184 protein-coding genes, 4 tRNA genes, 16 pseudogenes and 1 riboswitch (1 of these 205 cut by a window edge) are annotated in these 230,686 nt (G+C 60.4%); of the genes and pseudogenes, 82 read left to right on the top strand and 122 right to left on the bottom strand.

All coding sequences use genetic code 11. From position 1 onward, the window contains the following. A protein-coding gene (locus IHE30_RS05070; RefSeq protein ID WP_337689324.1) for a lipoprotein-releasing ABC transporter permease subunit crosses the window boundary here: on the bottom strand, positions 1-84 show its start. The gene continues 1,170 nt to the left of window position 1, outside the view; 84 of the gene's 1,254 nt are visible here — the first part of the coding sequence; the start codon lies at positions 82-84; its stop codon lies off the left edge, out of view. 522 nt (positions 85-606) lie between these two features. On the opposite strand from IHE30_RS05070, the gene IHE30_RS05065 reads away from it, so the two are divergent. The 6 genes from IHE30_RS05065 (at position 607) to IHE30_RS05040 (ending at position 9,307) form a co-directional block, all read left to right on the top strand. Beyond that, entirely contained in the window at positions 607-2,658 is a 2,052-nt protein-coding gene (locus tag IHE30_RS05065) for a YadA-like family protein (protein WP_337689323.1), read from the top strand. Positions 2,659-2,742: 84 nt separating this feature from the next. Continuing rightward, complete coding sequence (locus IHE30_RS05060) at positions 2,743-3,945, top strand: regulator (RefSeq protein ID WP_337689322.1); 1,203 nt, start codon at positions 2,743-2,745, stop codon at positions 3,943-3,945. Positions 3,946-3,955: 10 nt separating this feature from the next. Further along, the gene (recJ, locus tag IHE30_RS05055) at positions 3,956-5,659 is read left to right on the top strand and encodes a single-stranded-DNA-specific exonuclease RecJ (protein ID WP_337689321.1); all 1,704 of its coding nucleotides are present in this window, start codon (positions 3,956-3,958) and stop codon (positions 5,657-5,659) included. A gap of 45 nt (positions 5,660-5,704) precedes the next feature. After that, a protein-coding gene (gene prfB, locus IHE30_RS05050; RefSeq protein WP_337689320.1) for a peptide chain release factor 2 occupies positions 5,705-6,809 on the top strand; the annotation gives its coding sequence in 2 pieces (ribosomal slippage) (positions 5,705-5,785 and positions 5,787-6,809; 1,104 coding nt in all). 18 nt (positions 6,810-6,827) lie between these two features. Continuing rightward, positions 6,828-8,360 (top strand): lysine--tRNA ligase, encoded by a 1,533-nt coding sequence (gene lysS / locus IHE30_RS05045; protein WP_337689319.1) that lies wholly within the window; start codon positions 6,828-6,830, stop codon positions 8,358-8,360. A 221-nt stretch (positions 8,361-8,581) separates the two neighbouring features. Next, positions 8,582-9,307 carry a glycine zipper 2TM domain-containing protein gene (locus IHE30_RS05040; RefSeq protein WP_337689318.1) on the top strand — a complete coding sequence of 242 codons (726 nt, stop codon included), beginning with the start codon at positions 8,582-8,584 and terminating at the stop codon, positions 9,305-9,307. Positions 9,308-9,406: 99 nt separating this feature from the next. On the opposite strand, the gene iscX is transcribed toward IHE30_RS05040, so the two are convergent. From iscX to IHE30_RS04990, 10 genes are all read right to left on the bottom strand, one after another. Beyond that, on the bottom strand, positions 9,407-9,604 hold the full coding sequence (gene iscX, locus IHE30_RS05035; RefSeq protein ID WP_337689317.1) for a Fe-S cluster assembly protein IscX: 198 nt from the start codon (positions 9,602-9,604) through the stop codon (positions 9,407-9,409). Between the two features lie 20 nt (positions 9,605-9,624). Continuing rightward, positions 9,625-9,966, bottom strand: a complete 342-nt coding sequence (gene fdx, locus IHE30_RS05030; RefSeq protein ID WP_013435717.1) for an ISC system 2Fe-2S type ferredoxin — start codon at positions 9,964-9,966, stop codon at positions 9,625-9,627. A gap of 51 nt (positions 9,967-10,017) precedes the next feature. Next, positions 10,018-11,883, bottom strand: coding sequence for a Fe-S protein assembly chaperone HscA (gene hscA / locus IHE30_RS05025; protein WP_337689316.1), 1,866 nt, complete (start codon positions 11,881-11,883; stop codon positions 10,018-10,020). Positions 11,884-11,947: 64 nt separating this feature from the next. Further along, a complete protein-coding gene (gene hscB / locus IHE30_RS05020) occupies positions 11,948-12,478 on the bottom strand; it encodes a Fe-S protein assembly co-chaperone HscB (RefSeq protein ID WP_337689315.1) in 531 nt (176 codons plus the stop codon). 90 nt (positions 12,479-12,568) lie between these two features. Continuing rightward, the gene (iscA, locus tag IHE30_RS05015; protein WP_104077248.1) at positions 12,569-12,892 is read right to left on the bottom strand and encodes an iron-sulfur cluster assembly protein IscA; all 324 of its coding nucleotides are present in this window, start codon (positions 12,890-12,892) and stop codon (positions 12,569-12,571) included. Between the two features lie 95 nt (positions 12,893-12,987). Beyond that, positions 12,988-13,413, bottom strand: a complete 426-nt coding sequence (iscU, locus tag IHE30_RS05010) for a Fe-S cluster assembly scaffold IscU (protein WP_337689314.1) — start codon at positions 13,411-13,413, stop codon at positions 12,988-12,990. A 44-nt stretch (positions 13,414-13,457) separates the two neighbouring features. Continuing rightward, the gene (locus tag IHE30_RS05005; protein WP_337689313.1) at positions 13,458-14,681 is read right to left on the bottom strand and encodes an IscS subfamily cysteine desulfurase; all 1,224 of its coding nucleotides are present in this window, start codon (positions 14,679-14,681) and stop codon (positions 13,458-13,460) included. A 56-nt stretch (positions 14,682-14,737) separates the two neighbouring features. Beyond that, positions 14,738-15,268 (bottom strand): Fe-S cluster assembly transcriptional regulator IscR, encoded by a 531-nt coding sequence (gene iscR / locus IHE30_RS05000; RefSeq protein ID WP_337689312.1) that lies wholly within the window; start codon positions 15,266-15,268, stop codon positions 14,738-14,740. 148 nt (positions 15,269-15,416) lie between these two features. Continuing rightward, positions 15,417-15,899, bottom strand: a complete 483-nt coding sequence (locus IHE30_RS04995) for a low molecular weight protein-tyrosine-phosphatase (RefSeq protein WP_337689311.1) — start codon at positions 15,897-15,899, stop codon at positions 15,417-15,419. Positions 15,900-16,193: 294 nt separating this feature from the next. Continuing rightward, a complete protein-coding gene (locus IHE30_RS04990) occupies positions 16,194-17,375 on the bottom strand; it encodes an enoyl-CoA hydratase/isomerase family protein (protein ID WP_337689310.1) in 1,182 nt (393 codons plus the stop codon). 418 nt (positions 17,376-17,793) lie between these two features. Here IHE30_RS04990 and IHE30_RS04985 point away from each other — a divergent pair, with 418 nt between their 5' ends. Continuing rightward, the gene (locus tag IHE30_RS04985; RefSeq protein ID WP_337689404.1) at positions 17,794-18,594 is read left to right on the top strand and encodes an IclR family transcriptional regulator; all 801 of its coding nucleotides are present in this window, start codon (positions 17,794-17,796) and stop codon (positions 18,592-18,594) included. A gap of 112 nt (positions 18,595-18,706) precedes the next feature. Here IHE30_RS04985 and pbpG read toward each other — a convergent pair whose 3' ends face one another. Then, positions 18,707-19,876: a D-alanyl-D-alanine endopeptidase gene (pbpG, locus tag IHE30_RS04980; protein WP_337689309.1), complete on the bottom strand. Its 1,170-nt coding sequence runs from the start codon at positions 19,874-19,876 to the stop codon at positions 18,707-18,709. Positions 19,877-20,394: 518 nt separating this feature from the next. Here pbpG and IHE30_RS04975 point away from each other — a divergent pair. Beyond that, positions 20,395-20,961 carry a phasin family protein gene (locus IHE30_RS04975; protein ID WP_337689308.1) on the top strand — a complete coding sequence of 189 codons (567 nt, stop codon included), beginning with the start codon at positions 20,395-20,397 and terminating at the stop codon, positions 20,959-20,961. Positions 20,962-21,135: 174 nt separating this feature from the next. Here the strand turns inward: IHE30_RS04975 and lpdA are convergent, their stop codons facing one another. The 3 genes from lpdA to aceE all read right to left on the bottom strand — a co-directional run bounded on the left by lpdA (position 21,136) and on the right by aceE (position 27,464). Next, a complete protein-coding gene (gene lpdA, locus IHE30_RS04970) occupies positions 21,136-22,977 on the bottom strand; it encodes a dihydrolipoyl dehydrogenase (protein ID WP_337689307.1) in 1,842 nt (613 codons plus the stop codon). A 43-nt stretch (positions 22,978-23,020) separates the two neighbouring features. Beyond that, positions 23,021-24,673, bottom strand: a complete 1,653-nt coding sequence (aceF, locus tag IHE30_RS04965) for a dihydrolipoyllysine-residue acetyltransferase (protein WP_337689306.1) — start codon at positions 24,671-24,673, stop codon at positions 23,021-23,023. A 91-nt stretch (positions 24,674-24,764) separates the two neighbouring features. After that, complete coding sequence (gene aceE, locus IHE30_RS04960; protein ID WP_337689305.1) at positions 24,765-27,464, bottom strand: pyruvate dehydrogenase (acetyl-transferring), homodimeric type; 2,700 nt, start codon at positions 27,462-27,464, stop codon at positions 24,765-24,767. Positions 27,465-27,760: 296 nt separating this feature from the next. On the opposite strand from aceE, the gene fixL reads away from it, so the two are divergent. The 4 genes from fixL (at position 27,761) to IHE30_RS04940 (ending at position 34,152) form a co-directional block, all read left to right on the top strand. Continuing rightward, entirely contained in the window at positions 27,761-30,274 is a 2,514-nt protein-coding gene (fixL, locus tag IHE30_RS04955) for an oxygen sensor histidine kinase FixL (RefSeq protein WP_337689304.1), read from the top strand. Next, on the top strand, positions 30,271-30,894 hold the full coding sequence (gene fixJ, locus IHE30_RS04950) for an oxygen response regulator transcription factor FixJ (protein WP_337689303.1): 624 nt from the start codon (positions 30,271-30,273) through the stop codon (positions 30,892-30,894). Before fixL ends, fixJ begins: the two co-directional genes overlap by 4 nt. A 156-nt stretch (positions 30,895-31,050) precedes the next feature. Further along, positions 31,051-31,902: a bifunctional methylenetetrahydrofolate dehydrogenase/methenyltetrahydrofolate cyclohydrolase FolD gene (folD, locus tag IHE30_RS04945; RefSeq protein ID WP_337689302.1), complete on the top strand. Its 852-nt coding sequence runs from the start codon at positions 31,051-31,053 to the stop codon at positions 31,900-31,902. Between the two features lie 147 nt (positions 31,903-32,049). Next, positions 32,050-34,152, top strand: coding sequence for a M3 family metallopeptidase (locus tag IHE30_RS04940; RefSeq protein ID WP_337689301.1), 2,103 nt, complete (start codon positions 32,050-32,052; stop codon positions 34,150-34,152). A gap of 15 nt (positions 34,153-34,167) precedes the next feature. Here the strand turns inward: IHE30_RS04940 and IHE30_RS04935 are convergent, their stop codons facing one another. Further along, entirely contained in the window at positions 34,168-35,442 is a 1,275-nt protein-coding gene (locus IHE30_RS04935; RefSeq protein ID WP_337689300.1) for an amidohydrolase family protein, read from the bottom strand. A 384-nt stretch (positions 35,443-35,826) separates the two neighbouring features. After that, positions 35,827-36,516 (bottom strand): hypothetical protein, encoded by a 690-nt coding sequence (locus tag IHE30_RS04930; protein ID WP_337689299.1) that lies wholly within the window; start codon positions 36,514-36,516, stop codon positions 35,827-35,829. A 528-nt stretch (positions 36,517-37,044) separates the two neighbouring features. Between IHE30_RS04930 and xth the strand changes: the two genes are divergently transcribed. Continuing rightward, the gene (gene xth, locus IHE30_RS04925; RefSeq protein WP_337689298.1) at positions 37,045-37,824 is read left to right on the top strand and encodes an exodeoxyribonuclease III; all 780 of its coding nucleotides are present in this window, start codon (positions 37,045-37,047) and stop codon (positions 37,822-37,824) included. A gap of 22 nt (positions 37,825-37,846) precedes the next feature. On the opposite strand, the gene ntrC is transcribed toward xth, so the two are convergent. The 3 genes from ntrC to glnA all read right to left on the bottom strand — a co-directional run bounded on the left by ntrC (position 37,847) and on the right by glnA (position 42,206). Continuing rightward, positions 37,847-39,403, bottom strand: coding sequence for a nitrogen regulation protein NR(I) (gene ntrC, locus IHE30_RS04920; protein WP_337689297.1), 1,557 nt, complete (start codon positions 39,401-39,403; stop codon positions 37,847-37,849). 74 nt (positions 39,404-39,477) lie between these two features. Next, positions 39,478-40,608 (bottom strand): nitrogen regulation protein NR(II), encoded by a 1,131-nt coding sequence (gene glnL / locus IHE30_RS04915; protein ID WP_337689296.1) that lies wholly within the window; start codon positions 40,606-40,608, stop codon positions 39,478-39,480. Between the two features lie 182 nt (positions 40,609-40,790). Continuing rightward, positions 40,791-42,206, bottom strand: coding sequence for a type I glutamate--ammonia ligase (gene glnA, locus IHE30_RS04910; protein ID WP_337689295.1), 1,416 nt, complete (start codon positions 42,204-42,206; stop codon positions 40,791-40,793). A gap of 353 nt (positions 42,207-42,559) precedes the next feature. Here glnA and IHE30_RS04905 point away from each other — a divergent pair, with 353 nt between their 5' ends. From IHE30_RS04905 to IHE30_RS04890, 4 genes are all read left to right on the top strand, one after another. Then, positions 42,560-43,024: a rhodanese-like domain-containing protein gene (locus tag IHE30_RS04905; RefSeq protein WP_337689294.1), complete on the top strand. Its 465-nt coding sequence runs from the start codon at positions 42,560-42,562 to the stop codon at positions 43,022-43,024. Positions 43,025-43,344: 320 nt separating this feature from the next. Then, the gene (locus IHE30_RS04900; protein ID WP_337689293.1) at positions 43,345-44,712 is read left to right on the top strand and encodes an MdtA/MuxA family multidrug efflux RND transporter periplasmic adaptor subunit; all 1,368 of its coding nucleotides are present in this window, start codon (positions 43,345-43,347) and stop codon (positions 44,710-44,712) included. Between the two features lie 48 nt (positions 44,713-44,760). Continuing rightward, positions 44,761-47,874: an MdtB/MuxB family multidrug efflux RND transporter permease subunit gene (locus IHE30_RS04895; protein WP_337689292.1), complete on the top strand. Its 3,114-nt coding sequence runs from the start codon at positions 44,761-44,763 to the stop codon at positions 47,872-47,874. Further along, positions 47,871-51,053 (top strand): efflux RND transporter permease subunit, encoded by a 3,183-nt coding sequence (locus tag IHE30_RS04890; protein ID WP_337689291.1) that lies wholly within the window; start codon positions 47,871-47,873, stop codon positions 51,051-51,053. Before IHE30_RS04895 ends, IHE30_RS04890 begins: the two co-directional genes overlap by 4 nt. On the opposite strand, the pseudogene IHE30_RS04885 reads toward IHE30_RS04890, so the two are convergent. Then, positions 51,054-51,207 (bottom strand): annotated as a pseudogene (locus IHE30_RS04885) (redoxin domain-containing protein); the annotation flags it as partial. 160 nt (positions 51,208-51,367) lie between these two features. Between IHE30_RS04885 and IHE30_RS04880 the strand changes: the two are divergent. From IHE30_RS04880 to IHE30_RS04870, 3 genes and pseudogenes are all read left to right on the top strand, one after another. Continuing rightward, a pseudogene (locus tag IHE30_RS04880) lies at positions 51,368-51,640 on the top strand (hypothetical protein); the annotation flags it as partial. 707 nt (positions 51,641-52,347) lie between these two features. Beyond that, positions 52,348-53,292: a hypothetical protein gene (locus IHE30_RS04875; protein ID WP_337689290.1), complete on the top strand. Its 945-nt coding sequence runs from the start codon at positions 52,348-52,350 to the stop codon at positions 53,290-53,292. Between the two features lie 221 nt (positions 53,293-53,513). After that, positions 53,514-54,095, top strand: a complete 582-nt coding sequence (locus IHE30_RS04870) for a hypothetical protein (RefSeq protein WP_337689289.1) — start codon at positions 53,514-53,516, stop codon at positions 54,093-54,095. Here the strand turns inward: IHE30_RS04870 and IHE30_RS15085 are convergent. Next, entirely contained in the window at positions 54,086-54,538 is a 453-nt protein-coding gene (locus IHE30_RS15085) for a hypothetical protein (RefSeq protein ID WP_443193599.1), read from the bottom strand. The genes IHE30_RS04870 and IHE30_RS15085 overlap by 10 nt on opposite strands. 651 nt (positions 54,539-55,189) lie before the next feature. Here IHE30_RS15085 and IHE30_RS04860 point away from each other — a divergent pair. After that, the gene (locus tag IHE30_RS04860; RefSeq protein WP_337689288.1) at positions 55,190-57,574 is read left to right on the top strand and encodes a hypothetical protein; all 2,385 of its coding nucleotides are present in this window, start codon (positions 55,190-55,192) and stop codon (positions 57,572-57,574) included. On the opposite strand, the gene IHE30_RS04855 is transcribed toward IHE30_RS04860, so the two are convergent. From IHE30_RS04855 to IHE30_RS04840, 3 genes are all read right to left on the bottom strand, one after another. Further along, positions 57,548-57,997, bottom strand: coding sequence for a hypothetical protein (locus tag IHE30_RS04855; protein ID WP_337689287.1), 450 nt, complete (start codon positions 57,995-57,997; stop codon positions 57,548-57,550). The two genes, IHE30_RS04860 and IHE30_RS04855, sit on opposite strands and share 27 nt — an antisense overlap. A 118-nt stretch (positions 57,998-58,115) precedes the next feature. Beyond that, positions 58,116-59,546 carry a multidrug transporter subunit MdtD gene (gene mdtD, locus IHE30_RS04850; RefSeq protein WP_337689403.1) on the bottom strand — a complete coding sequence of 477 codons (1,431 nt, stop codon included), beginning with the start codon at positions 59,544-59,546 and terminating at the stop codon, positions 58,116-58,118. Between the two features lie 934 nt (positions 59,547-60,480). Beyond that, positions 60,481-61,599 (bottom strand): hypothetical protein, encoded by a 1,119-nt coding sequence (locus tag IHE30_RS04840; RefSeq protein ID WP_337689286.1) that lies wholly within the window; start codon positions 61,597-61,599, stop codon positions 60,481-60,483. Between the two features lie 126 nt (positions 61,600-61,725). On the opposite strand from IHE30_RS04840, the pseudogene IHE30_RS04835 reads away from it, so the two are divergent. Next, positions 61,726-61,969, top strand: a pseudogene (locus IHE30_RS04835) (MFS transporter); the annotation flags it as partial. A gap of 169 nt (positions 61,970-62,138) precedes the next feature. Here the strand turns inward: IHE30_RS04835 and IHE30_RS04830 are convergent. The 3 genes and pseudogenes from IHE30_RS04830 to IHE30_RS04820 form a co-directional block, all read right to left on the bottom strand. Continuing rightward, positions 62,139-62,690 (bottom strand): annotated as a pseudogene (locus IHE30_RS04830) (IS3 family transposase); the annotation flags it as partial. Positions 62,691-62,695: 5 nt separating this feature from the next. Beyond that, positions 62,696-62,772 (bottom strand) — tRNA-Arg (locus tag IHE30_RS04825). Between the two features lie 178 nt (positions 62,773-62,950). After that, on the bottom strand, positions 62,951-63,784 hold the full coding sequence (locus tag IHE30_RS04820) for an undecaprenyl-diphosphate phosphatase (RefSeq protein WP_337689285.1): 834 nt from the start codon (positions 63,782-63,784) through the stop codon (positions 62,951-62,953). A gap of 834 nt (positions 63,785-64,618) precedes the next feature. Here IHE30_RS04820 and IHE30_RS04815 point away from each other — a divergent pair. After that, positions 64,619-65,527, top strand: a complete 909-nt coding sequence (locus IHE30_RS04815) for an aldose epimerase family protein (RefSeq protein WP_337689284.1) — start codon at positions 64,619-64,621, stop codon at positions 65,525-65,527. Positions 65,528-65,638: 111 nt separating this feature from the next. After that, positions 65,639-66,349 carry a peptidoglycan DD-metalloendopeptidase family protein gene (locus IHE30_RS04810; RefSeq protein WP_337689283.1) on the top strand — a complete coding sequence of 237 codons (711 nt, stop codon included), beginning with the start codon at positions 65,639-65,641 and terminating at the stop codon, positions 66,347-66,349. Between the two features lie 310 nt (positions 66,350-66,659). Here the strand turns inward: IHE30_RS04810 and IHE30_RS04805 are convergent, their stop codons facing one another. Continuing rightward, entirely contained in the window at positions 66,660-68,234 is a 1,575-nt protein-coding gene (locus tag IHE30_RS04805; protein WP_337689282.1) for a carbohydrate-binding protein, read from the bottom strand. 614 nt (positions 68,235-68,848) lie between these two features. On the opposite strand from IHE30_RS04805, the gene IHE30_RS04800 reads away from it, so the two are divergent. Both IHE30_RS04800 and IHE30_RS04795 read left to right on the top strand, forming a co-directional pair. After that, positions 68,849-69,082 (top strand): FitA-like ribbon-helix-helix domain-containing protein, encoded by a 234-nt coding sequence (locus tag IHE30_RS04800; RefSeq protein ID WP_337689281.1) that lies wholly within the window; start codon positions 68,849-68,851, stop codon positions 69,080-69,082. After that, positions 69,069-69,488: pseudogene (locus IHE30_RS04795) on the top strand (type II toxin-antitoxin system VapC family toxin). Before IHE30_RS04800 ends, IHE30_RS04795 begins: the two are co-directional and overlap by 14 nt. A 166-nt stretch (positions 69,489-69,654) precedes the next feature. Here IHE30_RS04795 and IHE30_RS04790 read toward each other — a convergent pair. Continuing rightward, positions 69,655-70,473 (bottom strand): GNAT family N-acetyltransferase, encoded by an 819-nt coding sequence (locus tag IHE30_RS04790; protein WP_337689280.1) that lies wholly within the window; start codon positions 70,471-70,473, stop codon positions 69,655-69,657. Positions 70,474-70,839: 366 nt separating this feature from the next. On the opposite strand from IHE30_RS04790, the gene IHE30_RS04785 reads away from it, so the two are divergent. After that, positions 70,840-70,916, top strand: a tRNA-Pro gene (locus tag IHE30_RS04785). A 211-nt stretch (positions 70,917-71,127) separates the two neighbouring features. Here IHE30_RS04785 and IHE30_RS04780 read toward each other — a convergent pair. The 4 genes and pseudogenes from IHE30_RS04780 to IHE30_RS04765 all read right to left on the bottom strand — a co-directional run. Continuing rightward, positions 71,128-71,859, bottom strand: a pseudogene (locus IHE30_RS04780) (lytic polysaccharide monooxygenase); the annotation flags it as partial. A 745-nt stretch (positions 71,860-72,604) separates the two neighbouring features. Then, positions 72,605-72,784: a hypothetical protein gene (locus tag IHE30_RS04775; protein WP_337689408.1), complete on the bottom strand. Its 180-nt coding sequence runs from the start codon at positions 72,782-72,784 to the stop codon at positions 72,605-72,607. Positions 72,785-73,317: 533 nt separating this feature from the next. Continuing rightward, positions 73,318-73,776, bottom strand: a complete 459-nt coding sequence (locus IHE30_RS04770; RefSeq protein ID WP_337689279.1) for a copper chaperone PCu(A)C — start codon at positions 73,774-73,776, stop codon at positions 73,318-73,320. A gap of 944 nt (positions 73,777-74,720) precedes the next feature. Then, positions 74,721-74,864, bottom strand: coding sequence for a hypothetical protein (locus IHE30_RS04765; RefSeq protein WP_337689278.1), 144 nt, complete (start codon positions 74,862-74,864; stop codon positions 74,721-74,723). Positions 74,865-75,252: 388 nt separating this feature from the next. On the opposite strand from IHE30_RS04765, the gene IHE30_RS04760 reads away from it, so the two are divergent. The 3 genes from IHE30_RS04760 (at position 75,253) to IHE30_RS04750 (ending at position 76,545) form a co-directional block, all read left to right on the top strand. Beyond that, entirely contained in the window at positions 75,253-75,555 is a 303-nt protein-coding gene (locus tag IHE30_RS04760; protein WP_337689401.1) for a DUF883 family protein, read from the top strand. 121 nt (positions 75,556-75,676) lie between these two features. Continuing rightward, on the top strand, positions 75,677-76,069 hold the full coding sequence (locus IHE30_RS04755; RefSeq protein WP_337689277.1) for a phage holin family protein: 393 nt from the start codon (positions 75,677-75,679) through the stop codon (positions 76,067-76,069). Further along, positions 76,066-76,545, top strand: coding sequence for a DUF3318 domain-containing protein (locus tag IHE30_RS04750; RefSeq protein WP_337689276.1), 480 nt, complete (start codon positions 76,066-76,068; stop codon positions 76,543-76,545). The genes IHE30_RS04755 and IHE30_RS04750 overlap by 4 nt, the downstream gene beginning before the upstream one ends. An 82-nt stretch (positions 76,546-76,627) precedes the next feature. Here the strand turns inward: IHE30_RS04750 and IHE30_RS04745 are convergent, their stop codons facing one another. The 7 genes from IHE30_RS04745 to glyA form a co-directional block, all read right to left on the bottom strand. After that, entirely contained in the window at positions 76,628-77,173 is a 546-nt protein-coding gene (locus tag IHE30_RS04745) for a type IV pilin protein (protein WP_337689400.1), read from the bottom strand. Beyond that, positions 77,143-77,670, bottom strand: coding sequence for a pilus assembly PilX family protein (locus tag IHE30_RS04740; RefSeq protein WP_337689275.1), 528 nt, complete (start codon positions 77,668-77,670; stop codon positions 77,143-77,145). The genes IHE30_RS04745 and IHE30_RS04740 overlap by 31 nt, the downstream gene beginning before the upstream one ends. After that, a complete protein-coding gene (locus tag IHE30_RS04735) occupies positions 77,667-78,446 on the bottom strand; it encodes a PilW family protein (protein ID WP_337689274.1) in 780 nt (259 codons plus the stop codon). The genes IHE30_RS04740 and IHE30_RS04735 overlap by 4 nt, the downstream gene beginning before the upstream one ends. Positions 78,447-78,514: 68 nt before the next feature. After that, positions 78,515-78,994 (bottom strand): hypothetical protein, encoded by a 480-nt coding sequence (locus IHE30_RS04730; RefSeq protein WP_337689273.1) that lies wholly within the window; start codon positions 78,992-78,994, stop codon positions 78,515-78,517. Beyond that, the gene (locus IHE30_RS04725) at positions 78,978-79,523 is read right to left on the bottom strand and encodes a GspH/FimT family pseudopilin (protein WP_337689272.1); all 546 of its coding nucleotides are present in this window, start codon (positions 79,521-79,523) and stop codon (positions 78,978-78,980) included. The genes IHE30_RS04730 and IHE30_RS04725 overlap by 17 nt, the downstream gene beginning before the upstream one ends. Positions 79,524-79,760: 237 nt before the next feature. Further along, positions 79,761-80,255, bottom strand: coding sequence for a transcriptional regulator NrdR (gene nrdR, locus IHE30_RS04720; RefSeq protein ID WP_337689271.1), 495 nt, complete (start codon positions 80,253-80,255; stop codon positions 79,761-79,763). Between the two features lie 18 nt (positions 80,256-80,273). Further along, positions 80,274-81,521, bottom strand: a complete 1,248-nt coding sequence (gene glyA, locus IHE30_RS04715; RefSeq protein ID WP_337689270.1) for a serine hydroxymethyltransferase — start codon at positions 81,519-81,521, stop codon at positions 80,274-80,276. Between the two features lie 152 nt (positions 81,522-81,673). Further along, positions 81,674-81,772, bottom strand: a riboswitch (ZMP/ZTP riboswitch). Between the two features lie 162 nt (positions 81,773-81,934). Here glyA and ybgC point away from each other — a divergent pair. The 8 genes from ybgC (at position 81,935) to IHE30_RS04675 (ending at position 87,469) form a co-directional block, all read left to right on the top strand. Next, positions 81,935-82,411 (top strand): tol-pal system-associated acyl-CoA thioesterase, encoded by a 477-nt coding sequence (gene ybgC / locus IHE30_RS04710; RefSeq protein ID WP_443193598.1) that lies wholly within the window; start codon positions 81,935-81,937, stop codon positions 82,409-82,411. A gap of 45 nt (positions 82,412-82,456) precedes the next feature. After that, the gene (gene tolQ / locus IHE30_RS04705) at positions 82,457-83,134 is read left to right on the top strand and encodes a protein TolQ (RefSeq protein ID WP_337689269.1); all 678 of its coding nucleotides are present in this window, start codon (positions 82,457-82,459) and stop codon (positions 83,132-83,134) included. Positions 83,135-83,145: 11 nt separating this feature from the next. After that, entirely contained in the window at positions 83,146-83,598 is a 453-nt protein-coding gene (gene tolR, locus IHE30_RS04700) for a protein TolR (protein ID WP_337689268.1), read from the top strand. Continuing rightward, on the top strand, positions 83,595-84,584 hold the full coding sequence (gene tolA, locus IHE30_RS04695) for a cell envelope integrity protein TolA (protein ID WP_337689267.1): 990 nt from the start codon (positions 83,595-83,597) through the stop codon (positions 84,582-84,584). The genes tolR and tolA overlap by 4 nt, the downstream gene beginning before the upstream one ends. A gap of 142 nt (positions 84,585-84,726) precedes the next feature. After that, positions 84,727-86,019 carry a Tol-Pal system beta propeller repeat protein TolB gene (gene tolB, locus IHE30_RS04690; RefSeq protein ID WP_337689266.1) on the top strand — a complete coding sequence of 431 codons (1,293 nt, stop codon included), beginning with the start codon at positions 84,727-84,729 and terminating at the stop codon, positions 86,017-86,019. 18 nt (positions 86,020-86,037) lie between these two features. Beyond that, complete coding sequence (pal, locus tag IHE30_RS04685; protein ID WP_337689265.1) at positions 86,038-86,547, top strand: peptidoglycan-associated lipoprotein Pal; 510 nt, start codon at positions 86,038-86,040, stop codon at positions 86,545-86,547. Positions 86,548-86,564: 17 nt separating this feature from the next. Next, positions 86,565-87,314, top strand: coding sequence for a tol-pal system protein YbgF (gene ybgF / locus IHE30_RS04680; RefSeq protein WP_337689264.1), 750 nt, complete (start codon positions 86,565-86,567; stop codon positions 87,312-87,314). A gap of 79 nt (positions 87,315-87,393) precedes the next feature. Next, positions 87,394-87,469 (top strand) — tRNA-Lys (locus IHE30_RS04675). 354 nt (positions 87,470-87,823) lie between these two features. On the opposite strand, the gene IHE30_RS04670 is transcribed toward IHE30_RS04675, so the two are convergent. After that, on the bottom strand, positions 87,824-88,600 hold the full coding sequence (locus IHE30_RS04670; RefSeq protein WP_337689263.1) for an F-box protein: 777 nt from the start codon (positions 88,598-88,600) through the stop codon (positions 87,824-87,826). Between the two features lie 401 nt (positions 88,601-89,001). Then, positions 89,002-89,918 (bottom strand): annotated as a pseudogene (locus IHE30_RS04665) (GNAT family N-acetyltransferase); the annotation flags it as partial. A gap of 493 nt (positions 89,919-90,411) precedes the next feature. Here IHE30_RS04665 and vapB point away from each other — a divergent pair. From vapB to IHE30_RS15080, 3 genes and pseudogenes are all read left to right on the top strand, one after another. Continuing rightward, complete coding sequence (vapB, locus tag IHE30_RS04660; protein WP_337689262.1) at positions 90,412-90,645, top strand: type II toxin-antitoxin system VapB family antitoxin; 234 nt, start codon at positions 90,412-90,414, stop codon at positions 90,643-90,645. Positions 90,646-90,656: 11 nt separating this feature from the next. Further along, a complete protein-coding gene (gene vapC / locus IHE30_RS04655) occupies positions 90,657-91,058 on the top strand; it encodes a type II toxin-antitoxin system tRNA(fMet)-specific endonuclease VapC (protein WP_337689261.1) in 402 nt (133 codons plus the stop codon). Positions 91,059-91,156: 98 nt separating this feature from the next. Next, positions 91,157-91,419: pseudogene (locus IHE30_RS15080) on the top strand (IS256 family transposase); the annotation flags it as partial. A gap of 113 nt (positions 91,420-91,532) precedes the next feature. Here IHE30_RS15080 and IHE30_RS04645 read toward each other — a convergent pair. Together IHE30_RS04645 and IHE30_RS04640 are read right to left on the bottom strand one after the other, a co-directional pair. Then, positions 91,533-91,712, bottom strand: a pseudogene (locus IHE30_RS04645) (integrase core domain-containing protein); the annotation flags it as partial. After that, the gene (locus IHE30_RS04640; RefSeq protein ID WP_337689259.1) at positions 91,675-91,794 is read right to left on the bottom strand and encodes a hypothetical protein; all 120 of its coding nucleotides are present in this window, start codon (positions 91,792-91,794) and stop codon (positions 91,675-91,677) included. The pseudogene IHE30_RS04645 and the gene IHE30_RS04640, both read right to left, overlap by 38 nt. Positions 91,795-93,210: 1,416 nt before the next feature. On the opposite strand from IHE30_RS04640, the gene IHE30_RS04635 reads away from it, so the two are divergent. The 6 genes from IHE30_RS04635 to IHE30_RS04610 all read left to right on the top strand — a co-directional run bounded on the left by IHE30_RS04635 (position 93,211) and on the right by IHE30_RS04610 (position 116,424). Next, positions 93,211-93,426: an MbtH family protein gene (locus IHE30_RS04635; RefSeq protein WP_337689258.1), complete on the top strand. Its 216-nt coding sequence runs from the start codon at positions 93,211-93,213 to the stop codon at positions 93,424-93,426. A gap of 71 nt (positions 93,427-93,497) precedes the next feature. Beyond that, a complete protein-coding gene (locus IHE30_RS04630; RefSeq protein WP_337689257.1) occupies positions 93,498-95,189 on the top strand; it encodes a carbamoyltransferase family protein in 1,692 nt (563 codons plus the stop codon). Between the two features lie 51 nt (positions 95,190-95,240). Next, entirely contained in the window at positions 95,241-96,224 is a 984-nt protein-coding gene (locus tag IHE30_RS04625; protein WP_337689256.1) for a methyltransferase, read from the top strand. Between the two features lie 111 nt (positions 96,225-96,335). Continuing rightward, entirely contained in the window at positions 96,336-98,030 is a 1,695-nt protein-coding gene (locus IHE30_RS04620) for a cyclic peptide export ABC transporter (RefSeq protein WP_337689255.1), read from the top strand. Between the two features lie 90 nt (positions 98,031-98,120). After that, complete coding sequence (locus tag IHE30_RS04615) at positions 98,121-115,496, top strand: non-ribosomal peptide synthase/polyketide synthase (protein WP_337689254.1); 17,376 nt, start codon at positions 98,121-98,123, stop codon at positions 115,494-115,496. 166 nt (positions 115,497-115,662) lie between these two features. Continuing rightward, positions 115,663-116,424: an aspartate/glutamate racemase family protein gene (locus tag IHE30_RS04610; protein WP_337689253.1), complete on the top strand. Its 762-nt coding sequence runs from the start codon at positions 115,663-115,665 to the stop codon at positions 116,422-116,424. Between the two features lie 81 nt (positions 116,425-116,505). Here the strand turns inward: IHE30_RS04610 and IHE30_RS15075 are convergent, their stop codons facing one another. Both IHE30_RS15075 and IHE30_RS04605 read right to left on the bottom strand, forming a co-directional pair. Next, the gene (locus IHE30_RS15075; protein ID WP_443193602.1) at positions 116,506-117,099 is read right to left on the bottom strand and encodes a recombinase family protein; all 594 of its coding nucleotides are present in this window, start codon (positions 117,097-117,099) and stop codon (positions 116,506-116,508) included. Positions 117,100-117,843: 744 nt separating this feature from the next. Next, positions 117,844-118,374, bottom strand: coding sequence for a M48 family metalloprotease (locus IHE30_RS04605; RefSeq protein WP_337689252.1), 531 nt, complete (start codon positions 118,372-118,374; stop codon positions 117,844-117,846). Positions 118,375-118,860: 486 nt separating this feature from the next. On the opposite strand from IHE30_RS04605, the gene IHE30_RS04600 reads away from it, so the two are divergent. Next, on the top strand, positions 118,861-119,163 hold the full coding sequence (locus tag IHE30_RS04600) for a hypothetical protein (RefSeq protein WP_337689251.1): 303 nt from the start codon (positions 118,861-118,863) through the stop codon (positions 119,161-119,163). Next, positions 119,160-119,444 carry a hypothetical protein gene (locus IHE30_RS04595; RefSeq protein WP_337689250.1) on the top strand — a complete coding sequence of 95 codons (285 nt, stop codon included), beginning with the start codon at positions 119,160-119,162 and terminating at the stop codon, positions 119,442-119,444. Before IHE30_RS04600 ends, IHE30_RS04595 begins: the two co-directional genes overlap by 4 nt. Before the next feature lie 31 nt (positions 119,445-119,475). Here IHE30_RS04595 and IHE30_RS04590 read toward each other — a convergent pair whose 3' ends face one another. The 6 genes from IHE30_RS04590 to IHE30_RS04565 all read right to left on the bottom strand — a co-directional run bounded on the left by IHE30_RS04590 (position 119,476) and on the right by IHE30_RS04565 (position 124,102). Continuing rightward, positions 119,476-119,769 (bottom strand): hypothetical protein, encoded by a 294-nt coding sequence (locus tag IHE30_RS04590; protein WP_337689249.1) that lies wholly within the window; start codon positions 119,767-119,769, stop codon positions 119,476-119,478. Positions 119,770-120,290: 521 nt separating this feature from the next. After that, on the bottom strand, positions 120,291-121,301 hold the full coding sequence (dmpG, locus tag IHE30_RS04585) for a 4-hydroxy-2-oxovalerate aldolase (protein WP_337689248.1): 1,011 nt from the start codon (positions 121,299-121,301) through the stop codon (positions 120,291-120,293). Further along, complete coding sequence (locus tag IHE30_RS04580; protein WP_337689247.1) at positions 121,301-122,260, bottom strand: acetaldehyde dehydrogenase (acetylating); 960 nt, start codon at positions 122,258-122,260, stop codon at positions 121,301-121,303. Before IHE30_RS04580 ends, dmpG begins: the two co-directional genes overlap by 1 nt. A 60-nt stretch (positions 122,261-122,320) precedes the next feature. Continuing rightward, positions 122,321-123,088, bottom strand: coding sequence for a 2-keto-4-pentenoate hydratase (locus IHE30_RS04575; protein WP_337689246.1), 768 nt, complete (start codon positions 123,086-123,088; stop codon positions 122,321-122,323). After that, entirely contained in the window at positions 123,085-123,891 is an 807-nt protein-coding gene (locus IHE30_RS04570; protein ID WP_337689245.1) for a 2-keto-4-pentenoate hydratase, read from the bottom strand. Before IHE30_RS04570 ends, IHE30_RS04575 begins: the two co-directional genes overlap by 4 nt. Before the next feature lies 1 nt (position 123,892). Further along, entirely contained in the window at positions 123,893-124,102 is a 210-nt protein-coding gene (locus IHE30_RS04565) for a tautomerase family protein (protein ID WP_337689244.1), read from the bottom strand. A gap of 141 nt (positions 124,103-124,243) precedes the next feature. Here IHE30_RS04565 and IHE30_RS04560 point away from each other — a divergent pair, with 141 nt between their 5' ends. The 3 genes from IHE30_RS04560 to IHE30_RS04550 all read left to right on the top strand — a co-directional run bounded on the left by IHE30_RS04560 (position 124,244) and on the right by IHE30_RS04550 (position 127,911). Next, the gene (locus IHE30_RS04560; RefSeq protein ID WP_337689243.1) at positions 124,244-125,224 is read left to right on the top strand and encodes a LysR family transcriptional regulator; all 981 of its coding nucleotides are present in this window, start codon (positions 124,244-124,246) and stop codon (positions 125,222-125,224) included. Between the two features lie 343 nt (positions 125,225-125,567). Further along, on the top strand, positions 125,568-127,295 hold the full coding sequence (leuA, locus tag IHE30_RS04555; protein ID WP_337689242.1) for a 2-isopropylmalate synthase: 1,728 nt from the start codon (positions 125,568-125,570) through the stop codon (positions 127,293-127,295). A gap of 364 nt (positions 127,296-127,659) precedes the next feature. Then, on the top strand, positions 127,660-127,911 hold the full coding sequence (locus tag IHE30_RS04550) for a hypothetical protein (RefSeq protein WP_337689241.1): 252 nt from the start codon (positions 127,660-127,662) through the stop codon (positions 127,909-127,911). A 580-nt stretch (positions 127,912-128,491) separates the two neighbouring features. On the opposite strand, the gene IHE30_RS04545 is transcribed toward IHE30_RS04550, so the two are convergent. The 24 genes from IHE30_RS04545 to IHE30_RS04430 all read right to left on the bottom strand — a co-directional run bounded on the left by IHE30_RS04545 (position 128,492) and on the right by IHE30_RS04430 (position 153,005). Continuing rightward, entirely contained in the window at positions 128,492-129,712 is a 1,221-nt protein-coding gene (locus tag IHE30_RS04545) for an O-succinylhomoserine sulfhydrylase (protein WP_337689240.1), read from the bottom strand. A 28-nt stretch (positions 129,713-129,740) separates the two neighbouring features. After that, positions 129,741-131,276: an amidophosphoribosyltransferase gene (purF, locus tag IHE30_RS04540; RefSeq protein ID WP_337689239.1), complete on the bottom strand. Its 1,536-nt coding sequence runs from the start codon at positions 131,274-131,276 to the stop codon at positions 129,741-129,743. A gap of 36 nt (positions 131,277-131,312) precedes the next feature. Beyond that, positions 131,313-131,819 (bottom strand): CvpA family protein, encoded by a 507-nt coding sequence (locus tag IHE30_RS04535; protein WP_337689238.1) that lies wholly within the window; start codon positions 131,817-131,819, stop codon positions 131,313-131,315. Positions 131,820-131,834: 15 nt separating this feature from the next. Beyond that, positions 131,835-132,629 carry an SPOR domain-containing protein gene (locus tag IHE30_RS04530; RefSeq protein ID WP_337689237.1) on the bottom strand — a complete coding sequence of 265 codons (795 nt, stop codon included), beginning with the start codon at positions 132,627-132,629 and terminating at the stop codon, positions 131,835-131,837. 56 nt (positions 132,630-132,685) lie between these two features. Continuing rightward, positions 132,686-134,011, bottom strand: coding sequence for a bifunctional tetrahydrofolate synthase/dihydrofolate synthase (gene folC, locus IHE30_RS04525; protein WP_337689236.1), 1,326 nt, complete (start codon positions 134,009-134,011; stop codon positions 132,686-132,688). A 28-nt stretch (positions 134,012-134,039) separates the two neighbouring features. After that, entirely contained in the window at positions 134,040-134,912 is an 873-nt protein-coding gene (gene accD / locus IHE30_RS04520; RefSeq protein WP_337689235.1) for an acetyl-CoA carboxylase, carboxyltransferase subunit beta, read from the bottom strand. A 44-nt stretch (positions 134,913-134,956) separates the two neighbouring features. Beyond that, complete coding sequence (trpA, locus tag IHE30_RS04515) at positions 134,957-135,760, bottom strand: tryptophan synthase subunit alpha (RefSeq protein WP_337689234.1); 804 nt, start codon at positions 135,758-135,760, stop codon at positions 134,957-134,959. Then, positions 135,747-136,652, bottom strand: a complete 906-nt coding sequence (locus tag IHE30_RS04510) for a DNA-methyltransferase (RefSeq protein ID WP_337689233.1) — start codon at positions 136,650-136,652, stop codon at positions 135,747-135,749. Before IHE30_RS04510 ends, trpA begins: the two co-directional genes overlap by 14 nt. A gap of 29 nt (positions 136,653-136,681) precedes the next feature. Continuing rightward, entirely contained in the window at positions 136,682-137,875 is a 1,194-nt protein-coding gene (gene trpB / locus IHE30_RS04505; protein ID WP_337689232.1) for a tryptophan synthase subunit beta, read from the bottom strand. A 48-nt stretch (positions 137,876-137,923) separates the two neighbouring features. Next, entirely contained in the window at positions 137,924-138,646 is a 723-nt protein-coding gene (locus IHE30_RS04500; protein ID WP_337689231.1) for a phosphoribosylanthranilate isomerase, read from the bottom strand. Next, entirely contained in the window at positions 138,636-139,436 is an 801-nt protein-coding gene (gene truA / locus IHE30_RS04495; protein WP_337689230.1) for a tRNA pseudouridine(38-40) synthase TruA, read from the bottom strand. Before truA ends, IHE30_RS04500 begins: the two co-directional genes overlap by 11 nt. A gap of 11 nt (positions 139,437-139,447) precedes the next feature. After that, positions 139,448-141,181: a hypothetical protein gene (locus IHE30_RS04490; RefSeq protein WP_337689229.1), complete on the bottom strand. Its 1,734-nt coding sequence runs from the start codon at positions 141,179-141,181 to the stop codon at positions 139,448-139,450. Between the two features lie 184 nt (positions 141,182-141,365). Further along, on the bottom strand, positions 141,366-142,487 hold the full coding sequence (gene asd / locus IHE30_RS04485; protein WP_337689228.1) for an aspartate-semialdehyde dehydrogenase: 1,122 nt from the start codon (positions 142,485-142,487) through the stop codon (positions 141,366-141,368). 363 nt (positions 142,488-142,850) lie between these two features. Further along, positions 142,851-143,924 (bottom strand): 3-isopropylmalate dehydrogenase, encoded by a 1,074-nt coding sequence (leuB, locus tag IHE30_RS04480; protein WP_337689227.1) that lies wholly within the window; start codon positions 143,922-143,924, stop codon positions 142,851-142,853. A gap of 58 nt (positions 143,925-143,982) precedes the next feature. Further along, positions 143,983-144,636, bottom strand: coding sequence for a 3-isopropylmalate dehydratase small subunit (gene leuD, locus IHE30_RS04475; protein WP_337689226.1), 654 nt, complete (start codon positions 144,634-144,636; stop codon positions 143,983-143,985). A gap of 105 nt (positions 144,637-144,741) precedes the next feature. After that, on the bottom strand, positions 144,742-144,882 hold the full coding sequence (locus IHE30_RS04470) for an entericidin A/B family lipoprotein (RefSeq protein ID WP_337689225.1): 141 nt from the start codon (positions 144,880-144,882) through the stop codon (positions 144,742-144,744). Between the two features lie 19 nt (positions 144,883-144,901). Further along, positions 144,902-146,311: a 3-isopropylmalate dehydratase large subunit gene (gene leuC, locus IHE30_RS04465; RefSeq protein ID WP_337689224.1), complete on the bottom strand. Its 1,410-nt coding sequence runs from the start codon at positions 146,309-146,311 to the stop codon at positions 144,902-144,904. Between the two features lie 777 nt (positions 146,312-147,088). After that, on the bottom strand, positions 147,089-148,390 hold the full coding sequence (gene gltA / locus IHE30_RS04460; RefSeq protein WP_337689223.1) for a citrate synthase: 1,302 nt from the start codon (positions 148,388-148,390) through the stop codon (positions 147,089-147,091). 51 nt (positions 148,391-148,441) lie between these two features. Further along, the gene (locus IHE30_RS04455; RefSeq protein WP_337689222.1) at positions 148,442-148,711 is read right to left on the bottom strand and encodes an FAD assembly factor SdhE; all 270 of its coding nucleotides are present in this window, start codon (positions 148,709-148,711) and stop codon (positions 148,442-148,444) included. A 7-nt stretch (positions 148,712-148,718) separates the two neighbouring features. Then, positions 148,719-149,423, bottom strand: coding sequence for a succinate dehydrogenase iron-sulfur subunit (locus IHE30_RS04450; protein WP_337689220.1), 705 nt, complete (start codon positions 149,421-149,423; stop codon positions 148,719-148,721). 30 nt (positions 149,424-149,453) lie between these two features. Further along, positions 149,454-151,229: a succinate dehydrogenase flavoprotein subunit gene (gene sdhA, locus IHE30_RS04445; protein WP_337689218.1), complete on the bottom strand. Its 1,776-nt coding sequence runs from the start codon at positions 151,227-151,229 to the stop codon at positions 149,454-149,456. A 4-nt stretch (positions 151,230-151,233) separates the two neighbouring features. Continuing rightward, the gene (sdhD, locus tag IHE30_RS04440; RefSeq protein WP_337689217.1) at positions 151,234-151,602 is read right to left on the bottom strand and encodes a succinate dehydrogenase, hydrophobic membrane anchor protein; all 369 of its coding nucleotides are present in this window, start codon (positions 151,600-151,602) and stop codon (positions 151,234-151,236) included. After that, positions 151,603-152,013, bottom strand: a complete 411-nt coding sequence (gene sdhC, locus IHE30_RS04435) for a succinate dehydrogenase, cytochrome b556 subunit (protein WP_337689216.1) — start codon at positions 152,011-152,013, stop codon at positions 151,603-151,605. 203 nt (positions 152,014-152,216) lie between these two features. Beyond that, entirely contained in the window at positions 152,217-153,005 is a 789-nt protein-coding gene (locus IHE30_RS04430) for a GntR family transcriptional regulator (protein ID WP_337689215.1), read from the bottom strand. Between the two features lie 399 nt (positions 153,006-153,404). Between IHE30_RS04430 and IHE30_RS04425 the strand changes: the two genes are divergently transcribed. The 7 genes and pseudogenes from IHE30_RS04425 to IHE30_RS04395 all read left to right on the top strand — a co-directional run bounded on the left by IHE30_RS04425 (position 153,405) and on the right by IHE30_RS04395 (position 163,098). Next, positions 153,405-154,388: a malate dehydrogenase gene (locus IHE30_RS04425; protein ID WP_337689213.1), complete on the top strand. Its 984-nt coding sequence runs from the start codon at positions 153,405-153,407 to the stop codon at positions 154,386-154,388. 25 nt (positions 154,389-154,413) lie between these two features. Continuing rightward, the gene (locus IHE30_RS04420; RefSeq protein WP_337689212.1) at positions 154,414-155,490 is read left to right on the top strand and encodes an HpcH/HpaI aldolase/citrate lyase family protein; all 1,077 of its coding nucleotides are present in this window, start codon (positions 154,414-154,416) and stop codon (positions 155,488-155,490) included. A 66-nt stretch (positions 155,491-155,556) separates the two neighbouring features. Next, positions 155,557-156,141 (top strand): hypothetical protein, encoded by a 585-nt coding sequence (locus IHE30_RS04415; RefSeq protein ID WP_337689210.1) that lies wholly within the window; start codon positions 155,557-155,559, stop codon positions 156,139-156,141. A 77-nt stretch (positions 156,142-156,218) separates the two neighbouring features. After that, positions 156,219-156,954: pseudogene (locus IHE30_RS04410) on the top strand (MmgE/PrpD family protein); the annotation flags it as partial. Positions 156,955-156,988: 34 nt separating this feature from the next. Then, on the top strand, positions 156,989-159,703 hold the full coding sequence (acnA, locus tag IHE30_RS04405) for an aconitate hydratase AcnA (RefSeq protein ID WP_337689209.1): 2,715 nt from the start codon (positions 156,989-156,991) through the stop codon (positions 159,701-159,703). A gap of 211 nt (positions 159,704-159,914) precedes the next feature. Next, positions 159,915-160,292 (top strand): annotated as a pseudogene (locus IHE30_RS04400) (IS66 family transposase); the annotation flags it as partial. Between the two features lie 976 nt (positions 160,293-161,268). Further along, positions 161,269-163,098, top strand: a complete 1,830-nt coding sequence (locus IHE30_RS04395) for a cholesterol oxidase substrate-binding domain-containing protein (protein ID WP_337689207.1) — start codon at positions 161,269-161,271, stop codon at positions 163,096-163,098. Between the two features lie 510 nt (positions 163,099-163,608). Here IHE30_RS04395 and IHE30_RS04390 read toward each other — a convergent pair. Then, positions 163,609-163,930 (bottom strand): annotated as a pseudogene (locus IHE30_RS04390) (IS110 family transposase); the annotation flags it as partial. 346 nt (positions 163,931-164,276) lie between these two features. Here IHE30_RS04390 and acnA (IHE30_RS04385) point away from each other — a divergent pair. Beyond that, positions 164,277-164,699: pseudogene (gene acnA / locus IHE30_RS04385) on the top strand (aconitate hydratase); the annotation flags it as partial. Between the two features lie 95 nt (positions 164,700-164,794). On the opposite strand, the gene IHE30_RS04380 reads toward acnA (IHE30_RS04385), so the two are convergent. Continuing rightward, on the bottom strand, positions 164,795-165,859 hold the full coding sequence (locus IHE30_RS04380; protein WP_337689398.1) for a 2,3-butanediol dehydrogenase: 1,065 nt from the start codon (positions 165,857-165,859) through the stop codon (positions 164,795-164,797). A gap of 745 nt (positions 165,860-166,604) precedes the next feature. Here IHE30_RS04380 and IHE30_RS04375 point away from each other — a divergent pair. The 4 genes from IHE30_RS04375 (at position 166,605) to IHE30_RS04360 (ending at position 170,429) form a co-directional block, all read left to right on the top strand. Continuing rightward, positions 166,605-167,822, top strand: coding sequence for a DUF2863 family protein (locus IHE30_RS04375; RefSeq protein WP_337689205.1), 1,218 nt, complete (start codon positions 166,605-166,607; stop codon positions 167,820-167,822). A gap of 186 nt (positions 167,823-168,008) precedes the next feature. Next, positions 168,009-168,863 (top strand): response regulator transcription factor, encoded by an 855-nt coding sequence (locus IHE30_RS04370; RefSeq protein WP_337689204.1) that lies wholly within the window; start codon positions 168,009-168,011, stop codon positions 168,861-168,863. A gap of 69 nt (positions 168,864-168,932) precedes the next feature. Further along, positions 168,933-169,625 (top strand): energy-coupling factor ABC transporter permease, encoded by a 693-nt coding sequence (locus tag IHE30_RS04365; protein WP_337689397.1) that lies wholly within the window; start codon positions 168,933-168,935, stop codon positions 169,623-169,625. Positions 169,626-169,850: 225 nt separating this feature from the next. Then, positions 169,851-170,429 (top strand): BspC domain-containing protein, encoded by a 579-nt coding sequence (locus tag IHE30_RS04360; protein WP_337689202.1) that lies wholly within the window; start codon positions 169,851-169,853, stop codon positions 170,427-170,429. Positions 170,430-170,491: 62 nt separating this feature from the next. Here the strand turns inward: IHE30_RS04360 and IHE30_RS04355 are convergent, their stop codons facing one another. Together IHE30_RS04355 and yaaA are read right to left on the bottom strand one after the other, a co-directional pair. Then, complete coding sequence (locus tag IHE30_RS04355; protein WP_337689201.1) at positions 170,492-171,634, bottom strand: M14 family metallopeptidase; 1,143 nt, start codon at positions 171,632-171,634, stop codon at positions 170,492-170,494. Between the two features lie 24 nt (positions 171,635-171,658). Further along, positions 171,659-172,441, bottom strand: coding sequence for a peroxide stress protein YaaA (yaaA, locus tag IHE30_RS04350; RefSeq protein WP_337689200.1), 783 nt, complete (start codon positions 172,439-172,441; stop codon positions 171,659-171,661). 63 nt (positions 172,442-172,504) lie between these two features. Between yaaA and IHE30_RS04345 the strand changes: the two genes are divergently transcribed. From IHE30_RS04345 to IHE30_RS04330, 4 genes are all read left to right on the top strand, one after another. Further along, the gene (locus IHE30_RS04345) at positions 172,505-173,137 is read left to right on the top strand and encodes a PIN domain-containing protein (protein WP_337689199.1); all 633 of its coding nucleotides are present in this window, start codon (positions 172,505-172,507) and stop codon (positions 173,135-173,137) included. Positions 173,138-173,389: 252 nt separating this feature from the next. After that, positions 173,390-174,169 carry an oxepin-CoA hydrolase, alternative type gene (locus tag IHE30_RS04340; protein ID WP_337689198.1) on the top strand — a complete coding sequence of 260 codons (780 nt, stop codon included), beginning with the start codon at positions 173,390-173,392 and terminating at the stop codon, positions 174,167-174,169. Positions 174,170-174,284: 115 nt separating this feature from the next. Next, positions 174,285-174,410: a hypothetical protein gene (locus IHE30_RS04335; RefSeq protein ID WP_337689197.1), complete on the top strand. Its 126-nt coding sequence runs from the start codon at positions 174,285-174,287 to the stop codon at positions 174,408-174,410. A gap of 177 nt (positions 174,411-174,587) precedes the next feature. Continuing rightward, entirely contained in the window at positions 174,588-175,280 is a 693-nt protein-coding gene (locus tag IHE30_RS04330; RefSeq protein ID WP_337689195.1) for a glutathione binding-like protein, read from the top strand. Positions 175,281-175,329: 49 nt separating this feature from the next. Here the strand turns inward: IHE30_RS04330 and IHE30_RS04325 are convergent, their stop codons facing one another. After that, complete coding sequence (locus IHE30_RS04325) at positions 175,330-175,785, bottom strand: DUF1178 family protein (RefSeq protein ID WP_337689396.1); 456 nt, start codon at positions 175,783-175,785, stop codon at positions 175,330-175,332. Positions 175,786-176,376: 591 nt separating this feature from the next. Between IHE30_RS04325 and ribA the strand changes: the two genes are divergently transcribed. Beyond that, a complete protein-coding gene (gene ribA, locus IHE30_RS04320) occupies positions 176,377-177,027 on the top strand; it encodes a GTP cyclohydrolase II (RefSeq protein WP_337689395.1) in 651 nt (216 codons plus the stop codon). A gap of 85 nt (positions 177,028-177,112) precedes the next feature. On the opposite strand, the gene IHE30_RS04315 is transcribed toward ribA, so the two are convergent. The 4 genes from IHE30_RS04315 to cofC all read right to left on the bottom strand — a co-directional run bounded on the left by IHE30_RS04315 (position 177,113) and on the right by cofC (position 183,356). After that, on the bottom strand, positions 177,113-178,936 hold the full coding sequence (locus tag IHE30_RS04315; RefSeq protein ID WP_337689394.1) for an ABCB family ABC transporter ATP-binding protein/permease: 1,824 nt from the start codon (positions 178,934-178,936) through the stop codon (positions 177,113-177,115). A 126-nt stretch (positions 178,937-179,062) separates the two neighbouring features. Then, complete coding sequence (gene cofD / locus IHE30_RS04310) at positions 179,063-180,049, bottom strand: 2-phospho-L-lactate transferase (RefSeq protein ID WP_337689193.1); 987 nt, start codon at positions 180,047-180,049, stop codon at positions 179,063-179,065. Between the two features lie 230 nt (positions 180,050-180,279). Next, the gene (gene cofH, locus IHE30_RS04305; protein WP_337689191.1) at positions 180,280-182,772 is read right to left on the bottom strand and encodes a 5-amino-6-(D-ribitylamino)uracil--L-tyrosine 4-hydroxyphenyl transferase CofH; all 2,493 of its coding nucleotides are present in this window, start codon (positions 182,770-182,772) and stop codon (positions 180,280-180,282) included. After that, positions 182,760-183,356, bottom strand: coding sequence for a 2-phospho-L-lactate guanylyltransferase (gene cofC, locus IHE30_RS04300; protein WP_337689189.1), 597 nt, complete (start codon positions 183,354-183,356; stop codon positions 182,760-182,762). The genes cofH and cofC overlap by 13 nt, the downstream gene beginning before the upstream one ends. A gap of 336 nt (positions 183,357-183,692) precedes the next feature. Here cofC and cofE point away from each other — a divergent pair, with 336 nt between their 5' ends. The 3 genes and pseudogenes from cofE to IHE30_RS04280 all read left to right on the top strand — a co-directional run. Beyond that, positions 183,693-184,505 (top strand): coenzyme F420-0:L-glutamate ligase, encoded by an 813-nt coding sequence (gene cofE, locus IHE30_RS04295; RefSeq protein WP_337689188.1) that lies wholly within the window; start codon positions 183,693-183,695, stop codon positions 184,503-184,505. A 219-nt stretch (positions 184,506-184,724) separates the two neighbouring features. Then, positions 184,725-185,852 carry a hypothetical protein gene (locus IHE30_RS04285; protein ID WP_337689187.1) on the top strand — a complete coding sequence of 376 codons (1,128 nt, stop codon included), beginning with the start codon at positions 184,725-184,727 and terminating at the stop codon, positions 185,850-185,852. 167 nt (positions 185,853-186,019) lie between these two features. Beyond that, positions 186,020-186,186, top strand: a pseudogene (locus IHE30_RS04280) (IS3 family transposase); the annotation flags it as partial. A gap of 181 nt (positions 186,187-186,367) precedes the next feature. Here IHE30_RS04280 and IHE30_RS04275 read toward each other — a convergent pair. The 23 genes from IHE30_RS04275 to IHE30_RS04165 all read right to left on the bottom strand — a co-directional run bounded on the left by IHE30_RS04275 (position 186,368) and on the right by IHE30_RS04165 (position 209,232). After that, positions 186,368-186,958 carry an NUDIX hydrolase gene (locus IHE30_RS04275; protein ID WP_337689185.1) on the bottom strand — a complete coding sequence of 197 codons (591 nt, stop codon included), beginning with the start codon at positions 186,956-186,958 and terminating at the stop codon, positions 186,368-186,370. Positions 186,959-186,985: 27 nt separating this feature from the next. Then, on the bottom strand, positions 186,986-187,300 hold the full coding sequence (locus IHE30_RS04270; RefSeq protein ID WP_337689184.1) for a DUF2818 family protein: 315 nt from the start codon (positions 187,298-187,300) through the stop codon (positions 186,986-186,988). Positions 187,301-187,314: 14 nt separating this feature from the next. Next, positions 187,315-188,787 carry an NADH-quinone oxidoreductase subunit NuoN gene (gene nuoN / locus IHE30_RS04265; protein WP_337689182.1) on the bottom strand — a complete coding sequence of 491 codons (1,473 nt, stop codon included), beginning with the start codon at positions 188,785-188,787 and terminating at the stop codon, positions 187,315-187,317. Positions 188,788-188,805: 18 nt separating this feature from the next. Beyond that, positions 188,806-190,302, bottom strand: a complete 1,497-nt coding sequence (locus IHE30_RS04260; protein WP_337689181.1) for an NADH-quinone oxidoreductase subunit M — start codon at positions 190,300-190,302, stop codon at positions 188,806-188,808. A gap of 13 nt (positions 190,303-190,315) precedes the next feature. Next, entirely contained in the window at positions 190,316-192,361 is a 2,046-nt protein-coding gene (gene nuoL / locus IHE30_RS04255; protein WP_337689180.1) for an NADH-quinone oxidoreductase subunit L, read from the bottom strand. A 20-nt stretch (positions 192,362-192,381) separates the two neighbouring features. Next, a complete protein-coding gene (gene nuoK, locus IHE30_RS04250; RefSeq protein WP_041753724.1) occupies positions 192,382-192,687 on the bottom strand; it encodes an NADH-quinone oxidoreductase subunit NuoK in 306 nt (101 codons plus the stop codon). Positions 192,688-192,709: 22 nt separating this feature from the next. Further along, complete coding sequence (locus tag IHE30_RS04245) at positions 192,710-193,402, bottom strand: NADH-quinone oxidoreductase subunit J (protein ID WP_337689178.1); 693 nt, start codon at positions 193,400-193,402, stop codon at positions 192,710-192,712. A 67-nt stretch (positions 193,403-193,469) separates the two neighbouring features. After that, positions 193,470-193,958 carry an NADH-quinone oxidoreductase subunit NuoI gene (gene nuoI, locus IHE30_RS04240; protein WP_013435900.1) on the bottom strand — a complete coding sequence of 163 codons (489 nt, stop codon included), beginning with the start codon at positions 193,956-193,958 and terminating at the stop codon, positions 193,470-193,472. 9 nt (positions 193,959-193,967) lie between these two features. Further along, entirely contained in the window at positions 193,968-195,032 is a 1,065-nt protein-coding gene (gene nuoH / locus IHE30_RS04235; RefSeq protein WP_139337384.1) for an NADH-quinone oxidoreductase subunit NuoH, read from the bottom strand. Beyond that, positions 195,033-197,363: an NADH-quinone oxidoreductase subunit NuoG gene (gene nuoG, locus IHE30_RS04230; protein WP_337689173.1), complete on the bottom strand. Its 2,331-nt coding sequence runs from the start codon at positions 197,361-197,363 to the stop codon at positions 195,033-195,035. A gap of 71 nt (positions 197,364-197,434) precedes the next feature. Continuing rightward, positions 197,435-198,760 (bottom strand): NADH-quinone oxidoreductase subunit NuoF, encoded by a 1,326-nt coding sequence (nuoF, locus tag IHE30_RS04225; RefSeq protein WP_337689172.1) that lies wholly within the window; start codon positions 198,758-198,760, stop codon positions 197,435-197,437. Then, positions 198,757-199,233 (bottom strand): NADH-quinone oxidoreductase subunit NuoE, encoded by a 477-nt coding sequence (gene nuoE, locus IHE30_RS04220; protein WP_337689171.1) that lies wholly within the window; start codon positions 199,231-199,233, stop codon positions 198,757-198,759. The genes nuoF and nuoE overlap by 4 nt, the downstream gene beginning before the upstream one ends. 121 nt (positions 199,234-199,354) lie before the next feature. Continuing rightward, a complete protein-coding gene (locus IHE30_RS04215) occupies positions 199,355-200,608 on the bottom strand; it encodes an NADH-quinone oxidoreductase subunit D (protein ID WP_337689170.1) in 1,254 nt (417 codons plus the stop codon). Between the two features lie 83 nt (positions 200,609-200,691). After that, a complete protein-coding gene (locus IHE30_RS04210) occupies positions 200,692-201,294 on the bottom strand; it encodes an NADH-quinone oxidoreductase subunit C (protein WP_337689167.1) in 603 nt (200 codons plus the stop codon). A 15-nt stretch (positions 201,295-201,309) separates the two neighbouring features. After that, positions 201,310-201,789, bottom strand: coding sequence for a NuoB/complex I 20 kDa subunit family protein (locus tag IHE30_RS04205; protein ID WP_006052903.1), 480 nt, complete (start codon positions 201,787-201,789; stop codon positions 201,310-201,312). Between the two features lie 59 nt (positions 201,790-201,848). Further along, positions 201,849-202,208, bottom strand: coding sequence for an NADH-quinone oxidoreductase subunit A (locus IHE30_RS04200; protein ID WP_013435909.1), 360 nt, complete (start codon positions 202,206-202,208; stop codon positions 201,849-201,851). A gap of 165 nt (positions 202,209-202,373) precedes the next feature. Further along, positions 202,374-202,458: transfer RNA gene (locus IHE30_RS04195), tRNA-Leu, on the bottom strand. 164 nt (positions 202,459-202,622) lie between these two features. After that, positions 202,623-203,015, bottom strand: coding sequence for a preprotein translocase subunit SecG (gene secG / locus IHE30_RS04190; protein ID WP_337689070.1), 393 nt, complete (start codon positions 203,013-203,015; stop codon positions 202,623-202,625). 5 nt (positions 203,016-203,020) lie between these two features. Further along, on the bottom strand, positions 203,021-203,812 hold the full coding sequence (gene tpiA, locus IHE30_RS04185; protein WP_337689069.1) for a triose-phosphate isomerase: 792 nt from the start codon (positions 203,810-203,812) through the stop codon (positions 203,021-203,023). A 105-nt stretch (positions 203,813-203,917) separates the two neighbouring features. Continuing rightward, positions 203,918-204,922 (bottom strand): NAD(P)H-quinone oxidoreductase, encoded by a 1,005-nt coding sequence (locus IHE30_RS04180; protein ID WP_337689067.1) that lies wholly within the window; start codon positions 204,920-204,922, stop codon positions 203,918-203,920. A 157-nt stretch (positions 204,923-205,079) separates the two neighbouring features. Then, on the bottom strand, positions 205,080-207,272 hold the full coding sequence (gene pnp / locus IHE30_RS04175) for a polyribonucleotide nucleotidyltransferase (RefSeq protein ID WP_337689065.1): 2,193 nt from the start codon (positions 207,270-207,272) through the stop codon (positions 205,080-205,082). A gap of 284 nt (positions 207,273-207,556) precedes the next feature. Next, positions 207,557-207,826: a 30S ribosomal protein S15 gene (gene rpsO, locus IHE30_RS04170; RefSeq protein ID WP_013435914.1), complete on the bottom strand. Its 270-nt coding sequence runs from the start codon at positions 207,824-207,826 to the stop codon at positions 207,557-207,559. 98 nt (positions 207,827-207,924) lie between these two features. Continuing rightward, positions 207,925-209,232 (bottom strand): branched-chain amino acid ABC transporter substrate-binding protein, encoded by a 1,308-nt coding sequence (locus IHE30_RS04165; RefSeq protein ID WP_337689393.1) that lies wholly within the window; start codon positions 209,230-209,232, stop codon positions 207,925-207,927. A gap of 284 nt (positions 209,233-209,516) precedes the next feature. On the opposite strand from IHE30_RS04165, the gene IHE30_RS04160 reads away from it, so the two are divergent. Then, complete coding sequence (locus tag IHE30_RS04160) at positions 209,517-210,059, top strand: hypothetical protein (RefSeq protein WP_337689059.1); 543 nt, start codon at positions 209,517-209,519, stop codon at positions 210,057-210,059. A gap of 202 nt (positions 210,060-210,261) precedes the next feature. Here IHE30_RS04160 and IHE30_RS04155 read toward each other — a convergent pair whose 3' ends face one another. From IHE30_RS04155 to IHE30_RS04130, 6 genes are all read right to left on the bottom strand, one after another. Then, positions 210,262-211,806 (bottom strand): 2-isopropylmalate synthase, encoded by a 1,545-nt coding sequence (locus IHE30_RS04155; RefSeq protein ID WP_337689058.1) that lies wholly within the window; start codon positions 211,804-211,806, stop codon positions 210,262-210,264. A gap of 268 nt (positions 211,807-212,074) precedes the next feature. Further along, positions 212,075-213,001, bottom strand: a complete 927-nt coding sequence (pssA, locus tag IHE30_RS04150; protein WP_337689057.1) for a CDP-diacylglycerol--serine O-phosphatidyltransferase — start codon at positions 212,999-213,001, stop codon at positions 212,075-212,077. A gap of 19 nt (positions 213,002-213,020) precedes the next feature. Continuing rightward, entirely contained in the window at positions 213,021-213,659 is a 639-nt protein-coding gene (locus IHE30_RS04145) for a phosphatidylserine decarboxylase (RefSeq protein ID WP_041753730.1), read from the bottom strand. Positions 213,660-213,813: 154 nt separating this feature from the next. Further along, entirely contained in the window at positions 213,814-214,830 is a 1,017-nt protein-coding gene (gene ilvC / locus IHE30_RS04140) for a ketol-acid reductoisomerase (protein ID WP_337689054.1), read from the bottom strand. Positions 214,831-214,920: 90 nt separating this feature from the next. Continuing rightward, on the bottom strand, positions 214,921-215,412 hold the full coding sequence (ilvN, locus tag IHE30_RS04135) for an acetolactate synthase small subunit (protein WP_337689053.1): 492 nt from the start codon (positions 215,410-215,412) through the stop codon (positions 214,921-214,923). 120 nt (positions 215,413-215,532) lie between these two features. After that, positions 215,533-217,302: an acetolactate synthase 3 catalytic subunit gene (locus IHE30_RS04130; RefSeq protein ID WP_337689051.1), complete on the bottom strand. Its 1,770-nt coding sequence runs from the start codon at positions 217,300-217,302 to the stop codon at positions 215,533-215,535. Between the two features lie 324 nt (positions 217,303-217,626). On the opposite strand from IHE30_RS04130, the gene IHE30_RS04125 reads away from it, so the two are divergent. The 7 genes and pseudogenes from IHE30_RS04125 to IHE30_RS04095 form a co-directional block, all read left to right on the top strand. After that, positions 217,627-218,190: an RNA polymerase sigma factor gene (locus tag IHE30_RS04125; protein ID WP_337689049.1), complete on the top strand. Its 564-nt coding sequence runs from the start codon at positions 217,627-217,629 to the stop codon at positions 218,188-218,190. Beyond that, the gene (locus IHE30_RS04120; RefSeq protein WP_337689047.1) at positions 218,187-218,609 is read left to right on the top strand and encodes a DUF3619 family protein; all 423 of its coding nucleotides are present in this window, start codon (positions 218,187-218,189) and stop codon (positions 218,607-218,609) included. Before IHE30_RS04125 ends, IHE30_RS04120 begins: the two co-directional genes overlap by 4 nt. A 24-nt stretch (positions 218,610-218,633) precedes the next feature. Next, positions 218,634-219,446 carry a DUF3106 domain-containing protein gene (locus IHE30_RS04115; protein ID WP_337689046.1) on the top strand — a complete coding sequence of 271 codons (813 nt, stop codon included), beginning with the start codon at positions 218,634-218,636 and terminating at the stop codon, positions 219,444-219,446. Then, the gene (locus tag IHE30_RS04110) at positions 219,443-219,946 is read left to right on the top strand and encodes an RDD family protein (RefSeq protein WP_337689044.1); all 504 of its coding nucleotides are present in this window, start codon (positions 219,443-219,445) and stop codon (positions 219,944-219,946) included. Before IHE30_RS04115 ends, IHE30_RS04110 begins: the two co-directional genes overlap by 4 nt. Before the next feature lie 444 nt (positions 219,947-220,390). Further along, positions 220,391-221,146, top strand: a complete 756-nt coding sequence (locus IHE30_RS04105) for a TetR/AcrR family transcriptional regulator (protein ID WP_337689043.1) — start codon at positions 220,391-220,393, stop codon at positions 221,144-221,146. Continuing rightward, a complete protein-coding gene (locus IHE30_RS04100; protein WP_337689392.1) occupies positions 221,146-221,730 on the top strand; it encodes a TIGR00730 family Rossman fold protein in 585 nt (194 codons plus the stop codon). The genes IHE30_RS04105 and IHE30_RS04100 overlap by 1 nt, the downstream gene beginning before the upstream one ends. Positions 221,731-221,734: 4 nt before the next feature. Continuing rightward, positions 221,735-221,863: pseudogene (locus IHE30_RS04095) on the top strand (NAD(P)-dependent oxidoreductase); the annotation flags it as partial. A gap of 118 nt (positions 221,864-221,981) precedes the next feature. On the opposite strand, the gene IHE30_RS04090 reads toward IHE30_RS04095, so the two are convergent. The 4 genes from IHE30_RS04090 to IHE30_RS04075 all read right to left on the bottom strand — a co-directional run bounded on the left by IHE30_RS04090 (position 221,982) and on the right by IHE30_RS04075 (position 226,741). Continuing rightward, a complete protein-coding gene (locus tag IHE30_RS04090; protein WP_337689041.1) occupies positions 221,982-222,629 on the bottom strand; it encodes a DUF4126 domain-containing protein in 648 nt (215 codons plus the stop codon). A 125-nt stretch (positions 222,630-222,754) separates the two neighbouring features. Beyond that, entirely contained in the window at positions 222,755-223,075 is a 321-nt protein-coding gene (locus IHE30_RS04085; RefSeq protein ID WP_337689039.1) for a DMT family transporter, read from the bottom strand. Between the two features lie 152 nt (positions 223,076-223,227). Further along, the gene (gene kdpE / locus IHE30_RS04080; protein WP_337689038.1) at positions 223,228-223,926 is read right to left on the bottom strand and encodes a two-component system response regulator KdpE; all 699 of its coding nucleotides are present in this window, start codon (positions 223,924-223,926) and stop codon (positions 223,228-223,230) included. Further along, on the bottom strand, positions 223,919-226,741 hold the full coding sequence (locus IHE30_RS04075; RefSeq protein WP_337689037.1) for a DUF4118 domain-containing protein: 2,823 nt from the start codon (positions 226,739-226,741) through the stop codon (positions 223,919-223,921). The genes kdpE and IHE30_RS04075 overlap by 8 nt, the downstream gene beginning before the upstream one ends. A 344-nt stretch (positions 226,742-227,085) precedes the next feature. On the opposite strand from IHE30_RS04075, the gene IHE30_RS04070 reads away from it, so the two are divergent. Further along, complete coding sequence (locus tag IHE30_RS04070) at positions 227,086-228,438, top strand: F-box-like domain-containing protein (RefSeq protein WP_337689036.1); 1,353 nt, start codon at positions 227,086-227,088, stop codon at positions 228,436-228,438. On the opposite strand, the gene IHE30_RS04065 is transcribed toward IHE30_RS04070, so the two are convergent. The 3 genes from IHE30_RS04065 to IHE30_RS04055 form a co-directional block, all read right to left on the bottom strand. After that, positions 228,418-228,621, bottom strand: a complete 204-nt coding sequence (locus IHE30_RS04065) for a hypothetical protein (protein WP_337689034.1) — start codon at positions 228,619-228,621, stop codon at positions 228,418-228,420. The two genes, IHE30_RS04070 and IHE30_RS04065, sit on opposite strands and share 21 nt — an antisense overlap. Before the next feature lie 143 nt (positions 228,622-228,764). Continuing rightward, a complete protein-coding gene (locus tag IHE30_RS04060) occupies positions 228,765-229,154 on the bottom strand; it encodes a methylglyoxal synthase (RefSeq protein ID WP_337689033.1) in 390 nt (129 codons plus the stop codon). 54 nt (positions 229,155-229,208) lie between these two features. Then, positions 229,209-229,988 (bottom strand): SDR family oxidoreductase, encoded by a 780-nt coding sequence (locus tag IHE30_RS04055; RefSeq protein ID WP_337689031.1) that lies wholly within the window; start codon positions 229,986-229,988, stop codon positions 229,209-229,211. A gap of 247 nt (positions 229,989-230,235) precedes the next feature. On the opposite strand from IHE30_RS04055, the pseudogene upp reads away from it, so the two are divergent. Further along, positions 230,236-230,686 (top strand): annotated as a pseudogene (upp, locus tag IHE30_RS04050) (uracil phosphoribosyltransferase); the annotation flags it as partial.

Raw genomic sequence — 230,686 nt, 5'->3', positions numbered from 1 at the left:
AAACGAAATGAACCCGTTGCCGGAAGAACGTTTGCCAGTACGCGTATAGCGCAAGCCAATTTGCCATTCGTAGGGGAGCTTCAAACCAATCCTTTGTATCCACGCTGACCGATCCCGCTGCTGGACACCGCCGCGGGTAACAGCGAAGTTTGCCACATAACAGTGCCCTTTCGCCGCTGCGTGCCGCAATAGGATGCCTTCTGGCCAGCCACGCCTAGGACACGCACGATCGTCTCGACTCGCGTGTGCTGGACACCGCCATCGCACGCAGGTGGCTCACGTCCCGGGCCTCAAGCCCACCATACGCTGCTCCAAATAGAGGCATGGCACCGACTTGCTGGCCACGCCGAGCCGTTATCTTGGCAGACCGCAAGATTTTCAGTTTTTGATCCTGGTTACCTGCGGTTTTGTACAATGGGATCGTCACAGGACGATTATTCACCCGCTTCCTCAATCTCGAACGAATACCGGTTTCAAACTACCTGGAGCCGCCATATCCCTTTTTTATTCCGCACGAATAGTTCGGCTCGATTGCATTCCGAAGTACTCGAGCGTACATTTTTCTCGCATTCCATTTCGCGACTCAATGCCAACAAAGGGTTTCAGATGAGCGGATTTTATTATCCACGACGAGCTACAACTTATATCACCCCAAGCGCTCGCCGCTCGAACTTCATCGCCTTAAAGCTGCCGAATAAAATATATGCACTTAGCATAGCCAGCACATTGATATTTTCTGATGACGTCATCGCATCCGCCCCCAGCTATGAAGAATCACTCCTGGAAGGCGTGATGTCGAAACTGCTGGCACCACTTAATTCGTCAATCAAAGAAGTAGAAAAAAATCTACTGCATGCCATGGACGTTGATAATTGCAATATGAACGAAAAGCTGAAGTCCCTGTCTACGCGGCACGACGACGCGGTTTCGAAGCTCAAAAAGCAGCTACTCACACAAAATGAAGCATTGTTAGAAAAGATGGAACATATTGGCTCGACAACAGAAAGCAGAATTAATTCTCAAACAAAAATTTTAGAAAACAAAAATCCAGATTTTTACCATAAAGTAATCCAACATTCAAATGAGCAGACGAAATCAATAAAATCCTTATCGCAGGAACTACGGAATACCAATGCCATTTTGGAGCGGCTATCAGTTAACAACGAATCACTTAACAGCAAGGTAGACAATGTACCAATCAAGATCCAGTATCAACTAAATAAGCATTACGAAACAATCAACGATGCTATAGATAATTCCATGGCAATAACAAAAAATCAACTCAAGGATCAAGAAGAAACACTGGAAAATGGGCTAGATAAGTTAGAAAAACGACTAAGAACGACAATCAAAAAAGAAGTGCAAAGAATAAACCAAGGCAGTTGGTACGAAGAAGTGAAAGACAAGGTGGCTGTAGAGTCACCCGCCGCGGTATCGCTGCAAACAGAGCTAGCCAAGGCGAACGAAAGTGGGTACCCGAAGCTCATGCTGTCGAGCAGCCAAATGCGTTCGGAGCCTGAGCTAACGTATGCGGGCAGCCCATTGGCGCTTACGCTGCTAGACGACGGCGGGCATTGCACGACGGCACGGGAAAACAAAGGCGTCTATGCCGACCCTACGCTGGCGAACCAAGGCGGACCCTCCAGACCCGCGCTGCCGAACCGAGCCAGGCTCTTTGAACCTACGCCGGTGGAGCAAGACGGACCCTCCGAACCTGTGCTGGCGAACCGAGCCAAGCTCTCTGAATCTGCGCCGGTGGACCAAGCTGGGCCCTCCAAACCTGTGCTGGCGAACCGAGCCAAGCTCTCTGAATCTGCGCCGGTGGACCAAGCTGGGCCCTCCGAACCTGTGCTGGCGAACCGAGTCAAGCTCTCTGAATCTGCGCCGGTGGACCAAGCTGGGCCCTCCAAACCTGTGCTGGCGAACCGAGCCAAGCTCTCTGAACCTGCGCCGGTGGACCAAGCCGGGCCCTCCAAACCTGCGCTGGCGAATCGAGCCAAGTTCTCCGAACTTGCGCTGGTGGAGCAAGGTGGCCCCCTCGAACCTGCGTCGGTGGACAAAAGCGAGCTTATCGAACCAATGCCCGCCGGCGACGTCAGCGCCGCTCGGCATACGCGCCCGGATAGCGACGGCCATCCCGGGCTGATGCTCGCGGACGAAGTCGCGTCGGATCGCCACGACATTTCTTCCTGCGATCGGCCCGGCGAGTGCGGGGGCGGGTCTGCGCGTGAACGGTTGCGCGAACTCATCGGGGCTGACCTGCCTTCGCTTGTGGCCGAAAAACTAGATATTCACGTCGACGAGACCCGAGTCTCGGTCGGCGAGCCCGGCCATGAACGCAGAATTACGGACGTCGCACGCGGCACGCAGCCCACCGACGCAGTGAACAAGGCGCAAATGGATGAGGCGGTGGCACAGGTGGACCGCAACGCATCGGCGGGCACCGCGGCAGCGATGGCAGTAGCGGGGCTGCCACAGCCAACCTTGCCCGGCAAGAGCTTGATGACGTTCGCCGGTGCGACTTACCGCGGCCAGTACGGTGTGGCGCTTGGCATATCGCACGTGACGCCGAATAACCGCTGGGTGTTGAAATTTGCCGCCAACGCGAGCGGCCGTGGCTACGTTGGAATGGTCGCGGCAGGCGGTTTTCAATGGTGAAGCTGGGGCGCAAAGCGTGCGCTCGCGCGACAGATGACGCGCGAGCGGCGAATGAGATCGATATGACCGGTGGATTGCCCTACAATGCGCTCCATCATGCATGTCGCACATTCCGTTTCCCGCCTCCACCTACTGCTGCCCTTTGCGTTGCCCACCGCGGCCAGCGCACAGCCGGCGCTGCAGGACCTAGATAAGCCGGCACTGGACAGGCTGCTCGAACGCGCGACGCTTGTCGAACGCGTGGTCGGGGACGATTTCCAGCGCACCTTGCCACACGAGCGATGGATCGCCCGCTGTTTCGGCGTCGGCCATGCCGCCGCACCTGCTGCGTCGCGCCAACAGGCAGACGATGCAGCATCGAGCGAGCGCGCAGCTCGGTCGGCTGCCGCAACCGACGATGATGCCCCGCTTGCCCCGTACATGCTGCTTGCGGACGGCGGCGAACCGCGCGATGCCGTCTGGGCATGCGTTGAGCCTGTCCATGTGCAGGTCGCGCACGATCATTTGGTACTGATCGAACCCGCGACGCTGCAGCTTTCGACGGATGACGCGGTCGCGCTACTTGCCGTCGCACGGCCCCTCATCGAGGCGCTCGGCGTAGAGGTGGCGGCCCCGACGCCGCTGCGCTGGTATTTGTCGGGCGAGCCACTCGGCTCGTTGGCCAGCGCGGCGCCCCTGCGCGCCGCCGGACGCAACATCGAGATCTGGCTGCCGCACGAAGCCCATACTGGCCGCCGGCCGCGCACGTGGATGAAGCTGCAAAATGAGGTCCAGATGGCTTGGTTCGAGCATCCGGTCAACCAGGCCCGGGAAGCCCGTGGGTTACCCGCCGCCAACTCGATCTGGCTTCACGCGCAAGGACGCATGACGCCGGTGTCGCAGCCCTTCAAGCACGTGCTATCGCGGGCAGCAGCCACGCGTGGGCTGGCGCTCGCGTCTGGCGCGGCATTGGCGACGCCGCCCGCCACTTTCGACCGGCTACAGCAGCAAGCCGGCGGTCAGACCACGGCCCGCGCCGCGGGTCGCGGCACAGCCGGTGTGACGCTGGTCGAACTCGATCAACTGAGCACCCCATTCGTGCAGCAGGACTGGCCGCGCTTTCGCGCCGCGTTCGCCGCGCTGGAGCGCGACTGGTTCGCGCCGGCGCTCGCGGCGTTGCAACGCCGCGAACTCGCGGAACTCGCGTTGACGCTGTGCAGCGACACCGGCACGACGACGCTCGTCGTGCGCCCCATCGATATGAAAAAATTCTGGCGACGTCGGTCATTTGCGTCGCTGTTGCCGTGAGCCTCCGCCCATGACCCGAATCGTCACCCGAGCCTGCCCGCCCGCCGACGCGCATGCTCTTGCGCAGCATGGCATTCATCCGGTGCTCGCGCGGCTGTATGCATCGCGCGGCATCGGTACGCCCGCCGACGTGGAAACCGCGCTGGCGCGACTACTGCCCCCAACGCAGCTCTCAGGCGCCGGCGCCGCGGCCTCGCTGCTGGCCGATGCGATTGCCGCACAACGGCAAATCCTGGTGGTGGCCGACTATGACTGCGATGGCGCGACCGCATGCGCGGTGGCCGTACGGGGCCTGCGCCTATTCGGCGCACACATCGACTATCTGGTACCGAACCGGTTCGAATACGGCTACGGACTGACGCCGGATATCGTTGAGCTGGCCGCCCGCCGCCCTGGCGCACGCCCCGACCTGCTGGTCACCGTCGACAACGGGATCGCCAGCGTGGACGGCGTGGCAGCCGCCAACGCGCTCGGCATCGACGTGCTGATTACCGATCACCACTTGCCCGGGGACACGCTGCCCGCGGCACGCGCAATCGTCAACCCGAACCAACCGGGCTGCGCATTCCCGAGCAAGCACCTGGCCGGCGTCGGCGTAATGTTCTACGTGCTACTGGCGCTGCGCGCGCTATTGCGCGAGCGCGGCACCTTCGATGGCCGCCCCGAGCCGCGGCTGGACGGTCTACTCGACCTGGTCGCGCTGGGCACGGTGGCCGACGTCGTGCGGCTGGACGCGAACAATCGCGTGCTGGTTGCACAGGGCCTTCAGCGCATCCGCAACGGCAAGATGCAACCGGGCGTGGCCGCGCTTTTCCGGGCGGCCGCGCGCGATGCGCGCAACGCATCCGCATTCGACCTGGGGTTTGCGTTGGGGCCGCGACTGAATGCGGCAGGTCGGCTCTCCGACATGTCGCTTGGCATTGAATGCCTGGTCACCGACGATGCGCAGCGCGCCGATGCGCTGGCACAGCAACTCGATGCAATGAACCGCGAACGGCGTGAAATCGAGGCAGGGATGCAGGAGCAGGCGCTGGCCGAGCTCGCCCAGCTCGATCCGCGCGACGCGGCCACAATCACGCTGTTCAACCCGGCGTGGCACCAGGGCGTGATCGGCATCGTCGCGGGCCGGCTCAAGGAGCGCTTCCACCGGCCGGCGATCACGTTCGCGCCGGCCGACGAGTCGCTCGAGCGCGTGAAAGGCTCGGGACGCTCGATCCCGGGCTTTCACTTGCGTGACGCGCTGGACCTGGTCTCCAAGCGGGAGCCCGGTTTGATCGAGCGCTTTGGCGGCCACGCGATGGCCGCCGGCCTCACGCTGCGCACCAGCGACGTGCCGCGCTTCGCGGCGGCATTCGAGACGCTGGCGCGCGAATGGCTGAACGAGGACGCACTCGCACGACAGATCGAGACCGACGGCGAACTGGAGGACACGTATCACACGCCGTCGTTCGTCGAGCTGATCGACAACGCGGTATGGGGTCAGGGCTTTCCGGCACCGATTTTTTCAGGGGAATTCAACGTGCTGTCTCAGTCACTCGTCAAGGAGCGGCACCTGAAGTTGCAGCTTGCCCGCGGGCGTCTGCGCTTTGCAGCAATCTGGTTCAATCACATCGACACGCTTCCAGCACGGGCGCTGTTCGCCTACCGGCTCGTGCGCGATACGTGGAATGGTGTGTCGCGTGTGCAGCTGGTCATCGAGCATGCGGCGGCCTGATGTCGATCCGCTATAATTTACCCTTTTTGCAAGGCCCCGATCGACATGGAAGCAGAACGTCTAAACGCGATCGAAGCGACCCTCGCCGACCTGCGCAAGCGCGCGGGAGAGCTACGGGGGTATCTTTGACTTCGATGCGAAACAAGCTCGCCTAACGGAAGTCAACACGGCGCTCGAGGACCCGACCGTCTGGAGCGACTCGAAGCAAGCGCAAGCGCTCGGTCGCGAGAAGAAGCTGCTCGACGCGGTCGTGCAAATGCTCTCGGCGCTAAACGGTGACCTGACGGACACGCAGGAGCTGTTCGAGCTGGCCAACGAGGAGCAGGACGATGACACGCTGCTCGCCTGCGAGCGCGACGTGCAAGCCCTGGAGCGCCGCGTGGCCGACATCGAATTCCGCCGGATGTTCAACAATCCAGCCGATCCGAACAACTGCTTCGTCGATATCCAGGCCGGCGCCGGCGGCACCGAGGCTCAGGACTGGGCGTCGATGCTGTTGCGCCAGTATCTGCGCTACTGCGAGCGCAAGGGCTTCAAAGCCGAAGTGCTCGAGCAGTCCGATGGTGAAGTGGCAGGCATCAAAAATGCCACGATCAAGGTCGAAGGCGAGTATGCCTATGGCTACCTGCGCACCGAGACCGGCATCCACCGCCTGGTGCGCAAGTCGCCGTTCGATTCGTCTGGTGGTCGCCATACGTCGTTCTCGTCGGTGTTCGTGTATCCGGAAGTGGATGAATCGATCGACATCGACGTCAACCCGGCCGACCTGCGCATCGACACGTTTCGCGCATCCGGGGCCGGCGGCCAGCACATCAACAAGACCGACTCGGCGGTGCGCATCACGCATTTGCCGTCAGGCATCGTCGTGCAGTGCCAGAACGACCGCTCACAACATCGAAATCGCGCCGAGGCGATGGCGATGCTCAAATCGCGGCTATACGAGGCGGAGATGCGCAAGCGCCAAGCCGAGCAGGACAAGCTCGAATCGAGCAAGACCGACGTGGGCTGGGGCCACCAGATCCGCTCCTACGTGCTCGACCAGAGCCGCGTGAAGGACTTGCGCACCAACGTCGAAATCAGCAACACACGTGCAGTGCTCGACGGGGATCTCGACGATTTCATTAGCGCGAGCCTAAAGCAAGGCGTATAACCGCGGGCGCAACTGACCATGACCGAAAAGAATCCCAATGCCGCGCAGGCCGGCATCGACAGCGACGACAACGCGATCATCGCGGAGCGCCGCGACAAACTGCGGGCGCTGCGCGAGCAAGGTAACGCCTATCCAAACGACTTCCGCCCGGAACACAGCGCGGCGGATCTGCGCGCTCGCTTCGCCGACACCGACAAGGACGCCCTTGAAGCGCATGCGCTAAACGTATCGATTGCCGGCCGGATGATGCTCAAGCGCATCATGGGCAAGGCAAGCTTCGCGACCGTGCAGGACGGCACCGGTCAGATCCAGTTCTTCATCACGCCGGCTGACGTCGGTGCCGATGTCTACGATGCATTCAAGAAATGGGATCTGGGCGACATCATCGCGGCGCACGGCGTGCTGTTCCGGACCAATAAGGGCGAGCTGTCGGTACGCTGCACCGGGCTGCGGCTGCTGTCCAAGGCCATCCGGCCGCTGCCGGACAAGTTTCATGGGTTGTCCGATCAGGAAACACGCTACCGGCAGCGCTACGTGGACCTGATCGTCACGCCCGAAGCACGCCAGACGTTCCAGGCGCGCACGCGCGCAATCGCGTCGATCCGTCAGTTCATGACGAACGCAAACTTCATGGAAGTCGAGACGCCGATGCTGCACCCGATCCCGGGCGGCGCGGCGGCCAAGCCATTCATCACGCATCACAATGCGCTGGACATGCAGATGTTCTTGCGCATCGCGCCGGAGCTGTACCTGAAACGGCTGGTTGTCGGCGGATTGGAGCGCGTATTTGAAATCAACCGGAATTTCCGCAACGAAGGCGTCTCGCCGCGGCACAATCCGGAATTCACGATGATGGAGTTCTACGCCGCGTACACCGACTACCGCTGGCTGATGGACTTCACTGAGCAGTTGATCCGGCAAGCGGCGCTGGACGCGCGAGGTACGACGGCGATCCACTATCAGGGACGCGAACTGGACTTGGGCAAGCCCTTTCACCGCTTGACAATCACCGGTGCGATCCAAAAGTATGCGCCGCAATACAGCGACGCACAGCTTGCTGACAGCGACTGGCTGCGTGCCGAATTGCGCCGGCTCGGCGTCGATCCCCACGACGCGCCGTTGCGCAACGCCGGCGTGGGCGCGCTGCAGCTTGCTCTGTTCGAGGAAACCGCTGAAGCGCAGTTGTGGGAGCCGACCTATATCGTCGACTATCCGGTGGAAGTGTCGCCGCTCGCGCGGGCGTCGGACACGGTTCCCGGCATTACCGAGCGCTTCGAGTTGTTCATTACCGGCCGCGAAATCGCAAACGGCTTCTCGGAGCTGAACGATCCGGAGGACCAGGCGGCACGCTTTCGCAAACAGGTCGAGCAGAAAGATGCCGGCGACGAGGAAGCGATGTACTACGACGCCGACTACATTCGCGCGCTCGAATACGGCATGCCGCCAACCGGCGGATGCGGTATCGGCATCGACCGGCTCGTGATGTTGCTAACCGACAGCCCGAGCATCCGCGACGTGATTCTATTCCCGCACCTGCGGCGCGAGGATTGACGCGACACTACGTGCGTACGGTCGGCCGCGAGCGGGTCCGTGCGCCGACGTTGCCCTGCGGGCCGGCAAATTGCCGGCCCTATTGATTTGTAACGAACAGTAAAGCAGCGCGGGTGCGGCGGCCGGTACGCCGCAATTAGTTACAACTTGAAACCGACAACGGACGGGGCACCGCGCAGACTGGGCGTATTCGGAAAGCGCTCCTTCGTGGAGGTCAAAAAATGGAACGCCCACGCAAGCTTCATCCGCTGGTCGCGGCTGCCGCGGTCGCGGTCATCATTGCCAGCCTGGCCGCGACCGCGGCCGTCACGGGGTTGCTGCCCACCGCATCCAGCAGCAGGGCGCGGAACGATGCCGCGCCAATCACCCAAGCCGCGCAACAGCCGGCCATGGATGCCGCCGCACCGGCGGCCGCAGCTCAGTCGCGCACTACGCCGCCCCAGGTGCTCTCGTCCGCACAGCAATCAGCGCCACCCGCTCCGCCCACTGCGTCGTATGCGCCACATGCACAGCAATCGGGCGACGCTGCCATGCCCGCGCCGCCCACCGGCTACGCGCAGAATGGCAGGGGGCCCGGCGCCGCACCGCCCCATGCGGCAGCCTGCGCATCATGCGGGACTGTCGAATCGGTCGTCCCTATTCGACGCGAAGGCCATAGCACAGGACTCGGCGCGGTCGGCGGCGCGGTAGCAGGCGGCGTGATTGGCAACCAGTTCGGCGGCGGTGGTGGACGTACCGCGATGACGCTGCTCGGCGCACTCGGCGGCGGACTGGCCGGCAATTCGGTCGAGAAACATATGCACAGCGAAACGGACTATCGGGTCCACGTACGGATGCAAAACGGCAAGCTGCGCTACTTCACGTACCGACAACCACCTTCGTTCCAGCCCGGCGAGCGCGTACGAATCGAAAACGGTGCGCTCATGCACGCCGAGCACGCCGGTTGACGGGCCGTGGACTGAGGACGCCGGCGGCGGCGCGGATTGGAAACGCCGGCGGCGCGGATTGGAAACGCCGGCGACGCGGATTGGGAGCATCCGCGAGGTTTAGTAGTCGGCGTCCTCGATCCACGCGGCCTGGATCGCCTCAAGAATCTTTTCGCTCGAGCGCTCCGGGTCGTCGTCAAAGCCGTTCAGTTCCGTCACCCATCGATGCAGGTCGGTGAACCGCACGTATTGAGGGTCAACGTCGGGATAGGCATCGGTCAGTGCCATCGCGATATCGTTCGTGTCGGTCCATTTCATCGCCGCCGCCCTCCTTGGACTCAGTGGTTTTCCTTCGCATGATTGATCGAGTATTTCGGAATCTCGATCACCAGATCCGCATTTTGCGGCACCTTGGCCTGACACGACAACCGGGAAGTCGGCTCCAGGCCCCAAGCCTTGTCCAGTAAGTCGTCCTCATCCTCCTCGGATGGCGCCAGCGCATCGAATCCTTCGCGCACAATCACGTGGCACGTGGTGCACGCACACGACTTCTCGCACGCATGCTCGATCTCGATGCCAGCGTCCAGCAGCGCATCGCAGACGCTCTTGCCAGGCTCGGCTTCAAGCACCGCGCCCTCGGGGCATAACTCGACATGAGGCAATACAACGATTTGAGACATTGGAAAACAGTCCTGTAAAGCAGCAGTAGCAAGCAGCAGGGGCGGCACCGATCAGCCGATTTCGTCAAGCTTGCGGCCCGCGAGCACGCCACGAATACTCTTATCCATGCGCCGCGCGGCGAACTCGTCGGTCGCGGCCGACAGGGCTTTCGTCGCCTCGTCGATGCGGTCCGCGTCATCGCCGTCGATCACGGCACGCAGTGCGTTCAATTTGGCCTCGACGTCGGCACGCTCGGCAGCGTCGAGCAATTCCCCATCGGCCGCCAGCGCCGCGTCAGTGGCATCCGCCAGGCGCCGCGCGTCAATCTGCGCCTCACGCAACGCCCTCGCCCGCATGTCGCGCTCCGCGCTACTAAAACTCTCCTCGAGCATCCGCGCGATATCGTCGTCACCGAGCCCGTACGACGGCTTGACGACCACCGCGGCCTGCGTGCCCGACTGCATTTCGCGGGCGGACACGGACAACAGCCCGTCCGCATCGACCTGGAACGTAACGCGGATCCGAGCGGCACCAGCGGTCATCGGCGGAATACCGCGCAACTCAAAACGCGCGAGCGAGCGACAGTCAGACACCAATTCACGCTCGCCTTGCACCACGTGAATGGCCATCGCGCTCTGGCCGTCCTTAAACGTTGTGAATTCCTGCGCCCGCGCCACGGGAATCGTCGAGTTGCGCGGGATAATCTTCTCCACCAGCCCGCCCATCGTCTCCAACCCGAGCGACAGCGGTATCACGTCGAGCAGCAACCAGTCGTCGCCCTCGCGCCGGTTGCCAGCCAGCACGTCGGCCTGGATCGCGGCACCCAGTGCAACGACCTGGTCCGGATCCAAGTCCGTCAACGGCGCCTTGCCGAAATACTGCTCGACAGCCCGACGCACACCACGCATACGCGTGGAGCCGCCTACCAGCACGATGCCGTCAAAATCCTGCGGCATCGCTTTCGCATCGCGCAACGCCTTGCGCGTGAGCGCCAGCGTGCGTTCGACCAGCGGCTGGGTCATCGTCGCGAATTCAGCTTCCGTGAGTGTTAGCACGACGCGCCGGCCACAGGATAATGTGACGTCGAGCACAGCCTCGTCCTGAGCCGACAGCGTTTCCTTGGCGATACGCACCGCATCCAGCAGCGCCCGCACGTCCTGCGGCGGCAGCGTGCCGAGCGCCGCGCGGTTCAACACATGCCGATACAGCACCTGGTCGAAGTCATCGCCGCCCAGCGCCGAATCGCCACCCGTGGACAGCACCTCGAACACGCCGCGCGTGAGCTTGAGCACCGACAAGTCAAATGTGCCGCCACCCAAGTCGTACACCGCGTATAGCCCTTGCGCACCGCTGTCCAGCCCATAGGCGATCGCCGCGGCGGTCGGCTCGTTCAACAAGCGCAACACGTTCAAGCCGGCGAGCTGGGCGGCATCTTTCGTGCCCTGCCGCTGGGCATCGTCAAAATACGCGGGAACCGTGATGACGGCCCCAACTATGTCGTCACCGAGCGTATCCTCGGCGCGCTGCCGCAATGTCGCGAGGATCTCCGCGGAGACCTCGACCGGGCTGCGCACGCCGTCCGCGGTCTGCAGCTGAACCATGCCGGGCGCGTCGACAAACGCGTAAGGTGCGTTGTCCAAGTCCTGCACGTCGGTCTTGCCGCGCCCCATGAAACGCTTGATCGAGACGATTGTGTTGCGCGGATCCAGCACCGCGTCTTCCTTCGCTGGATAACCGATCTTGCGCCCACCGTCAGGCAGGTAGCGAACGACGGATGGCAGCAACGCCCGCCCTTCGTCATCAGGCAACACCTCTGGGATGCTGTTGCGCACCGCGGCCACCAGCGAGTGGGTCGTCCCAAGGTCGATGCCGATGGCGATTCGGCGTTGATGCGGCGCCGGTGCCATGCCGGGTTCGGAGATTTGCAGTAAGGCCATCTTTATCCATGTGGGGTACGATACCGGGCGCGTGACGAGCGCGCCTCGCATCGGGCGGCAGGCTTCACGCCGCCTCCAATTTGTCGATCTGTGCGTCGATTTCGTGTGCGACCCGCTCGATGAACATCAACTGGCGCACGGCTTCGGCCGCCGGCTGGTCCGCATTGGAATCGAGCCATTCGCCGAGCCGCGCGAGCCGTGTCGATTGCTCATCCCGCAACTCACGCAGCAGCGCCTGCAGCGCATCGACATTGCGCGCCGCAGCGGCATCCTCGGTCCGCTCGCGCCATTCCATTTGCTGCATCAGGAACGCCGGTTCCATCGCGGTGTTGTTTTCCGCGCCGACATCGATGCCACGCAGGTGCAACAGGTAGGTCGCGCGTTGCAGCGGCGACTTCAGTGTTCGGTATGCCTCGTTCGCCCGCGTCGCCCATTGCATCGCAATGCGCTTTTGCGCGTCACCGGCCGAAGCGAAACGGTCCGGATGCACCTGCGTCTGCACGGCGCGATAGGCATGATCGAGCGCACGCGCGTCCAACTCGAAACGCTCGGGCAACTGGAACAATTCGAAGTGGTTTTGAGTCAGCGAACGCATGGTCGGGAATCACAACTGGCGCCCCACTATGCGGTGGCGCGGACGGAATGCGCCAATGGCGCCAAAGACACAAAGGCAACATGCGACGAATCAGACGCGGAACGACTCGCCGCATCCACATTCGTCCTTCACGTTCGGGTTGTTAAACCGGAACCCCTCATTGAGCCCTTCGCGAGCGAAATCCAGTTCTGTGCCGTCGATGTACGCCAGGCTCTTCGGATCGACGATGACCTTGATCCCATGGCTCTCGAACACCATGTCGCCCGAGTCTAGCTCATCGACGTATTCGAGCTTGTACGCCAGGCCCGAGCAGCCAGTCGTGCGCACACCGAGCCGCAGCCCGATGCCCTTGCCACGGCGCGTCAGATACTTCTGCACATGCTGCGCCGCTTTTTCCGTCAAAGTGATCGCCATCTTCGTTCGCCGGTCCAGCCGGCCGTCATTGGTCGGTTCGCCCACTGCCGCCCTTGACCGGCCGAGTCGGCCGGTCAAGCGACTCCCCGCGACGGTCAAGCCGCCGCTTCGCCCGCCTGGATAGCAGGTTTGTCGGCCACCGCCACACGTCGCTGCTTGTAGTCGGCCACCGCCGCCTTAATCGCATCTTCCGCCAGGATCGAGCAGTGGATCTTCACCGGCGGCAGCGCCAACTCCTCGGCGATCTGGGTGTTCTTGATCGAGAGCGCCTGGTCCAGCGTCTTGCCCTTGACCCATTCTGTCACCAGCGAACTGGACGCGATCGCAGAGCCGCAGCCATAGGTCTTAAACTTCGCATCCTCGATGACCCCATCCGCGCCGACCCGGATTTGCAGCTTCATCACGTCGCCGCACGCCGGCGCGCCGACCATGCCCGTGCCGACCGCGTCGTCGTCCTTCGCAAACGACCCGACATTGCGCGGGTTTTCATAGTGGTCCAGAACCTTGTCGCTATAAGCCATTGCAGTACTCCTTGCTGTGTCCGTAGAGGTTCAAGCCGTCGCGCTCAATGCGCAGCCCATTGGATCGACGACAGGTCGATCCCTTCCTGATGCATTTCCCACAGCGGCGAAAGCTCGCGCAGCTTCGCAATCTTGTTGTTCAACAACTCAATCACGTAGTCCACTTCCTGCTCGGTCGTGAAGCGCCCCACCGTGAAGCGGATCGAGCTATGCGCCAATTCGTCGTTACGGCCTAGCGCACGCAGCACATACGACGGCTCCAGCGACGCGGACGTGCAGGCGGAGCCGGACGATACCGCGACGTCCTTGACCGCCATGATCAAAGACTCGCCCTCAACGAAGTTGAAGCTCACGTTCAGGTTGTGCGGCACGCGCGCATGCATGTCGCCGTTCACGTAGACTTCGTCGATCCGCAGCAGGCCGTCGAGCAAGCGGTCGCGCAGCATCCGCACCCGCTCGTTCTCGGTGGCCATTTCCTCGCGGGCCAGCCGGAACGCCTCGCCCATGCCCACGATCTGATGGGCGGCGAGCGTGCCGGAGCGCATCCCCCGCTCATGGCCGCCACCGTGCATCTGCGCCTCGATCCGCACGCGCGGCTTGCGCCGCACATACAGCGCACCGATCCCCTTCGGCCCATAGGTCTTGTGCGCGGAAAACGACATCAGGTCGACCTTCAGCTTCTGCAGGTCAATTTCGACCTTGCCGGTCGCCTGCGCGGCGTCAACGTGGAACACGATCCCTTTTTGCCGGCAGATCTCGCCGATCGCCGCGATATCCTGGATCACGCCAATCTCGTTGTTCACATGCATCACCGACACGAGAATCGTGTCCGGCCGCAGCGCCGCGCTCAATGCCTCCAGGTCGAGCAGGCCATTGTCACGTACGTCCAGGTACGTCACCTCGAAGCCCTGCCGCTCCAGTTCGCGCGCGGTGTCGAGCACGGCCTTGTGCTCGGTCTTCACCGTGACGATGTGCTTGCCCTTGCTGCGATAAAAATTCGCCGCGCCCTTCAGCGCCAGGTTGTTCGACTCGGTCGCGCCCGAGGTCCAAATGATCTCGCGCGGATCGGCGTTGACTAGCGCGGCCACCTGCTCGCGCGCCTGCTCGACTGCGCGCTCGGCTTCCCAGCCATACGCATGGCTGCGCGAGGCCGGGTTGCCAAATTGCTCGCGCAGGTACGGGATCATCTTATCCGCCACGCGCGGGTCAACGGGCGTCGTCGCGCTGTAGTCCATGTAGATGGGCAAGTGGAACGGGGGATTTTTCATAGGGGGCTCCGCATGTCTGTGTCTGCTGCCAATACGTGTGTCGCGTCGCCGTCTGCTCAGGACTGCGCGATATTGAACACGGAATTCGGTCCTTTCGGCCCGACGCGGACCGTGTCCGGCGCGACCGGTTCGCCTCGCCGGTCAAGTCGCACCGGCGCTGCACTCTCGCGCGAGCGCTGTTGGTCAACCAAGTCTTGCAGCGACACGGAATCGAGGTACTCGACCATCTTCTGGTTTAGCGTCGACCACAATTCATGCGTCATGCAATGGCCGCCTGGCTGCTTGGTGCCCTCGCACGTTCCCTTGCCACCGCACTGCGTCGCGTCCAGCGGCTCGTCAACAGCGATAATGATGTCGGCTACGGTCACCTCGTCGGCGCGGCGCGCAAGATGGTAGCCGCCGCCCGGTCCACGCACCGACTCGACGATTTCGTGTCGGCGCAACTTGCCAAACAGCTGCTCCAAATAGGACAGCGAGATCCGCTGCCGCTGGCTAATGCCCGCGAGCGTCACGGGGCCCTGCTCTTGGCGCAGCGCCAAGTCGATCATCGCGGTAACGGCGAAGCGACCTTTTGTAGTGAGTCTCATGGTGTGGGGCACCCGTAATTCTCGACAATTTTTATCAAGTATAAATATCCTAGCATTTTAGTCAAGTACCCCTACCGCGGCCAGGGCCAGGACCGCGCGCGGCCCCATGCGACAACGCGCGTCGCCGTCGGCGCGCGCTCCGTGCCGCCTAGATCGCGTAGCGATGCCGCAACTGCGCGAGCAAGCCGTCGCACGCGTCCTCGACTTCGTCAAGCACGCGCTCGAAGCCCTCGTGGCCACCGAAATAAGGATCGGCGACTACGTCGGTATCGTGACGGCGGGCAAACTCCATCAGCAGGCGGATCTTATGCCCATGCTCGGTCGGGCAGCGGCGCCGCAGCTCGGCGGCGTTGTCGTGATCCATCGCGAGCAGCAAATCGAAACGTGCAAAATCGCTGGCGCTGACCTGCCGGGCGCGCAACGCGTCCAACGCGTAACCCCGCGACATCGCGGCGCGGCACGCCCGGGGATCAGGCGCGGCACCCACGTGCCAATCGCCAGTGCCGGCCGAGTCCAAGTGGATCGTGTCGGCCAGCCCGACCTCGTGTACCTTGGCGCGCATCACCGCTTCGGCGGTGGGGGAACGGCAGATGTTGCCAAGGCAGACGAAAAGCAGCGCGACGGTTTTCATGAGTTTGAATATTCGGAGCGCCGCAATTCTACGCTGGAATCCATGCTCGTGCCGGATGCTCGTGCTGATAGACACGATTGCCGCGTCGCACCCGGGCCGCCCGACACGCCTGGGCATAGGCCCGCCATCGATGAGCCGATAGGACACGGCACGCGCCCACTCCGCATTGCACCGCCCTTGGCTGAGCGGACCGAGCCGGCGCGCCGCCCCGCACGGAAGAGCCCGCCAGGCGGATACGCACACTGGCCTTGAGCAGGCGCCGCGGCGGCGTGCGCAATGCGTGAGTTGAGCGGCTCAGCCGTGCAGGTCGGCCAGCGGATGCGCGTCGGCGTGCCACGGCGAGCGCAGCATCGCAGCGACACGCTCTTCGCAGACCTCGGCCAGCGTGGCCGGCGCCCAGCGCGGCCGCTTGTCCTTGTCAATCAGGTGCGCCCGCACCCCTTCGCAGAAGTCGCCGCCGTCGATCGCCTGTGTGGCAATTGCCAGTTCCATCCGCAGGCATTCAGCCAGCGTCATGTGACGTCCCCGCAGCAACGCCTGCCGCGTGACGTTGAGCATGGTGGGGGAATAGGCGGTCAGCGCATCGAGGGTCGCGCCGAGCCATGCGCGCTCGGCTTCGCAGGGACCGGCCGACAGATGGCCGCGCAGCGACGCAACGATCTGCTCAACCGAGTGGCGAGGATTGAAATGACGCACGGCTAGCGCATGCCAATCGTCCACGGTACTGCATGCCTGCCCCGGCTCGGGACCCGGGCCGCCAAACACCTGCTTTAGCGCACGATCGATGTCGGCGGTGTCCACCTCACGCAGTCGCACGTCGACATCGCGCAACGCATCGGCGTCAACCAGCCGATCGGCCAATCCAAGCCGCTGTGCATCGGCCCCGCTAAGCGTCACGCCGGTCAATCCAACATACAATTCCAACTCCACCGGCATCACGGCCAGAAATCGCGTAGCCCCCACGTCCGGCACGAAACCGATTCGCGTTTCCGGCATCGCGATCCGACTACGTTGGGTGGCGATCCGCAGCGAGGCACCCTGCGCCAACCCCATCCCGCCGCCCATCGTAATGCCGTCCATTAGCGCCACCACGGGCTTGGGGAAATGATGCAGCGCGAAATCGAGCCGATATTCGTCAATGAAGAACGCTTGCCACACGCGCTCGCCGGCACTCGCCAGCCGGTACAGTGCCCGCACATCGCCGCCCGCGCAAAAGCCCTTGTCGCCGGCACCGCGCAGCACTAGCGCCAAAATCCGTTCGTCCGCCCGACATTGCTCGACCCATTGTGCCAGCGTGCGCACCATCGAATGCGACAGCGCGTTCAGCGCATCGGGACGATTCAGCGTCACGAGCGCCACCCGGTTGATCACCTGATAACGTAAATGCTCGGCTGTCACCGGTGCATCGACGGGTCCATCACGCCGCACTCCGGCGGCAACCTCAACCCTGCCCGCTGCAAGCGCTCCTAGAGTCATAGCCCCTCCCCGCGTCACGCTGACCAGCGCGGCGCGCGTTCTTTAAAAAATACCCCGGCACCCTCGCGCGGGTCCGGCCCATCGAGCAGCGGCACGAAGCGTTGTTGTCGACACGAAGCGTTGTTGTCTCTTCCTGGTTATCCGGTCGCTAGACGTGCCATCACCCTCCGCTGTACCTCGCTTGTCGTTCACCTTGATCATGCCGCCGCACAAGCCTGACGGCACCACCACGTAGTCATACTGCTCGAGTCCGTGCGCCTCGCGCCCAAACCGCATCTGCGCGCGCCGCTCGGGGGCAGGCTACGAGCGGATTCCCGCGAGATGCGAAAAGATCGTTAAGCGGCCCATATCACCCTGTTCGCACCTTTCACAATACGAGATACAATCGAACTCCTACTGCAGCATAGCGGCATCCATGATGAGCGACCTGAACGCAGAAGCCAAGACCTCGATCCAGGTAATCGACCGGATGATGCGGCTGCTCGACGCACTCGCCGCGCATAGCGATCCTGTCAGTCTCAAGGATCTCGCGCAACGCACCGCGCTCCATCCGTCGACCGCCCATCGGATTCTGAACGACATGGTAACGTGCCGGCTCGTCGATCGCTCAGATCCCGGCACGTATCGCCTAGGCATGCGCCTGCTCGAGTTGGGCAATCTGGTGAAAGCCAGGTTGTCGGTGCGCGACGCCGCGCTCGGCCCGATGCGTGAACTGCACCGGCTCACGGGGCAAACGGTGAACCTCTCTGTTCGGCAAAGCGACGAAATCGTCTATATCGAGCGCGCCTATTCGGAGCGCTCCGGCATGCAGGTGGTCCGCGCAATCGGCGGCCGCGCGCCGCTGCACCTGACGTCCGTCGGCAAGCTGTTTCTAGCCGCGGACGAAGCATCGCGCGTGCGCGCCTACGCGACGCGCACCGGGCTAGCCGGCCATACGCAGAACAGCATCACGGACCTCGCCAAGCTAGAGCGCGAACTGGCGCACGTACGCCATCAAGCGTGCGCCCGTGACAATGAGGAACTGGAACTGGGCGTGCGATGTATCGCAGCCGGCATCTATGACGACAGCTCGAAACTGGTGGCGGGCCTGTCACTGTCCGCACCGGCGGACCGCTTGCAAGACGCATGGATCGCGCAACTCACCCACACCGCGCTGCAAATTTCACAGGCGCTCGGGTACCAGCCGCCGGCGAACGCCACCACGGCCGCCGCCGCATGAAATGAATGGTCCCGCCGTCCGCCCGGGATCACCAGCGGACGAGGGACCCGCGCGCGCCGGCCAGGCCAGCGCCAGGGCGCGGATTGGCCGCACACCAGCGCACGGGTGCGGTTTAGGTGCCGGCGCCGTTAGTCTGTGCGCTCGTCACGCGTTGCACTCCGCCAGTGTCCATCCAATTGCGCAACCGTTGCGCATCGGCAAAACGAGAATACTTGCCGAACGAGTCCAGCAATACCATGATCACGGGCCGACCATGGATCGTCGCCTGCATGACCAGGCATTCGCCGGCCTCGTTGATGAAGCCAGTTTTTTGCAACCCGATGTCCCACGAAGCGTTGCGCACTAGGGCGTTCGTGCTGTTATAGGCGAGTGTGCGCTTGCCAGTGAATACATCGTAGCTGCGGTCAGTCGAGAACTGGCGGATCAGCGGATACTGATACGCCGCATTGACCATCTTCACGAGGTCGCGCGCGCTGGATACATTCTGCGACGTCAGGCCGGTCGCGTTCTGGAAATGGGTTTGCGCCATGCCCAATTCGGCGGCCTTGCGGTTCATCGCCGCGATGAACCCGGGCCGGCCGCCGGGATAGTAGCGCGACAGCGCCGCGGCGGCGCGATTCTCTGAGGCCATCAGCGCAATGTGCAGCATATCCTCACGCGACAATGTCGAGCCGATCGACAACCGGGAACCGGTGCCCTTCTCGTAGTCGCGGTCCTCGTCGGTCACCGTCAGCCTCTCAGTGAGCGGCGCCTTCGAATCCAGCACAATCATCGCGGTCATCAGCTTCGTGATCGACGCGATCGGCACGACTGACGCCGAGTTCTTGTCGTACAGTATCTCGCCGGTGTGTTGGTCCACCATGAAGCCCACCGTCGAGCGCAAGGCTACGCTGCCGTCGGACCGCAGCGTGAACGCCCCCAGCACGGGCCTGGGTTGGTACGCGACCCGGCGTACCGCCGCATGGTGCGTGTGCCTCCCCAGGCGCGCCGACACACGCCGTTTCGACGGCTGCGCGGCGGCCTGCCGCGCCACCTTGCTCGAGCGCGCAGCGCGGGTCTGCTGAGCCTTGGACACGCGCTTCGCGGCCAACGCCTTGCCCACTTTGCCGGCGGCAGCATGGCTCGCGCGGGATGCGCGCGCATCCTTCGCGGCGGTGGCGGCATACGCGTTGGCCGGCGCGACCAGCACGGCCATTAGTACGACCGAGCCGGCGAGGGACAACGCCACGCCGATGACAGCGACACGGATACCTTTCAGCGACGAAAACAGGGAGCTTTTCATTCGTATTATGACCGAATTTTCCGAAGGTGTAGCCAAGCCCGGAATGATTAACGATGCTAGGCACTGATCGCCAATACTGAAGCCGCCCTCTGTAAGACGTTCAAGGGAGACAATTGAGCGTCACAGTGTAATTGAAATCGGTAATTAGGCGTGCATGGCGATTCGCTCTACCGTCGCTGAGCGGTATCTACCTCCGACCTAATAATAGTTGGCTAAGGCCAATCAACGACCCAGGCGTTCCCGACATTGACGCACGACGGTGCCTGTACGCCCCGACCAGGCAAAGCGCAGTGTGCTGAGACGCTGCATTGAGCCGGCTGCACCAGCCGCGATGCCCCGTCGTCTTGTGTGGCTAACCCCTTGTTTACTAAGCCGAAGCCTAATTTGTGCATTGCACAAAAAATGCTTGACACGCGTGAAGCCGCTTCTACAATGTGCACTATGCTGCGCTGCACAACAGCGCGGCGGCCTTTCCCCCTCACCAGCGGCCCCGCCAGGGTCGGATCAGGAGCGCAAGCATGAATCTGTTGACCCCGGAGCAAATCGTTGCCGCCCAGAAGGCGCATCTGGAAACGTGGTTTGGTCTGACGAACAAAGCGTTTGAAAGCGTCGAAAAGTTCGTTGGACTGAACCTGCAATCGGCAAAGGCGACACTGGCCGAATCGCAGGAAAAAGCGCACCGCGCGCTGTCGGTGAAGGATGCGCAGGAGCTGTTGTCGCTGCAAGCCAGCCTGGCGCAGCCTGCCGCGGAGAAGGTTTTGTCGTACGGCCGTCAACTGTACGAGATCGGGTCGGCCACACAAGCCGAATTCGTTCGCGTTGCCGAAGCGCAGTACGACGAGCAAAGCCGCATGGTGCAGGCGTTAGTCGACAACGTCGCGAAGAACGCACCGGCTGGCTCAGAAACCGCCGTCTCGGTGTGGAAGTCGGCGATTACCGCCGCGAACACGACGTACGAAACGGTGCAAAAGGCCGCGAAGCAGGCGGTTGAGATCGCCGAAAGCAACTTCAACGCCGCTGCCGCCGCTGCGTCGAAGGCTGCTCAGCAGGCGGCTGCCCAGACATCGCGCGCCGCAAAGAAATAACGGCTACCAGCTCGGCGTCATGGGGCCAGCCCCACCCAAGGCGACGGTGCAATGCATGTGCCCATGCTACACCGTTGAATGTGCCGGCACCTCGACGAGACATAGCGAAGGCCAACTGAACACGCCTCCACGGCCTTGCACGCGCTTGCCGCGAACCGGCGGCAACGGCTCGCGTTACTTCTTGCGCTGCGGCGGCAGATCGGTGCAGACGCCCTCGTACAGTTCCGCGGCCATCCCAACCGATTCGCCGAGCGTCGGGTGCGGATGAATCGTCTTGCCGATATCCGTCGCGTCCGCGCCCATTTCCACGGCCAGGCAAATTTCGCTGATCAGATCGCCCGCATTGCGCCCAACGATACCCCCGCCAATCACGCGATGGGTCTGCTCATCGAACAGCAACTTCGTGAAGCCCTCGTCCCGGCCGTTCGCAATCGCACGTCCGGAGGCGGCCCACGGAAACACGGCCTTGCCGTACTGGACGCCTTCAGCCTTCAGTTGCGTCTCTGTCTTACCGGCCCATGCGACCTCGGGGTCGGTGTATGCCACCGAAGGAATTTGCAGCGCATCGAAGTAGGATTTTTCGCCGGCGGCAGCCTGCGCTGCCACATGCCCTTCGTGGACCGCCTTGTGCGCGAGCATCGGCTGACCCACGATATCGCCAATCGCGTAGATGTGCGGCACGTTGGTACGCATCTGCTTATCGACGTCGATGAAACCGCGCTCGGTCACCGCAACGCCGGCACGCTCGGCGCCAATGCGCTTGCCGTTCGGACTGCGCCCGACTGCGACAAGCACCAAGTCGTAGCGCTGCGCACCCGTTGGCGCATGCTCGCCTTCGAAGCTCACATAGATGCCGTCCGGCTTAGCCTCGGCAGCCGTGGTCCTGGTCTTCAGCATCACGTTTGCGAAGCGCTTCGCGTTGAACTTCTCCCATACTTTGACGAGGTCCCGGTCCGCGCCTTGCATCAAGCCATCGAGCATCTCGACCACGTCGATGCTCGCACCGAGCGTCGAATACACGGTGGCCATCTCGAGCCCGATAATTCCGCCGCCGATCACCAGCATCCGCTGCGGGATTTGCGGCAGTGCCAACGCACCGGTGGAGTCGATGACGCGTGCGTCGTCGGGCAGGAACGGCAGTTTCACGGCTTGCGAGCCGGCTGCGATGATCGCCTGCTTGAACCGCACGATCTGCTTGCCGCCGTCGGCCTGCACCTCGAGATGATAAGGATCGACGAACGCCCCGGCACCGGTCACCACCTGCACCTTGCGCGCCTTGGCCATGCCGGCGAGCCCGGTCGTGAGCTTACGCACCACGCCGCTCTTGAACTCGCGCAGCTTGCCCAAATCGATCTGCGGCTTGCCGAGCGTGATCCCATGCGCTGCCAGCGCCGCCGCCTCGTCCACGACGGCGGCGGTGTGCAGCAACGCCTTCGACGGAATGCATCCAACATTCAGGCAAACGCCGCCCAGTGTTGAGTAGCGCTCGACGAGCACGGTTTTCAGGCCGAGGTCAGCGGCGCGAAATGCAGCCGAATACCCACCCGGGCCGGCACCGAGCACCAGCACATCACATTCGATGTCGACGCTGCCACGATAGACCGCAGCCGGCGCCCCCGAGGCTGGCGACTGTCCCGACGTCGGCGGCGACGCGGTCGCCGCCCGCGCGTCTGACGCGGCGGACGATGTCGACGCCGACGTAGACGCCGACGTGGAGGCCGGGACAGACGCAACCGGCGGTCGCGCCGCGACGTGACCGCCGTCGGCACCCGCCTGGGCGGCAGCCTCCACGATCGCGATCACGGTGCCCTCGGACACCTTGTCGCCAGCCTTGACCTTGACCTCCTTTACGGTGCCAGCGTAGTCGCTCGGCACCTCCATCGACGCCTTGTCGCTTTCCAGCGTCAACAGCGACTGCTCCTTGTCGATCGTCTCGCCAGGCTGGACCCATACCTCGATCACGCTGACGTCCTTGCAATCGCCGATGTCGGGCACTTTCACTTCAACGAGACTCATCCACGTCCCCTTCTTGTTCGCGCAACGGGTTGATATCGTCCAATCACAGCATCACGCGGCGAAAATCCGCGAGGATCTGGCCCAGGTACGCGTTGAAGCGCGCGGCCTGTGCACCGTCGATCACGCGATGGTCGTACGATAGTGACAGCGGCAGCATCAACCGCGGGACAAATTGCTTGCCATCCCAGACCGGCTTGTAAGCGCTCTTGGACAGGCCGAGGATCGCCACTTCCGGTGCATTGATGATCGGCGTGAAATGCGTGCCGCCGATGCCGCCAAGCGACGAGATCGAGATCGAGCCGCCCTGCATCTGGTCTGGCTTCAGCTTGCCTTCACGAGCCAGTCTCGCCAGTTCCGCGGTTTCCTTCGCGATGTCGAGCACACCCTTGTGGTCAGCGTCCTTGAGCACCGGCACGACGAGCCCGTTCGGCGTATCGGCCGCAAAGCCAATGTTGAAATACTGCTTGAACACCAGGTTGTCGCCGTCCAGGCTGGTGTTGAAGGTCGGGAACTGCTTCAGCGCGGCGACAACCGCCTTGATCACGAACGCGAGCATGGTCACCTTGATGCCCGCTTTCTCGTTTTCCTTGTTCAGTTGTACGCGCAACGTCTCAAGCTCGGTAATATCGGCTTCATCGTTGTTCGTCACGTGCGGGATCATGACCCAGTTGCGATGCAGGTTCGCGCCGGAGATCTTCTTGATCCTCGACAGCGGCTTGGTCTGCACCGGGCCGAACTTCGCAAAGTCGACCTTCGGCCAGGGCAGCAGGTCTAGCCCCGCGCCACCCGATGCGGCGGCCCTGCCCGCGGGCACGCCACGCTGTCCGGTCATCACGCCCTTCACATAAGCGGTCACATCCTCGCGCGTGATCCGACCCTTCGGGCCCGTGCCCGGCACGCGCGCGACCTCGACACCCAGCTCGCGCGCGAACTTACGCACTGACGGGCTCGCGTGACTGGCGCGGTGTTCGCCAGCAATCGGGATCGCCGGCGCCGGCGCCAGCGCCGACGGTTCGCCAGCGCCACTGGCCGGCGCTGGCGCAACCGGCAGATCCGAAGACTGCTCGGCTGACCTGGACGCCGTAGCCGGCTGCGCGGGCGGCTCGGGTGGCGCCTGCTCAGAAGCCACGTCATCGGCGCTCTCCAGCACGACGATCAGCGTGCCTTCCGATATCGTGTCGCCAACGTTGACTTTCAATGCCTTCACCCTGCCAGCGGCCGGGCTCGGCACGTCTATCGTCGCCTTATCCGACTCGAGCGTGATCAGCGATTGCTCCGGCTCGACGACGTCGCCCACCTTCACATGCACTTCGATCACCGGCACGTCCTGGTAGTCACCGATATCGGGGACCTTGACCTCGCGGATACCGCCGCCGGTGCTACCCGACGCGGCAGGCGATGTGACCCGGGCTGAGTCCGGAGCCGCACCGTGACCGCTAGGCGACGAGGCGCCGCTCGCGCAATCGAGAATCACGATCAGCGACCCTTTGGAGACCGTATCGCCCTGCTTGACCTTCACTTCTTTGACGACGCCGGCGCTCGGGCTCGGCACATCCATCGTCGCTTTGTCCGACTCGAGCGTGACCAGCGATTGTTCCGGCTCAACGGCATCGCCCGGCTTGACCAGCACATCGATCACCGGCACGTCCTGGTAGTCGCCGATGTCCGGCACCTTCACTTCGATCGCTTCACTCATTGATTTTGTCTCCATCAGCCACGCGTGTGCAACGGCTGGCCATGGCCGTCGCACACGGGGCAGCGCGTTCGCGCGATGCGGGAAAATGGCGTTAGACAGTCACCGGGTTCGGCTTGGCCGGATCGAGTTGGTATTTCTGCAGCGCTTGCGCCACCCGCTTGCGGTCAATCGCGCCTTCGTCGGCCAGCGCGTGCAGCGCGGCCACCGTGACCCAATAGCGGTCGACCTCAAAGAAGTGACGCAGCTTCTCACGCGTATCGGAACGACCAAAGCCATCGGTGCCAAGTACCACATAGCGACGTGGCACAAATGCGCGGATTTGCTCGGCCAGCGAGCGGACATAGTCGGTCGCCGCGATCACCGGCCCCTGCGTGTCCTTCAACAAGGTCTGCACGTGTGACAGCTTGGGCTCAGCGAGCGGGTTGAGCAGATTCTGGCGCTGTACCGCCTGCCCTTCGCGGGCCAGTTCGATGAAGCTCGGCACGCTCCACAAGTCGGCGGCCACGCCCCAATCGTGCTTCAGCAACTCGGCTGCAGCAATCACTTCGTTTAGGATTGTGCCAGCACCAAGCAATTGCACACGTGGAGCGTCGTTGTCCGCCTCAGCCTTGCGCAATGAATACATGCCCTTGATGATGTGCTGCGCAACATGCTCGCCCTCGGGCATCGCCGGATGCTCGTAGTTTTCGTTCATTACCGTCAGGTAATAGAACACGTCCTGCTGCTCTTGCACCATACGGCGCAAGCCGTCCTGGATGATCACCGCAAGCTCGTAGCCAAATGTCGGATCGTAGCTGACGCAATTGGGAATCGACGACGCCCATAACAGCGAATGCCCGTCCTCATGCTGCAACCCTTCGCCATTAAGCGTTGTGCGTCCCGCAGTGCCCCCGAGCAGGAAGCCACGCGAGCGCATGTCACCGGCGGCCCAAGCCAGGTCGCCGACGCGCTGGAAGCCAAACATCGAGTAGAAGATGTAGAACGGCACCATGATCTCGTTGTGCGTCGAGTACGATGTCGCCGCCGCGATCCAGTCGCAGAGACCGCCCGCCTCGTTGATGCCTTCCTGCAGGATCTGTCCGGTCGTCGATTCCTTGTAGAACATCAACTGGTCGGAATCTTCCGGCACGTACTTCTGCCCTTCCTGGTTCCAAATGCCGATCTGGCGGAACAACCCCTCCATGCCGAACGTGCGCGACTCGTCCGGCACGATCGGCACGATCCGCTTGCCGAGCGCCTTGTCCTTGAGCAGGATGTTCAAGATCCGCACGAACACCATCGTCGTGGAGATCTCGCGTCCCTCGCCGGTGCCCTTGAGCACCGGTTCGAACGCGGACAGCGGCGGCACGTCCAGCGACGTATCGGCTTTCATCCGTCGCTGTGGCAAATAGCCGCCGAGCGCCAGCCGGTGCTGACGCATGTACTCAAGCTCTTTTGAGCCCTCCTCGAACTTCAGGTAAGGCACATCGGCGATCTCGTCGTCCGAGATGGGCAGCTGAAACCGGTCGCGGAACTGCTTCAGTTGGTCCACCTGCATTTTCTTCTGCTGGTGGGTAATGTTCATCGCCTGCCCGGCCTCGCCCATCCCGTAGCCCTTGATCGTCTTTGTGAGGATCACGGTCGGCTGGCCGACATTGTGCTGCGCCGCGTGAAATGCCGCGTAGATCTTATGCGGGTCGTGGCCGCCTCGGTTCAAATTCCAGATATCCTCATCGGACCAGTCCGCCACCAGCGCCTTAAGCTCCGGAGTGTTAAAGAAATGCTCGCGTACGTAGGCGCCAGACTCCGACTTGTACGTCTGGTATTCGCCATCGACCACTTCCATCATCCGACGCATCAACGCGCCCGTCTTGTCGCGTGCAAACAGCGAATCCCAGCGGCTGCCCCAGATCACCTTGATCACGTTCCAGCCCGCACCGCGGAATTCGGACTCCAACTCCTGGATGATTTTGCCGTTACCTCGCACCGGTCCGTCCAGCCGTTGCAGGTTGCAGTTAATCACGAACACGAGGTTATCCAGCCTCTCACGCCCGGCCATGCCGATCGCGCCGAGCGATTCCGGCTCGTCGGTCTCGCCGTCGCCGAGGAAAGCCCAAACCTTGCGCCCCGCGGTCTTCGCAATGCCGCGCGCCTCCATGTAGCGCATGAAACGCGCTTGGTAGATCGCCATAATCGGACCCAAGCCCATCGACACCGTCGGGAACTGCCAGAAATCCGGCATCAGCCACGGGTGCGGATACGATGAGATGCCCTGGCCTCCGACCTCCTGCCGGAAGTTGTCCAATTGCTCCTCGGTTAGCCGACCTAACAGGAACGCGCGCGAATAAATGCCGGGCGACGAGTGACCCTGCACGAACACCAGGTCGCCACCATGCTCGGCGCTCGGCGCGTGCCAGAAATGGTTGTACCCGACGTCATAAAGCGTGGCGGCTGACGCAAACGATGCAATGTGCCCACCGACGTTCGTGTGCTTGCCGGCGCGCAGTACCATCGCCAGCGCATTCCAGCGCGTGTACGAGCGAATCCGGTGTTCGATGTCTTGATCGCCGGGGCTCTTAGCCTGCGCGGACACGGGGATCGTATTGATGTACGGCGTGTTCGCGGAAAATGGCAGATGCTGGCCATGGACCCGCGCAAATTCGATCTGCTTTTCGATCAGGTAATGTGCGCGCTCGGGGCCCACGGCCGACAGCACGCCATCCAACGCCTCGAGCCATTCGGCGGTTTCCTGCGGGTCGTTGTCTTTTTCGGCGGCGACATACTTCATCACTTCCTCGGGTACGGCGGACATGAGCGTCTCCTAGTCCTGGTAGGGGGAACGTGCAGCACAAGCTGACCAGCTACCGCGTGCACGGCTCCGCCTGCGGAATCGCGCGGCCGGAAGCGGCATCCTGGCCGGGCGGCCACCGAATTGTAAAGACCCAATCTGAGCCTGTGCAACAAAATTTTCAAATGACGAGATGATTTCTCATAATACGAGAAATTGCTGCAGTGCAACCCGAAAATCCGGCATCGGGCTGGATTCTATCGCTGCTTTGCCGCAAACAGCTCGCTTTGTGTTTTTGACCCTGCGCTACAATCTGCTCCATGTTGACCGAACGGCTTCTCGCTCGTGCAGCGCGGCCCGGGCCGACGCCGCCGCCCAACCGCTGGCACCATGGCCCGTGGTGGTCCAACTCTTACTTGCTCACGCCGCTCGTGTCGATCGTGGTGTTCCTGATCGTGATGAGCCTGATTCTATGGAGTCTGAACCGGCGCGAGCAACAGCAGCAAGAAGACACGCTGTATCGCAACGTCGCGTGGGCACAGCAGCAGATCCGTCTGTCAATGACGAGTACACAGGAGCACATTGCCGCCCTCGCCCGCGACATTGCCGCCGGTCATGGTGACGTGCGGACCTTTCAAGCGGTCGCCGGCGACATGATGCAAAGCCATCCGGAAATCATTTACATGAACTGGCTCGACGGCTCGCAAACGCCGCACTGGGCCAGCACCCCGGAGTCGCACGTCGGCTCACGGCTGGCCAAGCCAAACGATACGCAATTGGACGATGCGATCCGCGCTGCGTTCACTGAGGCACGTGCGTCGCGCCGGCAGATTTACTCGGCGCTGCTCTACGACGACTTACGCAATGGCTACGTGACGCTGCAAACGCCGATTTTTCGCGAGCGTGAGTTCCTCGGCACAGTGGCCGCCGTGTTCTCAGTCGAAGGCATGCTCAAGCACGACATTCCGGCCGAATTGTCCGCCAAGTACAAGATCTCAATGATCGATCTGGGCCACCGCGAGCTATCCACCACGTCCACCCGCCCGCGGCTGCCGCGCGATGCGTATTATGACCTGCCGCTCGATCCGCCGGGCCATGGCCTGGCGGTGCGCGTGTACTCGTATCCGCAACTGACCAACTTCACGAACAACACGCTGGTGTGGCTAGTCGCCGGCCTATCGTGCTTCGTGCTATGGAGCCTGTGGAGCTTATGGAAGCACACTCGGCAGCGCTTCGAGGCGCAACAGGCGCTGTACGCGGAGGCGTTCTTCCGGCGCGCAATGGAAAACTCGGTGCTGATCGGCATGCGCGTGCTCGACATGCAAGGACGCATCACGCACGTGAACCCGGCCTTTTGCCGGATGACCGGCTGGGACGAAAGCGACCTCGTGGGCAAGACCGCTCCATTCCCGTACTGGCCGCGCGAAGCCTGCGCGGAGATGCATCGGCAGCTCGACATGACGCTGCGCGGCAAGGCGCCATCGTCGGGATTCGAGTTGCGGGTGCGCCGCAAGGATGGCTCGATTTTTCACGCGCGGCTGTATGTATCACCGCTGATCGATAGCGCCGGGCGCCAGACCGGCTGGATGTCGTCGATGACCGACATCACCGAGCCCAAGCGCGCGCGCGAGGAGCTAGCCGCCGCCCATGAGCGTTTCACCACGGTACTTGAGTCGCTGGACGCGGCAGTCTCGGTGCTGGCAGCAGACCAGGCCGAACTGCTGTTCGCCAACCGCTACTATCGGCATCTGTTCGGTATCCGCCCGGACGGGCACCTGGAATTGGCAGGCTCCAGCTTCGATGCGGCAACCCAGGCGTCGAACGACTCAATCGACCTGGTCGATGCCTACGCCGGCCTGCCAGCCGCCGCGCTGACCGAAAGCACGTCGGACGCGCGCGAAATCTACGTGCAAAGCATCCAAAAGTGGTTCGAGGTGCGTCGGCAATACATCCAGTGGGTCGACGGCCATCTCGCGCAGATGCAAATCGCCACAGATATTACGCAGCGCAAGCAAGCGCAGGAACTGGCGCAGCAGCAAGACGAGAAGCTACAGTTCACCAGCCGCTTGATGACGATGGGCGAAATGGCCTCATCACTGGCGCACGAGTTGAACCAGCCGCTAGCGGCGATCAACAACTACGCATCGGGCACCGTTGCGCTGGTGAAGTCCGGCCGCGCGTCGCCAGAAACCCTGTTACCGGTGCTCGAGAAAACGTCACAGCAAGCGGTGCGCGCCGGCATGATCATCAAGCGCATTCGCGAATTCGTCAAACGCAGCGAACCGAAGCGTCAACGCACGAAGATCAGCGACATTATTGCGGACGCGGTCGGCCTGGCCGAGATCGAGATGCGCAAGCGGCACATCCGCATCGTCACCGACATGCGCGCGCGGCTACCGGTCATCAACGTCGATCCGGTACTCATTGAGCAAGTACTCGTGAACCTGCTGAAAAACGCTGCCGAGGCGATGGCTGACGCCCGTCCCAACGCGGTCGATCCAGTGATTCGCGTCGAGGTACACATCGTCGACGAGGGGCCGTGCGTGCGCATCAGCGTGGTTGACCAGGGACCCGGCGTGGATGAGGCTACCGCCGAGCGCCTGTTCGAGCCATTCTACAGCACCAAGTCCGACGGCATGGGGATGGGGCTGAACATCTGCCGCTCGATTATCGAGTCCCACCGGGGACGTCTGTGGGTCGTCAACAATGTCGAGCCCGACGGCCTCGTAACCGGCTGTACGTTTCATTTCACGTTGCCATTTGGCGAAACCGAAGAACCTACGCAGCATGGGCCCGCAGCGGCCGCGCCGCAAACTGTCACGAGGGATCTATGAGCAGCCCAGTCACCACACAACAGGAAACCGTCTTCGTCGTCGACGATGACGAGGCCGTGCGCGACTCGCTACGCTGGTTGCTCGAGGCCAACGGCTACCGTGTCCAGTGCTTCTCCAGCGCCGAGCAGTTTCTCGATGCTTACCAGCCGTCGCAGCTCGGCTGCTTGATTCTGGACGTGCGCATGTCCGGCATGAGCGGGCTCGAGCTACAGGAAAAGCTGATTGCCGAGAATGCAGCGCTGCCGATCATTTTCGTCACGGGCCACGGCGACGTGCCGATGGCCGTATCGACGATGAAGAAAGGCGCGATGGATTTCATCGAAAAGCCGTTTGATGAAGCCGAGTTGCGCCAGTTGGTCGAGCGCATGCTCGAGCGTGCCCGCACCGAGAACTCGACCGCGCAGCAGCAGCGCGCGGCCGCCGCACGCCTGTCCAAGCTGACCGCGCGCGAGCAACAAGTGCTCGAGCGCATCATCGCCGGGCGGCTGAACAAGCAGATTGCGGACGATCTCGGCATCTCAATCAAGACGGTCGAGGCGCACCGCGCGAACATCATGGAAAAGCTGAACGTGAACACGGTGGCTGACCTGCTGCGCCTGGCCCTGTCAAAAAAGCAGTAGCGGCGCGTCAAGCTACGAGGAGGCGCGCACGAAGCCAGGGGCTCATGACGGTATAATCAGCCCTTTTGGGCCGCGTGCCGCCGCTTGCCAGGCAAGCGCAGTGTAGCATGCGCCGTCCACCGCTTTGCGCTTCCCTAATCCGACTCACCACCTGCCATGACAGCCAGAATCATCGACGGCACCCTCCTTTCCAAACAGCTGCGCACCGAAGTGGCGCAACGTGCCGCCGCGCTTGCCACGCGCGGTTACCAGCCCGGCCTGGCCGTGGTGCTGGTTGGCGACAACGCGGCCAGCCAGGTCTACGTGCGTAACAAGATCAAGGCGTGCGAGGATAACGGCTTGCATTCGGTCTATGACCGCTATCCGGCTAGTCTCAGTGAAGCCGACCTGCTCGCCCGCATCGACACGCTGAACCGCGATCCGCAGATCCATGGGATTCTCGTGCAACTGCCGCTGCCGCCGCATATCGACGCGCACAAAGTTATCGAGGCGATCGCACCAGAAAAGGACGTCGATGGCTTCCATGTCGCCAATGCAGGCGCGTTAATGACCGGCAAGCCGCTGTTCCGCCCTTGCACGCCGTACGGCGTGATGAAAATGTTCGAAGCGGAGCGCATCGCGCTGACTGGCGCCAACGCGGTGGTGATCGGCCGCTCAAATATTGTCGGCAAGCCGATGGCGATGCTGCTGGTCGAGGCTGGCGCAACCGTGACGATTTGCCACAGCAAGACGCGGGATCTGGCAGCGCACACGCGTAGCGCGGACATCATCGTCGCGGCGACCGGCAAGCGCAATGTGCTGACGGCCGACATGGTCAAGCCCGGTGCGACCGTCATCGATGTCGGCATGAACCGCGACGACGAAGGCAAGCTATGCGGCGACGTGGATTTTGCCGGCGTTCGCGAGGTTGCCGGCTACATTACGCCGGTACCCGGTGGTGTCGGTCCAATGACGATCACGATGCTGCTGATCAACACAATCGAAGCGGCCGAACGCGCGGCCGGGTGACGGCGCATTCGTGCCGGATTGGGCATAATTGACCGGATTGACTGGAAACTGTCGTACGCGTCCCCAAATCATAGTGACAAGATGCGCGCGGCACTGCAGCTCGGTGCATCGCGCCGGGCCGCCATCCTTTAATATGACAGGAACATCATGGGTCAAACCGCTATTCCCAATCCATTGCTCGATTTCGCAGACCTGCCCCGCTTTGCCTCAATCCGGCCCGAGCATGTGACACCAGCGCTCGATGTGCTGCTCGAAGCCGCGAACGAGGCGGTACGACATGCCAGTGCGCCGCAGACGCCGGCCACCTGGGAAGCAGTGGTCGAACCGGTCGAGGCGGCCACCGAGCCGCTGTCGCGTGCGTGGGGCGTGATTGGCCATTTGAATGCCGTTGCCGACACACCGGCACTGCGTGAGGCACATGCGCAGAACCTGCCGCGCGTGACCGAATTTTGGTCCAATGTCGGCCAAAACCTTGCGTTGTACGAAAAATACAAGGCTATTGCGACCAGCAGCGCATATGCGCAGTTGAGCGACGCGCGCAAGAAGATCCTTAACAACGCGCTGCGCGATTTCCGTCTGTCCGGCGCCGAACTGCCAGAGCCTAGCAAGCCGCGCTTTGCGCAATTGCAAGAGCAGCAGGCCACGCTGTCCAAGGCGTTCTCTGACCATGTGCTCGACGCGACGAACGCGTACGCGTACTTCGTGACTGACGACGCACAGCTCGCGGGCCTGCCCGCGGACGCGATCGAGGCGGCGCGCCACGCAGCCGAAAAAGACGGCAAGCCGGGCTGGAAATTTACACTGCACTTCCCGTCGTACTTTCCGGTGCTGCAATACGCGGAACACCGCCCGATGCGCGAAGCGATGTACCGTGCATACGCGACCCGCGCGTCGGAACTCGGGCCCGACTACAGCAGCGGCCAGCCACAGTGGGATAACACCGCGAATATGACCGAGCAGCTGAAGCTGCGCGCGGAAGAAGCGTCGATGCTTGGCTACCAAAATTTTGCGCAAGTGTCGCTCGAGCCGAAGATGGCCGACTCCCCGGAGCAGGTCATTGCATTTCTCGATGACCTAGCGCGGCGCGCGCGGCCGTATGCGGAAAAAGACTGGGCACAATTACAAACATTCGCGGCCGACGAGCTGGGGCTTGCGCAGCTCGAGCCATGGGATGTCACCTACGCGTCCGAAAAGCTGCGGCAAAAGCGCTATGCGTTCTCCGAAAACGAAGTCAAGCAATATTTCCCGGAACGCACCGTGCTGCAAGGCCTATTTCGTGTCACCGAAGCCTTGTTCGACGTACTAATCAAGCCGGATGCAGCTGAAACGTGGCATCCGGACGTGCGGTTTTTCCGCGTCGAAAATCATGACGGCACGCTGCTCGCCCAGTTCTATCTAGATCTGTATGCCCGCGAGGACAAGCGTGGCGGCGCGTGGATGGACGATGCGCGCTCACGCCACCGACGCGCCGACGGCACACTGCAAACCCCGGTCGCCTATCTGACGTGCAACTTCTCGGCGCCGGTTGGGGACAAGCCGGCTTGCTTCACGCATGATGAAGTCATCACGTTATTCCATGAGTTCGGCCATGGATTGCACCATATGCTGACGCGAATCGATGAGCTGGGGGTGTCCGGCATCAATGGTGTCGAATGGGATGCGGTCGAGTTGCCGTCGCAGTTCATGGAGAACTTCTGCTGGGAGTGGGATGTGCTAACTGGCATGACATCGCACATGGACACCGGCGAGCCGCTACCGCGCGAGCTATTCGACAAGATGCTTGCGGCACGCAACTTCCAAAGCGGGCTCGCGACACTGCGGCAAATCGTCTTTTCGAAGTTCGACATGCTGCTGCACACGACGTACGATCCCGACGGCGAGCTGAGCGTCAACGTACTGGCTCGTCAGGTCAACGATAGCTGCCATGTCGTGCCACAAGCACCGTTTTCGCGATGGCCCAACACGTTCAGCCACGTGTTCGCGGGCGGCTATGCGGCAGGCTACTACAGCTACAAATGGGCCGAGGTTCTGTCAGCCGACGCCTATGCCGCGTTCGAGGAGGCAGCCAGGGCCAGCTCCGGTGGCAGCGTGCTCGATCGCGAAACCGGAGCACGCTACCGCGCGCAGATACTCGAGGTCGGCGGCAGCCGTTCCGCGATGGCGTCATTCAAGGCTTTCCGCGGCCGCGAGCCGAGTATCGATGCGCTGCTGCGGCACAATGGCATGACCGTGCAAGCCGATGCGGCATGACGCAGACAATGCGTGTCACCGATCCAGCTTGAAGTCGACCGATGCAGGGCGGCCGGGCAACGCCAGCGTCGCTTGCGCTGCGGGTTGCCGGCTGACCACCTGACCGCGCCGGATCACCGCGAGCCGCGCCGCCCTCAGACGGATCGCCTCGACAGGATCGCGTGCGTCGAGCCATACCAAGTCGGCATGGCAGCCGGGCTCAACGCCGTATCCTTCGAGGCCCAGAATCCGTGCCGGCGTCTGCGTAATGGCGGTAAAGCAAGCACGGCTTACCTCCACGCCGGTCATTTGGGCGACGTGCAGCGCCATATGCGCGACTTCCAGCATGTCGCCCGAACCGAGCCCATACCACGGATCCATCACGCAATCGTGACCAAACGCGACATCGATGCCGGCAGCCAGCATCTCCGGCACACGCGTCATGCCACGCCGTTTCGGATAAGTGTCCGCACGCCCCTGCAACGTGATATTGACCAGCGGGTTGGCAATCACGGCCACGCCGGCTTCGCGGATCAAGGGCAGCAGCTTGCTCACGTAGTCGTTATCCATCGAGTGCATCGACGTCAGATGTGAGCCGGCAACACGGCCTTGCAACCCAAGCCGGTGCGTTTCGGCGGCCAGCGTCTCGATATGGCGCGACATCGGGTCGTCCGATTCGTCACAATGCATATCCACTCGCACACCTTTTTGCGCCGCGAATTCGCACAATATTCGGATTGACTCGGCCCCATCGGCCATGGTCCGCTCGAAATGTGGGATACCGCCCACGACATCTACGCCTAGCGCGATCGCACGCTTTAAGTTGTCGAACGCGCCGGGACTGCGCAACAGACCATCCTGCGGAAACGCGACTAACTGAAGATCGAGGTACGGTGCGACGCGGCGCTTGACCTCGACGAGGGCTTCAACGGCCAGTAGCCTCGGATCGCTAACGTCCACGTGCGAGCGGATCGCCAGCAGTCCTCGCGCGACGGCCCAATCGCAGTATTGCAGCGCGCGCTCAAGCACTGCGTGCTGGGTGAGTGTCGGCTTCAGTTCACCCCAAAGCGCGATACCCTCGAGCAGCGTGCCCGACGCGTTGACCCGTGGCAGCCCATACGACAGTGTCGCGTCCATATGAAAATGCGCGTCAACGAACGGTGGCGTGACCAGGTTGCACTGCGCATCGATTTCGTGTGATGCGGTCGCCGCCAGCGCGGGCTCTACCGCGACAATACGCGCGCCGTTTATGCCGATGTCGATTTGCGTACGCCCGTCGGGCAACGATGCGTTACGGATAATCAAATCCATCCGAAGCTCCTCTGTGTCGGGGCGTTTTGACGTTGCATGTTGAACGCACACTCGGGACGTTTGCCATTCGGCGACTGAAACATCCCACATCCCATTGCGCGCGCAGTGCGGCAAGGAACATGCCATCATTCTATCAGCGACTTCATGGCCGGTTTTCTGATTTTCGTATTTGTATACCTCCAGTTCAGCTCCACGCTCACCGGCGACGCGCCACAGTGCATACGGCCTGCCGCGCAGATTCATGAACATTTCATTAAGGTGCTCCGTCGAGCCGGGCTTACCCCGTACGGCTTTCGTTGGCGAGGCAAGCTGCCCGCCGAATGGGTTGCACCAGCGCGTACCGACTCATACATCACCGTCACATCGCGCTCAAGCAGCAGTCCCTCAACGCAAACTTCTTAAAAGTTCATGCCTAGCCCATGGCATAACGCTTTTACTACCATTGACGTCCTCGTGAATGGCGTATCCATTCCTAGCACACGCAATCAACTCTTTTGCAAAAACACTGCTTCGATGTTGCCAGTTTTCCGCTGCATCACTTAAAAGTTCTTTATATTGGTTAATGTTTTCTTCAGTCGGATTTTGAGCGGCATTGTTATGCGCAGCGACAAGATGTTCAGGCACGTCAGTTAATAAGCGGAACATATGACCTCTATCAAACGCTCCCTGTATCCAACCTTGGTTGATTGAACCAGACCAATCTGAGAACGGGTTGATATTAAGGAATTCGCCTGCCGTTGGTTCTCGACCTGCGGTTCTATTCCGCTCTAGCCAGTTATTTACACCGTTTACCCTATCCCCTCTGCTCTCGCCTCCCAAGCGTCCCAGCACACGCACCGGCACATGTTGCCGTCGATCACTCGTTACCCACTCATCGATAGCTGCAGCACGCTTGTCGATTTCGCGCATCGCCGGGCTTGGACGAGCGGTTGCACCGAAATGCGAGGCAACGGCGTTTAGTGCTGTGTGTAGTTCATCGTAATACCGCTGCATCCGCGCAAAGGAACTGAGTTCTCCCTCCTGTTCATGTAAAATTCTTGCAATTTTAGCTTTTTGTTGCGCTTTTACTTTCATCGCTCGCTTTCTCATTGCCAGCCCCCATTGTTTCCGTGGTCAGTGATCATTACGCGCCCATAGCAGCCCCAGTCTCATAGGCTAACGCTTCCATAATTTCTCAGCCTTGTCAATGCCGTAATTCGCGTCTTGCGTTAAGCGTATAAGAAGATTTATTGGCTCAATGACTACGCAATTTGTCTGAAGTCACCGACATCGACAAAACGCGTTTATTTTTGCGCATCGAACACATTGGCCTAACCATAGCAGGGCCCCATCACCGTGAGTGCTTCACCAATCCGGGTAGCAAGTTGCGCAAATGGCATCGACGTTCTTATGTCTGCTGTCGCTTAACGAACTTGTCGCAGGGTTAGCACCGTTGCCATCCAAGAGACGTCTCAGGCCAAAGCAGCGGACTCAAGCTATCATAAGCAGCCTCCATCGTTTTCCCTACCACCTCCAAGGTGGATAGCTAGATGGGTAGCCAAATAGCCCACTACCCTTTCAACACAGCCGCAAAGCCAGCCCTGTCACGGTATTCACTCAAACATGAAAATCGCCACGTGGAACATCAATTCCCTCAAAGTCCGCTTGCAACACGTCATCGACTGGCTCGCCATGAGTCGTGTCGACGTATTGTGCTTACAGGAACTGAAGCTGCCCGACGACAAGTATCCGCGCGCGGCGCTCGAAGCAGCCGGCTACCGCAGCTGGTTTTCCGGTCAAAAGACCTATAACGGCGTCGCAATCCTCGTACGCGACGGTTTGCCGGTCGACGAAGCGGTCGTCATACGGAACATTCCCGGCTTTGACGACCTGCAGCAGCGCTTGATTGCCGCGACCATCGACGGCGTGCGCGTGGTCAGCGCTTACTTTCCCAATGGACAGGCGCCGGGCACTGACAAATTCGCGTACAAACTGTCATGGCTGGCCGCGCTACGTGAATGGGTCGCCGCCGACCTGCGTGCCCACCCGCAGTTCGCGCTAACGGGCGACTATAATATCGCGCCGGAAGATCGCGACGTGCACGACCCGCAAGCGTGGGCAGGACAGAACCTCGTGTCGCCCGAGGAGCGCGATGCCTTCCGATCGCTCGTCGAACTCGGGCTCGTCGATGCCTTTCGCTGCTTCGAGCAGCCTGACAAGTCGTTCTCGTGGTGGGACTACCGAATGTTGGCCTTTCGCCGTAACGCAGGTTTACGCATCGATCACATCCTGCTGTCGCCGTCGCTCGCCCAGTGCTGCAGCGCATGCGAGATCGACAAGACTCCGCGTCGCTGGGACCAGCCGTCGGACCATGCGCCAGTAATCGCGACGCTGGCGCGCTAAGCGGGCGGCGACCCGATCGCCGTCATGATTCCAAGCGCAGCGTCTGGATCTTGCGGGTGATCGTATTGCGTCCGATGCCAAGCCGCTCGGCAGCTTCGACCTTGCGGCCGCGCGTGAAGTCCAGCGCCTCGCGGATCACCGCGGCTTCGAAGCGGCGCGCCAGCCCGTCCATCAGCTCGGGCACGTTCTCGCGCAGCAGTCGCGCCACTTCGGTGCGCAAGCCAGCCTCCCAGGCACTGACATGAGACGATACCGGTGCCAGCGCGCCACGGGCGGGACCGCCCAGCGGCGTCACGCCGCTGTGCGCCGGTGCTGCGGCGCGGGCCTCGCCGGACGGGGACGCCGCTGCTGCGCCAGCGGCAACGCCGACAGCCTCGCCGATCAGTAGCCCTTTATCGGACACGGCATGCGTCGACGATTGCCGCTCTGCTACCAGCTCCGGCGGCAAGTCCTTGATCTCAATGGTCTGCGCGGGCGCCATCACGGTCAGCCAGTTGCACAAGTTCTCCAGTTGGCGCACGTTACCGGGAAACGGCAGTCGTGCCAGGTACGCCAGCGTCTCATCGGTGACGCGCTTGGACTCGACGCTCAGCTCACGGGCACTCTTTTGCAGGAAATGCCGCGTGAGCAGCGGGATGTCCTCGCTGCGCTCGCGCAACGGCGGCAGCCGCAACCGGATAACGTTGAGCCGATGATAGAGATCCTCGCGGAACACTCCCTGCCGCACCCGCATCTCCAGATTCTGATGCGTCGCCGCAATCACCCGCACGTTCGCCCGCAAAGGGCTGTGGCCGCCGACGCGGTAGAACTGCCCGTGCGAGAGCACGCGCAACAGTCGCGTCTGCAGATCGAACGGCATATCCCCGATTTCGTCCAGGAACAGTGTGCCGTTCTCGGCTTGCTCGAAGCGGCCCTGCCGCATCGCCTGCGCGCCAGTGAACGCCCCGCGCTCGTGCCCAAACAGTTCTGACTCGAGCAGCTCTTTCGGAATCGCCGCCGTGTTCAATGCGATAAACGGTCCATTGGCGCGCGGGCTGTGTCGATGCAGCGCATGGGCCACCAGTTCCTTGCCGGTCCCGGACTCGCCAGTGATCAGCACCGTCGCCACGGAATGAGACAACCGGCCGATCGCGCGGAACATGTCCTGCATCGCCGGGGCCTGCCCAAGCAGCTCCGGCGCTTCGGCGAGCCGGTCATCGTAGCCTGACTCGCCGCGCATGCTCTCGTCAACAGCGCGGCGGATCAATTCGACTGCCTTATCGACGTCGAACGGCTTGGCCAGATACTCGAACGCCCCGCCCTGAAAAGCCGCGACGGCGCTGTCCAGGTCCGAAAATGCCGTCATGATGATCACCGGCAACCCAGGCCACCGCTCGCGCACCGCATTGAGCAGTTCGAGTCCCGAGCCGCCCGGCATGCGAATGTCCGATACCAGCACCTGCGGCTGGTCCTGCTCGAATGCGGCCAACACGTCGCGCACATGGGTAAAGCTACGGGTCGCGAAGCGCTCGCGCGCTAGTGCCTTCTCGAGCACCCAGCGTATCGACTGATCGTCGTCAACTATCCAAATTGGCTTCATAGATTCCGGATTGGCTTCAAGTTTTATCGGGCGGTTTTCTTCAATATCTGCGTGCGCGCACCTGTCGCCTTCGATCATCGAGCCAGCGGCAACAGGATCTGAAATTCGGTATGGCCGGGACGGCTTTCCACTTCGATCAACCCTTCGTGCTGCTGCACAAAGGTCTGCGCGAGCGTGAGCCCAAGCCCGCTGCCATCCTCCCGTCCCGACACCAGCGGATAAAAGATTTGGTCACGGATCGCTTCCGGTATGCCGGGACCGTTGTCGGTTATCCGCAAGTCCAATGCCAATTTGCACAACCGCTTGGCGATCGTAACCTTGCGCGCGACGCGCGTGCGCAAGGCGATATGCGCGTCTCCTTGCGAGATGCGCTCTTTGAGCGCCTGCGTTGCGTTGCGCACGATGTTCAGCAATGCCTGGATCAGTTGCGCCTTGTCGCCGCGAAACTCCGGCACGCTCACGTCGTAGTCGCGCTCAATCGTCAGCCCCCAGGGAAACTCGGCCAGAATCACCGCGCGCACCCGTTCACAGACCTCGTGGATGTTCACGTCGCCGACGATGTGCGGATGTCGGTGTGGCTCCAAAAGCCGGTCCACTAGCGTCTGTAACCGGTCGGACTCCTTGATAATGACCTGCGTGTATTCGTGCAGGTCGTAGCGTGCCTCGCGCTCACCTAACTCGAACTCGAGCAACTGCGCCGCGCCGCGAATGCCGCCAAGCGGATTTTTAATCTCGTGCGCCAGATTGCGGATCAGTTGCTTGTTGACCGACGTCAGGTCATGGATGCGTTCTTCTCGATCGCTGCGCAATTGCTGGTCGTTGGCGAACAGCTCTAATAGTACGTAGTCCGGTGCTGCTTCAAGGTAGCCCACGATCACGTGCACGCGCAACGGCTCGCGCAGTTGGCGCTCCAGTGTGGCATCGAGGTGCGTCGTCTGGAACCGGTTGTCGGCAATCGCTGCGATGGTCGTCGCCAACTCATCGCCATTAGAGAACAGATCCGGCCACGTGGTCTGCTCCAGTTGCCGGCGCGACATCTCGAGCATCGACTCGGCCGATGGGTTCGCATACGCCACTCGCAACGTCCGCTTATCCAGCACCAGCACGACCATCGGCAGCGCGTCGAGCCCGGGCAGCAGCCCGGAGCAGGACAACGCCGAATCGTCCGGCGTATCGGATTGGCTTCGTTTCGCAACGTATCGCATTGGCTTCGTTTCGATTTGACCCGGTTCTTCAATACCCTCGGACCGATTCAATAAAAAAGGACAGCACAAGGCCGTCCCCATTTCCTGCCGGTCACCCGCGGGTGCGGGCGACAACGCGCATAGGCGTGCCGCACGGCCTGCCGGCTGCCGGCTGCCGGCTGCCGAACAGCATGCGCCATCGCTCAGAGCGAGTAGTACATCTCAAACTCGATCGGGTGCGTGGTTTGACGAAAGCGTTGCAACTCCTGCGTCTTCAGCTCAATGTACGCGTCCAGCATTGAATCCGTGAACACGCCGCCGCGCGTGAGAAACTCGCGATCGGCATCGAGCGCGTCCAGTGCGCTGTCCAGGTTCTCGCAGACGGTCGGAATCTTCGCGTCCTCCTCCGGCAGCAGGTCATACAGGTTCTTGTCGGCAGCCTCGCCTGGATGGATCTTGTTTTGCACGCCATCTAGGCCGGCCATCATCAGCGCCGAGAAGCACAGATACGGGTTGGCCATCGGATCCGGAAAGCGCGTCTCGATCCGGCGCCCCTTCGGGTTTGACACGTGCGGAATCCGAATCGACGCGGAACGATTGCGCGCCGAATACGCGAGCTTGACGGGTGCTTCGAAGTGCGGCACCAGCCGCTTATACGAGTTCGTGGTCGGGTTCGTGATCGCGTTCAGCGCACGGGCGTGCTTAATGACGCCACCGATGTAGAACAGCGCGAACTCGGACAGGCCCGCATAGCCGTTGCCTGCGAACAGGTTTTGACCATCCTTCCAAATCGACTGGTGCACGTGCATGCCGGAACCGTTGTCGCCCACCACCGGCTTGGGCATGAACGTCGCGGTCTTGCCGTACGTATGGGCCACGTTCTGCACGACGTACTTCAGGATCTGCGTCCAGTCAGCGCGTTGCACCAGGGTCGAGAACTTGGTGCCAATTTCGTTCTGGCCGGAACCCGCGACCTCGTGGTGATGCACTTCGACCGGCACGCCCAGCTGCTCGAGCAACAGGCACATCTCCGAGCGCATGTCCTGGAACGAATCGACCGGGGCAACCGGGAAATAGCCGCCCTTGACGCCCGGACGGTGACCGCTGTTGCCGTGCTCGAATGTCTGACCCGACGACCAGGCGGCCTCTTCGGAGCCGATCTTCACGAAACAGCCCGACATATCAATGTTCCACTGCACCGAATCAAAAATGAAGAATTCGGGCTCCGGGCCAAAAAACGCGGTATCACCCAGGCCCGTGCTCTTCAGGTACGCTTCGGCACGCTTGGCGAGCGAACGCGGGTCACGCTCATAGCCCTTGCCGTCCGACGGCTCGATCACGTCACAGGTGAGGACCAGCGTCGATTCCTCGTAGAACGGGTCGATATACGCGGTGTTCGGATCCGGCAGCAACAGCATATCCGACGCTTCAATTCCCTTCCAGCCGACAATCGAGGAACCGTCGAACGCGTGGCCAGCTTCGAACTTGTCCTCGTCGAACGCCGACACCGGCACCGACACGTGTTGCTCCTTGCCGCGGGTATCGGTGAAGCGAAAATCGACGAACTTGACGTCCTCGTCCTCGACGAGTTTGATGACGTCGGCCACGGTTTGAGTCATTCCTTTCTCCTGGTGAACAATGGGGACGATACCACCTCCCGATTCCGGCTGCTCAGTCATGCAACGGGATCGGGTCCGAACAAAGCACGCTTCATGCCAAATAAGGACGCAGGGATGCCGGCACACTCTATTGCAGTGCTGCTGCCCTACCACGATCGACGAGCAACGTATTACCTATCTTAGCCGCAGCACATTGTGCACAATATTAGTGCAATTTCAATGAGCGGTACGGAACAAGCATACAATCGGTGCAAAAAGTCGATAACGCACTCATGTCGTGCTCCATGCCGCTGCCTAGGCGGGTCATTCTACGACGACGCTAAAATAAACTATTGCGCTTTTTGGACACAGTGATGACTTCCCGTGACGCGATTTATGCAACAGCCGAGCAGCGCCGCGCGCAACACCAGTTGCAGTATGCCGGCGCGCTAGCGCCCGGTGAGGCATTCGAGCTGTTGGCACTCGAGCCGGGGGCCCGGCTGATTGACGTACGCACCCGCGCGGAACTGGATTGGGTCGGCCGCCCGGTCGTCGGGAATGGCCAGTACATCCATATCGAGTGGACGCGATACCCGGGTGGCGTTCCTAACCCAGCGTTCGTCGAGCAACTGTCGCAAGTGGCGATGCCGCATACGCCGATCCTGCTGTTGTGCCGCAGCGCCGCGCGCTCGAAGCTGGCCGCAGTGGCAGCGGCGAATGCGGGCTTCATGCACGCCTACGATATTCTGGAAGGTTTCGAGGGTGACAAGGACGCTCGAGGCCACCGTAAGACGGTCGGCGGCTGGTGTTTCCACGGCCTGCCCTGGGTAGGCGCCTAAAAGCTCTAGCTTGCTGCAATGCCGCACACCCGTTGCGGTTGCCGCAGGCGGTAAGCGCGGTGTAACGTTCCGAAAAAGGTCGCTGGACTGACACGGTCGACGCACGTAGGATTGGGTACAGTTTTCGACCCTTGACATGATACGGCCAGCGAGTGCTGCGCGGTACAGCCCGCCGCCCGGGCATGCACGTACAGTTCATTCAGCGCGTACCACTCGTTCACTCAACCGCACGATGATGTACCGACAAACCAGGTACCGAACCACGTCGGCTCGTCGTCGCAGCCCTTCCCTACCATCACGTCCCAACGATTGGCTCGACCATGCAAAAAGACGAACCACAACACGCCCGATCATCCGATGCAGCGGCGCGCGCCGTTTCGCGCCGCACCCGCATGCTACGGCTGACCACGGGGCTCGTCGCTGTCGTCGTCGTGCTGCTTTGGTGGCATCCTTGGCAACGTGATGTCATGCGCGGCACGGCGGGCACCCATGCCAGCGGCGCAGTCGCGGGCAGTGCCGGCAAGCCGCTTGGCGCGCCGCGTGGCAGCCATGGCGGCGGCGCGTTCGCAGACATGCCACAGCCGGTCAAGGTCGCGACCGTAGCTCATGGCGAGATGCCGATCGTGATCAATGCGCTGGGCACCGTGACACCGCTCGCGACGGTGACCGTGCGCACGCAGTTGAATGGCACGCTAATGTCGGTCAATTTCCAGGAAGGCCAACTTGTCAAGCGCGGCGATGTACTTGCACAAATCGATCCACGCCCCTACGAAATTTCACTGCGCAACGCCGAAGGGCAACTGGCAAAGAACCAGGCGCTGCTGCGACAGGCGGTGTCGGACCTGAACGCATACCAGGCGTTGCTCAAGCAGGATTCGATCTCGCGCCAGCAGGTCAACACGCAGGCCTCGCTCGTCGAGCAGTACCGCGGCCAGGTAAAGTCGGACCAGGCGACGATCGATACGTACAAGCTGGACCTGACCTACGCGCGGATCATCGCGCCGGTGACTGGCCGAGTGGGACTGCGTCAGGTGGATCCGGGCAACTACGTGACCACCAGCGATACAAGCGGCATTGTCGTGATCACGCAGATGCAGCCCATGAGCGTCGTGTTCACCACGTCCGAGGACAACCTACAAGCGATCCTTAAGCAATGGACCGCCGGCGCCAAGATGTCCGCGACCGCATACGACCGCACCAACAGCCGGCCGCTGGAAACCGGCGAGCTGCACACCATCGACAACCAGATCGATACGGCCACCGGCACCGTGAAGCTACGCGCAGTGTTCCGGAACGCGGGGCAGGCGTTGTTCCCGAATCAGTTCGTCAACGTGCGGCTACGCGTGAACACGATCCGCAACGCGACCATCGTACCGACTTCCGCGGTGCTCAATGGCTCAATGGGAACATTTGTCTATGTGGTCAAAGCCGACAACACCGTCACCGTGCGCCCGGTGAAGACAGGCCCAGTCGATGGCGAGCGCACCAGCATCGTCTCCGGCCTGGCGATGGGAGAGCGTGTGGTCATCGATGGCTCGGACCGGCTGCGGGAAGGCGCCAAGATCACGATTCCGGCCACGGTCGCCAGTGGCGGCTCGGCCGCGTCCGCAGGCCAAGCCGCACGTGACGCATATGGCGCGCGCCACGCGTCGGCCGCACACGGCCACGCGCGTCAACCGCAGCCTTGATTCCGGCCGGGGTCTGCCCCGGCGCCGTGCTCCCGGACCATTCGACGCATGAATCCATCCCGCCTCTTTATTCTCCGCCCGGTCGGCACAGCCCTGCTGATGGCCGCCATCATGCTGGTCGGCCTCGTGTCGCTGCGGTTCCTACCGCTGTCCGCGCTGCCGGAAGTCGACTATCCGACGATTCAAGTGCAGACTTTTTATCCGGGTGCCAGCCCCGAGGTGATGACCTCGTCGGTGACCGCGCCGCTGGAGCGCCAGTTCGGCCAGATGCCGGGGCTGAACCAGATGTCGTCGCAAAGCTCGGCAGGCGCATCGGTGATCACACTGCAGTTCTCGCTGGACTTGCCGTTGGACATCGCGGAGCAGGAAGTGCAGGCGGCCATCAACGCGGCAGGCAACCTGCTGCCGTCCGACCTGCCAGCACCGCCGATCTACGCCAAGGTCAATCCGGCCGACGCCCCCATTCTCACGCTGGCGATCACCTCTAAGACGCTGCCGTTGACCCAGGTGCAGGACCTGGTCAATACGCGGCTCGCGCAGAAAATCTCGCAAGTGGGCGGCGTCGGACGGGTGAGCCTGAGCGGTGGACAGCGGCCCGCGATCCGCATCCAGGCCAACCCGCGCGCGCTCGCGGCGTACGGCCTGAATCTAGACGATCTGCGCACCACGATTTCAAACCTGAACGTCAACACCCCAAAAGGCAACTTTGACGGTCCGACGCGTGCCTACACAATCAATGCCAACGACCAGTTGACCGATGCCAGTGCGTATCACAGCGCGGTAGTCGCCTACAAGAACGGCCGCCCGGTGATACTGACCGACGTCGCGCAGATCGTCTCCGGTCCGGAAAACACGAGGCTGGGCGCGTGGGTCGATACCGAACCGGCGATCATCCTAAATGTGCAACGGCAGCCAGGCGCTAACGTGATCCAGGTGGTCAACAATATCAAGGCGCTGCTGCCGCAGTTGCAGCAAAGCCTGCCCGCGTCGGTCGAGACCCGCGTGTTGACCGATCGCACCACGACGATCCGCGCGTCGGTGCGCGACGTGCAGTTCGAGCTGGCGGTGGCGGTCGTGCTCGTGGTGCTGGTGATGTACCTGTTCCTCGGCAGTTGGCAGGCGACCGTGATTCCCAGCCTGTCCGTGCCACTGTCGCTGATCGGCACGCTGGCGGTGATGTACCTGTACGGATTTTCGCTGGACAATCTGTCCTTGATGGCGCTGACCATCGCCACCGGCTTCGTCGTCGACGACGCGATCGTGATGATCGAGAACATCACGCGCTACGTCGAGGAAGGCGACACGCCGTTGCAAGCCGCGCTGAAGGGCTCCAAGCAAATCGGCTTTACGATCATTTCGCTGACCGTGTCGTTGCTCGCGGTGCTGATTCCGCTACTGTTCATGGGTGACGTCGTCGGCCGGCTGTTCCACGAGTTTGCGATCACGCTTGCCGTGACGATCGTGTTCTCGGCGGTGGTGTCGCTCACGCTCGTGCCGATGCTGTGCGCCAAGCTGCTCCGGCACAGCCCGCCGAAGGAAAGCGGCCGCTTCGAGGCCCGGGCCCGGGCGTTCTTCGACGCGGTGATCGCCGCCTACGCAAGGATGCTTTCGCGGGTGCTCGATCACCAGCCGCTCACGCTGCTCGTTGCGCTGCTCACGCTGGTGCTCACGATTGTGCTCTACATCGTGGCGCCGAAGGGCTTTTTCCCGACGCAGGACACCGGCATCATCCAGGGCATCACGCAAGCCTCGCAAAGTGTGTCGTACGCGGCCATGGCCGAGCACCAGCAAGCGCTCGCCGCCGAAATCCTGAAGGACCCGGATGTCCGGAGCCTGTCTTCGTTCATCGGCGTAGACGGCACCAATCTCACGCTGAACAGCGGCCGTTTGCTGATCAATCTGAAGCCGTTCGACGAACGCAGCCGCGACGCGCAGCAGATCATCCGCTCGTTGCAGCAGCGCGTCGCGCAGGTACCCGGCATCTCGCTGTACATGCAGCCGGTGCAGGACCTGACGATTGATTCAACGGTCAGCGCGGCGCAATACCAATTCATGTTGACCGACGCGAACGCTCAAGCGTTCGCCGACTGGGTGCCGAAGTTCATCAAGCGGCTCAAGCAGGCACCGGAGTTGACCGATGTCGCCAGCGACTTGCAGCAAAACGGGCTCTCGACCTATATCGAGATCGATCGCAGTACCGCCGCGCGCTTCGGCATCACGCCGGCGACGGTCAACAACGCGCTGTATGACGCCTTCGGGCAGCGCATCATCTCGACCATCTTCACCCAATCGAGTCAGTATCGCGTGATCCTGGAGGCGGACCCGAAAATGCACGCGTCCCCGGATGCACTGGGCACGATCTACCTGCCCTCGGCCACCGCGCCTGGCGCCCAGGTCCCGCTGTCAGCCATTGCAACCTTCCATCAGCAAAGCGCGCCGCTGCTGATTTCGCACTTGGGCCAGTTCCCGTCCACCACCATCTCGTTCAACCTCGCGCCGGGCGAATCGCTCGGCGCAGCGGTGCAGGCCATCGAGCAAGCAAAGGACGACATCGGCCTGCCGCCCTCGTTCCAGATCCGCTATCAAGGCGCAGCACTGGCGTTCCAGGCATCGCTGTCCAATCAGGTATTCTTAATCCTGGCCGCGATCGTCACGATGTACATCGTCCTTGGCGTGCTGTACGAGAGCTTCGTTCATCCGATCACAATCCTGTCGACGCTGCCCTCCGCCGGCGTCGGCGCGCTGCTCGCCTTGATCGTCACCGGACATGACTTGGATATCATCGGCATCATCGGCATCGTGTTGCTGATCGGCATCGTCAAGAAGAACGCGATCATGATGATCGACTTCGCGCTCGAAGCGCAGCGAGAACAGGGCAAGTGCCCTCGCGACGCGATCTACCAGGCCTGCCTGCTGCGCTTGCGGCCGATCCTGATGACGACCATGGCGGCACTGCTCGGTGCGCTGCCGCTGATGCTGGGCACCGGCTCCGGTCACGAGTTGCGCCATCCGCTGGGCATCGCGATCACCGGCGGGCTCATCGTCAGCCAATTGCTGACACTGTTCACAACGCCGGTGATTTACCTGGGCTTTGACCGACTCGCCTCGGCGCTACGTGAACGCTTGTCGCGCGATGCCAGTGGCGAAGGCAGCAGACCATGAACCTTTCCCGCCCTTTCATCGCGCGCCCTGTTGCCACCACGTTGCTAGCCGTCGGCATCGTACTGGCCGGGCTATTTGCTTTCGTGAAGCTGCCGGTGGCGCCCTTGCCGCAGGTGGACTTTCCAACCATCTCGGTGCTGGCGACGCTGCCCGGCGCCAGCCCGCAAACCGTCGCCACCAGCGTGGCCAGCCCGCTCGAGCGACATCTAGGCGCCATTGCGGACGTCACCGAGATGACATCGACGAGCGGCATCGGCAATACGCGGATCGTGCTGCAATTCGGGTTGAACCGTGACATCGACGGGGCGGCTCGCGACGTGCAGGCCGCGATCAACGCCGCGCGGGCGGACCTGCCGGCCAGCCTGCGGCAAAATCCGACCTACTATAAGGTCAACCCGGCTGACGCGCCGATCCTCGTCCTTGCGCTGACGTCGAAAACGATGACGGCCGGACAGATATATGACGCAGCGTCGACCGTGCTGCAGCAGGCGCTGTCGCAAATCGACGGCGTCGGCGAGGTCAGCGTAAGCGGCGCGGCCAATCCGGCCGTGCGCGTCGAGGTCAATCCGACCGTGCTGTTCCACTACGGGATCGGACTGGAAAACATCCGCACCGCGCTCGCGTCGGCCAATGCGAACAGCCCGAAAGGCGCAATCGAGGCCGGCCGCCGGCACTGGCAGCTATACACGAACGACCAGGCGCGGCGTGCCGACCAATACCGTGACCTGGTGATTGCTTACCGCAATGGCGCCGCGGTGCGGCTTTCTGACGTCGCGCAGGTCGTCGATTCAGTCGAAGACCTGCGCACCATGGGCATGATGAACGGTGAACGGGCAGTGCTCGTCATCCTGTACCGGCAGCCCGACGCCAACATCATCGAGACGGTCAACCGCGTCAAGGCAAGGCTGCCTCAGCTACGTGCGGCGCTGCCCGCGGCGATCGATGTGACGCCGACCGCCGACCGCACGGTGACGATCCGTGCTTCCCTGCGAGACACTGAGCGCACACTGTTAATTGCGGTGATCCTGGTGGTAATGGTCGTGTTCCTGTTCTTGCGCAACTGGCGTGCAACGCTGATCCCCAGCGTTGCGGTGCCCGTATCGATCATCGGTACGTTTGCCGGCATGTACCTGCTCGACTATTCGATCGACAACTTGTCGCTGATGGCGTTGACGATCGCCACCGGCTTCGTCGTCGACGATGCGATCGTCGTGCTCGAGAACATCTCGCGACACATTGAGGCCGGCATGCCGCGCAGGCGCGCAGCCATCGTTGGCGCGCGCGAAGTCGGCTTCACGGTATTGTCGATCAGCGTATCGCTGGTCGCGGTGTTCCTGCCGATTCTGTTGATGGGCGGCATCGTTGGTCGTCTGTTTCGCGAGTTTGCTGTCACGCTGTCACTGGCGATCTTCGTGTCGCTGCTCGTGTCGCTGACGCTCACGCCAATGCTGTGTTCCAGACTGCTCATGCCCACCACCGACGGGCGCGGCGAAGGCCGGCTCGCACGCTGGCTCGAAGCCGGCTTCGCCCGCTTGCAGCGCGGCTATGAGCGCTCGCTCGGCTGGGCGCTAGACCACGCGTTGCTGGTAGTGGCCATACTGGTCGCCACGATCGGCTTAAACGTGTACCTGTACACGATCGTGCCAAAGGGCTTCTTTCCGCAACAGGACACCGGCCGACTCGTCGGCGGAATTCGGGCGGACCAGAGCACGTCATTCCAATCGATGCGGGTGAAATTCTCGCAGATGATGGACATCGTCAAGCGCAACCCGGCAGTGGACTCCGCAGTCGGCTTCACCGGCGGGCGTCAGACTAACACGGGTTTCATGTTCATCTCGCTGAAGCCGCTCGCCGAGCGCAGCGTGTCCGCGGATCAGGTCATCGAGCAACTGCGCGCGCCGCTGGCCGAGGTCGCCGGCGCCAGAACGTTCTTGCAAGCGGTGCAGGATATCCGCGTGGGTGGAAGACAATCGAACGCGCAGTATCAGTTCACGCTGCTCGGCGATTCGACCGCTCAGCTATACAAATGGGCGCCGATCTTAACCGAGGCGCTGCAAAAGCGGCCTGAGCTTGCCGATGTGAATTCGGACCAGCAGCAAGGCGGCCTGGAGGCGAACGTGATCATCGATCGGCCGACCGCTGCACGCTATGGCATCACCCCTGCGCAGATCGACAATACGCTGTATGACGCCTTCGGCCAGCGGCAGGTGTCGACGATCTACAATGCGCTGAACCAGTATCACGTCGTGATGGAAGTGGCGCCCCGCTATTGGCAGAGCCCCGACATCCTAAAGGACATCTTCATTAGTCAGTCCGGCGGCAGCGCATCGGGCACCGCGAGCACCAACGCGACGGCCGGGACCGTCACCCGCGCATCGGGCGCGAAAAAGACGGAAACGATGATCCCGTTGTCGGCCATCGCGCGCTTCAGCCTGGGCAATACGCCGCTGGCGGTGAGCCACCAGAACCAATTCGCCGCGACGACGATCTCCTTCAATCTGCCGGTGGGCACCTCACTGTCGGACGCGACCACCGCGATCTACCAAACCATGGCCGACATCGGCATGCCCGGCACCCTTCACGGCAGTTTCTCCGGCACGGCACACGCCTTCCAGCAAGCGTTGTCGAACCAGCCGCTATTGATCGTCGCGGCGCTCGCCGCGGTCTACATCGTGCTGGGCATGCTGTACGAGAGCTACATCCATCCGCTGACGATCTTGTCCACGTTGCCGTCGGCCGGCGTCGGCGCGCTACTAGCGTTGCTGCTGTTCCATACCGAGTTCAGCATCATTGCACTGATTGGCGTGATTCTGCTGATCGGTATCGTAAAGAAGAATGCAATTATGATGGTGGACGTCGCGATCGATGCCGCGCGCACCAGCATGAGTTCGCGCGAGGCCATCCGTCAGGCCTGCTTGCTGCGCTTCAGGCCGATCATGATGACCACCTGCGCCGCACTGCTCGGCGCATTGCCGCTCGCATTCGGCCACGGCGAAGGACACGAGATGCGCGCGCCGCTGGGCATCTCCATTGTCGGCGGACTGATTGTCAGCCAATTGCTGACGCTCTATACGACGCCAGTGGTTTACCTCTACATGGACCGGCTTCGTACCTGGTGGGGCGCGCGGCACGGCGGTGAGCACGTCCCGCCGCGCCACGTGTTCGGGGGTGACGAGTAGCGCTGCTGGGAACTTGCTGCGGCACTGGCTGACCGAGAATCGGCTTAATGTCTCGATATTGTCGTTTGATAGGCCGACCACGGTCGCACCCTGCGTGCGGTACCGGTCGAATCGCGTCGGCAAACTCGTGCGCCTCGATCGTACAACCGATCGTGCTCTATGGACCGGGCGATGGAAACATCGTTGCGCGGCGACGGCGTCGCCCCCCTTCGAAGCAGGTAGAATACGGCCCCCGCATCGAGTGCGTTCGCGTGCACGCGCAGCTTGCGCCTCGCCCGATGCATGCGTTCTCCTTGCTTCAACTGCATATCTCCATGGCCAAACTTTTGACAGACCAGGAATTCCATCGCTTCAACGAATTGCAACAGAAACAAACGGCATTCACGATTTCGAGCGACGAGGCCGATGAACTACGCGATATTGTCGCGCGCGCCCAACAGCGTCGGGACGATCGTGCACAAGCGATGCAGACGCTTGAGAGCCACATCCGCACGTTCAACATCACACCCGACGAACTCTTCTCTCCGGAGCAGATCGCCGAGGCGGCGCGCGCCTTCGGCCTGATTCCGTTGGCCAAGAAGCCGCGCAAGGGTACAGACGCCAAGCCGGCCGAGCCCAAGGCAAGCGCCGTGGCAGCAGCGCGTTCTGTCGCGGCACCAACGGGTCCTGTGGCGGCGCCGGCGGGTTCTGCCTCGACGCCAGCGGGCTCTGTCGTGGCGCCAGCGGGTTCTATCTCGACGCCAGCAGACTCCGTGGCGGTGCCGGCGGATCCTATCTCGACGGCGGCGGGCTCCGTCGCAACGCCAGCGCTCGCGCTCGACTCCTCGCACAAGTCGATACTGCCTAGCGCCGGCACAGACGCACACACGGCCGCCAACCATGCGGACTCGGCCTGTGCGCCAGGCGCCGAAACCTAAATCTAAACCTGCGATGACGCGCCATTCAACGCGCCCTTTTCGCACGCGTCATATCCAATGCACACAGCGCGCGCCGCACCGGCGCGCCTGTCAACCTGCCTGGCCGGGCACCCACCCCGCCGGGACGCTGCTCGAATCGCCCCGTCCGGTTTATCCGGCGACAGAACATTCTCATCTTTTCTCCACACCGGGTTAGCGAGCGCCGTGGTGAGCAGCCACCGTTCACCTGCTCGCCCCGACGAGCCTCATCGGCCACACCCATCCCAATTCGGGCCATCGGGTTCGCTCGTGGCAACTCCCGTTCGCGTCCAGCTGAGCCAACAAGCCAAATACCTATGAAATAACGACACATCTGTTCATTTCAGACGAGGCCTTGCATGACAACCACGATCACAATTATCCAAACCGATTCGCCGTCTTCCAACTGGTCCCAATGGCCCGGGCTTTACAACAACGACACGTCAGGAATCCATCACAAGCGTGCGGGAGACGAGCAAACCTCGACGTCATCGGACGGACAGTGGTCGAACACCGACGATTTGCTCAATCAGCTAATCCAGTTGTTGATGCAATTCAACAGCAACGGTAACGATGACTATACCGGTGATGGCCCGGACTCGGATGGTGTCATCAACCGGCATCACGGCGGCGGCGGATGTCACCACCACCATTGCGACGCGCCAGAGGACGGCACGAGCGGCTCATCCAGCAAAACCCACGGCACCTCATCCGACGACGACGCGACCGACTCGACCCAAGCGAGCAGCCGGTCCGGCAAGGACCAGCCTGCGGTGGACGGTCCAACAACGCCAGGCAAGGCATACACGCCAGGCAAGAATCCGAAGATCGACCGGTGGGAAAACGACATCAACCTGGCCGCGCGGCTGACCGGGCTAGATGGCAACCTGATCGGTGGGCAGATGTGGGCCGAATCGCGCGGTAATCCGAAAGAATGGTCGAAAAACAAGGACGGCACGTCGGACCTGAGCCTGATGCAGATCGGTCAGCGGCGCTGGGAAAAGGATGTGCTGCCGGAACTGACGCAACAAGACAAAGAAAACATCAAGAAGTTGACTGGCAAGGATCCGAAGGACCTGGACATGAGCAATCCGCACGACAACGTGATTGCGGGAGCCTTCGAACTGAAGACCCACATCATCGAGCACGGCGGTGATCGCAACAATCCGATGGCCAACGAAAAGGCGCTGAAGAAGGGACTCGAAGAATACGTTGGCGTGGGCGACGAAGGGAAATACGCGAGACACGTCATCACCAACTACAACGTATTGAACCAGCATAAAGAACTGGACGACAGCCAATAATGCGCCAAGGCGCCGGCGCCCTCCCTAGAGGTTGCCCGGCGCAATCAGCGCACCTATTCCACGGGGCGCAGTTGCCGTTGCAAGCGGCCAGGGTCAGAACTGTGCCAACCCAATCCCACGTGGACTGACGACGGAACCCAAACGTGCCGCTAAGCACCCTGGCCAGCCGTACTGGCAGCGGTTTCCAGAATAGCGGCGCGCTGCCCAACAAGGAACACAATATGACAATTACCCTTTCCATCACTCAATCGGATTCGCCCTATTCGCCGTTCGATCCGGGTAGCTCGAGCGGCAGGTACGGCACTGCCCCAGACGCTGCGCATCACCAGCGCGCGGAGCAAGGCGATTCCGCGTCGTGGCCAGCAAACGGCCATTCATCGGATGATTCCGATTTATTGCAAAAACTCATCGAACAATTGCTGGCCATGCTGCAGAATTCGCATAGCGATGACGACGATTTGTTCGATGACGATGGCACGACGTGCGGACATCGCTCCCCGGCCCCGTCAACGGATGGCGACTGCAAATGTCCATGCTCACCGCATCATGAGCACTCGGCTGCGGATAGCTCTCAGCACGATGGCAAAGCGCCGGTCACTAGCGGCGGCTCGGGCACGATCACCAATCCCGTGACCAGTGGCGGCTCAGGTACGATCACCGATCCGGAGAGCAACAACAGCAAGAACGCATCGACAAACACCACCGAATCCGCAGACCCTTTTCATACCGACTTTAGTTCGTCCAACTTTGACCCCTCTGGCGTCAGCAATCAGGCAGCCACCGGCGACATTTTTTACCAATAGTCGCCATACGACGTCCGCCACACTGCTGCGGCGTGGCGTGGCGCGGCCGCTACGCACGTGCTGCGCCCACCACCCGAGGCGGTAACGTCAGCGGCCGCATCGTCGATCGGAAAGTACAACATCGCCGCAACAAAGCCCGCCACCGCGATGGCAGCCCAACGCAGCTGCCGCAACCGAGGCAGCCCTAGCCGCAGCCACCGTGATGCGAGCGTCGGTGCGCCGCTGATCGCGATCGCACGGCTGCCGCGGCTGTGCGCTAGCCTTTGCGTGCCAAGCGCGATTAGAAAGACCGCTTCCAAGCTATACGACAAATAGTCGGTCCCGGCTACCATTAACACCAGCGCCCGCGGTTCACGCGTGAACAGTTCAACGCCTAGCGCTTTATCGAGCCCGACAATGCCATGGCTGACCGCGCTGGGGGTAACGTCGTCTATCCACCGCATCGGCAGTTGCTTGCCACCTGTTGGGCATGTGTCAGGTTCATTGAGAAACGCTTACACATGCGCCTTCCCCAATGATCGAAGCCGCCGCGGCTATATTGCTTGCAGCCACGTCAACACTGTATTTCGGGAACTTCCCGCAGTGTACGCCTCTGGCAACGGGGCTTCGCGCACGTTCATGGCAACGTGCTGCAAAGCGCCCTAGAGTGACAACGTCAGCACTACCAGAGAGCCCCCGCTATGATGTTAAGCCCATCACTTCATCAGAGAAATCATGATGTAGACCTAACAATGGATTTCAGCGAACGCCTAACACAGCTAGTTGGTGCCCCACCACGGCTGCAAACGGCGCCGTCCAGCCATGCGCATCGCCACGGCTGGATCGAAAGCCTGCCTCACGCGTGGAAAAAACAGGTTGAGGCACGCAGCCGCGCGATAACTCAATTGGAAGGTCTGCCCCACGACGAAAACGTGCGTTCAGTGCCGGTGTCAGCAGGGGACAGACCTTCAGCGCAAACTCTGCCCACGTCCGGTAGCACCCCATCTGCGCTGAGTTTGTCCGAGATACATGACCTTGCCCGAGATTGCAGGAATCTGATATCCCGCATCACACGGTCCCCGTCCGAGCGGCGGACCGTTTCGACGGATAGATCCATGGCAAGCGCGTCGCAACGCGATGCGCGCCTGCCGCGCGCGATCACGCGGGTGGGCTTAGGTACCGCCATGCGCGGCGTGTATGCCGCGATGGCCACCCCGATTCAGGTCTTCAAAGGTTGCACGCAAACCACTTCCGACGGCCTTGATCAGTCTTCCGAATTAATTGAAGCTGATCCACTGGACACCCTCAAGCGAGCAGGCATCTCCGAGGAAATTTTCAGCCGGAACGAGAAAATCGGCGCCGACGGCATGTTGGCCTTACTGGCGGTCATGGAGATAAAGTCAGGCATGCAGGAAATGGCGCATGCTGCCAAGCACCACAAGGAACTAAAGCGCTCGATCAAGCAACTCGAACAAGAGGTCACCTGTCTTGAGCGGCTCGCCGGCTTTGCGGGCACAACGCGGGATCATAACCGTCCCGCGCAAGCGGCTTCGGTGGGACGGTTCACCGACGCGCAATCGATGGTGACATGCTTGCGCGCCGTCATGGAAGTCAAGCGCCAGGTGATGACGTTTACGCGGCAGCAAAACCGTGCCGGCGCCACATTAGGAGCATGCTCGATCGCTTCCGGTGGCACCGTGCTAGCCAAGGCCTCAGTCGGCATTGCCGCCAAGGCTGCCCTGTGCGCATCGGACAGTCCTGCCGCAGCGGCATTGGATCATGTTGCAGGCCTCGCGACGTTGGCTCTGGAGCCACTTGTCGGCGCCACGGCGCTCGCCAGTGGCGCATACAAGGTTCATCGTTCGCGCCAGCAGCTCAGTGCGTTCCGCGCCGCCAAGGTCGCAACCGACACACGCTTGAAAGACGCACATATCGATGCCCTGATCGATCAATTGCGTCAAAACGGGCACCACCTAGACCCTGAAGACGTCGAATGGCTACACCGCTACGCGCGATTCCAATCACTGAAGTTGGAACAGCGGGATCAGTTTTTTACAAGCTATGCGCGATGGAACAACAGTTTCCTCGCCGGCAGCGCCATCTATGCCGCCAGCACGGTGGCCAAGGCCGGCGTGGCGGGTGCCATCGCAGCCGGTACGGCAGGCGCCGCGATAGCCCATCCCGCCGTCGCCGCAAGCTTGCTGACCGTGATAATAAGCGGGCTACTCATCATGAGCGCATCATCGCAGCACGCGCTTTTCGATTACCGCAAGCAACGGCGCTACCAAACCTACTACACCGACGATGACCCAGAATTAAATCGTACGTTCCTGGAATCCATGGACGTGCTCAATTGGGGCAGCAGCACTGCAACGCCGTTGGACGGGTTGCTGCTGCAATCAGCATTCTACAAACAGCTATACCAGCGCGAAGACCGACGGCAAACATTTTTGAGCCAGGTCGCGGACCAGCTCGGCAAACGCTACGACGACAAATATGTCTACACTGGTGATTCCGACGCGCGTGGAACCAAGCCGTCCACCCAGCAATTTATCGCGAGCACGGCCCGACGCGCGGCGCAAGACTCATTGGGACGGCTGAAGGCAGCGTCATCGTTCCTGGCTCACAGCGCCAAGCTGAACTCCCCGCACAGCGCGACGCGCGCCGCCAAGCAAGCTTGGAACGGCTCGCGTGAGTACCTGACCCGAAGCAGCTTAAAAACATGGCTCGCCCAACCGACACGAGAAGCGCAAGCGGCCCAGATTGAGTTGCTTGAAGACATGCTGGACACCCAGGCCACTTATCTGCGCAGGAAGCTGGAGGCCAAAATACAGACCTATCAGCACGTGGTCAACAAGTTGAGCGGCACGCCTGCCCCATCTTCGAACGGGCACGCCATCGAAGACGTCAGGCTCAGCACTGTAAACGCCGACAACACATCGCACGAACACAAGTTCAAAGCCATATTCGCCCCGCTCGATGCGACTATCACGCACGTCGAGGATGTCCGCATCGAGAACCATCCGGCCGACATGCCGCGCAACTTCGCACTGAAAGAAATTCTGGTGGGGTTAGACAAGGATCTGGAATATGATCAGCGCCTATATCGCGACGCATTGGCCGTACGGGCGCAATGCCGGAAGCTCAAACGCCAGCTGCCGTTGACGAATGCACACGAGCGGCAACTAGCCGTTGCAATCGATCAGTTCATCTCAGTGCAACAGGGTGAACTCGTCGACCCGCACGCGCGCCGCGCCGACTTGGCATCAAGCCACGACAAGCTAGCGAACTATCTGATGAAAAGCGCGCCGAAGCGCTACCGTGATCTGCGCGGCAAGCTAAATGAAACGCTGATGCAGGCGACGCGGCAGATCGACCTGTGTGGTGCATGGCACGCTGGCGAAGCGGCTGAGACGCGAGATTCAAACGCGTCGGATGCGGCTGCGCGCCAGCCACGACGCGCATTCCCAAACTTAAGGCAGCGTCACACGGTTTTCTGAAACGGTGCGCGTTTGGCGGCAGCATCGCTCGACATCGTTTCGCGCACGCAACACGCGAATTGCTGCGTGGGCGGGCTGTACCGTCGGGACAAGCATGTTGTAACCGCAAAGGCCCGCGCGCACGGTCGCGGCGGCCGCCTCGATGTTGCCGGTCTCGAACATCGTGCGCCATGGAATGCCCGCGTCTGCGAGCGCGCCGAGCACGGCCGGACGGAAAACGCAGCGCTCGTCCGCCCTCGATAGCGGCAACAGTCGCTTGCGCCACATATCACTGCCGCGTCCGACGAGGTACGAGGGTACTAGCCTTCCAAAATCGTCCCGCAGGTCAACGACCCGTACGTGAGGATCGCGAAGGGACGTGGCCAACTCAGATGGCACGATCAAGAATGCGTTTAGCGCTGGTACACCAGCGCTAAACGGCATCAGGTCATCGTCGTCATGCAGAGGCGAGCCAGACCACGGACACGCCGCGACAACACCTAGTGAGCCGGTAGTGCAAGTCACGCCCGCAAACATACCTCGAGGTATCAGCGTCGATGCATCACATCGTTAGATTTTCTTCACTCTGCTGACCTGTTGTTCTACATTGGCAATCTTTGCCAGTTGCGTCAGGGGCAAGTTGTCCAAATACCCAAACCGAGCCCGCGGTAATCAACCCGATGCAAATAAAAGTGGCGCGAAAGATAGGCAGCGAGTCCGCGCTCATATCACTCGTGAACAGCGATTGGAAAAAAATCAACAAAACACTTGCGACGGTCACACTTAAGCTCATGGCCAGCATTTGGGCAGTCGAAAACAGCGCATTACCACTGCTCGCACCGGGCCCAGTAAGGTCCTTTAACGTTAGCGCGTTCATTGCAGTAGTTTGTATGGAATACAATGCGCCAAAGGCAAGCAGTTGAATCATTCGCAAGCCAGCGGGTTGCGCGGTTGAAATCAAAGAAAAGCTGGCTATGAGTGCACCCACTAACAGGCTGTTGCTCGCCAAGATGCGGCGATAGCCGTAGCGAGTCACGAGAGGGGCAATGAATCGTTTTGCTCCCATGGCCGCCGCTGCCACGGGTAGCATCATCATCCCTGCTTCATACGGCGAATAACCGAGGCCGATTTGTAGTAGCAACGGAATCAAATAAGGCATCGCATCGCCCCCAATGCGCGCGACCAAATTCCCCGCTAGACCCACACGGTATGTCCGTACATTAAATAAACTCAGTGGAAAAAGCGGATAGTCCATGCGCGCGGCATGCAATCCATAGGCAGCGAATGTCGCCAAGCTGATGCCTAGTAGCGCTAATACGATGGCGTTGGATAGACTATAATCAGTTAACCCGTTGAGCGACAACGAAATTGCTAACACGCATGTTGCAAACAGCAGATAACCTTTTAAATCGAAACGTTGCACCGGCAATTTTATATTATTCATAACAATCCGGCTTGCCATTAAGATCGCTATACCAATCGGTACATTCATCACAAAGATCCAGCGCCAGGAAGCAACCGATACGATCCAGCCCCCAAGCGTGGGTCCCAACACCGCCCCAACAAGCCCAGGTATCGCCACGAAGCCCAACGCTTGTACATACTGGCTGGAGGGAAATGTTCGCATAATGGCTAGCCGCCCAGCCGGCAATAATACGCCGCCGCCCAACCCTTGCACCACCCGCGCAATCACCAGCTCGTTCAACGATCGCGATGTTGCGCAACCGATGGAACCCATTGTAAATAATGCAATAGCTACCAGAAATACGGACCGCGTTCCAAAGCGATCTGCTAGCCAGCCAAAGGCTGGGATCAGCATCACCACCGTCAATGAGTAGGCAAGCACAATTGCTTGCATTTGCAGTGGATTTTTATTGAAATTGCTAGCCATCGTTGGCAACGCGGTATTTAGGATCGTGGCGTCAAGGGCTTGCATAAAGAAACCCATGCCGACAACCCATAGTAGCCTGGATAAAGCCCCTTGTTTTTGCATTTCTTTTTTGTCTAGTAGTAGAAAAGAGTAACGGGAAGAAGCAGGCAAACAGCGCAGCCTAACTGGTCATCAAACAATGAAAAAATTTCAATTTTACATCTTTAGGACAATGGGTGCGTGCAACATGGCGTTTAAGCGTCTTGACCCATTCTTGCCGCGCTAGCAGAAGCGGGCACTGATGGACATCGAGCGCGAGCGAGCGGCCAGCGCGCGCCGAACCCAGGGCACGCAAAAGGAACGCTCGCCGAGGACGTCGACCTTCTATCCAACATCGCGGCAGAAGCACGTGCCAAGATCATTTACGATTGATCGATCAGCGTGACTGACGACCCTGGCGTGCACGAGGCGCTAAGCCTTCTAGTGATCCGCAAAGTGTCGCACCAAAAGTCTTTTGAAAAACTCTGTATACGATCACGTCGAACTTCCCGCCGGGTAAAGTTGCACGCACACCCGAGTATGCGCGTAGTTATTTCAAGATGTCGCAGGACGACGCGTCGGTGCGCGGGCCATGGAATGAGGGCAGTGACTTGAGGCGGGCGGCGAATCCGACAGCACCACCAGACTCGACGGTGGCAACGGAAGCAACACGATCACATTACAGCCCAACGGGGATGCCGCACTCACCGCGATGATCCAGCGCCTGAACAGCAACAGACATCGGGCACGAACGACTCCGATACATTCACCACCGACGTATCCGAAACCGACGATCAGGGCACAACTGTGCACAAGGCTGAAGTGCGCAAGGACGACCTTTCTGAGGTTGTTCCCAGCAAGCCGGCTCACGAACAGTAGCCTACCCTACTGCTTCACCGACGGCCTGCCGGATAATGTGCGGTGGGGGAGCGATAGCATACAGGCTACAGCCACCCCACCGCGCCATCATACCAGCCGCACGCAATTGCCTATCCACGTCACGCCGGTGCGTTTTTGCTTAATCGCGAAACAGGTCTGATAGCTCGCGAAGCGAGGTATGAATGGGCGTGTCCGTATGGATGACGAGATCACTTGAGCCGGTCAAATCGGCCAAAGTTGCTTTATTATCCTGTTTTGTTATCGCAATCAATGAGCCGGAATCGATCCCACGTGCCGATATCAGGAGGCGGTCTAGCGTATCTACATGGATGTCCAGTTTTTCCGGCATGAGGCCAACCGCTACCGACGCGTCGCGTTGCAGCGTCAACGCGCCCTTCAGCCATAGCTGTTCCGTCCCGTCGCTGCTTAGTGCTCGACGCGTCACGTTGACGTCTTGCAAACTGATTATGCTTTTATCGCCACCTGACGACGTCTGCGAAACGACAAAGCCGGGTTGCGTATTAAGAAAGCGAACCGAGGGAACGCTGTTTAAGCTGTTAGTCTGCCTGATTGAGACGCCCCCGTGGATGGCCATCGAGGTATGCATGTCACTGACGCACAGTGCACCATCGCTTCCTCCCATGGTGACGACCGCGCTCTGTAGCGGAGCCTTCTCCTTCACGGCGATCGATGCTTCGCCGGTCAACTCGACTTCGGTATCCAATGTGGCATCGCTTACTCGGCACTGCGCGTAGACCGCATGTATCGTCACCGCGCGTTCCGCTCCGGCCGCTTCCCTACGAGTCAGGTGCATCGAGCCGCCGTGCGGGCAAACCTCCCATTTGGAGACGCCATCCGACGGCGGCGGTGAAGATGCGCTTGCGCGTTGCGGCGGCTCATCAAAAGCACCTTGCATGTCTGACAGCACCCCACTTATCCAAAGCGCTCTCAGCCCATAAAAGGTCGTGCCATAAATGGCTTTCCAATAAGCGTGGTCTTTTACCACGTCTATTGGATCTTGTCTCAGGTGGCGCTCGTCCCCATCGGTCAGCTTCTCACCGCCCAGCCGCTGTGGTAATTTCAGCGCCGTACGGTGGGAGCCGCGCATGAGCAGACGGGCATGCCCAGGCTCATGGTCGATCTGCTCATATGTTTTGGTGGAAGAATCGCGTATAACGGCATCATCGCCGCCGCATGCGGATAACACGAGCGTGCATGCCAGCGCTGTGCGCGAGATGGGTATCTTTATAAACTTCATTAGTCAGGAAATTAAAATAACGATACTCCGCCCCAGCAAAATGGGCGGTGCCTTTTAAGCAGGATACTTCGCCGTGCAAATGTTAGCCTACTGGCGCCGATTGTAATGGCAACTTCGGCAACAACGATTGCATTGCGCGGTGCGCAAGGCCTAGCGTTGTGCGGCGAGTACAGCGGGTGCGGCCACCTACGTTGCAGAGCACGCCCCAGCTAACAAGCGCGGCGCATGGACCGTGTGGATCCAGACCACTGCGACACCTGGGCTATTCTTATCGCTGCCGGTCATCTTCGGCGTACGCACCACGATCGACGGAGAAGCGCTCGCCAACTCGGATTGGCGTACGTCGTTCATTGCATCAATCGTACTACTCGTTATCTGACCGGATCGGCAGCAAGCTGATCATCATACCAGGTGCCTGATCGCTACACTGACGTACTTCCTGGTGTTCAAAGCACTGATGCACTATGTCAACCCGGCGCTCGAAGCGGTGGACTTGCCCGCGTACTTCCGGACACCGCCTCACACTAAAGTTGATGAATCGCTCCTGCGCTGGAACTCGCCTCAGCCTCAGCCAGCCGTTCGCTGTAGTGAATGCTGATGTATTAGGACCCTGTGTCGGAATGGTGAATCACGGTTCCGTCCTTGCCCGGTTGGCGAGCGTACCGCGCCTGTTCAAGTGCATCCAGAACACAGTCCGTGGCCATCGAGGAGCTGACGCGCCAGCCAAGAATACGGCGGGCGAACACGTCGATTACAAATGCCACGTATAGCCAGCCTTACCATGTCGAGACCTACGCAAAATCCGACACCCAGAGCTGATCCACTCGGTCGGCCTTGAAGTGCCGGCTCACACGGTCCAGCGGGCGCGGCGCGATCGCATCGGGGATCGTTGGGTGAACTCGCTTAGCGCGCACTGCGCCACGCAAACTCGGCAACTTCATTAACCGTGCGACCCGTGCAGCGTGCCACTGCAATGCCTTCGCGGTTCATCTGTTTCCAGACCTTCGGCACACCGTAGACCTGCATGTTGGCTTGCCAGACACGCCTGATCCCAGTTGCAAAAGCTCATCGCGTTTCGCGCGGGATTTGATTTCATTGGCCCGCCCTGCAGGATTCGAACCTGCGGCCTACGGCTTAGAAGGCCGTTGCTCTATCCAACTGAGCTAAGGGCGGTCAAGGGGTTCATGATTGTACTGCGCATCACCCGTTCGCTGCTTCATCGGGGCTCGAGCGTCGGCTTAGAAGACCGAGGCGCTCACCCAACTGAGCGATAGGCAAACAGGTGTTCAATTATAGCTGAACAACGGAGCCGGCTCCGATTGCCGGCTCGCAATATGCAACAGCGTAACGCTTACGCCACCGACTGGGGATTGAAGAAGAACCAGGCAAGACACGCCAAGCCGGCGATCACGCAATAGAGGCCAAATGAAGCCAACCGCCCGCGGCCTTCAAAATAACGCATCAAAAAACGCACGCTCAGATACGCGGCGATGCCGGTCAGCACGCCGCCGAGCACCGCGTCCGCCAGTTGCGCCGGCGCGTGAAACAGTTTAGGCACCTCGAGCAGGCCCGCCCCAAAAATAATCGGCGTACCAAGCAGAAACGCGAACTCCGCCGACTTTTCCGCGGACATGCCAGCACCCACGCCGGCGATCATTGTCAAGCCGCTGCGCGAGAAACCCGGAATCAGCGCACCGATCTGCGCGATGCCAACCAGCGCGGCCTGCCTGAACGTTAGCTCCTCGGGTGCACGCGCCGCACGTGCGCGCTGCAGCCGGTCGCCGATCCACAGCAACATACCGTTGATCACCAGCGCCAATGCCACGATACGCAAGTCGTGAAAGACATGTTCGATCCGCTTTTCCAGCAGAACGCCGACGACGCCTGCCGGAATTGTGCCGATCAACAGCGCCCAGGCCAAATGTCCGTCCTCGGTACGGCGGCCGCCCAGCGAGCCGAACAAGCCTTGGATGATCGCGATCCACCGCCTGCGGAAATACCACAGCAGCGCAAAAGCGGTGCCCAAATGCAGCGCGACCAAAAAGGGCAACAGTTGCGGCGCATGCTTGTCGATGTGCATGTCGAACAGTGCCGGCACGAGCAGCGTATGCCCGAGGCTGCTGACCGGGAACAACTCGGTCACACCTTGCAAGACACTCAGAAAAATCAGAAACACAAGGCTCACGAGAGAAAGTCCTCCATGTAAATGACAGCATCAGCGCGGATCGCGCAACGAACGGGCTCGCCTGAGGACATCCAGCCAAGTTTGCGGGCTGCCGATGACAAGTGTCCGACAGCCCGTTCGAACGCGCACCGGGAACGGCGAGCGCTGCCACGCACGCATACGGCCACGGTGCCGCGCAATGGATTTGACGTCGACGCAAGGCGCTGCAGCCGGAGCCACCTGGCACGCGGGCCGGCGCGCGGGCTCCTTTTTGGCATGACGACATAGGCTTGTCTGTTCGGCAGGTCGCACACCCCGGCCGCCGCTGATTAGTAGCGCGGCTGGGCATTCATTGCGCTTGGAGCTGGACTTGAACTTCGATATGCCATTACAACCTTGTCGGTCGCCAATACGACCTGGCACAACACGCCTGTGCTGTCGTGGCCCGATGTGATGCTTGCTACTGAGCATGGCTGCTCGCGTATTGGCGCGCGCGCAGAAGCCGCGCGGAAAAGGCCCCAGCCGGCTTTGACCCTGCCGGCCGAGCCCAACTTGCCGCAGCACGAACCGCGGTAGTGGCGGCACAAAGGCGGCAGAACAGTTATTTGACCAGCTTATAGAAAAAGAGGAACGTGCCACCGATAAACATGCCCAAAAGCGCACATCCCATCGCCATTGCCAAGTCCATGATCGTCTCCGCTCCGATACGATATTGTCTGAGTCATGATTGACAGTGATTTGCCGCCGAACAACCCGAGAGAACCCGCATAGCCGACATCCGGCGGCGAGCCAATGTCATAGAAAACCCGCCCGTCGGCAGGCAGGGCGCCCCACTTTTTATGTTTCAATCACAAAATGCGTTTCCAGAACCAGGATGTCATTGAACTCGAGCGCGAGTGCGCCAGCTTGCTGGTCGCGCCGCAATCAGGAGGCCGTCTATTGTGCTGGCGCGTGGGTGACCACGATATCATTGGATGGCCGGACAACGCGAATTGGAACGAGCCCGCCCGGGTGCGCGGCGGCAATCCGCTGCTGTTCCCCTTCCTTGGCCGGCATCGCGTCGATGGCACGATTGGTCGATGGCGCGATCACGCCGGCGTGGTGCGGGCGTTGCCGATGCACGGATTCGCCCGCGATCTGCCGTTCGAGCCGACGATCAACGTGGCTGACGCCCGCATCGACATGACGCTGACAGACAGCGACGCGACTCGCACCGGCTATCCATTCGGTTTCCGGTTCGATGCGATCTATCAACTCATCGACGGCCACACCCTTGACGCGACCCTCACGACGACGAACACCGGCGACACGCCGCTGCCGTACTATGCGGGTCACCACTTTTATTTCTCGCTGCCTCACGGGCTGCGCAGCGAATCCCGGCTCTCGTTACCGCCGGCGCAGCTGCTGTACCAGCGCGACGACGGTACGATCGCCGAAGCGGCTGCCGCGGCACGCGAGTACCGTCTCGACGACGCGCGTATCGTCGACCGTTTTCATGCACTAGACCCGTTGTCAGGCGGGGCGCGGGTCACGCTGCACACACCGTCACTGGGCCGCACGATCACGCTAGCACTCGAGCGCCCCGGCTCGATCCCATGGTATGCCGTCACGACGTGGACCGAGAAACCTGATTCCGATTTCTATTGCATCGAACCCTGGCTCGGTTTGCCAGATGCCATTCACAATGGACTTGGGTTGCGCTGGCTGGCGCCTGGGGCAAGCGAGAGCGCGGTGCTGCGAATCCGCGTAGCGCTTGACGAATGACGTAGAATGAATCGTTTTATGCCCCGCCCGCATGGCCCGGCCAGCGTCTTGCGGGCGTCGCGAGGTTCGATGCAGAGAATAAAAAGTGGTTTTGCCCAGGGGTGCAGCACGATGTTTAAACGCGTGCGCGCCCTCGGTTCGGTGCAGTGCGTGACGGTATGCTGCGGTATTGCGTTGTTGCTGTCCGCGTGCGGCTCCGTCCCGGTCGGTTCTGGCTTCTATCGCGTCGCGCGGGGCGACACGCTTTCGCGGATTGCCCAACGAAACGGCCAAAGCGTCGCTGCGATCGCGCGGTGGAATAATCTGTCCAATCCGGACATGATCGAAGTCGGCCGGATCCTGCGCGTCGCGCCACCCACTCGTCCGGCGCCGCCAGCCGGAACGACGCCGTCGCGTGGCGCGGCGGTCGCGCCAAACACCACGGCCAAGGTCAGGCCTTCATTGGCGCCCGCCACAACGATTAGCTTGATTTGGCCCGCCCGAGGCAACGTGGTACGTCGCTTCAACGGCGTGGACTCCAAAGGCGTCGATATCGCGAATGCGCTCGGCACACCCGTGGTCGCCGCCGCAACTGGGACCGTCGTCTATGCCGGCCACGGTTTGCGCGGTTACGGCAACTTGCTGATCATTAAGCACAACGCCAATTTTTTGACCGCCTATGCACACAACCACGCCCTGCTGGTCAAGGAAGGACAGAAGGTCACGCAAGGACAGACCATCGCCGAAATGGGTGACAGTGACAGCAACCGGGTCGCGCTGCACTTCGAGTTGCGATATAACGGTAAGTCGATCGACCCGGCCCGCTATTTGCCACCGCAATAGCGGCAAGCGCAGGCCTCGCGTCGGACTGCGCCGACCGGCAGGAACGCGCGGCGTGCAGCGTTAAGCAGCCAACGTTGGACTCAGCGCAGGTGCCCAGTCTTTGGATCAACCCGCATCGCAAAGACGATCAATATGAGGCTACCCCCAAATCAGGGCCGCTCTAAAAGGGTAGCCTCAATACCATGAACTGGACCTAAGCATTCGTAAAAATGTAATATCCAATTATATTGAACGACTGGGAGTTGGCTTAGCTAACCTGAACCATCAAATCAGCTAAGCACAACGCGTCAAAATTCGTAAGATGCTCGCATCAATTGCGTGTTACATGATTCTCGATTTTTACGACTGCGCCACTACTATCGGTTGACTCAACAGTGATGAGCTTACCGGAAAGTGCGTCATATAAAGAATGACCTGGCATCAACGGGGCGTCCTTCATCATCTGTGCGCTGTCGGGCGTAGCGTCGACTAATGAATTAGTCAGATTGTTGCCTAAATACTTTGCGACGCGAACGGTTATCCCATTAACGAAAGGATCGTCTACCGGCCAGTTTTCGAATCCTTGCCGAGGCTGCCGATATTCAAGGACCAGTACCGAGCCGTCAGACCGCGAAATGCGATAACCTTGGGCGCCGCCAGACTGCCAAAGCGGCATGAGCTTATAGGTGCCAGGATCCCGAATAGTAGGGACGTCCGTATCATCCAGCCAGGCGGCAAAAAGCTGGTAATTGACAGGATACAATTTCCCGCCACCACCTCCCATGGTATCCGTCTTATCATCACCGCCTCCTAGAATACAGTCCTGATCGAGTTGGACTACACCATCTTTAACCAGGCAGCTGCGCAAAGTATCCGAATGCTTCAGCCCCATGTTATGTCCAAATTCGTGCGACCACATCCAATATTTATATCCTACGCCGTTGGATAATATCCAGTTACCTGGCGTTTGTGCCAGCCCTTCCCATTTGCAGTCAGAGGATCGAGAAATATCAACAAAGAAAAAATCATAGTCGTTAGGCTCGACACCTTGCGCACGTGCCGCTTTACGTGCATTTTCCAGGATCGTACTTGAGTTGCATGAAGTAGGCCGGTCTCCGATGTTGACGTTCCTTAGGAAGGTGCCGTCCAGGGTTAGTCTGCCACGCGAAGCCAGCTTCAAATAATGCTTTAACGAAGCATAGTCGTCTCCATCACCGAACACGGCTTTACGGATAAGCTCGGGATCAGCTGGCGTGGTGCCATTGTAATGAGTGGCCATCAAAAGCACTTTTTTGTTACCCAAAAGTGGTCGCTTAGGCGATGGTATTTCACCCTTGTAGTCCCATCGAGCCTTTTTCTCGGTTCCTGCTACTGACATACTGATAGTGCTAGTGGCCACATTAGCAATAAGTTTTTCATTGCGACCCAAGTCTTTACTGTATTTATTTTTCAACAACATGCTTCCATCATCATTATTCTTAATCGTCCATTGACGCATGGAAGTGTAGCCGTCCCCGCTACATGCGCCCAGCTTAACGGTTCTGCCGTCACTGAGTGTACGCAGGCATTGGTTGGCGGCAGACTCGTTGTGAACAAATAAATAGCTTCCGCCAGCGGCGGCGAATTTCCAGTTTTGCTCTGCGCCGCCATTGCAGGATGCAAAAGTGATGCTACTTTTATTTTTATCAAATGTTAGACAGGATGTGCTGCCAATGGCTTGGTTTTTGAGCGGCTCATAATTCCCTGCGGTCAATGCCATGGTTGCACTAGGAGACCCAAACAATGCTACTGCAAGCGATATAAGTTTTATGAAAAACATGACGCCTTTATTAAGAAAACGGTTTTTTATGCGCAGGCAGCCAAAAATATTTCTCCGATTATACCGCAATTTTGAATCAGCGCTCATGGCAGAACTCCTATTCTAAATAGCTTATTGACCGAAAAGATTTTGAACCTTGCTTAAATTTATGCCGCATCGAAATTAATCAACCATTTCCGCACTTCAATCAACGCTGCGAGCCTTATATTTTCAACCATGCTTGCACATATCACTATAAATGCCTGCATGCCAGCGCCGCATCAGTCTGTTTAAATAACAAACTTTCATTAGAGCATTTTCGCCTCAGTCCTTTCCGGTTGACGTCCAGTTCCCGTCGGTCGATTCGCTATACAGCGGGAGCCGCTTTTCTGCCAAGCGACCTCCGACGCGCACGCCAAACAGCTTGAGGCGTCACCGCTAGATCACCCGATTGTGCCTCCAATCTACGCGTCAGAATTGGCTGCTTTTGGCCGCTTGCGCTGCAACGTAAGTGGCATCAGCCGTTGTTCGTCCGGTTGTCACATGGGCAAGACTTAAATCGCCCCTTGTTCAGTCGTTGGGCAGCTAGCCCAATACCAAAACCATCATACACTGATACCTTCCTGTAGGGGTATTTGATAAGAGCAAAAATAGGATAACAATGTTCACGTTTCCCGCATGAGTGCTATCGTTGATAGGTGCTTAGCGCTTGGAGGTGAGGCATGGCAAATCTTCTGGTGCGAAACGTGGACGAAGCACTCGTTCAACGCTTGCGCGAACGGGCTGCTGCGCACGGCCGTAGTGCCGAAGCGGCGCATCGCGAGATCTTGGCAAAGGCCCTGTGGAAGCCGCAGCGCAAGACCTTCGCGGAAGTGTTAATGGGCATGCCAAACGTGGGTAGGGGCGCCGATTTCGCGCGTGTGGATGACGACGAGGCGGCGCGTGTATTTGGTTGACACCAATGTCATCAGCGAGGCTCGGAAGCGAGATCGGGCAGACAAGGCGGTGGTGGCCTTTTCCGCCAAGCAGTACAAGAAGATAGCAATCTATATCGTTCAGTGGTCACGCTTGCGGAGTTGCGTCGGGGTGTGGAGTTGATCCGCCACCGAGGCGACAAGCCGCAGGCGACGCGACTTGAAAACTGGCTGGACGGAGTGCTTTGCGAGTTTGGCCAAAACATCCTGTCCGTGGAACGAAGAGATTGGACAATTATGGAGGCGGCTGCGCGTACCTCACCCAATTCACGCCCTAGATAAGTTGATCGCAGCAACGGCGTTAATTCACAACCTGACGGCAGTAACGCGAAGCGTCGAAGATTTCGAGAGTACAGGCACTTGCGTGCTAAACCCATTCAAAGGATAGGGTTAAGCTTGATCGGGCCCACCCGAGGCAACGTAGTACGTCGCGTCAACGACGTGGATTCCAAAGGCGTCGCTATCGCGAATGCACTCGGCCAAAATCGCGCATCGGGCCACCCCCTAGCCAATAGGCTGATAGCTTGCCACCGCGATCATGCCCATCCCTCGGATCAACTCAATTTAAGCTCGCCCACGAAGCGGCGCGCGTAGCGCGTGTTGATATCGGCGAAGCGGAACAGCGTGAGGAAATCCGCGACGTTGAAATTCGGATCCCATGCGGGTGCGCCACAAATCCTCGCGCCTAGGCGTAAATAGCCCTTGATCAACGGCGGCGGGGATACCGCACAGCCGGTGGCAAGTTCGTCCGTCGGCAGTGGGGTATGGGGGAAGGCTTGGTATTCCGGCGCGGTCATTGATGCTTTGCGCAACGACGCAAATAAGTTGGCCGCGTAATGTCCGCCGTCCGCCATCGGGACGCTCGCACAGCCAAGCATCGTCTCATAGCCGTTTTGCAGCATATATTCAGCCAGTCCCGCCCATAGCGACATGATCACCGAACCGCTACGATAATCCGAGTGCACGCACGAGCGCCCGACTTCAACCATCTTGGCGCGCAGGTGCATGAGGCGCGAGATGTCGAATTCACTTTCTGCATAGAGCTTGCCGATGCGTGCCGCCTGGTACGGAGGGAGTACACGATAGGTTCCAACAACCTGCAGCGAGTCCAGGTCGCGCACCAGCAGATGGTCGCAGTACGCGTCGAATTCGTCGACGTCCTGGCCCTTGGGGCCTTTGAGCTGCGCGCCCATTTCTTCTGCGAAGACGCGGTAACGCAGCCCTTGTGCCTCGCGAAGCGCTTCTTCCGTCCGTGCCCAGGTTATGCCGAGATGATGTTGTCCTGCAACCGTTTCTTGCGGCCGAGGAAGACGCCTGCGTGAATCGAGGGGAATGGACGCAAGCGGCAAGGTAGGATTCGGCAACTCTCGCATTGGCGTGTCCTGTCAAAATTACAGAAAGGTTGCGTGCAATGTAGAAACCAGTGGTGACGTGTGGACGGCAAACAGAATGATTCGGTGACAACATACGCAATCGACACGAATCACACAAGGTCCAGATTCATGACGACGCGCCGCACAACCTGCGCTTGTTCGTCGCAGCGGCGGTTAGCTATCCACCAGCTCCCGCCTTTTTGGTGCTCCAGTTCGCTTTCTCACCGGACAGCAGGTTGATTTTATGTTCATGTCCGGCGCACTGATGCGCCCACTGCGGGTGCAGGCGCAGTACACGATACATCGATACAGTGCACCAAAGATATTGACGTCGCACCAATCGTTCAACTATAATTAGAAATTCGGCGGAGCGTAGCGCAGCCTGGTAGCGCATCTGATTTGGGATCAGAGGGTCGTAGGTTCGAATCCTATCGCTCCGACCAATATTTTTATAAAGTCTGCGACTTTGTCGGTCGCCGCCTTAAAATTATTCCCCTAATTCTCTTCAAGATTTCTCTGCTTTTGAATGCTTAAGCGGCGTTCGATTTCGGAATAGGAAGCTGTATTTCACTAAGTGGAACATGCCACGAAGCACAGAGCTGGACGCTCAGAGAGCGCCAGCTCAGCCCACTTCAACGCTGGTGTGCTTGCTTACTCGCGCACGATCGTTACATCACTGCAATTGAAAAAACCCTCGTTACCTGCATCTATACGCTGCCAGTAGCTGTAAAGAATCGCATCACCTACACGGTTTTCCGGAATAGGAACGTTGAGTTTATAAAATGACTGTACATTCGGCAAATGGCCTGCGCCATTAGCCGGCACCGGAACCGGAGCGGGTGCATCGTAAATCAGGTCAAGATCAGACCAGCTGAGTGGCCGAGTCGGATCGTATGAGGGCTTAGAGATAAACACACGCATGCGCGAAGGATTATGCGCTGTCGTATTTTCCCAGGCCAGCTCTATCGCACCATTTTTGGGGGTAATTTTAGTTTTACGCCAAAGAGTCGTTGGTGCACGGTCCAGCCCTTGCTTGCGCGGGTCGCCTCCCGCGCACAGTAGCCCGTCGGGCACGGCCCGTTTGATCTCGTCAAAATCCTCGGGATTCGTTGGATTGGCGGAGACCTCGTTCCACTGCACAAACGGGTAAGGACTGTTGTCGCCTGCGCGATAGGCGGCCAGGCAATCAGCGTTCGGAATACCGGAGCCGTCTGATGGCGACCAATAGCCTCCGTCCAAATGGCATTGATACTGTCGAGCGATTGGAAAACCTACCGCGCCATGCGCGCTCACTTCCTGCACCATACCGCTTATGCCTGCCATCCCCGCTAACCATAGCCAAGTCGCACGCCAGCCTAGGCTAGAACGCCCTAAATTTCTTCTCATCGCTTTCTCCTTGAGATAAAAATTCAGCTTGTACCGCACCCGCTCCCAAATAGAGTTAGGCGATAGCTACAGCGCCTAACACCACTGCAATAGTCAACCGACGTACCTACCCGATACGCCGATTCACTCCTTGCCCGCTTGCCGCCAGCTCCACGCAAGCTGACCTAAACACGCTGAGTAATGCAGGCCCTCGATGTGTTGCTCCAGTCGCACTGCTGCGTGTGGCTCACTCTCTCGTGCTCAATATCAGTCTCGTGGCGCTTTGCGATTTTTCAGCCAATCACCCGTTTTTCTTCTAGTTGACTACGCACCGAAGCGACTCCATCGGCTTACTTCTCTAAATATAGTAAGTTTGCGGCTTGCTTTGGAACTCACTGTAGACCAGGCATATTACTTTCGCAAGAAATTTTTATGAGCCAACAAGCACGCATGAGTCGCGCGCACACGAGTGCGGCCTTCGCTTAGATCCGAACGTGCCTAATGCAGGCATTCGGCTCCCACCTCGAGTGATTGACAGCAAATCGGCGATCTGGCCATTGTGCGGCCGGTTTCCCGACCTTGTTCGTAGGCTTCTTCGCTACTACGGGGGAGTCTGACTTTTCACGTCCGTGCATCATCGGTTTTGGCGCCTCGCCTTCCCGACGCGGACCTGGCCAATGCCGCTACCACGCCAACTCAGACGTGAGATTTCGCCATTCCCGTGCAAGGCGCTTGCGTGTACGCCAGGTTCTACGACTACGCCAGATCAGCAGGCACTCGCGAGGTCACGCCCGCTCGTATTGCCTTCTACGAATTGGAGCGCGTCGGCATCCGGGATATCAATCATTTCCCAATCGATCAGATCGGCCAACTGCACCATCGGATGCTTCAAGTTGATCTGTCCGCGCAGCGGCTGGCGGTTCCCCTCTGGCACTAGCGTCTTCAAACCCCTCCAAACCTCGTCGAAATTTGCAGCAAACTCATATCGATATGCCTGTCTCTTGCCATTCCTACACATTCCTACAATACCGTTTCAGCTTCCCACTCTCGCTGTGTAGGCCTGGGTGGATTGTTCAAAGCTGGCTATTTAGCTTTACGTCGCGACACAGGGTTGTCGCCATCAGGCACTGATCGATGCACCAGTCAAAAAATCAAACAGAAACGCACGCATTATGCGCTGCTTTTGCTTTTACGCAGAGCGCGACTAATACAAGACTTAAAAGAGGAATATGCCTGCCGTCTTTGCAAGGTTTCTAGCTTCCGCGCACACCACCTAAAGCGGGGCCATCATTTTGCAAGGGAGGCATAGATACCGGTGAGTGAGCGGGATGCCGAATTCAAGGCACGATCGGTGCGCCGTCTTGCCGGGCTCTGGTACCGCGCCAAGCTGGCCTGCGGGAGGCACACAATGACCTTAATTGTGCACCTCCCTGGGACACATATTGCACTATGTCTGACTATGCAATATCCGCATACTCTTTAATAAAGTTCCGGTGATGTGCGTACTGGCATTCTTACTTTAAAAACTTTGCCATCTGAAAGAAAGAAAATAACCCTAGCGCTGTCACCTGGAGTAATCACACGGGTGGGTTTTTGAAACATTAAATGATACTTACCAGGAACGAACGCGAACTCACCTTTTGCCGGGATGGTAAATTTATCCAATTTAACCATTTTGCTAGATTCTGAATCCGTTACCGTTTGATAAATTGTGATTTCTTTGTAATCTGGACTTTTGATTTTCGCGACCTCAAACGGCTGATCGGAACTGTTTACCAATGTGATATAGCCAGCAGCAGGTAATGCATTGGGTAGCCAGCGCACCCATACTGACTTTTCCGCTGCCGTGATGTCAGTCGACACAGGCGTTTTGGCAGATGCAGAGATAGGAGAAAGCCAAGTCAATACACTAGTTAACAGCAGAGCAAGCACTCTCATGATTTTTTCCTATTTAGATGAATGATTAAAAGACCTGCTTAAATCGAACATTTCATTCGGCGATTGCATTTTAGCTTTAACCTATTTCGCGCACCTCCTTGTTGAGTTTAATATATGTAAGCGCCTAAATGGCTAAACATTGCAATGACAGCGTATCCATCGCGGTCAAATTGTACAAATAGATAATCCGATAGTGTGGTGCTTAGCCAACACCTCTAGCTTGACCAAGGTGTGGCGAGCCCACTATACAGAGCGCCCGTGTTAAATTTACTGACTTTGGTGGTTTCACTTGAAAGCGAGCCGCGTGTTTCTTGTGCTCATCACGCCGCAGCCTAAGCTTTACTTTTCCTTGCGCACGGCCCGCACCAACATCGCACCTTTTAGCGGCTTCTGAGTTTGATCGTTGACTACTAAATATTCAGTCGTTCTCAACCCAGTAAGGTTCGGCGCATGTCGTAATTCGTAATACATGTGGCGCTTGCTAATTAGATCAACCTGCATAAAGCAAGCAGCGTATTCCTAGCGGCGATCTGCGCGTTGACTGGACTTGAACGTGCAAAAGCGCCGCGCTCGACTATCGCCGATGTGGATGGAGTAACCCTCCGTTTTCCCCAGGGTTCAGAAGTAGAAACTAAGCAGTCGTGGCCAACCGCTGTTTAGCGTCAATCCGCCCAGGACCTGCGATTAGCGACACATCCATGCCGCCAGACTTCGAGTGTCATTGGTCAAACATCGCCGTGCTGATGCCTCATTCCGGCACAGCTCCGGTACCGCCACCCCCACCACCACGCACTTGAGCGCATCCATGATCTGGCTGTCCTCAAATCTCAACTGCTTCATTCGGTGGAACGCCCGCATTGAGAAAATGCTACTTCTCGTCTCGGAGGGTTTTCCGGGAACTACCGTGCCGCTCGCATTGCAAAGCTTGCAAGGCCGAGCGCATATCACGCCAGCTGCGGCAGCTTACCGCGCACGCGCCATCGGACCGTCATCATGCCATGCTCGCGCGTGGGGTCCGCGACATCGCCCCACTGCAGCGCGTCTAACGGCACCGCCCACACTGGCGCAAGCGTGTGTCCGCGGCGCATGGTCAGGTGTGTTCGCGGGCAGTGCCAGTTGAGGGCTACTCGTTTGGTTCGTTATCGACACTAGCAGGTCTGAATTCTGCTTTATTTTGAAAGCACAGCCACGCGGGCATTTCGACGGCACGCCGATACGCTTAACATTGCGCTTGCCCTTGCCGCATGCCGTCGATCACTCAGTGTCTGGTTTGCAATGAAATTTGGCTGAATCAGGTGGGCATGCACACTACTCGATGCGGCAAGGGATAACACTCTGTCCGGAGCCGGCATAGCCCGGGCAGCTTTTACATGGCTAGGAGGCCTTCCCATCCGGACAGAGCCGGCCAGCGCGCTCGCCATGGTTGCACAGTTCCGTTACGATATGGGTGACGGCAAGTTTGTCGCAGGAGCAGTCATGACAGAACTTAACAAGGAGAATTTAATGTCGGATATCAAAACCGTCCTGTCGGACGCCGAGGACTTGCTCAAGCAAGCAGCAAGCACGACGGGTGAACGCGCGACTGAATTGCGCGAAAAGGCCCTGACGCGTCTGAAGCAAGCAAAGGAAAAGGCGGCCGATGTGCAGGTGGTGGTCGTCGAAAAAGGCAAGAAGGCGGTCCGTGCCACGGACGATTACGTCCACGATCATCCATGGACGTCCATCGGCGTCGCCGCCGGTGTCGGCGTGTTGATCGGACTGCTGATCAACCGCAAGTAGGGCTGGGTGCGACGACGCCTGCGCGTCGCCCTTGCCAATGCCTGGTGCCACCGCGTCTCGCCTCTGCGCGACGCGGTGGCTGATTGAACCTCCCGCCTGCCGCGCCCTGCGCAATCTGCTGATGAGCCACGACACTCAATCGCCACTGCCGATTCACAGTTCACTGCGACGCCTGATCGGATCGGTTTCTTCCCTGCTTCAAACACGCCTAGAGTTGGTCGGTATCGAACTTGCGGAAGAAAAGGAGCGGCTACTCGGCGTCTTGTTCGCTGGCCTCGCAGCCATGATGTTTGCGACGATGGCGCTGGTCACCCTGACCGTCCTGATCGCCGCGGCATTCTGGGAAACGTATCGATGGCAGGCGTTGGCTATGCTTACCGTGCTATACGTTATCGCGGCACTCGTCTGCGTGCACAAGGCGCGTTCGGGCGTTCGGCGCGCGCCTTTGATTTTCGAGGAAACGCTAGCCGAATTCGACAAGGACCGTGCCATTTTCCGCAAGCCATCACCATGAACCATCCCCATTCCAACGGCCGTCTTGCCCAACCGGCTTCAGTGCGCGGGTCGGGCGACCCTAAGGTGCGAGCGATCCGCAAGGAGCTTTTGCTAGCGCGCGCCGATCTCGACCGGCTGGACATCGCCCAAGCCGGTCAGGAACTGCGCCGAGGCGTCGCAAAGTTCAGTTGGCTCAGCGGGCTAATACCCGGCATCAGCCGGTTTCGCTCATTGCGCCGGCTTCCGGCCATCGGCACATTGCTGGGCCAGCATCCGGTGCTCGGCTCGATCGCGTCGGCCGCGTTCTCCGGCCCCGTACGTCGCGTGGTGATGCGCAACGCCAAACCGTTGCTGAAATGGACCGCGGTGGGTGCCATCGCGTGGCGCGGCTACAAGCTGTGGAAAGCGGTACGTCCGCAACGTGGGGTGTCAGCGGCCGCAGCGAAGCGTGCCGGCCTAGCCGCGCGCTCGCGCGATGCCCACCGAGGCACTTAAGACGTTCACACCACGCACAACTGCCGCGCGTTGACGCGCTGGAATGGCGTAGCGTCACACCTACGCCGGCGCGGTGTGCGCATCATCGAGTCCAGCAATGCGCATGCTCGTGCCATTGCGAAAGAATACCCACTGAGTCCGACGTGCTGGCGGATCCGCCCACGGCTCCGCCAGCGCCGGCATTGCTTCGCTGCCCCGTGGCGTCGAGCTTGAATGCACCGCACAGGTGATCGTCGGCCATCGGACCGTCGTGCAGCGGCTCGGCTACCACGGAGTACCCGCCATTGGACCGCGTCGCGCCGATAACCCGCAGCGCATAGGCGGCGCGCGCACCCGGCGGCACGCGCCCGAGTTCCGCTGGAAGGACAGCGGGATCCGTGGCGATGCCAACCCCGCCAAGCGCTTGCGTACGCTGTGCGAGTTGGATCTCGACATGGTGAGCGGCACGATAAACGGCGCTGACGGCGGCTACCCGCATACTGCGACGCATTTGCTCATGATACGTTGGCAACGCATACGTTGCGAGAATGGCAACAAGCGCCAATGCCACCGCCAGTTCAACCAGCGTCATGCCCCGGCATCGGACCGTGCTTATGCTTAAAACGGCCTGCGGGCCACGAACCGCCATCCAGTACGCACCGTCCGCTGCGTCTGGCCAACCCGCATGATCGCCTGCAACCATATCTCGCTCTCCTCATCGACCGCGAAGCCTCGCGCGGTCAGCAGATAAGCGGCCGCGCCAGCCTCCGAGACGTTCACCGCCTCGATCAGGCACTGCGGCGCCCGCCCGCCGGCACGCCAGCGACGCACCGGCTGTATCGCGCTACCGGCCTCCCCGTCGAATAGCATGCGCTGATGCCATCCGGGCGTGGCCTGCGGGCTCGGTATGACACGGGGGATCGGTGCACCGATATCAAGCGCATGTGTCACCACGTAACGTTCGCACCATCGCAGCGCCGAATCCGCCGCATGAAAGGCTTCGATATGCGCGATGAGTCCACGCTCCATGCGCGCCGTCGAGCGCACCGCGTCCAACGATGAGCCGAGCAGTGCGGTCAACGCGACGGCGAATATCAATACGAGCGGCAGCACGCTGCCACGCTGCGCGAGCAACGCGCGCGTCATCGCGCGCCGCCCGCAACGGCGTTGCGAATCGCCACGCGGCGCATCCAGGCGGTACGAATTCGTCGATCGGTCGGCATCACCCGTTTGCCGTCGCAGTCGAGGTAGGCCGTCGGACGCGTCGCCACCGGTCCACGCGACACGACGCAGACATCAATGGCTACGATACGACGCCAGTCCGGCTCGGATAACGACGACGCGCGAACCGCGGCGTGGGCACCGGCAAGCCAATAGGACAACCGCAGCTGCTCGATACTATCGACCAACGGCTGTGCCGTCGCGTCGTGACCATTGCCCCGACAATAAAGCTCCGGCTGGTCGGGCGTACGCGCCTGAACATAGAAACGCACCGCAATCGTGTCGCCCGTCACGTTCTGGCCCAGACAATCGGTGGGCCAGTTGTCTTTCGATGGCCAGGTCGCCACCGGGTCGGCCGCATACCGAAAAACCACGCCGTCCGAGTCATGCATGACCGCGCGGCACCGCCCAGCTTGCTCGCGCTCGGGTATGCCGCGCTCACAACCGAAGATCGGCGGGTCTCGGATCGTTTCATCCGCGGCGGGCGCATCGGGTGCTTCGACGGCCCGCGTCGACGTGGAGGCCGTTGAGGCGCGCCACGTCCGTGGGAAAGCTTGCGGCATTCCGGCAAGCCTGGCGTGCGCCACTATGATTTCCAGCGCCTGTTGGCCGGCGGCCGCGGCCCGGCGAGTCTCGTCAACACGACCGGCCGTCCCGCTGAGCACGCCGTACGTCCCGGCCAGCAAGAGCGTGAGCATCATGCCAATGGTCGATGAAAGGAGCCATTCCACCAGCGTATGCCCCCCATCACGTCTGCGTGACACGCTGATCATTCGAGAAAGCCCAGCGATAGGCAGCGGCGCACATATCCGTCGGGCGGCACGATCGTCCCGCGGCACGCCGCCACCCGCTGCGACGCGTCGGCAGCCAGTTCCGACCATTCGAGCGTCAGCACGTCGGCACCGTCCGGATCGCGTTCCACCGTCACGGTACCGTCGAGCAATTGGCGTGACGCATCCCGACTCGCGTGCGCGAGCGCCACGGATTGCGGGTGTCCGGCGCGCATCAGTTCGAGCGCGGCGTCCGCGATCAACGCCGCTCGCATGCGATTCGACAAAGTCTGATCCGAGCGCACCATCGCCTGCCACGCCGCGCCCGCGCTCACGATGGCCACCGCGGCCAATGCAGTGGCCATCGCGGCCTCGATCATCGTGGCACCCGCCACGGCGCCCGGACCGTAGGCTGGACCGCGCTGACCCTGCGCAGCCGGCTCGGCAAGCCGCGCACGAAACTCATTTGCGATACGCATCGGCACGGATCAACGCACGGCCACCTGCCGCAAGGCGAACATGCAACGCCGCAATACGCGGTGACGCGCGCGCCGCACGCACCGCAAAGCCGCGAAAGCTGCCAGCGGATAAGCCGGCGGGCGGCAGAAATCTCATCTCCGTCGTACTGCCGGCGATCGTCACATCGCTCACAGCCGGTTGTGCGTGTAGCACGATCGGCCGCGCGCCGACACCAGGCTGCCGGGCCTGCACCAGCCAGCCGCAGGACCAGTCCAGCGCGCCCGTGGCGCATGGTCGGCCGGGTAAGATGCACTGGCCCGCGCCATCTGAGCGGCAAACCGTCACCGGCGCCTGCCGCGCCACGGCCTCGCTGCGGGCCAATGACAACGTGCGCCCCAATGCACGCGCTACCGCTCGAATCTGCTCACGCGAACGCCATTCGTCGAGCGATGGGATCACCCATGCCGCCAACGCCAATGAAATCGCCATGACCGTACAGATCTCGGCCAGCATGAATCCGCGCCGCCGCGCGGCTCGATATCGCTCCACCGTCACGTCTCCTGGATGCCCGCGACACGCAACGCCCGATGCGCTGCGATTAACGAACACTGTAGGACGGCGCACGGCGCGCAACAATTGACCGAATGGCCGGCGCCGCCGGACCACGCGCTTGCAACCGCTTCGCGTCGCGGATCTTCAGCCACAGCACGTCGAACGACACGCCATGCGGCTCAATGGTGGAACAGCGATATAGGATGAGAAACGCGATGACGCCGTCAGAAGCGCCTATGACTGCCGTTTGCGCGATGTGGGACTGGGCGCGCCGGCTGCGGATCGACCGAACTCATCGATCAAATTCTTGAACTCGGACACGTCCTCAAAGCGCTTATACACTGACGCGAAACGCACGTAGGCGATCTTGTCGAGCTTACGCAACGCGTCCATCACCAGCTCGCCGAGCCGTTCGCTGCGCACCTCGCGCTCGCCGGATGCCAGCAATTGGTACTCGACACGCGCCACCGCTTCGTCGATCGCCTCGGCGGCCACGGGCCGCTTGCGCAACGCAAGCTGCATACTGGACAGAATCTTGCGGCGATCGAATTCGACTCGCGTGCCATCCTTCTTGACGACCGTCGGCAGCGCAAGTTCGACCCGCTCGTATGTCGTGAAGCGCTTGTCGCAAGCTGGGCAGCGGCGGCGGCGGCGGATCGCTGCACCGTCCTCCGACACGCGCGAATCCACCACCTGAGTGTCGTCGTGCCGGCAAAACGGGCAGCGCATGACGATTCGTCCCGCGGCTTACTTGTACACCGGGAACTGGCGCGTGAGTTCGGCAACCTGGCCGCGCACCCGCTCAATCGTTGCCGCGTCGTCCGGCTTGTCCAGCACATCGGCAATCAGATTGCCGACCTGCTCGGCCTGGGCGGGACCGAAACCGCGCGTGGTCATGGCCGGCGAGCCGAGCCGGATGCCGCTGGTCACAAAGGGCTTTTCCGGATCGTTCGGGATCGCATTCTTGTTCACGGTGATGTGCGCGGCGCCCAACGCGGCCTCCGCAGTCTTGCCCGTGGTCTGCTTCGCCCGTAGGTCGACCAGCATCACATGGCTTTCGGTGCGGCCGGACACGATCCGCAAGCCACGCTTGACTAGCGTTTCGGCGAGCACGCGCGCGTTGTCCACGACCTGCTGCTGGTAGGTCTTGAACTGCGGCGCCAGCGCTTCCTTGAACGCGACGGCCTTCGCCGCAATCACGTGCATCAACGGACCGCCCTGGATGCCCGGGAAAATTGCTGAATTGACCGCCTTCTCGTACTCGGCCTTCATTAGGATGACGCCGCCACGCGGACCACGCAAGCTCTTGTGCGTGGTCGTCGTCACGAAGTCGGCATGCGGCACCGGGTTCGGATAAACGCCGGCGGCAATCAGTCCCGCATAGTGCGCCATATCCACCATGAAATACGCGCCGACCGACTTCGCGATCCGTGCCAGGCGCTCGAAGTCGATGCGCAGCGAGAACGCCGACGCGCCCGCCACGAGCAGCTTCGGCTTGTGCTGCTGCGCGAGCTGCTCGGCTGCGTCATAGTCGATGTCCTCGTTCTCGTTCAGCCCGTAGCTGACGACATTGAACCACTTGCCGGACAGGTTGACCGGAGAGCCGTGCGTCAGATGGCCGCCGTGCGCGAGGCTCATGCCCATGATCGTATCGCCCGGCTTGAGCACCGCGAAAAACACCCCTTGATTGGCCTGCGAACCCGAATTAGGTTGTACGTTCGCCGCCTCCGCGCCAAACAGCTGCTTGACCCGTTCGATCGCCAACTGCTCGACCATATCGACATATTCACAACCGCCGTAGTACCGCTTGCCGGGATACCCTTCGGCGTACTTGTTGGTCAGTTGGGAGCCCTGGGCCGCCATCACCGCCGGGCTCGTATAGTTTTCCGACGCGATCAGCTCAATATGGTCTTCTTGCCGGCGGTTCTCGTTCTGAATCGCCTGCCAGACCTGTGGATCGACGTTCGCAATGGTTTGCTCGGCTTTGTCAAACATGCGTCAGCTCCCTTCAATGTTCAAACGATTGACCGAATCGGTGCACTGTCGCACCCACGGCAAAGATACGGTCCTGGAATGGCTTAGTGGAAAAAGACTTCCGATGACGCAAGGACAGGACAGCCCGGGTGACGCAACGACTGCGACCGGATCACGGCTGCCCAGGCGAACGGCAAGACTGCACCCCGCGCTTCACGGTGGTCGTTCCACCTCCGACTTGAAAGTCGCTATCGCCAGTTACGCAGGGTTAGGCGCATTAGTGTATTGGAAGGGTGCTGAATAGGCAACTGAACGTAGCATTTAAAAAAACGGCCGTTCATTTTTTCCTCATTGCGACGTCGCGGCTGCTGAGACGCAGCGCGACACCGTTCATTATGCGAGACTGCCACACGCGTTCCGGTAGAATCCCGCGGATGATGAACATGATCTCGCCTGAACCAGCAGCCCAGCCCGGCTTTACGTGGCCGGTACGCGTCTATTTCGAGGACACCGACGCTGGCGGCATTGTCTTCTACGCTAATTACCTGAAGTTCTTTGAGCGGGCCCGCACCGAATGGCTGCGCGCATGCGGCATCGACCAGCGACGGTTGGCCGACACCCAGCAGGTCATGTTCGTCGTGCGCAACACCGCGCTCGACTACCGTGCCCCGGCGCGCCTGGACGATGTGCTCATCATCGAGAGCCGCATTGAGCGGCTCGGCCCCGCCTCGGTCGATTTTTACCAACAGGCAAGCTGCGACGGCAAGGTGCTGTCCACCGGCACGATCCGCGTGGCCTGCGTCCAGCGCGCGACAATTCGGCCCGTGCCACTGCCTGACACTGTACGCCAGGCGCTGCTGAGCGGCCCGCGCGACGCGGGCTGTCAACGCTCGCACGCTGATATGCGTTGACACTGCACAGAACGTGAGCCGATCCGGTCCACCCCATGAATCACCATGAATAACGCACAAGACCTTTCAATCATTCCGCTCGTATTAAACGCAAGCCTGCTAGCGCAAGCCGTCATGGCGCTGCTGCTGTTGCTGTCGCTCCTGTCCTGGACTTTTATCTTCCGCAAATGGTTCTCGATCCGTCGCGCCCGCGCGCAGACTGAATGGTTTGAGCGCGATTTTTGGTCGGGTGGAGAGCTGCAGTCGCTTTACCAGAGCGCGGCAAACAATCGTCATACGATTGGCGCCCTTGAGCGAATCTTCGAGTCAGGCATGCGTGAATTCCTGAAAGCCAAGGAAAAACGCGTCGCCGAACCCGGTGCGATACTGGATGGTGCACGCCGCGCGATGCGCGCCGCGTTCCAGCGCGAAATGGATGCGCTCGAGGCCAATCTAGCATTTCTTGCGTCGGTCGGCTCGGTGAGCCCATACATCGGCCTGTTTGGAACGGTCTGGGGCATCATGAACGCGTTTCGCGGGCTGGCGAACGTGCAGCAGGCGACGCTGGCCAGTGTCGCGCCCGGCATCGCGGAGGCGCTGGTCGCCACCGCCATCGGCCTGTTCGCGGCCATCCCGGCGGTGGTCGCCTATAATCGCTACGCACACGACATCGACCGCCTGTCGATCCGCTTCGAGACCTTCATCGAAGAATTCTCGAATATCCTGCAACGACAGGCTCACTGACGGAGAACCCGATGGCCGGCACTCCGATCCGCTCCAGTCTGCGCGGCGGCCGTTCGCGCCGCGTGATGTCCGACATTAACGTCGTTCCCTACATCGACGTGATGCTCGTGCTGCTCGTCATTTTCATGGTGACCGCTCCGCTTGTCGCGCCGTCGATCATCAACCTGCCCACGGTCGGCCATGCGGCTCCACAGGAGCAGACGCCGCCCGTCATTGTTAATCTCAAGCCTGACGGCACCCTGAGTGTTAAGTACAAGAACGACGCGTCGGGCGCCACGCAGGAATTGCCAATGACGCTGGCCGATCTGGACCATTTTATCGCCGACCGGACGCAGACCCACCCCGACCAGCCGGTCGTGATCGGCGCGGACAAGTCGGTCAAATACGAAATCGTGATGAATGTCATGTCGGAGCTGAAAGCAAACGGCGTGAAGCGCGTCGGGCTGCTCGTCAAGCCGAAATGAAGCCAAAAGCAGGATATCCGTTTGAACCCCCGCGGGAACGCGGCACGCTGCGCGCACTCGCGCTCGCCGCGTTGATGCACGTGCTGTTCGCACTCTTTCTGTACCACGGGATGAAGTGGCAAAACAGCACGCCTGCCGGCGCTGAAGCAGAAATCTGGACGCAGGTGCCGAGCACGCCGGCCCCGCCCCCCCCTGCTGCCGCGCCGGCGCAACTCACCCCACCGCCAGCCCAGCACGAGGAGGCGGACATCGCATTGCAACAGGAAAAGCGGCACAAGCAACAAGAGGCGGAACGCCAAGCGCAGCTGGCCGAACAGGAGCACGTGCGCAGGCAAGCCGAGCAACAAGCCGACGCGCACCGCCAGCAACTCGCCGCGCAAAAAGCAGCGGCCGAGAAACTGAAGCAGCAGCAGGCGGAGAAATGGCGCGAGCAGCAGTTTGCGCAGCAACAGCAAGAGGCGCTGAAGAAGCAGCAAGCGCTGAAAAAGCAGGAAGCATTGAAGGCGCAGCAGGAAAAGCTCGCGCTTGCCCAGGCGAAAAAGCAGCAGGCGCAACAAGCGGCGAAGGCCAAACAGGCGGCCGAGCAGGCCGCGCGCCAAAAGCTCGACCAGGCGCGTCGGGCGCGGCTGGCGCAGTTGCAGGGCTTGGCCGGCGATGAGCCCGGAGGCAACGGACTGGCCAAGAGCGGCACAGGCACGGGAAGCGGCGGCACCGCAACGTCGGCTGGCTATGCGGACAAGGTGCAGCGCCGTGTGCGGCCCAATGTCATCTGGTCCGGACCGACTGAAGGGCTGGATACGCTGATTGCCGTACGCTGCGCCCCCGACGGTGCGCTGCTCGACGCGCGCATCGCGCGCAGCAGCGGTAATGCGCAGTGGGACGACGCGGCACTGCGCGCGGTCCAGCGCTCTGACCCGATGCCGCTGGACACCCATGGCAAGGCGCCGGCAAGCTTCAATATCCGGATGCGGCCTGCCGGCGGATGATTAATCGTTGACTGTAACGCATCCGCATGCACGCTTGCGAAGCTCGCGGCGCGATGGCGCCAAGGGAACGATCGCCCCGTTTCACGGTCTGTGCCGTGTTGCGGAATCGTCAACAACGTAGTCAGGCAAATGTAGGAAAAGCATGAGTTTGATCAAAAAACTGGGGCTGAAAACGCTAGTTGTGTCATTACTCGTCACCGCAGGCGTATCGGCGCGCGCCGACCTGACGGTACTTGTCACGGGTATCGGTTCAACCCAGTTCCCGATTGCGGTGGCAAGCTTTGCCAACGAGGCCAGTTCGCCGCAGCAGGTGGCGGCGATCGTGCGGGCCGACCTGGCCCGCAGCGGCAAGTTCAGCCACATCGACGCGGGTAGCGCGCCGGTGTCCGAGTCTGACTCAGTCGATCTCGGCGGCTGGAAGGCCAAGGGGGCAAACGCGTTCGTCGGCGGCAGCGTCACGCGACTCGCGAACGGCCAGTATGAAGTACGATTCCGCCTGTACGACACGGTCAAGCAGCAAAGCCTGGGCGGGCTTTCACTCGTGAGCCCGGAAAGCGGGCTGCGCATGAGCGCGCACAAGGTCGCCGACTACATCTATCAGAAGCTACTTGGCTCGCACGGCATGTTCGCCACGCGGCTATCGTATGTGACGCGTCACGGCGGACGCTATCAACTCAAGATCTCCGACTCGGACGGCCAGAATGAGCATATCGCGCTGACGAGTCCGGAGCCGATCATCTCCCCAACGTGGTCACCGGACGGCACGAAGCTCGCCTACGTATCGTTCGAAAGAAAGAAACCGATCGTGTACATCCACGACTTGTCAACCGGCCGGCGCGTGATGGTCTCCAATCAAAAGGGCAACAACAGTGCACCGGCGTGGTCGCCGGACGGCACGAAGCTCGCGGTAGCGTTGTCACTGACTGGCAATACGCAGATTTTTATCGTCAACGCCGATGGCTCCGGCTTGCGCCGCCTCACCCACGGCCACTCGATCGATACCGAGCCGGCCTTCTCGCCGGACGGGCAGTCGATCTACTTCACCAGCGACCGTGGCGGCCCGCCTCAAATCTACAAGATGCCCACACAAGGCGAATCGGCAAGCGCCGCGCAGCGCGTGACGTTCAACGGCAGCTACAACACCAGTGCACGCGTCTCGCCGGACGGCAAGGAGCTTGCGTATATATCGCGCGTCGGGGGCACATTCAGGCTGTATCTGCAAGACCTGGCGACGGGATCCGCGACGGCGCTCACCGATACGACGCGCGACGAGTCACCGAGCTTTGCTGCGAACGGCCAATACTTGCTTTACGCGACCCAGGTCAATGGTCGTCAGGTGCTGGCCGCGGTTTCGATCGACGGCAGCATACGGCAGGTGTTGTCGATCCCGGGCGGCGGCGTGCGTGAGCCGTCCTGGGGCCCTTTCATGCCATAACCACAAGGAGAGCTTCAAATGATGTCCAAATTGCGTAATGTTGCTGCAGCGCTAATGATGGGCGCATTGGTGGCGTGTCACTCGGGTGTCAAGCTCGACGAAGGCGCTCACGCCAAGGGGGGCGCCGTGAGTACGCAACCACAGCCAACCGACGTGCAGCAAGTCAATGTTGACGAGCTCAGCAACCCGAACAGCCCGCTCGCCAAACGCAGCATCTACTTCGATTTCGATAGCTACGCCGTCAAGGATGACTACCAGCCGCTGCTGCAAGCCCACGCGCAATATCTGAAGGGCCATCCGCAACGCCATGTGCTGATCCAAGGCAACACTGACGAGCGCGGTACCAGCGAGTACAACCTGGCATTGGGCCAAAAGCGTGCCGAATCGGTGCGTCGCGCGCTGGCACTGCTCGGGGCAAACGACAGCCAGATGGAAGCAGTGAGCCTAGGCAAGGAAAAACCCGCTGCGACGGACCACGACGAAGCCTCGTGGGCACAGAATCGCCGCGCCGATCTCGTCTATCAATAACCAGTGGTGACTGACACATGAAAGTCTGTTTCAGTGGGCTGCGCGTCGCTGCAGCCGTAGCGGCGACAGGCGCCGCGCTTGCCGCGTCGCCCGCGCACGCTGGTCTGTTCGACGATAACGAGGCACGGCAGGCGGTGCTGGATCTGCGTGCGAAAACCGACTCGCTGTCAAGCCAGATGAGCGCGGCGCAGCGCACAATACTCGATCAATCCAACCGCCTTGACCAGCTGAACCAGCAGGTGGCAACGTTACGCGGACAGAACGAAAACTTGGCCAATCAAGTCGCCGCGCTGCAAAAGCAACAGCGTGACTACTACATCGACCTGGACACCCGGCTGAAAAAGTTCGAGCCTCAGCAACAGACGATCGATGGTGTCCAGGGCGAGGTACAGCCAGGCGAAACGGACGCGTTCAACGCGGCGCTGCAACTGTTCAAGAACGGTGACTTTAAAGGCGCGACGTCAGGATTCAAGGCGTTCGTGTCGAAGTATCCGAACAGCCCCTATCAACCGACGGCACAATACTGGCTCGGCAATGCGTTGTACGCGCAGCGGGACTACAAGGGGTCAACGACGGTATGGCAGGGTGTCGTGACAAAGTACCCCACACACCCACGCGCGCCGGAGGCGTTGCTCGCCATCGCGAATAACCAATTGGAGCAAGGGCAGAAGGCAGCCGCGAAGCGGACACTGGGACAGGTGCTGACGCAGTACAGTGGATCGAATGCCGCGCAGGCGGCACAAAGTCGGTTGTCGCAGATCCGATAGGGATCGTACCGGTCAGCGGCTTGCCGTGAGTCGCTCGCTTGACCAACCGGTCTTTTCTCGATATACTTTTCTGCTCTTTGGGTCGTTAGCTCAGCTGGTAGAGCAGCGGACTTTTAATCCGTTGGTCACTGGTTCGAATCCAGTACGGCCTACCAAAGAAATCAAGGATTTAGCATTGCTGCTAAGCCCATATTGATGAAGGGAGTGTGCGTTTTTCTGCCACTCCCTTATTTTTTGCCAATGCGTCTCATGGTTTGCCAACGTAGTTGTCGCGTCGCTTCACGCACACTGCTTTAATTGAGTTCGGAACGGTCACTTCACGCTCACGCGCAAAGTAGCCCAGATTCAGTTGCGCTTGACAGTACGGCGTGCAGCGTGAGGCTACGTGGTCGTCCTCGAAGATTAAGTACTTGTTTGGCGTCGCTTTAATTGGTATCGGGCCTCGCGATGCAGACCTACTATATCCCAAGGAGCAGTAACGCCGTGTCGCAATGCTGCTTCTTCAACCGTTACTCCCCGAGGTCAATACTCGCGCGATTTCTCGCAGGCCAGTCGTTCTCTAGCCATTCAGGATCCCGACGTATGGCATTCACCACCGCATCCAACAGACCGGGGCGTGGCGCCGGTACCTGCTCAGCAACGGGTAACCAAGCGGCACCGGCTTCTAGCCGATGTTCGAGTAACAACAAGTTGCACATCTGTCCGCCCAATTCAGCAACGGGCTCGCTTTGATGACGAGCAGGAAGTAGCTTGATGCGTTTGAGCACGCTGATGAAATCTTCGGAAGTCTCTACGCGCGGTATTAAGTCCAATATCCAATAAACGTTCTGCGTTAACTGCTTCTCTTCTCTCTCCCACTCCCTCTCCAGTGGTTGAGCGGCTGCATAGTGCAAGCGCCTAGATGCTTGAGATACAGTCGCAAGCGTTTTGGCGTTCATATGCTGAAAAATTTCTTGCAACGTCTCCGTAGGCAGTGTCTCGAGGCGACTTGGAGACAAAGTTGGCGTTTGCGTATGGGGAATAGGGTTGTCCGTTACCTTCTTATTGAACGTTTTTTGGGGCATGTCGGCGGCCGTTGCGCCGGATCGTCGCTCTGGTTTTTTTAAGTACTTAGACAGCACATTGTGCGTCGGTTTCGGGCGCAGCACGCCGTGCTCAGAATTGGCGGCGTTATTCGTGCTTGGCTGATCGGTATTTTGCCGTCGGCGCCCCATCGAAAGAACATTTAGGCTGGGCAGGCATCCGCGCATCCATTTCTCCTTAATTAAAAACAGGCTCCGTTGCATCACACTGCTCTGGCGTGTTAGCCGCCTATCGAGGCCGGATTTGTCTAGCCGAGCAGGCGGCGACGCTGCCGCGTACGAGCGCAATACAGTCGGGTGACATCGTGTACCAATCAAAAAACGACCGTTCCTTGTTGGATAGTGCGATAAGTGGCACGGTGTACGAATGGCGGCCAACAAGCTTGTCCTATTAGAATGGCGCTTGGTGACGCACGCGCCGCGGCGTGCGCGAAGTCAAGTCAGACCCAGCGAACGGTAGTCTGCGACGCGTGAGCGGGTCTCAGGCGCGGCGGTAAATGCAGTTCTTTCCGAGTGACCAGTTGATACCCCGTCCAGGGCACGTATGCGAAGTTTGTAGCGCGGTTCGGGCTAGTGTCCAGCAGACGAGCCGTCGATCAGGACAACCCCACGCCTTGGCCACGGACCTCGGGTAACGTAAACAGATCCTGCAGGTAACAGTAAGGACCTGTCGTCCAGCACGAGCGATGGTAAATGGCGTGCACGATGCCCAGCAGGCGCTCCTGCGCATCGAACGCACCTAGGGCGAACATCGGCTCGTTTAGATCCATCAACCGGGCCCACGTCGTCTCGCATACAGCCTCGCTCAGCGCAGTGTAATAAAACGCCTGATGGCACGCCACAACGGCCGCCACGCCGCCTCGTGTGGCGCGGCAAGTGGACGGACAGTCACTGGCGCGCCGGCACGCCGAGCTACCGCCTGCTGCGTGCGAATCGCCGTGAGGCAAAGGCGCTGCGCACATTGCGCATCGAAGTTCTGTGGCGACAGCCATGCGTCGAACGCCGCGGCAAGCGCGCTCCATTCGCTATCGATGATCGAAAACCACGCAGTGTCGCGGGAGCGCTCCTTATAGACGACGGCTTGCCGAAACGTGCCGTCATAGCGAAAGCCGAGTCGAGCGGCCACCTTGCATGATGGTTCGTTTAGGTTGTCGCACTTCCACTCGTAGCGACGGTATCCCAACGTGTCGAACACGTATTTCACTAGCAGATACTGTGCTTCGGTCGACGCCGGCGTGCGCTGCAACTCCGGCGAGAATGCCACCAAGCCCACCTCAATTACCCTATTGGCCGGGTCGATGCGCATTAAGGCGAACGTGCCGACCGCCAGATACGTCCAGTCCCGGCCGTCGGTCGTCTTTGCGTACGCGGCGTACAGCGCTGGCGCATGCCGGTCGGGCTGCAACGGCTCGAGCCGGCAGTAACGTCCATGCAGTGTGACACGGCGCGTGTAAGGGCGCGCGGACCAGTCGGTAAGCGGCCGTTCGATCAGCTGACCGAACATGTTCATTGGGGTGGACAAGGTCATTCTCTCATCGGTGACAGCCGGCGCCATATCGGTCAGGTTTGACGCACATCTTAGTCATCCAGCGGTACCGTGAGAAGATCGTTGCGGTCCGTTGCCGCGTCAGTCGGCCTGCCGTGTGCCGCAGACATGCATACATGGCGACCATCGATCAACGGTTCAATGCCATGCAACAGCGCATTTCGACCAATGGCTGTCACAGCAACGGCGGAAACGCCGATCGCTACAGTGATGCGGCAGTAGCGGCACCAGGTGCTCGAGTTCGAGCATCCCGGCCTTGACCAACGGCAACGACTCGATCATCGCGCGGGCCGCCGGCTCAGAATTGGCTTCGAGAATTGAGCAGGCCCCGCGCTTGTCGCCACGATACCAGACCTAGCACACCGAACTCGCCACGCCTGCCAATGTGGTCGGATAGCCGCCGATCGAAGTGGTGTGTTCTTGGCCTCCAAAAAGTATATAATCATTGTATCTACATCAAGGAGATGCTATGGAAACTGGAACCGTCTTCAAGAACAACAGCACTCAAGCTGTTCGATTACCCGTTGACGCTCGTTTTCCAGAAGGCGTCAGGAAAGTCAATGTCCGTATCGTCGGCCAGGATCGGATACTGACACCTGTGAACAACACATGGGATTCGTTCTTTCTGTCCAATGAATCAGTGACCGATGATTTTATGCAAGAGCGTGCCTCGCAAAAACAATCAGAAAGGGAAGCGCTGTAATACTGAAATACATGCTGGACACGAACATCGCCCTCTATGTTATTAAGCGCCGTCCCATAGAAATCTTGGATACCTTTAATCGTCATACGGAAATGATGTGCATCAGCACCATAACCTATGCTGAACTGCAGCACGGCATCGAAAAGAGTACAAGACCGGATCATAATCGCCGGCAAGTAGAAGATTTTGTATCCCGTTTAGAAACTTTGGACTATGGCGCTAAGGCCGCTGCCCATTATGGCGACATTCGTGCAGTGCTTGAACGTGAGGGGCAAATAATCGGTTTAAACGACCTGCATATTGCAGCGCACGCTAGAAGTGAGGGATTGATTGTGGTTACCAAAAATGTCCAAGAGTTTGGCCGAGTGCCTGGCTTACGTACCGAGGATTGGGTAGCGCCTGCGAGACTGTAGCTGCGTAAAGGCGCCCAACCGAACTTGAACGGCCGATTGCGAGCCTGTCAGAATTTTAGTGTGCCAAGGTCATGAGACGATAACGGAAAACACGTACTCTGACCGACACAACAGTGAGCAAAAAGAGCAAGCATCCCAAGGCGCCAAAGCTGTTTTCCGATGAGCTGATCGACCCACTGCTGGCGCAGGTACAGAATAAGGATGCCGAGTCGATTCTGGGCGAATCGGGCTTGGCCGGGCAGTTGAAGAAGCAACTGGCCCAGCGTATGCTTGGACGGTGATCATGCCCAATGGCGAGTTAAAGCTTGATATTGCGCGTGACCGGCAGGCCACGTTCGAGCCACAATTAGTTGGCAAATATTAACGGCGGCTGCCGGGCTTTGACGAGCACGTCATCAGCATGTACGCGCGCGGCATGGTAATCTCCCCCGTTCTCCACGGTGTTCAAAAGTTCACAGGGTTCAGAAGTAGAAACTATGCGGCCATGGCCAGCCGCTGCTTTGGCGTCAATCCGCCCAAAGCCTTGTTCGGGCGATCGTAATGGTCAGCCCACATCCAGTCGGTCGCGAAACGCTGAACGTGCTCCAAGTCCTCCCAGTGGTACTGCGACAGCCATTCATACCGCACCGTCCGGTTGAATCGCTCGACATACGACCCTGCTCGCGCGCTGCAAGATCCCGAAGTGGTAGCGATGCGTGCATTGCTCCTTGAGGATGTGTATCACGCGCTCGACCATACCGTTTTGCTGCGGGCAATGTGGCGTGATGAACGCCTAGCGTCGCTCAGCCGTCGCGGCCTGCCTAGATTCGTCGACTAACGCTCGTTCGGCGCTTTGGCCACTGACGCAAAGGCTTCGATCCTCGCTCTAAAGCCAATTGCGCACTTGCGCACTGGCCAACCCATGAGTTGAAACACACGCTGCACGGTATTCTTATTCATGCCCAGCAGGTATGCCGCGCTCCGATAGTCGAAGGACGGCGACTTCTCGATCAAGGCCTTGAAGCGGGTTGGCCCGCAACGCGTTCTCCATGCCATGCTTGCCGTTCTCGACCTACTGCTCGATCTTCGAAAGCGACAGATAAAGGCTCCACTGCTAAGGTCAACGCTTGTCAATAGTGGGCGGAGCGCCAGGCCGATGGTGTCGTTGAAAATCAGATCGAGACAGTTATCGTCGTTAAAAGTCCGCAATGCCTACGTTTTGAGTCATGGTGCTTTTGGTTTTCACGTCTATTAAAGATGATCGGGCAGTGCCCATTCGAGCATATCATGCAAGTTAAAGCATCACATGCAAATTAGAGCGTCGCATGCGAATTAAAGCATCATATGCAATTTCAAGCACCGCATGCGCATTTTTGCACGTCATGCATGTTAGCGCAGTCCACTGTATGTTGTGCACGCAACAATTAGAACGATCAATTGACCAGACATTAGCCCCTCGAATGAAGCGTCCCCCGCATGTCATTGCTGCTTGAAGCATCCTGATTATTCACAACAATGAACATAAATAGCAACCATCGCAGCATTGCATCAAATAATTTGCAACTTTGTGCATGTTGATTCGAAGTTTGTCGGTTTGAATTAGGTCTACACACTTGGCTTTTTCGAATCGCTCATCTATAGTTGAAACACTTTATACCTAGATAAGTATGACGGTTGATGGTGAGTATCGTTAAGCCCTGTACATATCGGCTGTTTACGATGCCATGAGGTGACTCGCTAGCAGGACAGGTACATCTCAACAAAAGGTTCGGTTTCACGAAAGTAATGTCTGGAGCGAATGGAAATGACGAAGTGCTTCCTGCTATACCTATTCATCCTGCCCGCGTTCCTCTCCCCTCGACGCTGGGTTTAATTCAAATACTGCGAGGCGTTTACGCTGCGCGTAGCGCATCTAAGTCACCGTTACTTTGACGTCTTGCATGCAAGCTTGACCCGTATTCGTCAGTTTCGCTGCGGGAACTATTTTTGCAGTCATGCTGAGACAGGCATCCGTCGCCCTACTCAAGTATAGTTGCGCGTTTGCCGTGCGTTGTAAAGCTGAGTGTTTTGAGCGTCTGAATGTTTTAAGCATGTATGCAATGCAGTCAGTATTTATTTTTCTTCTTTTAGGCACTATCGCCATATCAACCGGCGGAAGTAAAGGAGTTCATGTATGACCAATCCCTTTGATGACCCGAATGGAAGCTTCCTAGTACTGGTTAACTCCGAGAATCAGCATTCGTTGTGGCCGAGTTTTGCCGAGGTGCCCGCGGGCTGGCAAGTGGTGCACGGACCCGATGCACGCCAAGCTTGTCTTGACTATGTCAACACGCATTGGACCGACATGCGCCCCAAAAGCCTCATCGAGGCGATGGATGGGCAAAGCTAGAGCGCTGGCGCGGCTAGCCAGCCTACACGATAGCAAATTTTTTTATCATTTCTTGTTCGAGCCACTTTAATATGAAGATCCTTGGCATCAATTCCGCTTATCACGAATCCTCTGCGTCGATTGTCATCGATGGAAAAATTGTAGCGGCAGTCGAAGAAGAGCGATTCACACGGATCAAGCATGCGAAAGAAGCTTGTGTAAGTGGCCCGGCTGAGCTACCCCAAAACAGCATACAGTTTTGCCTGTCCCATGCAGGGTTGAAAGCTACTGATTTGGACGGAATCGCCTACTCGTTTGATCCCGCCCTCAGAAAGCGCGAATTCAAGCTCGATTCGCTCAGCCTACCGGGTGATTGGGGAAGTGCGGAAGGAGAGGAAATTTTTCTTGCCAAGCTTCAGCAAGTTCCCGGTGCAATCGATGCGCTGTTAGACCATCAGTTTGGCAGTAAATTGGCTTTTGTTCCGCATCATATCGCGCATGCCGCTTCGACTTTCTATCCATCGGGATTCGATCAGGCTGCGATCCTTGTCGTTGATGGGATCGGCGAATCAGGTTGTACTTTGCTGGCGCATGGGGACGGCAATAAGATCACGACACTGGATCAGGTTGCCTATCCGCACTCGCTCGGGTTCCTGTGGGAAAAGCTGAGCAAATATTTGGGCTTTTCCGAATATGATGCTTGCAAGCTGATGGGGCTGGCCGCTTATGGCGATCCCGCTGTCTTCAGAGAGACATTCAAAAAACTTCTTAATTCAGAAGCAGGCCGATATACGATCGATCCGGACGTGGCCCATTTCCGTCTGCCCGACTTCGAGCAGATTGAAGCATTGTTTGGCCCGGCACGCGTCGATAAAGAACCGATCCTTGACCATCATCGCCATGTTGCCGCGGCCCTTCAAGAAGCCACAGATCACGCGCTCATGGGATTGGTGCGCGAGCTGCGTGAGCGCACCGCCGCCGATAAATTGTGCTATGCAGGCGGTGTCGCGCTAAATTGCGTCAGTAATTCCGTCATCAAGGAAAGCGGCCTGTTTTCTCAAATGTATGTGCCCACCTCGCCCCATGACGCGGGTACGGCAGTTGGCGCAGCGCTGCATCTTTATTATTCGCTTTCCGGCCAACGTCCATCGCAGGCGGATAATAATCCGTACCTGGGCCCGGCGTTTTCCGATGCCGCTATCGATGCCGCATTCCGTGACGCAGGTCTGTCGCCCCAGCACAGCGCCGATCCCGCACGTGATGCGGCCAAGCTGATCGCCGAAGGCAAGATCGTAGCCTGGTTTCAAGGCCGTATGGAATTTGGTCCACGCGCGCTGGGCAACCGTTCGCTCCTGGCTGATCCACGCAGCGCGTCGATGCGCGAAGTGCTCAATGTGAAGGTCAAGCACCGCGAAGAGTTTCGTCCCCTCGCACCCAGCGTACTGGCTGAAGAAGCGGCCAACTGGTTCGAGCTCGGCCAAGCGTCGATGAGCCATCAAACGATGCTGTTCGCCTGCCCGGCCAAACAAGATCGTCAAGCATCGATTCCAGCGGTTCTGCATAAGGACCATTCCGCCCGTGTGCAGATGGTCAGTCGCGAGAGCAACCCTAAATTTCACGCGCTGATCCAGCATTTCTTTGAGATAACGGGTGTACCCGTGGTGCTCAATACCTCATTCAACGATAGCGAGCCTATTGTCTGCACGCCATCGGATGCCATCAAGACGTTCCAAGGAACGGCCATTGATGCTTTGTTTATTGGCGATCGGTTTATTGTCAGATAAGCCTGTGTTCGATCGTCATACCGACACCAGGATAATCAGGAAACATCGCTCATGCACCACACAAACGAAGAAAAATGTATTTTTTTCATTACGAAAAACCAGGATCAGTCGACAAACCCCCATCAGATAACTGACTGCTTGCCGATAACCCAGTGGCAGGCAATGCACCATCACGGCTTGAATGGGCAAAACAACGAGACAAATCACGCATTGTCGTCGCCCTATCCCATCAAGGTCGTGACGGATGCCTTTCACTATCCCCATGCTGATCAGGTACTTCCCATACAGCCGGAACAGTTATTCTTCATGGACTACACCTGCGCAGAGGATATAGAACAGGCAAGTGTCCTAGACATCGGCGTTGGCTCGGGCGTATTGAGCATTTTTTGCCTACTCAATGGTGCTAAATCCTGTGTTGGATTAGATGTCAATCCAAGAGCAAAAATATTAGCCGGGCACAACGCCATCCTTAACCATATCGATAAGAATTTCGATATTCGGGATGGCAACACTTCGGATATTTTTGCATCCGTCAAGGATAAGCAATTTGATTTTATTTGCTCTAACCCTCCGTTCGAGCCGACGCCGCCCGGAATCGAGTACTATGTCAATTCTGCAGCCGGCATCTATGGGATGGATTTTGTCGAAAAGATATTGTCCAATATCGACCAGCACTTAACAGACGATGGCACGCTTCAGTTGGTCACGATGGCGCCAGGAGATGCGAAGAAGCCATTCAAGCTATATGAAGTCCTCGAAAACTATTTGCCGGGTCTAGCAGTAGAGGTTATTCTAGACCGGCAGCCCATTTCCTATGCTGATTTTGTCAGCAGGTTTAACACTATTTTTGGATATAGCGAGGATGTCATTGCTCAAATGAAAAAGACTGCTCGCGATGACGGCGTCACGCACCTCCATATGCTGATATTAAAATATAAAAAAGGACAACGCGGCAGCGTCACGGAAAAGGTTGCCAGTAAAATTTACGAAAACTGGACAACGCCCCTTGGGGCGCAAGAGTCCTGTTATATGTGACAAGTACACTGACCGTAGTCACGAGTAGGTCGTCGAAGGCGGACGTAGTCGGAGGTCTATCGTGCAAGATTTGTAACAGCGCAACGCCGCCTGCGAAAAAGGAAGATATTGATGTTGATGGTCCAATACCTAAAGCGGTATTTTCGTCCCTTATTCGCCACAGCGATCCTTTCATCTGCCGGCGCAATGCTGACGATCGGCCTACTCGCCTATATCAATCGATTGGCAACACAAGGGTTGCCACAACCCAATTGGGTTTGCCTTATAACGGCGCTAGGATGGTTCGGCGCGCTGTGCCTAGCCAATGGTGCTTCACAAATCATTCTGGCAAAGCTTAGTAGTGAGTTGATGGGTCAGTTGCGCAAAGACTTATCCAAACAATTTATTGACGTTGACTATTGCAAATTGGTTGGCCACAAATCGACCGTATTTGGTGTTTTGATCGAGGATATCAACCGTATTAACCCGCTGGTCATACTTGCACCCCATCTCGCTTATAACGTTATCTTGGTGCTAGTCTGCTCAATCTATTTAATGACGCTATCGTTTCAGCTCTTTTTTGTCTTGTTGATAGGGCTGGGTATCCCGCTTGCAATTTCAGCATTCTTGGTCAGATCCACTCGCAAGCCACTTGACGCAATGCGGCGCAGCGAAGAAGTGCTATTTGAACATTTCCACGCGATTGCCGACGGCAAAAAGGAAATGTTGCTAAGTCAAGCACGTGCCAAACATTTTTACGACATGCTACTGCTGCCTGCGATTGGACAAGCGCAAAGGTTGATGAGACAGGTTCATCTGCGCTGGAACCTCAATGAGGCATGGTCGTCCGGTGCAGCATACGGTACCGTGTTTGTGGTGGTCTACTTGGGCTATGCGGCATTTGCGCTTCCCTCCGATGTGATCGTGCGCTTTGTCATCGGTGCGCTGTTTATCGTAGGACCTTTAAATTTTTTGATTCATTCTGGCCAACCCGTTAGCACTGGTTTAAGCAGCTTGCGTCATCTTGAGCGCGTTGGGCTAGATCTGCGCTCGCAGAACGTCACCGCTGATAAGCAGACAACGCCGCGCATTGATACAAAATGGCAGTCTATCCATGCGCAAGATCTCTGCTATCGCTACCCTAAAAGCAAAACAGGTGAAGGTGTTGGACCGTTTAATTTAAGTATCTGCCGCGGTGAAATGGTATTTATTGTTGGCGAGAACGGCAGTGGCAAGTCCACATTGATGCATTTGCTGTGTGGCCTATTGCCGCCCGATTCGGGGCAACTTTGCTTGGATGAGCAGCCCATTCCATATGGGGCAAGCGCCTATAGGGAGCTTTTTTCCAGTGTTTTTGGTGATTTCTTTCTGTTCTCCGATGTGCTTGATGCGAAAGGCGATGCACTGCCTGATGCACAAATCCGTGCGCTGTTGCGTAATTTAGGGTTAGACACACAACTCTCGGTGACTCAGGGAAAGCTTTCAAAGACCAGCCTCTCTACAGGACAACGAAAACGGCTGGCATTGCTGCAATGTTATGCCGAAGATCGGGAAATTTGCCTTTTTGACGAATGGGCTGCAGACCAAGATCCTCATTTTCGCCAACATTTTTATTTAACTTTGCTACCACAACTCAAGCAGCAAGGCAAGACATTGATTGTCATTAGTCACGATGACCGTTTTTTTCATTTGGCGGACCGTCTCATTGTACTCAAAGGCGGGCGCGTGATATCCGATTCAGCCACCGACATACTGGCAAATGGCGCTGATACGCGCGTCACTAGCCTTTCCATTGCCAGCAGCATGACTACCGATTCGGCAGCATGACTTGTTCTATTTCGATTGGTTATTGAATGCCAAGAAAAGCGGCAGCTTATCTGTTTACCTCTATTCTCCCCTTTGCAGCAGAGCATCGATATGAACGATCAAACGGCTAAACTCGACCACCTTATCGAGAACGACGCGAATCATCCATCTCTGCTCGACGGTCAAGGTAACAATGGAGGGGCGCCGGACATTCGCAAGGCGCTCGCATCCAGTGAATCGTTCTGGCAGGAGCGGCTAGCTCGCCTGCAGCCTTTATCCCTACCCTTTGAAAAGGGTGAAAATGGATTTGAGCCTAAATGGGCGATCAGCGCATGGTGTTCGCCCTTGCTGGAAAAAAGCGAGCCGAAGCGGCCACTAACGGTGTTGCTGAGCGTGCTGGCGATTTATCTAGCCCGTTTGACCGAACAAGCACAATTTCAGATCGGTTGGCGCGTCAGTGAAACCAACGACAGGCCAGAAACGCTTGCTGATCTATCGCCTGTTGTGCCGATGGAAATCTCGGTGGACCTAGACCAGCCTTTTGCCTCGGTTTGTCACGCCATCGAAGCAGAATACGCACGGCTTGAACAGCACCCTACATTTTTTCGCGATTTGGTTGTTCGACATCCTACTTTACGTAACCTACCGGTGCTGCGTGCAGCACGCCCCTGGCAGGTCGCCGTGTCCGTGCTCTCCGATGAAGCACCATTACAGCTTGCCTTTGATACGCAGGCCAGTGGCGCCTTGCTGACGCTTCAGGTCAAAGGCGATGGCGCTTTTCGCTGGGTCTATGATGCCCATCGCATGGATGCACGCCGAGTTCAATGCATCAGTGAGCATTTAAAAGCATTATGCGACGCAGCATCGGACAACGTCGAAATGCCCGTTTGCAAGTTGAATCTGCTGTCGCCGGCCGAACGCGACACATTGCTTGACACCTGGAATGCCACAACGACACCTTATCCGGCACATCAATGTATTCATCAAGTTTTTGAAGAGCAAGTCAAGCGTACACCGGACGCCATTGCGTTAGTTAACGGAGATCAGGCGCTCACTTACACCAAGCTGAATGCGCAAGCCAACCGCCTCGCGCACCGGCTGATTGAATTGGGTGTTCAACCGGACACGCGCGTAGCCTTGTGCGTGGCACGCTCACCGGCGATGATCGTGGGCTTACTTGCGATTTTGAAAGCAGGCGGCGCCTATGTGCCACTCGATCCAGCGTATCCCTCTGAACGCCTGACACATATCTTGACCGATTCGGCGCCCGAACTTGTGCTGGCCGATGCAACAGGTCAAGCGGCACTGGGACAAGCGGCGCTCTCATCACGGACCGTACTCGATCCTAATGTGCTGCCAGAACGTGCAGCGACCAATCCGCATGTGGCCGAACTGCTTTCCAGCCATCTGGCTTACGTGATCTATACGTCCGGCTCGACCGGCACACCTAAGGGTGTGATGGTCGAACATCGCAGTGTCGTGAACCTTGTTCAGGCTCAGATCGATTGTTTCGGCATTGGTCCATTCAGTCGGATCTTGCAATTTGCTTCGCTCGGTTTCGACGTCAATACGTCCGAGACGTTCATCGCATTGAATAGTGGGGCAAGCTTGTATTTGCCGCCCGATACAGCACGCCATGATCGCACTGAACTGTGGCGTTATTTGGAAAAGCATGCGATCACCTACGCTGACATTCCCCCCGCACTGCTGCAGGCAGGCGACGATTTACCGCATTTGAGCACACCTATAACGCTGATTTTAGGCGGTGAAGCCCCCAGTGCGACGCTGCTGCGAAATTTGGTTCGTCAAGGCGCGGTGGTCTTCAACGCCTACGGCCCCACTGAAACGACCATTTGCTCAACCGTTTGGCGTGGTTTGCAAGATTTCAACAGCGAATGGGTTCCGATTGGTCGGCCGCTGGCCAACACGCGAATTTATCTACTGGATGCGCACGGTCAACCGGTGCCGCTGGGTGCCGTAGGCGAGTTGTACATTGGCGGGGTGGGTGTAGCACGCGGCTATCTGAATCGCGACGAATTGACCGCCGAGCGCTTCGTCACGGATCCATTCTGCGGTGCTAAAAACGCCCGCATGTACAAAACTGGTGACCTGGCCCGCTATTTACCTGACGGCAATCTGGTGTTCCTCGGGCGCAATGACCACCAGATCAAGATCCGCGGTTTTCGAATTGAACCAGGCGAAATCGAAGCGCGTTTGCGCGAACATCCACAAGTACGTGATGCCGCCGTGCTGGCGTCGGGCGACGGCGGTGCCAAGCGACTCATTGCCTATGTCGTAGCTGAATGCGGTGAACAACTTGCCAACACATTGCGCGAGCATCTGCTGGCGAGCTTACCCGAGTACATGGTGCCTGCCGCATTCGTGCGGCTAGATGCGTTCCCGCTGACGCCGAGCGGCAAGCTTGACCGCCGGGCATTGCCCGAGCCACACGCCGACGCCTTTGCACGTCAAGCATATGAAGCCCCGCAAGGTGAAGCTGAAACGGCGCTGGCGACGATCTGGGCTGAATTATTGGGTCTACCGCACATTGGCCGGCACGATAGCTTCTTTGCATTGGGCGGAAATTCGCTGCTCGCCGTGCAAATGATCGACCGCTTGCGCCGCGTTGGCCTGACACTTTGCGTACGCGCGCTCTTTGAAGCCCCTACGCTCAGCGTATTGGCGCAATCTCTGGGTCAGCACCGGGAAGTGGTTGTGCCGCCCAATCGCATTACGCCCGACACCACGACGCTGACACCTGCGCTACTGCCGCTCATTGAACTCACTCAGGCTGACATTGACCGGGTCGTCGCACAGGTGCCGTCAGGCGTGGCAAATATCCAGGATATCTATGCATTGTCTCCATTGCAGGATGGCATTCTGTTTCACCATTTGCTTGCGGCTGACCGGGATCCGTATCTGCTGACCACCCAAATGGCTTTTGCCAATCGGCAATTGCTGGATCGCTATCTGGAGGCGGTCCAGCAGGTGGTTAATCGCCACGATATTTTGCGCACCGCTTTCATTTGGGATGGACTGTCCGTCCCCGCTCAGGTGGTTTGGCGTCATGCATCGCTGACCGTTACTGAACTTGAATTGAATCCGGACGATGGGCCAGTCATCGAGCAACTGTTACGACGCTTCGATCCTAGTCAATATCGGATTGATTTAACTCAAGCCCCCCTACTTCACTTCGTCGTCGCCCAGGATAGCGATGGTCGCTGGGTGCTGCTCGAGTTGCTACATCATCTCATCGGTGATCATGCAACACAGGAGATTATGCAAGCCGAAGTCCAGGCTTTCCTCGAAGGACGAGGCGACGCGTTGCCGCCTGCGCGACCCTTTCGCAATCTCGTAGCGCAAGCGCGCCTAGGCATGAGCGAAAGTGAGCATGCGCGCTTCTTTACCGAGATGCTTGCCGACGTGGACGAGCCCACGTTGCCGTTTGGGTTGACCGACGTGCATCGTGACGGCACGCATGTTACCGAGTCGCACCGGATGCTGCCGCAGGATTTGAATAATCGACTGCGCGCACAAGCCAAACAACTGGGCGTGAGCCTAGCGAGCTTATGCCATCTGGCTTGGGCGCAGGTACTCGCGCGCGTCACTGGTCAGCAGCAAGTGGTATTCGGCACCGTGTTATTCGGTCGCATGCAAGCAGGCGACGGCGCTGACAGCGCCATGGGATTGTTCATCAATACGCTACCGCTGCGTGTGGATCTGAAGAACAGCGTTCAAGACGGCGTGCGTCACACGCATGCTCGCCTGGCCACCCTGCTCGAACATGAACATGCGTCGCTGGGACTCGCGCAACGCTGTAGCGGCGTACCCGCCGGTACACCACTGTTCAGCGCGCTGCTGAACTATGTGCACGAAGGGCTCTTGCCTAGCGAGATCCAGACCACGCCCGGCATCGAATTCCTGGGCACCCAAGAGCGTGACAATTACCCACTTGGACTGTCGGTGGAAGACCGTGGCCACGCGCTGGGACTGACTGCCCAAGCCGTGCAACCGCTCGATCCCGATCAGATATGTGGCTATATGCAACAGGCATTGGAAAGCCTGGCTGCGGCACTCGAGCACACACCTCATCTGCCCATCCAGCAGTTGAACGTGCTGCCAGCTAACGAGCGAACACTGCTACTTGAGACGTGGAGCGCAACGCCATCGTCCCCGGCACACGATGGCGCTATCGGCAGTGCGCAAGCTCAAATGCTGCACCAATTATTTGAGGCCCAGGCTGAAAAAACGCCACACCACGTGGCGATTGTTTTCGGGCAACAGCAGTGTAGCTATTACGAGCTCAATACCCGCGCGAACCAGTTAGCGCACTATCTACGTACACTCGGCGTGGGCCCAGAAGTGATCGTCGGCGTGTACATTGAACGCTCTATCGACATGCTGGTCGGCGTGCTGGGCATATTAAAGGCAGGCGGAGCCTATTTGCCGCTCGATCCAAATTATCCCGCCGAGCGGATTGCCTATATGCTGGGCAATGCGAACGTCCCGGTACTCATCACACAATCGCATCTTGAAGCACAACTGCCCGACATACAGGCACAGCGGGTACGCATCGATACCGACTGGGCACGTATCGCCGCCCAGCCGCACCATGCGCCACAAAGCGGCGCCAGCCCACATCATCTGGCATACGTAATTTACACGTCAGGCTCCACTGGCCGGCCCAAAGGAGTCATGGTCGACCATTACGCTGTGTCGAGCCGTCTGCATGCGGGACAACAGCTACTGTCATTACGATCGGACGATCATTGCCTGCAGCAAATTTCGCTCAGCTTCGACGCGTCCATAGAAGAAATATTCCTCCCGTTGATGGCGGGTGCCACCCTGGTGATGGCCGATCCGACCATACAGATGGACGCAAGCCGTCTTGCCGCTTTGATGGCACAGCAACATATTAGCGTGATTGACATTACTCCAGCCATGCTCGAGCAGCTTTGCGCCACTGAAAGCGCGGCCGACTGCCGACATCTGCGGCTGGTCCTATGCGGCGCTGAAGCACTGTCAAGCGCTGTGTTGCACGCGTGCCAGACAGCCTTCCCGAACGCAGCACTTCATAACTTATATGGCCCGACTGAAGGTGTCATTAATGCGCTGGCTTGGCCCGCAACCCCGCTAGCCGCGTCTGAGACACCACCGCTGGGCAGACCAATCGCCCATACGCGCGTCTACGTGCTCGATCGAGCATTACAGCCAGTACCCATTGGCGTCACCGGCGAGCTGTATATTGGCGGACCGGCACTGGCACGGGCTTATTTGGGCCGACCCGATCTGACGGCCGAACGCTTCGTTGCTAATCCGTTTGAACAGGGGACTCAGCTTTACCGAACGGGCGACCTCGTGCGTTGGCGCGCGGATGGCCAATTGGAATATCTTGGTCGTGCTGATCATCAAATCAAGCTCAGAGGCTTCCGTATTGAGCTCAGTGAGATTGAATCCGTGTTGGCCAAGTATCCAGGTATCGCCCAAGCCACGCTGAGCTTGCGCGAAGACCGTCCTGGGAATAAACAGCTTGTCGCCTATTGGGTCACGGCAGCTGGCCACACGATCACGCCCGTCGAGCTGAAGACTTATCTTGGCCAGATACTTCCCAGCTATATGATGCCGGCCGCATTCGTCCAACTCGATGCGCTGCCGCTGACAGCGAATGGCAAAATTGATCGCCAAGCGTTGCCGGCTCCCGACTTTAGCTCGAGCAGCGCTCAGGCCCCACGCACCGCAGCCGAAACGCTGCTGGCTGACCTGTTTGCTGAGGTATTGGACTTGGATACCGTCGGCATCGACGACAACTTCTTTGACCTGGGTGGACATTCACTTCTGGCGATGCGTTTGATCAGCCGCATTCGCACTGCGTTGGACATCGACATCGCGATTCGCACGTTGTTTGAAGCCCCCACTGTCGCCAGTTTGGCTCAGCGCCTCACACCTAACGCGCTCACCCGGCCGCCTCTGCGTCCACAGCCACGCCCCGCCACGCTACCGTTATCGTTCGCGCAGCGCCGCTTATGGTTTACTCACCAGTTCGAGGGGCCCAGCGCTACCTATAACATGCCGTTGCCATTACGCTTGTTTGGCACGGTGGACACACACGCTCTGCAGGCCGCGTTAAATGACCTGCTAGCCCGCCATGAAAGCTTGCGCACTGTCTTCCAAGAGATCAACGGTGTTGCCACGCAGCAGATCATCGCTGTCGAAGCCGCCTCGCTCACCCTGGAGACCGTTCAGGTGACAGCAGAAACGCTGTCACAAAGGCTAGCCCAAGCGGCAGTCCACTCTTTTGACTTGTCCCACGAAATCCCGCTGCGCGCGTGGCTGTTTCGGCTCAATGCACAGGAGCATGTGCTGTTGCTGCTGTTGCACCACATCGCTGGCGATGGCTGGTCAATGGCACCACTGGCCCGTGACTTGGGCCGCGCCTATGCGGCCCGGCTCCAGGGCCAAACACCGGCCTGGGCGCCACTGCCTGTGCAATATGCCGACTATACGCTATGGCAGCAAGCGATCTTCGGAGATGAGCATGATCCGGATAGCATGATTGGCCGTCAATTCGCGTACTGGGAGCGAACATTGGCCGGTCTGCCAGAGCACATAGCGCTACCGGTTGACCGGGCACGGCCGCCCGTGGCCAGCTACCACGGCGACTATGTCGCCATGCGGATCGATGCTGCACTGCACGGCAAATTGCAAGCCCTCGCGCGTGCACATGAAGCCAGCCTGTTCATGGTATTGCAAGCTGCGTTGGCAGCATTACTGACCCGTCTTGGCGCAGGCAACGACATTCCAATCGGCACCGCCATCGCGGGACGTACCGACGAAGCGCTGGACGAACTCATCGGCTTTTTTGTCAATACTTTGGTACTGCGCACCGACACGTCAGGTAACCCAAGCTTTAATGCATTGCTGAAGCAAGCCCGCGAGACTTGCCTGGCGGCTTATGCGCATCAGGACGCACCGTTTGAGCAACTGGTTGAACGGCTGAACCCCACGCGCTCGACCGCGTATCATCCCCTTTTTCAAGTCTCATTGGTCTTACAAAACACGGCTGTGCAGCCATTCGAGCTGCCTGGCCTGCGTTTGGTCCCCGAGCCCATTGATACTTTTACCGCCAAATTCGACTTATTTTTCAGCTTTGATGAAGTAACAAGTCCAGATGGCAGCGCGCAAGGGCTGGAAGGACTGATCGAATATGCGACTGACCTGTTTGATCGCGACACGGTGGACAGATTGGCCCGCCGCTTCATTCGCCTGTTGGAAGCCATCGCCGACGCGCCTGCGCAACCAATTGGTCAAATCGATCTTTTGGAGGCAACCGAACGGCAGCAACTGCTCAACGGTTGGAACGATACGGCGCAACCAATCTACGAAGCCACACTGCCCGCGCTATTCGAGGCACAAGTGGCCAAAGCGCCTGATGCCATCGCACTGATCTTCGAAGATCAACATATCAGCTATGCTGAACTGAACGCCCGAGCCAACCGCCTTGCGCATTATTTAATTGCCGAGGGCATTGGTCCAGAGGATATCGTTGCCGTAGCGCTACCCCGCTCACCGCACATGATCAGCACCCTGCTGGGTATTTTGAAAGCGGGCGCGGCCTATCTGCCGCTCGACCCGGAGTATCCGTGCGAACGATTGGCTTTCATGCTAACGGATGCGCAGCCCAAGCGCGCCCTCACCGACACATCGAGCGCTAAGCGCTTACCCGATGAGTACACTGCGGTTCTCCATTTGGATAATCCGGCTGTCTGCGCCGCGTTAACGCAATTCTCCGAATCCAACCCGAGCGACAGCCAGCGTCACCGGCCACTCACTGCCCGTCATCCCGCGTATGTCATCTACACATCCGGCTCGACCGGAAAACCGAAGGGCGTTGTGGTCACGCATGCCGGCAGCCATAATTTAACCGCTGCCCAAATCAAGCGCTTTTCGCTGAGTCCGCACAGCCGTGTCCTGCAGTTTGCGTCGTTGAGCTTTGATGCCGCTTTCTGGGAATTGTGCATGTCGCTGCTATCAGGCGCCACGTTGGTCCTAGGACGCTCGGAGCAATTATTGCCGGGGGACGCGTTGGCAAAGCTTGCAGCAGACCAAGCGATCACCCACGTCACCTTGCCGCCCAGCGCGTTGGCTGCCTTGCCCGCCGACAGCTTGTCCACCTGCTCACACTTGATTGTGGCTGGCGAAGCCTGCCCACCGCACCTTGTCGAGCAGTGGTCGCAAGCACGGCAGATGACCAATGCGTATGGGCCAACCGAGGCAACGGTGTGCGCGGCGATGCGACGGTTTTTACCTGATGAGACTGTGGCCGAAGTCGCGTCATCGATTGGCCAGCCGATCGACAACACCCAGTTGTACGTCTTAGACGACCATCTACAGCCGGTGCCAGTCGGCGTGTCGGGTGAACTCTATATTGGCGGTATCGGGCTCGCGCGTGGTTATCTCAATCGTGCCGCATTAACGGCTGAACGCTTCATTGCCGCGCCGTTTGGCCCGGCAGGCGCGCGCTTGTATCGCACCGGCGATTTGGCTCGCTGGCGAACAGATGGGGCACTCGATTTCCTCGGCCGTGCCGATCATCAAGTCAAGTTGCGCGGCTTCCGGATCGAGCCAGGCGAAATCGAGGCCGTGCTGTGTCGCCACCCAGCCGTCGCCCAAGCGGCGGTGATTGCCCGCGAAGACCGCCCAGGCCACGCGCAGCTAGTTGGCTATGTCACGCTCGACAAAACGACTGCTGAACGTAATGCCGCCACTGAAGAGCGCCAAGTCGGCGAATGGCAGACGATCTACGATACCCACTACGGCAGCCACCTCTCCAGTGCGTTTGGCGAGAATTTCGTCGGCTGGGACAGCAGTTATGACGGACGCCCAATCCCCCTATCCGACATGCAGGCATGGCGTGCAGCCACGGTCGCACGGATTCAAACGCTCAAACCCCGACGGCTATTGGAAATCGGTGTGGGCAGCGGCCTGCTGCTCGCCCATCTGGCTCCGCATTGCGAAGCCTATTGGGGCACGGACTTTTCGATGCCCACTATCGAGGCACTCCGGACACAACTGACGCACTATCCAGAATTAGCGTCGCGCGTGGAATTACGCACACAGGCTGCTCACGTCACCGAAGGGCTGCCGTCAGGCTATTTCGACACCATCGTGATCAACTCGGTGGCGCAGTACTTTCCCAATGTCAGCTATCTACAAGACGTACTGCGCCAAGCCATGACACTGCTTGCGCCCGGTGGCGTGGTCTTTGTTGGCGACGTGCGCAACTTCAACCTGCTACATTGTTTTGTCAGCGCCGTACAGCTGCATCAAGCCAATCCTGCCGTTGACGACGCATCCACTCTACGTCGACGTATCGAGCAGACATTACTCGCAGAAAAAGAACTGCTGCTCGCGCCAGCATTTTTTAGTGCACTACCGCACACGATTGACACCATCGCCGCGGTCGATATTCAACTCAAGCTGGGCCAATATGAAAATGAGCTAAGCCGCTACCGCTACGATGTGGTACTGCATAAACAGGCGGCAGAGCCTGTTCAAACGCTTTCGCTCGCTCAAGCGCCGCAGTTGTACTGGGGCCAACAACTCGCCGATCTCGACACGCTGAAAGCCCACTTGAACACGCAGCGTCCCGCGCGCCTGCGTATCGTAGGCGTGCCTAACGCACGCCTGGAACGGGAAATTGAGGCGATGCAAGCGCTCGAGCGCGGCTGCGATATCGCCACCGCCCAGCATCGGCTCAAAGCCGGTAGCACGCGGGCAGACGGGCTTACGCCCGACGACTTCCATACGCTGGGCCAGGCGTGTGGCTATTGGGTTGCCGCAACTTGGTCAGGCGACGCGCAAGCGTACATGGATATCTTGCTCGTTCAGGCCAGCGAAGCGGCCAACGCTGCGTTCACCGACCTGTACTTACCTTCACCCGCACTGGCTAACCAGGCGCCTGGCGCCCATGCGAATAACCCCGCCAAGCTCGATCAGCTTGCGGACATTCGTCGTTACGCAGCCTCTACGCTGCCGGCCTACATGGTGCCAGCAGCCATGGTGCTGCTAGACAACTTGCCCCTCACGCCCAACGGCAAGCTCGATCGCAAAGCGCTACCCGCACCGGATTTTGTCTCTGAGCACTACCGCGCTGCCCGCTCACCGCAAGAACAAACGCTGGCCGAGTTGTTTGCAGAAGTGCTCGGCCTGCCGCGTGTCGGCATTGATGACCGATTCTTTGACTTGGGCGGGCATTCGCTGCTGGCGACCCGCCTAATCAGCCGCATCCGCGCCACGTTAGGCGTCGAGATCCCAATACGCACGTTGTTCGAGGCGGCAAGCGTGGCGGAGTTGGCCCCTCGCATCGCGGCGATGCAGCAAAACCATGACTTGTCCATCCCTGCGCTGACGGTTCAGCCTAGGCCCGACGCCCTGCCTTTGTCTTTCGCGCAAGAGCGTCTATGGTTCCTGGATCAGCTAGGGCAAGGCGACGCGTATCAAATACCGATGGCGACCCGATTGACGGGGCCATTGGACGTACAAGCCTTAAGCGCTGCACTCAGCGAAATCGTGCGGCGCCATGAAGCGTTGCGCACGCGGTTTGAAGCGCGCGATGGCGTTGGCGTGCAGATGATCGATGCGCCATGGACGGTGACACTGACGCCACGCGAGCTAAATGAGCAAGCGCTTGTCCCTTATCTGCAAGCGACTGCGCAACAGCCGTTTGATCTGGCTACCGGTCCACTGGCGCGATTCGAACTACTCCGGCTTGCTCCCCATGTTCATGTGCTGAGCATCCTATTGCACCACATCATCTCTGATGGCTGGTCAATCGGCGTGCTCACACGGGAATTAAATGAACTGTACAGCGCGTTTATCCAGGGCCAGCGCTCCCCACTGCCACCCTTGCCTATTCAATATGCCGACTATGCGATTTGGCAGCGTGCATGGCTTAAGGACCAGGCGCTGGAACGGGAGCTGAATTACTGGCGCCAAAAATTGGCGGACATCCCTGCCGCACTTGAGCTGCCGACCGACCGGCCTCGACCCGCCGTGTTAAGCGGCCAGGGTCACGGCCTTGCAGTGAACGTGCCGGCAGCACTCGCCACGCAACTTAAAGCGCTAGCGCAGCGTGAAGGCGCCACGCTATATATGACGCTGCTCGCCGCGTTCCAAGTCGTGCTCAGTCGCTGGAGCGGACAGGATGACATCGTCGTGGGCTCTCCGATCGCAGGACGCACGCAAGTCCAAGTCGAGCCATTGATCGGCTTCTTCATTAATACGTTGCCTTTGCGTGCTGACTTGTCGGGCAATCCTCGCTTCAGCGAATTGCTGGCACAGATGCGGGAGACAGCATTAGAAGCTTATGCGTACCAGGCCGTGCCATTTGAAAAGCTGGTGGAAGTCTTGCAACCCGCACGAGACCTCTCACGCGCGCCGATTGTGCAAGTCATGGTCAATGGCCTGAATCTGTCGGCATCAAACTTGGCTTTGCCCAGGCTCATCGCTGAGCCGGTTCACTTCGACACGTTCGGCACGAAATTCGACTTGACACTGTACTTTGGCGAGACATCGGACGGCATTGAAGGTTGGCTGCAATATGCAACTGACCTGTTTGATGCCGAGACGATCAAGCGGCTGGGACAGCATTGGGTCAACGTGCTCGAGGCAGTGGTGGCCGACCCGACGCAGCGCCTGTCCGAGTTGCCACTGCTCAGCACCACGGAACGGCACCAACTGCTCACAGCGTGGAATGACACGGCCGCTGACTTCTCCTCTGCGCCCACCTTGCACCAGCTATTTGAAGCACAGGTGCAACGCACGCCGAACGCAGTCGCTGCGGTATTCGAAACGCAGCAGATGACGTACGCCGAGTTGGACCGCCGGGCCAACCAACTGGCGCATCATCTTCGTGCCATCGGCGTAGGGCCCGAAGTCACTGTGGCCCTATGTGCCGAGCGCTCGCTACAGATGCTCGTGGGCTTATTGGGTATCTTGAAAGCTGGGGGCGCCTACTTGCCCCTGGATCCAAGCTATCCGGCTGAGCGCATCGCCTATATGCTGGAAGAGGCACAAGTTGCGGCATTGGTGATGCAGCCTCACCTGGAGTCGCTGTTGCCCGCCACCCGGGCTCAGACCGTGATGCTGGAGACGGGTTGGGCTCAAATCGCCACGCAGCCCTCAACACGGCCAACCAGCATCGTGAGGCCGCATAATCTGGCCTATATCACCTACACGTCAGGCTCAACGGGCAAGCCGAAAGGCGTGATGACCCAGCACAGCAGTGCGGCCAATTACTTGAACTTCCTGGTGCGCCACTACCGCCTCACTGAGGCCGATGTCGTGCTCAACGTGGCCAGCCTGGCCTTTGACGCGTCGGTACGTGACCTACTCGGCCCGCTCGTGGCAGGCGCGCGCACCGTGCTGATCCCCCCTGCGCAAGCTAAAGAGCCGCATCAGTACGTGCGCGCGATCCACGCGCACAGCGTCACGAAGTTGCTTAGCATCACGCCCAGCTTGCTGCGCAGCGTCTGCCAAGTGGCTGACGGCCCGCAAACGACCCCGACGCTGCGCACGATCTTGACCAGCGGCGAAGCACTTGAGGCGGACTTATGCACGCAAGTGCACCAGACGCTGGGCGAGCAGATCCAGGTGGTCAATCAGTATGGTCCGACCGAATGCACGATGACCTCCACGTGGTTTGCCGCCGTGCGGCAAGCAAGCGGTATCGTGCCGATCGGCCGGCCCTTGTCCAACGCGCGCGTGTATTTGCTTGATCGGTATTTGCAACCGGTGTCCTGTGGCGTGGCCGGCGAGTTGTATATCGCGGGGGCGGGTTTGACACGAGGCTATGTCAATCAACCCGCGCTGAGCGCCGAGCGCTTTATCGCCAATCCCTTTGGCCAAGGCGAGCGACTCTATCGAACCGGGGACTTAGCCAAGTGGCGAGCAGACGGCCAGCTCGAGTATCTTGGCCGCACCGACCATCAAGTCAAAATCCGCGGCTTGCGCGTCGAGCTGGGAGAGATTGAAACGCAGTTGCTTGCCTACCCCGATGTCAAACAAGCCGTTGTGGTGGCACGCGAGGACGAGCCAGGTCAGAAACGATTGATTGCCTATCTCGTCAGTGATGACGCAATCGATACTGCCGCACTACGCACCCACCTCAAAGGCAGCTTGCCCGACTACATGACGCCATCGGCATTTGTGAAGCTGGAAGCCATGCCGATGACGCCTAACGGCAAACTGGATCGAAAGGCCCTGCCAGCGCCAAACTTTGTTTCCGAGCGCTACCGGGCTGCACGTTCGCCTCAGGAGCAAACGCTAACCGAGTTGTTTGCCGAAGTGCTCGGCTTGCCACGCGTGGGCATCGACGACAACTTCTTCGAACTGGGAGGCCATTCATTGTTGGCGATGCGCGTGGCTGCTCGCGTCAGGCAGGCGTTGGGAGTCGAATTACCGGTGCGTCTTTTGCTTGAGGCGCCCACTATTGCTGAACTCACGCCTCATCTCGACGCATTGCGGCAAAGCCGTGATCTCAACATTCCAGCGCTGACCACGCAAACGCGTCCTGCCACCTTACCTCTATCGTTTGCGCAAGAGCGCTTGTGGTTTCTAAACCAACTCGGGCAGGACGCCGCGTATCAGATACCAATCGCGATGCGCTTGACAGGCAAGCTCAATATCGCTGCGTTAGAAGCCGCGCTTAGTGAAATCGTGCGGCGTCATGAAGCGTTGCGTACCCGGTTTGATACCGTTGAGGGGACCGGCGTGCAGGTCATCCATTCGCCATGGACGGTGGAGCTGGTACCACAAGAGGTGGCTGAACAAGAGGTCATGCGTCATCTGCTAGCTATCGCTGAACAGCCATTTGATCTCACTACAGGACCCCTGGCGCGCTTCGCCTTGCTGCGGCTCGCGCCTGACAGCCATGTGCTCAGCGCGACACTGCATCACATTATTTCAGATGGTTGGTCAATGGGTGTGTTGATGCAGGAGCTTGAAGCGCTGTACACGGCCTTCAGCCAAAAGCAAGATTCGCCCTTACCCGAGCTGCCTGTGCAGTATGCCGACTACGCGCTCTGGCAGCGCGCCTGGTTCAAGGACCAAACGCTCGAGCAGGAATTGGATTACTGGCGCACGCAATTGTCGGGGGCGCCCGCCGCGCTTGAGTTGCCGACCGACCGGCCGCGGCCTGCCGTGCCAAGCGGACAGGGCCATGGCGTGCTAGTGCACGTGCCGGCCGCGCTTGCCGCGCAACTCAAAGCGCTGGCGCGGCGTGAGGGCGCGACGCTATACATGGCCCTGCTCGCCGCGTTCCAAGTTGTGCTCAGCCGCTGGAGCGGACAGGACGACATCGTCGTGGGCTCACCAATCGCGGGACGCACGCAGGTCCAAGCCGAGCCATTGATCGGCTTCTTCATTAATACGTTGGCGCTGCGTACCGATCTGTCAGGTGATCCTCGCTTTGACGCGTTGTTGGCACGCGTGCGTGAAACCACGCTGGGCGCCTATGCGCACCAGACGGTGCCTTTTGAGAAGTTGGTGGAGGTGCTGCAGCCGGTACGCGACCTTTCCCGCCAACCAATCTTTCAGGTCATGGTCAATGGGTTCAATATACCCGTGCCAGATTTTGCCCTACCAGGACTGACCGTTGAGAAGATCGACCTGGAACGTCTTAGTACCAAATTCGACTTGACACTGTACTTTGGCGAGACATCGGACGGCATTGAAGGTTGGCTGCAATATGCAACTGACCTGTTTGACGCCGAGACGATCAAGCGGCTGGGGCAGCATTGGGTCAACGTGCTCGAGGCAGTGGTGGCCGACCCGACGCAGCGCCTGTCCGAGTTGCCACTGCTCAGCACCACGGAACGGCACCAACTGCTCACAGCGTGGAATGACACGGCCGCTGACTTCTCCTCTGCGCCCACCTTGCACCAGCTATTTGAAGCACAGGTGCAACGCACGCCGAATGCAGTCGCTGCGGTATTCGAAACGCAGCAGATGACGTACGACGAGTTGGACCGCCGGGCCAACCAACTGGCGCATCATCTTCGTGCCATCGGCGTAGGGCCCGAAGTCACTGTGGCCCTATGTGCCGAGCGCTCGCTACAGATGCTCGTGGGCTTATTGGGTATTTTGAAAGCCGGGGGCGCCTACTTGCCCCTGGATCCGAGCTATCCGGCTGAGCGCATCGCCTATATGCTGGAAGAGGCACAAGTTGCAGCATTGGTGATGCAGCCTCACCTGGAGTCGCTGTTGCCCGCCACCCGGGCTCAGACCGTGATGCTGGAGACGGGTTGGGCTCAAATCGCCACGCAGCCCTCAACACGGCCAACCAGCATCGTGAGGCCGCATAATCTGGCCTATATCACCTACACGTCAGGCTCAACGGGCAAGCCGAAAGGCGTGATGACCCAGCACAGCAGTGCGGCCAATTACTTGAACTTCCTGGTGCGCCACTACCGCCTCACTGAGGCCGATGTTGTGCTCAACGTGGCCAGCCTGGCCTTTGACGCGTCGGTGCGTGACCTACTCGGCCCGCTCGTGGCAGGTGCGCGCACCGTGCTGATCCCCACCGCGCAAGCCAAAGAGCCGCATCAGTACGTGCGCGCGATCCACGCGCACGGCGTCACGAAGTTGCTTAGCATCACGCCCAGCTTGCTGCGCAGCGTTTGCCAAGTGGCTGACGGCCCGCAAACGGCCCCGACGCTGCGCACGATCTTGACCAGCGGCGAAGCACTTGAGGCGGACTTATGCACACAAGTGCACCAGACGCTGGGCGAGCAGATCCAGGTGGTCAATCAGTATGGTCCAACCGAATGCACGATGACCTCCACGTGGTTTGCCGCCGTGCGGCAAGCAAGCGGTATCGTGCCGATCGGCCGGCCCTTGTCCAACGCGCGCGTGTATTTGCTTGATCGGTATTTGCAGCCGGTGCCCTGTGGTGTGGCCGGCGAGTTGTATATCGCGGGGGCGGGTTTGACACGAGGCTATGTCAATCAACCCGCGCTGAGCGCCGAGCGCTTTATCGCCAATCCCTTTGGCCAAGGCGAGCGACTCTATCGAACCGGGGACTTAGCCAAGTGGCGAGCAGACGGCCAGCTCGAGTATCTTGGCCGCACCGACCATCAAGTCAAAATCCGCGGCTTGCGCATCGAGCTGGGAGAAATTAGTGCAGCGCTGGCCGGTCACCCCGATGTTGCACAAGCGACGGTCATCACACGGGAGGATGGCCGGTCAGCAGACAAACGCTTGGTCGCCTATTTAGTGGCAACAGCAAACGGTACTATTACGCCCGCTGCACTGAGACAATACCTGAGTCAGAAGCTGCCAGACTATATGGTCCCGGCCGCGTTTGTGATGCTGGATGCATTACCGCTTACACCAAACGGTAAGGTCGATCGCAAAGCACTGCCAGCGCCGGAAATGACGGTGACGGCAACAGCACGCATGCCGCGCACCCCTGAAGAACAGGTGCTTTGTGAACTATTTGCCGAAGTGCTGGGCGTTGCACACGTCGGTATCGATGACAACTTCTTTGAACTAGGAGGCCATTCGTTGCTGGCTGCACGGTTAATCAACCGTGTCCGCACCATACTCGGCTTGGAGTTGTCCATTCGAAACTTGTTTGAAACACCTACCGTAGCAGGCCTGTGCCAGCAGCCAGACAAGCCGACCGACCTTGACTCGTTATTCCAAGTCGTATTGCCGCTCAGATCGCATGGAGATCGCCCCCCGGTGTTCTGCATCCATCCGGCGGGAGAACTGGGTTGGTGCTATGCCGGACTGCTGCGATATGTCGATCGCCGGCATCCGCTTTATAGTTTGCAGGCGCGCTGTCTTTCGACCCCAGGGCCCCTTCCAGAAACGATTGAAGAAATGGCCCTGGAGTACGTTGAGCAAATTCGCCGTATCCAACCTAGCGGTCCTTATCAACTGGTGGGCTGGTCGTTGGGAGGACTGATTGCCTTTGAAATGGCTTGCATGCTTCAACAGAAAGGCGAACGTGTTGCCTTACTTGCACTTTTGGATAGCTACGTTCGAACTGAAGCTAAGCCTATGCGGCGAGTTGCCAGACAGGACATGCTTGCCGATCTGCTTGCAGAGGCCGGATACGATTCAGCCAGTTCTGAGAAAACGCCGCTCGATTTTGACAAGCGTCGGGAAATTCTTCGCCAAGGAGGTAGCCTATATGCCGCATTAGATGAGCGTCAATTTGACAGCATGTTGGACTTCTTTGAAAAAACACCCCAAATGATAGAGCGTTATGTTCCTCGCGCTCCGTTCGAAGGGGAAGTGCTGCATATCAAAGCAGCATTGGAGAAACCAGGCTATCGACCAGATCCGGAAACATGGCAGGCTTACGTAAAAGGCCATGTTGAGATGCATGCCATTGACTGTGAACATGGCGCGATGATGCAACCGGAGCCGTTAGCCCAAATTGGCCCCATCATTGCGCAAAAGCTAAGCACGGTGAAATAAACACTGATCCGTACGCGTGCGAGGTGATACCGGAGCTAAACGCTATGGCTTTTCAAAGTTAGGCCCGGTACGCCGAGCACAAACGCTCGTTTTTGCAAGAGGTTTGGGGACGTCACGGTAAAGACTGTCGTCAAGCGTCACGGCGTCGACATTTAAGGATGGATAGATGATGACGGATGCTCCGTTTGGAAAAGGTCGCCTTGGCATTTTAGGAGGTATGGGCAGCGAGGCGACCGCATACTTTTTGCGACTACTGGCCCAAAGTGCGGGTGCGCAGGTCGATCAGGACCATGTTCCATTTCTACTGCTTTCCTGTCCAGAGATTCCGGACCGCTCCACTGCAGTCGAGAACGGCGACACGATTGTCCCGACAATGATCCATGCACGTCTTGCCCAATTAGCGCGGGCTGGATGCAGCGCCATTGCCATTGCGTGCAACACTGCTCACTATTGGCGTGATGAATTCGCAGCGGCTTTGCAGATTCCGTTCATTGATATGGTATCCGCGACCACGCGGCAGACTGCGCTTTCAGGCGCAAGAAGTGCGATCGTGCTAGGCACGCGCTCCACTATCCGTTATCGATTGTACGATCAAGCATTGAATGATGCCGGCGTGCACGCCATCGAACCTGACGATGAAATCGTCGAGCTAACCAGTGCCGCCATCTCACTCAGCAAAGCAGGCGATCTTCCCGGCGCGTCGGCTCAACTGGCCCTTGCACTTGCGGCATGCAGTGCGCTGCACGCTGACGCTGTGATTCTAGGCTGCACCGAGTTGCCAATGGTGGTGCCTGCGGGGATCCGTGACATCCATTTGATCGATTCGGCATCTTGTCTAGCTGAGGCTTGCGTGCAGTGGTGGCGAGCTAGATCGATGCCTGACCAGGAAGTGGATGCACGCCTTAGACCATTAGTCAAGCTGGGTTGATCTGGCGTGTCATCGAGCGACCAACACGTTCACCGCCTAGCGCCCATAGGCATACTGCTCTGCCAACTTGCCGTTATCAATTCACCTTAGCGTTACCAGTTCAAATCTGGCTACTGGGTCAGCTTCATGCCGGCTATTTTGGCCGCTTTCGCGTCGAAGGTTGCCGTATATTGGCACTATGTTAGCGTCGGAGTGATACTGGTCCTTCCCCGCTGTGTGTGAAATCGGTACCCCGTGGGAGTGCAAAGGGACTCTCCCCTTGCACCACACGATAAAGCCCGTACTGGCAGTAGCCAGCGGCCTTGGCTCGGCCACTCCTTCCCGTTGTCGATCCAGCATCGTCTCACGCTCGAACTGCGCGATGCCGTTGAGCACAGTCAGCATCAGTTTACCTGTTTCAGTGTACGTATCCATGCCGAGATTAAGCACGCGCAGACTGACGCCTTTGTGCTGAAGCGTCTGTACGGTTGCCATTAAATCCGCGATCGATCTCACCAGCCGGTCCAGCTTCGTTACCACCAGCACGTCGCCTTCGCATACATACTCGAGTGCGGCAGCAAGCTGGATGCGTTCGTCGAGCAGCGAAACCTGCTCTTGGAATAGCTGTTCATATCCCGCGGTGCGCAGTTCCTCGAGTTGGGTCTCGAACTCGGCCTTCTGCTTTACGGTCGAGATACGTATAGCCGGCGATCATTCCCGATACTACATAGCTGGAAACGTATGGTCGTACCGGCTTTCGGCTGCTTCGTGCTCGCGTGTTGAATCGATGCTAACCCACGGCACAAACTTTACACAAAGTGTGGAAGAACAGTATTAATCCAGCGCTAACATCTACTCGGCTCCACTATCCCGACATTTTCATATCTCTCCATTACCGGCGATATGCGTTTCGGTAGGATATCGTTGACGGAACAACAAGTTTTCTCATTGAAATGCAGATGAATCAATTATAGATGCGACTTTATGCCGCGCTTCAACCTACGCCCACACCGTCAACCAGTAGTTCTATTACCGATTTTATAAGGTTTGCTAAATTTATAATTTTTCCTAGATCACGCTGTCATTATCAGCAAACAGCTACGCCAGTGCCCGGTGCAGCGCGGTGGATCGATTGCGCACGACTACCCTCTGCACTACCAAAAACTTCTTGCATTGTATCTCCAATCGCCGATGCAAAATGGAATTGTCCTTGTAGCCCCTTGCCTTCCTTTCCACCCAGTTTTTTAAAGCCGCACCCGCTGCCAAAAAACTTGCCAGTTGCGCGTCTCGCTTCTACACTGAGCGGTGTCGCGTTGGTCAGCGATATGAAAGATTAGCATGCCTACAGGGCTAGCTGAATAGCCACGATAGGCGTGTCGTCCCATGATAAAGCGTCGGCCTGATTGAGGCCAACGTTTTATGCAGGTCACGGATGGAGCATCAGAAAAATGAAGAACCGTAGTCTGCATCGAGTTCAATTAGCCGGGTTGGCGAAACGCACGCACGAGCCGCCCGGCGGCACTGGCGCGGCCCACAGCGTATCGGGTGTCGCTCGCGGATATGCACGCTCTCATGGGTGATGACGCCACGCATGCCCTCGTCGCTCATATTAGCCAGCAGAGCGGTGGTCACACAGATGCGCGAATGCTTCGCCAGGAGCCCGACCGTGTTGGCTTCCTTGTCGGTATGGTCGTACAGAATGACCGGGCAAGTCTCAGGCAGTAAGACCACTATCCCTGCCAGCCGAATTTGCAGCGTCTCATCGCGCGAGAGCTTTGGAGCAAGAAAGCGCGCGGCGAGCGGCGCACTGGCGTAGAAGCCGAGCAAGAAGATTAGGCTGGCGATGGTCTGAGCTAGGGGTTGATAGGCGGGGCTGGGAGTCAGACGCGCTGCCACCCATAGTATCCCGCCGCCGACTTCCATAATGAAGACGATTAGGATAGTTCGTCGGAACCAGTGCGATGGGATCATTAGAGCTTGCAGTCATCGCAAACAATGACAGGGGAAATGGATCGGTACGGGCTCTGATCGATGCCGGCGCGCCAGTCATTGCGCATGTTCACCGTTTGCGCTCGGGTGGCGCAACCGCCCAGGACCCAAGCCGCAAAGGCAGCAAGTAGAATGTACTTCCTTTTCATTCAGTCCCCCTTCCTAGGTTTAGGTTGTTGATCCCATCGAGCAATCCTGGGCGCACGGGGCGCTGACGCGGACCTCCACCATGCGCGCGACGATCGCCTGCCTAAATTCATAGACAGACACTTATTTACACAATACGGTAAGCCACTAGTAAAAGCCGCATACACTTGGCGGTTTTCATAAGGACAACAGGTAAAGCCCTGCCGTACACTATCAAGCTTGGCATGTAGTGAGCGTTCATGTCATTGTCAAATACGCAGATAAAGGATATTTTGTCATCCAACAAACCCGTTCACTACCCAAGACTAAAGGAGCACTTGAATGAAGCAAATTCTTGTCCTTACCTTTATGATGGCAGCACTGTCAAGCGTTGTGTATGCCCAGAAAGGATCGGCACAACAGGGCGGTATGTGTTTCTCGGACAATCACAGAATCAGCAACTCGGAAGCCGTATGGAGGTGCGAGAACCTCGGCCGGGTAACCATCAAAGAAATTTACGAAAAAGGGTTTCGGGTTGTGGGCTCCTATCCAACAGACTATGCCGCACTACAGCCCAACGCCACGGCCAAAAGGACTCCTTCGAGCGTATATCAGTACCTCGTCATTGAGGAACAACGAAGATGAAAATCTCAAAAATCCTATTTGGCCGCCGACGCTGGATGCTTTGGATTCCCGTGCCGCTTGCCGCGCTGGCCTCAGTCAGCGTCGCTGAATTTGGCACGCTGCTTGTCGGCGGTTTAGTTTTCTGGATCCCTTATTGGTTCGCATGGTGGCTGAACGACGGATTCAAGGGCATGTCCGACTGGCCGGTCGAAGCACCGACTGTCACAGGCGGCGGCATCCACCCACTAACGGGAAAATATTGCATGATTCATCATTTATCTTGGGGTGACGTTTACGTATAGGCAGCGTTTGAAGGGGCTAAGCCCCTTCCCTCTAGTCTTTCTTCCCTCCCGTATTGATTTGGACATTGGCCGCACTTTCTCGCTTCATGTTGTCGCTAAGCTTTTCGCCGTCAGCCGTGCCATCACCGCCCGTGATCTTATCCAACACCTTCTTACCGTAGTCCTTGACATCCCGGACCTCCATGTCCTCTACAACGCCCATTTGATTCACCCGCCCTGCGCCGACCTCTTTGTCCGGGCTGGCCCAGGCGTTCACGTTCTCGTCTAAAGCCTCAGCACGCGCTGGTATGCTGCCCCTGCTCTTCGAATCGAGCTGGCCGTGCACCTCGTCTCTGGAACGGCGAACGATGGATGGCGCGCTGGTATCGATGATCAGCGCACCGGCACCACCGTAGCCGGCTAGCTTCGGATTGGTCGCTTCTCATGCTGGTAACGGAGAAATTGCGCTCGTTGCGCGCGGCCTCATCTAGACCGTGCTGGGTTGAAACCTCACGGCTGCGGCCCTACTCTGCCGAGTAGGTTTTGCGCAATTCGGGGGCCAAATCCACCATGGAAGAGCGCCGTCTACCATCGGGCGCCGATCCGCTCAACAGTGGCTGGCTGATACATGGCACAGAACTTGCTCTAAACGTCGACGGCAGCCGAGTCGTAGCGCGCGCTGTCCAATTGCACGTCGTTCCCCGTCGCGCAACCGACAACGGCACTTGCCACCGACGTGTACAGCACGAGCCGCGCCAGGCGCCACGTCGTATGAGTATGAAAAAGGACGCGAAACGGCACACAAAGCCGGCTCGGACCCCGGCATCGCGGCAAGGCCGGGGCGTACCGGCCCCGGCCTACGCAAGCCTAGCGAAGATCGAGCGCGACATCGACAATCATGTCCTCCTGGCCGCCCACCATCTTACGGCGGCCAAGCTCGACCAGGATGTCAACGGTCTTCAGGCCATACTTCTGCGCGGCCACCTCGGCATGACGCAGAAAACTCGAATACACGCCGGCATAGCCGAGCGCCAGCGTCTCACGATCGACGCGCACCGGACGGTCTTGCAACGGCCGCACCAGATCATCGGCCGCGTCCATCAGCTGGTACAGGTCGCAACCGTGATTCCAGCCCTGCTTGTCGGCAGCCGCGATGAATACCTCGAGCGGCGCATTGCCCGCCCCGGCACCCATTCCGGCTAGGCTCGCATCGATGCGGTCACACCCTTCTTCAACCGCAACCAGCGAATTGGCCACGCCAAGGCTCAGATTATGGTGCGCGTGGATGCCGGTCTGCGTATCGGCGCGCAGCACCTCCTTCAGCGCGCGGAACCGGTCACGCACGTCGTTCATGCCGAGCGCCCCCCCGGAGTCGACCACATAGATACAGCGCGCGCCATAGCTTTCCATCAGCAGCGCTTGCTCGGCCAGCTTCTGCGGCGTGGTCATGTGGCTCATCATCAGAAAGCCGACCGGGTCCATGCCCAGTTTCCGAGCGTACTCCAGGTGTTGCCGCGAGACGTCAGCCTCAGTACAGTGCGTCGCCACGCGCACGATACGCGCACCGGCGTCGTACGCATTGCGCAGGTCGTGGATCGTGCCGATGCCAGGCAACAGCAGCGTGGCGATTTGGGCCCTCGTCACGCTTTGCGCGGCGGCCTCAATCCATTCAACGTCGCTGTGCGCGCCGAATCCATAGTTGAAGCTAGCGCCTTGCAGCCCGTCGCCGTGCGCGACCTCGATACTGTCCACGCCGGCACGGTCCAGCGCGGCCGCGATCGCGCGCACGTTCTCCACGCTGTACTGGTGTCGTATGGCGTGACTGCCGTCGCGCAACGTCACGTCGGAGATATACAGTTTCTTGCCCGTGTGGTTCATTATGCGGACTCCCGATGGCCACGCGCCATGCCCGCGTCGAGGCGGCGGCGCGCGATCAAGTCGCCGCACGCAAGCGCGGCCGATGTCATGATGTCTAGATTACCGGCATACGACGGCAGATAGTGCGCCGCGCCTTCGACCTCCAGGAACACGGACGTCTTCAGGCCGTGCGCGGGTCCGATGCCAGGCACGTTCAGTGGACGCTGCGGCACAATCTCGTCGAATTGGACCTTTTGTTTGAGCCGGTATCCCGGCACGTAGGCCTGTACACTTTGCACCATTTGCTCGATGCTTTGTTCGACCCGCCGCGTATCGACGTGCTCGGACAGCACAAACACCGTATCCCGCATGATCAGCGGCGGCTCCGCCGGATTGAGGACAATGATTGCCTTGCCGCGCGTGGCACCGCCCAGCGACTCGATCGCGCGGCGCGTGGTTTCGGTGAATTCGTCGATGTTCGCGCGCGTGCCGGGTCCCGCGGACTTGCTGGCGATCGACGCAACAATTTCCGCATAGTGAACCTTGGCCACACGCGAGACTGCCGCCACGATCGGTATTGTCGCCTGGCCGCCGCACGTGACCATATTGATGTTCGACGCGGTCTCGGCCTGCAGGTTAATCGCCGGAATCACGAACGGCCCGATCGCAGCCGGCGTCAGGTCAATCACCTGCACGCCATGGGCCTGCAAGATCTCGTTGTGCCGCGCATGCGCGCCGGCAGACGTCGCGTCAAACACGATGTCGACGTCGTCAAACACGTCCAGATCGAGCAAGCCATCGATGCCCCGCGCAGTCGTCGCCACGCCGAGTCGAGCAGCCCGCGCCAATCCGTCGGACTGCGGATCGACGCCCACCATCGCACCCATTTGCAGATGCTTGCCGTTGCGCATCACCTTGATCATCAAGTCGGTGCCGATATTGCCCGAGCCGATAATGGCGACCTTCACCTTTTGCGTCATGCTTGTGCTCCAATCGTACGATTTCTTGCTAAGCGGCGCGTGCCTCGCGGCGCGCGTCGCTTAGCCGGCCACGTGGAATCCGGCACTGCCCAGCCGCTCGATGTCGACCGACACATACTGACCCGGCGCGATGTACTCGGCCGAAGTCGCGCCACCCGCCATCACAATCCAGCCTGCCTGCAGCGGCTCGCCGGCCTGCGCGGACAAGCGCGCGGCCGCCACCAGCGAACGCAGGGGGTGGCCAAGCAATGCCGCGCTCGAGCCGACTTGCTTGACCTGTCCGTCGATATTCAGTGTCAAGCCCAGGTTCGAAAAGTCGATGTGCGGGTCGCACCACGCGCCGATCACAAAGCCACTGGACGAGGCATTGTCAGCGATCACCTCGGGCAACGTGAACTTGAAGTTCTTGTAGCGCGAATCGATAACCTCGAGCGCCGGCGCGATCGCCTCCACGGCGGCCAGCGCCGCGGGGGCCGTCACATCCGCAGCCAACGGCCGCTTGAGCAAAAATGCGATTTCCGGCTCCACGCGCGGATGCACGAAGCGCCTGAACGACACTGATCCGCCTTCCTCGAGTTGCATGGCGCAGGTCAACCGGCCCCAGATCACGTCGGACAGTCCCATCTGAAGCATCTTTGCGCGACTCGTGAAACCCATCTTCACGCCCACCCTGCGCTCCCCGCGCGCGAGCCGCCGCGCAATCGACGCAGCCTGAATCGCGTAGGCGTCCTCCAACGACAGACGAGCGTCGAGGTCAAACTGCTCGACCTCGTGTGCGTCACGCGCCGCCGTATCAAGCAGTGTGGCGTATTCGGTAATGACGCTCATCGATGGGCCTCGTTCGGATCGCGTTCAAAAACTGCCCGCACAGAACCAACACCATTGATGCGAGCTTGGACCACGTCGCCGGGCACGATCGGGACCATCGGCCCGAGCGCCCCGGACAACACTAGATCGCCGGCCTTGAGTGGCGTGCCCAAGGCCGCCATCGTGCGTGCAAGCCACACGAGTGCATTGACGGGACTGCCCAGGCAAGCGGCGCCCGCGCCGACCGACACCGGCTCGCCGCGGCGCTCCATCACCATACCGCACAACCGCATATCGAACGCGGCAACGCTCACCGGCGTATTGCCTAGTACAAAGGCCCCCGACGACGCGTTGTCGGCGATCGTATCGGTGATTCGGATATTCCAATTCGCGATGCGACTGCCGACGATCTCGATCGCCGGCAACGCATAGTCGATGGCGCGCAGCACATCTACATGACTGGGACGCACCGCTTCGATATCCTTACCGATGACGAACGCGATTTCGGCCTCCGCCTTCGGTTGCGTGAGCGCCGACGTGGGAATCGGCTCGCCGTCGCCAAAACCCATGTCGTCGAACAGCATGCCGAAGTCGGGTTGGTCCACGCCGAGCTGCTGCTGCACTGCGACCGACGTGAGGCCGATCTTGCAGCCGATCACGCGCTGCCCACGCGCGATACGCCACTCGGTGTTCTCACGTTGGATCGCATAGGCCGAATCGATCGCCAACGACGGCCAGGTGTCGCGCAGCGGTGCGATGTACTCGCCGCTGCTGGCCGCCGTGCGCAGCGCCGCGGCCGCCTGCTGGATCTGTTGTGGCGTCATGTCAGCCCCCCCACTCCGGCTGCGCGGCCACTTCATCCTTCGTATGCGCACCGATCGCCCAGTGTACGGCCGGCACTTGGGTAGCATACACACGGATGCTCCGCAGCGGTGCGCCAAGCGTCTCGTGCGCCGTGACGGCGACCGCCTTGACGCAGGACTTGACCGCTGCCTCACTGCGGCCCTCGACCAGCGAGATATGTACGATTGGCATCGAACTTCCCTTGAAGTACTGAATCCGCCAGGCGCGAGCGCGCCAGCACGGGGAGGATCTTGCCAACCGCCGGACATACCGTCCAATACTGTTTTTTTACGTTACGATACTAAAACAGTATGGCATAACGGGAGCCGAACGATGGATCTGAAGCAGATGCGGTACTTCCTCGCAGTCGCACAGGAACGCAATTTCGGACGCGCTGCGCAGCGTCTGCATATTGCGCAGCCGCCATTGACGCGACATATCCATGCCATGGAAGCGCAACTGGGCGTCACGCTGTTTGTGCGCAGTACACGCGGCGCGGAGCTGACCGAGGCGGGACGCACGCTGCTCGCTGAAGTGCCCAACATCCTAGCGCTTGCCAAAAGAGCTACCGAGCAGACGCAACTCGCTGGCCAGGGACTGATCGGAAGACTGGACGTGGGCATTTTCAGCTCCGGCATCCTGCAGGTGATTCCTCAGCTGCTCGCCACCTTTCATACCGAGCGGCCACGGATCAAGATAGGACTGCACAATTTGACCAAGGCCCAGCAACTCGATGCGCTGCGCGAACGCCGGATCACGATCGGCTTTAACCGGCTAGTGCCACACGATGACGACATCGCCGTCGAGAAAGTGCTCGAGGAGCCGTACCTCGTCGCGCTGTACGACGGTCATCCGCTATGCAAGAAGGCGCGGATACGACTGCGCGACCTAGACGGCGAGCCGATGATCTTGTATCCGAACGCGCCCGTGCACGGGCTCGCCCAGGAAATCGCGGCCGCCTTCGAGCAGGAACGTGTGACGTTGCGGGTGGAGCAGGAGGTGGAGGATGTGGTGACCTGCATCGCGCTGGTGGCGAGCCGGTTCGGCGTCTGCATCACCACGGCTTCTGCCGCCAACCTACGCTTGCCGGGCGTCACCTACCGGCCGCTGCAGTCGCGACGCATGCGTCACATCGCGCTCAGTTGCCTGTATCGGCGCGACGACGAGACGCCGATTCTGCATGCATTCTTGGAAGTGATCCGGCGACGCCGCCACGACGGCAAGCACTATTGCACGCAACCGGTATCACAGCGACGGTCACGCGCGTCGGCCGGGGCCGATGCGCCATGCGGTGACGTTGCGCCGATGTTCTGATACCCGATATCCCTGCCCCAGTGTCCCGACACCGGCTTGCCGGCTCTTCGATCCATAGCCGATATGACGGCAGCCATCGAGAAACCATCATTGACATGGCCACAATACTGTGATTCCATTGTTCATATGAACCGCGCACCGATCCGTCTATCGCTACGACTACTAGCCTGCTTGTTTGGGCTAGGTCTGTTCGCGCGCGCTTCATGGCAGCTTCCTTAACAAAGCACCACTGAATCCCCTAATCTGACTACCTGGCCCCGGTAATCGACCGGTGGTCTTGTTCGTCCATGCCTTCCGGTCGCCATGCCGGCCCGATGTTTTTTCGACCCTTGGCGAGACGAACATGTTGAAAGACCCTTCGATCAAATACCGCCCTTTCACGCCGATCGAGTTGCCCGATCGGGTATGGCCCACGCGCACGATCACCCGCGCGCCAATCTGGATGAGCACCGATTTGCGCGACGGCAACCAGGCGCTATTCGAGCCGATGGACGCCAAACGTAAGATGCGCCTGTTTAAGACGCTGATAGCCATTGGCTTCAAGGAGATCGAAGTTGCCTTCCCATCCGCCTCCGAAACGGATTTTAACTTCGTGCGGGAGCTGATCGAAGGCGACCACATCCCCGACGACGTGACAATCGAGGTGCTCACACAGGCGCGCGAAGACTTAATCGAGCGCACGTTCGCGTCGCTGCGCGGCGCCCCGCGCGCGATCGTCCACCTGTATAACGCTACCGCGCCGGCATTTCGCCGCCTTGTATTCGGCACCGACCGCAATGGCGTGCGACAACTGACGGAGCGGGCCGCCCGCTTGATTAAGCAACTTGCGGACGCGGCGCCCCAAACGCGGTTCACGCTGCAATACAGTCCGGAGACCTTTACCGCGACCGAGCTGGACTTCGTCAAGGAAGTCTGCGATGCGGTGTTCGACATTTGGCAGCCAAGCCCCGAGCACAAGGCCATCGTCAACCTGCCCGCCACGGTCGAGATTGGAACACCGAATTTCTACGCGGACCAGATCGAATGGATGCACCGCCATCTGGCGCGGCGGGACTCGCTGATCCTGTCCGTGCATCCGCATAACGACCGCGGCACGGCCGTCGCCGCGGCCGAGCTTGCGGTGATGGCCGGCGCGGACCGGATTGAAGGATGCCTGTTCGGCAACGGCGAGCGCACCGGTAACGTCGACCTCGTGACACTCGCGCTGAACCTGTATACGCAGGGCGTCGATCCGGGCCTGGACTTCTCGCAGATCAACGCAATCGCGCGCACCGCCGAAGCCTGTACCCAACTGCCTGTACACCCACGCCACCCGTATGCTGGTGACCTGGTGTTCACCGCGTTCTCGGGCTCCCACCAGGATGCAATCAAGAAGGGTTTCGCCGCGCAGCAGGCCAATGCCCTCTGGGAAGTGCCTTACCTGCCCATCGATCCGGGCGATCTGGGCCGCACCTATGACTCAATCATCCGTGTCAACAGTCAATCCGGCAAGGGTGGTATCGCCTACCTGCTCGAACAGAGCTATGGCATCGCGCTGCCACGGCGGTTGCAAGTCGATTTCAGCGCCGCGGTACAGCGGCACACCGACGACAGCGGCCAGGAGGTCAGCGCCGCGCAAATCTGGGCATTGTTCCAGCAAGAATATGCCCGCAACGATGCGCCGCTGCGTTACATCGGCCATGAATTGTCTAAGCACGAGGGCAGCGAATCCATCGCGGTCACGGTTCAGATTCATGGCCGCCAACAGGTTCTGACCGGCACGGGCAACGGTCCGCTCGATGCGCTGATGCACGCGCTGTGCACGCCGCTGCGCATCCAGCACTATGAAGAACGCGCATTGACACAGGGCGCCGACGCGCAGGCCATCGCCATCGCCGAACTGGCCGGTCCTGACATGTGCGGCAGCGCGTTCGGCGTCGGCATCGATGCGAACCTGACAACTGCGTCGATCCGCGCAGTCGTGAATGGCGTGAACCGAGCGTATGCGCGCTGTGACGCCACAGGGCAACGCACGTTCTTCGATGCCGTACAGCGAGCATCGGCCAACGCCAGCGTCAGCCGGGCTGCATAACGCCCCGGTTTAACGCATGGACAGGCGCCGGCGACATTCAACGCATGGACGGACGCCGGCAACTTTCAACGCATGGCCGAGCGCCCGGCAACCCTACACCGGGTTGCGCTCCGAGTATCGTTTTCGCGTTAAGTGTCGCCTTCGCGCTGAGTATCGCGACGGGTGCAGTCTCGTTACGGCACCCGTCCCGCAGCGCATGGCACACATAGCGTCCGACGCGGCGCAATGCCGCAATGAACAGAAACAATCGTCACGGAACGACAACCCGGTACCCGTGGTCCAACCCCGTCATTTGACATCACCGCCCGGGGGCCGCCCCGTTGCCGGCGGCCAGCATGGCAAAAACCTTGCAAACACCCAGTGCATGAACGCCGATACCATCGATACGCCATCACCGCGCAAGCCGTTGTTGCGCCGACTGTTGAGCCACCATGAGATAGCCACGCTGCTGTTGTTGCTGCACGCGCCGGCCGGTGCTCTCGCCGCCAAGCCGGATGTCGCCTCGCTGGCGGAGGCCGGCCTAGTGCGCATCGTCGATTCGTCGGAGAGCGGATCGCACGTCGAGCTGACTCCCGAAGGCGATGCGGTGCTACGCACGTTGACCGCATCGCGCTGATCGCGCCATGAGCGCTCTGAACGTCGCGTTTGACCTGGCCGCGCGCCGCCGCAATGCTTGCCGCCACCGAGTTGACACACGAGCAGCTCGGCCAACTGGTACAGATCGCCGAGCTGGACGGTAAAGTCGCCGCCAACGCTTAACCGATACATGTTGGCCACACACAGCACCGTGCTGCCCCACCCATGCGTACCGGTCCTGTGCCGCAACAACGCACCCAGCATCGGCACGATCACGACATGCAACAAGCTGATAAAGCCAGCATTGACGAGCTTCGTATACTGCAGGCCGATCTGCTGCGGCAAGATCGACAGCGCGACTCGCGCGCCGAGCAGGCCGCCCACGCACAGCAAGGCGGCACGACTGGTACATTGTTCGTGCCGTGGCCTGCGCAGACCGTTGCCGGCCGCCGCGCCAGATGGCAACGCACCGCCGGGCGAGCCGACCGACACAGCACGGCGTCAGGCGATCCACGACGGATCCGTCCGACGTGCAATCGATCACGCGAGCGCACTGTCCAGCGTGACGCGGGCGCGGCGGGCAACGCGAGCGCAGCGACGCGAGCCTGTCTCAGCGACGGTCAGCCGTTCAGGCCGCGCGCCAGGTCGCGCTTCAGGTCATCGATCCCTTCAAGGCCGACCGACATCCGAATTAAGCCCTCGGTGATACCGGCAGCTGCTCGAGCCTGCGGCGTGATTCGCGCATGCGTGGTGGTCGCCGGATGGGTCAGCGTGGTACGCGTATCGCCAAGATTGCCCGTGATCGAGCAGATCCTTGTGCCATCGATCACGCGCCATGCATTGGCGCGCATCTGCTCGGCCGCGTCGCCCTTAAGCTCAAACGATACGATCGCGCCGCCGGCACGCTGCTGACGCTGGGCGAGCATGTGCTGCGGATGCGACTGGAGCCCCGGATAGAAGACCCGGTTCACCGCTGGATGGGCCTCGAGCCAGCGCGCTAGCTCAAGTGCATTGGCGCACTGCCGCTCAAGCCGCACGTGCAGCGTCTCCATGCCCTTAAGCAGCACCCATGCGTTGAACGCGGACAGCGTCGGGCCGGCGCTGCGCACGAACGGAAACACCTTCTCCATCAACAGCTGGCGCTGTCCGACCAGCGCGCCACCGAGCACACGACCTTGGCCGTCCAGATACTTAGTGGCCGAGTGCATCACCACGTCTGCCCCAAACTTCAGCGGCTGCTGCAATGCCGGGCTGCAAAAGCAGTTGTCAACGACGAACAACGCCCCTGCTTGCTTCGCGATCCGGCTCACCGCTTCGATGTCCGACACCTCGGTGAGCGGATTAGACGGCGTCTCCAAGAAGAACATCCGTGTGGCGGGCGTCACCGCGTCGCGCCAGGCCTGCAGGTCGGACGGATCGACGAACGTCGTCGTGATGCCCCACCGCGGCAGCATCTGTGCGAACATGCCGAGCGTCGAGCCGAACAGGCTCCGGGAACTGACGATGTGTTCACCGGCCTGCAGCACCGACAATACGATCGACAGGATGGCGCTCATGCCGGAAGCGGTCGCGATACAAGCCTCGCCGCCTTCAAGCGCCGCCAAACGGTCCTGGAACATCGATACTGTCGGATTGGTAAAGCGCGAATAAGTGAAGCTGTTTTCGGAGTCAGCAAAGCGCTCGGCAGCCTGCGCCGCGCTGTCAAAACAGAAGCTCGACGTCAACAGCAACGCTTCAGAGTGCTCGTTGAACGGCGTGCGCCGCGTACCGGCACGCACCGCCAGCGTATCGCTGGACAATCCTTGCAGATCCTCGCCGTGCGGGTGGAGAAAATCGTTCATGGATGACGTTTGCCGATGGGCTGCTGGCTTATTCAACCGCCAAATGCAAGTGTAGTTGTGAGCGGTCGTTGCCTTCGCCGGCCACATCACGGTCTGACTGTGACGCCCGATCGAGCCGCACCCGTTCGATCTTGCTCAGATACTCGGTCGTCACGTCGCCGGTGACGTAGTGGCCGTCGAAGCACGATGCCTCAAAATTCTGCAGCTGCGGGTTCGTGTCACGCACCGCCTGCTTCATGTCCTCGACGTCCTGGTACACGAGCGCATCGGCGCCGATGATCTGCGCCACTTCCTGGTCAGTCCGACCGTGCGCCACCAATTCATCACGGGTCGGCATATCGATGCCATACACATTCGGGAACCGCACAGGCGGTGCCGCCGAGGCAAAGATCACCTTGTTCGCGCCGGCGTCGCGCGCCATTTGCACAATCTCCTGTGACGTGGTGCCGCGCACGATCGAGTCGTCGACAATCAGCACGTTGCGGCCCTTGAACTCGACCGCCATCGCGTTGAGCTTCTGGCGCACCGACTTTTTGCGCACTGCCTGACCGGGCATGATAAAGGTGCGACCAACATAGCGGTTCTTGAAGAACCCTTCGCGATATTCAATGTTGAGCTTCTTGGCGACCTGCATCGCCGCCGGCCGCGACGAATCAGGAATCGGCATCACGACATCAATCTGTATGCCGGGCAGCGTGCGCTTGATCTTTTCGGCTAAGTAGTCGCCCATGCGCAGCCGCGCGTCATAGACAGGCACGCCATCGAGTACCGAGTCGGGTCGCGCCAGGTAGACCAGTTCGAAGATACACGGATTCAGGCTCGGATGCTGCGCGCATTGCTTCGCGTGCAACGTGCCATCCATGTCGATGAACACGGCTTCACCGGGCGCCACGTCCCGCACGAACTCGAAACCGATACCCTCGAGCGCGACCGATTCGGACGCGATGATCCATTCGGTGCCCTGCGCGGTGTCGTGCTTGCCGATGGCCAGCGGCCGGATACCATGCGGATCGCGAAACGCCAGCAACCCATATCCGGCAATCAACGCAACGATCGCATAAGAGCCCTTCACACGTCGGTGCACCCCAGACACCGCCTTGAAGATCGCGTCGGGCTCCAGCGAGAATCCGGTCGTGGCCAATTGCAACTCGTGTGCAAGCACGTTGAGCAGCACTTCGGAATCGGAACTCGTGTTGATGTGCCGACGATCGATGCGGAACATTTCATCCTTGAGTTGCTCCCAATTCGTCACGTTGCCGTTGTGCGCGAGGATGACGCCGAACGGCGCATTCACGTAGAACGGTTGGGCCTCCTCTGCACTGCTCACCGAGCCGGCGGTTGGGTAGCGGACCTGGCCGATCCCGCAGTTGCCGGGCAGTGAGCGCATGTTGCGCGTGCGGAACACGTCGCGCACCATGCCGTTTGCCTTGTACATGTGGAACGTGCTGCCGTTAGCCGTCGCAATGCCGGCCGCGTCCTGGCCGCGATGCTGCAGCAGTAGCAAGCTGTCATAGATCAGCTGATTGACGGGAGACTGGGAAATTACGCCTACGATGCCGCACATGGCATGTCCTTCAAAGAAATGGAATCCGGGTGCCGCTCAGAAATGCACGTACGCCGCGATCACGGCCGGCAGGAACGGTTTCAGTTCACGCACGCCATGCTCGGCATAAGCCCTGAACATCGCGTTACGCCAAAAATCCTGTCGCGGCAGCTCGGTTAAGCCGGCGGCCGCCACCAATACGAGTACCAGCAGCACGCCTCGTATCAGCCCAAATAGTATGCCCAACGTGCGATCGACGCCGCGCAGCCCGCCGGCGTCGGCCAGCCGGGTCAGCAGCGCACCGACCACGCCAGAGACAACCAGTACAGCTGCCGCCAAGCCAAAGAACGCGACTAGATACTGCGTCAGCACGCCGCCGGGCCAGTTCTCCGGCACATAGCGCGCCAGTGCGGGCGCATAGATCGTGGCGACAATGAACGCGACGCCCCACCCGATCAGGCCGAATACTTCCGCCAGCAGCCCCCGCCACATCCCGCGCAGCGCCGACAGGCCGATGAGCGTAATTACGGCGTAGTCGAAAGCGGTCAACGTCGCGTTCGTCACTTCGTCAGCCGTTCTCTACTGCGTGCGCTTGCTGTCGCCGCCCGCGGTCAGGCCGGCCTCGCGCACCTTCGCCACCGCGGCGGCAGCCGCCGAACGATTAGCGAAGGGCCCGGCGCGCAACAGGATGCGCTCGCTGCCGTCGGGCTGGCGCCGACGCTCGACATAGGCCGGCACGCCGAGCGCCTTCAACCGGCCCACCCAGTCCCGTGCGGCGGCATCGCTGCTCAGCGCGCCCAATTGCACCACGTAGCGATTGCCGGCTGGCGCATTCGGCGTACCGCCGGGGCCCGACGCGTCGAATGACGCCTGCGCACCGCTTTGCGCTCGCGCGCGCCCGGCTTCCATCGCGGTCTTGCCGCGCGGCGGCGTCGCGGTGGCCGGCGGCGTGCCGGACAGCACCGCGCCGGCCTTGCCCGCCGGATTGGTCGCCCCATTCGGGCCGTTCGCGACGGGCGGCAGCGTGTCCGGTGCAGCAGCTGGCATCACATCGTCTTCATGCGCATGCGACGATGCCGGCGTCGATTCGGGCCGCGCCGGAATCTGGATGGCGATGTCGTCAGTAAAGGGCTTGGGTTGGGAGTCAAGAATCATCGGCAGCGCGACCACGGCCGCCATGACCAGCGCGATCGCACCGACCAGGCGCCGACGCGCGCGCTGTTTCTCAGGCAGCGTCGGATCGAGCAGCATCGCGTCCGGATCCGTGCGGCGCTCAGCACGCCGCTCGCTGCGGCTCGTGCGGCCGGCGCGGCTCCCCGCGGCGGTTCGGGACGGGCCCGCGTCGTCTTTGCTGCCGAAGGAGAACAATCCCATATATGGCTTGTGGCGGCGCCGGCAGGTCGGTCTGCCCGACTCGCGCGCCGCGCGGATCAATGATGCTGCATCTTACGATAGGCCATCACACCGGCTACCGTATAGAAACTACCGAAAACCACGATTCTATCATTTTCGGACGCCCGACTGAGTGCCTCCTGATAGGCAAGCTGCGGATTCGCGAACCGCCGGATCGACGCGTCCGAGGGTGCGTCGGAGTTGCCGCGCGCCACACCTAGCGTCACCAATGTCTGTTCGATATCGACCGCCCGGGCCGCACGCGATGTGGGCAACTCGGTCACGCACCAATGATCGACCTCGTCTTTCAAGCGTGCGAGCACGCCGGCAATATCCTTGTCGGCCATCGCACCGAACACCGCATAGGTGTAGGGGAAATAGCCCATGTTGCCCAGATTCTGTGCCAGCACCGCGGCCGCGTGAGGATTGTGCGCGACATCCAGCACGATCGCCGGTTTGCCGGGCAGCACCTGGAAGCGCCCCGGCAGTTCGACGTTGGCCAGCCCGAGCCGGATATCCTGCGCGCTGACCGGCAGACGCTCGCGCAGCGCCTCGAGCGCAGCGAGCGCCGCCGCGGTATTGAGCAACTGGTTTGCGCCGCGCAGCGCTGGATAGGCCAGCGCGGCGCGTTTTAGCGTGCGGCCGCAATAGCGCCATTGCTGCCGCTCGCTGCCGGCATGGCCCTCGTAGTGAAAGTCGCGGTTGAACAACCACAGGTCGGCGCCGATCGCCTCGGCATGCTCGACCACGCTATGCGGCGGCAGCGGATCGCCGACGATCGCCGGCTTGCCGGGGCGAAAGATCCCCGCCTTCTCGCGGCCGATCTGTTCCCGCGTGTCGCCCAAGTAATGCTGGTGGTCCAGATCGACGCTGGTGATGACCGCACAATCAGCATCGATGATATTCACCGCGTCGAGCCGGCCGCCCAAGCCGACCTCCAAAATCACCGCGTCAAGCTGGCGGGAGGCGAACAAGCGCATGATCGCCAACGTCGTGAACTCGAAGTAAGTCAGCGACACCGGCTCGGGCAACGACAACCGTGAAGCCTCGACCGCCTCGAAATGCGGCAGTAGCTCGTCATCGGTCGCATTGCGGCCGTCCACGCGCGCCCGTTCGTTGAACTCGAGCAAGTGTGGCGACGTGTGACACCCGACGTGATAGCCAGCACGCAGCAGAATCGCCTCCAGGATCGCGCACGTCGATCCCTTGCCGTTGGTGCCGCCCACCGTTATCACCGGGCAGTCGAACTGCAGGCCGAGCGCCGCCTTCACGCGTCCAATGCGCGCCAGCCCCATGTCGATGCCGACCGGATGGGCGGTTTCCAGATGCGCGAGCCAATCCTGAAGCGTTGCGAAAACCGTCATGACAGCCCCAGTGCCGAGCGCCGCCGCTTCACGCGACCGCGTCCGCCGGCTGGTGCGTCAACAGCGCGATCAGCCGGGCGATTTCCTCGCGCATTTTGCGCCGATCCACGATCATGTCGATCGCGCCTTTTTGCAGCAGGAATTCCGAACGCTGAAAGCCCTCTGGCAGTTTCTCGCGCACCGTCTGCTCGATCACGCGCGGACCGGCGAAGCCGATCAGCGCGCGGGGCTCGGCAATCACGACGTCGCCCAAGAACGCGAAGCTGGCTGACACGCCACCCATCGTTGGGTCAGTCAGCACCGAGATGAACGGCAGCTTGGCCTCGGAGAGTTTCGTGAGCATCGCCGTGGTCTTGGCCATCTGCATCAGCGATAGCACGCTTTCCTGCATCCGCGCGCCGCCCGATGCGGCAAAGCAAATAAACGGGACCTGCTGCTCGAGCGCGTTCTTCGCCCCGCGCGCGAAGCGCTCGCCGACGACCGAACCCATCGAGCCGCCCATGAACGCGAACTCGAAGCAGGCGACCACCACCGGCAACGTGTGAATCGCACCGCCCATCACGACCATCGCGTCGGTCTCGCCGGTATCGTCCATCGCGTCCTTGAGCCGATCCGGGTATTTACGGCTATCCTTGAACTTCAGCGCGTCGACCGGCACGATCTCCTGGCCGATTTCATAGCGGCCCTCCGGATCGAGCAGCACGTCCAAGCGCTCACGCGCCCCAATCCGCATGTGGTGATCGCACTTCGGACACACGTGCAGGTTGGCCTGCACATCATTGCGATACAGCACCGCCTCGCAGTTCGGGCACTTGACCCACAGCCCTTCCGGGATGCTCTTGCGGCTGCGCGGATCCGTTTGCTTGATCTTCGGCGGCAGCAGTTTATCCAGCCAACTCATGAAAGCTCCTCGATGGGTAGGTTCGTCGCGGCATACCGCCGGGCTCAGGCCGCGTGGTCCAGCGCGTGCCGCACCTCGGCGACAAACGCCTTGAGCACGTGCGCGGCGTCCTGCCCGGGCGCCTGCTCGAGCAGTTGGACAATGCGGCTGCCGATCACGACCGCGTCGCTGACCTCGGCGACCGCACGGGCCGTGGCGGCATCGCGAATGCCGAAACCGACTCCGATCGGCAAAGGCACTCGCGCCTTGATGGCCCGCATTTTACCTGCGATGCTGGAAACGTCGAGATTTGCCGCACCGGTCACGCCCTTGAGCGACACATAATAGACATAGCCGCTCGCCACGCGCCCCACCGCGGCAATGCGCTCGTCGGTGGACGTCGGCGCGAGCAGGAAGATCGGATCGATGCCGTGGCCACGCATCGTGTCAGCGAATTCGGCCGCCTCCTCGGGCGGATAGTCGACTACCAGCACGCCGTCAACGCCGGCCTCGCGCGCCGCGGCGCCAAACGCCTCGCGCCCCATCCGCTCGATCGGGTTCGCGTATCCCATCAGCACCACGGGTGTGTCACGGTCACGCTCGCGAAACGCGCGCACGTCGTCGAGCACGCGCCGCAGCGTGATGCCGCGCGCCAATGCCCGCTCGGACGAGCGCTGGATCACCGGGCCATCGGCCATCGGGTCCGAGAACGGCACACCCAGCTCGATCACGTCGGCGCCACCAGCGGTCAGCGCGTGCATGAACTCGACGGTGCGCGCCGGATCCGGGTCGCCCGCGGTCATGAATGGAATCAGGCCCTTGCGTCGATCGCGGGTCAGCGCCGCAAACTTCGTTTTAATTCGGGACATGGGATAAAGTCTCGTCTAAGGTCGCACAGCCTGCCTCAAGCTCAGCCAATCGCCGGCAAGCAAGCGCGCAGTACTCAGGATTGATCTCGTAGCCGACAAAGCGGCGCTGGTGCCGCGCGCAGGCCACTGCGGTGGTGCCGCTGCCCATGAATGGATCGAGCACCAGGCCGCCCGGCGGGCAACTGGCTAGCACCATTCGCTCAATAATCTCCAGCGGCTTTTGCGTCGGATGCGCGACGCGCTCGGCATGCTGGCGGTGCAGGCGCGACACCGACCACACGTCCTTCGGGTTGTAGCCTAGCTCGAGCCATTTGCTGCCCTCGAAAATGCGCCGCGAGCGAGCCTTCTTCGTAACAGGATCGTACGGGATACGCACCGGGTCCACGTCGAAGTAATAGTCCTTCGACACCGCAAAAAAACCAATGTTGTCATGCACCGACGTGAACCGGCGCGTCGTGCCGCCCATGCTTGGCACGCGCCGGTCCCAGATAATCTCGTTGATCATCGTGAGCCGGCGCTTCAAGAAGCAAAAGATCTCCGGCGCGTATTGCCATGTGCAGAATACATACAGCGAGCCGCTCGGCTTGAGCTTCGGAATCGCCAACTCGAGCCAGCGGCAGGTCCACGCGATGAAATCCTGGCCGTTGCGCTTGTCCGAATCGTTGCCATAGTCCTTGCCCAGCCCGTATGGTGGGTCGGCCAGGATCAGGTCGATCGACTGGTCAGCCAGGCTGCCCACGTCGGTGAGGAAATCGCGATTGCGCAACGCTATCCCCGGCGGGATGGCACACGGCTGCAGCGCGTCGAGCGCCAGCGCGAAGTCGCCCCCGCCGCCGGCCGGCTCGCCGCGATCATCGTCGAGTCCGGCTCGTTCGCTAAGTTCGTCGCGCATCGTGATCGGTATCGTATCGTGCGGCGCGCTCAAAATACGATGCCGGCGCGCTCGGCCACCGTATGCATGTCCTTGTCGCCACGGCCCGACAGGTTCACCAGCAGCAGCTTGTCGTACGCCAAGCTCGGTGCAAGCTTCGCTGCATACGCAAGCGCGTGGCTGGACTCGAGCGCGGGAATGATGCCCTCGATGCGGCAGCAGTCATGAAACGCCTTCAGTGCCTCGTCATCGGTGATACCGACATATTGTGCGCGGCCGGTATCGTGCAGCCACGCATGTTCCGGCCCGACCCCGGGATAGTCCAGCCCCGCGGAGACCGAATGCGTATCGATGATTTGCCCGTCCTCGTCTTGCAACAGATAAGTGCGGTTGCCATGCAGTACGCCGGGCGTGCCGCCGATCAGCGATGCCGCGTGCCGGCCGGTGTCCACTCCATCGCCGGCCGCCTCCACGCCGATCAATTGCACCGCTGGGTCGTCGATGTAGGGATAGAAAATGCCCATCGCATTCGAGCCGCCCCCCACGCACGCAATCACCGCATCCGGCTGGCGGCCGACTAGCTCGGGCATCTGCACCCGGCACTCGTCGCCGATCACACGCTGAAAGTCACGCACCATCAGCGGATACGGATGGGGACCCGCCACGGTGCCGATGATATAGAACGTGTTCTCGACATTTGTGACCCAGTCGCGCATCGCCTCGTTCAGCGCATCCTTCAGCGTACGCGAGCCCGAGTCGACCGGCACGACGGTCGCTCCCAGTAGCTTCATCCGATAAACGTTTGCCGCCTGCCGGCGCACATCCTCGGCGCCCATGTACACCACGCATTCCATGCCAAGGCGCGCGGCGATTGTCGCCGTGGCCACGCCGTGCTGGCCGGCACCCGTCTCCGCGATGACGCGCGGCTTGCCCATGCGGCGCGCCAGCAACGCCTGGCCGATCACGTTGTTGACCTTGTGCGCGCCAGTGTGATTCAAATCCTCGCGCTTCAAGTAGATCTGCGCACCACCGAGCAGCTCGCTCCAACGCTGTGCGTGGTAGATCGGCGACGGACGGCCGACGAAATGCTTAAGCTCGCGCGCATATTCGGCGACGAACTCGGGATCCTGCCGGTATGTGTCGTACGCGTCGCGTAGCTCGGCAAGCGCATGAACCAGGGTTTCGGCGACGAACACGCCACCATAAGGGCCGAAATGGCCACATTCATCAGGCAAGTTGTACATTGCGTCACTCTCGTCAGACGGGGCCCGCGCGCGATGCGTGCCCACTGGTCACCCGGCGCCCATCGCCGCCACTGCCGCATCCGCGGCCCGCACGGCATCGACGAACGCCGCCATTCGGGCATGATCCTTCACGCCCTTTGCACCCGGCACTTCGATGCCGCTGGACACGTCCACGGCATACGGGTGCACCCGGTGAATGGCGTCAGTAACGTTTTGCGCGTTCAACCCACCACTCAAAACGGCCTGACGCGCGATGTCTGCTGGAATACGTGACCAATCGAAAACCTTTCCGCCTCCGCCATAGCCAGCGACCAGCGTATCGAGCAGCAAGCCCGTCGCGCAAGCATAGTTGACGGATGATTCTACCAAATCAGCCGGCCGGGTATCCGGTCCGACACGTAGGGCGCGCAGCCAGCGCAGGCCCGCACGCCCCGCCAATGCGGCGCAGCGCTGCGGCGTCTCGTCACCGTGAAATTGCACCATGCCGAGCGGCACCGCGTCGAGCACCTGTTCGAACAGCGCGTCATCGGCATTGACGAACAACCCCACCACGGTCACGAACGCCGGAACACGGCGCGCCAGCGCAGCGGCAAGCTCGATGCTCACGCAACGTGGGCTGGGCGGATAGAAGACCAGTCCAATCGCATCGGCGCCCAGTGCGACCGCGCAATCGACGTCTTGCTCAGTGGACAGACCACATAGCTTCACGCGCGTGCGCCGCGCGCGGCCAGCCGGCGCGGCAGCCCTGATGAGTGCGGGCTCAGTCACCATTCCATACCTCGCTGAACGGCAAACTGGCGAGATTGGGCGGTGGCACGCCGAAGCCGTCAGGATAGCCCACCTGCGCCAGATACAAGCCGTCCGGCATGAACGTGGGCGCCGCGTGCTTGCGCTCACGAGCAGCCAGCACATCAGCCATCCAACAGGCCGGATGCCTGCGCCGCCCCACCGATACCAGGCAGCCCATGATATTGCGCACCATGTGGTGCAGAAACGCATTCGCGCGAAAGCGCAAATGCACAAACGGCCCGTGCTCGACAATATCGATCGCGTACAGGTGCTTGACGGGCGTCTTCGCCTGGCAATCGGCCGAGCGAAACGACGAAAAATCGTGCTCGCCGATCAAATACCCGGCAGCCTCGCGCATTACCTCGACATCCAGCGGCGTATGAACCCATCCGGCGCGCCTGGCGAGCATCGGCGAGCGTACCGGATGCACATACAGCACATAAAAATACGTGCGCTCGAACGCCGCAAAGCGCGCGTGAAAAGTTGGCGGCACCGGCTTGGCCCACTGCACCGAGACACTGGGCGGCAAGAACGCGTTGACGCCGCGAACCCACGAAAATGCCGCCCGGTCGAGCTGTGTATCGAAATGCACGACTTGACCGAGCGCATGCACGCCCGTGTCAGTTCGGCCGGCGACAACAGTGGGTAGTGGCACTTGCGCGAACTGCTCCAGCGCATGCTCAAGCACGTTCTGCACCGTATTGCCGTGCGGCTGCGCCTGCCAGCCGCAGAACGCGGCGCCGTCATACTGGAGCCCCAGCGCGATGCGCATCGCCACCCTGCTCAACGCGACGCGAGCGCGGCGTGCAGCGCCCGCGCCTTTTCTAGCGTCGTCGGCTCATTCGACGCGATGACTTCGCTGACCAATGCACGCGCGCCCGCCGTATCGCCCCACTTCATGGATTCGACGGCCAGATTAAGCTTGTTACGGGCAATCGCGGCGATCTCGTCCAGCGCCGGCGCGACGGACTGTTGCGTGGCCAGCGGCGGCAAATCAAGATCGAAATCGAGGTTCAGTGCGCCGACATGGGCGGCACCGAGGGGGGGCGGCGCAACGGATGGTGGCGGGGCCATCGGCGCGCCGCACTCAACGGCGGCGGTCTGCGCATCGGCAATCACCGCATCGTACACGCTCGACGGCGTGGATGGTAGCGGCGGCAGCGACAGCTCCAGCGATGCCAGCGCGGCAGCGGCGTGTGCCGGAAAGTCCGGTGCCAGCAGCGATTGGTCGTCGCGATCCTCCCCGTCCTCGTGTGCGACGGGCACGACATGCGCCAGCTCCTGTGCCCGCTCACTGTCGATGGCATCCGACGAGCCGCTCACTACTGGCGGCTCAGCATCCGACGTAGCATGGCTCCCCCGACCGGCATTGCGCGTCACAGCGGCGGCCACCGTTGTCGCCGCGACGCCCATGGCCGCCGCGGCGACGGCGGCTTGCAACGCCTCATCGCCGGCATGGGCTGCCGTGCCATCAGACGACTCGGACCCAGTTCGCATGGCAGAGGCACGATGCGGCAAGCCGCCATCTGGCGCACGAGCCACGCCCGCTCGAGTCTCCTCGCGCGGGCCAATGCCCTGTGCCTCCCTCATATTGACGGTAGCTGCCGCGCGCTGCCGTCGTCGCACCAGCGCGATCAGCCATCCCACTAGCAGGAACGCCAGCGCAGCGGCACCCGCCGTGGTCGCTGGCGACAGACGTAGCGAAGCCCCCATGCGGGCCGGCGCGCGGGCCGTACCCTGGCTTGCCGCCACAGCAGTTGTCGAGACCGCCTGCGCCGCGGACGCAGACGGCGGTGCCGATGCAACCGAGCCTGGCTCCAGCACAATGGCTGCCGCGCCCGCAGTCGCCGGCGTGCTCGCTTGATGTGCCGGCACCCCCTCGGCTTGCGACGCAGACGGCGTGGACGCGCCAGAGGTCACACCCAAAGTAACATCCGAGGAGGCGCCTGAGAATGCGACGCCCCCCGGCGTGGCAGCGCCCGGCGCGGCACTGCCCAGCGCCGCGGCGTGGGACGCGAGCGTCGGCGAGGGTGCGCCGCTCATCCCCGTCGCGGTATTTGAAGGTTGCGGCGCGCGCTGGATTGCACCGGCGGACAACGTCGGCGACGGCGTGGCGGGCGGCAGTGAACTGCCGGCGGCGCCCGACGCCGCCATCGCCGACGCCGCGGCCATCACCGTCGCCACCGCGCCGTCGGGTACCTGGATCACCGCGCCGATCTTCAAGCGGTTTGGATCACGCCCCATAAACGCGCCAGGATTGGCCTCGAACAGCAGTGCCACCATCCTGTCACGCATCGCCCAGTCGTTGGACTGGATCACAGCACTGGCTATGTCGCTCAGCGATTGGCCGGGCTTCACGACAAAACGATTGGAGCCTGCGCTATCGGCAGCCGACGCGCCAGCCGTGCCGTCCGCGCCGGTATTCGTTCCGGCTGCTCCCGCGCCCGGCGACAACACCGTAACCATTGCCGCCACCGCCGCGGCGCCCACGCGCGCGCCCCATGCTCGAACCCTCATTGATACTCCTGCATCGCCACGATGCGTGCTAACCCGAGCCGTCGTTGGCCTGTGCCGCACGCCGGCGCCGATTCTAGCCGGCTTTCGATCACAAAAGCAGCATCTTAAAACGAAAAAGGCGCCACGCAGCGCGCAACGCCCTTGTCTTTTGCGCGCACGGGTACGCGCGTTGCCTGCTGGCAGATCAATGTTCAAGCAAAATGCGCAACATCCGGCGCAGCGGTTCGGCAGCGCCCCACAACAACTGGTCACCAACCGTGAAGGCCGACAAATATTCGCCGCCCATCGCGAGCTTGCGCAGCCGGCCGACCGGCACCGACAACGTGCCGGTCACGTTGGCCGGCGATAGCTCGCGCATTGACACGTCGCGCGCGTTCGGCACAACCTTCACCCAATCGTTCGCCGTCGCCAGCATCTGATGGATCTCATCGAGCGGCACGTCCTTCTTCAGCTTGATTGTCAATGCCTGCGAGTGGCAACGCATCGCGCCAATGCGCACGCACAATCCGTCGACCGGGATCGATCCCGGCTCGCCGACGGCTGGACGGCCGAGGATCTTGTTCGTCTCGGCACCGCCCTTCCATTCTTCCTTGGACATGCCGTTGCCCAGATCCTTGTCGATCCATGGAATCAGCGAACCGGCCAGCGGCACGCCGAAATGCTGCGTCGGCATCGCGTCACTGTTCATCGCGGACAACACATGACGGTCGATGTCCAGGATGGACGACGCGGGGTCGGCCAGTTGCGGCTCAACCGCGCCATGCAGCGTCCCCATTTGTGACAAAAGCTCGCGCATGTTTTGCGCGCCGGCCCCGGACGCGGCCTGATACGTCATCGCGGTCAGCCAGTCAACCAGGTCGTGCTGGAACAATCCACCCAGCGCCATGAGCATCAAGCTCACGGTACAATTCCCGCCGATGAAATCGCGTCCGCCACGCACCAGCGAATCACGGATCACGTCGAGATTGACCGGATCTAGGATGATCACCGCATCGTCCTTCATCCGCAGCGCGGATGCTGCGTCGATCCAGTAGCCCTTCCAGCCGGCTGCGCGCAGCTTCGGATAGACGTCGTTCGTATAGTCACCACCCTGGCACGTGATGATCGCGTCGCAGCGCTTTAGCTCGTCGATAGCGAACGCGTCCTTGAGCTTCGTGTCCGTGTTCGCGCATGCCGGCGCCGCACCGCCCGCATTGCTGGTACTAAAGAAAACCGGTTCTATCAGGTCAAAATCGCGCTCCTGTTGCATGCGTTGCATCAGGACGCTGCCGACCATGCCGCGCCAACCAACGAGACCTACGTTCATGACTTACCTTTGGGATCGGTTCTTCCCCGCCTCTGTCCCCAGTGTGGCCGCGCGGGGAAGATAAGGCGGACACGACTGGACACGATCAAGTTTTGATCGTTTTGCGGGTGCGAATCATCGTCGTGCCAATAGGCGTGCGAGACATGCGATGCGCCGCGCGAACGCGCACGGCCGTCCATTTCCGCTCGCGCAAACGCACGCTGCGATCGTCACCGACAATCGCAGCAACCAGGCTCGTGGAACGGGGAGCTTGCATCATGTTGCGCAGTGTACACGAAATCGTGGCGCGATGGCGCCAAACCGGCTCAAAAAGCGAACCGATTCAGCGACTTGCACCACCTCGGACAAATCGCCTGGGCGGCGTCAGCGTGCCAGCGCCGCGATGACCGCATCGCCCATTTCGCGCGTGCCGACTTGCTTGCAGCCCGGCGTGACGATGTCCGCCGTGCGATAGCCTTGCGCGAGCACCCGCTTGACCGCGTTCTCGATCCGGTCCGCCTGTTCGGCGCGTCCAAGCGAATAGCGCAACATCATGGCAGCCGATAGGATCGTCGCGAGCGGATTGGCTACGCCCTTACCCGCGATATCCGGCGCCGAGCCGTGCGACGGCTCATACAGGCCCTTGTTGTTCGCGTCGAGCGACGCGGAGGGCAGCATCCCGATCGAGCCGGTCAGCATCGCGGCTTCGTCGGACAGGATATCGCCGAACATATTGCCCGTAACGACCACGTCGAATGCCTTTGGCGCCTTCACCAGTTGCATCGCCGCGTTGTCGACATACATATGTGATAGTTCGACGTCTGGATAGTCGCGCGCCACGTCGATCATGACGTCCTTCCACAGTTGCGACGTCTCCAGTACATTGGCTTTGTCGACCGAGGTCAACCGCTTCGCGCGCTTTTGCGCAGCCTGGAAGGCCACGTGCGCGATCCGTCGCACCTCCGGCTCCGCATAGCGCATCGTGTCGAAACCCTCGCGGCTGCCGTGGAACGGGCCATCCGGCGCGTCTCGCAGGCCGCGCGGCTGGCCAAAGTAGATGTCGCCGTTCAGTTCGCGCACGATCAGGATATCCAGTCCGGACACGATCTCCGGCTTCAGCGATGACGCGCTGGTCAACTCCGGATAGCAGATCGCCGGACGAAAGTTTGCGAACAACTGCAAGTGCTTGCGCAAGCCAAGGATGGCCTGCTCCGGGCGCAATGCGCGCTCGAGCGAGTCGTATTTCCAATCGCCGACCGCGCCGAACAGGATCGCGTCCGCGTGCCTGGCCAGCGCCAGCGTGGCGTCCGGCAACGGATGCCCGCTTGCCTCGTAGCCGGCGCCCCCGACCGGTGCCTGCTCCAGCTCAAAGCGCTCGTCGAGCGCATTCAGCACTTTTACTGCCTCGGTGACGATTTCCGGGCCAATCCCATCGCCCGGCAACACAGCAATCTTCATATGCTCCATTCCAAAAACATTGCATCGAAAGGTGCGACGTGCGGTAATGCGCGCCGCCTCAACCGACGAGACGATTGTTCAGCCAAGGTTGACGGGCCAGCCGTTCGGCCTCGAACTGACGAATCCGCTCAGCATGACGCAGCGTAAGACCGATGTCGTCGAACCCGTTGAGCAGGCAGTACTTGCGAAACGGCGCGATGTCGAACTTGAACGCGTGGGCACCGTCCACGGTGCGCACCTGCTGCTGCGCCAGGTCGATCGTTAGCTGGAAGCCGTTGCATGCGGCTGTGTCGTTGAACAGCCGGTGCACATCGGAGCCGCGCAACACGATCGGCAGCAAGCCGTTTTTGAAGCAGTTGTTGAAGAAAATGTCTGCAAAGCTGGGCGCGATGATCGCCCGGAAGCCATACTGCTGCAACGCCCACGGCGCATGCTCGCGTGAGCTGCCGCAGCCGAAGTTCTGGCGTGCAAGCAGGATCGAGGCGCCTTGGTAGCGCGGCTGGTTCAGCACGAAATCCGGGTTCAGCGGCCGCTTCGAGCCATCCTGGCCCGGCTCCCCATGGTCCAAATAGCGCCACTCGTCAAACAGATTGGGACCAAAACCCGTACGCTTGATCGACTTCAGGAACTGCTTCGGAATGATGGCATCGGTGTCGACATTCTCGCGATCGAGCGGTGCGACGATACCGGTATGAACGACAAATTTTTCCATAACTTCCTCGAACGTGATCGAGCCTTGATCAAGCCTTGATCGGACCAGGTCGGGCCCGCTGTCACGGGCCGTGTGCGTGAACCGTGACCTGCGGCGCGACCCGCGTTATTCCGCGGCCTTCTTGATCGCCGCGCCGGCCTCGCGCATGTCCTGCCCCAAACCCGACACGGTGTTGCATCCGGCGATCGCGGCACAGCCCAGCACCGTTGCCGCCACGGCGAGCCATCCGATGAATACGCGCTTCATTCTTGTGCCCCCCGCCGTGTCAGGCCAGCCGACGCACGTCGACAAAATGACCTTCGATGGCCGCCGCAGCCGCCATCGCCGGGCTGACCAGGTGCGTGCGTCCACCGTTGCCCTGGCGCCCCTCGAAATTGCGATTCGATGTCGATGCGCAGCGCTCGCCCGGCTCGAGGCGGTCCGCATTCATCGCCAAGCACATCGAGCAACCCGGCTCGCGCCATTCGAACCCGGCGCCCTTGAATACCTTGTCGAGCCCCTCGTGCTCGGCCTGCGCCTTCACGAGCCCGGAGCCCGGCACGACCAGCGCCTGCCGGATGCTTGGCGCAATGCGCCGCCCGAGCTGGCGCACTACGTGCGCGGCCGCGCGCAGATCCTCGATCCGCGCATTCGTGCAGGAGCCGATGAAGACCTTATCGGGCCTGATCGCCTGGATCGGCGTATCGGGCTCCAACGCCATGTACTGGAGCGCACGCTCCATCGCATCGCGCTTGACCGGATCCTTCTCGCGCCCCGGGTCTGGCACCCGTGCGTCGATCGAGGTGACCATCTCCGGCGACGTGCCCCATGTCACTTGCGGCACGATCTGCGCGGCATCCAGTTCGACGACGCGGTCGAAGCACGCGCCTTCATCGGAGCGAAACGCGCGCCAATACTGCGCGGCCTGCTCGAACTCGGCGCCTTTCGGCGAGAACGGCCGCTCGTGCAAATAGTCGATTGTCGTGTCATCGACCGCCACCATCCCGGCACGCGCGCCAGCCTCGATGGCCATGTTGCACACGGTCATGCGACCTTCCATCGACAGCGCACGGATCGTCGAGCCGCCAAATTCAATCGCGTAGCCGGTGCCGCCCGCCGTGCCGATGCGCCCGATGATCGCGAGCACGATGTCTTTGGCCGTGCATCCGCGCGGCAGCACGCCATCGACTTTGATCAGCATGTTCTTGCTTTTTTTCTGCAGCAATGTCTGCGTGGCGAACACGTGCTCGACCTCGGACGTGCCGATGCCGTGCGCGAGCGCGCCGAACGCGCCGTGCGTCGACGTGTGGGAATCGCCGCACACGATCGTCATGCCGGGCAACGTCGCGCCCTGCTCTGGCCCAATGATGTGCACGATGCCCTGCCGCTGGTCGTTCATCTTGAATTGCGTGATGCCATAGGCGTCGCAGTTGGCGTCCAGCGTATCGACCTGCAGTTTGGACACCGGATCGACGATGCCGTGGCTGCGGTCGGTGGTCGGCACGTTGTGGTCCGACACGGCCAGGTTTGCGCTAATGCGCCACACCGGTCGCTGCGCGAGCTTCAGGCCTTCGAAGGCCTGTGGCGAAGTCACCTCGTGCAATAGATGCCGATCGATATAGAGCAGCGTGGTGCCGTCTTCCTCGGTATGGACGACGTGCGAATCCCACAGTTTGTCATACAGGGTCTGGGGCATGGCGTTCAGTCTCGGGTCAGTGCTGGACCGTGGTATTGAAGGGACACCGTAGGCCGATGTTGCGTTGACCCACGCACCGATTATGCCAGCAGCATGGACTGATTCGCCACCCCTTTGAGAAAAAACTCTATAAAAAACATATGCTTATGGTGGTATTCGCCATACCTGGATAACGACTGCCAGCCTCATTGGCACACGCCGGACAGCGTGTCTCGTGCGCTGTCTCGTGCGCCCGCCGCCCCGCGCACGGATCCGCTGCGCAACTCGCTGGCCCCGCCACGAGGCTCGCTTGTCAGATCGAGCCAAGCGTGGACTTTCCGCGCTACTCTTCCGTTTTCCCGTGCGACATCGATCGATGAATTACCGGCTTTTCCCTTTTTATTCGTTATACTGATCAATTCAGCCGGACCCGAAACTGCACGCATACCAGCTTGATGCGGCAACACGCGACGATCATGGCAGGGGCCGGGACACACATGGCGGCCGGCCTTCTTCCCATTTCGCCGTCGCATCCGCGTCGCGCGACGCGTCGCCGGCGGTCGCGGCGCTCGGCGCGGGAAAAGCATACGGGCCAGAGACGCCTGTCCGGCACCTCTGGCCCGCTCTGTCCTCGGCCTAATCGACATTGACGCTCGGTTCACGCAGACCGCTAGTTCACACAAACTGCCGCTTCACACAGTCTGTCGCTTCACACAGCCTACCGGCTCATACAGACTGCCGGCGGCGCGCCGCATGCCGCCGGACGCTGACGGCCGCAACCAACGCGCAGGTCCGCTCTTACCGTTTGTCGATCGGTTTGGCCTCGCGCGGCGTATGGCCAGTGAACAATTGACGCGGACGACCGATTTTTTGCTCCGGCTCCGAAATCATCTCGCTCCACTGCGCGATCCAGCCTACCGTGCGGGCCATCGCGAAAATACAGGTGAACATCGACGTCGGAATACCGAGCGCGCGCTGCACAATGCCGGAATAGAAGTCTACGTTCGGATACAGTTTACGCGAGACAAAGTACTCGTCCTCGAGCGCGATTTTCTCCAGCTCCATCGCCAACTTGAACAGCGGATCGTCGTGCAAGCCAAGCTCGTTGAGCACTTCGTGGCACGTCTCGCGCATCAACTTCGCGCGCGGATCGTAGTTCTTGTACACGCGGTGGCCAAATCCCATCAGCTTAACGCCGGAGTTTTTGTCCTTGACCTGCTTGATAAACTCGGGAATTTTGTCCGGCGAGCCGATCTCCTCGAGCATGTTCAGCGCCGCCTCGTTGGCCCCACCATGCGCCGGTCCCCACAGGCACGCGATACCCGCGGCGATACACGCAAACGGATTCGCGCCAGACGAACCGGCCAGCCGTACGGTTGACGTCGATGCGTTTTGCTCGTGGTCCGCATGCAGGATCAAGATACGGTCGAGCGCGCGCACCAGCACGTCGTTGACCTTATATTCCTCGCACGGGTTCGCGAACATCATGCGCATGAAGTTCGCGCTGTACGACAGGTCGTTACGCGGATAGACAAACGGCTGGCCGATGCTGTACTTGTAGGCCATCGCGACGAGCGTGGGCAGCTTGGCAATCATCCGGATCGCCGATACATCGCGATGACGCGGATCGTTGATGCTCAGCGAATCATGGTAGAACGCCGACAGCGCACCGACCGCCGCCGTCAGGATAGCCATCGGATGCGCATCGCGGCGAAAGCCTCGGAAGAAGAACTGCATCTGCTCGTGGACCATCGTATGCTTGGCCACGGTGTCAACAAATTCCTTCTTCTGCTGCTTGTTCGGCAGGTCACCCTTGAGCAGGGCATAACAAGTCTCGAGGAAGTCCGCGTTCTGCGCCAGCTCGTCGATCGGGTAGCCGCGGTACAGCAACTCGCCCTTGTCGCCATCGATGTAGGTGATTGAGGAGTTGCACGACGCGGTGGACATGAACCCCGGGTCATACGTGAATTTGCCGGTCTGGCCGTACAGCTTGCGGATGTCGATCGCATCGGGGCCCATGGTGCCCTTGTAGATCGGCAGTTCGACACTCGGCGAATTGTCGCTGAACGATAGCGTGGCTTTAACGTCTGACGGAGTCATGGCACATCCTCAATCGGGGTATAGGAAACAATTTGCGATATGACGCGCGAATCACACCGTGCGCAGCCAACCCAGCACGCGCGCCACGTCGGGTGTCGCCAGTGATGCACCGGGTTCGCTGCGCGAAAGCAACAAGTCCATCAGCTCGTTGTCGGACAGCTCCAGCAGTTGCGTGAGCGCGCCAACGTCCGCGTCGCTGAGTTCATGTTCATATTGGCTGAAAAAACGCTCAAAAATCAGATCGTTTTCCAGCAGGCCGCGTCGCGCGCGCCAGCGCAGCCGCGCGCGACGAGTGGGGTCGGACTGATGAGAGGAGGACACGTCAACCTCAAACCGCCCGGCGTACCATTAGTTCCTTGATCTTGCCGATCGCCTTCGTCGGATTGAGCCCCTTCGGGCACACGTCGACGCAGTTCATGATCGTGTGGCAACGGAACAGACGATACGGGTCTTCCAAGTTGTCTAGCCGCTCGCCGGTTGCCTGGTCGCGGCTGTCAGCGATGAATCGGTACGCTTGCAGCAAGCCCGCCGGGCCGACGAACTTGTCCGGGTTCCACCAAAAGCTAGGGCAAGATGTCGAGCAGCTCGCGCACAAGATGCATTCGTACAGGCCGTCAAGTTCGTCACGCTCCTCGGGCGACTGCAACCGCTCCTTCTCCGGCGGTGGTGTGTCGTTGATCAGGTACGGCTTGATCGAGTGATACTGGTTGAAGAACTGCGTGAAGTCGCAAATCAGGTCGCGCACCACCGGCAGCCCCGGCAACGGACGCAGCACGATCTTCTGCGGCAACTCGTTCAGGTTCGTCAGGCACGCCAGCCCGTTCTTACCGTTGATGTTCATCGCATCCGAACCGCACACGCCTTCGCGGCACGAGCGGCGAAACGAGATCGTCTCGTCGACTGACTTGAGCTTGACCAGCGCGTCGAGCAACATTCGGTCATGCGAGTCAAGCTCGACCTCGTACGTCTGCATGCGCGGCGCGGCGTCCTTGTCCGGATCGTAGCGGTAGATTTCAAAAATACGTTTTGCCATGTTCGTTTCCTTTGACTTGCTGCGCGTCGCTCAAAAGGTCCGCGGCTTCGGGGGGACCGAGTCGACCGTCAACGGCTTCATGTGGACCGGCTTGTAGTCCAGACGGTCGCCTTCGCTGAACCACAGCGTATGGCGCAGCCAGTTTTCATCGTCGCGGTGCTCGTAGTCGCTCTGCGCGTGCGCGCCGCGGCTTTCCTTGCGCGCCTCAGCTGACACCATCGTCGCACGGGCGACTTCGGTCAGGTTGGCCAGCTCGAGGGCCTCGACGCGCGCAGTATTGAACACTTTCGACTTGTCCTTCAGATGCACGTCGCCAGCGCGCGCGCACACTTCGCGGATCTTCTCGACACCTTCGGCAAGCAGCTTGGACGTGCGGAACACACCTGCATGCGCCTGCATCGTCTTGCGGATGTCCGCCGCCACCGCCTGCGTGTACTCGCCCGACGTGGACGCATCGAGCTTGGCCAGCCGCGACAACGCAAAATCGGCCGCATCGGCCGGCAGCGGCTTGTGCTCCTTCACATCCTTCACGTGCTTGATGATGTGATTGCCGGCCGCGCGGCCGAACACCACGAGATCCAGCAACGAGTTCGTGCCGAGCCGGTTCGCGCCGTGGACCGATACGCACGAGCATTCGCCGACCGCATAGAAACCATTGACTGGCTCCTTGTGGCCCTTCGGCGTGCCGACGACCTGGCCATGGAGATTCGTTGGGATGCCGCCCATCTGGTAATGGATCGTCGGCACCACCGGAATCGGCTCCTTGATCGCATCGACGTTCGCGAACTTCAGCGCGATCTCGCGAATCGACGGCAGGCGCTTCATGATCGTTTCCGCGCCGATATGCGACAGGTCCAGCAGCACGTAGTCCTTGTTCGGACCACAGCCGCGCCCTTCCTTGATTTCCTGATCCATCGAGCGCGACACAAAATCGCGGGGCGCCAGGTCCTTCAGCGTCGGCGCGTAGCGCTCCATGAAGCGCTCACCGTTCGCGTTGCGCAGGATGCCGCCCTCGCCGCGCACCCCTTCGGTGATCAGCACGCCGGCGCCCGCGACGCCGGTCGGGTGGAACTGCCAAAATTCCATGTCCTGCAGCGCGATGCCCGCGCGCGCAGCCATCCCAAGGCCGTCGCCAGTATTGATGAACGCGTTCGTCGATGCATTGAAGATGCGCCCGGCCCCGCCGGTCGCGAACAGCGTGCACTTGCCCTCAAGAATGTAGACGTCACCGGTTTCCATCTCGAGCGCAGTCACGCCGAGCACATCGCCTTCGGCATCGCGGATTAGGTCTAACGCCATCCATTCGACGAAGAAGTGCGTCTTGGCCTTTACATTCTGCTGGTACAACGTATGCAGCAGTGCGTGACCGGTGCGGTCCGCGGCCGCGCAAGCGCGCTGCACCGGCTTCTCGCCATAGTTCGCGGTATGGCCGCCAAAGGGGCGCTGATAGATCGTGCCGTCCGGATTGCGGTCGAACGGCATGCCAAAGTGCTCAAGCTCGTAGACCGCGTTCGTCGCCTCGCGGCACATGAACTCGATCGCGTCCTGGTCGCCGAGCCAGTCCGAGCCTTTGATCGTGTCATAGAAGTGGTAGTGCCAGTTGTCCTCGCTCATGTTACCGAGCGATGCGCCGATGCCGCCTTGTGCGGCCACCGTGTGCGAGCGGGTCGGGAATACCTTGGAGAGCACGGCCACCGACAGGCCAGCCTTCGCCAGTTGCAGCGACGCGCGCATCCCGGAGCCACCCGCGCCGACGATCACCACGTCGAATTTGCGACGCGGCAGCGAATTCTTGATTGCAACCATGCTTTTAAACTCTCCAGAGAATCTGTGCGGCGTAGCCCGTGCACGCAACGAGCCAGACAATCGTCAGCACCTGCAGCACGAGCCGCACGCCGACCGGCTTCACGTAGTCCATCCAGATGTCGCGCACGCCGACCCAGGCGTGATAGAAAAGCGCGAGCAGCGTGACGAACGTCGCGAGCTTCATCCATTGGATCGAAAAGATCGCCGCCCAGCCGTCATACGAGAAGTTGCCAGCCGAGAAGAACCAGACGAGCAAGATGACCGTGTAGATCGCCATGATCATGGCGGTCGCGCGCTGCGCAATCCAGTCGCGCAGCCCATAGTGAGCGCCGACGACCAAGCGCTTCGAACCAATGCGGTGATTCGCTGCCATTTAAAAGACTCCGAACAGTTTGAGCGCGACGGCAATCGTGAGCACCGACGACACCACGAATACAACGATCGACGTTTGCTTGCCGCCCTGCTTCGTGACCGCACGGTGCGTGTCCAGCAGCAAGTGACGCAGTCCAGCACAGAAGTGGAACAAGTACGCCCACGACAGCACGAGCACGATCAGCTTGACCAGGGGAAAAGAAAAGAAGGCTTTCAGGGACGCAAAGCTGAGCTCCGAAGTGAGGCTCTGCTCAAGCAGGTACAGCGAGAAAGGCAGCAGCAGGAACAGCAGCGCACCGCTGACACGATGCAAGATGGATACACGGCCCGCGAGCGGTAGCCGGTATCTCAGTATCTGGCCGATACTGATGTTCCGGTACTCCGGTCTTGGTTTTTTTACGGCTTCAGCCATTGCTAGACCCCAAGTTGAGACACTAACCTATAATTTTAACGCCTTTTCTTTTCGCGATGCATTGCAACAATGCTGCGCCGGTGTACTGCCGGGCGCCAGCGTGGCAAGATTGCTTTGCCAGATGCGCAACAGTAGGCGTTGCACCACGTACGCGGCGTGCGCCAGACTGGGCGGCCGCGCATCGGTGCAATGGTCTTTTTCTGTCAGCTCAAATCGTTCTGATAATGGTACCCGGCCGTCACGTACCAGCCCCGCCGCACCTCGACCGGCCGGTCACCGTACGTGTACGAGACGCGCTCAACCGACAGCAGCGGATAGCCGGGCGCGACGCCGAGCAGCGTGGCCACTGCCGCGTCGGCGGCCACCGCGCGGATCTTCTCGGACGCGCGGATCATCCGCGTGCCGAACTCCGTCTCGAACATCGCATACAGCGGCCCCTTGTACTCGGACAGCCGCTCCAGCGTGAGCCCGCGAAACATCGCACCGGGCAACCAGATCTCGTCGAGCACCGTCGGCTTGGCCTCGAACTCGAGCACGCGCTTGACCAGCACCACCGAGTCCGCGGGCTTAAGTTCCAGTTGCCGTGCGATCTCCGCCGGTGCACGCAAGCGACGTACCTCCAACAGGCGGCTTTCGTGCGGCTGCAGCTCGCCTTGGTCGGGCAGCAGCCGCAGGAACCGGAACTGCACGCGGTCCTCATTGTGGGTCGCCACGAACGTGCCCTTCCCCTGGCGACGCACCAGCAGGTTGCCGGCGGCCAACTCGTCGATTGCCTTGCGCACGGTGCCCTGGCTAACCTTGTAGCGCGCGGCCAGCTCCACCTCACTCGGGATAATCTCGCCTGGCTTCCACTCGCCCGACTCTAGGCTTTGCGTGATCAGCGCCTTGATCTGTTGATAAAGCGGGCTGAACGTGGGCGACGGCACACCCGCGGCCGGGCCGCGCTCGGTGCCGTCTGTCGTGCTGCCCGGGCTCGCGTGGGTTGAATTCATGGCGCTATTTCATCATGAAGGTCGCCGCACCGTCCATCTTTTTCGCCGTATTCATCTGTCTTATATAAGACATAAGATATGGTTGACTTTACCCCCTTCGGCTCCTAAACTGCGTTGCTATGCAATGCTTCGCGGCGTTGCCTTGCTGCGTGGCGTATCGGGCGTCGATCTAGCGCGATACGCCACCCAATGCGGAACGACCGAAATTTACCGGCACGCCCCGTTTAGCCGCGTGCGTGAGCACCGCTTCCCCTCAGGTGACTCGCCCATGCGGCCAAACGAGACCGCGCTTCACCGACGCGCGACGAATGTCAGCCCGAGCATGCTGCAAAGCGCCACGCGGCGCGCTTAAAATGGCGTTCTTTGTTGCGTTCAACGTCTCGTCCTGGAGATTTATCAATGGCTAAGCCCGCTCAGCGCGTTGCCGTCACCGGCGCCGCAGGTCAAATTGGTTACTCGCTGCTATTTCGCATCGCCAATGGCGATCTACTCGGCAAGGACCAACCCGTCATCCTGCAACTGCTCGACCTGCCGCAGGCGCAAGCCGCCGTCAAGGGCGTGGTGATGGAGCTTGAGGACTGCGCTTTCCCGCTGCTGTCCGGCGTGGTCGTCACGGATGATCCGAAAGTGGCATTCAAAGATGCCGACGTTGCGCTGCTGGTCGGCGCCCGCCCCCGTGCCAAGGGCATGGAGCGCAAGGACCTGTTGTCGGCCAACGCCGAGATCTTCACGGTGCAGGGCCGCGCGCTCAACGAGGTCGCCAGCCGCGACGTGAAGGTGCTCGTGGTCGGCAACCCGGCCAACACCAACGCCTATATCGCGATGAAGTCGGCGCCGGACCTGCCCAAGAAGAACTTCACCTCGATGCTGCGCCTGGACCACAACCGCGCGCTGTCGCAGCTGGCCGCCAAGGCCGGCAAGCCGGTCGCCTCGATCGAGCAACTCGCGGTATGGGGCAACCACTCGCCGACGATGTACCCGGATTTTCGCTTCGCGACGGCCCAGGGCCAGTCACTGACCCAGCTGATCAACGACGACGAATGGAACCGCAACGTGTTCATCCCGACGGTGGCCAAGCGCGGCGCGGCGATCATCGAGGCCCGCGGGCTGTCGTCAGCCGCGTCCGCGGCCAATGCGGCAATCGATCATGTGCACGACTGGGTGCTTGGCTCCAACGGCAAATGGGTCACGATGGGCGTGCCGTCAGACGGTTCGTACGGCATCCCGGAAGACATCATCTATGGCGTGCCGGTGATCACCGAGAACGGCGAGTACAAGCGTGTCGAGGGTCTAGAGATCGATGCCTTCTCGCGCGAGAAGATGGACGCCACGCTCAACGAGCTGCTCGAGGAGCGTGACGGCGTGCAGCATCTGCTCGGCTAAGCCCGGCACGCGCTTCACGCCGACAATGCACGCTTTGACGCCTGCCGATGTTCTGTTCGACGGCGAAGCGCCGCCTGCCCTGCTGCCCGCGTGCGATCACTACGCGGGCAGCGAGAAGCTGATGCGCAAGTCGCTCGAGTTGCAGCAGCGGCTTGGGCCGGTGTTCGACATCACGCTCGATTGCGAGGACGGCGCACAGGTCGGGCGCGAGGCCGAGCACGCGGCGCTGGTCGCGTCGCTATTGCACGGCGAGGCCAACCGCTTTGGCCGCGTCGGCGTGCGCATCCACGCGTACGATCATCCACATTGGCGCGACGACGTGCGCATCGTGCTGCATGCGCCACGGCACTCGCCCGCGTACATCATGTTGCCGAAGGTGCGTGGGCTGCACGAGGCGGCCGAGCAATGCGCCTTCATCGACGCGGTACGCCGCGAGGCCGGTTTGCACGCCCCCATCCCGGTTCATTTGCTCATCGAGACGCATGCCGCGCTCGACTCGGTATTTTCGCTGGCCGCGCTGCCAGCCGTGCAATCGCTGTCGTTCGGCCTGATGGATTTCGTCTCCGCGCATCACGGCGCGATTGCTGACGCCGCGATGCGCTCGCCGGGGCAATTCGACCATCCGCTGGTGCGCCGCGCCAAGCTCGAGATCGCCGCGGCCTGCCATGCGCACGGCAAGGTGCCGTCGCATAACGTGACGACCGACGTGCGCGACGCGCAACGCGTCGCGCACGATGCCGCGCGAGCCCGCGACGAATTCGGCTACACGCGGATGTGGAGCATCCATCCGGCACAGATCGAGCCGATCGTCGCCGCCTTCGCTCCGCGCGACGACGAATTGGCGCTAGCCACCGACATTTTGCTTGCCGCGCAGCAGGCGCAATGGGGGCCCATTCGCCACCGCGACACGCTGCACGACCGAGCGAGCTACCGCTATTACTGGTGCGTACTGCACCGTGCGCAGGCGGCCGGTCGGCCACTTGCGCGCGAGGTCGCCGCTTGGTTCACGCCTGCTGGAAACACCGAGTCAGGCGCCACCGCGGCGAATCGCACCGCAACGACAACCCCAATGTCGGTCCCATTGTTGAATAGGCGAGAATAGCGTCCGCCCCACGGCGTGCGCCGCCCGCGCGCCCGGTCGACGCCCATTTTCAAGGTATTGATACAGATGAAGACACTCGCTATCGTCACCGCCATCGGCGTGCTCTGTGCCCCGCTATTCATGACTGCCGACGCGTGCGCCACCACGGCCGCCGCAACCGGCGCCCGTTCCGCGTCCGCCCAATCTGGCGCCCAATCCAGCACAAGATCTGGCGCCCAATCCGGCACAAAATCCAGAGCAAAGAAACCTGAGCCGAGCCATCGACTATCCAAGAAGCGCACCGCCAAGAAAGCCGCCGCGAAAACGATAGCCGACTCGGTGCCGGAAGGCGCAACACAATGGCGCTGCGCAGACAACAACGCGTTTTTCCTGAGTGGCGACATGAAGCGCGACCAGATTGTCACCGTGCATTGGGCAGGCAAGAATTACAAGCTACCGCGCGAGCAGACAACCACCGGCGCCGATCGCTTCCACGACGCGGCGACGGGACTGGATCTGATCGTGATCCCGACTAAGGCGATGCTGTTCTCTGACAAGAACAGCGCTCGACTGGCCGACGAATGCAAGACATCCGAAATGATCGCCGGCGCGCCGGCGCCGATCCAGACCGAGGCGCTCAAGCAACGCCCGGGCCTGCTACAAGGTAACTGAACGACGCTGGGCAGTACACCAGGGCCCCCGCCATGTCCCCGACGATCTCGAACGTGCGACCTGAACCGGATTCCGTGCTGGTGCACGGCACGATTGTGCCGTGCGATGCGCGGGTGCCAAGTACCTCGTTCGTGTCCGATCCGGTGCAAGCGGCATTCAACCTCGGCGCGATGATCCGCTGGCTGGACTTCCACGATACGTGGCGCGCCGCCGAATGGGGGCGTCCGTCGAACAACCTTAGTGGCATCCTGGCCACCGGCGACTGGCTCTCGCGCTGTGCGCTAGCCGCCGGCCGCGCGCCGCTGACAATAAAGGACGTGCTCGTCGCGATGGTCAAGGTGGCCTCCACGGCCGTAGTCGGGCAATGGCTCGGACTGACCCGTGACGAGTGGATCCATGCGCTGACGCTGACATTCGTCGATAGCCATCCACTGATTCGTCGACGGCCATCCACTGCGCACCTATCGGCACGCGCCCAATACCGGCTCGCGCAAGTCATGAGCAGCCGGCGACGCGACATCCCGCGCGGTGCGTCTGGCGCTGATTGCACGCACCGGCGAAATGGGCTACCCGAGCGTGCTAATCGTCGAAATGGACAACGGCACGCAATTCGACGAGGTGGTGGTCAAGTAACCGATCGGGCACCCGCGCCGCCGCGCCGACGGCATCCCGTTGCTAATCAGCAAGTTCCGCGCGAAGCTTGCGCGTCGCTTCGCCGACAAGCAGCGCAACGCCATTGTCGATGTCTCGCTGGATCCGGCCCGCCTTGAGGCGATGCCCGTCAACGAGTATGTCGATTTGTACGTGATTTGACTGAACCCACGCGTATCAACCCAAGGGAAACACCATGGCCCACAATCTCCACAAAACGCTCAAGGCATTTGACAGCGGCTCAGGCAACGGCAAATACTATTCGCTGCCCCAGCTCGGCAAGGCACTCGGCATCCAGATCGACCGCCTGCCTGTGTCGATCCGTATCGTGCTCGAATCCGTACTGCGCAACTATGACGGCAAGAAGATCACCGAAGAGCACGTCGAGCAGTTGGCGAAGTGGCAGCCCAATGCCGCTCGCACAAACGAGATCCCGTTCGTCGTATCGCGTGTCGTGTTGCAGGACTTCACCGGCGTGCCGCTGCTGGCCGATATCGCCGCGATGCGTGGTGTCGCACAGCGTGCCGGCAAAAATCCGAAGCTAATCGAGCCGCTGGTGCCAGTCGACCTGGTCGTTGACCACTCAGTACAAATCGACTATTTCCGGCAAAAGGATGCGCTGGATCTGAACATGAAACTGGAGTTCGATCGCAATAAAGAGCGCTATCAGTTCATGAAGTGGGGAATGCAGGCGTTCGATACGTTCAAGGTCGTGCCGCCGGGCGTGGGCATCGTGCACCAGGTGAATCTGGAGTACTTGGCTCGCGGCGTACATAAGAAGAGCGTGGATGGCGACACTGTGTACTACCCTGACACGCTGGTGGGAACCGACAGCCACACGACGATGATCAACGGCATCGGCGTAGTCGGCTGGGGCGTGGGCGGCATTGAGGCTGAGGCCGGCATGCTCGGCCAGCCGGTGTACTTTCTGACACCGGACGTGGTCGGCGTCGAGCTTAAGGGTAAGCTGCGCGAAGGCGTGACGGCGACGGACCTGGTGCTGACAATCACCGAGATGCTGCGCAAGGAAAAGGTCGTTGGCAAGTTCGTCGAGTTCTTTGGCGAAGGCACGGCATCGCTGACACTGCCGGACCGCGCGACGATTGGCAACATGGCGCCGGAATATGGCGCGACGATGGGCTTTTTTCCCATTGACGACAAGACGATCGAGTATTTCAAGGGCACCGGCCGCACGAAGGAAGAGATCGCCGCATTCGAGAACTACTTCAAGGCGCAGCAGCTATATGGCATTCCGCGCGCCGGACAGATCGACTACACGAAGACGCTGACGCTGGACCTGGCCACAGTCGCGCCGTCGCTCGCCGGCCCAAAGCGCCCGCAAGACCGTATCGAGATCGGCAACGTGAAGAGCACGTTCGCCGACCTATTCTCGCTGCCGGTCGCGCAAAACGGCTTTGCGAAAAAAGCGCAGGACCTGGGCAAGGTCTACAAGACTGCTGATGGCATTGAGCTGAAGCATGGCGACGTGCTGATCGCGGCGATCACGTCGTGCACAAACACGTCGAACCCGAGCGTGCTGATCGCCGCGGGTTTGCTCGCGAAGAAGGCCGTCGACGCCGGCTTGAGCGTCGCACCGCACATCAAGACGTCCCTCGCGCCGGGATCGCGGATCGTCACCGAATACCTGAACGCCACCGGCCTGCTGCCGTACCTGGAAAAGCTTGGCTTCACAGTCGCCGCCTACGGGTGCACAACATGCATCGGCAATGCGGGTGATCTGACGCCATCGCTCAACGACGCGATCGTGAAAAACGATGTAGTCGCCGCCGCGGTGCTGTCGGGCAACCGTAACTTCGAGGCGCGGATCCACCCGAACATCCGTGCGAACTTCCTCGCGTCGCCGCCGCTGGTCGTCGCGTACGCCATCGCCGGCACGATCACGCGCGACCTGATGACCGAGCCGGTCGGCCAGGGCAAGGGCGGACGTGACGTCTACCTGGGCGACATCTGGCCGTCGAGCGATGAAGTCAACAAGCTGCTCAAGTACGCGCTCGATGCGAAGAAATTCAAAGAGAACTATTCGCAGCTGACGAAGCAGGGCGATCTGTGGAGCAGGATCGAGGGCACCCAAGGGCAGGTATACAACTGGCCGAAGTCAACTTACATCGCTGAGCCGCCGTTCTTCGGCACTGACTTCTCGATGCAGCCAGCCAAGTCGATCATGCCGATCGCGAACGCCCGCGCGCTGGGCATCTTCGGCGACTCGGTGACGACCGACCACATCAGCCCCGCTGGCTCGATCAAGGAAGATTCACCGGCAGGCCGCTGGCTGAAAGAAAACGGCGTGCAAAAGGCCGACTTCAACAGCTACGGTTCGCGGCGCGGCAATCACGACGTGATGATGCGCGGCACGTTTGCGAACGTGCGGATCAAAAACTTGATGATCCCAGCCAAGCCGGACGGCACGCGCGTCGAGGGCGGCCTGACCGTGCATCAGCCGAGCGGTGAACAGATGTCGATCTATGATGCCGCGATGAAGTACATCGCCGAAGGCACACCGACGATCGTATTTGCCGGCGAAGAGTATGGTACCGGCTCGTCGCGCGACTGGGCGGCCAAGGGCACCGACCTGCTCGGCGTGAAGGCAGTCGTCGCGCGTAGCTTCGAGCGCATCCACCGTTCGAACTTGGTCGGCATGGGCGTGCTGCCGCTGCAGTTCGAAAATGAGGACAGCGTGCAGTCGCTGGGCATCACCGGCGAAGAGATCTACGATATTGAAGGTCTGACGGACGACTTCAAACCACAACAGGAAGTCACACTGGTTATCCACGGCAAGAACGGCGTGAAGAAGGTGCCGGTGCTGCTGCGCATCGATACGCCGATCGAAGTGGACTACTATAAGCACGGCGGGATCCTGCCGTTTGTGCTGCGCCAATTGCTCGCCGCCTGATGCGAGCTGCTGCTGGTGCCGCACCGTGCAACGGCTGACGGTGCGGCAATTGAGAGCCCGGCGTCCTGCATCGGGCTCAGACTGCTGACAAAGCCCTGGCCTAGTCCAGGGCTTTGTCGTTTAATGAAGGTCATGCTCAAGAAACCGGCACCCGCCCAACGAGGACTCGAGATGGTGACGCACCTGTACTACCCGCGCCCCTCGTGGGCTCAAAGCAGCTTGTTGGGCTCGTGCGAGACGACAGCTCTACAAGCTCCACATTGCACGGCCGAATGCCTTCAATACTGAGGCACTCGAGCGAATCGGTGCGCTCTATAAAGTCGAAGAAGCCATCCGCGGCAAGCCTGCCGACGAGCGTTGCGCCTATCGCCAGTTGCACGCTAAGCCTTTGCTCGATCAGCTTCATACTTGGCTAAGCGAGATGCTTGCCACGCTCTCGCATAAACCGGATACAAGCCGCGCAATTCTCTATGCGCTCAACCGCTAGGAGACGCTGAAGCGCTACTGCGATGACGGACGACTTGAGATCGATAGCCTGCCCGCTGAACGCGCCCTGCGCGGCGTGGCTATCGGCCGGCGCAACTACCTCTGCGGGTGCCGATGTTTTAAGCCGACGGGGCAACAGCGCCCCATGAGCAACTCGATGCATTGGGCAAGCTGTTTGAGTGTCATGGACTGCGTCTGCGCGCACGCAACAGTCGTGGCAACCCTGTCTTCGCCGAGCGAATGGGGCGCCCGTCCTTATGACCGTTGAGCAAACCGCACAGCCCTTTCTCGTGCCAAGCGTTCGTCCAGTTGTACACAGTCTTGCACATTCAATTGGGTCGCGATCTCGTGTATCCGTTGACCTGCATCGAGCAGCAACAAGCCTTGCCCTCTGACCCGGAAGTCTTCATACGGATGCCGCAGCGCAAGCTCTCGCAAAGTTCGTTTCTCCACCTCGTTCAGTTCGATGGCGCACTTCATCGGCGATGTCAGCGCGTTCTTCAGGTCACTGGCATCTAACTCTCATGCGAGTGCCGCAGATCGATCATCGCGTCCAAGCGGCTATGAAAAAAATCCGGTGTCCTACAAGAACTTGTCTGGCTCGCGCTCATCGGCAATGTTTAAAACTCCTAGAAATTGCCCCTATTGGATTATCTTTCTGGCAGTTGCATAAGCCCTCGATTGGCTTCTGCGCGTTACCGCAACAGCATTTCAAACTCTTTACAGGCTCGACTATCTAGCAACTAACTCGACATTTTTTCGTTATCGCGACGCAACCCAACGAGCTGCGGTATTTGTGCCTTGGCCGCCGCATCGCGGCAACACAATAAGCACCACGATCCCGGCCCGGCTCATGCATCACTGCTATCTGCTCGAGTTAGATGGGCACAGTTACCAACTCAAAAAATCTACCAAAACCCTTGCATAAAAAACAAAAGAGCGTTAAATAACAACCTCATCCCATTCCACAATGTAGAGGAATTTGCACGACCGAACGTGGAAGGGTTTTAACTGGCCGTCCGGACAGCCTCTTTCCTTCATTTATTCATTTTTTACTATTTAACAAATAGGAGTTAAAAATGAAAAATAATTCCACAAAGAAGGGTTTTACGAGTTCCCGCCGGAAGTTTATTTCCGATATGGTCATGTTATCCACTTCGGGCATCGTTGCTGGAGGGTGGTCGCCAATTTATCAAATATCAGCCAATGCAAGTGAAATATTAGTAAATTTCCCAGCTGGAATATCAATTTATCAGCAGGCTTACGAGAACTGGAGCAGGGAAATATTTGTAGATAAAGTATGGACAGCGGTGCCTAAAACGTCTAGCGACATCGTTTCCATCGTAAACTGGGCGAGATCAAATGATTATAATATTCGTCCACGTGGATATATGCATAACTGGTCTCCATTAATAATGGACTCGGATAGCAAGGCTTCTTCAGTCGTTTTGCTTGACATGACGAAGCACCTAAACGCCGTATCAATTGACACGACATCAAAGCCAGCTCGAGTAACCGCACAAACAGGCATATCGATGGAGGCCTTGCTCGAAAAACTGGAAGCAGAAGGCCTAGGAATGACAGCCGTACCTGCTCCTGGCGACATTACGTTGGGAGGTGCATTAGCAATTGGTGCGCATGGCACTGCTGTGCCAGCAAAAGGGGAGAAATTATCATCAGGACATACCTATGGCTCTTTAAGCAACCTTATTCTATCGTTAAGCGCGGTAGTGTATGATGAAACAAAGAGAGAATATATATTGCGGACGTTTTCCCGCGAAGAGGCAGATATTAGCGCATTCCTCACACATATCGGACGAGCTTGCATTGTCGAGGTAACGATGCAAGTTGGAAAAAATCAGCGCTTACGCTGTCGGAGCTACGTTAATATTCCTGCCAATGAATTATTTGCCAAACCTAGAATATCCAAGAGAACAATTGAATCATTTCGCGACAAGATTTCTGCCAGGGAATTATTTGCAAAATCTGGAACATCCAAGAGAACAATTGAATCGTTTCTTGACAAATCTGGCAGAATAGAGATAATCTGGTTCCCCTTTACAAGCAATCCATGGCTGAAAGTCTGGAGTATAAAGCCAAATAAGCCATTATTCTCGCGCACTGTCACGAAGTCGAACAATTATCCATTTTCAGACTGGATTCCTACAGAATTATCTGATTTAATCAAGCGTATTGTCATTGACAACGAGATGACTATTACCCCACTTTTTGGTCAAAAGCAGTTGGCAATTACAACTGCAGGCTTGATTACCACGCATAGCCTGGATATCTGGGGATGGTCAAGAAACGTACTACAATACATTCGACCCAGCACACTGCGGGTTACTGCAAATGGCTATGCAGTCGTTACCAGCCGGGCTAACGTCCAGCGCGTCATTAGCGAGTTCGTCGAGAACTATCAGGAGCGCATTAATGCGTATCAGCAACAAAGCCAATACCCAATCAATGGCCCGCTCGAAATTCGGGTGTCAGGGCTGGATAACCCAAATGATGTGAGTCCTAGTAGTGCCACTGCTGCCCTGTCTATGCTTAAGCCGCGCTTGGATAGACCAGATTGGGATATTGCGGTTTGGTTCGATATTTTGACTTTGCCTGGGACACCTCACGCGAATAAATTTTATCACGAAACAGAACAGTGGATGTTTTCAAATTATGCAGGCTCCTATGCAACAGTGCGACCAGAATGGTCTAAGGGTTGGGCATATACAGATTCGTCAGCTTGGGAGGATTACACGACGATTAGCACAACGATCCCGAATATTTATAGGGAAGGCCAAATCGGCCCGGAGAAAGATTGGGATAAAGCTATCAGGACACTCAATAAATACGACCCTAACCGTATCTTCTCGTCTGCGTTGCTCGACAAGCTATTGCCTTCAGGGGTATAAATGATGGAATTTCTTAAAATATAACGGGCGTTGTTGCAATAAGGTCGAAAGCTCGAAGCGAGCCGAAGTGAATAAAGCGCCAGAAGGTGGCATTGACAGCGTTTTTGCGCACCGTAATCGAGACGAGCTGCATGTTGAGGTGCTTGTTAGATAGATGGTATGGACGCCCCCCTTCGGGGGCGCAGGAGGAGGATGAAATCGCAGGAATCAAGTCTTCTACAGATGCGGCCTTCCTCGCTACGCTAAAGTAGCGCTGCTGGGAGAGTGTATTAGACCAGGGGTTGATATGATTCCCCGTGTCAATGGGATCGGTTTTTCAGTTTTCGAATACATATTATTTGAATTTTCTGAGGATGACGTAGCAGCCAATCTCGACGGTGGATCACACTGATATGCGCGGGTTGGCTACCGCATTACAGGGGCCTGCCCAATAAGCCTGCTGCTATCTAGCGCCACAAGTCGGCTGCAATCCGTTGCATAGCCCCCGCGAGTTACTCATGTGGCGGGTGGCCAGGCGCTGCCAAACGCAAACGCGCTCAGCCAGCAGCGGTGTGCTGATCCTCAGTCGCGGCCCGGCCTGTATAGGGACCCTGGGCAAGAGTAGAAAGGCCTTTAGCCGTTGCCACGCACGCTTCAGATCGTCCTTGGCGCTGGCCTCCGGGCGAGCCGGGATCGCGAAACGTTTTATCTTCGACGCTGGGCACCTACACCGCTGACAGGTTTGCGACGCGCAGCGACCACAAGCTTTACAGCATCACGTCGATCAGTTTTGACGCTCGCCCGGCTTCCTGGAAATCAATGACGGTGCGCACACCATGCAGTTGAATCCGGACCCTGGCCGGGATTTGTCACAATCCGCCACGTCTCATAATGTCCTTATCCAACGGGCTACAGTGGCTCACCGCCCTGCTTAGGCACGTTAACGTTAAGCGTGGCATCGAACTGCACTAACTGCACTAACTGCACTAAACAGCATACCGTTTGCTAAGACACCATTATGTCACGATCCGCAAAGCAGGTTCGAGGCAGAAGGCATCTCTGGCGCAGGCATCGCAGGGCGTAAATCGCCGTCAATCAAGCTGCGACAGGCACCCAGCGCGGCAAAGAAAGAAACTATCTGACTGTCTGAAATTTGACTGTCCAAAGCTAGTTGACCACGACATACCACCTCCTCACCCGCGATGAAGTACATCGCCGAAGGCACGCCGACGATCGTGTTTGCCGGCGAAGAGTATGGTACCGGCTCGTCGCGCGACTGGGCGGCCAAGGGCACCGACCTGCTCGGCGTGAAGGCGGTCTCGTCGCGCGTAGCTTCGAGCGCATCCACCGTTCGAACTTGGTTGGCATGGGCGTGCTGCCGCTGCAGTTCGAAAATGAGGACAGCGTGCAGTCGCTGGGCATCACCGGCGAAGAGATCTACGATATTGAAGGTCTGACGGACGACTTCAAGCCACAACAGGAAGTCACACTGGTTATCCGCGGCAAGAACGGCGTAAAGAAGGTGCCGGTGCTGCTGCGCATCGATACGCCGATCGAAGTGGACTACTATAAGCACGGCAGGGATCCTGCCGTTCGTACTGCGTCAGTTGCTGGCAGCATGACGCACGTCGTTGCAGGCGCCGCACCGGACCGGCTGTACCGGTGTGGCAGTGGAAAATCCCGACGCCACAGCGCCAGGCTTTTTCAACTTCGCGCGTCAGGCGGCAACTGGCGACACGATGATCTTGACGTTTGCGTCCTTATTATTGACCAACTCCTCGAAGCCTTTGCTCACGATGTCGGACAGCGCGATGCGACCGGTGATCAGCGGCTGCACGTCGATGCGCCCGTCCACGACATAGCGGATCACATCGGCAAATTCACCGTTGTAGGCCAGCGAGCCGATGACTTCCTTTTCGGTCGAGACAATCTCAACGAAATTGAACTCACTCGGCTCCTCAAAGATACCGACCATCACGCACTTGCCGGCCTTGCGAATCACGTCGATCGCCAACTTGGCTGTGGTGCGATGGCCGATGCACTCAAACGACACATCCGCGCCATAGCCACCAGTCAACGCGCGTATCTGTTCTACCGCGTCATCCCGACTTGGGTCGATCACCGTCGTGGCGCCGACTTCCAGCGCCTTCTTCTTGCGCGCGGTGGACATTTCGAGCGCGATGATACGGCCAGCGCCGGCGGCCTTGGCGGACATGATCGTGCACAATCCGATGGTGCCGGCGCCCACCACCACCACGGTCTGCCCGACGATGCTGCCAGCCTTCTTCACCGCGTGCAGCCCAACGGCGAGCGGCTCGATCAGCGCACCCGCCTCGGTCGGAAAATCATCCGGCAGTTTGTAAAGCAGTTCCGCCGGCACATTCACGTACTCGGCAAACGCCCCGTTGTTCATCAGGCCGGTGAATGCCAGGTTCTCGCAAATGTTGTATAGGCCATGCTTGCAGTAGTAGCACGTACCGCAATGCTGGCATGCATCTGCCGTGACCCGCTCGCCGACGTGAAAACCGCTTACACCGGCGCCGATCTCAGCGATCTCGCCACTGAATTCATGCCCGAGGGTGCACTGGCCCTTCAGTCCGGTCAGCGGGTGAGGACGCTCGACCGGGATGAACACCGGTCCCGCCACATATTCATGCAGGTCGGAGCCGCAGATACCGCACCAGTGCACCCGAATCTTGACCCACCCTGGCGGGGGCGCGTCGGGAACCCGCACCTGCTCGACGCGGATGTCCTTGCGGCCGCGCCAAACGGCGGCTTTCATGCTGAGCTGCTGTACGGGAGTGGTGTCGTTCACGATTGTGCCTCCATCCTAGTTGTGCGACGCTAAATCAATAAATGGTCCCGCTGGGCGCCACGCGTGCCATGTGCCATGTGCCATGTGCCATGTGCCATGTGCCATGTGCCGCATGCCACGTGCCACGTGCCACGTGCCACGTGCCACGTGCCACGTGCATAAGTGTGCTATGTACGCTATGCCTGCGTGCCGAGGTCTTGGCTCGCCGCGTCCGTTATGCCCGCATGATTGCGCGGCGGCCGCTACTTGCGCACTAGCACACTAATGCAGGAAAAGTGCCAGCCGGCGGATCTGCGGCAGGCTCTTCCACGGTCGGCACGATGTGGCGGTGCAGCGAGCCCGCAAAAGGCGGGGCATCAAAACAATCCAAAGTCCGCCCTGGCCGCGATGTCGCACCGCGCAACGCCGCCCAGCCGAGCGCGGCTGGCCGCTGGTGGCCTGCGCCGAGACGCGGCGTCGCAGCACACATGAGACCGTCGTCTCTGCCGTCCTTCAGTGCTTGTTTGGGCCTCCTCGCGACTGGAACTCGTGGCAGCGCGCCCGAAAGACGCGTGCATCACGCAAGCGTCACGACATCAACACGACGCGGCCCTGCTGCGGCATCGCAGAGGCGCCATTGCGCGAAAGCCCGCCTCCATAGACGACGGAAAATGTGCCGTCAGCCCCGATCCGGACTAAAATATAAGGTTCTTCGCACCTGAATTGGCACACCATGCGCTCGCGTATCGCTAAACGTCTTCCACCCGACGCCGACAAGCTGGTCGGACTGTCGCTCGCGCTTTTCGCGTCCGGCAGCCGCATCGAAGACCGCTTCTGGGAAGCAAAGCTCGATGCGCTCATTGAAAAAGTGATCCGCAATGGCAACCAAACGACGCTGGATGCCGCTCTAGACCATCTGAAGCAAAACCATGCGGACGCCTATGGCGCCCTCGCTGACATGGCCGAGACTCATAGCGAATCGTTCCGCATCGAGCATGACGGTCAACCGTACGACGTGCTGCTGATCGCGGCGCCGGTGCTCGCCTGGACACGCTACATGATCCCGTCCGGCCCGCTAAAAGGCGACGTCGTCGATGCGCTGCGTGCGCAGTTGCAAGCGCATGTCTTCGCGGCGCGGGCGCGTGTCGCGTTGGCGCCGTATCTGTACAGCATCGACCAGTTACCACGCCATCATGTCGAGACGCTCCGGCTCGCGCAGCAACTGGGCCAAGTGGCACTGAGCGGCGGCACAATCAAGATGAATCTCGGCGATCTTCCTGAAACGTCGCCGATTCTCGCCGATCCGCGATTTTTGCTATCCGTGGTCGCTGCGCCGGCCGGCGAGCCGCTGTTTCGCTGGCAGGAGGAGGAGAACGGCGCACGTGTCGAGCGCGGGCAATGCCTGGAACAATGGCGTGCACAAGGCGGCCCCAACCTATCGGGCGTGCTGCCCGGCTGCGAATTCGACTGCCTGCTGCCGGACGCGTACTACTCAGCTTGCCGCGACGCGGACGAGCAAATCCGCCCACATACCGTGCGCACCGCAGTCAGGTATTTGGGCGATACGATCGGCGCTAAACCGGATGAACTGCGTGCGGTTGTCGCCGGTTTCGGCGAACGGCGCGTAGACGAATATCGAGTCGCCTTCACCCGGCGCGGCAGCAACGACGTGATCTACGGCGTGGTATGGCCACTGTACGGCCGCGAGAACGGCGATCTCGGCCCGGATGACGACGTGCCGCCCGACGAGGATCCGGCCGGCGGCATGCTCGACGATGTCATCGGATTGCTCAAGGAAATCGGTGTCACTGATATCCGCCGTCATGCGGCACGCTTTGAACCGGAGTACTGCGACGATTGCGGCGTGCCCCTGTATGCCGACCCACTCGGCGAGATCGTGCATGCTGAAATGCCTGAGGATGCCGAACCAGCGCAACCTCACTTCCACTAAGACCCGCGTTTCTCCCGCCCGCCACGTGCGTCGCGTTATCGGCCGAAGCGCCGTCGCGACGCGGCCCGACTGGCCTTTCGGCTAATGCCGGCCTACCGCTGTTCTTGCCATCATTGATCTCTGACGCCCGCCGCGCTGGCCAACGCGGCGGCGCGGTTGTGTTGACTCAGTCAGGGGGAAGTGGTCATGAAAGTCTGCTTGCTGAATGAGCAAGCCGAGAGGCGCGAAGGGCTGAAAACATTGCTGCGCCAGATCAATCGACATGCATCATTCTACGATGCACGTGATTGGCGGCAAGCGCAGCGCATACTGCAACATACCTGCCCGGACATGCTCGTCATCGACTGGCAAGACGGAATGAGCGTGCAGGATATCTTTGATCTCCGGCGCCTTTATCCTAACCTGCCGATCGCGGCGTTAGTCGATGATGACAGCCCGGCGCGGGTCAGATCGCTAGTTGACGCTGGCGTGCTCGGCGTCGTGCCGCGGCGCCTCAATCCGCGCCTCATCGTTCGCGCGTTTGAGATCGTGCTGCTCGGCGGGCACTACGTACCGCCCAGTGGGCTGAATTTGCACACGCCCACCGTCGTGCCGATCAATGCGTACGAGGACAGCTCGCTGAACCGAGCAGCCTGCCGGCGCCAAGGTGCGTCGCCCGGCCTACTGTCGCCGCGCCAGGAGCAAATCCTACGGCTCGTGCACATGGGTGCGACCAACAAAAGCATCGCACGCGCGCTGGGCATCAGCGAAGGAACGGTCAAGATCCATCTCGGCGCGATCTTCGAGAAGCTCGGCGCGACTAACCGCGCGGCTGCGGTGGCGATCTACAATGGCTGGCAGACTGGCGCGCTGGAAGTGCTGCGCGATGCGACCCAGCAGGCACGGCAGCCGGTCTACGGCGAGGCCGGGCCGACGCCGCTGCGCGCGGCCACCCGCGAGCACCGGCGGCGCGACGCAGCCAATGGGCGCGACCACACGGTACTGCAAGCCGCGGAGCCGGACGGCGTGCCCTACAAGGTAATTCCGCGCAAGCGTCGCTGAATCGCAACGCCGCGTGCAGATGTGCGATCTGCTTCCACCGGGAGCCGTGCAGCGAGTAATATGTCTGGTATGGGATTCCTCTATACGTCGTTACCGTTGTGGTTGGCGATAGGCGGCAACCTTGCCGCCGTGGCCCTGCTTGCGCTCGCGGCGCGGAAGCAGTCCTTTGCGCGGTTGCACGACGACACGCTGCAGCATCTGTGGCTTGGCATGACTGTGGCGATCGCGGTCATGTGGGCAACAAACGCATGGTTGAACGATGGCCCGGTGATGCATCTGCTTGGCGCGACACTGATGGTCACGCTGTTCGACTGGTCGCTCGCGCTGGTGTCGATGGCAGCCATATGCGCGCTCGTGGCGGCAATCCTCGGCACACCGTGGCATGGCGTGGGTCTGACCTTTGTCATATTCGGGGCAGTGCCAGTCTTCGTTTCGACAATGCTACAGCGGGCCATTGCCGCATGGTTACCGCGAACCTTGTTGGTGTTCATCTTCGGCCACGGCTTCGTGACCGCCGCGCTGGCGCTGGGCGCCGCCTGTGCCGGCGCACTGGGCCTGCAGTTGATGTTGGCCCACGGCGATACGGCCGTGATCCCGCCCAGCTACGGGATAGCCGTCATCGTGCTCGCCTCCGGCGAAGCGTGGTTCTGCGGCATGTTGACCGCGCTGTTTGCCGTCTATCGCCCGGCGTGGGTCACCACGTACAATGTACGCCGCTACCGATTCGATCGTAGCCACGTGGACCGGGGCCCGCGCGCCTGACCCAGCGGCCTGTCGATCCGCGCTATCGCGTGCAATGGTTGCCACGCGCGCTATACCGGTCCGCCACGGCACACCTTCCGTTTTGCGTTAAGATGGAGCCCCAGCCCAACCGCGGGCATCTGAGCGTATCCAATTCCGGACCTGACACCGCGTGCGAATCCACTGGCCGCACGTCCGCTCACCTTGACCGCGGCTTTTTTCACGGCACCTAGCAACCAAAATTAGATGGATCGTAACTCTACGTCGCGCCCAATGCAGCGACTGATCGGCGCCATGGCCTCATGCGCGCTCGCGGCCATGGCGATCGCCATTCCCACGATGGCCCGCGCCGACCAAGTCGAACATCACAACGAACTGGTCTACCAATTCATCACCCAAATGAGAGCCAATCCGCTAGTCGCGGACTGCGCGGCGCACGGCGACTTTGTCGTTGGTACGTCGAGCGCGTTCAACCACGTCGAGTTTCCACGCAGCTCGTTCGATCCCGCGCACGCCGAGGTCAAGCCATGGAATGGCTCGTTCGACCGGGGCAAGCAACGGATCAAGGTTGATTCGATCGTCACCGTCGAAGGGGTCGGCGTGCGCAAGGATGGCTCGACGATGCCCAACGCGCTAAAATTCCGCTGCGGCTATGTCGACGCAAAAATGCTCGCGTTTAGCTGGAACGATCCGGTCGCGCCGTTCAAGCGCGCTGCGCCAAGCCGCCAGGCCGGCAAGACCAAAAAGGCACTGCGCGGCTCGGGCCGCAAGAGCCCAGCGAAGGCGGCGGGCAAAGGCACTGGCAAAAAAGGCCGGCGGCGCTGAGCCCGCCGTGCACGCACCCGGGTGTGACAAACGCTGCGCGCACGATGCCGCAGCGCGTCACATCACATCGCGTCGAGTTGCCAGCCGATGGCCTGCAGCATCGCCGCGCCCAGCGACGCACTGCGTGCGCCATTCCAGCCGACGCGCGGGTCGGGCAAGTTCGCATCGTCCTTGAATGGCATTTCAAGCGTGAGCGATAGGCACTTGAAGGTGTGGCCGACATACTTGGAGGCGAGCTTGAGCGCATCCTGCTGGTAACGCCCAGGCTCATATCCGTGCTCATCCTGAAAGTGCGCGCTAGCGCGCTTGAAATGGCCGATGAATTCGTCTTGCACGCGGCGTTGTGCGTCAGAGAAATCGGGCAGCATTTCCGAGCCAGCGACGAAGACGTATGGCAACGCTTCATCGCCATGGATATCGAAGAACATGTCGCAACCGCTCGCATGGATGGCGTCGCGTACGGCCAGCACCTCGGGGCTGCGGCGCGGGTCAGGCTGCAACCATTCCCGGTTTAGGTTCGCGCCGGCGGCGTTGGTGCGCAAGTTACCCAGCGCGCTGCCATCCGGATTCATATTCGGTACCACGTGAAAGACCGCGCGTTCGAGCACAATGCGGCCCAGCGGGTCGCCCCGCCAATCGCCAAGGCCGCACAAGCGCTTGAGCAGCCCCTCAACGAACCACTGCGCCATCGTCTCGCCCGAATGCTGCCTCGCGATGATCCAGATGTTGCGCTTGTGCGGCGCCGGCTCGCCAACGGTCAGCAAATCCAGCGCACGTGCTTGCACGGTGCGGGTCAGTTCGGTTAGGCGCACGCCGGGCTGCTGAGCCAGCGTGTCAACCCACTGCGCATGTCGCGCATACGGATAGGGCTCGAAATACGCGTAATAGATCCGGTCGTGCGCCGGCCGATGACAGATGCGCAGCACTTGACCGTCATACGTGGTGAACACCCGGAACCAGTCGATGCCATCATGGCTCGCGACAGCTTGATAACCGTGCCATCCGTTTGGAAATGCACTATGCGACGCGTTCTCGAACGTCATTGTGCAGTCCACGCCCTTTGCACCGCTCAGCGAGAAATAGAACCACTGCGCAAACGCCGCCTGCGTGTCGGCGCGCAACCGCAGCCGGATGTCGTCCGCGCGCTCGCACGATACGACATCGATTGCTCCTGAATCGAATTGACTGCTGATGTGAATGCTCATGGGTCGGATCCGCAACGAATGAAGTCAGCTGGCCTGCTTGCGACGAAACACGTAGGTTGAATCGCTCGATGCCTTCGCATCAAATTGGTAGCCGTCGGCGTCGAACGCGACGAGCCTGGCCGGCTCATCGATCTGGTTCACGACTGCAAAGCGGGCGAACGCGCCGCGCGCGCGCTTGGCATAGAAGCTAATGATTTTGTATTGACCGTTTTTCCAGTCCTCAAACACCGGCGTGATCACGGGAGCGTCGAGCTGACGCGGCCTGACCGAGCGAAAATACTCGTCCGACGCGCAATTGATCAATACCCGCGCACCACGCGCGCGCTTGAGCTGCGCGTTCAGCGCCGCGGTGATCTTGTCGTCCCAGAACGCGTACAGGTCCTTGCCGCGCGGATTGGCGAGCCGCGTGCCCATTTCTAGCCGGTACGGCAACATCAGATCGAGCGGACGCAGCAGCCCATACAAGCCGGAAAGCACACGTATATGGCTTTGTGCATACGCTAGGTCGGCAGCGGACAAGGACCGCGCGTCGAACCCGTCGTAGACATCGCCATCGAACGCAAGCATTGCCTGCTTGGCATGCGGTGGCATGAACCGCGCGGGGGACCAGTCGCCGTACCGCGTGTAGTTCAACCGTGCGAGCGGATCAGAAAGACGCATCAATGTGCCAATTTGCTGCGGCGAGAACGTACGCAACTGCGCGATCAACTCGGCCGAGTCGTCAAGGAATTCCGGCAGTGTATGCTTGTGCACATGGGGCGGGGTATCATAGTCCAGTGACTTGGCGGGCGATAAAACGATTATCATAGAAGGCTGACAAAAAAGCATCGCGCGGCGTGACCGACCGCGAGCGTTGCCATTGTATCGAGAATGACGCCATCCCGTTTTGCCCCGCCGCCGCCGACGGATTCTGTCACCCCATCGAGCACCCCTGCGTCTGCCTCCGTCCGTCCACGCGTGGTGCTCGACACAAACGTGTGGATCGACATCCTGGTATTTGATGATCCCACGACCCGCCCGATTGCAACCGCGCTGCAGGACGGCGACCTCGACGCCGTGCAGGACGAGCGCTGCCTCAACGAGTTGCAGCACGTGCTCGACTACCCGCAGTTCGTGCGCTACGCGATCGACAAGCCGGCGGCACTTACGCGGCTCGCCCGGCTCTGCGCGCGCGTCGCGCCGGCGCTACACGTGAAGGAGGGCACCGCAACACCCGTGCCGGAAACAGGGGCGAATGCGGGCGCAAGTGCGCACACAGCCCACGCCATGCCGCGCGCACTGCCGCTGTGCCGCGACCGCGACGACCAGAAATTCCTCGAATTGGCGCATGTCGCAGCCGCACAGTGGCTGATCACCAAAGACAAAGCGTTGTTGAAGATGGCGCGCCGGATGGCGCGCGATTTTGACTTGCGCATTGTGCAGCCGGCCCCCTTCGTCGCGGCCACAGGCCTTGCCCAGCCGGCATCGGCAGGCGACGCGACGCGCGAGCCCACCGTACAATAAGCTCACTAGAGCCGACCGTCCGGTCGGACGGCCCTCCCCTATCCACACGACGCTTCGCCATGAACGCCTCGCATCGCCCGCCCGATACGTCGCCCCGCGTACCCCTTGCCTTCGCGGTTGCCGTGAGTCGACCCCACGATCTTCACGGTGACTGAGTTACCGGCCGTCGCCCTGACTGGCACGCCGCACACAACTGGGCTTGTCGCTGCTGCAGATCAAGGGCGACACCCCTCAACATGAAGGAGTCCACCGATGACCGCCGAATTGCTCGCCACCCGCCGGGACGCAACGCTCGTGCTTACCCTATCCAATCCAGGTGCACGCAACGCGTTGCACCCGGATATATACGCCGCCGGCATCGAGGCGGTCGATTCGGCCGAGCGCGACCCGGAGATCCGGGCCGTCGTGCTAACTGGCGCCGACGGTTTTTTCTGCGCGGGTGGCAACCTGAACCGGCTGCTAGAGAACCGGGCGAAGGATCCATCCGTGCAGGCCGACAGCATCGACCTACTCGGCGCGTGGATCAGCGCGATCCGCGCCTCGCGCAAGCCAGTGATCGCCGCGATCGAAGGGGCCGCGGCCGGCGCGGGTTTCTCGCTCGCGCTCGCCTGCGACCTGCTGGTGGCGGCGGACAACGCGAAATTTGTGATGTCGTATGCGCGCGTCGGACTCACCCCCGATGGCGGCGGCTCATGGTTTCTGTCCCGGGCACTGCCGCGCGCGCTGGCCACCGAGATCATCCTGGAAGGCAAGCCAGTGCCGGCGTCGCGCCTGGCCGCGCTAGGCGTAGTGAACCGGCTCAGCGCGGCAGGCACGGCGTTGGAGACCGCGCTCGCATGGGCCGAAGAGCTGGCGCGGCTATCGCCAAACGCGGTGGCCCGAATCAAGGCGCTCGTCGATGATGCCCCCAGGCAACCGCTAGCCGAGCATCTGGTCGCCGAACGAGACCATTTCGTCGCGTCGCTGCATCATCGCGATAGTCTCGAAGGGATCAACGCGTTCCTGGAAAAACGCGAAGCCCGCTACAAATGACCGCCGGTGCGATGCGCGGCCCGGCCCGTGCCGCGCGCATCGCACCGGCACCACGACGAAGTGTACGGCGTCAATCTTCCCGTCAATTGTCCGCCCACCGCAGGCGCATCTACTGATGCACCATGGCGGCATAACGTACTACGATGAATTAGGCTGTGCGATCGATCCGGACGCGCCGGCGCACTGGCCGCAGTCGCTCGTGCTATATCTGGAAGACGCAGACGGTGCGTTCCACCTGTGAGCCTGACCCGTGACGCTGCAACCCAGCCGGTTCTATGCTTAAATGGTGTGCACCTTACAGCCGACAGCGCTCGATGCGCTGCCGGGGTCATGCAAACATTCAACTTTCTACAGGATGGGGCGCCGAAAGCGCGCGCGGGCCGGGTCCGCGCACGGGGGACGCGCCTCGATAAGCCATATGATTGATGTTTACAGTTGGGCCACGCCGAATGGTCACAAGGTCCACATCTTGCTCGAGGAGCTGGCGCTGCCCTACACCGTCCACGCGGTCGATATCGGCGCGGGCGATCAGTTCAAGCCCGAGTTCCTGGCCATCAGCCCGAACAACAAGATCCCGGCGATCGTCGATCACGATGGTCCCGGTGGTAAGCCGATCGCGCTGTTCGAATCGGGCGCGATCCTGATCTATCTCGCGGAGAAGACCGGGAAATTCCTGCCTGCCGATCCGGCCCAACGTTATGCGACATTACAGTGGCTAATGTTCCAGATGGGCGGACTCGGCCCGATGCTCGGACAGGCGCACCACTTTCGGATCTATGCACCGGAGCAGATCGAATATGCGGTCAATCGCTACACGAACGAAGCGCGGCGGCTATATGGCGTGATGGAAAAACAGCTCAGCAAGCATCTCTATCTGGCCGGTGATGACTACACGATCGCGGATATCGCGGCATTTCCGTGGACGCGCTCATGGAAGAACCAGGGAATCCATCTCGACAGCTTCCCGAACGTGAGCGCATGGCAGCAACGCATCAATGCGCGGCCCGCGGTGCAGCGGGGCGTCGAAGTGCTGGTATCCGCGCGCAAGGCGCTGACCGACGACAAGGCACGCGACGTTCTGTTCGGCGCCACGCAGTACGCGCAGCGCTGAATAAGCCGAGCCGGCAGGCGGCGGCCAGGCGCGTGCCGGCCGCTCAAAATCATTGGAGCGGCTTTTTCAGCAATGTTGGCAACGGCAGCGGCATCACGTCGATGCCTTCGTCCAAAAGGGCCCGCGCGTCGTCGGGCGTCGTGACCCCGCGGATGCTGCGGGCTGGCGCCTCGTCATAGTGGATCCGCCGCGCTTCCTCAGCAAACTGCTCACCCACGTCTTCGGTGTGCTCGATCACCTGCCGCATCATCTGCAGCCACTGCGCCTGCAATTCGCCCACCTTCATCGGCTGCTCGCCCGCACCCGATGCGCCATCGCGTTGTGCCGGCGCGGTCGCACCCGACAGGTTCAACCGGGGCGCCGATGGCACGCGCTGCACTGTCTTCGAGGCACATATCGGACACTCGACGAGCTGCTTCTCCAGTTGCGACTCGAAGTCCTGAGCCGACTGGAACCAGCCTTCGAACCGGTGCGCGTGCTCGCAGGTTAAATCGAGAACTTTCATACCCATTCAATGTACGATCCAATGTAGCGCCATCCGCGCAATGTGCACGATCGTTTGAAAATTTATCGGACCGTGGCCGACCATTTTAGCGCGTTTGCGCATGGCGCAACCCCAACCGCTCACTACCCGCCATGCCCCCCGTGGTCGTCCCCTATAACACCGCTCATTCGAAGTCGTTGCAACAACTGGTTGAATCCACTGACGCGTTACCGTGCCAGATGGAACAACAGAGCAACAATTACGGCAATCTGCCATCAAATAATACTTTATTATCTACAGCGGAACTCACGCATGTATCACTTGCCGCCCGTATAGCGCACGCTCCCGCAACGGGCTATGCCACCTGTAATTTTCTATTGCCATTTTCATACAAGTATGCAATCCTGCTCAACGACATAGCTTAAAAACACCATTGCACGCTGCCCTGTTAGGGTATCCAACATGACATAGCGATCGCTAAGCACATAGGTCCCTCTGGCATGTTGGGTTCCGCTTGTTAAGTGAGCAATGCTGAATAAAGATTAAGTTTTGTCTGATACAGCAAAATTTGTGTATTGCAGCAGTACCACTTCAGCCTCCCGGGGTGATCCGATGCTACTACAATGCCATGATAGAAGCAGCGAATACGTGACGCATGTCGGCAAAGCGGCACTGCCGACTCGTTACGGGAATTTTGTTGCCCACGCATTTCGTTCGAAAAGCGATGACAATGAGTATCTCGCGCTGGTAATGGGCGATGTTTACCAACGTGAATCAGTACTGACACGACTGCACTCTGAGTGCCTTACTGGTGATGTATTAGGATCACTGCGTTGCGATTGTGGTGAACAATTGGACGCTGCACTACGCCATATCGCATCCGAGGGAGTCGGCGCGCTATTGTATTTGCAAGGCCATGAAGGACGCGGCATTGGTTTGTGCAACAAAATTCTGGCATACGAACTTCAAGAGCAAGGACGTGACACTGTCGATGCCAATCGCGACTTGGGTTTGCCGGATGACGCGCGCGAGTATGACTGCGCAGCGAGCATCGTGCGCCAACTCGGCATCCTGTCGGTACGGCTGATGAGCAACAATCCCGATAAATTTGAGGCGCTGCGGCGCCACGGCGTTCCGGTATGCGAGCGCGTTGACCTCGGGGTTGCGCTACGCGAGGAAAATGAGCGTTATATCTGGGCTAAGCGTAATCGTTTCGGACATTATTTCGACAAGAACGAGCTTCAGTGCCCGTTGGCATTATAGATAACCGGCGCTTACCACAATACATCCACCGCCTTACGTGGTAAGCGCCGCCCATCAAAGCAAAATCTTTTTTATTTACACGCTTTTATTCAGGCTGCTTATGTTGCAATGCCCACATTTGTGCATATAAGCCACCTGCATTCAGCAATGTTCTATGGGTGCCACGCTCAACGATACGGCCTTGATCCATGACAAGAATCTGTTGCGCATGCGTAATTGTAGATAGACGATGCGCAATAATCAGCGTTGTACGATGACGGGCAAGCTGTTTCAACTCGCGCTGAATCTCGCGCTCGGCACGGGAATCGAGTGCTGAAGTCGCTTCATCAAAAATCAGAATAGGCGGATTTTTTAGCAACGTGCGGGCGATTGCGATGCGCTGTTTTTCACCGCCAGATAATTTTAGGCCGCGCTCACCCACTATCGTGGAATAGCCAGCGGGCAAGCTTGCAATAAAAGCATGGATATGAGCGGCGCGTGCAGCCGCCATCACTTCTTCTGGCGACGCAGACAACCGGCCATATGCGATATTATAATAGATCGTGTCACGAAAAAGCACCGTATCTTGCGGCACAATGCCAATGGTCGCGCGTAGCGAGTCTTGCGTCACAGCTCGAATGTCTTGGCCATCAATCAGAATACGACCAGCGCCATGCTCTACATCATAAAAGCGAAGCAACAACCGTGCGAGTGTCGACTTACCTGAGCCGCTGTGTCCAACAATTGCGGTCGTCGTACCCGCTGCAATCGTAAAGGTTACGTCCCGCAAAATTTGCCGTTGCGGCTCATATGAAAAACTGACATGCTCGAAGCATACTTCAGCACGCCGTACAGCAAGCGGAGATGAACCTTGAACGTCGTCAACTTCACGCCTAAGCTTTAGCAGCGAAAACATCTGCTCCATATCGGTTAGACTTTGCTTCAAAGTTCGATACATATTCCCCAAAAAACTTAGCGGAATATATATTTGCAACATAAATGTATTGATTAATACAAAGTCACCCAATGTCAACTGCTTGTCCACCACCTGTTGCGTCGCCCTCCATAAAACGGCGATCATACAAATTGCAATAATCGACTGCTGACCAAAATTCATGAAAGAAAGCGATCTTTGCGATCGAATCGCCGCATCATGATAAAGCGTCATGCCTTCATCATAGCGCTGTGCTTCATGCTGCTCGTTACCAAAACACTTGACTGTCTCGTAATTAATAAGTGAATCGACCATTAGCGTATTGGAGCGCGAATCAAGCGCATTCATTTCCTGCCTTAAACGCGTACGCCATTCCGTCACCATTACGGTAAATGTGATGTAAGCCGCAAGCACGGATAGCGTAACAATCGTATAGTAAAGGTCGTAGCGGACAGCAAAAAAAATGAGCACCAATATGACTTCAACGCATATTGGCAAAATATTGTAGAGCGAATAGGAAACAAGCGTCTTGACGCCACGTGTCCCTCGCTCGATATCGCGTGACAAGCCTCCCGTTTGCCGCTCAAGATGAAAGCCCAACGATAGTGTGTGCAGATGCCGGAATACTGCAAGAGCCACTTGTCGCGCCGCGCTGTAAGCCACTTTCCCAAAGATAATTTCACGCAGTTCAGCAAAAAGCGAGCTTGATAAGCGCACAACTGCATAAGCGACAATCAGAAAGCCAACGCCGTGGAACACGGAAAACGACGATTCCTGCACCGTCAACCGCTCAATTTCCGATAAATGGTCGACAATCGCCTTCATCACAACCGGCACGCCTAGATTAGCGAGTTTTGAGCCAACCAGGCAGGCGAGCGCAAATGCGACGCGCCCTTTATAAACCATCAAGTAAGGAAAGAGTGCAGCGATGGTCTGCCAGTCGCCGCGCCGATTCGAAGACGACAAGGGAGAAACAAAAGCCCAAAGGCGACGCATGCGTAATGGATAGTGCATTCTTCGTGAGTGGTTCAGCAAGCGTTTGCCGTACCGCATGCCATTGATCATTTTTCTATTTCTGTATAATAATCAAATTACTTCATAAAAAATCATGGTCAATGGGATTCATGCGGCGCGATGCTGTGCAGCGTGGGCCATCTGTCGATTGCTTCGGTAGTGTTCAACGCAAGTCAGTACATGTCGCGCAAGCGCGATACGCTCATCAGGCGTTTTCATAAGCGTCTTGACTTTATTAGCTACCATAAGGTCTGTGCGCAAGAGATCATCATCGCGCTCATCCAACGGATCAATCACCAAAATATCAAGGAAATCGGCATAAAGAGAAGCAATCGTGCCAACCGAAGCCTCCATTCCCAGTTCATGCATCATCTTAGTCAATGGGCCTTTGACTGCTTCGCCGCCGACAAGCGGTGCAACAGCTAAAACAGGTACATTGCAGGCGCGCAGCCTGTCACGCACGCCTGGTAATGCCAGAATCGGTCCAATGCTGACGAAAGGATTGGAAGGACATAAGATCACGCCATCCAGGTCGGGCGCACTCAGCGCTGCTTCAAATGGCGACGATAATCGTGCCGATGACGCCCCTTCAAAGCGAAACCCCGACACGCGTGGCTCAGATCGCCGTTTAACAAAATACGTCTGAAAAGGCAAATCGCCTTCTTCTGTCTCAACGATGGTTCTGACCGGATCGTCAGACATCGGGACGATCGAATGCTTGACACCGAGCGCTTTCGCAATGGTCTCGGTTACATCACACAAGCTGGCACCACCGTCAAGCAAGCTGCGCCGATAGAGATGAAGCGCAAGGTCCTTGTCACCCAGCTGGAACCAGACCGGTCCGCCCAAATGAGCCAGCGCTTCTTGCGAAGACCAGCTCTCGTTCGCCCGCCCCCACCCTTTTGTTGCATCCGCCACATCGGCCAGCGTATAGACAACCGTGTCCAAATCTGGACTGATGAGCAAGCCAAGATGCTCAAAATCGTCGCCCGTGTTCACAACGATTGTCAACTCGTCAGCAGAAAGCACCTGCGCTAGACCATAGGCCAGCTTAGCGCCGCCCACCCCGCCACACAACGCAACATACTTTGCCATTATCTTCCTGTGTAAAGGTCAAGCATTTTTGACTCGAACAGATCGCCCTTCCGATCCTGTCAGGCCGAATAGCGTCTGTCTGATTTAATATGGATGATTGAGCAACTTGGTGAATCCATGATGCGAAGCGTTGCGTGAGTGCTCTTACAATATCGATTTGAGGCCGCCAGCATGCAAGCCACACCATGAATCCACCTAGGCAGGCCCAATATCCACCTAGGCAGGCCCAATCATTGTTCCGCTTCGCTCAAGACCTGATGGCCGCGCCCACGCACCAAGCGTCCGGCCTTAGTGAACTGCACAGGCACCAAGGCAGGAGCAGCATACGAAGCCTGCTGCCGCTCAGGACTGACATCACGATAAAGAGGGGTACGCTGCATCGCACTGCGCCCAATTCTGGCGGCCAGCGCTTCCATGGCAGTGGGCGGCATTTCCTGTCCGTGGGCTGCACCGGCTGCGCGGCTGATCGACTCATTCATTAGGGTACCGCCCAAATCGTTGGCGCCTGCCTGCAAGCAAAGCTGTGCCCCCTGCTCACCCATCTTTACCCAAGACGTTTGAATATTGTCAATCAGGCCATGAAACGCCAGACGCCCGACTGCATGCATCAAAATGGCTTCTCGTAAAGTCGGTCCCTGACGCGCGCCTTTCTTTTTAAATAATGGTGCTTCCTCATGGACAAAGGGCAATGGAACAAATTCAGTCAGCCCGCCTGTATCGCGTTGCAGCTCGGCAAGCCTGAGGATATGTCGTGCCCAGTGCTTATACGATTCGACATGACCGAACATGATCGTGCACGTAGTGCGCAATCCCAACTCATGGGCCGATCGCACGACAGTCAACCATTCTTGCGTATTCAACTTGTCCGAGCAGATTTGTTGCCGCACTTCGTCGTCCAGGATCTCGGCAGCAGTCCCAGGCAAAGTACTTAATCCAGCACTTTTTAGATCAGACAAAAAAGCGCTGATTGACTTTCCTAGGGTAGTTGCACCATGCATCACCTCAAGGGGCGAGAAGGCGTGAATGTGCATGCCTGGACATTCTGTTTTAGCCGCTTCGCAGATATCAAGGTAAGTGTGTCCCGTATAGTCGGGATGAATGCCCCCTTGCAGGCAAACCTCCGTCGCCCCGCGATCCCACGCTTCTTTGACGCGGCGACGGATTTCGTTGAGGTCAACGATGTAGGGTTTTTCGCGCAAGTCTTCTTGTATCGGTCCTCGTGAAAAAGCGCAAAAATTGCAATGGTATTGGCAGACGTTTGTGTAGTTGATGTTCCGGTTGACCACGTAAGTGATCGTATCGCCCCTTGTCTGCCTGCGCAAACGATCCGCCGTGTGCGTCACGTGCGTAAAATCATGACCGCGTGCATTGAACAAATGCACAAGCTCGGCCTCTTCGAGGCGATCGCCCGCCACGCATTTCTCGACGATATCGATCGTCTGCGAACCCACACGATCAACCTGAGACGCCGTGGTCGTCACTGCCAGGCGAGCGATATCCCCCATCGTCTTGGAGCCTGCTTTCCAGCTATCGTTTGTTGCCAACCCACTGCAATCTGAATGGCGCAGCACATCAGCATGCAGGCCCGGGTCGATCCAACGATCACGTTCTTCGATATAGGCAGGATAGACGGTTATCCGCTCGGTCAACGTCTTCCCGCCCCGGTCTGTGTCCTCGCTTAAGCGGTCAAGGTGCGGCCACGGCGCTTCCGGATTAACATGATCAGGCGTGACCGGCGAGACGCCGCCCCAATCATTAATTCCCGCGCGAATCAAGTCGGTTAGGTCACCGTCGAAAAGATTAGGCGGCACCTGAATGCTCATTGCGGAACCCAGCACCAACCGGGCAACCGCTGTTGTCCAACACAATTCGTCCATTGACGGCTCAGGCGCGTTGACCATTTTGGTGCCGGGCTTTGCGCGAAAGTTCTGAATAATGACTTCCTGCAAATGACCATAGCGATCATGCAAATCCCGCAACGCAAAGAGTGATTCAAGCCGCTCTCGGCGTGTCTCCCCGATGCCAATCAATATGCCTGAGGTAATCGGTATGTGCGCTTCGCCAGCAAGACGAAGCGTTTCAAGCCGCGCTGCGGGGTGTTTATCGGGAGAGCCGTAATGCGGCCCGCCACGCTCTGAAAGACGTTCAGAAGCCGTCTCTAGCATCAGCCCGAAGGAAGGCGCATGAGGCCGCAGCATCTGGTATTCCGTAGCGCTTAGCACGCCCATGTTAAAGTGGGGCAGCAGCCCGGTTTCAGCGCGTACACGTTGCGCGACCTCAGCAACATAGTCAGCTGTTGTAGCATGACCCAGTTGCTGCAGCGCTTCACGTGCAGCGGCATAACGCGCTTCGGGCCGATCACCGAGCGTAAACAAAGCCTCGCGACAGCCTACTGCAGCACCCGCCCGCGCAATGTCCAGCGCTTGGTCCACGGTAAGAAACGCTTGGCCAATCACTCGTGGCGCTTTGGCAAAGGTACAGTAGTGGCAGACATCTCGACAAAGATGGGTGAGCGGAATAAAGACCTTGCGCGAATAGGTGATGACGTTGCCCCATCCGATGTCTCGCCATGCCGATGCCAGACTGGCCAACTCACGCCAATCTTGCACCGCTTCAAGCTCATACGCCAAAGCCTTGTCATCTAGCCTTGGCTGATTGCCCTTAGCGGAACGTTCGATCTCTTGGATCATTCGGGAAACAGGATTGCTTACTAAATTTGGCATAGCACCCTCCTCTTGGCGTCTTTGATGGAAGACTCGAATTCCTCAAGGTCAGCAGGCAAGTCAACATCCAACGCCCACGCTCTTGAACGGACAATCCAAACATCTATTCCGGCACACCGAGCGGCGTTTTGATGGGCGGAAAAGCTTGGCCCGCTGAAAAACAATGGAATAGCGCCGGGTCGGCAAATCAGTCCATTCGTGCCATGACCGTCCCGGTTCGGCGCCATGCCAATCGCGTCGACCGGTGCACGGCTCAACATGTCGATGGCGGCCTCATCCAGCAGCGGCAAATCACCGGGGACAAACATCACACGCTCTCCCCCTGCCGCCGCAATATGGTTCATTGCTCGCGAACAGGCATTCGCCATGCCTTCGTCCGGTGGTCCCCACAAGATCTCGGCACCGGCTGCCCGAGCCATTTCCGCCGTACTTTCCGACGGCGTCACCACCAATAGGGAAGCAATCCGAGGCGATGCGCGCAACGTGCCAATGACATGACGCGCCATAGAGAAAAACAACGCTTGGCGCGCAGCATGAGTCAAAACGCCAGCCAACCGGGTTTTAGCACACTCAGGCGCTTTCAACGGCACGACCGCCCAGATGCCGGTATTGCGCGGGGCGACAGAAACAGGAGACATCCCATTGCATCTCATATTGTTTCACTTTCCGGAAAATCAGGACAACTGCGTCGAGTTCAAAACAATCGAAACAATTACCCGGCTTAGGTACCTATTGCACAACAAATTGGTACGTCTGCTTCCTTCGTGAGTGCCGCTAGCTTGCGTACAAGCACTGCATTGCCGTAGTTCAACGACATGCTGGCATAGTAGCAAGCAAATTGTCTAGCCACTTGTTATTGACTGCGCCCATTTTTTCTGAGAATCTTTTTACCACTAACGGGAAGGTGAGGAACTGAGAGGATGAGCCACGCTACACAAACAGCAAGAAGCATGACTGTATCCGCCATCGGTGGCATTCCCTTGATACAAACTGGGGATGATCTTGGCCAGATTATTACGGAAGCGATCCACAAAAACGATATCGCGCTAGAAAATGGCGATGTGTTAGTGCTTGCACAAAAAATCATTTCGAAGTCCGAAGGACGATGGGTTGCGCTATCTTCTGTCAAACCCGGCAAGCAAGCTATCGATTTAGCACAAAAAGTGGATAAAGATCCACGGCTTGTTGAACTTATCCTATCGGAGTCGGCAGAAATCGTGGCACACAGGCAGGACGGTGTACTGATCACCGCTCACCGCCTCGGATGCGTGATGGCGAATGCCGGTATCGATCATTCCAATGTAGGTGATGAAGACAGTGTACTTTTGCTTCCGAAAGACCCGGATCACAGCGCACGCCAGTTGAAAAAACAATTTCACCATTTGTGCGGCGTCGATGTCCACGTCATCATCAACGATAGTTTTGGCAGGGTGTGGCGCCATGGCACGGCAGGATGCGCAATCGGTGTAGCGGGCTTTTCCCCGCTTAAAAATTATATTGGGAAGCCGGATCTGTTTGGGCAGCTCTTACGGACAACCCAGGTGGCAGTGGCCGATGAACTCGCCGCAGCAGCGTCTTTCCTAATGGGACAAGCCGATGAAGGATCGCCTGTTGTGCTGATCCGCGGTGCGAATTTGCCCGCGGCCGACGGGACGGTTCAACAGCTTATTCGTCCCAAAGAGGAAGATTTATTTCGTGAAACCTCATCCACACTGGCAGTAGAAATGGCCTGAACATGAGATGAGAGGTGGCCGCGCAAAGCCATTTTACGGCGAACGTGTGTTCACCGAGGCCGTGCTGGGCCGAGACCTCGGACTGTCGATGGACGGCGAAGGAAGCTAGCGTGATAACGTGTTCGTTAAGCGGATGTGGCGCAGCACCAAGTATGAAGAAATCTACCTGAAGGCGTACAAATCGATCAGTAGGCGAGGTCAATCAACGCGGGGGGCGGCATGTTAGCAGCCAAATTGGGGAAAGCAGCGGTTAAGGTGGGGGGTGGTCTTGTGGGCGGTGCAGTGATCGACCGTCTGTCCAAAACTCACAAAAATTCCAGCGAAACGCAGCAGGCTCAGGCGCCAGGCCCATCCAAAGTTCCCCATTCTCTACTAAGAACAGGTGACCAACGCCTTCATGATATCAGCCAGCGTATCGCCCCCGCGCAAGAGGCCAATCCTGTCACCGAGGGTATTGCCAATCAATATAATAAACGCGTGAACCTATTGAAAAAATTTCAGACGGTGATAACGCAACCGTCCCAGTCAATGCACAATGTTGAAAAAGCTCTTCACGATTTGAAGGATGATGCTAGAACGCTGCAAGGCGCCGCCAATATTGCCCGTGGAAACGCCTCAATTACACCGCAAGAAGCGACTAAACTGACTCACGCAGTTGCAACCGATACGGTTCAAGGAGCGTACAAGACAGCGAAAGGAGCGGCGAGTGCAGCCATCGCCAGCGTCACCACCACGCCCAAAGGTGTCCAGCACGTCGCGGATGCAATGAGTCACCGTATCTCGCATGAGACGACTGCGGCCGCAGCCGGTTTAGCCGCCACTCATACGGCTGCGACAGCAATCGGCATGATCCCCCATCCAGTCGCCAAACTTGTCTCTATCGGCTTAAAAGTAGGCGGAACGGCCGCAACGGGTGCACAGCTTTCAGAAACGATGCGTGAAGCATCGGGAAAGACAAGTGACAGCGCGACCGGAAAAGCGCTTGGGGAAGTGCTGCGCGAGAAAGCGACCAACAAAGCGCACAGCGATGCGGCGCCAGCGCCATCGACTTCGCTGATTAACGTGGCTCAACCGACGTCAATGGATTCGCGCAAAGCAGCACTGTGTCACGCGATACAGCCACAGTCAACGACGCGACAGAATCTACCGGGAAGCGTGACGCAATGCGTAGAAAAATGGATGACTGAAAATTGGGCACCCGCCGATACGCAACCTTCTGATAAAAAACAGTCTTTACAGATCATACTGGACGATCCGCTTGCAGAAGAGTCGTCAGATGACGAAGAGACGACAGAACCGTTACATGCGACGCACCAGCGCAGTGTCGCGATGGAGCCAGGCATCTGACGTTGCTTGCGCTGTAGGCCAAGAGCGGGCCGCTCAGATGTCAGGAGCCTTGTATGCAAGGCTCTGAGCCTGCCCAAGTTTCAAAAATTTCCAGCATCTTCTTTTTGTCTGTTAGGACAGTATCCAGTCTTTCTTGTGATACAGCGCTATCAAGTATTTTTTGTTGTTCAGAAAGACATGAAATCGGCCGTCGGCGCGTGCGCACGCTGATGAGGGCATGGGCGTCGAGGCGCTGTGCTACAAGCCGAACACGAGCCAACGCCATGCGAAGCACAAGGTCTGGCCGTATCTGCTGCGCGGCATAAAAATAGAGCAGGCCAATCAGGCGTGGGCATTGGCCATGGCGAATCATACTAGCGCGATTGCACGTACCGCGACGGTACACCGATCGAGCCGCATGCGCGATGTTTCTATATTGTATCGACATTCCCCTGCGCCGCTGGCGATGCTACCCAAGCCCCCTACGACGGTGCTACCGTGGCCAGCTCGGCGCGCTTCGACCAGCCACACCGGCGTCAGACTACCTGCGCGGTATTTTCCGACCAAACCCCAGACAAGATTTTTTCAAGCCAAAACGCACCAATGATCGTCTTCACGTCGCTCACCTCCCCGCGCCGAATCCACTCGTGCAATATAGCCAGTTCGACGACGATCGTCTCCAGAAACTCACCCTCGTCCAGCGCACGCTCACCTTCAGTCAGGCCACGCGCCAAGTACAGGTCGATAAACTCGGTCGAATACGAAATGACCGGGTGGATGCGAGTCAAGTAGACAAACTCGTTCGCGCGATAGCCCGTTTCCTCGCGCAACTCGCGCTGAGCGCAGGCGAGCGCCCCTTCTTTCGGATCGAGCTTGCCGGCCGGGAACTCTACCATCACACGGCCAAGCGGATAACGATACTGGCGCTCCATTAGCACGCGACCGTCATCGAACAGCGGCAATACCATCACCGCACCGGGATGCTCGACGAACTCGCGCGTGGCCGTCTTGCCGTCCGGTAACCGTACGGTGTCACGCTTGAGCGTCAGGAAATGGCCGTCATATAGAGTTTGGCCATCAAGACGAGTCTCGACCAGATGGGTGTCGTCGGTCGGAATGCGTGTCATGTCGCACCTTTTTGAGCGGTCGCCGATTCACGCGGCGCGCCGCTTGACGAGATACTGGTAAACGAAGCCGGGAAACGCAAGCACGACAAACAGGCTAAAGGTGACCGCGTAAAACTGCCACCCTTGCTCAAAGCGATTGCCGGCCCGCGCCTCGAGCGCAAAGCCAAGCAGCCCCGTGACAAAGTAAAGCACGATCAACTCAGCGATCCGCCACCAGGCGCTCTTGCGTGCGCCCGGCGCGGCACCGGGTACCGGCAGTATCGCCAGTAACCGCTGGTTGACGAACGGCAGGTTCGCGCCAAGCAGCGCGACCAGAACGATAAACCAGCCAGAGGGTGACATCTTGACAGCCGCCGTTACAGCGACAGCGTCTGGCGCACCGCCTGCAGGCAACTCGACATCAGCGGTCCCGGAACGATGCCAAGCAGCAGCACCGCAAGACCGTTGAGGGCGAGCAGTGCACGATTGCCGCCATATGCAGTGATCGGCGTCGCATCAACTGGCTCGTCGAAGTACATCAGCTTGACGATGCGCAGATAGTAGAACGCCCCGAACAGCGACGTGACGACCGCGAGCACCGCCAGCCACGTCAAGTTTGCATTTACCGCAGCCTCGAGCACCGCGAATTTCGCATAAAAGCCAACCGTGGGCGGGATGCCCGCCAACGAGAACATCATCAACAACATCACAAACGCGAATACTGGGTTGCGCTTGTTCAAGCCCTTGAAGTCGTCCAGCGTGTCGGCTTCAAAATCGCGGCGCGCAAGCAGCATCACGATACCGAATGAGCCCAGTGTCGTCAGCAGATACGTGATGCTGTAAAACACCGCGGATCCGTATGCGCTCGCCGCACCGCTCGCCTTGCCATCGACGACGCCGGACAGCAGGCCAAGCAGCACGAAGCCCATGTTCGAAATCGCTGAGTAAGCGAGCATCCGCTTCACGTTGCGTTGCACGATACCGGTGATGTTGCCCACGATCAACGACAGCGCGGCCAGAATCACCAGCATCACCTGCCAATCGACCGCCAGCGGTAGCATCCCCATCACCAGGAAGCGCAGTCCCCACGCAAAGGCCGCGACCTTCGGGCCGCCGCCAGTGAGCAACGTCATCGCGGTCGGCGCGCCATGATAAACGTCGGGTACCCACATATGGAACGGCACGGCCCCCATCTTGAACGCAATGCCAGCAACGATGAAGATCACACCGAACAGCAGCACGGCATAGTTGATGCGGCCCGACGCGATCGCGGTGAACACGTCTTGCAACTCGAGCGAGCCGGTCGCGCCGTACATCATCGAGATGCCGTACAGCAAGAAGCCGGACGCCAGCGCCCCGAGCACGTAGTACTTCATCGCCGCTTCGTTGGACTGCGGCACGTCACGACGCAGCGCGATGATCGCGTACAACGACAGCGACATCAGTTCCAATCCCAGGTACAGCGTCAGGAAATTGTTGCCCGACACCATCACCAGCTGCCCAAGCAGCGAGAACAGAGCCAGCAGATAGAAGTCGCCGCGGAACAGGTCACGTTCCTCGAGGTACTTGCGCGAATAGATCAGCGACACCGCAAAACCGAGCGAGATGAACGACTTCATCAGGCTCGCGAACGGGTCGACCACATACATGTTTGAGAAGTAGTAGTGCGGATGCGGATCGGCCGCAATTACCGCATACCAGAGCGCGGCGATTAAGCCAGACGCGACCGCGATCACATAGGTCAGGCCGCGGCCCTTCTTGCCGGTGATGATGTCGTTCAGCCATGCGACGACAGTTACGATCATCAGGAATGCGTCGGGCAACAGGGCGCTGAGAGGAGCGTTTTGCATAGTGTTTTTAATCCTCCCTTACTGCGGCAACGCCGGCAGCTTCGACTGCGCGACATGGGAGAGCAGGTTAATCACCGATTCGTGCATCACGTTCGTGAACGGCTTCGGGTAGATGCCCATATACAGCACGAGCAACGCCAACACCATCAACATCCAGAACTCGCGGCGACTCAGGTCGACGAGCTTCGCGACATGATCGTTCGCGGCGGCGCCGAAATAGACGCGCTTGACCATCCACAGCGTGTATGCGGCACCCAGGATCAGCGTGATCGCCGCGAGCAATCCAATCCAGAAATTGAACTTCACGGCCGCCAGGATCACCATGAATTCGCCGACAAACCCGGACGTGCCCGGCAACCCGCAATTGGCCATCGAGAACAGTATCGCGAGCGCCGCGAACTTGGGCATCGTGTTGACGACGCCACCGTAGTCGGTGATCTGGCGCGAATGCATGCGGTCATACAGTACGCCGATGCACAGGAACATCGCACCCGACACGAAACCGTGCGAGATCATCTGCACGATGGCGCCTTCGACGCCGAGCTGGCTGAATAGAAAGAAGCCGAGCGTGACAAAGCCCATGTGCGCGATCGACGAATACGCGACTAGCTTTTTCATGTCAGCCTGCACCAAGGCGACGAAGCCGATATAAATTACGGCGACGAGCGACAGCGTGATCACGACCGGCGCCAGCACGTGGCTCGCATCCGGCGCGATCGGCAGCGAGAAGCGCAGAAAGCCGTACGCGCCCAGCTTCAGCATGATCGCCGCCAGCACGACCGAGCCGCCGGTCGGCGCCTCGACGTGCGCGTCGGGCAACCATGTGTGCACCGGCCACATCGGCACCTTCACTGCGAACGCGAGGAAGAATGCGGCGAACAACAGCACCTGCGGCGTCATGCCGAGCGGCAGCGCGTGCCAGGCTGACAACTCGAACGATTGCGACTGCGTGTACAGGTAGATCAATGCGACCAGCATCAGCAACGAGCCAGCCAACGTGTACAGGAAGAACTTGAACGCCGCATACACGCGGTTCGGGCCGCCCCAGACACCGATAATCAGGTACATCGGGATCAGCGTCGCCTCGAAGAACACATAGAACAGCATCCCGTCAGCCGCCGAGAACACGCCCACCATCAGGCCCGACAGGATGAGGAACGCGGCCATGTACTGCGCCACGCGATCCGTAATCACCTCCCATCCGGCGATCACGACGATGACCGTGATGAATGCGGTCAGCACGACGAACCACATCGACAGCCCGTCAACACCGAGGTGGTACGTGATATTGAAGCGTTCGATCCACGACGCGACTTCAACGAACTGCAGCGCCGACGTGCTTGCGTCGAAGCCGCTGATCAACGGCAGTGTGACGAGGAAACTGATCACCGCACCGATCAGCGCTGTCCAGCGCGCGACACCCGGTGTCTTGTCTGAACCGACTGCAAGAACGGCGATACCGAAAGCGATTGGCAGCCAGATCGCAAAAGTTAAAATAGGGAAATGAGCGTGCATACCTGTCCTCGCGTTATTTGTTCAGCGTAACGAACAGGGTCAGCAACCCCAGCATGCCGATAATCATGGCGAACGCGTAGTGGTAGATGTAACCGGTTTGCAGGAAGCGGATCACGCCGGCAAACTTCGCGACCGCGCGCGCGCTGCCGTTGACCAGGCCGTCGATCACGACGACATCGCCCTCCTTCCAGAGTCCTTTGCCGAATGTGACCGCGCCCTTGGCGAACACGACCTCGTTGATCTTGTCCATGTAGTACTTATTGTCTAGCAGCGTATAGATGCCCGAGAAGCGCTGGCGAATCGCCGCCGGGATGTCCGGCCGCTTCAGGTACAGGAACCAGGCGACGATGACACCGGCCAACGCGAGCCCGATCGGCAAGCTCGATACCGAGTGCACCGCCATCGGCAGCCAGCCGTGGAACTCGTTGGCCATCTCACGCAGCGCCTCGTGGTGCTCGCTAACGTAGACAACCTTGTCGAACGCGACGCCGTGCGAGAAGAAGTCGCCAAAAATCATCGGGCCCACCGCAATCGCACCGATCACGACGGACGGGATCGCGAGCAGCACCAGCGGCAGCGTGACCACCCACGGCGTCTCGTGCGGCTCGTGCGCGTGATGCCCATGATGTGCCGCACCTTGGCCGTGCCCATCGCCGTCGTGATGCACGCTGCGGAAGCGCTCTGGACCGTGGAACACCATGAAAACCATCCGGAATGAGTACAGCGCGGTCACGAACACGCTGGCGGTCACCGCGAAGTACGCGAATCCCGAGCCTGGCAAGTGCGACAACTTGACCGCCTCGATGATCGAGTCTTTCGAATAGAAGCCGGAGAAGAACGGCGTGCCGATCAGCGCAAGCGAGCCGACCAGCGACGTGATCCACGTGATCGGCATGTACTTGCGCAGCCCGCCCATGTTGCGCATATCCTGGTCGTGATGCATGCCGATGATCACTGAGCCGGCACCTAGGAACAGCAGCGCCTTGAAGAACGCGTGCGTCATCAGGTGGAATACCGCAACCGAGTAAGCGGAGGCGCCGAGCGCCACGGTCATGTAGCCGAGCTGGGACAGCGTCGAGTACGCGACGACCCGCTTGATATCGTTCTGCACGATGCCCAGAAAGCCCATGAACAGCGCGGTGATCGCGCCAATTACCATTACGAACGACAGCGCGGCGTCGGACAGCTCGAACAGCGGCGACATCCGCGTGACCATGAAAATGCCCGCGGTCACCATCGTGGCGGCGTGGATTAGCGCGGAGATCGGCGTCGGGCCTTCCATCGAGTCAGGCAGCCAGACGTGCAGCGGGAACTGCGCGGACTTGCCCATCGCGCCGATGAACAGGCAGATGCACGTCACCGTGATGAGCGGCCAGTGCGTGCCCGGCAGCACGCCTGCGCTGGTCAGCGCGTCGCGATGCGCGAAGACGTCGCCATAGTTCAACGAGCCGACATACGCGAGCACCAGGCCGATGCCAAGCAGAAAGCCGAAGTCGCCAACGCGGTTCACGAGGAACGCCTTCAGGTTCGCGTAGATCGCAGTCGGACGCGTGTACCAGAAGCCGATCAGCAGGTAGGATACCAGCCCGACCGCTTCCCACCCGAAGAACAGTTGCAGGAAGTTGTTGCTCATCACGAGCATCAGCATCGAGAACGTGAACAGCGAGATGTACGAGAAGAAGCGCTGGTAGCCTGGATCCTCCTGCATGTAGCCGATCGTGTAGATGTGCACCATCAGCGACACGAAGGTGACCACGCACATCATCATCGCAGTCAGCGAATCGACCAGGAAGCCGATTTCGAGCTTCAAGCTGCCCTGTCCTGGCACGATGCTGGGCAGCGTCGCCCATTCGTAGATTGTGCCATTGAAGCTGGCGCCATCGAGCACGTTCAGGAACACCAGCGCGGAGATGACAAATGCGATCGCCACGCCGAGGATCGTTACGCGATGCGCGTTGTGGCGGCCGATGGTCTTGCCGAACAGGCCGGCGATCAGCGAGCCGGCCAGAGGCGCCAGCGGGATCGCTAGCAGCAGATTGGGATTGAGTGTCGTTGCCATAACAGTCAGGGCCTTTTTCCTTAACCCTTGAGCCGGTCGAGATCCTCGACGTTGATCGTGTCGAGGCTGCGGAACAATGTGACCAGGATCGCGAGGCCGATCGCCGCTTCGGCCGCGGCCACAGTCAGCACGAAGAACACGAAGATCTGGCCGTGCGCGTCGCCGAGATAGTGCGAGAACGCGACAAAATTGGTGTTCACCGCGAGCAGCATCAACTCAATCGCCATCAGGATGATGATCACATTGCGGCGGTTCAGGAAGATCCCAACGATCGAGATCGCAAACAGGATCGCGCCGAGCACGAGGTAATGGGCGAGGCTCAACATGGTTTTTTTCTCCTTGTCCCGGTCAGCGGGTGCTGCCGACCGCGCCAGCACCAGTGTTGCCTGGCGCCGCCGGTTGCGTCGAGGCGTCCGGCGCCGGCTTTTCGGCAGCCATTCGTACCAGCCGCACGCGATCCTCGCGCCGCACCCGCACCTGCTCGCTGACGCGCTGGCGCTTCACGTCCTTGCCGTCGCGGATCGTCAGCGCGATCGCCGCGACGATCGCAACCAGCAGCACAAGGCCCGCGACCTCGAACGCGAAGATGTAGTCGCTGTAGATGATGCGGCCAATCATACGGGTGTTTGACAGCGCGCCTCCGGCTTCGGCTGCTTGCGTCGCCTGCACGGCATCATGCACCGGCGAGACGGTCGCGCCGTAACCGTGCCAAAGGATTAGCGCGGTCTCAATCACGATGATCGCGCCGACAATCGTCGCCATCGGCACAAAGCGGCGGAAGTCGCGCCGCAACACGTCGAGGTTGATGTCCAGCATCATCACGACGAACAGGAACAGCACCATCACGGCGCCGACGTAGACGAGCACCAACAGGATCGCGAGGAACTCGGCCTCGAGCAGCATCCAGATCGCGGCGGCGTTGAAGAACGCGAGCACCAGAAACAATGCCGAGCTTACCGGGTTGCGCGCGGTGATCACCTTAAGCCCTGACACGGTCATGAGCAGCGCGAAGATGTAGAAGAGGACGGTCGTGAATTCCATGTTTACCGGATCATCGTTAGGCGTATCGTTATCGTCTCGTGCGTCGGGGCGAGGCGCCCCGCGACGCTCACCGGTACGGTGCGTCGGCCGCCTTCGCCGCCGCAATCTGGGCTTCGTAGCGATCGCCGACCGCGAGCAGCATGTCCTTCGTGAAATACAGGTCGCCGCGCTTCTCGCCGTGATACTCGAGGATCTGCGTCTCGACGATCGAATCGACCGGGCAGCTCTCTTCGCAAAAACCGCAGAAGATGCACTTGGTTAGGTCGATGTCATAACGCGTCGTGCGGCGCGTGTTGTCGGCGCGCACTTCCGATTCGATCGTGATCGCCAGCGCCGGACAGACCGCCTCGCACAGCTTGCATGCGATGCAGCGCTCCTCGCCATTCTCATAGCGGCGCAGCGCATGCAGTCCGCGAAAGCGCGGCGAAATCGGCGTCTTTTCCTCGGGAAACTGCACAGTGATCTTGCGCTGAAACGCATACCGTCCGGTCAGCGCGAGCCCTTTGAGTAACTCGGTCAGGAAGAATGTCTTGAAAAAATTCTGAATTGCGTTCATGGCGACACCTTATTTCCAGATGTTCAGCGGTGACATGATCCAGAAACCGACCACGACCAACCACACGACACATACCGGAATGAAGATCTTCCAGCCCAGGCGCATGATCTGGTCATAGCGATAACGCGGGAACGTCGCGCGAGCCCAGATGAACACCGACAGCAGGAAGAACACTTTGAGCACCAGCCAGACGATGCCCGGAATGAACGACAGAAACTCGAACGGCGCGCTCCAGCCGCCGAGGAACAGCGTCGCGGCGAGCGCCGAGATCACGATCATGTTGATGTACTCGGCGAGGAAGAACAGCGCGAACGCCATTCCCGAGTAGTCGATCATGTGCCCGGCGACGATTTCCGACTCGCCTTCGACGACGTCGAACGGGTGCCGGTTGGTTTCGGCGATGCCAGAGATAAAGTAGACGACGAACATCGGCAGCAGTGGCAGCCAGTTCCACGACAGGAAGTTCAGGCCGAGCCCGGCGAACAACCCGCGCTGTTGCGAATGCACGATATCGGATAGGTTCAAGCTGCCCGACGTCATCAGTACGACAACCAGCGCGAAGCCCATCGCGATTTCATACGACACCATCTGCGCGGCCGCGCGCATCGCACCGAGGAACGCGTACTTCGAATTCGATGCCCAACCGGCAAGGATCACGCCGTACACGCCAAGCGACGAAATCGCCATCGCATACAGCAAGCCGGCGTTGATATCGCCCAGCACGGCCTCGGCCTGGAACGGAATCACCGCCCAGACGCCAAACGCCGGCACCACGACCATGATCGGCGCGACGAGGTAGATCCACTTGGTGGCCTGCGCCGGCTGGATCACTTCCTTGAGCAGCAGCTTGACCACGTCGGCGATCGGCTGCAACAGCCCCTTCGGCCCGACGCGGTTCGGCCCGAGCCGCACATGCATCCAACCAATCAGCTTGCGCTCCCACAAAATCAGATAGGCGACGCACAGCAGGATCGCGACCGACACGACGAGAATGCGCACCAGCGCCCATACAGTCGGCCACGCCACGCCCAGCAACTGGCTGCCGGTTGCATTGATCGTTTCGAACACGCCCATTTAAGCCTTCTCCACCAGCAGATCACCAAACAGGCTGCCGAGCTTGGCCGCGGCGGACGTCGCCGCCGGCACACGCACGACCGCGTCATGCAGCTTCGCATCGCGCAGCGCCGGCAGCGTCACCGACGCCTCGCCCTGCCGCACGCGTACGGCATCCCCTTCCTTGAGCCCGAGCTGGTCAAACAGCGCGGCTGGCAATGACACGCGCAATGCAGCCTTCGCGGCCCCGGTCAGATGCAGCGACGGTGCCCGGCGAACCAACGGGTCGGCGTCGTAGATCGGCACGTCGGCAATCCGCTCAAATGCGCCGGCCGCACGCGTCGATGCGCCGCGCGCCAGCGGCGCGTGCGTCGCGTTCGACAGACGCGCCTGCACGTCCACGCCTTCCAGCGCCGCAGCCGCCACGTCCTCAGCGCTCGTGTATTCGAAGTTCGGCAGCCCCAGCAGGTTGCCCAGCACGCGCAGCACCTTCCAGCCCGGTCGTGTCTCCCCGAGCGGGCGCACGACGCCCGTGAACGGCTGCACCGTGCCCTGCGCGTTGATAAACGTACCAGCGGTCTCGGTGAACGGCGCGATCGGCAGCAGCACGTCCGCGTAGTCGGTGCCGGTCTTGAACGACGACAGCGCGACGACCATGTCGGCCTGTGCCAGCGCCGCGCAGGCCTGCCGTGGATTCGCGACGTCGAATTCCGGTTCGACATTGAATAGCAGATAGGCGCGCCGCGGCGAAGCGAACGCCTGCGCGGCATCCACGCCGCCGTCGCCAGGCAGCGCGCCGATCACGTGGGCACCAACCGTGTTGGCGGCCTCCGGCAGCAAGCCGAGCGTCGCCCCACTCGTGTGCGCGATCCACTGCGCGATGGCGTGCAGCTTCGCGAATTCGGGATGGTTCACCGCACTCGTGCCCAGCAGGATCACGCGCTGCTCGCCGTTCGACAGCGAGGCGGCGATATCCTTCGCCGCCGCGTCCGGCTGCACGCCGTCGAGTTCGGCCGGCAGCGCCACGCCACGGATCTCGGCCACTGCAACGGCCACGCCAGCCAGCGCGTCAACCCAAGCCGACGGCGCCGCGACGATCTTGTGCGCGACCTGGATCAGCGAATCATCGGCGCTCGCGTGCAGCCAGCTCACCTTGGCGCCGCCGGTGGCGGCCTGACGCAGCCGTGCCGCCAGCAGTGGATGATCGCGGCGCAGGAACGAGCCAATCACGAACGCGGAATCGACGCTGGACAGCGTCGCGATCGGCATGCCAAGCCACGGCACGCCCTGCAGCGGCACAGAAAAATCGCTTTGGCGCAGCCGGAAATCCAGGTTCGTGCTCCCCAGCGCACGCGTGAGCGTCTTAAGCAGGAACAATTCCTCAAGTGTGCTGTGCGGGCTGGCAAGCGTAGCGATTGCGTTCGCGCCATGCTCGGCCTTGATGTGCTTCAAGCCGTTTGCGACGTAGGTCAGCGCGGTTTCCCAATCGACCTCGCGCCACTTGCCGCCCTGCTTCAGCATCGGCTGCGTCAGGCGCTCCGCGCTATTCAGCGCCTCGTACGAAAAGCGATCCTTGTCTGAAATCCAGCACTCGTTGATCGCCTCATTCTCCAGCGGCAGCACACGCATCACCCGATTGTTCTTCACCTGCACGATCAGGTTCGCGCCGACTGAGTCGTGCGGGCTGACCGAGCGGCGACGCGACAATTCCCACGTGCGCGCGCTGTAGCGGAATGGCTTGCTGGTTAGTGCACCGACCGGACACAGGTCGATCATGTTGCCCGACAACTCGGAGTCGACCGTGTTGCCGACGAACGTCGTGATCTCCGAGTGCTCGCCGCGGCCCAGCATGCCAAGCTCCATGACCCCGGCCACTTCCTGGCCAAAGCGCACGCAGCGCGTGCAGTGGATGCAGCGCGTCATCTCTTCCATCGAGATCAGCGGCCCGACGTTCTTGTGGAACACGACGCGCTTCTCTTCTGAATACCGCGACGCGGACTTGCCGTAGCCGACTGCTAAGTCCTGCAGCTGACATTCACCGCCCTGGTCGCAAATCGGACAATCCAGCGGGTGGTTAATCAGCAGGAACTCCATCACCGACTGCTGCGCCTTCACCGCCTTGTCCGACGTCGTGCGCACAACCATGCCGGCGGACACCGGCGTCGCACATGCCGGCACGGCCTTCGGCATCTTCTCGACCTCGACCAGGCACATCCGGCAGTTCGCCGCGATCGACAGCTTCTTGTGATAGCAGAAGTGAGGAATGTACGTATCGACCTTGTGCGCAGCTTGGATCACCATGCTGCCTTCCGGCACCTCGACCTTCTTGCCGTCTATTTCAAGTTCAACCATGATGGTGAAGGGTCCCTAACCTAATTCTGTGCGCCCGCTCACGGCGGGCTGTGGCGACTTGCGACGCCCGCTCACGCGGTCGCGGCGAGCGCTGTATCGCGTGGTATGCCGCCTTGCGTCGGAACGAGGCAATGCTTGTGCTCGACGTGATACTCGAATTCGTTCCAGAAGTGCTTCAACATGCCGCGCACCGGCATCGCTGCTGCGTCGCCCAGCGCGCAAATCGTGCGGCCCATGATGTTCTGCGCGACCGAGTTCAGCAGGTCTAGGTCTTCCTGGCGCCCCTGGCCATGCTCGATCCGGTGCACGACCCGATACAGCCAGCCGGTGCCCTCGCGGCACGGCGTGCACTGCCCACACGACTCCTCGTAGTAGAAGTACGACAGGCGCAGCAGCGAGCGCACCATGCAGCGCGTATCGTTCATCACGATCACCGCGCCGGAGCCGAGCATCGAGCCGGCCTTCGCGATCGAGTCGTAGTCCATGTCGGTCTGCATCATCTGCTCGCCCGGCACCACCGGCGCCGATGAGCCACCCGGGATCACCGCCTTGATCTGGCCACGCACGCCGCCGGCCAACTCCATCAGCTTCGCGAACGGCGTGCCGAGCGGCACTTCGTAGTTGCCCGGCAAGTTCACGTCGCCGGACACCGAGAAGATCTTCGTGCCGCCGTTGTTCGGCTTGCCCAACTCCAGGTATTGCTGTGGACCGATCGCCAGCAAGAACGGCACCGCCGCGAACGTCTCAGTGTTGTTGATCGTCGTCGGCTTGCCGAACGCGCCATAACTGGCCGGGAACGGTGGCTTGAAGCGTGGCTGCCCCTTCTTGCCCTCGAGCGATTCAAGCAGCGCGGTTTCCTCGCCGCAAATATAGGCGCCATAGCCGTGGTGCGCGTGCAGCTCAAACGAGAACCCGCTGCCCAAGATGTTATGACCGAGATAGCCGGCAGCACGTGCCTCGTCCAGCGCCTGCTCGAAGCGCTCATAGACTTCCCAGATCTCGCCGTGGATGTAGTTGTAGCCGACGGTAATCCCCATCGCGTACGCGCCGATCGCCATGCCTTCGATCAACGCGTGCGGATTCCAGCGCAGGATGTCGCGGTCCTTGAACGTGCCGGGCTCGCCCTCGTCGGAGTTGCACACCAGGTACTTCTGCCCGGGAAACTGACGTGGCATGAAGCTCCACTTCAGCCCCGTCGGGAACCCCGCCCCGCCACGGCCGCGCAGGCCAGACGCCTTTACGTCCGCGATCACCTGCTCCGGCGGAATCTTCTGCTCGAGAATGCGGCGCAGTTGCTGGTAGCCACCGCGCGCGACGTAGTCCTGCAAATGCCAGTTCTCGCCGTTCAGGCCCGCGAGAATCAGCGGATTGATATGCCGATCGTGCAAAGACGTCATTTGGACAGCTCCTCGAGCAACTGGTCGATCTTCTCGCGGCTCATGAAGCTGCACATCCGATGGTTGTTCAGCAACACCACCGGCGCATCGCCACAGGCGCCGAAGCACTCGCCTTCCTTCAGCGTGAACTTGCCGTCCGGCGTCGTTTCGCCAAAGTCGATTCCCAGCTTCTGCTTCAAATATTCCGCGGTCTGCTGCGCACCGCCCAGTTGGCACGGCAGGTTCGTGCACAGCGTGATCTTGTGCTGACCGACTGGCGCGGTCTCGTACATGGTGTAAAACGTCGCGACTTCCTGTACCGCGATGGCCGGCATCTTTAGATAGTCGGCGACGAATTGCATCAGCTCCGGCGACAGCCAGCCCCGCTCTCGCTGCGCAATCGCAAGCGCCGCCATCACGGCGGACTGCTGGTGACCGGCGGGGTACTTCGCCACCGCGCGATCGATTTCCTTGAGGCCTTCAGCTGAGATCATTTTCAGACACGACTCATTCAATGCTTACCGAACGAAAACCTGCCGGCGAACCGCTACCGGCAGACCTGACGCTCCTTGATACGACAGCATCGCGCCATGCGCGATGCTCCAAGCTGTTACGCTACCGATCGACCTCGCCGAACACGATGTCCTGTGTCCCGATGATCGTGACCGCGTCGGCGATCATGTGACCGCGCGCCATCTCGTCAAGCGCGGATAGATGCGCGTAGCCAGGCGCGCGGATCTTCAGCCGGTACGGCTTGTTCGCGCCGTCCGACACCAGATAGATACCGAACTCGCCCTTCGGGTGCTCGACGGCGACGTACGCTTCGCCCTCGGGGACATGCATGCCTTCTGTGAAGAGCTTGAAATGGTGGATCAACTCTTCCATGTTCGACTTCATGTTCAGCCGCGACGGTGGCGCGACCTTGTGATTGTCGACCATCACCGGGCCCGAATTTTTGCGCAGCCATGCAATACACTGTTTGATGATCCGGTTCGACTGGCGCATCTCTTCGATGCGCACGAGATAGCGGTCATAGCAGTCGCCGCCCGCGCCGACCGGAATGTCGAAATCAAGCTGGTCGTACACTTCGTACGGCTGCTTTTTGCGCAAGTCCCATTCAACCCCCGAACCACGCAGCATCGGCCCGGTCATGCCCAGTTGCAGCGCACGCTCTGGCGTGACGACGCCGATGCCGACCAGTCGCTGCTTCCAAATCCGGTTGTCGGTCAGTAGCGTCTCGTATTCATCGACGCAGCCAGGGAAGCGATTCGTGAAGTCCTCGATGAAATCAAGCAGTGAGCCCTGGCGGTTCTCGTTAAGCCGGGCGAGCGCTTTTTCATTGCGAATCTTCGACGCTTTGTATTGCGGCATCGTGTCCGGCAGATCACGATAGACGCCACCCGGCCGATAGTACGCCGCGTGCATGCGCGCGCCAGACACCGCCTCGTAGACGTCCATCAAGTCCTCGCGCTCACGGAACGCGTACAGGAACACCGCCATCGCGCCGACGTCCAGTGCGTGGGCACCGATCCACATCAAGTGATTCAGGATCCGCGTGATCTCGTCGAACATCACGCGGATGTACTGGGCCCGGACCGGCACATCGATACCGACGAGCTTCTCGATCGCCATCACATACGCGTGCTCGTTGGCCATCATCGACACGTAGTCGAGGCGGTCCATGTACGGCACCGACTGGAGGAACGTCTTGTGCTCAGCGAGCTTTTCGGTCGCGCGATGCAGCAAACCGATGTGCGGATCGGCCCGCTGGATCACCTCGCCGTCCAACTCGAGCACGAGGCGCAGCACACCGTGCGCTGCCGGATGCTGGGGACCGAAGTTCAGCGTGTAGTTCTTGATGTCAGCCATGTTCGCGGGCTTACTAGAAATTCAATGACTCGGACGGACCGCTTGCGCGAGCGCATGCGGTCCGCAGCCGGCCGGGCAGACGCTCAGTGCTTGAGGCCGCCATAGCGTTCTTCGCGAATCACGCGCGGCGTGATCTCGCGCGGCTCGATCGTGACAGGCTGGTAGACAACACGCTTTTCTTGCGCGTCGTAGCGCATCTCGACATAGCCGGACAGCGGGAAATCCTTGCGGAACGGGTGGCCAATGAAACCGTAGTCGGTCAGGATCCGACGCAGATCGGGATGGCCTTCGAACACGATCCCGTACAGATCGAACGCCTCGCGCTCGTACCAGTTCACCGAATTCCACACGTCGATCAGCGACGGCAGGATTGGCACGTCATCATCCGGCGCGAAGACCCGCACGCGCAATCGCCAGTTGTTGCGGATCGACAGCAGGTGCGACACCGCGGCAAAGCGCGGACCATCGTATGCGCCATCGCCGTACGTCGAATAATCGACGCCGCACAGGTCGGTCAATTGCTCGAAGCCGAGCGTCGGGTCATCACGCAACCGCGTCGCGACGTCAATCAGATCGCTGGCGGCGACGACAATCGTCAATTGCCCGAGCGACTCCGTCGCGCTTTTCAGCTTGCTGCCGAGCGCCTTGTCGAGGTTCGCCTTCAGGGTCTCGAGTTTGCTTGCCATGTGGGGGGCTCCGCGTTACTGCCGGGCAATAGTGTTGGTGCGGCGGATCTTCGCCTGCAACTGGATCACGCCATAGACCAGCGCCTCGGCGGTCGGCGGGCAGCCGGGCACGTACACGTCGACCGGCACGATGCGGTCACATCCGCGCACGACCGAGTACGAGTAGTGATAGTAGCCGCCGCCATTCGCGCACGAGCCCATCGAGATCACCCAGCGCGGCTCGGCCATCTGGTCATAGACCTTGCGCAGCGCCGGCGCCATCTTGTTGCATAGCGTACCGGCCACGATCATCACGTCGGATTGACGCGGACTCGGCCGGAACACGACACCGAAACGGTCCAGGTCATAGCGTGCAGCACCGGCATGCATCATCTCAACCGCGCAGCAGGCGAGCCCGAACGTCATCGGCCATAGTGAACCGGTCCGCGTCCAGTTGATCAGCTTGTCAGCCGTCGTGGTGACAAAGCCTTCCTTCAAGACCCCTTCGATACTCATTGCTTTCGACTCCAGACGGGCGGCAAGCCTTGCGCCCGACATTCAAGCGTGATTTGCGTTCATTCCCAGTTCAGGCCACCCCGTTTCCAGATATAGGCAAAGCCCAGCAGGAACTCGAGCAGGAAGATCATCATCGCGATAAAGCCCGGCCAGCCGATGTCGCGCAGCGCAACGCCCCAAGGAAACAGGAAGGCCGTTTCCAGATCAAAAATGATGAAGAGAATGGCAACCAGGTAGTAGCGCACGTCAAACTTCATGCGCGCGTCTTCGAACGCCTCGAAACCACACTCGTACGGGGAATTCTTGTCGCTGTCCGGCTTGTTCGGACCCAGGAGCTTGCCGATACTGACCAAAGCAATCCCCAAACCAAGGCCCACGAGAAGAAACAGCAGGACGGGGAAATAGGCAGCGAGGTTCAAGACTATCCTCTATCGGTTGGTTCAAGGTGTCGGCCGGTCCGACCGCCCCGACCAAGATACTGCGCGGATGCATCACTTCGACGTCGCAACACCGCGACGGAAGCAGCGCTCAAAACATAAATGCCAGCCGAAGCGTAAATGCAAGCGGCTGGCATTGGATAACGTTGGTGCCGACGATGAGACTCGAACTCATACGGCTTTCGCCACTACCCCCTCAAGATAGCGTGTCTACCAATTTCACCACGTCGGCACTGTCTGCAATCCGGGCGGCCACTCGGAGCATTAACCCTTTGTTACCACTGTTACCGCGAATCGCTTCAAGACTGAGATTGTAACTGGGTTAGGTCGTTTGTTCAACGCACAAAATACGTTTTTCTATCCGCCGCGGGAAACATAGTTTTGCCAACTTCCGCGTTATTTCGGCACATCCTGTCCCGGCGTGGACGCGCCCGCGGACGGTGCTGCGCTGCCCGGCACCGCGACACCGGAGGCTACTCCCGAACCCGCTGCCGGTGCGCTCGTCGACAGTGACGCCGCACCGCCTAGCAAGCCGCCGCCGGCCTCCGGGCGGTAGCTGCCCAGCGCCGTCAGCGCGAGCGTGCTGACGAAGAACACGGTGGCGAGAACCGCCGTGGTACGCGACAGGAAGTTGGCCGACCCGCTAGCGCCAAATAAGCTGCCCGACGCCCCGCTACCGAATGCCGCACCCATGTCGGCACCCTTGCCGTGCTGCAGCAAAACGAGCCCAATCACGCCGAGCGCCGACAGCACCTGCACCACGATCATCAACGTCTTCAAAAACAACATGTGCATCACCTAGAATGAGCCGGATCCCCGGCGAGTGCCGCGGCGGCCGCCGCGCCGATCGCAAGGAAATCGGTTGCGGACAACGATGCGCCACCAATCAAGCCGCCGTCGATATCCGCCTGCGAAAATAATTCCTGCGCATTGCCCGGCTTCACGCTACCGCCGTACAGCAGCGGCACCTGCGCCCCTCCGTTGGCCGTGAGCTGCGCCCGCAACGCGGCGTGGACCTGCTGCGCTTGCTGCGCCGTCGCGCTCTGCCCGGTACCGATGGCCCAGACCGGCTCGTATGCCACCACCAGCCGCGCCACATCGGCCTCGTCCAACGCGTCGAGCACCGCTGCAAGCTGCGCACGCACGACGCTGTCGGTCTGCCCGGCCTGCCGCTCATCCAGCGTTTCGCCGACGCAGACGATCGGCGTGATGCCGGCCTCGAGTACACGCCGTGCCTTGGCCGCCACTAACTCCGACGATTCCGCATGCAACGCGCGGCGCTCTGAGTGGCCGACGATCGCCAGCGTCGCGCCAAACTCGGCAACCATCGGGGCAGCGACCTCACCGGTATACGCACCCTGCGTATGCGCGGATACATCCTGTGCGCCATACGCGATGGGCGTACCGGCAAGGCGTGCCTGGGCCTGGGCGAGATACGGATACGGCACGCACACGCCAAGCCGCACCTGCGACCCGAGTGTCGCCACGCGTTGCACGAGCGCGTGCAGCAGCGCATCGTTGTCGGCGACGCGGCCGTGCATCTTCCAGTTTCCGACTACCAGCTTCGATCGTTGTTGCTTCGACATGGGTCTCGTGGATCTGTGACGCGTAGGCGTCAATCAATAAGCAAAAGCCGTGCACAAACGCGCAATTCTACTGTGCGGCACGAGTCGCGGTCAAACCGGCATCGCTCACCAGGTCAACACGATTTTCCCGATGTGCTCGCCCCTCTCCATCATCGCGTGTGCCGCGGCCGCTTGCTCGGCTGGAAACACCTGGTGGATCACCGGCTTGATCGCGCCCTGCTCGATCAGCGGCCACACCCGCTCGTGCAATTGCGCAGCAATGGCGGCCTTGAACGCCACCGAACGCGGCCGCAGCGTCGAGCCAGTCAATGTCAAGCGCCGGCGCAAGACCTCACCCAAGTTGAGCTGCACGTTGGCGCCACCGAGCAACGCAATTAGCACGATGCGGCCACCGTCGGCCAGCGCACTCAACTCACGGCCCACATAGGCGCCGCCCACCATGTCCAGGATCACGTCGACACCACGGTCATGGGTCAGCGACTTGACGACGGCGACAAAATCTTCGGTCTTGTAGTTGATCGCGCGCTCGGCACCCAACGCCTCGCACGCGGCGCACTTCTGTGCGTTGCCGGCCGTGGCAAACACCCGATGACCGAGCGCATGCGCGATTTGGATCGCGCTCACCCCAATACCACTGGCGCCACCCTGCACCAGCAGCGCCTCCTGGGGGCCGCCCTCGCCCGCGCCCAGCCGGCCGCGATCGAACACATTGCTCCAGACGGTGAAGAACGTCTCGGGCAACGACGCAGCCTGCACGTGCGACAAGCCCGCCGGCACGGGCAGGCACTGGGCAAGCGGCGCGCTCGCATACTCCGCGTATCCGCCGCCTTGCACCAGTGCGCACACGCGCTGCCCGCGCGTTAGGCCAAACGGATTGTTTGCGCCGTCGAGATCACCCTCGACGATTTCGCCGGCGATTTCCAGGCCGGGGATGTCCGACGCGCCCGGCGGCACAGGGTAATGACCCGTGCGCTGAAAAACGTCCGGGCGGTTCACCCCGGCTGCCGCCACCTTGATCAGCACTTCGCCGGGCTTAAGTGCCGGCATGGGACGCTCACCGGGCTTCAACACCTCGGGTGCACCGTATTCGGTAATCTCGATTGCTTTCATGCGGAACTTTGCGTCGCCAGGTTGCCGACAATGATAAGGAGAAACGGCCGGCAGCGCGCGAAGCACTCCGGCCGTGCGAACCGAATGCGGCGCGGCGGCGCCACGCGCGCGATCTTGTCAAACCCGCGCGGCGTGACTGACCGCCACCCCGCCCGCGTTACTCCTGCTCCGTCGACGGTGTCGCAGGCCGCGATGCAGGCGGTGTCGAGGGGGGCGTCGTGGCAGGCGGCGTGATCGGCACCTCGTTGAGCAGCGCCTTCACAGACAACCGTACCCGACCCTTCTCGTCGGTCTGGATCACCTTGACCTTCACCTGCTGGCCTTCCTTCAGGTAGTCGTTGATGTCTTTGATCCGCTCGTTCGCGATCTCGGAAATATGCAACAGGCCGTCGCGCCCCGGTAGGATGTTCACGATCGCGCCAAAATCCAGCAGCTTCAGGATTGCACCCTCGTAGATTTGGCCAACCTCCACTTCCGCCGTGATGTTCTCGATGCGCTTCTTCGCCTCGGCCATGCCCTCGGGGCTTGTGCTGGCAATGGTCACGATACCGTCGTCGGAGATGTCGATCGTCGTGCTGGTTTCTTCCGTCAGCGCCCGGATCACCGAGCCACCCTTGCCGATGACATCGCGAATCTTTTCCGGATTGATCTTCATCGTGATCATCCGCGGCGCGAACTGCGACAGCTGCAGGTTTGTTGTTGACGGCACGGCCGAGGTCATCTTGTCTAGGATGTGCAAGCGGCCTTCCTTCGCTTGCGCGAGGGCGACTTGCATGATTTCCTTTGTGATGCCCTGGATCTTGATGTCCATCTGCAACGCAGTCACGCCCTGCGCGGTACCTGCCACCTTGAAGTCCATGTCGCCCAAGTGATCTTCATCACCCAGGATGTCGGTCAGCACCGCGAACTTGTTGCCCTCTAAGATCAGCCCCATCGCGATGCCCGCCACATGCGCCTTCATCGGCACACCCGCGTCCATCAGCGCCAGGCAGCCGCCGCACACCGACGCCATCGACGATGAGCCGTTCGACTCAGTAATCTCAGACACGACACGGATCGTGTAGCCGAACTCGTCATCGCCCGGCAGGCACGCGACGAGCGAGCGCTTAGCAAGCCGGCCATGACCGATCTCGCGGCGCTTCGGTGAGCCGACACGACCTGTTTCGCCGGTCGCAAACGGCGGCATGTTGTAGTGCAGCATGAACCGCTCGCGATATTCGCCTTCGATCGCGTCGATGATCTGCTCATCGCCCTTCGTGCCGAGCGTGGCCACCACCAGCGCTTGCGTCTCGCCCCGGGTGAACAGCGCTGAGCCGTGCGCGCGCGGCAGCACGCCGGTCCGGATTTCGATCGGACGCACGGTGCGCGTGTCACGCCCGTCGATACGCGGCTCGCCGTTCAGGATCTGACTGCGCACGATCTTCGCCTCGAGATCGAACAGGATGTTGCCGACCGTCGCGGCATCGACGACAGCCGCCCCCGTTGCTGCGGCTTGCTCGGCCAGCTTGGCCGTGACCGCCGCATACACTTCCTTCAGCTTGGCTGAGCGCTGCTGTTTCTGCCTGATTTGGTATGCCGCCTGCAACTCGGCGAGCGCCAACTCCGTCACGCGCGCCGTCAGCGCTTCGTCCTTCGGCGCCGGCTGCCAGTCCCATTCAGGCTTGCCGCCTTCCTTGACGAGGTCGTGGATCGCATCGATCGCCACCTGCATCTGCTCATGACCGAACACGACCGCGCCCAGCATCACCTCCTCCGGCAACTGCTCCGCTTCGGACTCGACCATCAGCACCGCACGCTCGGTGCCGGCAACCACCAGGTCCAGCTTCGATGCCTTGGACTGCGAGCGGGTCGGATTGAGCACGAACTGATTGTCGATATAGGCGACGCGCGCCGCACCGATCGGTCCATTGAATGGAATACCGGAGATCGCCAACGCCGCCGATGCGCCGATCATCGCTGGGATGTCCGCCGGAATGTCCGGGTTGATCGACAGCACATGGATCACGACCTGCACTTCGTTATAGAAGCCTTCCGGGAACAGCGGACGCAGGGGGCGGTCAATCAACCGCGAGATCAGCGTCTCGCCCTCGGAAGGACGGCCTTCGCGGCGGAAGAAGCCGCCCGGGATCTTGCCGGCCGCATACGTCTTCTCGATGTAGTCGACGGTCAGCGGGAAAAAGTCCTGGCCCGGCTTGGCCGACTTGGCCGCCACCACCGTCGCGAGCACGACAGTGTCCTCAACATCGACAATTACCGCACCGCTTGCCTGACGGGCGATCTCGCCCGTTTCGAGCCGCACGTTGTGCTGGCCCCACTTGAATTCTTTGACGATTTTATTAAACATTTTCACTCCTTCGAGACACCGCGCATGCGCGCGGCCGGTCCATTGACCGTTCCCCAACCCTTGCCGGCCGCTCGAAAACAGGGAAGTGTTATGTCATTCCAGCGCGACAGCGGCACCGCTGCCGCGCTGGAATGACACAAAACCCCGCCTCGCTTGCCGGACCGTCGCACGCGCCTATGCGCGTGCGGAACACCGATCACATCGGAAACGCTAAAAACAAAATGCCTGCATCAGCATGCTGACGCAGGCATCTTTTGCAAGTTGCAGGCAAAAGTCTGCAATCGAGCCGCTTACTTACGCAGACCCAGCTTCTCGATCAGCGCACGATAGCGGTCAGCATCTTTGGCCTTCAGGTAATCGAGCAGCTTGCGACGGCGGCTCACCATGCGCAGCAGGCCACGACGACTGTGGTGATCCTTCATGTGGGCCTTGAAGTGCACCGTCAACTCGTTGATACGGCTCGTGAGCAGCGCGACCTGCACTTCCGGGGAACCGGTGTCATTTGTGCCGCGCGCGAATTGCGCGACGACTTCCGATTTGTTGATATTCGCTACAGGCATGATTTTCCTTTATCAATCAACAAGCGGTCACGGAAGAAAGGCCGTGCCGTGGGTTTACAGCGAAGTCCTCATTGTAGCATAGCCGGGGCAGCCTGGGATTAGCGCACACGGCGCATCCGGCACGTGCTAGCCGGCACCGTCTGCTCGGGCGTGAGTGTCAGCAGCGTGCGAAAACCATAGCCAGAACCTTCATTGTCAAAGCGCACATGTGCGGTACCCGCCTTCTCCATCTGCATGACATAAAGGGGTTGGATTAGTTGGTGATCGTCAGCACGCATCCACGATGGATGAAAACCACTGCCGTAGCTGGTGCGCGAACTTTCCAGCGCGGTCGCCACCGCCAATGCGTCGTCCGAGCCGGCGCGCGTGAGCGCGTGAGCCAGCATGTCGATCATCACGCTGATGCGCAGCAACGGATAATCGTCCGACGCCGCCGGATAGCGCGCCCGAAATGCCGTGTAGAACGCGTCAGACGCCGCCCCGCCCACATTCGGATGCCAGTCTGCCACCGCGATCACGCGGCCCACGCCGGCATCGCCGAGCGCCGCCGGCGCGCCGAGGCTGTTGCCATAGAAGGTATAGAACCGCAGCTTCAGGTTCTGCTCGCGCGCCGCGCGCACCAGCAGCGTCAGATCGTTGCCCCAATTGCCGGTCAGCACCGCGTCGGCGCCGCTCGCCCGGATCTTCGCCAGATACGGCGCAAAGTCCTTGACCCGCCCCACCGGCACGAACTCGTCACCCACGATCGCCACGTCGGGCCGCTGCGAAGCGAGCGCCGAGCGGGCCAGCGAGCTTACCTGGCGGCCGAAGCTGTAGTCCTGGTTAAGCAGGTAGACCTTCTTGAGCGACGGGTCGCGGCGCATTACCTCGGTCAACGCGTTGATCCGCATACCTGCGTGGGCGTCAAAGCGAAAATGCCAGAAGCTGCAGTCGGCTTCGGTCAGCGCCGGATCATCGGCCGAGTAATTCAGCAACAGCATGCGACGGTTCGGTTCGCGCACATTATGCTTATTAATCGCGGCGACCAGCGCCGCGGCCACCGCGGAGCTGTTGCCCTGCAGCACGAAGGCCATCCGCGCGTCGGCAGCGGCGCGCAGTTGCACCAGCGCCTCGTCCGTGGCCCCTCGGCTGTCCAGCACAACCAACTGCAACGGATGCGCGCCGTCTCGCAGCATCACCCCGCCGCGGGCGTTGACCCGCTCGATCGCAAAGCGCAAGTTACGCTCGACTGCCGCGCCCGCATTCGCAAACGCGCCGGACATCCCTTCGATTAGCGCGAGCCGCACCGGCGCGCCGGTCGGCCCGCCAGCGGGCAGCCCGCGCTGCCCCGAAACCAGGCCGGGCGCGGCCGCCGCGCCCGCGGCGTTTGCTTGTGCGTGCGCCGCGCAGGCAAGCGCCATCGACATCGGCAACACGATGGCCACGCCGCGCAAGCGCCGCCATCCGGCACGCACGGACTGCGCGATGCGCCCATGCGCACGGCGCGCCACGGCCACGGGCCCGCCCGCCGGCAAGTCACCTACCTGTTTATTCATCCGATTCTGTCCGCACCACTGGCTGCCCATCCGGTCCTCGCCGTTCACATCAAAGCGCGGATCATAGGCCAGCGCGCCCTCGCGCGGCAAGGCCGATGCGATCTTTTGCGTCAATGCATGTCAAAATTGCTGCAACGGAAAAAGGAGTTCGGACCATGTCATTATCGGATTCGCCCGCGTGGCCGGCCTGGGCCACGCCCGCTCGAGCACGAATCGCCGCCGGCCTTGCCGTGCTGGCGCTGTGCGGTTGCGTACAGCCGTGGCAGCGCTTCAGACCCGGTGACGATGCGTCGATGCTGATCGCGCGGCTCGGCGCCCCCCGTGAAGTGTATAACCTGCCCAATGGAGGCAAGCGGCTGATGTGGCCGACCCAGCCGATGGGCGAGACCACAACGGCGGCCGACGTCGACAGCACGGGCAAGCTCGTCAACGTACGGCAGGTGCTACAAAACAGCGAATTCTACCAAGCAGAAATCGGCAAGTGGACGAAGAACGATGTGCTGATTCGCTTCGGCAAACCGGAGGAAACCGCCTATTTCCCGCGGATGAAGCGGGAAGTATGGAGTTATCGCTACATGGATGACGGCGTCTGGTACCAGTTGTACCACTTTTACTTCGACGACGCCGGTGTGTTGCGGCTCACGCAGAAGACGCCTGATCCGCTGCACGATCCAGAGCACCGGCACGCCCTATTTTAGCGGCGCGCCAGCGCGGGCGGCGACCACGCCGATGCTGGCGGCGAACAACGGTGCCTGTCCGGGCGCCCGCGCCCCGACGACGCGCAGCGACGCGCGACACGGACAGCGGCGCGTGGCACGGATGGTGACATGTGACGCATGGCACAGATGGCGACGTACGACGCGCAACACGGATGGCGGCCTGCGTCGTGCGGCCACACCACTACGAATGCTGCGGATTGAGCTTTTCGGCGTTCGGATCAAGCTTGTTCAGCGCCGCAATATAGGCCTTTGCCGATGCGGCGACGATGTCTAGGTCGGTGCCGACGCCATTGACGATACGCCCCGCCTTCGACAGCCGCACGGTCACCTCGCCTTGCGCCTGCGTGCCGGCTGTGATCGCGTTGACCGAATACAGAATCAATTCCGCACCACTATTGACCCGTGACTCGATCGCATGCAACGTCGCATCGACCGGACCGTTGCCGTGCGCCTCGCCGGTCGTCTCACTACCGTCAACGCAGAACACCACCATCGCGTGCGGCTGCTCGCCGGTTTCCGAACGCTGCGACAACGACACGAACCGATAGGTCTCGTGACCGTGCGCGGCATTGGCCTCCTCGCTGACGATCGACAAGATATCCTCGTCGAAGATCTCCGCCTTGCGATCAGCCAGCTCCTTGAAGCGCGCGAACGCGGCGTTCAGTTCCGCCTCGCTGCCCAGCGCCACGCCCAATTCCTGCAGCCGCTGCTTGAACGCGTTGCGGCCCGACAGTTTGCCGAGCACGATCTTGTTTGCGCTCCAGCCCACGTCTTCCGCGCGCATAATCTCGTACGTGTCTCGCGCCTTGAGCACCCCGTCCTGATGAATCCCCGACGCATGGGCAAACGCGTTGGCACCCACCACCGCCTTGTTCGGCTGCACGACAAAGCCCGTCGTCTGCGACACCAGCTTCGAGGCCGGCACGATCTGCGTCGTGTCGATGCCCACCTCCAGCCCAAAGTAGTCACGGCGCGTCTTCACCGCCATCACCACTTCCTCCAGCGACGTGTTCCCGGCCCGCTCGCCAAGTCCGTTCACCGTGCACTCAATCTGCCGCGCGCCGCTCAGCTTCACCGCCGCCAGCGAGTTCGCCACTGCCATGCCCAAATCATTGTGGCAGTGCACCGAGAATACCGCCTTGTCTGAGTTGGGCACCCGCTCACGAATCTGCCGGATCAGTGCCGCATAGCTGTCCGGCACCGCATAGCCGACGGTATCCGGAATGTTGATTGTGGTGGCACCCTCCGCGATCACCGCCTCCAGCACCCGGCACAGGAAATCCATGTCCGAGCGGCTGCCGTCCTCCGGCGAAAACTCGATGTCGTCCGTGAACTGCCGGGCAAAACGCACCGCCAACCGCGCCTGCTCGTACACCTGCTGCGGCGTCATGCGCAGCTTCTTTTCCATATGCAGCGCCGAAGTCGCGATGAATGTATGGATCCTGAACCGCCCCGCCGGCTTGAGCGCGTCGGCCGCACGCGCGATATCCTTGTCGTTGGCGCGCGCCAGCGAGCAGATCACGCTGTCCTTGACCTGCGAAGCGATCGCCTGGATTGCATCAAAATCCCCGTTCGAACTGGCCGCGAAGCCCGCCTCAATCACATCAACCTTCATGCGCTCGAGCTGTCGCGCAATGCGGATCTTTTCCTCCTTCGTCATCGACGCGCCCGGCGATTGCTCGCCATCACGCAACGTCGTGTCGAATATGATCAACTTGTCTGCCATGTCAGTCTCCGGGCTCGAATCAGTGGGGGTAAGCGGCCACCTCATCTGTCGACGCCACCGCAGGTGACGCCGGCACGAACAGGCGAGACGAAGCGGAGGCGGGACCGATTCAGCGCAATAGACGCGCCGATGCCGGCGCGTGGGATAGCGCGCCGACCGGTAGGGAGGGTAGAAGCCGTGCAGCCATATACATTCAGCCAACTATAGCGTCAATCAGGCCAACGTGCAACGCGACCTGACCGCGCCATCGCGCCAATATAGCCGGCGGCTATGGCCGCTTGTCCGCGCGGTGCTCGTTGTCTTTGTCCGGGATGGGCTCGTGGGCGGCCGGCTTGGCCGTACCCGACGCGGCCGGATTGGGCTGGCGCGATATCGCGCGCCCCATCCACAGCACATAGCCGGATAAACCGTACACCACGAACAGGCCAAACAGCATCAGCGGCGGATCGGACGACACGAGCACGAATGCGACCACGACCAACAGGATCGCCGCAAACGGCACCCGATGCCGGACGTCGAGCGCCTTGCCACTGTAGAACGGCGCATTGGAGACCATAGTGACGCCCGCGTAGATCGTCAGGCCAAATGCGACCCAAGGCAGCCAGCCGAGCTTGAGCGGCACCCGATTATCGGTGGCCAGCCACACGAAGCCGGCCACCAGCGCGGCAGCGGCCGGACTCGGCAGACCCTGAAAATAGCGCTTGTCGACCACGCCGATGTTCGTATTGAAGCGCGCCAGGCGCAGCGCGGCGCCGGCGCAATAGACGAACGCGGCAAGCCACCCCCAGCGGCCTAGATCTTTGAGCACCCACTCGTACATCACCAGTGCCGGTGCAACCCCAAACGACACCATGTCCGACAGGCTATCGAATTGTTCGCCAAACGCACTTTGCGTATGCGTCATGCGCGCCACGCGTCCGTCCATACCATCCAGCACCATTGCGACGAAGATCGCGATCGCGGCGATCTCGAAGCGCACGTTCATCGCCTGCACCACGGCGAAGAAACCACAGAACAATGCGGCGGTTGTGAACGCATTGGGCAGCAGGTAGACGCTGCGCTTGCGCAGCAATTGTTGGCGCTCGGCCCGCAGGCTGCGCCGCGCGATCTGCTCCTGCACCGTGCGGTTGCGCTGGAACGGCCGCGCCAGGCGTGGCCCGCCCGCACGCGGGCGTCGCGATTTGAAACCAGCCATCAAACCCTCCTTGCGTCGCTCAAAGCTCGGCCAAAATCGTCGCCGACGCCTGCACCTTCTCGCCAATCGACACCCGCGGCTTGCTGCCCAACGGCAGATAGACGTCCACGCGCGAGCCAAAGCGGATGAAGCCATAGCGCTGGCCGCGGGCAAGCGGCTCGCCAGTGCGCACATAGCACAGGATGCGCCGAGCGATCAATCCAGCCACCTGCACCGAGGTGACGAGGTGATTGTCTGCGGTCTGCAGCACGATCGCGTTGCGCTCGTTCTCCAGCGACGCCTTGTCGATTGCCGCGTTCAGGTAGGCGCCGGGGAAATACTCGACCTGGGTCACCGCGCCGTCAACCGGCGAGCGTTGCGAATGAACGTTAAACACGTTCATGAACACGCTGATCTTCAGCGCGTCGCGGTTCACGTACGGATCGTGCGCCGTCTCAACCGCAACGATCCGTCCGTCGGCCGGGCACAACACGGCATTGGGCTGTTGCGGCACCGGCCGCTGCGGATCGCGAAAGAACTGCACGACGAACAGCGTCAGCAGCCAGAAGGGCCACGCCCAGCCGAAGCCCACGAATGCATGGATCAGCAGCGTCACGACGAACGCGACAGCAATGAAGGGCCAGCCTTCGCGGGCAATGATCGGGTGAGGATAAGTCATATAGGCAACGCCAGTTCCAAGAAAATAGAAGGATAACAAACCCCGGCCACCTGTCGCGGCCGCGGCCTGCGCGCGCATAAAGAAAGCCGCCCGGGCATGACGCCTCGGACGGCTCAAACGCGCGAGGGCACGCGCGTGATGTAAGCGCGCGAGATCAGTTCTTCGACTGGTCAACCAGCTTGTTCTTCGCGATCCACGGCATCATCGCACGCAGCTTCGCGCCCACTGTCTCGATTGGGTGCTCGGCCGTCAGGCGCCGCCGCGATTGCAGCGTCGGCGCGCCGGCGCGGTTCTCGAGGATGAAGCTTTTCGCGTACTCGCCGGTCTGGATGTCACGCAACACATCCTTCATCACCTTCTTCGTCTCGTCGGTGATCACGCGCGGGCCGGTCACATATTCACCGTATTCGGCGTTGTTCGAGATCGAGTAGTTCATGTTCGCAATACCGCCTTCATAGATCAGGTCGACGATCAGCTTCAACTCGTGCAGACATTCGAAGTACGCCATTTCGGGCGCGTAGCCTGCTTCAACCAGCGTCTCGAAGCCAGCCTTGATCAGCTCGACCGTGCCGCCGCACAGCACGGCCTGCTCGCCAAATAAGTCGGTCTCGGTTTCCTCACGGAAGTTCGTCTCGATGATGCCCGCACGGCCACCGCCGTTGGCCACCGCGTACGACAGCGCGATGTCGCGCGCCGCGCCCGACTTGTCCTGCGCGACCGCAACTAGGTGCGGCACGCCGCCACCCTGCGTGTAGGTTCCGCGCACCGTATGGCCCGGCGCCTTCGGTGCGATCATGATCACGTCGAGGTCGGCACGCGGCACCACTTGGCCATAGTGCACGTTGAAGCCATGCGCGAACGCGAGCGCCGCGCCTTGCTTGATGTGCTCATGCACGTCGCGCTTGTAGACGTCGGCGATCTGCTCGTCCGGCAGCAGGATCATCACGATGTCGGCACCCTTCACCGCTTCGGCCACTTCCTTCACGGTCAAGCCAGCGGTCTCGGCCTTCGCCCACGACGCGCCGCCGCGACGCAGTCCCACCGTCACGTTTACGCCGCTGTCGCGCAAGTTCAGCGCGTGCGCATGGCCTTGCGAGCCGTAGCCGATGATCGTGACTTGCTTGTCCTTGATCAATGAGAGATCGGCGTCCTTATCGTAATAAACTTTCATGTGATTTCCTTCGCGTATTGTCGCTTCAATTCAGAGTCCATTGCTCCCGGCACCACGCCGCTTGCCGCGGCACCAGGATAGGTCAGCAGGTCAGACCTTCAAGATCCGCTCGCCGCGGCCGATGCCCGAACCGCCAGTGCGTACCGTCTCCAGGACCGCCGTGGCATCGATCCCCTCGATGAACGCGTCAAGCTTATCGCTCGCCCCGGTCAACTCGATCGTGTAGGTCTTCTCAGTAACGTCGATGATGCGGCCGCGGAAGATATCCGACATCCGCTTCATCTCCTCCCTTTCCTTGCCGACCGCCCGCACCTTAATCAACATCAACTCGCGCTCGATGTGGGCGCCCTCGGTCAGGTCGACCACCTTCACCACCTCGATCAGGCGGTTCAAATGCTTCGTGATCTGTTCAATCACGTCGTTCGAGCCAATCGTCACAATCGTCATGCGCGACAGCGAACGGTCCTCGGTCGGCGCAACGGTCAAGGTTTCAATGTTGTAGCCACGCGCCGAGAACAGGCCGACCACGCGCGATAACGCACCGGGTTCATTCTCCAGCAGCACGGAAATAATGTGTCGCATCTCGTTTCTCTTTCCAGTTTCGATGTCCCTGTACCCGGCGGCGCCCGCGGCACGCTGCGCGCTGCACGTCGCGCATGTCGGCGCGTGCCGCACCGACTGCGCGCACCGACACGCGCTTCGTCAGAGGTCTTCTGCGCCAAGCAGCATCTCGGTGATGCCCTTGCCGGCCTGAACCATCGGCCAAACGTTCTCGGTCGGGTCAGTCTGAAAATCAAGAAACACGGTACGATCCTTGAGCCGCAACGCCTCCGTCAACGCCGGCTCGACGTCCGCCCTGCGCTCGATGCGCAGGCCGACATGGCCATACGCTTGGGCAAGCTTCACGAAGTCCGGTAGCGCGTCCATGTACGAATGCGAATAGCGCTTGTTGTACTCGAGCTGCTGCCACTGCCGAACCATGCCCAGGTAGCGGTTGTTCAGCGACACGATCTTGATCGGCGTCTCATATTGCTTGCACGTGGACAGCTCTTGGATGCACATCTGGATCGAGCCCTCGCCGGTGATGCACACCACGTCGGCGTCCGGATGCGCCATCTTCACGCCCATCGCGGCCGGCAGACCGAAGCCCATCGTCCCGAGCCCTCCGGAATTGATCCAGCGGCGCGGCTTGTCGAAGCGGTAAAACTGCGCCGCCCACATCTGGTGTTGACCCACGTCCGAGCACACGAACGCATTGCCGCCGGTCAGTTCGTAAAGCTTTTCGACGACGTACTGCGGCTTGATGATCTCGCTGTCGCGGTCGTACTTCAAGCAATCGCGGGCACGCCACTGCTCGATCTGCTGCCACCACGCGTCCAACGCAGCGCCGTCCGGGCCGTGCGGCGCGGCTTGCAACTGCTCGATTAATTCCTTGAGCACTTCCTTTACGTCGCCCACGATCGGGATGTCAACCTTCACTCGCTTGGAGATCGACGAGGGGTCGATATCGATATGGATGATCTTGCGCGGCGCACTCGCGAAATGCGCGGGATCACCAATTACGCGGTCGTCGAAGCGGGCACCGATCGCGATCAGCACGTCGCAGTGCTGCATCGCCATGTTAGCCTCGTACGTGCCGTGCATGCCGAGCATGCCAAGGAACTTGCGATCCGTCGCGCGATAGCCGCCCAGGCCCATCAGCGTGTTGGTGACCGGGTAGCCAAGCAGGTCCGCGAACTGGTTCAACTCGCGCGAGGCCTCGGCCAGGATGATCCCCCCGCCGGTATAGATGTACGGACGCTTCGCGGACAGCAGCAATGCGACGGCCTTGCGGATTTGACCGGAATGGCCCTTCGTGACCGGGTTGTACGAGCGCAACGCAATGTGCTTGATCGGCTCATAGTGGCACGGCGCCTTCGACACATCCTTCGGGATGTCAATCAGCACCGGCCCGGGGCGACCGCTCTGGGCAATGTAGAACGCCTTCTTGACCGTCGCGGCGAGTTCGCGCACGTCCTTCACGAGAAAGTTGTGCTTCACGCACGGCCGCGTAATCCCGACCGTGTCACATTCCTGAAACGCGTCCTGGCCGATCGCCGCCGTCGGCACCTGGCCGCTGATGACCACTAGCGGAATCGAGTCCATGTATGCGGTGGCGATGCCGGTCACCGCATTCGTCACACCCGGCCCGGAGGTCACCAGACACACGCCGACGTTGCCAGTAGCGCGCGCGTAGGCGTCCGCGGCGTGTACCGCGGCTTGCTCGTGGCGCACCAGCACGTGCTGAAACTTGTCCTGCTTGTACAGTTCGTCGTAGATGTAGAGTACCGAGCCACCCGGATATCCCCAGATGAATTCGACATTTTCGTCAGCGAGCGCGCGCATCAGCACAGTTGCGCCGATCGAACCGGCTTCGGTTCCAGCAAGGGGGGAGAGATCCGACGTGGGGCATTCCGCGCTTGGCATATTCATCGTTCACCTTTCAAATTTTCGGCAAAAAATTGATCGGGGGCTCTCTGCCGGGCTTGTGGCTCGGGTTCAAGCGGCGCGTCTTAAAGAGAAAGCGAGCTTCGTGAGCATCGCCTCAATGAGACAATCACAGTGTATTGCGAATCTATAAACATATCGGGTCGCATAACAAGGGTCAAGCAAAAGATGTCAGCTTCCCACAAGGCCCTGTTTTTTTGCTAGCATCCGCGGGTTTTTACGTTTTTGTTGTGTTGGTGCGCCCCGAGGGCGCGGGCTAGCCGGCAACTCACTTCCCGCGCGTCGCCTGTCGCGCCGAATTCCACACGGATGGCATCAGACAAGGAACTCGCCGATTTCCTGGCGGGCGTCGAAAGACGCGCATTCAAGTATGTCGCGTATGCAGTGCGCGATGACGATGCCGCGCTGGACGTCGTCCAGGACGCCATGATCAAGCTCGCCGAGAAATACGGCGAGCGGCCTGCGGCCGAGTTGCCGCTGCTGTTCCAGCGCATCCTGCAAAACGCGACCAACGATTACTTTCGCCGCCAGAAGGTGCGCAATACGTGGGTCAGCCTGTTTTCGTCGCTGGGCAACGGCGATGACGACGAGTTCGACCTGCTGGAAACCTACGAAGCCTCGGACAATGCGACCGTGGCCGAGAACAGCGCCGAGCGGCTCGAGCGGGAGCAGGTGCTCGCGCTGATTGACGAGGCAATCCAAAAACTGCCCGCCCGTCAACGCGAAGCGTTTTTAATGCGTTATTGGGAAGATATGGATGTCGCCGAAACCGCCGCCGCAATGGGCTGCTCGGAGGGCAGCGTCAAGACCCATTGCTCGCGGGCCACCCACGCGCTGGCTGCCGCGTTGAAGGCGAAAGGAATCACACTATGAGCTTTGCACCGGAAACAAAAGAAATCGAATTTGCACTGAAAGTGCGCCGCGCGCTCGACGAGCGCGCGGCGCGCCTGCCGCGCGCGACAACTGACCGGCTAGCGGCCGCGCGACAGGTCGCGCTGGCGAGAAAGAAACCCGATACCCGCACGCGTCCGGTGTACGTACCAGCGCTAGCCGGCGCCGGCAACGTGCCGACGAACGCCGGCGGCGCGCACAAGCGCGCCCGCTGGAGCCGTTTGACCCTGTTCTGGCCACTACTGGCACTGGTGTGCGGGCTCGCCGCGATCCGCTACTGGGAAAACCAGCAGCACCTGGCCGACATCGCCGCCATCGACGCAGCCATGCTCAGCGACGCGTTGCCGCTGTCCGCCTACGTGGACCACGGCTTTCACGCGTACCTGTCGCGCGGGCACTGACACGCCAACCAGGAGCAATGTCGAGTGAGCAACAAGCGCGGTTTGGCTGTGGTTTATGCGGGCGTGATTGCTGCGCTTGTCGCATTCGTGGCAACCTATCCGCGCTTTCACTCGGCGTCGTCGTCCCGCGCGTCGCCGTCTGACGCCGCGCCAGCACCGGTGGTCGGCAGCGGCGTGGCAGCAGTGACAGGCCACGCCGCTGCTGACCTGACAGCCCATGCGATCCGCCCCCTGTCCTGGGCCTGCCTTACCGCAGTGCAGCGCGACGCGCTGGCGCCGCTGGCCCCCCAATGGGATCATTTCAGCGACGCGCGCAAGCGCAAATGGCTGAAAATCGCAGCCAGATATCCAAAAATGCGTGCAGAAGAGCAGCAGCGACTGCATCAACGCATGGCCGACTGGATCCGCATGACGCCGGAGCAGCGGCGCGTTGCGCGTGAGAACTACCAGTTGTCCAAGGAACTCTCCGTACAAGCACGCGAGAAGGCGTGGAGCGCCTATCAGCAATTGCCCGACGAATGGAAGCGCAAGCTAGCGGCCGCCGAGAAAGCACGGCGCCCGACCGTAGTCAGCGCGCCGCCGAGTGGTAAGCGTGAAATCAAGGACCTGGGCAAACTTGAGCGCTCGCGCGAACGCGCCGATGCCGCCGCGGCCGCGCCCCGTGCCGACGCCTCGGCCAGTGCGGCAACGGGCGGCCCGGGCACGCTATCCGGCATTACTCCACCACCGTCAGCGTCGGCCGCTGCGCCGGCATCGCTTCCGGCCGCCGACTCACCAATCGAGCCGAAAAAACCGGTGCAGTCGGTGCCGTGGTTCTTCAACGATCACGCGCAGTGAATACACCGCGTGAACACCCGCCTCATAGCCGTGCCCCATCCCTGTGGCACCGCCTGCTGTGCGCGGTCTATGAAGGCGTGATCCTGTTTGGCGTCGTCTTCATTGCCGGCTACCTATTCAGCACGCTGACCCAGCAGCGCAATGGATTGACGTATCACAACCTGTTGGCCGGCTGGATCGCCCTCGTCGTCGGCGCATATTTCGTCTGGTTCTGGACCCATGGCGGCCAGACATTACCAATGAAAACTTGGCGACTGCGGCTCGTCGATCATGCGCTCGCACCGCTCGGGATGGGGCGCGCGATGCTGCGCTACGTGCTTGCCTGGCTATGGTTTCTGCCGCCGCTGGCGCTCCATTCGATGCTCGGTGGATCGGTTTCGCACACGCTGCTCGCGCTGTTCGCGTGGATGGCGCTATGGGCCAGCACGCAATGGCTGGATCCGAATCGGCAATGGTTGCATGACCGACTGGCCGGCACCCGCATTGTCGCTGCCCCGTAATCAGAGCGAAGCGCGTCTTGTGACTGTCGCGCCAGTTTCACGCCGGCGCAGACGGCAGTCCCTTACCTGAGTTCCGGCCCGCCGGCACGCCCGACGGCCCCTTCGTGCCCCTGGCCGCATCGAACGCGCCACCTGTGCCGACGCCGATGACGGCTCCGGCGCATATCGCGACCGCTTGCTGTTGCGCGAGTTTGAACGCTCCCGGCCTGGCGGGCCGTTGCCGGGCGCCGCCGAAGCGGACCAATCATGGCGCGCCGACCCGCCGCTCGCAGCGCTCACACTGCTGCATAGCTCCACTGAATCGATTACATAGGTCTGCTAAGCCTATCAATCTGTCTGATATAACAAAGCCCACGCCTCAGTGCGAAAACGGCAGTTTATAATTCGGCGATCTCGCCCGTGCGAGCCCACCTGCCGGAGTTTCCGGCGCACAGAGCCGACGCCATGGAATCGAAACCGCCCCGTCGCACCCGCGACCGAATCCTCGAACTGTCGTTGCGACTCTTCAATGAGATCGGCGAGCCGAACGTCACGACGACGACGATCGCCGAGGAAATGGAAATCAGCCCGGGAAACCTGTACTACCATTTCCGCAACAAAGACGACATCATCAACAGCATCTTCGCTCAGTTCGAGCAAGCGATCAGCAAGCGACTACGCTTTCCCGATGACCATCGTCCGACCATCGACGAGATGTGGGCCTATCTGGCCTACATGGCGGATTTTCTGTGGACGTACCGGTTCCTCTATCGGGACCTCAATGATTTGCTGGCGCGCAACCGCACATTGGAGACGCACTTCAAGCAGATCATCACGCACAAAGTCAATTTCGCGCGCCAATTGTGCGAGCAATTGATCGTTGACGGCGAGATGGAGGCGACGCCCCAGGAGATCAGCGTAATCTCGACCAACATTGGCGTGATCTCGACCTATTGGCTGTCGTACCAGTTCGTGATGAACCCGCGCAAGTACAACGACCAGGAGGCGATCCGGGCCGAATTGCACCAGGCGAGCCTGCACATTGTATCGCTGATGGCCCCTTATCTGCGCGGGCGTTCGCGCCAATTGTTCGACGACCTGGTATCCGGCCGATTGCCGATGCGCGAATTCACCGACTACCTGCCACCGCGCGACGGCAAGGGCGAGGCGCAGTCCGATACGGACAAGGCCGAGACGCCACGCCCGAAGGGAGCGCGATGATAAGTTCGGTATGCGTATACTGTGGCTCCGCTATCGGCCGTCGGGACGAATACCGGCAGGCAGCGCAGGCGTTCGGTCGCGCGCTCGCGCAAGCTGGCCTCACACTGGTCTATGGCGGAGGCCACGTCGGCTTGATGGGCGAGATCGCGGATGCCGTGCTGCAAGCGCAAGGCCATGTGATCGGCGTGATCCCGCAGCTGTTGATCGACAAGGAAGTCGGTCATCGCGGCTTGTCCGAGTTGCACGTTGTCGCGAACATGCACGAGCGCAAGAAAATGATGGCTGACCGGAGCGACGCGTTTGTCGCACTACCCGGCGGCGCCGGCACGTTCGAGGAATTGTTCGAGGTCTACACGTGGGCGCAACTCGGCTATCATCAAAAGCCGATCGGTCTCCTCAACGTCGCCGGCTATTACGATCCGCTGCTGTCCATGCTGCACCACACCGCCCATGAGGGCTTCATGCGGCCCGACTACGTCGGGCTGCTCCAGGTGGAGTCAGACGCCGCCGCGTTGCTCGACAGGCTGCAACGCTACGTACCGCCGGTCGGCGACAAGTGGTCGGAGAAGCGCGAAGCGGTCTAGTCGCATCGTGGCGCCGTCGTTACCGCTGGCGAGCATGGATATCGAGCGGCTGCGGCGGATGGTCGAAGCCAACGCGCTCGGCGCCTATCTCTGCGCGCGCGAAGCGGCCCATCGCATAGGGACGGGTCGTGGCAAACCATACTGGGGAAGATCGCGGTACCGGCCGGGGTGAGGCCGAGCGAGTGGGCGTGTGACACGCCAAAGCCGGGCGGAAACCCGACGACACGTCGCCAGGAGCGAGCGCGCATCGATCAACCACGAGGGCCGCGGCCGCGCGGCATGCGCGCCAGCAACGGCGCGAACTGACGGCGCATCGGCACCATGTCCGTCGCCATACCGCGAAAGCCCAGCTGCACGCCGTGCCACAACGGCGGCAACGCATACGCAGCAAGCGCCAAAAACACCAGCATGCACAGCAGGAACAGCCCCGGCGTGAACAACGCGAGCAACAGCCCGACGATGGCGATTGTGTCCTCCACAAACGACACGACCCAGGTCGATGGCGGCTGCTGCGCGAGATTGATTAACGCGCGGGCGCCAGCCTTGACCAGATGCGCGGTGCCGGCGATCACCGCGCCGGCCAACGCCGCCGCCGCCAAGACGCGCGGATCGGCAGGGTCGGCTGCGCCATAGGCGAGCATCGCGCCGGCCGGGATGCGAATCAGCGTGTGCAGTGCGTCCCATAGCGAGTCGACCGCGGGCACCTTGTCGGCCAGGAATTCGGCGATCGCAAACAGCGCTGCGGCGCCGATGATCCACGGCGAACCCAGTAGCGACAACGCATCGGGAAGACGCACGACGTCGAACGACGCGAGCAGGCCGGTCAACAGAACCGTCAGGTACAAGCGCAGCCCGCTTGCCCACGCAAGCCCGGTTGCCAGAGAAAGGGCGTAGAGCATTCCCGCCTCCTTGCGCGCCCCCCCGCACACACCGGCAAAGACCAGTGCAGCGCGCGCCGCAAGCGTCAGTGTTGGATAAACCCGAAACCATTATAGCGACAGTTGCCGCACGCGCGCCGGCTCGCTCAATGGCCGGAGGTAAGCTTCAAGCCAATCAGCCCGGCCAGGATCAGTACTGCACTGCCCGCCCGGGCTGGCGTCAGCGCCTCACCCATCATCACGATGCCGAAAATGAACGCGCCCAGCGCGCCGATGCCGGTCCACACCGCATACGCGGTGCCCAGCGGCAACTGTTTCATCGCCAATGCCAGCAAACCAAAGCTAGCCAGCGCCGTCACCAATGTGAAGATCGACCAGCCAGGCCGGGAAAAGCCATCCGAGCTTTTCATGCCGGCGGCCCATGCAACTTCGAGCAGGCCCGCGATCACCAAAAATATCCACGCCATCGGCTACCACCTGGATGAAATGGGGGTCGTCCCCGATATGAACCGCTGCACGCGGGCCGTCCGCCCAGCAGGTTGCGTCGATTCTATCAAACTGCCGTGCGCACTGCCGAGTGTGGCCGTGCTGCCACACAGCCCCGCATCAGGCAAGGCCGCTACTGCACGCCGGCGAGCCGGTATCCGACACCCGTTTCGGTCATGATGTGCTCGGGCTGCGCAGGATCGCGCTCCAGCTTCTGTCGCAGATGCCCCATATAGATGCGCAAGTAATGATGTTGCTCCACATGTGACGGCCCCCAAACATCGCGCAGCAGCTGGCGGTGCGTCAGCACGCGGCCGGCATGGCGCACCAACGTGATCAGCAGCCGGTATTCGATCGGCGTCAAATGCACCACCTCGCCATCCCGGGTCACGCGGCGTACGCTCAAGTCCACGACGATGCCGCCGAACTGGACTTGCGGCGTGTCGTCCTGGCCGCCGCGATGGCGCCGGCGCAGCTGCGCGCGAATCCGCGCCAGCAGCTCCGATACGCCGAACGGCTTGGTCAGGTAGTCATCCGCCCCCGCATCCAACGCGGCCACTTTCTGCTCTTCCTGGCTGCGCGCGGATAACACGATGATCGGCAGATCGGTCCATCCGCGCAATTCGCGGATCACGTCCAGGCCATCGGTATCGGGCAGGCCGAGGTCCACGATCACCAGGTCCGCCCGACGCGTGGCGGCCTCGACCAGCCCCTGCCGGCCCGTGTCCGCGTCGAATACCGTCATGCCCTGCGCTTGCAGCGAGGTGCCCACGAAACGGCGGATTTGCTTTTCGTCCTCGATCAGGACAATCGTCACGTTCGGCTCACTCATGATTTCGGTATGATCTCGTCAACCGCATGTCACTGCGCACCGCGTCGCCATCCTGTTCTTCCTGCGCCTCATCCAGCCCTTCGCCGCCGCCCGGCGGTACCTCATCGGCCGGCAACATGAACCAGAAGCGTGCCCCCAGCACGCGGCCTTGCGCATCGACGCGGTTTTCCGCGCCGATTCGACCGCCGTGAGCGTCGACGATGGCCCGGCAGATCGCTAACCCGAGGCCGATGCCGGGCTTGGCCGACTCCTTTTCGCCGCGCGTAAACTTGTCGAACACACGCGCTTCCATGCCCGGCGGCAAGCCGGGGCCTCTATCCTCGATCGCCACTTTGACATAGCGGCGCGCGCCGTCCTCGATCACACCCGCATCAATCGACAGTGGTGCGCCGGCCGGCGTGTACTTTGCCGCATTCTCGAACAGGTTGGCGAACAAATGCTCCATCAGCACCGGATCGAGCCGCAGCAGCGGCAGCTCGGCCGGCACGCGCGTGTGCACCGGATGGGCGGCCAGGCTCCGGCGACACGCGGCGAGGGCGGCGCCCACCATTTCCTCAAGCATCAACCACTGGCGATTGAGCCGGACCGCGCCGGCCTGCAGCCGGGCCATGTCCAGCAAGTTGGTCACCAAGCGCGTCATGCGCAACGCTTCCTCGTGGATCGCCTCAATCAGGTCACGCTCAGCCTGCGACCGAGGCGGCGCACCACCGCTCTGCTGCTCGGCGAGCATCGACGCAAAGCCGACGATGGCCGTCAGCGGCGTGCGCAAGTCGTGCGAAATGGCCGATAGCAGCGAGTTACGCAACCGCTCGGACTCCATGCTGACCAGCGCGTCCTGCGCGATCTCAACGTAGTGCACGCGCTCCAGCGCGAGTGCGATCTGCGCAGCGAACGTATCGATCATGCGACGCTGCTCGGGCACGGCCAAGTCTTCAAAGCGCGACGCCACCAGTGCCAGCACGCCGCGCGTGCGCATCGGCGCTTTCAGCGGCAGGTAGAACGCATCAGCGGCCGGCAACGTATCAGTGCCATTCCCGGCCGGCTTTTGCTGGTCGTAGACCCATTGCGCGATATCGGTATCGAGTGCCGGCGGCTGCAACATGATCGCCGGATCTGGCTCCTCGACCTTCTGCCTGACTTTGTCATTGCTGTCCGGCAACAAGATCGCCACGCGCGCCTGGAACACTTCCGCGACATGCCGCATGCCGATCTCGATGATCTGGCCGGTGGCAAGCGCCGCACCCAGCTCACGCGTCATCGCGTACATCGCGCTGGTGCGCCGCTCGCGCAGCGTCGCAATACGTGCCTGCCGGCGCAGGCTCGACGTCAGATGGCTGATCGTCAGCGACGTGAGCAGCATCACGGCAAACGTCAATAAGTATTGCGTGTCGGACACTGACAACGATATACGCGGCGGCACGAAGAAAAAGTCGAACGACGCGACGCTGAGAAACGACATCAGCACGCCCGGACCCCGCCCCAGCCTCGCGGCAGCAAAGATCACACCGAGCAGGTACAGCATGGCCAGGTTCGCCAGATCGATCCGGTGCAACAACTCGGTCGCCACCACCGTGATGCCGGCACTGATCGCCGCCGCATAGGCGTAGTCACGCAGCTTCGAGCGGCGCTCGTCACCCAGCGCCGACGCGAAGCTGCGCCCATCGCCGCGTGCGCCACGCCGCTCGTGCGCGCGGCCGGCGCCCACGAGCGTCACGTCGATGTCGGACGCCGATTGCAGCAACCGCTCGCCGACCGACGGGGCAAGCCAGCGTCGCGTGCGCGGCACACCGGCGACGAGCCTAGATACGTTGCGCATCCTCGCATAAGCCAGCAGCGTACGGGCCGCGTCGGGCCCATCTAACGTCACTGTTTCGGCGCCTAGCTCGGCGGCCAGCTTCAACGCATCAAGGGTGCGCTTTCGGACGATGTCCGGCAGCCGTTGCAACGTCGGCGTCTCGACATAGACTGCCAGCCAATCCGCCTTCAAGCTCGCCGCGAGCCGCGCGGCCGCGCGCACCAGCGTCGCGCTCTCCGAGCCCGGGCCGACGCACGCGATGATCCGCTCACGCGCGTGCCAAACGCGCTCGATCGACTGATCCGCGCGATACTCGCGCATCTGCGCATCCACCCGATCCGCGGTGCGTCGCAACGCCAGCTCCCGCAACGCGATCAAATTGCCCTTGCGAAAGAAATGGCGTACCGCGTGCTCGGCCTGCTGTGGCAAATAGACCTTGCCGTCGCGCAAGCGCGCGAGCAGTTCGTCCGCGGGCAGATCCACCAGCGTGACCTCGTCGGCCAGATCGAATATCCGGTCCGGGACCGTTTCCCATACGCGAATGCCAGTGATCTGGCCCACTACATCATTCAGGCTTTCGAGATGTTGGACGTTGAGCGTCGTGTACACGTCGATCCCGACATCCAGCAATTCCTGCACATCCTGCCAACGCTTCAAGTGGCGTGCGCCGGGCACATTAGAATGCGCAAGCTCATCGACCAAGATCAACTGCGGCCTGCGTGCTAGCGCCGCGTTCAGATCAAATTCCGGCAGCACCTTGCCGCGATACGGATGACGGGCAGCGGGAATCGACGGCAATCCATCGAGCAGCGCCAAGGTTTCCCTGCGTCCATGGGTTTCCGCCACGCCGACCACGACGTCAACGCCTTCGTCGCGGCATCGCCGTGCCGCCTGCAGCATCGCGAACGTCTTACCCACGCCCGCCGACGCGCCAAAAAAAATTTTCAGCTTGCCGCGCTGTTTTTTTTCCTCCTCGCGTTGCAGCTTATCGAGCAATTCGTCAGGGTCGGGGCGTTCCATTCACGTATTGACAACAGTCCAAAGGCAGGCCGCGCCTGCATGCGGGCTCCAGTATGCCCGAGCCTGAGCACCGTAGACGCTCTTTCACGCGAAGCCGACCCGGCACAAGCGTGGCTGCATGACGCGCGCGTGTGCCCCAAACGCATCGATAAAAAATAGGCGGCGCCAAAATCATGTCAGTGTGCGCGCACAATATGGCTAGTATGCTCGCTTCATCCGTCAAGTCCCGTCTGCTTATCGACGGCGACCGATACACGCGGCGGCCGTTGCGGTTGAATCAAGGCTCACCGTTCATAGATGGCCCCCGCCAGCCCATCACGAGTGGCCGGTACTAGGAGAGATAAATGGACATCGATGTAAACGTTCCGGTCGCGGCCCTCGAAGCCGCTTTATCCGTGACACGAGAGGAACGACAGCATCAACCGATGCCCGAACCCGGGCCAGCGTCGCTGGCTCATACACACCTGCAGCCCCGCGCGGGTGCAGCAGTCACGCGAGCAGCCGCCTATTGCGACTTGCCCGACGAGCTAATCGTCCAAATCGGCCGCTATTTAGACACCCGCGATCTTTGCCGCCTGTCGATGGTCGAACGACGTACCCATGCCGTACTGCGCGAGCAGCTTCTATCCAAGCGCCATGCCCATCATGCCAAAACCGTAGTCGATGCCGCTGGGGTACAGGCGCTACTGGCGCAGATCGAGCATGACATCGTCGAGCAGCCTGGGCTGCGCATTACCCCGATCTTGACGCTGTTGGCGCAACTACTGCGCAACCGCTTTCCCGAGCACGAGCAAGCAGCAGCCTTCGAATCGGTATTCACCGCTGCCGCGAAACTGTCTGCCGGGAGTTATGCGGTCAGTAGGACAATGGTTAACACGTTGAAATACCTGTATCCAAGTGTTCGCGCCAACGCGTACGAATTTTGTTACGCGCAGGTGCGGCAGCGCCATCCGATACCGTCGCGCTATGGATCCGCCCTCGCATCGCAATTGCACGTGCTGCCGCGTGAACGGTTCATCCAGCGATACGATGAACTCGTTGCATGGATCCCGCAGCTTGACACGACCGAGCGGGCGGCGCTGATCAGTACGCTCGCGGTTCAATTGCCGGCATTCGTGTACGGATTCAATGTACGCGACGCAGCGACGCTGCATCAAGCCACGCAATGGTACCGTACGCTGCGGCAAGCGCTGTTAAGCCTTCCACCGTCCGACCAGGGCAAGGCAACGGCGGCACTGTGTGTCGCACTGCCGGCGTTGGGCCGTCAGACAAGTATCGCGGAATATGGCCAGATTCGACAGATCGCGATGTCGCTGCCGCAACCGGCGATGGCCGAAGCGTGGCTCGGGCTGCTCCGGGCATTGCCGATGTTCCCGCCGGAACTGCAGCCGGCACAGTTGTATTCCCTGTACGCGATGATCGAGCACTGGCCGTCGCAGTACCCGACTTATGCCGCACAAACGTTGCTAGAAACCGTTCCGGCGTTGCACGTCGACACGCGAGCGGCGGCCTGGCACAAGGCAGTCATGCTGCTACCGCCCAACGCGAGCGGATTAACCTCGGATGCCATCCAGCATGCGCTCGACCAGATCGCGTTCCTGCGTGCCGATGAACGCAGCGCAGCACACGCCGCAATCGCACGCATCATTGACGCCAGCAACCACGCCGAGATGGCGCTAGGGCAGCAAGATCGATGAGCCGGTCGTGCGCCAACCCTCCCAATCCCGATGTGCATTGGCCGCGTCGCGCAACGCGTATCGCAGGTGGCTCCCAACCCGCACCCACTCGCGCTGCACGACGTCGAACAACTCGCCCGAGATCTGGAGCAGGTCTGCGCGTTTCGCGCTGTGCGTAAACAGCGACGGACGTGTGAAGTACAAGAGCCGTGATTCGTCAGATCGGCCACGTTGATCGGCGTCAGCGGACCGGTCGCGTTGCCGAAGCTGACGAACAGGCCGAACGGCGCAAGGCACGCCCCGGCCCGCTGTGATCGCCTTGACCCGCTGCGCGAATCGATTCAGATTCAAACCGGCACGTCCAGTCGCTGCGCGAGCCGCTCAAGGATCATCCGCGCCGTGGACATGTTCGTCGCGCACGGCACGTTATGCACGTCGCATACACGCACCAGCGCGTTGATATCCGGCTCGTGCGGCTGCGGTGTCATCGGATCGCGCAGGAAAATCACGATGTCGATGCGACCTTCGGCCAGCTCCGCGCCGATCTGCAGGTCGCCCCCGTGCGGGCCCGACAGCTTGCGCTGCACCGGCAGGCCATGCCGGTGCGCGATACGTGAGCCGGTCGTGCCCGTTGCCACGAGCGCGCAGCGGCTGAGCACGCGCACATATTCGCCACACAGCGTGACGATGTCGTCTTTCTTGTGATCGTGCGCGATCAACGCGATACGGGTGAGCATGGGCGCTGTCCTCCTCCTGTGGATGCTTCGAGTGGGATCGGCTAGGCACACGCGTCAGAACGTGCCAGGGTACGCGCCGCCGTCGATTAGCAGGTTTTGGCCGGTGATATACGACGCATGCGCGCTGCATAGGAAGGCGCAGGCCGCGCCGAACTCCGTGCTGTCGCCGAAGCGGCCGGCCGGCACCGCCTTCTCCCGCTGGCGCCAAAATGCAGCTGGGTCGATGCCCTGCGCAGCGGCCTGCGCGTTTAGCGTATGCAGCAGGCGGTCTGTCGCGAACTGGCCCGGCAGCAAATTATTGATCGTCACGTTGTGCCGCGCCACCTTGCGGGCCACGCCGGCTACGAAGCCGGTCAACCCGGCGCGTGCGCCGTTGGACAAGCCCAGCACGTCGATTGGCGCCTTGACCGACGAACTGGTGATATTGATAATGCGCCCAAAGCCGCGCGCAATCATGCCGTCAACCGTCGCCTTAATCAGCTCGATCGGGGTGAGCATGTTGGCTTCGAGCGCACGAAGCCAGTCTTCATGCGTGAAATCGCGAAAGTCGCCGGGCGGCGGGCCGCCTGCGTTGTTGACCAGGATGTCCGGCTGCGGGCATGCGGCGAGCGAGGCGGCCCGGCCCGCCTCGGTGGTGATGTCGCAGGCGATTGCGCTCACGCGCACACCCGTGCTCGCGCGAATCGCCTGCGCGGTGGCTTGCAGCACGTCGGCCGTGCGCGCCACGATCACCAGGTCTACCCCCTCGGCGGCCAGCGCTTGTGCGCAGCCGCGCCCCAACCCCTTGCTAGCCGCGCAAACCAGCGCGGTGCGTCCGGCGATGCCCAAATCCATCGATCGCTCCTCACCTGATGGCGGCCCGTTTACTGCCCCCGTACGGCAATGCCGTCGGATGGCACGGCCACGCGCGGCCGCGCCCCGCGTTCGCCGACCCAGCGCCAATTGTATTGGAATCGGCTGCCTCACGTTAACGCACACTGCCACATTGACGATCACATTGGGCTTGCGCCTATATTTGGGTAAACTGAATTAGCTTGACGCTTTGCCGTGCCCGCACCACACCACCCGCCCGCCCGCCGCCATGAGACAGAACAGCCGATTCCAAACCTTTTCGTCCTCGATCACCCGTGATCCAGCACAAGCCTCGCACATGCGCGACGAGATACCTCCACGCGCACCTTCCGCGAGTTGCTGCGGAAATCACGCTGCTGAGGGCTATGAGATTACCCGCTATCTGCCGCTGACCACGCGCCGCATCGCCACGCCGTGGTCGAAATCGACGCACGGTGATCGCCGGACGCAAGTTGGCGATCGTGCCGGTGCTGCGCGCCGGCGTGGCATGTCCGACGGCTGCTAGAGTTAATTCCATCGGCACGCGTTGGCCATATCGGCGTGTACCGAGCAGACGACCATCGTCCGGTCGAATACCTGGTGCGGCTGCCGGACCTGCAGGAGCGTACGTTCATTTCTGTGCGACCCGATGGTGGCGACCGGCTACTCGGCGGCGCACGCGGTCGATGTGCTGAAGCGCC

The sequence above is a fragment of the Mycetohabitans sp. B46 genome, from assembly GCF_037389205.1.
GTDB lineage: Bacteria > Pseudomonadota > Gammaproteobacteria > Burkholderiales > Burkholderiaceae > Mycetohabitans.
The sequence above is the reverse complement of the archived record's forward strand: the minus strand, read 5'-3'. Positions and strand labels throughout refer to the sequence as shown.

What these genes read in the sequence shown, in the direction of transcription:
- IHE30_RS05065 (WP_337689323.1), top strand. Translation starts at nt 607, where the DNA reads ATGAGCGGATTTTATTATCCACGACGAGCTACAACTTATATCACCCCA.
- IHE30_RS05060 (WP_337689322.1), top strand. Translation starts at nt 2,743, where the DNA reads ATGCGCTCCATCATGCATGTCGCACATTCCGTTTCCCGCCTCCACCTA.
- recJ (WP_337689321.1), top strand. Translation starts at nt 3,956, where the DNA reads ATGACCCGAATCGTCACCCGAGCCTGCCCGCCCGCCGACGCGCATGCT.
- lysS (WP_337689319.1), top strand. Translation starts at nt 6,828, where the DNA reads ATGACCGAAAAGAATCCCAATGCCGCGCAGGCCGGCATCGACAGCGAC.
- IHE30_RS05040 (WP_337689318.1), top strand. Translation starts at nt 8,582, where the DNA reads ATGGAACGCCCACGCAAGCTTCATCCGCTGGTCGCGGCTGCCGCGGTC.
- iscX (WP_337689317.1), bottom strand. Translation starts at nt 9,604, where the DNA reads ATGAAATGGACCGACACGAACGATATCGCGATGGCACTGACCGATGCC.
- fdx (WP_013435717.1), bottom strand. Translation starts at nt 9,966, where the DNA reads ATGTCTCAAATCGTTGTATTGCCTCATGTCGAGTTATGCCCCGAGGGC.
- hscA (WP_337689316.1), bottom strand. Translation starts at nt 11,883, where the DNA reads ATGGCCTTACTGCAAATCTCCGAACCCGGCATGGCACCGGCGCCGCAT.
- hscB (WP_337689315.1), bottom strand. Translation starts at nt 12,478, where the DNA reads ATGCGTTCGCTGACTCAAAACCACTTCGAATTGTTCCAGTTGCCCGAG.
- iscA (WP_104077248.1), bottom strand. Translation starts at nt 12,892, where the DNA reads ATGGCGATCACTTTGACGGAAAAAGCGGCGCAGCATGTGCAGAAGTAT.
- iscU (WP_337689314.1), bottom strand. Translation starts at nt 13,413, where the DNA reads ATGGCTTATAGCGACAAGGTTCTGGACCACTATGAAAACCCGCGCAAT.
- IHE30_RS05005 (WP_337689313.1), bottom strand. Translation starts at nt 14,681, where the DNA reads ATGAAAAATCCCCCGTTCCACTTGCCCATCTACATGGACTACAGCGCG.
- iscR (WP_337689312.1), bottom strand. Translation starts at nt 15,268, where the DNA reads ATGAGACTCACTACAAAAGGTCGCTTCGCCGTTACCGCGATGATCGAC.
- IHE30_RS04995 (WP_337689311.1), bottom strand. Translation starts at nt 15,899, where the DNA reads ATGAAAACCGTCGCGCTGCTTTTCGTCTGCCTTGGCAACATCTGCCGT.
- IHE30_RS04990 (WP_337689310.1), bottom strand. Translation starts at nt 17,375, where the DNA reads ATGACTCTAGGAGCGCTTGCAGCGGGCAGGGTTGAGGTTGCCGCCGGA.
- IHE30_RS04985 (WP_337689404.1), top strand. Translation starts at nt 17,794, where the DNA reads ATGAGCGACCTGAACGCAGAAGCCAAGACCTCGATCCAGGTAATCGAC.
- pbpG (WP_337689309.1), bottom strand. Translation starts at nt 19,876, where the DNA reads ATGAAAAGCTCCCTGTTTTCGTCGCTGAAAGGTATCCGTGTCGCTGTC.
- IHE30_RS04975 (WP_337689308.1), top strand. Translation starts at nt 20,395, where the DNA reads ATGAATCTGTTGACCCCGGAGCAAATCGTTGCCGCCCAGAAGGCGCAT.
- lpdA (WP_337689307.1), bottom strand. Translation starts at nt 22,977, where the DNA reads ATGAGTCTCGTTGAAGTGAAAGTGCCCGACATCGGCGATTGCAAGGAC.
- aceF (WP_337689306.1), bottom strand. Translation starts at nt 24,673, where the DNA reads ATGAGTGAAGCGATCGAAGTGAAGGTGCCGGACATCGGCGACTACCAG.
- aceE (WP_337689305.1), bottom strand. Translation starts at nt 27,464, where the DNA reads ATGTCCGCCGTACCCGAGGAAGTGATGAAGTATGTCGCCGCCGAAAAA.
- fixL (WP_337689304.1), top strand. Translation starts at nt 27,761, where the DNA reads ATGTTGACCGAACGGCTTCTCGCTCGTGCAGCGCGGCCCGGGCCGACG.
- fixJ (WP_337689303.1), top strand. Translation starts at nt 30,271, where the DNA reads ATGAGCAGCCCAGTCACCACACAACAGGAAACCGTCTTCGTCGTCGAC.
- folD (WP_337689302.1), top strand. Translation starts at nt 31,051, where the DNA reads ATGACAGCCAGAATCATCGACGGCACCCTCCTTTCCAAACAGCTGCGC.
- IHE30_RS04940 (WP_337689301.1), top strand. Translation starts at nt 32,050, where the DNA reads ATGGGTCAAACCGCTATTCCCAATCCATTGCTCGATTTCGCAGACCTG.
- IHE30_RS04935 (WP_337689300.1), bottom strand. Translation starts at nt 35,442, where the DNA reads ATGGATTTGATTATCCGTAACGCATCGTTGCCCGACGGGCGTACGCAA.
- IHE30_RS04930 (WP_337689299.1), bottom strand. Translation starts at nt 36,516, where the DNA reads ATGAAAGTAAAAGCGCAACAAAAAGCTAAAATTGCAAGAATTTTACAT.
- xth (WP_337689298.1), top strand. Translation starts at nt 37,045, where the DNA reads ATGAAAATCGCCACGTGGAACATCAATTCCCTCAAAGTCCGCTTGCAA.
- ntrC (WP_337689297.1), bottom strand. Translation starts at nt 39,403, where the DNA reads ATGAAGCCAATTTGGATAGTTGACGACGATCAGTCGATACGCTGGGTG.
- glnL (WP_337689296.1), bottom strand. Translation starts at nt 40,608, where the DNA reads ATGCGATACGTTGCGAAACGAAGCCAATCCGATACGCCGGACGATTCG.
- glnA (WP_337689295.1), bottom strand. Translation starts at nt 42,206, where the DNA reads ATGACTCAAACCGTGGCCGACGTCATCAAACTCGTCGAGGACGAGGAC.
- IHE30_RS04905 (WP_337689294.1), top strand. Translation starts at nt 42,560, where the DNA reads ATGACTTCCCGTGACGCGATTTATGCAACAGCCGAGCAGCGCCGCGCG.
- IHE30_RS04900 (WP_337689293.1), top strand. Translation starts at nt 43,345, where the DNA reads ATGCAAAAAGACGAACCACAACACGCCCGATCATCCGATGCAGCGGCG.
- IHE30_RS04895 (WP_337689292.1), top strand. Translation starts at nt 44,761, where the DNA reads ATGAATCCATCCCGCCTCTTTATTCTCCGCCCGGTCGGCACAGCCCTG.
- IHE30_RS04890 (WP_337689291.1), top strand. Translation starts at nt 47,871, where the DNA reads ATGAACCTTTCCCGCCCTTTCATCGCGCGCCCTGTTGCCACCACGTTG.
- IHE30_RS04875 (WP_337689290.1), top strand. Translation starts at nt 52,348, where the DNA reads ATGACAACCACGATCACAATTATCCAAACCGATTCGCCGTCTTCCAAC.
- IHE30_RS04870 (WP_337689289.1), top strand. Translation starts at nt 53,514, where the DNA reads ATGACAATTACCCTTTCCATCACTCAATCGGATTCGCCCTATTCGCCG.
- IHE30_RS15085 (WP_443193599.1), bottom strand. Translation starts at nt 54,538, where the DNA reads ATGCGGTGGATAGACGACGTTACCCCCAGCGCGGTCAGCCATGGCATT.
- IHE30_RS04860 (WP_337689288.1), top strand. Translation starts at nt 55,190, where the DNA reads ATGGCAAGCGCGTCGCAACGCGATGCGCGCCTGCCGCGCGCGATCACG.
- IHE30_RS04855 (WP_337689287.1), bottom strand. Translation starts at nt 57,997, where the DNA reads ATGCCGTTTAGCGCTGGTGTACCAGCGCTAAACGCATTCTTGATCGTG.
- mdtD (WP_337689403.1), bottom strand. Translation starts at nt 59,546, where the DNA reads ATGCAAAAACAAGGGGCTTTATCCAGGCTACTATGGGTTGTCGGCATG.
- IHE30_RS04840 (WP_337689286.1), bottom strand. Translation starts at nt 61,599, where the DNA reads ATGAAGTTTATAAAGATACCCATCTCGCGCACAGCGCTGGCATGCACG.
- IHE30_RS04815 (WP_337689284.1), top strand. Translation starts at nt 64,619, where the DNA reads ATGCGTTTCCAGAACCAGGATGTCATTGAACTCGAGCGCGAGTGCGCC.
- IHE30_RS04810 (WP_337689283.1), top strand. Translation starts at nt 65,639, where the DNA reads ATGTTTAAACGCGTGCGCGCCCTCGGTTCGGTGCAGTGCGTGACGGTA.
- IHE30_RS04805 (WP_337689282.1), bottom strand. Translation starts at nt 68,234, where the DNA reads ATGAGCGCTGATTCAAAATTGCGGTATAATCGGAGAAATATTTTTGGC.
- IHE30_RS04800 (WP_337689281.1), top strand. Translation starts at nt 68,849, where the DNA reads ATGGCAAATCTTCTGGTGCGAAACGTGGACGAAGCACTCGTTCAACGC.
- IHE30_RS04790 (WP_337689280.1), bottom strand. Translation starts at nt 70,473, where the DNA reads ATGCGAGAGTTGCCGAATCCTACCTTGCCGCTTGCGTCCATTCCCCTC.
- IHE30_RS04770 (WP_337689279.1), bottom strand. Translation starts at nt 73,776, where the DNA reads ATGAGAGTGCTTGCTCTGCTGTTAACTAGTGTATTGACTTGGCTTTCT.
- IHE30_RS04765 (WP_337689278.1), bottom strand. Translation starts at nt 74,864, where the DNA reads ATGCGCCGCGGACACACGCTTGCGCCAGTGTGGGCGGTGCCGTTAGAC.
- IHE30_RS04760 (WP_337689401.1), top strand. Translation starts at nt 75,253, where the DNA reads ATGACAGAACTTAACAAGGAGAATTTAATGTCGGATATCAAAACCGTC.
- IHE30_RS04755 (WP_337689277.1), top strand. Translation starts at nt 75,677, where the DNA reads ATGAGCCACGACACTCAATCGCCACTGCCGATTCACAGTTCACTGCGA.
- IHE30_RS04750 (WP_337689276.1), top strand. Translation starts at nt 76,066, where the DNA reads ATGAACCATCCCCATTCCAACGGCCGTCTTGCCCAACCGGCTTCAGTG.
- IHE30_RS04745 (WP_337689400.1), bottom strand. Translation starts at nt 77,173, where the DNA reads ATGGCGGTTCGTGGCCCGCAGGCCGTTTTAAGCATAAGCACGGTCCGA.
- IHE30_RS04740 (WP_337689275.1), bottom strand. Translation starts at nt 77,670, where the DNA reads ATGACGCGCGCGTTGCTCGCGCAGCGTGGCAGCGTGCTGCCGCTCGTA.
- IHE30_RS04735 (WP_337689274.1), bottom strand. Translation starts at nt 78,446, where the DNA reads ATGATGCTCACGCTCTTGCTGGCCGGGACGTACGGCGTGCTCAGCGGG.
- IHE30_RS04730 (WP_337689273.1), bottom strand. Translation starts at nt 78,994, where the DNA reads ATGCGTATCGCAAATGAGTTTCGTGCGCGGCTTGCCGAGCCGGCTGCG.
- nrdR (WP_337689271.1), bottom strand. Translation starts at nt 80,255, where the DNA reads ATGCGCTGCCCGTTTTGCCGGCACGACGACACTCAGGTGGTGGATTCG.
- glyA (WP_337689270.1), bottom strand. Translation starts at nt 81,521, where the DNA reads ATGTTTGACAAAGCCGAGCAAACCATTGCGAACGTCGATCCACAGGTC.
- ybgC (WP_443193598.1), top strand. Translation starts at nt 81,935, where the DNA reads ATGATGAACATGATCTCGCCTGAACCAGCAGCCCAGCCCGGCTTTACG.
- tolQ (WP_337689269.1), top strand. Translation starts at nt 82,457, where the DNA reads ATGAATAACGCACAAGACCTTTCAATCATTCCGCTCGTATTAAACGCA.
- tolR (WP_337689268.1), top strand. Translation starts at nt 83,146, where the DNA reads ATGGCCGGCACTCCGATCCGCTCCAGTCTGCGCGGCGGCCGTTCGCGC.
- tolA (WP_337689267.1), top strand. Translation starts at nt 83,595, where the DNA reads ATGAAGCCAAAAGCAGGATATCCGTTTGAACCCCCGCGGGAACGCGGC.
- tolB (WP_337689266.1), top strand. Translation starts at nt 84,727, where the DNA reads ATGAGTTTGATCAAAAAACTGGGGCTGAAAACGCTAGTTGTGTCATTA.
- pal (WP_337689265.1), top strand. Translation starts at nt 86,038, where the DNA reads ATGATGTCCAAATTGCGTAATGTTGCTGCAGCGCTAATGATGGGCGCA.
- ybgF (WP_337689264.1), top strand. Translation starts at nt 86,565, where the DNA reads ATGAAAGTCTGTTTCAGTGGGCTGCGCGTCGCTGCAGCCGTAGCGGCG.
- IHE30_RS04670 (WP_337689263.1), bottom strand. Translation starts at nt 88,600, where the DNA reads ATGCAACGGAGCCTGTTTTTAATTAAGGAGAAATGGATGCGCGGATGC.
- vapB (WP_337689262.1), top strand. Translation starts at nt 90,412, where the DNA reads ATGGAAACTGGAACCGTCTTCAAGAACAACAGCACTCAAGCTGTTCGA.
- vapC (WP_337689261.1), top strand. Translation starts at nt 90,657, where the DNA reads ATGCTGGACACGAACATCGCCCTCTATGTTATTAAGCGCCGTCCCATA.
- IHE30_RS04640 (WP_337689259.1), bottom strand. Translation starts at nt 91,794, where the DNA reads ATGGTCGAGCGCGTGATACACATCCTCAAGGAGCAATGCACGCATCGC.
- IHE30_RS04635 (WP_337689258.1), top strand. Translation starts at nt 93,211, where the DNA reads ATGACCAATCCCTTTGATGACCCGAATGGAAGCTTCCTAGTACTGGTT.
- IHE30_RS04630 (WP_337689257.1), top strand. Translation starts at nt 93,498, where the DNA reads ATGAAGATCCTTGGCATCAATTCCGCTTATCACGAATCCTCTGCGTCG.
- IHE30_RS04625 (WP_337689256.1), top strand. Translation starts at nt 95,241, where the DNA reads ATGCACCACACAAACGAAGAAAAATGTATTTTTTTCATTACGAAAAAC.
- IHE30_RS04620 (WP_337689255.1), top strand. Translation starts at nt 96,336, where the DNA reads ATGTTGATGGTCCAATACCTAAAGCGGTATTTTCGTCCCTTATTCGCC.
- IHE30_RS04615 (WP_337689254.1), top strand. Translation starts at nt 98,121, where the DNA reads ATGAACGATCAAACGGCTAAACTCGACCACCTTATCGAGAACGACGCG.
- IHE30_RS04610 (WP_337689253.1), top strand. Translation starts at nt 115,663, where the DNA reads ATGATGACGGATGCTCCGTTTGGAAAAGGTCGCCTTGGCATTTTAGGA.
- IHE30_RS04605 (WP_337689252.1), bottom strand. Translation starts at nt 118,374, where the DNA reads ATGATCCCATCGCACTGGTTCCGACGAACTATCCTAATCGTCTTCATT.
- IHE30_RS04600 (WP_337689251.1), top strand. Translation starts at nt 118,861, where the DNA reads ATGAAGCAAATTCTTGTCCTTACCTTTATGATGGCAGCACTGTCAAGC.
- IHE30_RS04595 (WP_337689250.1), top strand. Translation starts at nt 119,160, where the DNA reads ATGAAAATCTCAAAAATCCTATTTGGCCGCCGACGCTGGATGCTTTGG.
- dmpG (WP_337689248.1), bottom strand. Translation starts at nt 121,301, where the DNA reads ATGAACCACACGGGCAAGAAACTGTATATCTCCGACGTGACGTTGCGC.
- IHE30_RS04580 (WP_337689247.1), bottom strand. Translation starts at nt 122,260, where the DNA reads ATGACGCAAAAGGTGAAGGTCGCCATTATCGGCTCGGGCAATATCGGC.
- IHE30_RS04575 (WP_337689246.1), bottom strand. Translation starts at nt 123,088, where the DNA reads ATGAGCGTCATTACCGAATACGCCACACTGCTTGATACGGCGGCGCGT.
- IHE30_RS04570 (WP_337689245.1), bottom strand. Translation starts at nt 123,891, where the DNA reads ATGACGCCACAACAGATCCAGCAGGCGGCCGCGGCGCTGCGCACGGCG.
- IHE30_RS04565 (WP_337689244.1), bottom strand. Translation starts at nt 124,102, where the DNA reads ATGCCAATCGTACATATCTCGCTGGTCGAGGGCCGCAGTGAGGCAGCG.
- IHE30_RS04560 (WP_337689243.1), top strand. Translation starts at nt 124,244, where the DNA reads ATGGATCTGAAGCAGATGCGGTACTTCCTCGCAGTCGCACAGGAACGC.
- leuA (WP_337689242.1), top strand. Translation starts at nt 125,568, where the DNA reads ATGTTGAAAGACCCTTCGATCAAATACCGCCCTTTCACGCCGATCGAG.
- IHE30_RS04550 (WP_337689241.1), top strand. Translation starts at nt 127,660, where the DNA reads ATGAACGCCGATACCATCGATACGCCATCACCGCGCAAGCCGTTGTTG.
- IHE30_RS04545 (WP_337689240.1), bottom strand. Translation starts at nt 129,712, where the DNA reads ATGAACGATTTTCTCCACCCGCACGGCGAGGATCTGCAAGGATTGTCC.
- purF (WP_337689239.1), bottom strand. Translation starts at nt 131,276, where the DNA reads ATGTGCGGCATCGTAGGCGTAATTTCCCAGTCTCCCGTCAATCAGCTG.
- IHE30_RS04530 (WP_337689237.1), bottom strand. Translation starts at nt 132,629, where the DNA reads ATGGGATTGTTCTCCTTCGGCAGCAAAGACGACGCGGGCCCGTCCCGA.
- folC (WP_337689236.1), bottom strand. Translation starts at nt 134,011, where the DNA reads ATGACGGTTTTCGCAACGCTTCAGGATTGGCTCGCGCATCTGGAAACC.
- accD (WP_337689235.1), bottom strand. Translation starts at nt 134,912, where the DNA reads ATGAGTTGGCTGGATAAACTGCTGCCGCCGAAGATCAAGCAAACGGAT.
- trpA (WP_337689234.1), bottom strand. Translation starts at nt 135,760, where the DNA reads ATGTCCCGAATTAAAACGAAGTTTGCGGCGCTGACCCGCGATCGACGC.
- IHE30_RS04510 (WP_337689233.1), bottom strand. Translation starts at nt 136,652, where the DNA reads ATGCGCGACGAACTTAGCGAACGAGCCGGACTCGACGATGATCGCGGC.
- trpB (WP_337689232.1), bottom strand. Translation starts at nt 137,875, where the DNA reads ATGTACAACTTGCCTGATGAATGTGGCCATTTCGGCCCTTATGGTGGC.
- IHE30_RS04500 (WP_337689231.1), bottom strand. Translation starts at nt 138,646, where the DNA reads ATGGTGACTGAGCCCGCACTCATCAGGGCTGCCGCGCCGGCTGGCCGC.
- truA (WP_337689230.1), bottom strand. Translation starts at nt 139,436, where the DNA reads ATGCGCATCGCGCTGGGGCTCCAGTATGACGGCGCCGCGTTCTGCGGC.
- IHE30_RS04490 (WP_337689229.1), bottom strand. Translation starts at nt 141,181, where the DNA reads ATGAGGGTTCGAGCATGGGGCGCGCGCGTGGGCGCCGCGGCGGTGGCG.
- asd (WP_337689228.1), bottom strand. Translation starts at nt 142,487, where the DNA reads ATGAACGTAGGTCTCGTTGGTTGGCGCGGCATGGTCGGCAGCGTCCTG.
- leuB (WP_337689227.1), bottom strand. Translation starts at nt 143,924, where the DNA reads ATGAAGATTGCTGTGTTGCCGGGCGATGGGATTGGCCCGGAAATCGTC.
- leuD (WP_337689226.1), bottom strand. Translation starts at nt 144,636, where the DNA reads ATGGAAAAATTTGTCGTTCATACCGGTATCGTCGCACCGCTCGATCGC.
- IHE30_RS04470 (WP_337689225.1), bottom strand. Translation starts at nt 144,882, where the DNA reads ATGAAGCGCGTATTCATCGGATGGCTCGCCGTGGCGGCAACGGTGCTG.
- leuC (WP_337689224.1), bottom strand. Translation starts at nt 146,311, where the DNA reads ATGCCCCAGACCCTGTATGACAAACTGTGGGATTCGCACGTCGTCCAT.
- gltA (WP_337689223.1), bottom strand. Translation starts at nt 148,390, where the DNA reads ATGACTCCGTCAGACGTTAAAGCCACGCTATCGTTCAGCGACAATTCG.
- IHE30_RS04450 (WP_337689220.1), bottom strand. Translation starts at nt 149,423, where the DNA reads ATGGCAAAACGTATTTTTGAAATCTACCGCTACGATCCGGACAAGGAC.
- sdhA (WP_337689218.1), bottom strand. Translation starts at nt 151,229, where the DNA reads ATGGTTGCAATCAAGAATTCGCTGCCGCGTCGCAAATTCGACGTGGTG.
- sdhD (WP_337689217.1), bottom strand. Translation starts at nt 151,602, where the DNA reads ATGGCAGCGAATCACCGCATTGGTTCGAAGCGCTTGGTCGTCGGCGCT.
- sdhC (WP_337689216.1), bottom strand. Translation starts at nt 152,013, where the DNA reads ATGGCTGAAGCCGTAAAAAAACCAAGACCGGAGTACCGGAACATCAGT.
- IHE30_RS04430 (WP_337689215.1), bottom strand. Translation starts at nt 153,005, where the DNA reads ATGAATTCAACCCACGCGAGCCCGGGCAGCACGACAGACGGCACCGAG.
- IHE30_RS04425 (WP_337689213.1), top strand. Translation starts at nt 153,405, where the DNA reads ATGGCTAAGCCCGCTCAGCGCGTTGCCGTCACCGGCGCCGCAGGTCAA.
- IHE30_RS04420 (WP_337689212.1), top strand. Translation starts at nt 154,414, where the DNA reads ATGCACGCTTTGACGCCTGCCGATGTTCTGTTCGACGGCGAAGCGCCG.
- IHE30_RS04415 (WP_337689210.1), top strand. Translation starts at nt 155,557, where the DNA reads ATGAAGACACTCGCTATCGTCACCGCCATCGGCGTGCTCTGTGCCCCG.
- acnA (WP_337689209.1), top strand. Translation starts at nt 156,989, where the DNA reads ATGGCCCACAATCTCCACAAAACGCTCAAGGCATTTGACAGCGGCTCA.
- IHE30_RS04395 (WP_337689207.1), top strand. Translation starts at nt 161,269, where the DNA reads ATGAAAAATAATTCCACAAAGAAGGGTTTTACGAGTTCCCGCCGGAAG.
- IHE30_RS04380 (WP_337689398.1), bottom strand. Translation starts at nt 165,859, where the DNA reads ATGAAAGCCGCCGTTTGGCGCGGCCGCAAGGACATCCGCGTCGAGCAG.
- IHE30_RS04375 (WP_337689205.1), top strand. Translation starts at nt 166,605, where the DNA reads ATGCGCTCGCGTATCGCTAAACGTCTTCCACCCGACGCCGACAAGCTG.
- IHE30_RS04370 (WP_337689204.1), top strand. Translation starts at nt 168,009, where the DNA reads ATGAAAGTCTGCTTGCTGAATGAGCAAGCCGAGAGGCGCGAAGGGCTG.
- IHE30_RS04365 (WP_337689397.1), top strand. Translation starts at nt 168,933, where the DNA reads ATGGGATTCCTCTATACGTCGTTACCGTTGTGGTTGGCGATAGGCGGC.
- IHE30_RS04360 (WP_337689202.1), top strand. Translation starts at nt 169,851, where the DNA reads ATGGATCGTAACTCTACGTCGCGCCCAATGCAGCGACTGATCGGCGCC.
- IHE30_RS04355 (WP_337689201.1), bottom strand. Translation starts at nt 171,634, where the DNA reads ATGAGCATTCACATCAGCAGTCAATTCGATTCAGGAGCAATCGATGTC.
- yaaA (WP_337689200.1), bottom strand. Translation starts at nt 172,441, where the DNA reads ATGATAATCGTTTTATCGCCCGCCAAGTCACTGGACTATGATACCCCG.
- IHE30_RS04345 (WP_337689199.1), top strand. Translation starts at nt 172,505, where the DNA reads ATGACGCCATCCCGTTTTGCCCCGCCGCCGCCGACGGATTCTGTCACC.
- IHE30_RS04340 (WP_337689198.1), top strand. Translation starts at nt 173,390, where the DNA reads ATGACCGCCGAATTGCTCGCCACCCGCCGGGACGCAACGCTCGTGCTT.
- IHE30_RS04335 (WP_337689197.1), top strand. Translation starts at nt 174,285, where the DNA reads ATGCACCATGGCGGCATAACGTACTACGATGAATTAGGCTGTGCGATC.
- IHE30_RS04330 (WP_337689195.1), top strand. Translation starts at nt 174,588, where the DNA reads ATGATTGATGTTTACAGTTGGGCCACGCCGAATGGTCACAAGGTCCAC.
- IHE30_RS04325 (WP_337689396.1), bottom strand. Translation starts at nt 175,785, where the DNA reads ATGAAAGTTCTCGATTTAACCTGCGAGCACGCGCACCGGTTCGAAGGC.
- ribA (WP_337689395.1), top strand. Translation starts at nt 176,377, where the DNA reads ATGCTACTACAATGCCATGATAGAAGCAGCGAATACGTGACGCATGTC.
- IHE30_RS04315 (WP_337689394.1), bottom strand. Translation starts at nt 178,936, where the DNA reads ATGCGTCGCCTTTGGGCTTTTGTTTCTCCCTTGTCGTCTTCGAATCGG.
- cofD (WP_337689193.1), bottom strand. Translation starts at nt 180,049, where the DNA reads ATGGCAAAGTATGTTGCGTTGTGTGGCGGGGTGGGCGGCGCTAAGCTG.
- cofH (WP_337689191.1), bottom strand. Translation starts at nt 182,772, where the DNA reads ATGCCAAATTTAGTAAGCAATCCTGTTTCCCGAATGATCCAAGAGATC.
- cofE (WP_337689188.1), top strand. Translation starts at nt 183,693, where the DNA reads ATGAGCCACGCTACACAAACAGCAAGAAGCATGACTGTATCCGCCATC.
- IHE30_RS04285 (WP_337689187.1), top strand. Translation starts at nt 184,725, where the DNA reads ATGTTAGCAGCCAAATTGGGGAAAGCAGCGGTTAAGGTGGGGGGTGGT.
- IHE30_RS04275 (WP_337689185.1), bottom strand. Translation starts at nt 186,958, where the DNA reads ATGACACGCATTCCGACCGACGACACCCATCTGGTCGAGACTCGTCTT.
- IHE30_RS04270 (WP_337689184.1), bottom strand. Translation starts at nt 187,300, where the DNA reads ATGTCACCCTCTGGCTGGTTTATCGTTCTGGTCGCGCTGCTTGGCGCG.
- nuoN (WP_337689182.1), bottom strand. Translation starts at nt 188,787, where the DNA reads ATGCAAAACGCTCCTCTCAGCGCCCTGTTGCCCGACGCATTCCTGATG.
- IHE30_RS04260 (WP_337689181.1), bottom strand. Translation starts at nt 190,302, where the DNA reads ATGCACGCTCATTTCCCTATTTTAACTTTTGCGATCTGGCTGCCAATC.
- nuoL (WP_337689180.1), bottom strand. Translation starts at nt 192,361, where the DNA reads ATGGCAACGACACTCAATCCCAATCTGCTGCTAGCGATCCCGCTGGCG.
- nuoK (WP_041753724.1), bottom strand. Translation starts at nt 192,687, where the DNA reads ATGTTGAGCCTCGCCCATTACCTCGTGCTCGGCGCGATCCTGTTTGCG.
- IHE30_RS04245 (WP_337689178.1), bottom strand. Translation starts at nt 193,402, where the DNA reads ATGGAATTCACGACCGTCCTCTTCTACATCTTCGCGCTGCTCATGACC.
- nuoI (WP_013435900.1), bottom strand. Translation starts at nt 193,958, where the DNA reads ATGAACGCAATTCAGAATTTTTTCAAGACATTCTTCCTGACCGAGTTA.
- nuoH (WP_139337384.1), bottom strand. Translation starts at nt 195,032, where the DNA reads ATGGGCGTGTTCGAAACGATCAATGCAACCGGCAGCCAGTTGCTGGGC.
- nuoG (WP_337689173.1), bottom strand. Translation starts at nt 197,363, where the DNA reads ATGGTTGAACTTGAAATAGACGGCAAGAAGGTCGAGGTGCCGGAAGGC.
- nuoF (WP_337689172.1), bottom strand. Translation starts at nt 198,760, where the DNA reads ATGACGTCTTTGCACGATCGGCATATCAATCCGCTGATTCTCGCGGGC.
- nuoE (WP_337689171.1), bottom strand. Translation starts at nt 199,233, where the DNA reads ATGATCTCAGCTGAAGGCCTCAAGGAAATCGATCGCGCGGTGGCGAAG.
- IHE30_RS04215 (WP_337689170.1), bottom strand. Translation starts at nt 200,608, where the DNA reads ATGGCTGACATCAAGAACTACACGCTGAACTTCGGTCCCCAGCATCCG.
- IHE30_RS04210 (WP_337689167.1), bottom strand. Translation starts at nt 201,294, where the DNA reads ATGGCAAGCAAACTCGAGACCCTGAAGGCGAACCTCGACAAGGCGCTC.
- IHE30_RS04205 (WP_006052903.1), bottom strand. Translation starts at nt 201,789, where the DNA reads ATGAGTATCGAAGGGGTCTTGAAGGAAGGCTTTGTCACCACGACGGCT.
- secG (WP_337689070.1), bottom strand. Translation starts at nt 203,015, where the DNA reads ATGTTGTTTTTGAAGACGTTGATGATCGTGGTGCAGGTGCTGTCGGCG.
- tpiA (WP_337689069.1), bottom strand. Translation starts at nt 203,812, where the DNA reads ATGTCGAAGCAACAACGATCGAAGCTGGTAGTCGGAAACTGGAAGATG.
- IHE30_RS04180 (WP_337689067.1), bottom strand. Translation starts at nt 204,922, where the DNA reads ATGAAAGCAATCGAGATTACCGAATACGGTGCACCCGAGGTGTTGAAG.
- rpsO (WP_013435914.1), bottom strand. Translation starts at nt 207,826, where the DNA reads ATGCCTGTAGCGAATATCAACAAATCGGAAGTCGTCGCGCAATTCGCG.
- IHE30_RS04165 (WP_337689393.1), bottom strand. Translation starts at nt 209,232, where the DNA reads ATGTCGATGGCGCTTGCCTGCGCGGCGCACGCACAAGCAAACGCCGCG.
- IHE30_RS04160 (WP_337689059.1), top strand. Translation starts at nt 209,517, where the DNA reads ATGTCATTATCGGATTCGCCCGCGTGGCCGGCCTGGGCCACGCCCGCT.
- IHE30_RS04155 (WP_337689058.1), bottom strand. Translation starts at nt 211,806, where the DNA reads ATGGCAGACAAGTTGATCATATTCGACACGACGTTGCGTGATGGCGAG.
- pssA (WP_337689057.1), bottom strand. Translation starts at nt 213,001, where the DNA reads ATGGCTGGTTTCAAATCGCGACGCCCGCGTGCGGGCGGGCCACGCCTG.
- IHE30_RS04145 (WP_041753730.1), bottom strand. Translation starts at nt 213,659, where the DNA reads ATGACTTATCCTCACCCGATCATTGCCCGCGAAGGCTGGCCCTTCATT.
- ilvC (WP_337689054.1), bottom strand. Translation starts at nt 214,830, where the DNA reads ATGAAAGTTTATTACGATAAGGACGCCGATCTCTCATTGATCAAGGAC.
- ilvN (WP_337689053.1), bottom strand. Translation starts at nt 215,412, where the DNA reads ATGCGACACATTATTTCCGTGCTGCTGGAGAATGAACCCGGTGCGTTA.
- IHE30_RS04130 (WP_337689051.1), bottom strand. Translation starts at nt 217,302, where the DNA reads ATGAATATGCCAAGCGCGGAATGCCCCACGTCGGATCTCTCCCCCCTT.
- IHE30_RS04125 (WP_337689049.1), top strand. Translation starts at nt 217,627, where the DNA reads ATGGCATCAGACAAGGAACTCGCCGATTTCCTGGCGGGCGTCGAAAGA.
- IHE30_RS04120 (WP_337689047.1), top strand. Translation starts at nt 218,187, where the DNA reads ATGAGCTTTGCACCGGAAACAAAAGAAATCGAATTTGCACTGAAAGTG.
- IHE30_RS04105 (WP_337689043.1), top strand. Translation starts at nt 220,391, where the DNA reads ATGGAATCGAAACCGCCCCGTCGCACCCGCGACCGAATCCTCGAACTG.
- IHE30_RS04090 (WP_337689041.1), bottom strand. Translation starts at nt 222,629, where the DNA reads ATGCTCTACGCCCTTTCTCTGGCAACCGGGCTTGCGTGGGCAAGCGGG.
- IHE30_RS04085 (WP_337689039.1), bottom strand. Translation starts at nt 223,075, where the DNA reads ATGGCGTGGATATTTTTGGTGATCGCGGGCCTGCTCGAAGTTGCATGG.
- kdpE (WP_337689038.1), bottom strand. Translation starts at nt 223,926, where the DNA reads ATGAGTGAGCCGAACGTGACGATTGTCCTGATCGAGGACGAAAAGCAA.
- IHE30_RS04075 (WP_337689037.1), bottom strand. Translation starts at nt 226,741, where the DNA reads ATGGAACGCCCCGACCCTGACGAATTGCTCGATAAGCTGCAACGCGAG.
- IHE30_RS04070 (WP_337689036.1), top strand. Translation starts at nt 227,086, where the DNA reads ATGGACATCGATGTAAACGTTCCGGTCGCGGCCCTCGAAGCCGCTTTA.
- IHE30_RS04060 (WP_337689033.1), bottom strand. Translation starts at nt 229,154, where the DNA reads ATGCTCACCCGTATCGCGTTGATCGCGCACGATCACAAGAAAGACGAC.
- IHE30_RS04055 (WP_337689031.1), bottom strand. Translation starts at nt 229,988, where the DNA reads ATGGATTTGGGCATCGCCGGACGCACCGCGCTGGTTTGCGCGGCTAGC.